The 230,686-nt window shown below is 67.7% G+C and carries 193 protein-coding genes, 1 tRNA gene and 1 pseudogene (2 of these 195 cut by a window edge); 94 read left to right on the forward strand and 101 right to left on the reverse strand.

The window, feature by feature from the left end:
* From AB8810_RS16175 to AB8810_RS16190, 4 genes are all read right to left on the reverse strand, one after another.
* Positions 1–112, reverse strand: partial view of a glycoside hydrolase family 2 TIM barrel-domain containing protein gene (locus tag AB8810_RS16175; RefSeq protein WP_369914199.1) — the 5' portion only. It extends 3,104 nt beyond the left edge of the window; the window shows 112 of its 3,216 coding nt (coding positions 1–112); its start codon is at positions 110–112; its stop codon lies off the left edge, out of view.
* A 147-nt stretch (positions 113–259) separates the two neighbouring features.
* Entirely contained in the window at positions 260–1,825 is a 1,566-nt protein-coding gene (locus tag AB8810_RS16180; protein WP_369914201.1) for a glycoside hydrolase, read from the reverse strand.
* Positions 1,818–1,985: a hypothetical protein gene (locus AB8810_RS16185; protein ID WP_372530394.1), complete on the reverse strand. Its 168-nt coding sequence runs from the start codon at positions 1,983–1,985 to the stop codon at positions 1,818–1,820. The genes AB8810_RS16180 and AB8810_RS16185 overlap by 8 nt, the downstream gene beginning before the upstream one ends.
* A gap of 132 nt (positions 1,986–2,117) precedes the next feature.
* A complete protein-coding gene (locus AB8810_RS16190; RefSeq protein WP_369914203.1) occupies positions 2,118–4,934 on the reverse strand; it encodes a TonB-dependent receptor in 2,817 nt (938 codons plus the stop codon).
* A gap of 467 nt (positions 4,935–5,401) precedes the next feature.
* Here AB8810_RS16190 and AB8810_RS16195 point away from each other — a divergent pair, with 467 nt between their 5' ends.
* A complete protein-coding gene (locus tag AB8810_RS16195; protein WP_369914204.1) occupies positions 5,402–6,802 on the forward strand; it encodes a serine protease in 1,401 nt (466 codons plus the stop codon).
* 136 nt (positions 6,803–6,938) lie between these two features.
* The gene (locus AB8810_RS16200) at positions 6,939–7,091 is read left to right on the forward strand and encodes a hypothetical protein (protein ID WP_164914505.1); all 153 of its coding nucleotides are present in this window, start codon (positions 6,939–6,941) and stop codon (positions 7,089–7,091) included.
* A gap of 113 nt (positions 7,092–7,204) precedes the next feature.
* Here AB8810_RS16200 and AB8810_RS16205 read toward each other — a convergent pair whose 3' ends face one another.
* Positions 7,205–7,786 (reverse strand): glycoside hydrolase family 108 protein, encoded by a 582-nt coding sequence (locus AB8810_RS16205; protein WP_369914206.1) that lies wholly within the window; start codon positions 7,784–7,786, stop codon positions 7,205–7,207.
* 213 nt (positions 7,787–7,999) lie between these two features.
* Here AB8810_RS16205 and AB8810_RS16210 point away from each other — a divergent pair, with 213 nt between their 5' ends.
* Positions 8,000–8,488 carry a pyridoxamine 5'-phosphate oxidase family protein gene (locus AB8810_RS16210; protein ID WP_179563712.1) on the forward strand — a complete coding sequence of 163 codons (489 nt, stop codon included), beginning with the start codon at positions 8,000–8,002 and terminating at the stop codon, positions 8,486–8,488.
* 253 nt (positions 8,489–8,741) lie between these two features.
* On the opposite strand, the gene AB8810_RS16215 is transcribed toward AB8810_RS16210, so the two are convergent.
* The 4 genes from AB8810_RS16215 to AB8810_RS16230 form a co-directional block, all read right to left on the reverse strand.
* Positions 8,742–9,419 carry a hypothetical protein gene (locus AB8810_RS16215; protein ID WP_369914207.1) on the reverse strand — a complete coding sequence of 226 codons (678 nt, stop codon included), beginning with the start codon at positions 9,417–9,419 and terminating at the stop codon, positions 8,742–8,744.
* Positions 9,420–9,594: 175 nt separating this feature from the next.
* Positions 9,595–10,596, reverse strand: a complete 1,002-nt coding sequence (locus tag AB8810_RS16220) for an HDOD domain-containing protein (protein WP_372530395.1) — start codon at positions 10,594–10,596, stop codon at positions 9,595–9,597.
* A gap of 256 nt (positions 10,597–10,852) precedes the next feature.
* Positions 10,853–11,332: a nuclear transport factor 2 family protein gene (locus tag AB8810_RS16225; RefSeq protein WP_369914210.1), complete on the reverse strand. Its 480-nt coding sequence runs from the start codon at positions 11,330–11,332 to the stop codon at positions 10,853–10,855.
* 167 nt (positions 11,333–11,499) lie between these two features.
* Positions 11,500–15,144 (reverse strand): methylmalonyl-CoA mutase family protein, encoded by a 3,645-nt coding sequence (locus tag AB8810_RS16230; protein WP_369914211.1) that lies wholly within the window; start codon positions 15,142–15,144, stop codon positions 11,500–11,502.
* Between the two features lie 229 nt (positions 15,145–15,373).
* On the opposite strand from AB8810_RS16230, the gene AB8810_RS16235 reads away from it, so the two are divergent.
* The 3 genes from AB8810_RS16235 to AB8810_RS16245 all read left to right on the forward strand — a co-directional run bounded on the left by AB8810_RS16235 (position 15,374) and on the right by AB8810_RS16245 (position 17,893).
* Positions 15,374–15,691 carry a YXWGXW repeat-containing protein gene (locus AB8810_RS16235; protein ID WP_179563708.1) on the forward strand — a complete coding sequence of 106 codons (318 nt, stop codon included), beginning with the start codon at positions 15,374–15,376 and terminating at the stop codon, positions 15,689–15,691.
* A gap of 271 nt (positions 15,692–15,962) precedes the next feature.
* Positions 15,963–16,517 (forward strand): hypothetical protein, encoded by a 555-nt coding sequence (locus AB8810_RS16240; protein ID WP_369914212.1) that lies wholly within the window; start codon positions 15,963–15,965, stop codon positions 16,515–16,517.
* A 275-nt stretch (positions 16,518–16,792) separates the two neighbouring features.
* A complete protein-coding gene (locus tag AB8810_RS16245; protein WP_179563706.1) occupies positions 16,793–17,893 on the forward strand; it encodes a Glu/Leu/Phe/Val dehydrogenase in 1,101 nt (366 codons plus the stop codon).
* Between the two features lie 327 nt (positions 17,894–18,220).
* On the opposite strand, the gene AB8810_RS16250 is transcribed toward AB8810_RS16245, so the two are convergent.
* On the reverse strand, positions 18,221–21,061 hold the full coding sequence (locus AB8810_RS16250; RefSeq protein ID WP_369914213.1) for a S8 family serine peptidase: 2,841 nt from the start codon (positions 21,059–21,061) through the stop codon (positions 18,221–18,223).
* Between the two features lie 195 nt (positions 21,062–21,256).
* Here AB8810_RS16250 and AB8810_RS16255 point away from each other — a divergent pair, with 195 nt between their 5' ends.
* The 8 genes from AB8810_RS16255 (at position 21,257) to AB8810_RS16290 (ending at position 29,736) form a co-directional block, all read left to right on the forward strand.
* Complete coding sequence (locus tag AB8810_RS16255; RefSeq protein WP_369914214.1) at positions 21,257–22,432, forward strand: acetyl-CoA C-acyltransferase; 1,176 nt, start codon at positions 21,257–21,259, stop codon at positions 22,430–22,432.
* A 123-nt stretch (positions 22,433–22,555) separates the two neighbouring features.
* Positions 22,556–22,897, forward strand: a complete 342-nt coding sequence (locus AB8810_RS16260; protein WP_179563703.1) for a hypothetical protein — start codon at positions 22,556–22,558, stop codon at positions 22,895–22,897.
* Positions 22,898–23,107: 210 nt separating this feature from the next.
* On the forward strand, positions 23,108–24,796 hold the full coding sequence (locus tag AB8810_RS16265; protein WP_369914215.1) for an Hsp70 family protein: 1,689 nt from the start codon (positions 23,108–23,110) through the stop codon (positions 24,794–24,796).
* Positions 24,793–26,376, forward strand: coding sequence for a J domain-containing protein (locus AB8810_RS16270; RefSeq protein WP_369914216.1), 1,584 nt, complete (start codon positions 24,793–24,795; stop codon positions 26,374–26,376). Before AB8810_RS16265 ends, AB8810_RS16270 begins: the two co-directional genes overlap by 4 nt.
* A 90-nt stretch (positions 26,377–26,466) precedes the next feature.
* Entirely contained in the window at positions 26,467–26,826 is a 360-nt protein-coding gene (locus tag AB8810_RS16275; protein ID WP_179563700.1) for a hypothetical protein, read from the forward strand.
* 187 nt (positions 26,827–27,013) lie between these two features.
* Positions 27,014–28,723: a diguanylate cyclase gene (locus AB8810_RS16280; RefSeq protein ID WP_191824817.1), complete on the forward strand. Its 1,710-nt coding sequence runs from the start codon at positions 27,014–27,016 to the stop codon at positions 28,721–28,723.
* A gap of 105 nt (positions 28,724–28,828) precedes the next feature.
* Positions 28,829–29,371, forward strand: coding sequence for a polymer-forming cytoskeletal protein (locus AB8810_RS16285; RefSeq protein WP_206228695.1), 543 nt, complete (start codon positions 28,829–28,831; stop codon positions 29,369–29,371).
* On the forward strand, positions 29,368–29,736 hold the full coding sequence (locus AB8810_RS16290) for a hypothetical protein (protein WP_003479271.1): 369 nt from the start codon (positions 29,368–29,370) through the stop codon (positions 29,734–29,736). The genes AB8810_RS16285 and AB8810_RS16290 overlap by 4 nt, the downstream gene beginning before the upstream one ends.
* A gap of 299 nt (positions 29,737–30,035) precedes the next feature.
* Here AB8810_RS16290 and AB8810_RS16295 read toward each other — a convergent pair whose 3' ends face one another.
* Entirely contained in the window at positions 30,036–31,676 is a 1,641-nt protein-coding gene (locus AB8810_RS16295) for an acyl-CoA dehydrogenase family protein (RefSeq protein WP_369914219.1), read from the reverse strand.
* 112 nt (positions 31,677–31,788) lie between these two features.
* On the opposite strand from AB8810_RS16295, the gene AB8810_RS16300 reads away from it, so the two are divergent.
* The 4 genes from AB8810_RS16300 to pdeM are packed head-to-tail and all read left to right on the forward strand — an operon-like array spanning position 31,789 to position 37,559.
* Positions 31,789–32,793, forward strand: a complete 1,005-nt coding sequence (locus AB8810_RS16300) for a ligase-associated DNA damage response exonuclease (RefSeq protein WP_191824820.1) — start codon at positions 31,789–31,791, stop codon at positions 32,791–32,793.
* On the forward strand, positions 32,790–34,382 hold the full coding sequence (locus tag AB8810_RS16305; RefSeq protein WP_369914220.1) for an ATP-dependent DNA ligase: 1,593 nt from the start codon (positions 32,790–32,792) through the stop codon (positions 34,380–34,382). The genes AB8810_RS16300 and AB8810_RS16305 overlap by 4 nt, the downstream gene beginning before the upstream one ends.
* Positions 34,379–36,919, forward strand: a complete 2,541-nt coding sequence (locus AB8810_RS16310) for a ligase-associated DNA damage response DEXH box helicase (RefSeq protein ID WP_369914221.1) — start codon at positions 34,379–34,381, stop codon at positions 36,917–36,919. The genes AB8810_RS16305 and AB8810_RS16310 overlap by 4 nt, the downstream gene beginning before the upstream one ends.
* The gene (gene pdeM, locus AB8810_RS16315; protein WP_369914222.1) at positions 36,909–37,559 is read left to right on the forward strand and encodes a ligase-associated DNA damage response endonuclease PdeM; all 651 of its coding nucleotides are present in this window, start codon (positions 36,909–36,911) and stop codon (positions 37,557–37,559) included. Before AB8810_RS16310 ends, pdeM begins: the two co-directional genes overlap by 11 nt.
* Positions 37,560–37,734: 175 nt before the next feature.
* Here pdeM and AB8810_RS16320 read toward each other — a convergent pair whose 3' ends face one another.
* The 8 genes from AB8810_RS16320 to rlmD form a co-directional block, all read right to left on the reverse strand.
* Positions 37,735–39,012: an FAD-dependent oxidoreductase gene (locus AB8810_RS16320; RefSeq protein WP_369914223.1), complete on the reverse strand. Its 1,278-nt coding sequence runs from the start codon at positions 39,010–39,012 to the stop codon at positions 37,735–37,737.
* A gap of 97 nt (positions 39,013–39,109) precedes the next feature.
* Positions 39,110–39,316: a cold-shock protein gene (locus AB8810_RS16325; RefSeq protein WP_003488188.1), complete on the reverse strand. Its 207-nt coding sequence runs from the start codon at positions 39,314–39,316 to the stop codon at positions 39,110–39,112.
* 89 nt (positions 39,317–39,405) lie between these two features.
* The gene (locus tag AB8810_RS16330; RefSeq protein WP_218847965.1) at positions 39,406–40,152 is read right to left on the reverse strand and encodes an S-methyl-5'-thioinosine phosphorylase; all 747 of its coding nucleotides are present in this window, start codon (positions 40,150–40,152) and stop codon (positions 39,406–39,408) included.
* Positions 40,153–40,226: 74 nt separating this feature from the next.
* Positions 40,227–40,781 (reverse strand): hypoxanthine-guanine phosphoribosyltransferase, encoded by a 555-nt coding sequence (locus AB8810_RS16335; RefSeq protein WP_179563691.1) that lies wholly within the window; start codon positions 40,779–40,781, stop codon positions 40,227–40,229.
* Positions 40,781–41,788 carry a beta-N-acetylhexosaminidase gene (gene nagZ, locus AB8810_RS16340; protein WP_191824825.1) on the reverse strand — a complete coding sequence of 336 codons (1,008 nt, stop codon included), beginning with the start codon at positions 41,786–41,788 and terminating at the stop codon, positions 40,781–40,783. Before nagZ ends, AB8810_RS16335 begins: the two co-directional genes overlap by 1 nt.
* Before the next feature lie 149 nt (positions 41,789–41,937).
* A complete protein-coding gene (locus AB8810_RS16345; protein ID WP_369914224.1) occupies positions 41,938–42,615 on the reverse strand; it encodes a DsbA family oxidoreductase in 678 nt (225 codons plus the stop codon).
* 81 nt (positions 42,616–42,696) lie between these two features.
* Entirely contained in the window at positions 42,697–43,203 is a 507-nt protein-coding gene (locus tag AB8810_RS16350; protein WP_369914225.1) for a CYTH domain-containing protein, read from the reverse strand.
* A 71-nt stretch (positions 43,204–43,274) separates the two neighbouring features.
* On the reverse strand, positions 43,275–44,627 hold the full coding sequence (gene rlmD / locus AB8810_RS16355) for a 23S rRNA (uracil(1939)-C(5))-methyltransferase RlmD (protein WP_369914227.1): 1,353 nt from the start codon (positions 44,625–44,627) through the stop codon (positions 43,275–43,277).
* A 282-nt stretch (positions 44,628–44,909) separates the two neighbouring features.
* On the opposite strand from rlmD, the gene AB8810_RS16360 reads away from it, so the two are divergent.
* The gene (locus AB8810_RS16360) at positions 44,910–45,620 is read left to right on the forward strand and encodes a response regulator transcription factor (protein WP_191824828.1); all 711 of its coding nucleotides are present in this window, start codon (positions 44,910–44,912) and stop codon (positions 45,618–45,620) included.
* A 164-nt stretch (positions 45,621–45,784) separates the two neighbouring features.
* On the opposite strand, the gene recO is transcribed toward AB8810_RS16360, so the two are convergent.
* The 9 genes from recO to rpoE all read right to left on the reverse strand — a co-directional run bounded on the left by recO (position 45,785) and on the right by rpoE (position 55,067).
* Positions 45,785–46,585 (reverse strand): DNA repair protein RecO, encoded by an 801-nt coding sequence (gene recO / locus AB8810_RS16365; RefSeq protein WP_369914228.1) that lies wholly within the window; start codon positions 46,583–46,585, stop codon positions 45,785–45,787.
* A 351-nt stretch (positions 46,586–46,936) separates the two neighbouring features.
* Positions 46,937–47,839, reverse strand: a complete 903-nt coding sequence (gene era, locus AB8810_RS16370; protein ID WP_369914229.1) for a GTPase Era — start codon at positions 47,837–47,839, stop codon at positions 46,937–46,939.
* Positions 47,836–48,516, reverse strand: a complete 681-nt coding sequence (gene rnc, locus AB8810_RS16375) for a ribonuclease III (protein ID WP_179563683.1) — start codon at positions 48,514–48,516, stop codon at positions 47,836–47,838. Before rnc ends, era begins: the two co-directional genes overlap by 4 nt.
* Positions 48,506–48,883, reverse strand: a complete 378-nt coding sequence (locus AB8810_RS16380) for a DUF4845 domain-containing protein (RefSeq protein WP_179563682.1) — start codon at positions 48,881–48,883, stop codon at positions 48,506–48,508. The genes rnc and AB8810_RS16380 overlap by 11 nt, the downstream gene beginning before the upstream one ends.
* 23 nt (positions 48,884–48,906) lie before the next feature.
* On the reverse strand, positions 48,907–49,707 hold the full coding sequence (gene lepB / locus AB8810_RS16385) for a signal peptidase I (protein ID WP_009583229.1): 801 nt from the start codon (positions 49,705–49,707) through the stop codon (positions 48,907–48,909).
* A gap of 112 nt (positions 49,708–49,819) precedes the next feature.
* Entirely contained in the window at positions 49,820–51,610 is a 1,791-nt protein-coding gene (lepA, locus tag AB8810_RS16390) for a translation elongation factor 4 (RefSeq protein ID WP_179565498.1), read from the reverse strand.
* A gap of 214 nt (positions 51,611–51,824) precedes the next feature.
* Positions 51,825–53,393 (reverse strand): DegQ family serine endoprotease, encoded by a 1,569-nt coding sequence (locus AB8810_RS16395; protein WP_206258741.1) that lies wholly within the window; start codon positions 53,391–53,393, stop codon positions 51,825–51,827.
* 100 nt (positions 53,394–53,493) lie between these two features.
* Positions 53,494–54,450, reverse strand: coding sequence for a sigma-E factor negative regulatory protein (locus tag AB8810_RS16400; protein ID WP_191824858.1), 957 nt, complete (start codon positions 54,448–54,450; stop codon positions 53,494–53,496).
* Positions 54,447–55,067: an RNA polymerase sigma factor RpoE gene (gene rpoE / locus AB8810_RS16405; RefSeq protein WP_053835168.1), complete on the reverse strand. Its 621-nt coding sequence runs from the start codon at positions 55,065–55,067 to the stop codon at positions 54,447–54,449. The genes AB8810_RS16400 and rpoE overlap by 4 nt, the downstream gene beginning before the upstream one ends.
* 238 nt (positions 55,068–55,305) lie before the next feature.
* On the opposite strand from rpoE, the gene AB8810_RS16410 reads away from it, so the two are divergent.
* On the forward strand, positions 55,306–57,369 hold the full coding sequence (locus tag AB8810_RS16410) for a 3-hydroxyacyl-CoA dehydrogenase NAD-binding domain-containing protein (RefSeq protein WP_369914231.1): 2,064 nt from the start codon (positions 55,306–55,308) through the stop codon (positions 57,367–57,369).
* A 120-nt stretch (positions 57,370–57,489) separates the two neighbouring features.
* Here AB8810_RS16410 and AB8810_RS16415 read toward each other — a convergent pair whose 3' ends face one another.
* Positions 57,490–58,500: a cation diffusion facilitator family transporter gene (locus AB8810_RS16415; protein ID WP_369914232.1), complete on the reverse strand. Its 1,011-nt coding sequence runs from the start codon at positions 58,498–58,500 to the stop codon at positions 57,490–57,492.
* A gap of 294 nt (positions 58,501–58,794) precedes the next feature.
* Entirely contained in the window at positions 58,795–59,802 is a 1,008-nt protein-coding gene (locus tag AB8810_RS16420) for a YeiH family protein (RefSeq protein ID WP_369914233.1), read from the reverse strand.
* A gap of 102 nt (positions 59,803–59,904) precedes the next feature.
* Between AB8810_RS16420 and AB8810_RS16425 the strand changes: the two genes are divergently transcribed.
* From AB8810_RS16425 to galA, 4 genes are all read left to right on the forward strand, one after another.
* Positions 59,905–60,801 (forward strand): LysR family transcriptional regulator, encoded by an 897-nt coding sequence (locus AB8810_RS16425; RefSeq protein ID WP_369914234.1) that lies wholly within the window; start codon positions 59,905–59,907, stop codon positions 60,799–60,801.
* 477 nt (positions 60,802–61,278) lie between these two features.
* Positions 61,279–63,966 (forward strand): TonB-dependent receptor, encoded by a 2,688-nt coding sequence (locus AB8810_RS16430; protein WP_369914235.1) that lies wholly within the window; start codon positions 61,279–61,281, stop codon positions 63,964–63,966.
* A 22-nt stretch (positions 63,967–63,988) separates the two neighbouring features.
* Positions 63,989–65,170 carry an arabinogalactan endo-beta-1,4-galactanase gene (locus AB8810_RS16435; RefSeq protein ID WP_369914237.1) on the forward strand — a complete coding sequence of 394 codons (1,182 nt, stop codon included), beginning with the start codon at positions 63,989–63,991 and terminating at the stop codon, positions 65,168–65,170.
* On the forward strand, positions 65,167–67,722 hold the full coding sequence (gene galA, locus AB8810_RS16440) for a beta-galactosidase GalA (protein WP_369914238.1): 2,556 nt from the start codon (positions 65,167–65,169) through the stop codon (positions 67,720–67,722). Before AB8810_RS16435 ends, galA begins: the two co-directional genes overlap by 4 nt.
* A gap of 271 nt (positions 67,723–67,993) precedes the next feature.
* Here the strand turns inward: galA and AB8810_RS16445 are convergent, their stop codons facing one another.
* Positions 67,994–69,922 (reverse strand): alpha-L-fucosidase, encoded by a 1,929-nt coding sequence (locus AB8810_RS16445; RefSeq protein ID WP_206231070.1) that lies wholly within the window; start codon positions 69,920–69,922, stop codon positions 67,994–67,996.
* 766 nt (positions 69,923–70,688) lie between these two features.
* On the opposite strand from AB8810_RS16445, the gene AB8810_RS16450 reads away from it, so the two are divergent.
* Entirely contained in the window at positions 70,689–70,988 is a 300-nt protein-coding gene (locus AB8810_RS16450) for a hypothetical protein (protein ID WP_179563671.1), read from the forward strand.
* Positions 70,989–71,339: 351 nt separating this feature from the next.
* On the forward strand, positions 71,340–71,705 hold the full coding sequence (locus AB8810_RS16455) for a hypothetical protein (protein ID WP_179563670.1): 366 nt from the start codon (positions 71,340–71,342) through the stop codon (positions 71,703–71,705).
* A gap of 52 nt (positions 71,706–71,757) precedes the next feature.
* Here AB8810_RS16455 and AB8810_RS16460 read toward each other — a convergent pair whose 3' ends face one another.
* Positions 71,758–73,368 (reverse strand): MobA/MobL family protein, encoded by a 1,611-nt coding sequence (locus AB8810_RS16460; protein ID WP_369914239.1) that lies wholly within the window; start codon positions 73,366–73,368, stop codon positions 71,758–71,760.
* A gap of 268 nt (positions 73,369–73,636) precedes the next feature.
* On the opposite strand from AB8810_RS16460, the gene AB8810_RS16465 reads away from it, so the two are divergent.
* From AB8810_RS16465 to AB8810_RS16480, 4 genes are all read left to right on the forward strand, one after another.
* Positions 73,637–73,942 carry a hypothetical protein gene (locus AB8810_RS16465; RefSeq protein ID WP_369914240.1) on the forward strand — a complete coding sequence of 102 codons (306 nt, stop codon included), beginning with the start codon at positions 73,637–73,639 and terminating at the stop codon, positions 73,940–73,942.
* Positions 73,943–74,123: 181 nt separating this feature from the next.
* Entirely contained in the window at positions 74,124–75,179 is a 1,056-nt protein-coding gene (locus AB8810_RS16470) for a hypothetical protein (RefSeq protein WP_369914242.1), read from the forward strand.
* A 493-nt stretch (positions 75,180–75,672) separates the two neighbouring features.
* A complete protein-coding gene (locus AB8810_RS16475) occupies positions 75,673–76,887 on the forward strand; it encodes an HAD-IA family hydrolase (protein WP_369914243.1) in 1,215 nt (404 codons plus the stop codon).
* Positions 76,884–77,873, forward strand: coding sequence for a DNA-processing protein DprA (locus AB8810_RS16480; RefSeq protein WP_369914244.1), 990 nt, complete (start codon positions 76,884–76,886; stop codon positions 77,871–77,873). The genes AB8810_RS16475 and AB8810_RS16480 overlap by 4 nt, the downstream gene beginning before the upstream one ends.
* 68 nt (positions 77,874–77,941) lie before the next feature.
* On the opposite strand, the gene AB8810_RS16485 is transcribed toward AB8810_RS16480, so the two are convergent.
* From AB8810_RS16485 to AB8810_RS16525, 9 genes are all read right to left on the reverse strand, one after another.
* The gene (locus AB8810_RS16485) at positions 77,942–78,547 is read right to left on the reverse strand and encodes a hypothetical protein (protein WP_369914245.1); all 606 of its coding nucleotides are present in this window, start codon (positions 78,545–78,547) and stop codon (positions 77,942–77,944) included.
* Positions 78,548–78,771: 224 nt separating this feature from the next.
* The gene (locus tag AB8810_RS16490) at positions 78,772–79,845 is read right to left on the reverse strand and encodes a Shedu anti-phage system protein SduA domain-containing protein (RefSeq protein ID WP_369914246.1); all 1,074 of its coding nucleotides are present in this window, start codon (positions 79,843–79,845) and stop codon (positions 78,772–78,774) included.
* A gap of 32 nt (positions 79,846–79,877) precedes the next feature.
* Complete coding sequence (locus tag AB8810_RS16495) at positions 79,878–80,435, reverse strand: uracil-DNA glycosylase family protein (RefSeq protein ID WP_369914248.1); 558 nt, start codon at positions 80,433–80,435, stop codon at positions 79,878–79,880.
* Between the two features lie 220 nt (positions 80,436–80,655).
* On the reverse strand, positions 80,656–81,408 hold the full coding sequence (locus AB8810_RS16500) for a reverse transcriptase domain-containing protein (protein WP_369914249.1): 753 nt from the start codon (positions 81,406–81,408) through the stop codon (positions 80,656–80,658).
* Positions 81,409–81,701: 293 nt separating this feature from the next.
* Entirely contained in the window at positions 81,702–84,284 is a 2,583-nt protein-coding gene (locus AB8810_RS16505) for an XVIPCD domain-containing protein (RefSeq protein ID WP_369914251.1), read from the reverse strand.
* Positions 84,285–84,319: 35 nt separating this feature from the next.
* Positions 84,320–84,979 carry a DUF1629 domain-containing protein gene (locus AB8810_RS16510; RefSeq protein ID WP_369914252.1) on the reverse strand — a complete coding sequence of 220 codons (660 nt, stop codon included), beginning with the start codon at positions 84,977–84,979 and terminating at the stop codon, positions 84,320–84,322.
* Between the two features lie 115 nt (positions 84,980–85,094).
* On the reverse strand, positions 85,095–85,778 hold the full coding sequence (locus AB8810_RS16515; protein ID WP_369914253.1) for a thermonuclease family protein: 684 nt from the start codon (positions 85,776–85,778) through the stop codon (positions 85,095–85,097).
* Between the two features lie 108 nt (positions 85,779–85,886).
* Positions 85,887–86,087, reverse strand: a complete 201-nt coding sequence (locus tag AB8810_RS16520) for a hypothetical protein (protein ID WP_369914254.1) — start codon at positions 86,085–86,087, stop codon at positions 85,887–85,889.
* A gap of 69 nt (positions 86,088–86,156) precedes the next feature.
* Positions 86,157–86,639, reverse strand: coding sequence for a RadC family protein (locus tag AB8810_RS16525; RefSeq protein WP_369914255.1), 483 nt, complete (start codon positions 86,637–86,639; stop codon positions 86,157–86,159).
* A gap of 488 nt (positions 86,640–87,127) precedes the next feature.
* On the opposite strand from AB8810_RS16525, the gene AB8810_RS16530 reads away from it, so the two are divergent.
* The 4 genes from AB8810_RS16530 (at position 87,128) to AB8810_RS16545 (ending at position 91,897) form a co-directional block, all read left to right on the forward strand.
* Entirely contained in the window at positions 87,128–87,511 is a 384-nt protein-coding gene (locus tag AB8810_RS16530; protein ID WP_369916680.1) for a hypothetical protein, read from the forward strand.
* A 477-nt stretch (positions 87,512–87,988) separates the two neighbouring features.
* Positions 87,989–89,389 (forward strand): site-specific integrase, encoded by a 1,401-nt coding sequence (locus tag AB8810_RS16535; RefSeq protein WP_369914258.1) that lies wholly within the window; start codon positions 87,989–87,991, stop codon positions 89,387–89,389.
* A gap of 214 nt (positions 89,390–89,603) precedes the next feature.
* Positions 89,604–90,560, forward strand: coding sequence for a reverse transcriptase family protein (locus AB8810_RS16540; RefSeq protein ID WP_206228430.1), 957 nt, complete (start codon positions 89,604–89,606; stop codon positions 90,558–90,560).
* Positions 90,557–91,897, forward strand: coding sequence for an AAA family ATPase (locus AB8810_RS16545; protein WP_206228431.1), 1,341 nt, complete (start codon positions 90,557–90,559; stop codon positions 91,895–91,897). The genes AB8810_RS16540 and AB8810_RS16545 overlap by 4 nt, the downstream gene beginning before the upstream one ends.
* A gap of 51 nt (positions 91,898–91,948) precedes the next feature.
* Here AB8810_RS16545 and AB8810_RS16550 read toward each other — a convergent pair whose 3' ends face one another.
* A complete protein-coding gene (locus tag AB8810_RS16550) occupies positions 91,949–92,365 on the reverse strand; it encodes a helix-turn-helix domain-containing protein (RefSeq protein WP_369914259.1) in 417 nt (138 codons plus the stop codon).
* A 44-nt stretch (positions 92,366–92,409) separates the two neighbouring features.
* Between AB8810_RS16550 and AB8810_RS16555 the strand changes: the two genes are divergently transcribed.
* The 4 genes from AB8810_RS16555 (at position 92,410) to AB8810_RS16570 (ending at position 95,020) form a co-directional block, all read left to right on the forward strand.
* A complete protein-coding gene (locus tag AB8810_RS16555) occupies positions 92,410–93,183 on the forward strand; it encodes a hypothetical protein (RefSeq protein WP_369914260.1) in 774 nt (257 codons plus the stop codon).
* A 46-nt stretch (positions 93,184–93,229) separates the two neighbouring features.
* Positions 93,230–93,544 carry a hypothetical protein gene (locus AB8810_RS16560; protein WP_058363005.1) on the forward strand — a complete coding sequence of 105 codons (315 nt, stop codon included), beginning with the start codon at positions 93,230–93,232 and terminating at the stop codon, positions 93,542–93,544.
* Positions 93,541–93,921, forward strand: coding sequence for a hypothetical protein (locus AB8810_RS16565; protein ID WP_369914261.1), 381 nt, complete (start codon positions 93,541–93,543; stop codon positions 93,919–93,921). Before AB8810_RS16560 ends, AB8810_RS16565 begins: the two co-directional genes overlap by 4 nt.
* Positions 93,922–94,279: 358 nt before the next feature.
* Positions 94,280–95,020: a DNA/RNA non-specific endonuclease gene (locus AB8810_RS16570; protein WP_369914262.1), complete on the forward strand. Its 741-nt coding sequence runs from the start codon at positions 94,280–94,282 to the stop codon at positions 95,018–95,020.
* 149 nt (positions 95,021–95,169) lie between these two features.
* Here the strand turns inward: AB8810_RS16570 and AB8810_RS16575 are convergent, their stop codons facing one another.
* A complete protein-coding gene (locus AB8810_RS16575) occupies positions 95,170–95,502 on the reverse strand; it encodes a hypothetical protein (protein ID WP_369914263.1) in 333 nt (110 codons plus the stop codon).
* A 352-nt stretch (positions 95,503–95,854) separates the two neighbouring features.
* Here AB8810_RS16575 and AB8810_RS16580 point away from each other — a divergent pair, with 352 nt between their 5' ends.
* Positions 95,855–96,508 carry a hypothetical protein gene (locus AB8810_RS16580; RefSeq protein ID WP_369914264.1) on the forward strand — a complete coding sequence of 218 codons (654 nt, stop codon included), beginning with the start codon at positions 95,855–95,857 and terminating at the stop codon, positions 96,506–96,508.
* A gap of 524 nt (positions 96,509–97,032) precedes the next feature.
* Here the strand turns inward: AB8810_RS16580 and AB8810_RS16585 are convergent.
* Together AB8810_RS16585 and AB8810_RS16590 are read right to left on the reverse strand one after the other, a co-directional pair.
* Positions 97,033–101,616, reverse strand: a complete 4,584-nt coding sequence (locus AB8810_RS16585; protein WP_369914265.1) for an RHS repeat-associated core domain-containing protein — start codon at positions 101,614–101,616, stop codon at positions 97,033–97,035.
* A 271-nt stretch (positions 101,617–101,887) separates the two neighbouring features.
* Entirely contained in the window at positions 101,888–102,292 is a 405-nt protein-coding gene (locus AB8810_RS16590) for an H-NS family nucleoid-associated regulatory protein (protein ID WP_179570869.1), read from the reverse strand.
* A 173-nt stretch (positions 102,293–102,465) separates the two neighbouring features.
* Between AB8810_RS16590 and AB8810_RS16595 the strand changes: the two are divergent.
* Together AB8810_RS16595 and AB8810_RS16600 are read left to right on the forward strand one after the other, a co-directional pair.
* Positions 102,466–102,564: pseudogene (locus AB8810_RS16595) on the forward strand (DUF4236 domain-containing protein); the annotation flags it as partial.
* A gap of 192 nt (positions 102,565–102,756) precedes the next feature.
* Positions 102,757–103,599 carry a hypothetical protein gene (locus AB8810_RS16600; RefSeq protein WP_255432859.1) on the forward strand — a complete coding sequence of 281 codons (843 nt, stop codon included), beginning with the start codon at positions 102,757–102,759 and terminating at the stop codon, positions 103,597–103,599.
* 26 nt (positions 103,600–103,625) lie between these two features.
* Here AB8810_RS16600 and AB8810_RS16605 read toward each other — a convergent pair whose 3' ends face one another.
* The 3 genes from AB8810_RS16605 to AB8810_RS16615 are packed head-to-tail and all read right to left on the reverse strand — an operon-like array spanning position 103,626 to position 107,044.
* A complete protein-coding gene (locus AB8810_RS16605) occupies positions 103,626–105,560 on the reverse strand; it encodes a hypothetical protein (RefSeq protein WP_369914266.1) in 1,935 nt (644 codons plus the stop codon).
* On the reverse strand, positions 105,561–106,370 hold the full coding sequence (locus tag AB8810_RS16610) for a PP2C family serine/threonine-protein phosphatase (RefSeq protein WP_369914267.1): 810 nt from the start codon (positions 106,368–106,370) through the stop codon (positions 105,561–105,563).
* A complete protein-coding gene (locus AB8810_RS16615) occupies positions 106,370–107,044 on the reverse strand; it encodes a VWA domain-containing protein (protein ID WP_369914268.1) in 675 nt (224 codons plus the stop codon). The genes AB8810_RS16610 and AB8810_RS16615 overlap by 1 nt, the downstream gene beginning before the upstream one ends.
* A gap of 329 nt (positions 107,045–107,373) precedes the next feature.
* Here AB8810_RS16615 and AB8810_RS16620 point away from each other — a divergent pair, with 329 nt between their 5' ends.
* Positions 107,374–107,799, forward strand: a complete 426-nt coding sequence (locus AB8810_RS16620; RefSeq protein WP_369914269.1) for a hypothetical protein — start codon at positions 107,374–107,376, stop codon at positions 107,797–107,799.
* Positions 107,800–107,850: 51 nt separating this feature from the next.
* Here AB8810_RS16620 and AB8810_RS16625 read toward each other — a convergent pair whose 3' ends face one another.
* Complete coding sequence (locus tag AB8810_RS16625) at positions 107,851–108,717, reverse strand: nucleotide-binding protein (RefSeq protein ID WP_255432855.1); 867 nt, start codon at positions 108,715–108,717, stop codon at positions 107,851–107,853.
* 17 nt (positions 108,718–108,734) lie between these two features.
* On the opposite strand from AB8810_RS16625, the gene AB8810_RS16630 reads away from it, so the two are divergent.
* Positions 108,735–109,262 (forward strand): hypothetical protein, encoded by a 528-nt coding sequence (locus AB8810_RS16630; RefSeq protein ID WP_369914271.1) that lies wholly within the window; start codon positions 108,735–108,737, stop codon positions 109,260–109,262.
* A complete protein-coding gene (locus tag AB8810_RS16635) occupies positions 109,198–110,388 on the forward strand; it encodes a hypothetical protein (RefSeq protein WP_179570863.1) in 1,191 nt (396 codons plus the stop codon). The genes AB8810_RS16630 and AB8810_RS16635 overlap by 65 nt, the downstream gene beginning before the upstream one ends.
* Before the next feature lie 41 nt (positions 110,389–110,429).
* Here the strand turns inward: AB8810_RS16635 and AB8810_RS16640 are convergent, their stop codons facing one another.
* Positions 110,430–112,325 carry an integrase gene (locus tag AB8810_RS16640; protein ID WP_369914273.1) on the reverse strand — a complete coding sequence of 632 codons (1,896 nt, stop codon included), beginning with the start codon at positions 112,323–112,325 and terminating at the stop codon, positions 110,430–110,432.
* 202 nt (positions 112,326–112,527) lie between these two features.
* On the opposite strand from AB8810_RS16640, the gene mutS reads away from it, so the two are divergent.
* Positions 112,528–115,083 (forward strand): DNA mismatch repair protein MutS, encoded by a 2,556-nt coding sequence (gene mutS, locus AB8810_RS16645; protein WP_369914274.1) that lies wholly within the window; start codon positions 112,528–112,530, stop codon positions 115,081–115,083.
* A 325-nt stretch (positions 115,084–115,408) separates the two neighbouring features.
* Here the strand turns inward: mutS and AB8810_RS16650 are convergent, their stop codons facing one another.
* Both AB8810_RS16650 and AB8810_RS16655 read right to left on the reverse strand, forming a co-directional pair.
* Positions 115,409–116,065 (reverse strand): glutathione S-transferase family protein, encoded by a 657-nt coding sequence (locus AB8810_RS16650; RefSeq protein WP_206258728.1) that lies wholly within the window; start codon positions 116,063–116,065, stop codon positions 115,409–115,411.
* A gap of 58 nt (positions 116,066–116,123) precedes the next feature.
* Positions 116,124–116,819: a helix-turn-helix transcriptional regulator gene (locus AB8810_RS16655; protein ID WP_369914275.1), complete on the reverse strand. Its 696-nt coding sequence runs from the start codon at positions 116,817–116,819 to the stop codon at positions 116,124–116,126.
* A gap of 437 nt (positions 116,820–117,256) precedes the next feature.
* Between AB8810_RS16655 and AB8810_RS16660 the strand changes: the two genes are divergently transcribed.
* The gene (locus AB8810_RS16660; protein ID WP_369914276.1) at positions 117,257–120,559 is read left to right on the forward strand and encodes an AAA family ATPase; all 3,303 of its coding nucleotides are present in this window, start codon (positions 117,257–117,259) and stop codon (positions 120,557–120,559) included.
* 320 nt (positions 120,560–120,879) lie between these two features.
* The gene (gene katG / locus AB8810_RS16665; RefSeq protein WP_369914277.1) at positions 120,880–123,132 is read left to right on the forward strand and encodes a catalase/peroxidase HPI; all 2,253 of its coding nucleotides are present in this window, start codon (positions 120,880–120,882) and stop codon (positions 123,130–123,132) included.
* 699 nt (positions 123,133–123,831) lie between these two features.
* On the opposite strand, the gene AB8810_RS16670 is transcribed toward katG, so the two are convergent.
* Both AB8810_RS16670 and AB8810_RS16675 read right to left on the reverse strand, forming a co-directional pair.
* The gene (locus AB8810_RS16670) at positions 123,832–124,239 is read right to left on the reverse strand and encodes an RNA-binding S4 domain-containing protein (RefSeq protein WP_179570856.1); all 408 of its coding nucleotides are present in this window, start codon (positions 124,237–124,239) and stop codon (positions 123,832–123,834) included.
* A complete protein-coding gene (locus AB8810_RS16675) occupies positions 124,232–124,516 on the reverse strand; it encodes a hypothetical protein (RefSeq protein ID WP_179570855.1) in 285 nt (94 codons plus the stop codon). The genes AB8810_RS16670 and AB8810_RS16675 overlap by 8 nt, the downstream gene beginning before the upstream one ends.
* Positions 124,517–124,770: 254 nt before the next feature.
* On the opposite strand from AB8810_RS16675, the gene AB8810_RS16680 reads away from it, so the two are divergent.
* Positions 124,771–126,231, forward strand: coding sequence for an MATE family efflux transporter (locus tag AB8810_RS16680; RefSeq protein ID WP_179570854.1), 1,461 nt, complete (start codon positions 124,771–124,773; stop codon positions 126,229–126,231).
* A 455-nt stretch (positions 126,232–126,686) separates the two neighbouring features.
* Here the strand turns inward: AB8810_RS16680 and rplS are convergent, their stop codons facing one another.
* The 7 genes from rplS to ffh all read right to left on the reverse strand — a co-directional run bounded on the left by rplS (position 126,687) and on the right by ffh (position 132,481).
* Positions 126,687–127,103: a 50S ribosomal protein L19 gene (gene rplS / locus AB8810_RS16685; RefSeq protein WP_003470862.1), complete on the reverse strand. Its 417-nt coding sequence runs from the start codon at positions 127,101–127,103 to the stop codon at positions 126,687–126,689.
* A 131-nt stretch (positions 127,104–127,234) separates the two neighbouring features.
* Entirely contained in the window at positions 127,235–128,017 is a 783-nt protein-coding gene (trmD, locus tag AB8810_RS16690; protein WP_179570853.1) for a tRNA (guanosine(37)-N1)-methyltransferase TrmD, read from the reverse strand.
* 73 nt (positions 128,018–128,090) lie between these two features.
* Positions 128,091–128,603, reverse strand: coding sequence for a ribosome maturation factor RimM (gene rimM / locus AB8810_RS16695; RefSeq protein WP_179570852.1), 513 nt, complete (start codon positions 128,601–128,603; stop codon positions 128,091–128,093).
* A gap of 43 nt (positions 128,604–128,646) precedes the next feature.
* Positions 128,647–128,907 (reverse strand): 30S ribosomal protein S16, encoded by a 261-nt coding sequence (rpsP, locus tag AB8810_RS16700; protein ID WP_179570851.1) that lies wholly within the window; start codon positions 128,905–128,907, stop codon positions 128,647–128,649.
* Positions 128,908–129,003: 96 nt separating this feature from the next.
* On the reverse strand, positions 129,004–129,804 hold the full coding sequence (locus tag AB8810_RS16705; protein ID WP_369914279.1) for an aminotransferase class IV family protein: 801 nt from the start codon (positions 129,802–129,804) through the stop codon (positions 129,004–129,006).
* Positions 129,801–130,871 carry an NAD(P)H-dependent flavin oxidoreductase gene (locus AB8810_RS16710; protein WP_369914280.1) on the reverse strand — a complete coding sequence of 357 codons (1,071 nt, stop codon included), beginning with the start codon at positions 130,869–130,871 and terminating at the stop codon, positions 129,801–129,803. The genes AB8810_RS16705 and AB8810_RS16710 overlap by 4 nt, the downstream gene beginning before the upstream one ends.
* A gap of 230 nt (positions 130,872–131,101) precedes the next feature.
* Entirely contained in the window at positions 131,102–132,481 is a 1,380-nt protein-coding gene (gene ffh / locus AB8810_RS16715) for a signal recognition particle protein (RefSeq protein WP_179570848.1), read from the reverse strand.
* Between the two features lie 253 nt (positions 132,482–132,734).
* On the opposite strand from ffh, the gene AB8810_RS16720 reads away from it, so the two are divergent.
* Positions 132,735–133,529 carry an inner membrane protein YpjD gene (locus AB8810_RS16720; protein WP_179570847.1) on the forward strand — a complete coding sequence of 265 codons (795 nt, stop codon included), beginning with the start codon at positions 132,735–132,737 and terminating at the stop codon, positions 133,527–133,529.
* Between the two features lie 160 nt (positions 133,530–133,689).
* Here AB8810_RS16720 and AB8810_RS16725 read toward each other — a convergent pair whose 3' ends face one another.
* A complete protein-coding gene (locus tag AB8810_RS16725; protein WP_369914282.1) occupies positions 133,690–134,742 on the reverse strand; it encodes an aldose epimerase family protein in 1,053 nt (350 codons plus the stop codon).
* A 621-nt stretch (positions 134,743–135,363) separates the two neighbouring features.
* Here AB8810_RS16725 and AB8810_RS16730 point away from each other — a divergent pair.
* On the forward strand, positions 135,364–136,956 hold the full coding sequence (locus AB8810_RS16730) for an alpha-N-arabinofuranosidase (RefSeq protein WP_369914284.1): 1,593 nt from the start codon (positions 135,364–135,366) through the stop codon (positions 136,954–136,956).
* A gap of 98 nt (positions 136,957–137,054) precedes the next feature.
* On the opposite strand, the gene AB8810_RS16735 is transcribed toward AB8810_RS16730, so the two are convergent.
* Positions 137,055–137,528, reverse strand: a complete 474-nt coding sequence (locus AB8810_RS16735) for a hypothetical protein (RefSeq protein WP_179570845.1) — start codon at positions 137,526–137,528, stop codon at positions 137,055–137,057.
* Between AB8810_RS16735 and AB8810_RS16740 the strand changes: the two genes are divergently transcribed.
* Positions 137,527–137,679: a hypothetical protein gene (locus tag AB8810_RS16740; RefSeq protein WP_369914285.1), complete on the forward strand. Its 153-nt coding sequence runs from the start codon at positions 137,527–137,529 to the stop codon at positions 137,677–137,679. The genes AB8810_RS16735 and AB8810_RS16740 overlap by 2 nt on opposite strands.
* Here the strand turns inward: AB8810_RS16740 and fusA are convergent.
* The gene (gene fusA, locus AB8810_RS16745; protein ID WP_369914286.1) at positions 137,655–139,718 is read right to left on the reverse strand and encodes an elongation factor G; all 2,064 of its coding nucleotides are present in this window, start codon (positions 139,716–139,718) and stop codon (positions 137,655–137,657) included. The two genes, AB8810_RS16740 and fusA, sit on opposite strands and share 25 nt — an antisense overlap.
* A gap of 730 nt (positions 139,719–140,448) precedes the next feature.
* Here fusA and AB8810_RS16750 point away from each other — a divergent pair.
* A complete protein-coding gene (locus AB8810_RS16750) occupies positions 140,449–141,585 on the forward strand; it encodes a DJ-1/PfpI family protein (RefSeq protein ID WP_369914287.1) in 1,137 nt (378 codons plus the stop codon).
* A gap of 169 nt (positions 141,586–141,754) precedes the next feature.
* Positions 141,755–142,711, forward strand: coding sequence for a DJ-1/PfpI family protein (locus AB8810_RS16755; protein ID WP_343204365.1), 957 nt, complete (start codon positions 141,755–141,757; stop codon positions 142,709–142,711).
* A gap of 95 nt (positions 142,712–142,806) precedes the next feature.
* Here the strand turns inward: AB8810_RS16755 and AB8810_RS16760 are convergent, their stop codons facing one another.
* A complete protein-coding gene (locus AB8810_RS16760; protein WP_369914288.1) occupies positions 142,807–143,970 on the reverse strand; it encodes a dipeptidase in 1,164 nt (387 codons plus the stop codon).
* Between the two features lie 244 nt (positions 143,971–144,214).
* Between AB8810_RS16760 and AB8810_RS16765 the strand changes: the two genes are divergently transcribed.
* Positions 144,215–145,483 (forward strand): cation:proton antiporter, encoded by a 1,269-nt coding sequence (locus tag AB8810_RS16765; protein ID WP_179570840.1) that lies wholly within the window; start codon positions 144,215–144,217, stop codon positions 145,481–145,483.
* Positions 145,484–145,510: 27 nt separating this feature from the next.
* Here AB8810_RS16765 and AB8810_RS16770 read toward each other — a convergent pair whose 3' ends face one another.
* A complete protein-coding gene (locus AB8810_RS16770) occupies positions 145,511–146,437 on the reverse strand; it encodes a LysR family transcriptional regulator (RefSeq protein WP_369914289.1) in 927 nt (308 codons plus the stop codon).
* 143 nt (positions 146,438–146,580) lie between these two features.
* Between AB8810_RS16770 and AB8810_RS16775 the strand changes: the two genes are divergently transcribed.
* Positions 146,581–146,847, forward strand: a complete 267-nt coding sequence (locus AB8810_RS16775; protein WP_179570838.1) for a DUF2798 domain-containing protein — start codon at positions 146,581–146,583, stop codon at positions 146,845–146,847.
* Positions 146,848–147,126: 279 nt separating this feature from the next.
* The gene (locus AB8810_RS16780) at positions 147,127–148,404 is read left to right on the forward strand and encodes a hypothetical protein (RefSeq protein ID WP_369914290.1); all 1,278 of its coding nucleotides are present in this window, start codon (positions 147,127–147,129) and stop codon (positions 148,402–148,404) included.
* A gap of 133 nt (positions 148,405–148,537) precedes the next feature.
* On the opposite strand, the gene AB8810_RS16785 is transcribed toward AB8810_RS16780, so the two are convergent.
* The 10 genes from AB8810_RS16785 to araD1 form a co-directional block, all read right to left on the reverse strand.
* Positions 148,538–149,257 carry a hypothetical protein gene (locus AB8810_RS16785; protein ID WP_369914291.1) on the reverse strand — a complete coding sequence of 240 codons (720 nt, stop codon included), beginning with the start codon at positions 149,255–149,257 and terminating at the stop codon, positions 148,538–148,540.
* A gap of 98 nt (positions 149,258–149,355) precedes the next feature.
* Positions 149,356–149,976 carry a glutathione S-transferase family protein gene (locus AB8810_RS16790; protein WP_369914292.1) on the reverse strand — a complete coding sequence of 207 codons (621 nt, stop codon included), beginning with the start codon at positions 149,974–149,976 and terminating at the stop codon, positions 149,356–149,358.
* Between the two features lie 208 nt (positions 149,977–150,184).
* Positions 150,185–152,137 carry a glycoside hydrolase family 97 catalytic domain-containing protein gene (locus AB8810_RS16795; RefSeq protein ID WP_369914293.1) on the reverse strand — a complete coding sequence of 651 codons (1,953 nt, stop codon included), beginning with the start codon at positions 152,135–152,137 and terminating at the stop codon, positions 150,185–150,187.
* A gap of 11 nt (positions 152,138–152,148) precedes the next feature.
* Positions 152,149–154,104: a beta-L-arabinofuranosidase domain-containing protein gene (locus AB8810_RS16800; RefSeq protein WP_369914294.1), complete on the reverse strand. Its 1,956-nt coding sequence runs from the start codon at positions 154,102–154,104 to the stop codon at positions 152,149–152,151.
* A complete protein-coding gene (gene yjfF, locus AB8810_RS16805; RefSeq protein ID WP_369914295.1) occupies positions 154,101–155,129 on the reverse strand; it encodes a galactofuranose ABC transporter, permease protein YjfF in 1,029 nt (342 codons plus the stop codon). Before yjfF ends, AB8810_RS16800 begins: the two co-directional genes overlap by 4 nt.
* Positions 155,126–156,181 (reverse strand): ABC transporter permease, encoded by a 1,056-nt coding sequence (locus AB8810_RS16810; RefSeq protein WP_179570831.1) that lies wholly within the window; start codon positions 156,179–156,181, stop codon positions 155,126–155,128. The genes yjfF and AB8810_RS16810 overlap by 4 nt, the downstream gene beginning before the upstream one ends.
* Positions 156,178–157,692, reverse strand: a complete 1,515-nt coding sequence (locus AB8810_RS16815) for a sugar ABC transporter ATP-binding protein (protein ID WP_191824892.1) — start codon at positions 157,690–157,692, stop codon at positions 156,178–156,180. Before AB8810_RS16815 ends, AB8810_RS16810 begins: the two co-directional genes overlap by 4 nt.
* A 12-nt stretch (positions 157,693–157,704) precedes the next feature.
* Complete coding sequence (locus AB8810_RS16820; protein WP_369914296.1) at positions 157,705–158,697, reverse strand: ABC transporter substrate-binding protein; 993 nt, start codon at positions 158,695–158,697, stop codon at positions 157,705–157,707.
* Between the two features lie 97 nt (positions 158,698–158,794).
* On the reverse strand, positions 158,795–160,234 hold the full coding sequence (locus tag AB8810_RS16825) for an aldehyde dehydrogenase family protein (protein ID WP_369914297.1): 1,440 nt from the start codon (positions 160,232–160,234) through the stop codon (positions 158,795–158,797).
* A gap of 17 nt (positions 160,235–160,251) precedes the next feature.
* On the reverse strand, positions 160,252–161,259 hold the full coding sequence (gene araD1, locus AB8810_RS16830) for an AraD1 family protein (protein ID WP_369914298.1): 1,008 nt from the start codon (positions 161,257–161,259) through the stop codon (positions 160,252–160,254).
* Positions 161,260–161,410: 151 nt separating this feature from the next.
* Between araD1 and AB8810_RS16835 the strand changes: the two genes are divergently transcribed.
* On the forward strand, positions 161,411–162,406 hold the full coding sequence (locus AB8810_RS16835) for a LysR substrate-binding domain-containing protein (protein WP_206229867.1): 996 nt from the start codon (positions 161,411–161,413) through the stop codon (positions 162,404–162,406).
* 606 nt (positions 162,407–163,012) lie between these two features.
* Here the strand turns inward: AB8810_RS16835 and AB8810_RS16840 are convergent.
* Complete coding sequence (locus tag AB8810_RS16840) at positions 163,013–163,810, reverse strand: SDR family NAD(P)-dependent oxidoreductase (protein ID WP_369914299.1); 798 nt, start codon at positions 163,808–163,810, stop codon at positions 163,013–163,015.
* A 174-nt stretch (positions 163,811–163,984) separates the two neighbouring features.
* Between AB8810_RS16840 and AB8810_RS16845 the strand changes: the two genes are divergently transcribed.
* The 6 genes from AB8810_RS16845 (at position 163,985) to AB8810_RS16870 (ending at position 173,629) form a co-directional block, all read left to right on the forward strand.
* Positions 163,985–165,709, forward strand: a complete 1,725-nt coding sequence (locus AB8810_RS16845) for an IlvD/Edd family dehydratase (protein WP_369914300.1) — start codon at positions 163,985–163,987, stop codon at positions 165,707–165,709.
* Between the two features lie 223 nt (positions 165,710–165,932).
* The gene (locus AB8810_RS16850; RefSeq protein WP_179570823.1) at positions 165,933–166,457 is read left to right on the forward strand and encodes an RNA polymerase sigma factor; all 525 of its coding nucleotides are present in this window, start codon (positions 165,933–165,935) and stop codon (positions 166,455–166,457) included.
* 65 nt (positions 166,458–166,522) lie between these two features.
* Positions 166,523–167,533: a FecR family protein gene (locus tag AB8810_RS16855; RefSeq protein WP_369916681.1), complete on the forward strand. Its 1,011-nt coding sequence runs from the start codon at positions 166,523–166,525 to the stop codon at positions 167,531–167,533.
* A 328-nt stretch (positions 167,534–167,861) separates the two neighbouring features.
* Positions 167,862–170,756, forward strand: coding sequence for a TonB-dependent receptor (locus AB8810_RS16860; RefSeq protein WP_369914304.1), 2,895 nt, complete (start codon positions 167,862–167,864; stop codon positions 170,754–170,756).
* A gap of 151 nt (positions 170,757–170,907) precedes the next feature.
* Positions 170,908–172,212 (forward strand): histidine-type phosphatase, encoded by a 1,305-nt coding sequence (locus AB8810_RS16865; RefSeq protein WP_369914305.1) that lies wholly within the window; start codon positions 170,908–170,910, stop codon positions 172,210–172,212.
* Between the two features lie 112 nt (positions 172,213–172,324).
* Positions 172,325–173,629, forward strand: coding sequence for a jacalin-like lectin (locus AB8810_RS16870; RefSeq protein WP_206229872.1), 1,305 nt, complete (start codon positions 172,325–172,327; stop codon positions 173,627–173,629).
* Positions 173,630–173,913: 284 nt separating this feature from the next.
* On the opposite strand, the gene AB8810_RS16875 is transcribed toward AB8810_RS16870, so the two are convergent.
* From AB8810_RS16875 to AB8810_RS16915, 9 genes are all read right to left on the reverse strand, one after another.
* The gene (locus AB8810_RS16875; protein ID WP_179570819.1) at positions 173,914–174,300 is read right to left on the reverse strand and encodes a DUF805 domain-containing protein; all 387 of its coding nucleotides are present in this window, start codon (positions 174,298–174,300) and stop codon (positions 173,914–173,916) included.
* Between the two features lie 84 nt (positions 174,301–174,384).
* Positions 174,385–175,770 carry a DNA repair protein RadA gene (gene radA / locus AB8810_RS16880; protein ID WP_191824903.1) on the reverse strand — a complete coding sequence of 462 codons (1,386 nt, stop codon included), beginning with the start codon at positions 175,768–175,770 and terminating at the stop codon, positions 174,385–174,387.
* Positions 175,771–175,857: 87 nt separating this feature from the next.
* A complete protein-coding gene (locus AB8810_RS16885; RefSeq protein ID WP_369914307.1) occupies positions 175,858–176,529 on the reverse strand; it encodes a hypothetical protein in 672 nt (223 codons plus the stop codon).
* Positions 176,530–176,747: 218 nt separating this feature from the next.
* Positions 176,748–178,637 (reverse strand): M61 family metallopeptidase, encoded by a 1,890-nt coding sequence (locus tag AB8810_RS16890; protein WP_369914310.1) that lies wholly within the window; start codon positions 178,635–178,637, stop codon positions 176,748–176,750.
* A gap of 190 nt (positions 178,638–178,827) precedes the next feature.
* Positions 178,828–179,166 (reverse strand): cytochrome o ubiquinol oxidase subunit IV, encoded by a 339-nt coding sequence (cyoD, locus tag AB8810_RS16895; protein ID WP_179570815.1) that lies wholly within the window; start codon positions 179,164–179,166, stop codon positions 178,828–178,830.
* Positions 179,166–179,789 carry a cytochrome o ubiquinol oxidase subunit III gene (cyoC, locus tag AB8810_RS16900; protein ID WP_179570814.1) on the reverse strand — a complete coding sequence of 208 codons (624 nt, stop codon included), beginning with the start codon at positions 179,787–179,789 and terminating at the stop codon, positions 179,166–179,168. The genes cyoD and cyoC overlap by 1 nt, the downstream gene beginning before the upstream one ends.
* 3 nt (positions 179,790–179,792) lie before the next feature.
* On the reverse strand, positions 179,793–181,793 hold the full coding sequence (gene cyoB, locus AB8810_RS16905; RefSeq protein ID WP_179570813.1) for a cytochrome o ubiquinol oxidase subunit I: 2,001 nt from the start codon (positions 181,791–181,793) through the stop codon (positions 179,793–179,795).
* A complete protein-coding gene (cyoA, locus tag AB8810_RS16910) occupies positions 181,793–182,734 on the reverse strand; it encodes a ubiquinol oxidase subunit II (protein ID WP_179570812.1) in 942 nt (313 codons plus the stop codon). The genes cyoB and cyoA overlap by 1 nt, the downstream gene beginning before the upstream one ends.
* A gap of 396 nt (positions 182,735–183,130) precedes the next feature.
* Positions 183,131–183,934 carry a transcriptional regulator gene (locus AB8810_RS16915; protein WP_369914312.1) on the reverse strand — a complete coding sequence of 268 codons (804 nt, stop codon included), beginning with the start codon at positions 183,932–183,934 and terminating at the stop codon, positions 183,131–183,133.
* A gap of 280 nt (positions 183,935–184,214) precedes the next feature.
* On the opposite strand from AB8810_RS16915, the gene AB8810_RS16920 reads away from it, so the two are divergent.
* The 11 genes from AB8810_RS16920 (at position 184,215) to AB8810_RS16970 (ending at position 199,587) form a co-directional block, all read left to right on the forward strand.
* On the forward strand, positions 184,215–185,804 hold the full coding sequence (locus AB8810_RS16920) for a hypothetical protein (RefSeq protein ID WP_369914313.1): 1,590 nt from the start codon (positions 184,215–184,217) through the stop codon (positions 185,802–185,804).
* A gap of 3 nt (positions 185,805–185,807) precedes the next feature.
* The gene (locus AB8810_RS16925; protein WP_369914314.1) at positions 185,808–187,322 is read left to right on the forward strand and encodes a S10 family peptidase; all 1,515 of its coding nucleotides are present in this window, start codon (positions 185,808–185,810) and stop codon (positions 187,320–187,322) included.
* Between the two features lie 81 nt (positions 187,323–187,403).
* Positions 187,404–189,650 carry a TonB-dependent receptor gene (locus tag AB8810_RS16930; RefSeq protein ID WP_369914315.1) on the forward strand — a complete coding sequence of 749 codons (2,247 nt, stop codon included), beginning with the start codon at positions 187,404–187,406 and terminating at the stop codon, positions 189,648–189,650.
* A gap of 58 nt (positions 189,651–189,708) precedes the next feature.
* Positions 189,709–191,193, forward strand: coding sequence for a hypothetical protein (locus tag AB8810_RS16935; RefSeq protein ID WP_369914316.1), 1,485 nt, complete (start codon positions 189,709–189,711; stop codon positions 191,191–191,193).
* On the forward strand, positions 191,190–193,229 hold the full coding sequence (locus AB8810_RS16940) for an amidohydrolase family protein (RefSeq protein WP_369914317.1): 2,040 nt from the start codon (positions 191,190–191,192) through the stop codon (positions 193,227–193,229). The genes AB8810_RS16935 and AB8810_RS16940 overlap by 4 nt, the downstream gene beginning before the upstream one ends.
* Complete coding sequence (locus AB8810_RS16945) at positions 193,226–193,753, forward strand: RidA family protein (protein WP_206229884.1); 528 nt, start codon at positions 193,226–193,228, stop codon at positions 193,751–193,753. Before AB8810_RS16940 ends, AB8810_RS16945 begins: the two co-directional genes overlap by 4 nt.
* 28 nt (positions 193,754–193,781) lie before the next feature.
* Positions 193,782–195,059 carry an aminotransferase class V-fold PLP-dependent enzyme gene (locus tag AB8810_RS16950; protein WP_369914318.1) on the forward strand — a complete coding sequence of 426 codons (1,278 nt, stop codon included), beginning with the start codon at positions 193,782–193,784 and terminating at the stop codon, positions 195,057–195,059.
* Complete coding sequence (locus AB8810_RS16955) at positions 195,056–195,499, forward strand: RidA family protein (RefSeq protein ID WP_369914319.1); 444 nt, start codon at positions 195,056–195,058, stop codon at positions 195,497–195,499. Before AB8810_RS16950 ends, AB8810_RS16955 begins: the two co-directional genes overlap by 4 nt.
* Positions 195,496–197,199 (forward strand): hypothetical protein, encoded by a 1,704-nt coding sequence (locus AB8810_RS16960; protein ID WP_369914320.1) that lies wholly within the window; start codon positions 195,496–195,498, stop codon positions 197,197–197,199. Before AB8810_RS16955 ends, AB8810_RS16960 begins: the two co-directional genes overlap by 4 nt.
* 25 nt (positions 197,200–197,224) lie before the next feature.
* Positions 197,225–198,964, forward strand: a complete 1,740-nt coding sequence (locus AB8810_RS16965; protein WP_369914321.1) for a peptidase M61 — start codon at positions 197,225–197,227, stop codon at positions 198,962–198,964.
* Positions 198,965–199,149: 185 nt separating this feature from the next.
* Entirely contained in the window at positions 199,150–199,587 is a 438-nt protein-coding gene (locus AB8810_RS16970; protein ID WP_369914322.1) for a hypothetical protein, read from the forward strand.
* 456 nt (positions 199,588–200,043) lie between these two features.
* Here AB8810_RS16970 and AB8810_RS16975 read toward each other — a convergent pair whose 3' ends face one another.
* From AB8810_RS16975 to murJ, 8 genes are all read right to left on the reverse strand, one after another.
* Entirely contained in the window at positions 200,044–201,144 is a 1,101-nt protein-coding gene (locus tag AB8810_RS16975) for a hypothetical protein (RefSeq protein WP_369914323.1), read from the reverse strand.
* Positions 201,141–201,635, reverse strand: a complete 495-nt coding sequence (locus AB8810_RS16980; protein ID WP_369914324.1) for a DUF4365 domain-containing protein — start codon at positions 201,633–201,635, stop codon at positions 201,141–201,143. The genes AB8810_RS16975 and AB8810_RS16980 overlap by 4 nt, the downstream gene beginning before the upstream one ends.
* A 244-nt stretch (positions 201,636–201,879) precedes the next feature.
* Positions 201,880–201,955 (reverse strand) — tRNA-Thr (locus AB8810_RS16985).
* 35 nt (positions 201,956–201,990) lie between these two features.
* Positions 201,991–202,941 carry a 4-hydroxy-3-methylbut-2-enyl diphosphate reductase gene (gene ispH / locus AB8810_RS16990; protein ID WP_369914326.1) on the reverse strand — a complete coding sequence of 317 codons (951 nt, stop codon included), beginning with the start codon at positions 202,939–202,941 and terminating at the stop codon, positions 201,991–201,993.
* A 7-nt stretch (positions 202,942–202,948) separates the two neighbouring features.
* The gene (lspA, locus tag AB8810_RS16995; RefSeq protein WP_179570798.1) at positions 202,949–203,452 is read right to left on the reverse strand and encodes a signal peptidase II; all 504 of its coding nucleotides are present in this window, start codon (positions 203,450–203,452) and stop codon (positions 202,949–202,951) included.
* Positions 203,453–203,561: 109 nt separating this feature from the next.
* Positions 203,562–206,393 carry an isoleucine--tRNA ligase gene (gene ileS / locus AB8810_RS17000; protein ID WP_369914327.1) on the reverse strand — a complete coding sequence of 944 codons (2,832 nt, stop codon included), beginning with the start codon at positions 206,391–206,393 and terminating at the stop codon, positions 203,562–203,564.
* 6 nt (positions 206,394–206,399) lie between these two features.
* On the reverse strand, positions 206,400–207,398 hold the full coding sequence (locus AB8810_RS17005) for a bifunctional riboflavin kinase/FAD synthetase (protein WP_369914328.1): 999 nt from the start codon (positions 207,396–207,398) through the stop codon (positions 206,400–206,402).
* Positions 207,399–207,656: 258 nt separating this feature from the next.
* Positions 207,657–209,249: a murein biosynthesis integral membrane protein MurJ gene (murJ, locus tag AB8810_RS17010; RefSeq protein ID WP_179570886.1), complete on the reverse strand. Its 1,593-nt coding sequence runs from the start codon at positions 209,247–209,249 to the stop codon at positions 207,657–207,659.
* A 116-nt stretch (positions 209,250–209,365) separates the two neighbouring features.
* Between murJ and rpsT the strand changes: the two genes are divergently transcribed.
* A complete protein-coding gene (rpsT, locus tag AB8810_RS17015) occupies positions 209,366–209,638 on the forward strand; it encodes a 30S ribosomal protein S20 (RefSeq protein ID WP_003469619.1) in 273 nt (90 codons plus the stop codon).
* 124 nt (positions 209,639–209,762) lie between these two features.
* Here the strand turns inward: rpsT and cgtA are convergent, their stop codons facing one another.
* From cgtA to rplU, 3 genes are all read right to left on the reverse strand, one after another.
* Positions 209,763–210,833, reverse strand: coding sequence for an Obg family GTPase CgtA (cgtA, locus tag AB8810_RS17020; protein WP_191824922.1), 1,071 nt, complete (start codon positions 210,831–210,833; stop codon positions 209,763–209,765).
* Positions 210,834–211,056: 223 nt separating this feature from the next.
* The gene (rpmA, locus tag AB8810_RS17025) at positions 211,057–211,332 is read right to left on the reverse strand and encodes a 50S ribosomal protein L27 (RefSeq protein ID WP_179570794.1); all 276 of its coding nucleotides are present in this window, start codon (positions 211,330–211,332) and stop codon (positions 211,057–211,059) included.
* 12 nt (positions 211,333–211,344) lie between these two features.
* The gene (gene rplU / locus AB8810_RS17030) at positions 211,345–211,665 is read right to left on the reverse strand and encodes a 50S ribosomal protein L21 (protein ID WP_039005690.1); all 321 of its coding nucleotides are present in this window, start codon (positions 211,663–211,665) and stop codon (positions 211,345–211,347) included.
* A 294-nt stretch (positions 211,666–211,959) separates the two neighbouring features.
* Here rplU and uvrA point away from each other — a divergent pair, with 294 nt between their 5' ends.
* Entirely contained in the window at positions 211,960–214,926 is a 2,967-nt protein-coding gene (uvrA, locus tag AB8810_RS17035) for an excinuclease ABC subunit UvrA (RefSeq protein ID WP_179570793.1), read from the forward strand.
* Positions 214,923–215,351: an acyl-CoA thioesterase gene (locus tag AB8810_RS17040; RefSeq protein ID WP_369914329.1), complete on the forward strand. Its 429-nt coding sequence runs from the start codon at positions 214,923–214,925 to the stop codon at positions 215,349–215,351. The genes uvrA and AB8810_RS17040 overlap by 4 nt, the downstream gene beginning before the upstream one ends.
* Before the next feature lie 332 nt (positions 215,352–215,683).
* Here the strand turns inward: AB8810_RS17040 and AB8810_RS17045 are convergent, their stop codons facing one another.
* Positions 215,684–216,169 carry a copper chaperone PCu(A)C gene (locus AB8810_RS17045; protein ID WP_191824925.1) on the reverse strand — a complete coding sequence of 162 codons (486 nt, stop codon included), beginning with the start codon at positions 216,167–216,169 and terminating at the stop codon, positions 215,684–215,686.
* Between the two features lie 48 nt (positions 216,170–216,217).
* On the opposite strand from AB8810_RS17045, the gene AB8810_RS17050 reads away from it, so the two are divergent.
* The 3 genes from AB8810_RS17050 to AB8810_RS17060 all read left to right on the forward strand — a co-directional run bounded on the left by AB8810_RS17050 (position 216,218) and on the right by AB8810_RS17060 (position 218,504).
* On the forward strand, positions 216,218–216,997 hold the full coding sequence (locus AB8810_RS17050) for an enoyl-CoA hydratase/isomerase family protein (RefSeq protein WP_369914331.1): 780 nt from the start codon (positions 216,218–216,220) through the stop codon (positions 216,995–216,997).
* Between the two features lie 72 nt (positions 216,998–217,069).
* Positions 217,070–217,981 (forward strand): acyl-CoA thioesterase II, encoded by a 912-nt coding sequence (tesB, locus tag AB8810_RS17055; protein ID WP_179570790.1) that lies wholly within the window; start codon positions 217,070–217,072, stop codon positions 217,979–217,981.
* Between the two features lie 10 nt (positions 217,982–217,991).
* The gene (locus AB8810_RS17060) at positions 217,992–218,504 is read left to right on the forward strand and encodes a putative signal transducing protein (RefSeq protein ID WP_369914332.1); all 513 of its coding nucleotides are present in this window, start codon (positions 217,992–217,994) and stop codon (positions 218,502–218,504) included.
* A 339-nt stretch (positions 218,505–218,843) separates the two neighbouring features.
* Here the strand turns inward: AB8810_RS17060 and AB8810_RS17065 are convergent, their stop codons facing one another.
* Positions 218,844–219,449, reverse strand: a complete 606-nt coding sequence (locus AB8810_RS17065) for an EF-hand domain-containing protein (protein WP_179570788.1) — start codon at positions 219,447–219,449, stop codon at positions 218,844–218,846.
* Between the two features lie 214 nt (positions 219,450–219,663).
* Between AB8810_RS17065 and AB8810_RS17070 the strand changes: the two genes are divergently transcribed.
* The 5 genes from AB8810_RS17070 (at position 219,664) to AB8810_RS17090 (ending at position 223,671) form a co-directional block, all read left to right on the forward strand.
* A complete protein-coding gene (locus tag AB8810_RS17070; RefSeq protein WP_179570787.1) occupies positions 219,664–220,425 on the forward strand; it encodes an arginyltransferase in 762 nt (253 codons plus the stop codon).
* Between the two features lie 226 nt (positions 220,426–220,651).
* Positions 220,652–221,893 carry an endonuclease/exonuclease/phosphatase family protein gene (locus tag AB8810_RS17075; protein WP_369914333.1) on the forward strand — a complete coding sequence of 414 codons (1,242 nt, stop codon included), beginning with the start codon at positions 220,652–220,654 and terminating at the stop codon, positions 221,891–221,893.
* Between the two features lie 131 nt (positions 221,894–222,024).
* Positions 222,025–222,408, forward strand: coding sequence for a roadblock/LC7 domain-containing protein (locus tag AB8810_RS17080; protein ID WP_206229898.1), 384 nt, complete (start codon positions 222,025–222,027; stop codon positions 222,406–222,408).
* A gap of 10 nt (positions 222,409–222,418) precedes the next feature.
* Positions 222,419–222,919: a PAS domain-containing protein gene (locus tag AB8810_RS17085; RefSeq protein WP_191824930.1), complete on the forward strand. Its 501-nt coding sequence runs from the start codon at positions 222,419–222,421 to the stop codon at positions 222,917–222,919.
* On the forward strand, positions 222,916–223,671 hold the full coding sequence (locus AB8810_RS17090) for a PhnD/SsuA/transferrin family substrate-binding protein (RefSeq protein ID WP_369914334.1): 756 nt from the start codon (positions 222,916–222,918) through the stop codon (positions 223,669–223,671). The genes AB8810_RS17085 and AB8810_RS17090 overlap by 4 nt, the downstream gene beginning before the upstream one ends.
* A gap of 46 nt (positions 223,672–223,717) precedes the next feature.
* Here the strand turns inward: AB8810_RS17090 and AB8810_RS17095 are convergent, their stop codons facing one another.
* On the reverse strand, positions 223,718–223,954 hold the full coding sequence (locus tag AB8810_RS17095; RefSeq protein WP_369914335.1) for a hypothetical protein: 237 nt from the start codon (positions 223,952–223,954) through the stop codon (positions 223,718–223,720).
* 113 nt (positions 223,955–224,067) lie between these two features.
* Here AB8810_RS17095 and AB8810_RS17100 point away from each other — a divergent pair, with 113 nt between their 5' ends.
* A complete protein-coding gene (locus AB8810_RS17100) occupies positions 224,068–224,328 on the forward strand; it encodes a hypothetical protein (RefSeq protein WP_372530396.1) in 261 nt (86 codons plus the stop codon).
* A complete protein-coding gene (locus AB8810_RS17105; RefSeq protein WP_179570782.1) occupies positions 224,325–224,948 on the forward strand; it encodes a hypothetical protein in 624 nt (207 codons plus the stop codon). Before AB8810_RS17100 ends, AB8810_RS17105 begins: the two co-directional genes overlap by 4 nt.
* A gap of 89 nt (positions 224,949–225,037) precedes the next feature.
* Here AB8810_RS17105 and purT read toward each other — a convergent pair whose 3' ends face one another.
* The gene (gene purT, locus AB8810_RS17110; protein WP_191824932.1) at positions 225,038–226,225 is read right to left on the reverse strand and encodes a formate-dependent phosphoribosylglycinamide formyltransferase; all 1,188 of its coding nucleotides are present in this window, start codon (positions 226,223–226,225) and stop codon (positions 225,038–225,040) included.
* Positions 226,226–226,361: 136 nt separating this feature from the next.
* On the opposite strand from purT, the gene AB8810_RS17115 reads away from it, so the two are divergent.
* From AB8810_RS17115 to AB8810_RS17145, 7 genes are all read left to right on the forward strand, one after another.
* A complete protein-coding gene (locus AB8810_RS17115) occupies positions 226,362–227,246 on the forward strand; it encodes an SPFH domain-containing protein (protein ID WP_179570778.1) in 885 nt (294 codons plus the stop codon).
* Between the two features lie 61 nt (positions 227,247–227,307).
* Complete coding sequence (locus AB8810_RS17120; protein WP_179570777.1) at positions 227,308–227,487, forward strand: Arc family DNA binding domain-containing protein; 180 nt, start codon at positions 227,308–227,310, stop codon at positions 227,485–227,487.
* Entirely contained in the window at positions 227,484–227,669 is a 186-nt protein-coding gene (locus tag AB8810_RS17125; RefSeq protein ID WP_179570776.1) for a DUF4177 domain-containing protein, read from the forward strand. Before AB8810_RS17120 ends, AB8810_RS17125 begins: the two co-directional genes overlap by 4 nt.
* Before the next feature lie 28 nt (positions 227,670–227,697).
* Entirely contained in the window at positions 227,698–228,972 is a 1,275-nt protein-coding gene (locus AB8810_RS17130; protein WP_369914338.1) for an alpha/beta fold hydrolase, read from the forward strand.
* 5 nt (positions 228,973–228,977) lie between these two features.
* Positions 228,978–229,535, forward strand: coding sequence for a PH domain-containing protein (locus AB8810_RS17135; RefSeq protein ID WP_179570774.1), 558 nt, complete (start codon positions 228,978–228,980; stop codon positions 229,533–229,535).
* Between the two features lie 15 nt (positions 229,536–229,550).
* Positions 229,551–230,357, forward strand: a complete 807-nt coding sequence (locus AB8810_RS17140; protein ID WP_369914339.1) for a D-alanyl-D-alanine carboxypeptidase family protein — start codon at positions 229,551–229,553, stop codon at positions 230,355–230,357.
* On the forward strand, positions 230,354–230,686 hold the 5' portion of the coding sequence (locus AB8810_RS17145; protein ID WP_369914340.1) for a hypothetical protein. It continues 264 nt past the right edge of the window; only the first 333 of its 597 coding nucleotides appear in the window; it begins with the start codon at positions 230,354–230,356; the stop codon falls past the right edge of the window. The genes AB8810_RS17140 and AB8810_RS17145 overlap by 4 nt, the downstream gene beginning before the upstream one ends.

Genomic DNA, 230,686 nt, shown 5'->3' on the forward strand with positions numbered 1-230,686 from the left:
CGTTGACCTCCGGGCGCTCCCACTCGGGCAGCGTGGCGGCGGCCGAAGTCGTGGCCATGTGCAGGCCGATCAGCAGCAAGGCGCTTGCGCTGGCCAGGAGTCGTTGTCGCACTGTCGGTTTCATGGAAAGCCCCTCGTGTACAAAACGGGCGGTCGGGTCGCACTGCGGCGGCGATTCCCGACGTCGGGATGCAGCGCCGGTACTGCGACGCGTGAACATGCGCGGCCGCGCGGCCGCGCGGCTGGGCGCGGGCCGGCTTCATCGTTTGCGCAGGACCACGCTGACCACCGACTGCGGCGGCGCCAGCGCCGCTTGCGCACCGGGCGCGGCCGCGCGGCGGCAACCGGTTTCGGCACGCTGCGAGGCCGAGGTGACGATCACCTGCTGCGACCACGCGCCAGCCCCCAGCGCCTGCGGCGCGATCGCCAGGCGCCGCGCCGACAGCCCGGCGTTGACGTGCACGAACACCAGTTCGCGACCATCCGCCGACAGCGCCGCCACCGTATCCGGATCGTCCACCGGCAGCAGGCGCATGCCCGGCCGCAGATAGCGGCTGAAATTGGCCATCGCCCAGTACTTGCGGGTGATCTGGAAGGGATGCTCCGCCGCCGCGGTTGCGCTCAGGTCCATGCGGATCAGGCCCCAATGGCGGCCGGAGCCGGGCTTGCCGGCCGCGGACGTCTCGATCGCCTGCCAGAACACCCACGCCGACGGCTGCAGACGCTTGAGGTCCAGCACCATGTGCTCGGCCAGCGCCAACGCCGGGCGCATGTCGTCCACGCCCTCCGCCACGTTGGGCGGCGACAGGTCGTTTTCCGACATCCACAGGCGAATGCCGCTGGCGGCGGCGATATCGCGCACGCCGGTCTGCCCGGTGCTGTCGTAGCTGTGCACGTTGAGCTGGCCCAGCACCGCCTTGGTGGCTTCCGAATAGCCGGACCAGTTGCGGATGAAGCCCAGCGCGCTGGTTTCGTCCATCGCCGCGACCCGCGTCTGCAGGCCGCGCGCGCGCAGCGCGCGGTCGCTGGCCTGGAGGATGCGCTCCTGCGCCGGCACGCTCCAGTGCGCGCCTTCCTGGGTGTTGCCGGCGAACCAGTAGGGCGTGTCCGGTTCGTTGACCGGCGACAAGGTGCGGAACGCGATGCCGTGGCGGCGTTGCAGTTCCTCGACCACCCGCGCCAGGTAGGTCGCGAACGCCGCGTCCTGGCCGGGCCGCAGATTGTCGTCCAGCCCGCGCTCGGCGCCGGAGACGCGGCCGCTCACGGTCATGAACCACGGCGGCGAGTTGGAAAACGCCTCGAAGATGCGCAGATCCGCGGGCACCCGCGCGCGGATCGCGTCCAGCCACCAGCGCTGGCCCTGGTCGGCCGACCAGTCCCACATCGCCGGATCGTCCGCACGCCACCAGTCCTTGCCCGATGCGCCCGCCGGCTGCCGCCAGAACCCCGGTATCGCCGCGCCGGGGCGCAGATACGGCGGCGTGTCGGCCGCATTGCCGCCGCCGATGTTGTAGCGGGCGATCACCCAGCCCAGGCCGTCGCGGCCATAGAGCAGGTCGGCCAGGCGGTTGCGTACCGGATCCGGATAGGTGCCGGTCACGTTGGCGAACCAGGCCAGCGCCGTGCCGAAGCCTTCGAAGCGGGTCCGCGGCGACTGAAGGTCCGGACGCAAGGCGACGGTGACCGGCGCGTCGGCATCGCACAGCGGCGCGCCGAGACACGGTAGCGCCAGCGCCGCGACCGCGATGCCGCCGAGCCAGCGGCGCCGCAGCAGCGCAGGCCACGTGCGCGACGTGCGCGGGCGATGCAGTGCGGCGCTACGCATGCGCCACCCGCATCGGCGTCACCATCAGGCTGCCGCCGCATGCCGGCAAATCCAATCCGCATTGGGTCTCGTCGGCCGCCGCGGCCATCCCGCCCGCGGTGCCGCCGCCGACGATCGCGATGCGGCGCAACGGCTCGCCGGCATTCACGTCCATTGCCACCGGTACCGCTGCGTTGCCGAGCGTGATTGCATCTTCATCGGTCCTTGCAAGACATCGATCGCAGGTGCCCGGCCCATGCACGCATGGGCCGGACGCAGCCCGCTTCAACCACCGAAGCGGGCAGCCACCGCATCAGTACGTGATCCGTGCCGAGAAGCCGTAGCGCCGGTCGTTGAGCTCGTAGCGCAACGGCGCGCTCGCCGTGCCGATGTAGATCTCGTTCATGCGATTGTTCAAGTTGACCGCATCGAACGACAGCGCGATGTGCTCGTTCACGTTGTAGCTGACCGAGGCATCCAGCGAGGCATAGGGCTTCTGGTATTGCGGAATGCCGTTGGCGCCGCTGCCCTGGGTGGTGTCCAGGTATTCGCCACGCCAGCTCCAGGCCAGGCGCGCGGTGACGGGACCCTTCTCGTACAGGGCCACCGCGTTGTAGCTGTGCTTGGACAACTTCTCCAGCGGCACCGTGGCCGGGATGTCGGAGCCGGCGGTGGCGAAGGGATTGGACACGCTGCTGTCCACGTAGGTGTAGTTGAACTGGAACCCCAGGCCGCTGAGCCAACCGGGCAGGAAATCGTAGAACTGCTGGTAGGCGAATTCGGCGCCTCTGATGGTGCCGTTGCCGGTGTTGAGCGAGGTGCTGATGTCGTAGTCCAGGCCGTTGTAGTTGCGCACCACGGTGCCGCTGGCCAGGAAGCCGTCCACCTTCTTGTAGAACAGGCCGGCGGTGAGCGAGCCGGCAGGAGCGAAGTACCATTCCAGCGTCGCATCGTAGTTGTCCGACTGGACCGGACGCAGGAACGGATTGCCCGAGGACCCGCCAGGCCGCCCGGTGATCGGATTCAGCTGGCTCGATGCGCCCAGCGAGACGTTGGTCGACATCTGATCGAAGTTGGGCCGCGCGATCAGCTGCGAATAGGCGAAGCGCGCCTGCAGGGTGTCGCTCAGGTGCGCGCGCAGGTTGAACGACGGCAGCACGTCGTTGTAGGTGCGCTCGACCGACAGCGGGGTGATGCCGCCGCCGTCCATGAACACCGCGCCGTCCGAGCCGGTGGTGGTCCTGACCAGGCGCACGCCGATATTGCCGTCCAGGCGCAACCCGGCCAGATCGGTGTCGTAGTCGGCGGTGAAATAGCCGGCCCAGGTCTTTTCGGTCTGGTGGTTGAGGTCGCTCGGCTTGAACGCCGTCTGCGGCGCGAAGCCGAACAGCGCCTCGGTGCGCGCGGTGCGGTCGAACAGGCCGCCGCCGCTGGCGAACTCCGGATACAGCACGCCGCCGGTCAGCGTCTTGCCATCGAAGAAGTCCGGCGACGGCCCATTGCGCACCAGTTCCGGATGCGCCGAAACCGACGGGTAGACCAGGGTCGTGGCGCAGGTCGGATCCGCCCCGGTCACGCCCAGGCAGGCGGCGTTCCAGGTGCCGCGCAGGTCGATGCTGCTGTCGGCGTAGCGCACGCCGGCGCTGAACTTGGTGAACAAACCGCCCTCGGTGAAGTATTCCAGGTCCGATTGCAGCGCCAGCTGGTCGGCGTCGTTGCGGGTCAGCGCATCGGCGATATAGCTGAAGCCGTAGTTGTTGGGATCGCTCAGCAACGCCGGATCGCGCACATTGAAGCGCGGGTTGCCGCCGCGCAGGTCGAAATCGACGATCGAGCGGTTGGCCGCGTTGCTGCTGTCCTCCGAGGCGCGGTCGTAGAGCGAGATGACGAAGCCGTTGCGGTCGGCATCGTAGGACGAGGTGAGGTATTGCGCGTCGAACGTCACCGCCAGCTTCTCGCTGGGATTCCAACGCAGGTTGAGGCTGTAGTTGGTATTGGTCGAGGTGAGATCCTGATCGTAGCGCGCCGACTCGAACATCTGGTTGTCCAGCGCGCCCGAGGTGGCGTAGCCGTTCTTGTCGAAGGTGAAGTCCGCGCCCGCCAACGGCGACGCCGCATCGCGTCGGTTGGCCTGGTAGAAGTACTTGCCCTGCCGGTAGAAGTCGTAGGTGGTGCGCAGGAACTGCCCGGTGACCAGCACCGTATCGGACGGCTTCCACTGCAACGCGGCCGCCGTGCCCAGGCGCTTGCGGTCGCCGCCGTCGTCGTAGATCTGGAAGCCGGAGGGAATCTGCGCGCCGCTCGGCGCGCCGGCGATGACACCGTCCGGCACCGCGACGAACGGGCCGGTCAGGATGCCGTCCTGGCGATAGCTGGAGCGGCCATAGCCGACATTGAACAGCACGCCGATCTCGCCGGCGTCGGTGTCGAAGCGGTCGCTGTACAGGCCCGACGCCGACCCGCCGGTCTTGTCGGCGCGGTCGTAGTAGTTGCCTTTGGCGGTGGCGCTGATGACCCGGCCGGGCGCGTCGAACGGCAGCCGGGTGCGCAGGTTCACCACGCCGCCGACGCCGCCCTCGATGAGGTTCGCCGGCGGATTCTTGTAGACGTCGATACCGGACAGCAGCTCCGGCGGAATGCCTTCCAGGTCCAGCGTGCGGCCGCCGGAAGCGGAAAACGTATCGCGCCCGTCAAGGAAATTGCGCACCTGGGTCAGGCCGCGCACGGTGACGGCCGGCTGCGTGCGGTGATCGAAATCGGTGGCGCCTTCGCCGTAACGGCGCTGGATCTGCACGCCGGTGATGCGTTGCAGCGCTTCCACCGTGTTCGCATCCGGCAGCTTGCCGATGTCCTGGGCCTGCACCGAATCCACGATCTGCGTCGCGTCCTGCTTGATCGCCTGCGCCGAGCGCAGGCTTTCGCGCACGCCGGTGACCACGATGCTGTCCATTGTCTTGACGTCGGTGCCGGCCGGCTGCGCAGCGGCATCCTGCGCGCCCTGCCCGGCAGGAGTGGTGGGCTTGGCCTGCGCCCACGCCAGCAACGGCGTCAGCATCGCCAGGCCCAAGGCGCTGGCGAGGGGATTCCTGTGCTTGGGGTACTTACGCTTGAAGGGCGCACGACTTGTCATTCGAACTCTCTCCGGTACTGACGAAATTGACCTTCGTATCGAAACCGACATCGGCCTTGATGCTGCGCACGATGGACAGCGAAGTTCTTGCCGGTGGTGGCGACAACTGCAGCGACGGCAGGCAGGGGTTTCAAGCTGTATTTCAAGCTATGTTCATATTTATATGACAATTAGAGAGGGCGCACGTTGCGTCGCAACACGGCTTCTGCACAGGCGTTCGCAACGCCGCGCACCTTGCGGCGCCGACGTTTGACGCCCTGTGCGTCGACACTGACACCGGTTGTAGATGCAGGCGACGGCGTATCGCGACGCCGCACCTGTCTACGAAATCGGCCCTGTACGCGTGACGCCGCGCACGCAATCGCCGTGCCTGCGCCCGTAGCCTCGGCATGCACCGTGGAAGTGGGTGCAACGGCATCCGGTCCCCTGCCGGATGGTCTAGTCGTCTTCTAGCAGAAGGAAGATCCATGAATCGCAAGAACGCGCTGTATCTGGCCCTGCTGGCCGGCATCTCCGGTCTTTCCCCCGTCGCCATGGCCGCCAATCCCCCAGCGGCCGAGATGGACTCCGCTCCCGTCGAAGCCCGCCCCAATGCCGCCGCGCTCGGCGGCGCCGAACTGCGCAGCCTCGCCACCGGTAGCGCGCATGCGCCGCGCGTCATCGAACTCGGCGCTCCCGACAGCGCCCAGGCCGCGACGATGAAGCAGTTGCGCGGCCAGCAGGTCAAGCATGGCCAGCCGCTGCAGATCGGCTTCTCGCGCGACATCGCCAAGCCGGCGATCAACCTGCGCCGGCTCAGTTGGCAGAGCCTGCCCAACGGCGCGCAGGTCACCAGCTTCGAAGTCGTCTCCACCGATGCGGCGGCGCTGCGCGCGGCATTGCAGCTCAGCGGCAGCGGCGCCCAGCCGGGCGATCCGAGCAAGGCCACGCTGCGCTTCGCCGGCGACGACGGCCGCGTGTTCGAACAGAGCGGCGCCGATTTCGCCGGCAGCGAGCCGGGCTGGTCCGCGGCGGTGTCCGGCTCGCGCCTGGTGGTGGAGATCGAACTGCCGGCCGGCCAGTATCCGCAGGGCTTCGCGCTGAAGATCCCGCAGATCTCGCACATGGACATCAATCCCGTCGCCAGCGAGGAAATGATGCGGCCGATGATCGGCGAGAGCGATTCGTGCGAGCGCGACATCGTCTGCCGCGCCAGCCCCAGCAGCGGCTTCACCTCGGCCGCCAAGTCGGTGGCGCGCATGGTGTTCAGCACCAGCAGCGGCTCCTACCTGTGCACCGGCACCCTGCTCAACAACAGCAACTCGCCGAAGAAGTACCTGTTCTGGACCGCGGCGCACTGCATCAGCACCCAGACCGTGGCCAACACCCTGCAGACCTACTGGTTCTACGACGCCACCACCTGCAACGGCTCCACGGTCAGCTCGTCCTACACCACGCTCAGCGGCGGCGCCTATCTGCGCCACGCCAACACCACCCGCGACACCTCGCTGCTGGAACTGAAGACCGCTCCGCCCAGCGGCGCCTTCTATGCCGGCTGGAGCAGTTCGGCGATCGGCTCCACCGGCACCGCGATCGAGGGCATCCACCACCCCGCCGGCGACGTGAAGAAGTACTCGCTGGGCAGCGTCACCGCGCTGTCGTCCTCGATCGACGGCAAGTCGCCGCTGTACAAGGTGGTCTGGAACACCGGCGTCACCGAAGGCGGCTCCTCCGGCTCGGGCCTGTTCACCGTCAACAGCAGCGGCGCCTACCAGCTGCGCGGCGGCCTGTACGGCGGCACCTCGTACTGCAGCGCGCCCAGCGACCCGGACTACTACTCGCGCTTTTCCGACGTGTATTCCACCATCCAGCCCTACCTGAGTCCGTAAGCCCACGCCCGGGAGGGCCGTACTCCCGGACCCGGACAGGCCACGCCGCGCGCGTGGCCTGTCCGTACGGCCCGCCACCACCCCGGCATGCAGGGGTTACACTGGGGGCCCCATCTCACACACGGCAGGCATCCACTTGGCAAAGCCCAACTATTCCTTCGAAAAACGTCAGCGCGAAATCGCCAAGAAGAAGCAGCAGGACGAGAAGGACGCGCGCAAGCGCGAAGCCCGCGAGGCGGCCAAGGCCGCAGCGGACGCCGAAGCGAAGACGCCCGACAGCGGCAACTGATCGGCGCCGGCGGAACCGGTCCCGTACCGGCTCCCGCCAATGCGTGCCTCCCGCGGCGTTGCCGGCCATGCGCAATGGCAGGCGCTATTGCCTCGTCCTGCGCCTGGATCGACTCAGGCGATGCCGGTGGCCGGCGGAGCGGCGGAGGTGGACGCGGACGGCAACGTCGCCGGGAACCACTCCGCGCGTGCCAGCCAGCCCTTCAGGAATTTGTCGTCGGCCGGACGCTCCTGCGCCAGCCGGTCGTAGTAGTCGATCCGGCCCTGGCGATACAGCGCATAGACCTGTGCCTGGTCGGCCGCCTGCAGTGCCGCCAGCGTGGCCGGCCCCATTTCTCCATCGGTGGCCAGACCCGTGGCGCCCGATTGCTGCAGGATCCGCTGCAGCAGCAGGACCGCCTCGGTCCCGGCATTGACGTAGAAATCGAACAGGATCTCGGCCAGCGGCTGCGAGGCGATCTGATCGCCGTCCAGCTTGTCCCAGTACGCATTCCGATAGATGACGCCGGCCTGCTCCGGGGTCAGCGCGCGCAGTGCGTCCAGCGTCGGCTGCTCGCCGAGCAACGGCTGCGCATAGCGCTCGAACGTCGCCAGGGTGATGCCGAGGTTGGTAGCGCCGCCGGGATCGGCCGGATCGTCGACGTAGCCCCCTTCGAACCGCAACAACTGCGGCAGATACAGATCCAGCGATGCCATGGCGACGCACTCCTTGACGAACGACAGGACGTCAGTGTGGCACCGAACCGGCAAACCATGCTGTGCCCCAGGGAACAACTTGCGTGGCCGGAACGCTGTACGGACGTGGGCGACGGACGGCGCCTACACGCCCCGTCGACGCCTCCGTCACGACTCGCCTGCGCGCGGCAATGCACAGTCCGGGCAGGCATTCACGCCCTATCGGAGACCCGCATGGCCAGCCCGCAGGAACTGGAAGAGAAATTCTGGAAAGCGCTCAAATCCGACCGCACGGTCATGCTCGGCCTGGACGGCGTCGAGGACGGCCATGCGCGACCGATGACGGCGCAATTCGAAGGCGACCGCGGCGGTCCGATCTGGTTCTTCACCTCCAAGGACAACGCCCTGGTGCAGAAGCTGACCCAGAGCCAGCGTGTCATCGCCGCGTTCAGCGCCAAGGACCACGACCTGTTCGCCAGCATCAGCGGCACGCTCAGCGTGGACAACGACCAGGCGGTGATCGAGCGCCTGTGGAACGGCTTCATCGACGCCTGGTACGAGCAAGGCAAGGACGATCCCAAGCTGGCGCTGCTGCGCCTGGATCCGGACCACGCGCAGATCTGGCTCAACGGTTCCAGCCTGGTGGCGGGCATCAAGGTGCTGTTCGGCATCGACCCGAAGCGCGATTACCAGGACAAGGTCGCGGACGTGCCGCTGCGCTGAGCGCGCCGAAACACATTAAGGCCAATGGTGCCGCTGCGTTTTCTGGGCGCAGCGGCGGTGGTGCCAGACGTGACAGGTGTAACTGGTCGTAGGAATGGCGGCCGCCACCAAGTCTGGCACCTTGCCCTGTGTCCGCAACGCTTCGACCTGCACCGAAGTGCGGCAACGGTCAGGAACGCGCAGGCCATCCACCCGACAGGCCGCCTGGCCGCATCGAGGCCTTGCAGACTTGCGCCAGTTCTGCCAAGGCCGACTAACCATCGCGCATTACATCGAAGGACGAGGCACCGAGCCGCCGGTACTTGGCCCGCAGTGCATGGAACAGATCTCCTGCCTTCACTCGCTCCCATTCCTGTTTCAGCATGCGGCTGGAGGTCTTGAGCAAGTCGTCGATGTCCTGCAGCAACTTGTCGTAGGAGAATGGCTGGTCCTGCAAACCGCGACCGAGGCCGGCGAGGATCGACTGGAGCTTCGCATCCATCTGCTGGTGCAGCGGATCGGTCCCTTTATCGCCCTCGGCAGCGAGATTCAAGCGCAACGTGATCTTGTAATGGTTTTTCCTGCACACATCCAGATACGTGTCCAGCTTGGTCGCGATGGTTCCCTCGAGTTCGGTCAGCGTCAGCAAGTGTTTCCTTCGCTCTTCCGCGTCCACCCTCAAGTTTGAATACCCGTTCTTTTCCACGTTCTGGTTATGCGCGTCCACATCGCGTACCCAGTCGGCGATGACCTTGCGGCTGGCCGCAGCCCCCTGTCCCTGGTCCAACAACGATCCAAGCGTGCGGGCTGCGCTGCAGAACAAGGAAAGTTCCTCGCGCATCGCATCGATCCAGGCCTGTCTGAATTCGGACACCTTGTTTCTTTTGTTGATGTGCAAGGTCATCAGACCGAATCCGCCTGCAATGATCGGTACCCACAGCGTACTTTCCATTGGTGTAACTCCTCTCATCAAAAGGAAACGGCGATCTAAGCGGCCACGCTGGCCGCTATCCAAAACTTGCCGCATGTCCGGGACACGGCAATTCAAAGCGTCGGCATACATCCTCGCAAGACGCATCAAGACCGCCGCGTCCACAATTGGCTTGGCGCTTACGCTATTGCCACGCTCACGTTTGGCCGTCGATCAATCGTTCGCCCACTGTCGCATCGTGCTGCCGATCACGCGCAGCCAACAGGTCGGCAGCCACCAATGCGCGCGTACTGCGCAGCGATCGCGCCAATGCACTATCGCCCCGCAGTGTTGGAGCCTCGGTTTGCTCCAGCGCTTTCTGCACCCGCTCGGACAGTCCCCAATCGGCGGAGATGGCCTTCGCGCACTGCGCAGTCCAGTTCTCCAGTAAGCCGGCGACCACGTCGGGATCCGGCCGCACTGCGGCATGCCTTGCATACGCATCGCGGACCACCTGCACCACCGCCACGGCTCCCAACCCATACAGCAGCGCCAGCAACTGCGCCGCCGCGGGATCCTCGCGCTCGGCATCCTCGGCATGGCGCGCGGTGGCCTTGGCCGACAGCAAGGTGTGCTCCCACAGCAGCGCCGCGCAGCGGCCGAACGCGCTGCCGTCGTCGGCAATGACCGGCTGCAGCAGCGCGGCCAGCACGAGCTGGCGCAGGCCCTCGGTGCCGAGCAGGGCCACCGCGCGCTCCAGGTTCTCGATCGGCTCGGCGTGGCGGCGGTACGCGGCACTGTTGGCGATGCGCAGCAGATTGCCGGCCAGCGCCGGATCCTGGCCGAGAATCGCCGCGATGGCCTGGGCGCCAGCAGCGGGATCGTTGAGCGCGCGGGTCAGCTGCGGCAGCAGCTGCGGGCGGCGCGGCGTATAGCGTGGATGCGCATCGATGCGCGCCAGGACCGCGACGGCCGCCGCGGCGATCTCGGCCTGCGCGGCAGCCGAGGCCGCGCTGGGTTCGGGCGCAGGCACGCCGGCGAACGCCAGCGCGTACAGGCGCAGCAACAGCGCGGATTCCTGCGCTGCGGAAAGTTCGGCGGCAGTTGCGGCCACGCCCTGCCCCGGCTCCGCCGCGATCGCCGCATCCGTGCCGGCGTCTTCGGCGGTGGCACGGTGCGCAGACGCGGCGGCGGTTTGCGCAACGGCGATCGGCGCCACAGCTCCGCGCCGGCGTCCACGGCGCCACATCCAGCCGCCGATACCCAGCAGCAGCGCGACGGCAACGCCTGCAATCCAAATCGACGGCACCATCATCGGCATCCGCAAGATCGCCAGATCCCCCACCCGGCTGGAAGCGCAACCACGGCCAGGCGCGCCACGCCATTCAAGCATGGCGCGCAGGCTCCTGCTTGAACGGCCGCGGCGGCCTGCACGCGAGGCTGCAGCGACTGCGTGGCGCCTCCGCCATGCACGCTCAGGGCGCCGGCGCAGCCGCCACGCGATGGCCGTAGCTGAGCACCCGCGTCAGCTTCCAGCCGTCCTGGTCCTGGCGCCACACCATCACGAATTTGGCGATGCCTTCGCAACGCCCGCTGGCCAGCTCGCAGAAGCGGTGTTCGCCCTCCTCGATCGCACCGAAGTCCTTGACCGGGTAGACCCGCAGCGTGCCGTCCACCAATTCGCGGCGCACCTTGCCGCAGATCCACTTGCGCGTGTTGTCGACCACGGTCTTGCGGTCCCAGCTGGCGCCGCCGGTGTCGTGATAGAACTCCACGTCGGGCACGAACAGTTGCTCGAACGCCGCCATGTCGCAGCGGTTGTAGGCGCCAAACAGGCGCTGGTCCAGCGCGGCGACCGTGTCGAACAGCGGCCCCGCGGTGCCGTCCTCGGTCGGTGCCGCGGCTCGCGCGGTCGCCGCGCAAGCCAACAGCAGGAGCGATCCCCATATCTTCATCCGCCACATCCCCCCAGTCGTCGATGCGCAACTATGCGTCTCCCCAGGCCGCGCCTGCAATGGCGCCAGGCACGTGCCGCAGGCAGTGGGCTGGGCGGCGGCAAACGCAGAGATGGCTGGCTGCAGGCCCCCGCAGCGCATGCGCCACGGCCGCCGTTGGCCGGCGGCTACATGTTGCGCCGGTACTCCCCGCCCACTTCGTACAGCGCGTGGCTGATCTGCCCCAGGCTGTGGGTCTTCACCGCCTGCATCAGCGCGGCGAAGACGTTGCGGCGCTCGCGCGCGGCACGCTGCAGATAGCCCAGGCCCGCCGCATCGCCGGGAGCCGGCGCGCCGGCCGCTTCGGCCGGTTCCGCTTGCAGCGGCTGTGCCGGCGCAATGCCGTTGCGGCGCTGCTGCCAGTCGCGCACGTTGGCGATCTGCTGGCCCTTTTCTTCCTCGGTGGAGCGGATCAGTTCGATCTGGGTCGCGGTCTCGCCGGCGTGCTGCTTGGGCAGGAAGGTATTGACGCCGACCAGCGGCAGGCTGCCGTCGTGCTTCTTGTGCTCGTAGTACAGGCTCTCTTCCTGAATCTTGCCGCGCTGGTACATGGTGTCCATCGCGCCGAGCACGCCGCCGCGCTCGCTGATCGCCTCGAACTCCTTGTACACCGCCTCCTCCACCAGGTCGGTGAGCTGCTCGACGATGAAGCTGCCCTGCCACGGGTTCTCGCAGAAATTCAGCCCCAGCTCCTTGTTGATGATCATCTGGATCGCCACCGCGCGGCGCACGCTTTCCTCGGTCGGCGTGGTGATCGCCTCGTCGTAGGCGTTGGTGTGCAGGCTGTTGCAGTTGTCGAACAGCGCGTACAGCGCCTGCAGCGTGGTGCGGATATCGTTGAACTGAATCTCCTGCGCATGCAGCGAGCGGCCGGAGGTCTGGATGTGGTACTTCATCATCTGGCTGCGTTCGTTGCCGCCGTAGCGCTCGCGCATCGCCCGCGCCCAGATGCGCCGCGCCACGCGGCCGATCGCGGTGTACTCCGGATCCATGCCGTTACTGAAGAAGAAGCTCAGGTTGGGCGCGAAATCGTCGATGCGCATGCCGCGCGCCAGGTAGTACTCGACGATGGTGAAGCCGTTGCTCAGGGTGAAGGCGAGCTGGCTGATCGGGTTCGCGCCGGCCTCGGCGATGTGATAGCCGGAGATCGACACCGAGTAGAAGTTGCGCACCTTCTGCTCGACGAAATACTGCTGGATGTCGCCCATCATGCGCAGCGCGAACTCGGTGCTGAAGATACAGGTGTTCTGCGCCTGGTCCTCCTTGAGGATGTCGGCCTGCACCGTGCCGCGCACGCTGGACAGGGTCTGCGCCTTGATCTGCGCATAGGTCTGCGCGTCGACCAACTGATCGCCGCTGACGCCGAGCAAGGCCAGGCCCAGGCCGTCGTTGGTCGGCGGCAAGTCGCCGTGATAGCGCGGCCGCTGCCGGCCTTCGAACAACTGCGCCAGAGTCTGCTCGGCCTGCGCCCAGCGCTGCGCATCGGCCTTGAGGTATTTCTCCACCTGCTGGTCGATGGCGGTATTCATGAACATCGCCAGGATCATCGGCGCCGGGCCGTTGATGGTCATCGACACGCTGGTCGTCGGCGCGCACAGGTCGAAGCCGGAGTACAGCTTCTTCATGTCGTCCAGGGTGGGAATGTTGACCCCGGAATTGCCGATCTTGCCGTAAATGTCCGGGCGTGGTGCCGGGTCCTCGCCGTACAGGGTGACGCTGTCGAAGGCGGTGGACAGGCGCGCGGCCGGCTGGCCCACGCTCAGATAGTGGAAGCGGCGGTTGGTGCGCTCCGGCGTGCCCTCGCCGGCGAACATCCGGATCGGGTCCTCACCGGCGCGGCGGTACGGATAGACGCCGCCGGTGTAGGGATAGCTGCCGGGCAGGTTCTCCTTGCCGAGGAAGCGCAGCAGCTCGCCCCAGCTCCTGTAGCGCGGCGCGGCGATCTTCGGGATCGGCTGATGGCTCAGCGACTGGCGGTAGTTCTCCACGCGGATCGCCTTGCCGCGCACTTCGTATTCGGTGACCTCGTCGGTGATCGACTTCAGCCGCTGCGGCCACTCGCGCAGCAACTTCAGCGACTCGCTGGACAGCGCCTGCAGCGCGTCGTTGTAGCGCTGGCGCAGCAGCAGCAAGGTCGCATCGACGGCGGCGCCGGCCATGGCGGGCGCATCGGCGCTGCGCGCGGGTGGCTGCAGTTCCTCGACTGCGTAAAGGTCCAACTGCTTCGGCAACTGCGGGTCCTGCAGTTCGTGCAGCGATTGCCAGAACGATTGCGCGCGATCCGCGGCCTCGGCCTGGCGTTCGATGCCGGCGTTGAGCGCGCGGCCCTGTTCGGCGATCTCGGCCAGGTAGCGCACGCGCGCACCGGGGATCAGCACGGTGGCGCGTGGCTCCTTCAGCGTGGTGTCCAGCTGCGGCCGGAAATCGCAATGCGGCGACGCCGCGGCGCGGCGGGCGGCGTCGCTCGTTTCGGCTCCGGGGTCGGACGCCTCGAGGCCCAGCTTCGCGCGCAACAGCCGGCACAGGTTGACGAACATCCAGCTGATGCCGGGATCGTTGAACTGGCTGGCGATGGTCGGATACACCGGCACCGCCTCGTCCTCAAGCTGGAACGCGACGCGGTTGCGCCGCCACTGCTTGCGCACGTCGCGCAGCGCGTCCTCGGCGCCGCGCCGGTCGTACTTGTTCAGCACCACCAGCTCGGCGAAGTCGAGCATGTCGATCTTTTCCAGCTGGCTCGGCGCGCCGTAATCGCTGGTCATCACGTACACCGGGAAATCGACCAGATCGACGATCTCCGAATCGCTCTGGCCGATGCCCGCGGTCTCCACGATCACCAGGTCGTAGCCGATGCCTTTCAGGAACGCGATGCAGTCCTTGAGCACGCGGTTGGTGGCCGCGTGCTGGCGCCGCGTGGCCATCGAGCGCATGTACACGCGCGGGCTGCGCAAGGCGTTCATGCGGATGCGGTCGCCGAGCAGCGCGCCGCCGGTGCGGCGCCGGCTCGGATCCACCGACACCACCGCGATGCGCATCTGCGGGAAGCCGGCCAGGAAGCGGTTGAGCAATTCGTCGGTGACCGACGACTTGCCGGCGCCGCCGGTGCCGGTCAGGCCCAGCACCGGCGCTGCGAGCCGCGTGCGGGACTCGGGACCCGGCAGGCCGGACTGCCACTGCTTGCGCAGCAGGGCCAGTTCGGACTCGGAGAACGCGCCATCCTCGAGCGCCGACAACACCTTGCCGATACCGATCTCGTCGTCGATGTGCGGCAATAGCGCGCCGGCCTGTTCCGGGTCCCGAGTCCCGGGTCCCGAGTCCCGCGCGCGCGAAGCGCGCGCCACCACGTCCTCGATCATCTCCACCAGACCCATCTTCATGCCGTCGTTGGGGTGGTAGATGCGCTCCACGCCGTAGGCCTGCAGCTCGGCGATCTCCTCCGGGGTGATGGTGCCGCCACCGCCGCCGAACACCCGCACATGGCCGGCGCCGCGTTCGCGCAGCATGTCCACCATGTACTTGAAATACTCGACGTGGCCGCCCTGGTAGGAGGACAGCGCGATCGCGTCGGCGTCCTCCTGCAACGCCGCGCGCACCACGTCCTCCACGCTGCGGTTGTGGCCGAGATGGATCACCTCCGCGCCCTGCGCCTGGATCAGCCGGCGCATGATGTTGATCGCCGCATCGTGGCCGTCGAACAGGCTGGCAGCGGTGACGAAGCGCAGCGGGCTGGTATCGGCTTGCGGCAGCGGCACGCGGGACGCGGGAATGCTCATCGAGAAGACATCGGCAAGAGAATGCGACAATTCTAGGCGCGCAGCGCAGCGTGGGCAGGTTGCGCTGCAACATGCGACAACCGCCGCGCTGGCGGCGAGCGTGCCGCCGGACGCCACGGCGAACGTAGCTATCCGGGACATGAATGCGGCAGTTCGGCGCGTCAACAGCGGCGGCGCCTGCCGCGTTTGCGTTGACGTCGGCACACCGCCGATGTCCCTGGAGAATCGCATGTCCCTTCGTCCTTTGTTGCTGACCTCCCTGCTCGGCAGCGCGCTCGCCGGCGGCATGCTGGCCGCGCCCGCGCAGGCGCGACCGGTGGTGGAACTGTCGGTGCAGACCGCGCCGCCGCCGCCGCGGTTCGAACGTGTGGTGGTGCGACCGGGCTATGTCTGGGCGCCGGGCTACTGGCATTGGAACGGCCGCCGCCATGTCTGGGTCGCCGGCCGCTACGTGGTCGCACGCCCGGGCTATGTCTATGTCGGCCCACGCTGGGAGCATCGCGGCCCGGCCTACCGCTTCCACGACGGCTATTGGGTACATCGCTAGGCCATGGCGTGGCGGCGCGGCCATGTTCCCGCCGCCACGATGCTGCGCGGCGTCGTGACCGTCCTCATCGCGCTTTGCGATAGTGCGCGGACCACGGCACCCGCCGGTTCCCGAGAGAACGCATGTTCAGGCCTTCGCTGTCGCGTGCGTTCCTGCCGTTGTCGCCGGCCCCTGCCGTGCGTGGCGCCTACGGGGTGCGCGGTCCATCGCGCACTGCAGGCCATCGCCTGCCTGGCCTGATTCGGCGCTCGCTGCGCACGGGATCCTAGCGATGCCCTCGCGCGTCCCGCCAGGCACCTACGCGATCGCCATCACCGTGCTGGCGGTGGCGATCGCCAGCGTCGCCGCATGGCGCGAACGCCCCACCGACGCGGCCTCGCACCGTGGACTCGGCGATGCCATCGACGCCACGGCGAAGACGGTCGCGGCGCGCAAACGCACCGCCATGCCCGTCGCCAGCGCGCCGGCCGCGCCGAGCGCCACCCCGACCCGCGACGCACCCCGCTTCGACCAGCGAGGCCGGCTGCTGCCGGATCCGGCATTGCGGCACTACCTGGATCGCTATCTGACGGCCGTGGATGCACAGGCCGTGGCGACGCAGCGCCAGGACCTGGAGCGCGACCTGGCCGCGATGCCCGCCGCGCAAGCGGGTCAGATCCTCGCCTGGTTCGATCGCTACGCCGCCTATCTGCAGGCCGAAGCGACAGGCGCGCCGCACGGCACCGACCCGCAGCAGCAGGCGCGGCAGGCGCGTGCACTGCGCGAACGCCTGCTCGGACCGCAAGCGGCCAGCGCCCTCTTTGCCGACGAGACCGCCACGCGCTGAACGAAACAGCGATCGGCGCCGTGAGCCAAAGGCACCCTCCGCACCGCGCCTGGACACCGTCCGAGCGTCGCAAACGGTACCGAGATGCCCATGCCGCACGGGTCTGCACGGAGCTGCCGGAGACTGCACGGCCCGCAGGGAATTGCTTTAAAATGCGCTCATCGCGACGATCAGGACCCGTTCCGGAACCCGTCGCGTTTTTCGTTTTGCGCACCCTCACTAGGCAAGTTCCTGGAACCAAGGTGTCCTACACCTGCAACGCCAGCGGAGCCCCCATGCTTTTCGAAACGCTAGCCACCACCGGCCACGAACAAGTCGTCTTCTGCCACAACCGCGACGTGGGCCTGCAGGCGATCATCGCCATCCACAACACCGTGCTCGGCCCCGCGCTGGGCGGCGTGCGCATGCGCCCCTATCCCAACACCGAGGCCGCGCTGCACGATGCGCTGCGGCTCAGCCGCACGATGACCTACAAGAACGCGCTGGCCGGGCTGAACATCGGCGGCGGCAAGGCGGTGATCATCGGCGATCCCAAGGCCGACAAGTCCGAGGCGCTGTTCCGCGCGTTCGGCCGCTACGTGGATTCGCTGGGCGGGCGCTACATCACCGCCGAGGACGTCGGCACCGACGTCAACGACATGGAACAGATCTACCTGGAGACCGAGTACGTCACCGGCGTGCACCAGGTGCACGGCGGCTCCGGCGATCCGGCCCCGTTCACCGCCTATGGCGCGCTGCAGGCGCTGATGGCCTCGCTGCAGCGCAAGCTCGGCCACGAGGAGATCGGCAAGGCCAGCATCGCCGTGCAGGGCCTGGGCCACATCGGCATGGAGCTGGTGAAACTGCTGAAGGAGCGCGGCGCCAAGCTGTACGTCACCGACCTGGACCAGGCGCTGGTCGAGCGCGCGGTCGCCGAATACGGTGCAGAAGCGGTCAAGCCGGACGAGATCTACGACGTGGCCGCCGACGTGCTGGCGCCGTGCGCGCTGGAAAGCGCGATCGACGAGGCCACCCTGCCGCGGCTGAAGGCGAAGATCATCTGCGGCACCGCCAACAACCAGCTGGCCAACGCCGCAGTGGGCGAAGAACTGCACCGCCGCGGCATCCTCTATGCCCCGGACTATGCGGTCAACGCCGGCGGGGTGATGAACGTGTCGCTGGAGATCGACGGCTACAACCGCGAGCGCGCGATGCGCCTGATCCGCAGCCTGTACCACAACCTCGGCAAGATCTTCGACCTGTCCGAGCGCGACAACATCCCGCCGCAGCAGGCCGCCGACCGCATCGCCGAAGCGCGCATGCACGCCATCGGCAAGCTCAAGCTGCCGCTGGGCCGCACCGCCCCGCGCTCGATGGGACATCTGCGCGGCGAGTAGGCGAGCCGGCAGCAGGACCTCCCGACGCGCAGCGCGTCGGGACTGCAGTCCCTCCCACGAGAGCCGGCACGCCATCGGCAGGCCACATGACTTCCGTAGGAGCGGCTTCGGCCGCGACGAACGAAGCCCCGATCCTGCCGCAATCCATACGCATCGGGGCCGAAATCCCTCCGACCATAAGCCGGCACGGCATCGCCGGACCGGGCGCCCCTGTAGGAGCGACTTCAGTCGCGACAAGCGAAGAGGGAAACCCGACGCCGCCCCGGCGCGTCGATGCCGAAGCCTCCTCTGCGAATCAAGCGCGGGCCACACCAGGCCCGCACCGCATCAGAACCCCAAACGATACCGCAGCGACATCGCATGATCGTCGCCGCGCGGGCCGAAGCGCCGGTCGTAGCCGATGCCCAGCGCGCTGCTGCCCCAGCGCCGGTCCAGGCTCGCGCCGAACAGCCCGCCCGAACGCGCCGGCTGCAGGTCCACCAGCGGCGCCCAGGCGTCCACGCCAACGAAACTGGCCTGGCGCTGCAAGCCTTGCGCGGCCAGGGTCTGCTGCCATTCGGCATAGCCCTGCAGCGACCAGCCGCGCCCGCCGTAACCGGCGCGCAGGCCGGCCAACGCCTGGCTGCGCGCAGAGGACGCGGCCGCGGCCATCAGCCCGAAGCCGTCGCCGCCCTGCTCGCGAAAGCCGTCGCTGTCGATGCGGCTGTAGTCGGCGCCGGCATACGGGGTCAGCGATGCCTTGCCGCGCCCGAAGCGGTAGCCGACTTCGACGCTGCTGGACAGGAAGCGCCCGGCGTAGCGGCTGGACGCATCGGCGACGCTGTCGCCGAGCAGCAGGCTGCGGTCGAGCTGGCGCCGGTACTGCCCGGTGCCCAGCTGCGCCAGCGCGTAGGCATTGCCGGCGACCGCGCCGAGATAGGCCTGGCCCTGCACCTGGCGGTCGCGGCTGTGGTCCAGGCCGCCGTCACCGCCGCCGTCGGCGCGGCTCTCGCCGAAAGCGAAACCGGCCACGCCGTGCTCGCCCAGGCGCAGGTCCTGGCCCATCATCCAGCCGTCGAGCTGGAACTGGCTGCCGGCGAAGCTGCCCTGCCCGGTCTCGCCCAGGCGCTGGCTCCACGCGCCGATCGCGCGCGGTTGCGCGACCAGGCTGTCGAAGCGGCCGGACAGCGCGCGCCGCTGCAAGTCGATGCTGTCGAAGGTCATCGCGGTGGCCGCCGCATGCGCCTCGCCGGACAGGCTGCGCAGCGTCGCCGCCGCGGCGGCCGCGCTCGGCGATTGCTGCACCGCGCCGGCCGCCTTCAGCAGCGACGCATCGACCGTCGCCGGATCGCGGCCCAGTTGCGCATCCAGTTGCGCGAACGCCGCATCCACGCGCGTGGCGGAGGCGAGCGTGGCGGCGGTGATGCTGCCGAAACTCGCCGCCGCGGCGGTGACGCTCAGCGCCTGCACGGTGATCGAAGCGCTGGTGCTGTCGTAGGCGAGCGACGAGGTCAGGAACACGTTCGACGGCGTGGTCACCGAGGCGAACGTGCCGCTCAGTCCGCCGCTGGTCTCGAGCACCTTGTAGGCGGTGTTGTTGACCACGTAGTCGCGCTTGCCGAGCACGTACAGCGCGCCGCCCTGCAGCGTCGCGGTGCCGGTCACCGAGAGCTTGTCGCCGACCAGCAAGGCCAGCCGGCCGTTGCTGTCCTGCACGTAGTTGCCGCTCAGGCTCAGCGTCGTGGCACCGACCTGGAAGGTGCCGGAATTGCTGACGTTGCCGCGCAGCGGCCCGGTGCCGATGAAGGTGGCGCCATTGCTGATCGCCACGTTGGAGCCGCCCAGGCTGGCCGCGCTGAGCGTGCCGGCCTGCACCTGGGTCGTGCCGCTGTAGCTGTTCTGGGTGCCGCTCAGGGTCAAGGTGCCGCTGCCCTGCTTGATCAGGCCGCCGCTGCCGGCGATGTCGTTGGCCCAGGTCGAGCTGCCGCTGAAGGACACGCTGACGTCGCCCCAGTCGAACCTGGCCGGCCCCAGCACCGCCTTGCCGACGTTGAGCAGGCCGTAGCCGAAGGTGGCGTCCACGCCGGGCGTGCCCAGGTCGGTGGCTGTGCCGAGCAGGGTCTGCCGCAGCAGATCGTTGCTGAAGTAGGGGAACGCCTGCCACACCAGCGCGGCCGCGCCGGACACCAGCGGCGCGGCGTAGGAGGTGCCGCTGCCGTAGTAGTAGTCCGGGTTGGCGGTGGCGGTAGTCGCCTTGGGATCGACGAACACTTCCGTGCCCGGCGCCACCAGGCAGTAATGCATGGCCACGCCGCAGGCGTTGGAATACGACTCCAGCTTGCTGCCGGTGCTCGCATCCACCGCGGCCACCACCAGCCAGCCACGCTCCAGGTCCGCCGCCGGACGGCTGCCGCCGGGGCCGGGCTGGCTGGGCAGCGCGGCGACGTCCGACGGATCGGCCTTGGCTTCGTTGCCGGCGGCGAACACCACCAGCCCGCCATTGCTCAGCACGAACGGGCGGTATTCGTCGGCGATGGCGTTGGTCGCGGTCGGGTCGGTCCAGTAGATGCCGCCCCAGGAATTGTTCATCACCTTGACCCCGGCGTTGATCAGGTCCTGGTGGACGGAGGCCAGGCCCAGCGCGCCGCTGGTCTGGTTGCCCTCGCCGCTGCCGTCGTCGTCGGGCGAGGTGTCGCTGATGATGCGCGCCGACACGATCTGCGCGCCGGGCGCGATGCCGCCGGGCCACGCGCCCACCGCCTTGCCCGCGGCCAGCTGCGCGACCGTGGTGCCGTGGCCGTCGACATCGTCGACGTTGACGTTGTTCTTGGCCGGATCGACGTAGATCAGGTTGGACACCACGCGTCCGGCCAGCGCCGGGTGGTTGCGGTTCACGCCGGTATCGACCACGCCGATGCGGTAGCCGCTGCCGTCGTAGCCGGCGTTGTGCGCGGCCAGCGTATTGGTCAGCGCCAGATGCGCATCGAACGCCGGCTGCGGCGGTGGCGGCGAGGTCGGCGGCGAGGTGGGGGGAGAGGTCGGCGGCGGCGGGGGCGGCGGTGAGGTGGGCGGCGGCGAGGTCGGCGGCGGATCGCTACGGGTCAGCCCGCCACCGCCGCCACCGCCGCAGGAGGTCAACGCCACCGCCAGTGCGGTCGCCAGCAGCGACCGGGCCATCAACTTCCGCATGCTCTCTCTCCGAAGATAAGCGCGCCGGCCAAGTCGACCGGCAACATTGCGTTAGCGGCCGCAAACGGGCGGCCTGAATCGACACGAATCTACACCGGAATTCCGCCCCCGCCACCATCCCCGCCCGCGCACCGCGATTGGCAGGAGCGGCGCCGAGGCAGATAATCGGCGACTAATCTTTCGTAAGGGTTTGCCATGACCGAGATCGTCATCGCCGCGGCCAAGCGCACCGCCATCGGCGCCTTCCTGGGCCAGTTCAACGGCGTGCCCACGCCGGAACTCGGCGCCGCGGCCATCCGCGCCGCGCTGGAGCAGTCCGGCATCCCCGCCGCCGACGTGTCGGAGGTGATCATGGGCTGCGTGCTGCCGGCCAACCTCGGCCAGGCGCCGGCGCGCCAAGCCGCGCGCGCCGCCGGCGTGCCCGACGCCACCGGCGCCACCACGATCAACAAGGTCTGCGGTTCGGGCATGAAGGCGATCATGCTCGGCCACGACCTGATCAAGGCCGGCTCGGCCAGCATCGTCGTCGCCGGCGGCATGGAATCGATGAGCAACGCGCCGCACCTGCTGCCGAATTCGCGCACCGGCAACCGCTACGGCAACTTCCAGGCGGTCGATCACATGGCCTGGGACGGCCTGACCAACCCCGACGACGGCCAGGCCATGGGCGTGTTCGGCGAGGCCACCGCGGAGAAGTTCGGCTTCAGCCGCCAGGACCAGGACGCGTACGCGATCGAGTCGGTGACGCGCGCGCAGGCCGCGCAGCGCGATGGCGCCTTCGACGCGGAGATCGTGCCGGTGCGCGTGGCCACCCGCAAGGGCGAGGCGGTGTTCACCAGCGACGAGCAGCCGGGCAAGTCCGATATCGCCAAGATCCCCACGCTGAAACCGGCGTTCAAGAAGGACGGCACGGTCACCGCCGCCAGTTCCTCCAGCATCTCCGATGGCGCCGCCGCCACGGTGCTGCTCAGCGCCGACGACGCAGCCCGCCGCGGCGTCGTGCCGCTGGCGCGGATCGTCGGCCACGCGACGTTCTCGCAGGCGCCGGAATGGTTCACCACCGCCCCGGTCGGCGCGATCAGGAAGCTGCTCGAGCAGGTCGGCTGGAGCCTGGACCAGGTCGACCTGTTCGAAATCAACGAAGCGTTCGCGGTGGTGCCGATGGTGCCGATCAAGGAACTGGGGCTGGACCCGGCCAAGGTCAACGTCAACGGCGGCGCCTGCGCACTCGGCCATCCGATCGGCGCATCCGGCGCGCGGCTGGTGGTGACATTGCTAAACGCGTTGCGCACCCGCGGCGGACGCCGCGGAATCGCCACCCTGTGCATCGGTGGCGGCGAGGCGACAGCGGTCGCCATCGAATTGATTTGATTGGGATTAACCCTTAAAACACAAAAATGAATGCGCGTGCGCTTGACAGCCGACTTTGGCTTGTCATCATGTTGAGGGCGCGCAATAGCGCGTTGCCTAACTAAACGACGAGGATAGACACACATGAGCATCAACAAGCTGCTGATCGCAATGGCCCTGGGCCTGGCCCTGGCCGCATGCTCGAAGCAGGAGCAGGCGCAGGACGCCGCTGCTTCGGCTAACGAAGCCGCCACCGACGCGCAGGCTGCTGCCGACCAGGCTTCGGCCGCCGGTGCCGCCACCGCCGATTCCGCCCAGGCTGCTGCCGACACGGCCGCTACCGCTGCCAACACCGCTGCCGACGCTTCGGCCGCTGCCGCCGCTGCCCCGACCGATGCCGCTGCCGACAAGGCTGCCGACACCGCCAAGGCTGCTGACGACACCGCCGACAAGGCCAAGGACGCTGCCGAAGAAGCCAAGAAGTAATCACTTCTCGCTTCAGGCACGTCTGAAGAAGCCGCTGGTTCGCCAGCGGCTTTTTCTTTGCCTGCGATTTGCCCAAGCGCATGCGCGACACCGGCGCTGCACGCTGCGCCGGGCTTTCGGCCGACGCTATCATTGGCGAGCGCGAGCGCCTGGCCGGCGCCATCGGCGCCGCCACTTCCCGGCCGCATTTCTTTCGCAACGGACCTGCCAATGATCGTCGGTATCGACCTCGGCACCACCCATTCCCTGATCGGCGCCTACTTCGAGCAAGGCAGCCGTTTGTTTCCCAATGCGCTCGGCGAGGTGCTGACCCCGTCGGTGGTCAGCGTCGACGACAGCGGCATCCTGGTCGGCAAGGCCGCGCGCGAACGCCTGGTCAGCCACCCGCAGCGCAGCGTGGCGGCGTTCAAGCGCTGGATGGGCAGCGACCGCGAGACCGTGCTGGGCGAACATCGCTTCCGCCCGGAAGAACTGTCGGCGATGGTGCTGCGCTCGTTGCTGGCCGATGCCGAAGCCGCGCTCGGCGAAAAGGTGCGCGAAGCGGTCATCAGCGTGCCCGCGTATTTCTCCGATGCCCAGCGCAAGGCCACCCGCGCGGCCGGCGAACTGGCCGGCATCCGCATCGAGCGGCTGATCAACGAACCCACCGCGGCCGCCCTCGCCTACGGCCTGCAGGAACGCCAGGGCCATGGCCGCTTCCTGGTGCTGGACCTGGGCGGCGGCACCTTCGACGTGTCGATCCTGGAAATGTTCGAAGGCGTCATCGAGGTCCACGCCAGCGCCGGCGACAATTTCCTCGGCGGCGAGGATTTCCTGGAACTGCTGCTGCAGGCTTTCCTGGCCGACCATGCGCTCGCGCCGCAGGCGCTGAGCGTGCAGGAAAGCGGCCAGCTGCGGCGGCGGCTGGAAACGGCCAAACGCGCGCTGTCCAGCGGTCAGGAAGCGACCGTGCAGATCGGCGTGGCCGGCCAGGCCTTGCACTGGACGCTGCACGAGGAACGCTTCAACCGCCTGGCCGAGCCCCTGCTGCAGCGCATGCGCGCGCCGCTGGAACGGGCGATGCGCGATGCGCGGCTGCAACCGGCGCAACTGGACGAGATCGTGCTGGTCGGCGGCGCGACGCGGATGCCGCTGGTCGCCAAGCTGGTCACGCGCATGTTCGGACGGCTGCCGATGCGCCACATCAATCCCGACCAGGCGGTGGCGCTGGGCGCGGCGGTGGCGGCCGGGATGAAGGCGCGCAATGCCGCGCTGGAGGAAGTGATCCTCACCGACGTGTGCCCGTATACGCTCGGCACCGAAGTCGCCTCGCGCGACGCGCACGGCCAGCTGCGCACCGGCCTGTTCCATCCGATCATCCAGCGCAACAGCACCGTGCCGATCAGCCGCGAGGACAGCTTCTACCCGGTCCACGACGAGCAGGAACACCTGGTGATCGACGTCTACCAGGGCGAGAGCCCGCTGGTGGCCAAGAACATCAAGCTCGGCGAATTGCGGGTGCCGCTGCCCAAACACCTGCCCAAGGCCGAGAAAGGCGTCACCACCCGCTTCACCTACGACAACAACGGCCTGCTGCAGGTGGAAGTGACCGAGCACCACAGCGGTCTCAAGCACGAACTGATCCTGGAGCAGAATCCCGGCCTGCTCGGCGCCGAGCAGATCCGCGAACGGCTGGCCGCGCTGCAGGCGCTGAAGATCCATCCGCGCGAACAGCAGGACAACCTGAGCCTGCTCGCACGCGCCGAACGCATGTACGAGGAATACCTGGACCTGCGCGAACAGATCCAGGCCTGGATCGTCGCCTTCCGCGGCGCGCTCGACACCCAGGACCTGCGCCTGATCGACGACCATCGGCAACGCCTCGGCGAGGCGCTGGACGCACTGGAGCGTCGCGCTTGAACTGGGCGTTGCGGTGGCTGCAACTGCCGCCCGATGCCGACGAAACCGCGATCAAGCGCAGCTACGCCAAGCGGCTGCGCCAGCATCGCCCGGATACCGACCCGGAAGGTTTCCAGCAACTGCACGCGGCCTACCAGGCCGCACTGGCCTGGGCGCGGGCGCGCAGCGACGAGGACGAGGACGCTGAGGACGACGACGCTCGCGCCGCTCCGGAGGCCGCAACCATGGCTGCCGGCCTTGGCGCCAGCGATGGCGATGGCGATGGCGATGGCGCCGATCGTCGCGACGCGCAGCCGAAGCCGGCCGTTGCATCCGCCACGGACAACGATTTTCTCGATACCGAGCGGCTCCCCCCAGATACCGACGGCGACAACGCGCGCCTGCTGCAGCAGCAACGCCCGATGCCACCGACACCGACACCGCCGCCTGCGCAGATCGACGTAGCGCAGCCTCCCCCGCTGCCCGCGCCCGATCCGGATGCGCTGTGCGACGAACTGCTCGCCCTGGCCACGCGCGCCGAGCCGCAGACGCTGCAGCACTGGCTGGAACGGCAGCCCACGCTATGGTCGCTGCGCGACAAGGCTCACGTCGGCTGGCTGCTGTGCCATCGACTGCAGCAGCGAATGCCGCCGATCCAGCGCGACAGTTTCGCGATCCTGCTCGGCTTCTTCGGCCTGGACGACATCGCTGCCGGTAGCGCCGCGCAGACGCTGCCGATGCTGCAGGAGCGCTTGCACCTGGCCTGGGAAATGCAGCCGGGGAACGCCCACGCCCTTGCCCGGCGCGTGTATCCGGCCGGCGACAAACGCTATCGGGTGCCCGCGCTGATGCGCCAGCTGACGCGTCCGTTCGCGCTGCCGCAGGCGCTATGGACAGGCCTGATGCCGGGACGGCCGCGGGCATTGCGGCAATTGCTGCTGCGCCTGGACCAGGGCCGTCTCGACACCCTGCCGGCACCGCTGGATCGGCAGCAGATCGGTTTCTGGATGCGCGCCACCGACGCCGGCTACCTGACCCGCGCGCGGCTGCTGGTCGGCTTGGCGCGATGTGCCGCAGCCGCGCTGCTGCTGGCCATCGTCGTGGTCCTGGCCACTGCCGCCAGCGCCCTGTCGCCGGATCCGGTGCCGATGTCGTTCGCTTTGTCGCGCAGCGGCATGGCCGCCCTGACGATCGCCGCGCTGTGGGCAGTGTGGCTGGTGGTCGGCATGCTGCTGCGTTGGCAGAGCGAACCGGAGTCGGCGAATCGCTCGCCGGCGCCGCTGTGGCTACGGTTGTTGTTCATTCCCTTACTGGTCGGCATCGCCCTGGGCTTGATCTACGGCGCCGGACAGCGTATCCCCGGCAGCATCGTCGCCATGCTCGCGCTGCTGCTGTCGATCGTACGGGTGTGGCGGCGACGCGGCCTGGAATATCGCCTGAGCGTGCGCAGCACCTGGTGGACGATCTTCGTGATCCCCAGCCTGTTCAAAGGTTTGCTGGCATTGCTCCATTCCGGCGAGATCGGTGCGGCGCTGGCGCTCGCCTTATGGTCGTGGGACCTGCTGCACCAGCGCCGGCGGCTGCGCTGGCGGCGTAGCTGAACGCGAGCCGGCGCCGTGCGCCGGCATTGACGCCGGCTGCATGCGCGCCCGCCTAGGCTGCGCCGCATCACCCCGCAATGGAGAACGCGCATGAACAAGACCCCGATCGCGGCAATGGCCCTGCTGGGCGCCCTGGCGCTGGCCGCCTGCCAAGGCCCGGAAGCGCAGCAGGCGCAGCGCGACGCCAAGGTGGCGGCGGAGCAGACCGGCGAAGCGGCCAAGGAAGCCGCCGACCAGGCCGCGCAGACCGGCCACGAAATCGCCGCCGACGCCCGCGACGCGGCACACCGCGCCGCCAACTCCGAGGCGGTGCAGGATGCCTCGGCCGCTGCCAAGGAAGCCGCGGCCGACGCCAGCGAGGCCACCGCCAGCGCGGCGCAGAAGCTCGCCGACAAGGCGCGCGAGAACGCCAACGAAGATCCGCACAACGGCGACAAAGAGAAGCATTGACCGCCCCCGCCGCACTCGCGCCCTGCGCACGAGTGCGGCGGTCGCGTTGCGGCTCCGCGAACCGCGCAGCCCAGGCAAAACCGGCGTTGCTGCGCCGATGTCGCAATCCGGCCGCGTCGCGGCGTGACCTACGGCACCTTTTGCACGCGAAGGTTCGGCCGATCCGGTCCCTGGTTACAATTCCCCCATGTCGACGTTTCAACGCGTGCGGATCAGAACCCGCCTAGCGCTTCTGTTCTCCGCCCTGGTCTTCGTCTCGATCGGGTTCGGGGTGTTTTCCGGCGCACAGCGTTCGATCTCCGATGCGGCGCGCGTGGCCCATACCCATCAGGTGCTGCGCAGCATCGACGAAGTGCAATCGACCTTGCTGCAGGCCGAAACCGCGGCGCGCGGCTACGAGCTCACCGGCAACCAGGCCTACCTGAGCAACTATCGCGACAGCGCCGAACGCGTGCCGCGGCACCTGGCGCAACTGCGCGCACTGGTCGTCGACAATCCGGTACAGATCGCGAACCTGGACATCCTGCAGCGCCTCGTGCAGGCGCGGCTGACGCAGATGCGGCAGATGCTCGACCTCTACCAGCGCGATGGATTGGAGGCGCTGCAGCGCGCGATGGCGCCGAGCGTGTTCCAGGACTCCGGTGCGATCCGCGACCACGTGCAGCAGATGACCGAGCTGGAGCAACAGCTGCTGCAGAGCCGCGACCGTTCCAACCAGCGCAGTTCGGATCTGCTGCTGGCGCTGGCCCTGGCCGGCATTCCGTTCGGCCTGGGCAGCGTGGGCGTGGTGTATGCGCTGCTGTTCCGCGAATTGCGCAACCGCAGCAACGCCGAGCATGCCGCTTCGGTCGCCAACGACAAGCTGGCCGCCAGTATCCACGACCTGGAGCGCACCAGCGCCGACCTCAATGCGCTCAGCCGCTACACCGGCCTGCTGCAGAGCTGCGTGGACCCCAAGGAAGCGCTGGAGGTGACCGCGCGCATGCTCGCCGCGCTGATGCCCGACGCCGGCGGCAGCGTGTACCTGCTGCGTGCGTCGCGGGATCGCGCCGAATCCATCGTCGCCTGGGGCGAGGCGCCGGTGCGCAGCGAACCGGCCGTGGCGCCCGAGGAATGCTGGGCGCTGCGCCGCGACAAGGCGCATTTCGTGCACGCGCTGCGCCACGACTCGGCATGCGCGCATCTGCTCGACGATCCGCAGGCGGTCGGCGCCAGCAGCGCCTGCATTCCGTTGTCCGCGCAGGGCACGCAGCTGGGCTTCGTGTTCCTGGCCGGTCCCGGCTCCGGGCCGCTGCCGCGCATCGCCATCGCCGAGGCCGCCGCCGAGCAGCTGTCGTTGGCGCTGAGCAACCTGCGCCTGCGCGAATCGCTGCGCCTGCAGTCGATCCGCGACCCGCTCACCGGCCTGTTCAACCGCCGCTACCTGGAGGAGTCGCTGAACCATGAACTGGCGCGCTGCGCACGCCGCTCGGTGCCGCTGTCGCTGCTGATGCTGGACGTGGACCACTTCAAGCACTTCAACGACCTGCACGGCCATGGCGGCGGCGACAGCCTGCTCGCCGCGGTCGGGCAGATGCTCGCCTCGCGGCTGCGCGGCGAGGACATCGCCTGCCGCTACGGCGGCGAGGAATTCACCGTGATCCTGCCGGAAACCGGCGCGGAGGCGGCGCTGGCGATCGCCGAGCAGATCCGCAGCGCCGCGCAGCAGATGACCACCACCCTGGACGGCAAGGCGTTGCCCGGAGTCACGGTCTCGATCGGGCTGGCCAGCTATTCGCGCGACGGCGTGGTCGCCACCACCCTGCTGCGCAAGGCCGATGCGGCGCTGTACCGGGCCAAGCGCAGCGGCCGCAACCAGGTGCAGCAGTTCGATCCGGCGCTGGACGGGATGGGGTGATCGCCGCGATCGCCGCATGGGGAACGCACTTTAGCGATAGTTGTCACAAAACCTGCGCGATAGAGCGGCGATAGTCGGGTTTCCCCCGACTGGAGACGTCTGCGCATGTCCATCTGGAAAGATCAGGGTACCCCGCGCAAGGATGGCCTGCCGCTGCCCGGCGCCCCCGCCGGCACCGCAGTGCCCGAGCCGCGGCCGGCCACCGAATCGGCGGTCGGCGAGTCCGCGGTCAGCGTCGCCGCGGCCGCTCCCCTCCCCGTACGCGCCGCAGCGCCGGCGGCAAAGGAGTCGCTGATCGCTGCCGACATCACCATCGAAGGCAAGATCGAAGGCACCGGCCACATCCGCATCGCCGGCAAGTTCAAGGGCGACGTCAACGTGCAGGGCGACCTGACCATCGAGACCGGAGCCAAGCTCAGCGGCGGCGTGCGCGCCAACAAGGTGATCATCGCCGGCGAGCTGGAAGGCAACATCGAATCGGCCTCGCAGGTGGAGTTGCTGGCCTCCGGCGCGCTGATCGGCGACGTTAAGGCCGGCTCGCTGACCGTGGCCTCCGGCGCGCGGATGCGCGGCCAGGCCGATTTCGGCTGGGAAGACGACAAGGGCCGCAAGGGCGGCAAGCCGACGGAGCCCGACGCCGGCGCATGAGCACGCCGCGTCCCGGCACCCCGGGGGCGACCCGGACCTGCCCCCACTGCAAGGCGACGATTCTGGAGAGCGCCAGCGTCTGCCCGGCCTGCAAGCACCACCTGCGCTTCGACTCGGCGGTGCTGCAGCAATCGGCGCCGACCGCGACGGTGCCGCTGCGCGTGCAGGGCACCATCCAGCATCCCGCCGACGGCACTGCGTGGGAGTACACGGTGGTGGTGACGATCCGCAACGGCCGCGGCGAGGAGATCAAGCGCCAGCTGGTCGGCGTCGGCGCGATGCTGGACGGCGAGGAGCGCAGCTTCACCCTGTCGGTGGAGGCGACCCAGGCCAAGGGCGGCGGCAAGCGCGGGACGCGGCATTAGGCGTACTGGCTGGCCGGACCCTCATCCGCCCCTGCGGGGCACCTTCTCCCGATGGGAGAAGGAACAGCCGACTAGCCCCTCTCCCATCGGGAGAGAGGTTGGGGTCAGGGTCCGGCGCGAAGCGACTCGCGGAGTTCGGGCGCACGGGGCTGCGCCCGTACCCTCATCCGCCCCTGCGGGGCACCTTCCCCCGAAAAGGGGGCCATGGTCCCGATGGGAGAAGGAGCAGCCGACTAGCCCCTCTCCCACCGGGAGAGGGGTTGGGGTGAGGGTCCGGCGCCCGCCGCCTTGTCCACCCGTCAGGGCAACACCCGCGCCAACAGCTCGTCCACCGGCACATCCGCGTCCAGCGTCCCGAACGCCAGCCCGTGCGCGCCAGCCAGGCGACTGCGCACGAACGCATCGGCAGCGGGGCTGGCGCTGCGCAACAGCAGCGCAGCCTGCAACGCCAGCGCGATGCGTTCGCTGATGCGGCGCGCGGCGTATTCGTCCACCTCGCCATTGCCGGCCAGCGGCGCGCGCAACGCGTCCAGCGCCTTGTCGTACTCCGGGCTCGCACCCGCCGCAGTCTCCAACTCTGCAAGCAGCGCCGCCGCGCTGGCCGGCTCGCGCGCCAGCGCACGCAGCACGTCCAGGCACTGGATGTTGCCGCTGCCTTCCCAGATCGAATTCAGCGGCGCCTGCCGGTACAGCCGCGGCAAAATCGATTCCTCGACATAACCCGCACCGCCCAGGCATTCCTGCGCTTCGTTGACGAAGGCCGGCGCGCGCTTGCACAACCAGTACTTGCCCAGCGCGGTGGCGATGCGCGCGAACGCGGCTGCGGCCGGATCGCGTTCGGCCGCATCCACCGCGCGCGCCACGCGCATGGCGAACGCGGTGGCCGCTTCCGATTCGAGCGCCAGGTCGGCGAGCACGTTGCGCATCAGCGGCTGCTCGACCAGGCGCTTGCCGAACGCGATGCGATGTCGCGCGTGATGCAGTGCCTGCACCAGCGCCATGCGCATCTGCGCGGCGGCGGCGAGCATGCAGTCCAGCCGGGTCAGCATCACCATGCCGATGATGCGCGCCACGCCGCGTCCTTCCGCGCCGATGCGCTGCGCCCAGGCGCCGGCGAATTCGACTTCGCTGGAGGCGTTCGACCAGTCGCCGAGCTTGTCCTTCAACCGCATCAGCCGCAGCGCGTTGAGCCGGCCGTCGGGCAGGCGCCGCGGCAGCAGGAAGCAACTCAATCCACCCGGCGCCTGCGCCAGCACCAGAAAACCGTCGGACATCGGCGCGGAGAAGAACCACTTGTGCCCGACCAGCGCGTACGCGCCGTCGGCGCCCAGCGACGTGGCGACCGTGGCGTTGCTGCGCACGTCCGAGCCGCCCTGCTTCTCGGTCATGCCCATGCCCAGCGTGATGCCGGCCTTGTCGGCGATCGGCACGTCGCGCGGGTCGTAGTGCGGCGCGGCGGCCTTGTGCGCCCAATCGCGCAGCGCCGGTTCCTGGCGCAGCACCGCGACCGCGGCATGGGTCATCGTCAACGGACAGCTGGTGCCGGCCTCGGCCTGGTGATGCAGGTAACTCAGCGCCGCCCGCGCCACGTGCGCGCCCGGGCGCGGCACGTGCCAGGACAGACCGGCCACGCCGTGGGTCTTGGCCGCATCCAGCAGCTGGTGGTAGGCCGGATGGAAGTCGACCGTGTCGATGCGGTGGCCGTAGCGGTCGTGCGTGCGCAGCCGCGGGCGGTCGCGATTGGCGTCGAAGCCGAGCCGGTACAGCGTGTCCCCGGCCAGCGCGCCGTACTGCGCCAGCTGCGCGGCGAACGCCTCGCCGCCCTCGCGCGCGACCGCGCCGCGCAGCACCGCATCGTCGGCCCACAGATCGCGCGGCTCGAACGGCGGCGGTTGGTTGTCGACCACGTGCGTGGCGAAGGCGGGCAGGTCCGGTTGCATCCATCTTCCTCCCAGAAGCGCGTCCCGCATTGTGGCCGATTCGTGTGCGCACGGTGAATCGCTCAGCCTGGATTCTCATCTCCTGCACACCGCGTTGGACACAGTGGCGGGCATGCCGAATCCCGCCTCCCAGGACCTGGTGGTGCTGCGCCCGGAAGGGCTGTACTGCCCCGCCGGCGACTTCCATATCGATCCCTGGCGGCCGGTGCCGCGCGCGGTCATCACCCATGGCCACGGCGACCACGCGCGCGCCGGCATGGGCGAATACCACTGCGCCGCCGCCGGCCTGCCGATCCTGCGCTGGCGCCTCGGCGACCAGGCCTACCGGGCCTACGACTACGGCGAACGCTTCGCGCTGGGCGCAGCAACGGTGTCGCTGCATCCGGCCGGGCACGTGCTCGGCTCGGCGCAGGTGCGCATCGACGTGGACGGCGAAGTGTGGGTGGCCTCGGGCGACTACAAACGCCAGCCCGACCCGACCTGCGCGGCGTTCGAGGTGGTGCGCTGCGACACCTTCATCACCGAGGCCACCTTCGGCCTGCCGGTATACCGCTGGCCGGACACCGCCGCGGTGGCGCGCGAGATCGTCGCCTGGCGCCACGAATGCGCCGCGCGCGGCGAGGCCGCGGTGCTGTTCTGTTATGCGCTGGGCAAGGCGCAACGGGTGCTGGCCGAGCTGCAGCCGTGGGACGACCAGCCGGCGCTGCTGCATGGCGCGGTCGCCGCCGGTGTGGCGGTGTACCGCGACGCCGGCATCGCGATGCTGGACACGCACCCGGTGGCCGACATGGACAAGCGCGCCGACTACGCCGGGCAGCTGGTGCTGGCGCCGCCGTCGGCCGCAGGCAGCCCGTGGCTGCGCCGCTTCCGCCATGCGCAGCTCGGCTTCGCCTCGGGCTGGATGCGGCTGCGCGGCAACCGTCGCCGGCGCAACTACGACCGCGGCTTCGTGGTCTCCGACCATGCCGATTGGCCGGACCTGCTGCGCACCATCGAGGAAACCGGCGCGCGACGGGTCATCGCCACCCACGGCAACACCGACGCGATCATCCGCGCCTTGAACGAACGCGGCGTCGCCGCCGAGGCGTTCCGCACCGACTACGGTGCCGAGGAATGAAGCGCTTCGCCGCGCTGTACCGGCAGTTGGACCAGAGCACCGCGACGCTGGACAAGCGCGCCGCGCTGGTCGCGTATTTCGAACAGGCGCCGCCGGCCGACGCGGCATGGGCGATCTGGCTGCTGAGCGGCGGCAAGCTGCGGCGCATCGCCAATACCCGCGAACTGCGCGAGTGGATCGCGCAGGAAAGCGGCCTGCCCGGCTGGCTGGTCGACGACAGCTACGACCATGTCGGCGACCTCGCCGAAACCCTGACCCTGTTGCTCGACGATCCGGCCGCAGCCTCCGATCCGGCGCCGCTGCGCGACTGGATCGAGGAACGCCTGCTGCCGGTCGCCGCGCAGGACGAGGCCGCGCGCCACGCCGCGGTGCTCGCCGGCTGGCGCAGCCTGGCGTTCGACGAACGCCTGCTGTTCAACAAGCTGCTCACCGGCGCGCTGCGCGTGGGCGTGTCGCAGCGGCTGGTGCAGCAGGCGCTGGCGGCGATGTCGGGGATCGACATCGCGCGCATCGCCCAGCGCATGCTCGGCGCGTGGTCGCCGACCCCGGCCGCGCTGGAAGACCTGTTGTCGCACGAGGTGCTGGCCAGCGACCGCCAGCAGCCCTACCCGTTCTTCTTGGCCTCGCCGCTGGAAAACGACGTGGCCACGCTGGGCGCGATCGACGACTGGCAACTGGAATGGAAGTGGGACGGCATCCGCCTGCAGTTGATTCGCCGCGCCGGCGAGACGGCGCTGTGGTCGCGCGGCGAGGAACGCCTGGACGGCCGCTTCCCCGAGATCGAGACCGCCGCGGCCACACTGCCACGCGATGCGGTGATCGACGGCGAACTGCTGGGCTGGCGCGACGGCGACATCGCGCCGCTGCCGTTCACCGCGCTGCAGACCCGCATCCAGCGCCGCAAGCCCGGCGCCAAGACGCTGGCCGACACGCCGGCGCGGGTGCTCGCCTACGACCTGCTGGAGCTGGACGGCATCGACCTGCGCGAGCAGCCGCTGGCGCAGCGCCGCGCGCAGCTGCAGGCCTTGCTCGCTGCGCACGCCGATCCGCGCATCGTGCTGTCGCCGCAGGTACAGGCCGCCTCGTGGGAAGACGCCGCAACGCTGCGCGAGGATTCGCGCGAGCGCGGCGTGGAAGGGCTGATGCTCAAGCGCGCCGCGTCGCCCTACCAATCCGGGCGCCGCCGCGGCGACTGGTGGAAGTGGAAGATCGAACCGCTGACCATCGACGCGGTTCTGCTGTACGCGCAGGCCGGTCACGGCCGCCGCAGCACGCTGTACACCGACTACACCTTCGGACTGTGGGACGGCGCGCAACTGGTGCCGGTGGCCAAGGCGTATTCGGGGCTGGACGACAGCGAGATCCTGGCGCTGGACCGCTGGATCCGCGCGCACACCACCGAGCGCTTCGGCCCGGTGCGCGCGGTGACGCCGTACCACGTGTTCGAACTCGGCTTCGAGGCGGTGAACAAGAGCAGCCGGCACAAGTCCGGCATCGCGGTGCGGTTCCCGCGCATCCTGCGCTGGCGCCACGACAAGCCGTTCGCCGAAGCCGACCGGCTGGCCACGCTGCAGGCGCTGGCGCGATGACCGCGGCGCAGGCGCGCAAGCGCCCGGCCGATGTGCCGCTGTACGCATGGTTCGCCGCGCAAGGCTGGCAACCGCTGCCATTCCAGCGCGCACTGTGGCGGCACTACCTGGACGGCGGCTCGGGCCTGCTGCACACGCCCACCGGCAGCGGCAAGACGCTGGCCGCGTTCGGCGGCCCGCTGCTGGAAGGCCTGCGCGAACAGGCCGCGCTGCAGACGGCGGCAGACAAGCGGCCACGCCGCGCCAAGGCAGCCGCTGCCGACAAGACCGCATCGGCATCGAGGTCGCGCAGGCAGGCGCAGCGCGACCTGAAAGTGCTGTGGATCACCCCGCTGCGCGCGCTCGCCGCCGACACCTTGCGCGCGTTGCGCGAACCGGCGGAAGCGCTGGGCCTGGACTGGCAGATCGGCCTGCGCACCGGCGATGCCAGCGCGCGCGACAAGCGCCTGGCGCGCAGCGGCAAGCTCGACGTGCTGGTGACCACGCCCGAATCGCTGGCGCTGCTGCTGTCCTATCCGGACACCGCGCCGCAGCTGGCGACGCTGCGCTGCGTGATCGTCGACGAATGGCACGAGTTGCTCGGCAACAAGCGCGGCGTGCTGCTGCAGCTGTGCCTGGCGCGGCTGCGCGCGTGGGCGCCGGCGCTGCGTACCTGGGGGCTGTCGGCCACGCTCGGCAATCTGGACGAGGCCCGCGATGTGCTGCTCCCGCACGTGGCGGATGCGCCGATCGTGGCCGGGGTCAAGCCGCGCACGCTGACATTGGAAACGCTGACCCCGGCCAGCGGCGAGCGCTTCCCCTGGGCCGGCCACCTGGGTCTGGCGCAGTTGCCGCGGGTGCTGGAAAAACTGTTCGCGGTGCGCACCAGCCTGCTGTTCACCAACACCCGCGCGCAGGCCGAACTGTGGCACCAGGCGCTGGAATCGGTGTGGCCCGAGGACGCGCAGAGCCTGGCCCTGCACCACGGCTCGCTGGACCCAGCGCTGCGCCGCGCCGCCGAGCAAGGCCTGCGCGACGGCAGCCTGCGCTGCGTGGTCGCGACCTCGAGCCTGGACCTGGGCGTGGATTTTCCCGCGGTCGACCAGGTGCTGCAGATCGGCAGTCCGAAGGGCGTGGCGCGGCTGCTGCAGCGCGCCGGCCGCGCCAAACACCGTCCCGGCGAGGCCGGCCACGTGCTGTGCGTGCCCTCGCATGCGCTGGAGCTGGTCGAGTACGCCGCCGCGCGCCGCGCCATCGCCCACGGCCGCATCGAATCGCGCCCGTCCCCGCGGCTGTCGCTGGACGTGCTGGCGCAACATTGCGTGACCTGCGCACTGGGCGGCGGCTTCCGCGCCGATGCCTTGCTCGACGAGGTCCGCGGCAGCGCCGCGTTCGCCGCGCTCGATGCGCCGACCTGGGCCGCGGTGCTGGAGTTCGTCGTGCAGGGCGGCCGCGCGCTGGCGCAGTACCCGGACTACCGCAAGGTGGTGCGCGACGAGGACGGCGTGTACCGCGTGCACGACCGCCGCATCGCGCTGCGCCATCGCCTGTCGATCGGCACCATCACCAGCGACGGCAGCGTCGCGGTGCGCTTCCTGCGCGGCGGCCGGCTCGGCGCGGTGGAAGAACAGTTCGTCGGCCGCCTGCGCCGCGGCGACCGCTTCCAGTTCGCCGGGCGCCTGCTGGAACTGGTGCGGCTGGAAGACATGACCGCCTACGTGCGCCTGGCCAAGGGCGGCGACGGCAGCGTGCCGAAATGGATGGGCGGGCGCATGCCGCTGTCCTCGGCGCTGGCGCATGAAGTGGAAGCCGTCTTCGCCGAGCCGCGCGGCGAGGAGGAACTGCGCGCATTGGCGCCGCTGCTCGGCCTGCAGCGCGCGCTGTCGGCGCTGCCGTCGCCGCAGCGGCTGCTGGTGGAGAGCGTGCGCGCCCGCGACGGCCGCCACGTGTTCGTCTATCCGTTCGCCGGGCGTCAGGTGCACGAAGGTCTGGCCGCGCTGCTGGCGCTGCGCTGGGGCCGGCGCCAGCGCAACACTTTCAGTTTCGCCGCCAACGACTACGGGCTGGTGCTGTCGCCGGCGCAGGAAGTGGCCACCGACGCAGCGCTGCTGCGCGAACTGCTCAGCCCCGAGCACCTGTTCGAGGACCTTCGCGAAAGCCTCAACCTGGGCGAACTGGCGCGGCGCCAGTTCCGCGAGATCGCGCGCGTGTCCGGCCTGCTGCCGCCGAGCCTGCCCGGCGGCACGCCGCGCAGCCTGCGCCAGCTACAGGCCTCCAGCGGCCTGCTGTACGACGTGCTGAGCCGCTTCGATCCCGGGCACCTGCTGCTGGCGCAGGCCGAACGCGAAGTGCTGCAGGGCGAGATGGAACTGACCCGGCTCGCCGCCACCCTGCACGACTGCGCCGCGCGCGAACTGGCCGTGTACACGCCGCGCAGCCTGACGCCGCTGTCGTTCCCGCTGTGGGCCGAGAGCATCCGCGGCCAGCTCAGCACCGAGGACTGGAAGGCGCGGGTGACGCGCGCGGCCGCGCAGCTGGAACAACGCCATGCGCGCTGAACTGGACTGGCGCCTGGCCGGCGAGCCGATGATCCTGCTCGGCGAGCGCGCGCTGTACTGGCCGGCGCGCCGGCGGTTGCTGATCGCCGACCTGCACCTGGGCAAGGCCGACGTGTTCCGCCGCGCCGGCATCGGCCTGCCCAGTGGCGGCACCGCGCTGGACCTGCAGCGCCTCGCCGCACTGCTGCAGGCACAGGACGCGCAGGAACTGTGGATCCTCGGCGACGTGCTGCACGGCGCCGCGCCCGCGGCCGCCTGGCAGCGCGACTGGCATGCCTGGCGCGATGCGCATCCGCAGCTGCGCTTGGCCGCGATCGCCGGCAACCACGACCGTGCATTGGCCGGCGCCGGCTTGGACATCGCCTTGCTGGGCGAACAGGTGGAGGACGGCCCGTTCGCGCTGCGCCACGATCCGGCGCCGCACGCGCGGCTGCACGTGCTGTGCGGGCACCTGCATCCGTTGGCGAAACTACCCGGCATGCGCCAACGCTGGCCGGCCTTCTGGCTGCGCGACCGGATGACGGTGCTGCCCGCGTTCTCGCAGTTCACCGCCGGCGTGGTGCCGATCCTGGACCCGGGCGAACGCCTGGTGGTCTGCGTAGAAGGCGCGACGCTGGCGTTGCCGGCGGCAATGAAATAGCGCGCCCCCGGATACGCCGAGCACCCCCTGTGGGAGGGACTTCAGTCCCGACGCGTTATCGGTAAAGCGTCGGGACTGAAGTCCCTCCCACAAGAAAGCGCTGCCGCCGCGGCATCGCAACAGGCCGGCCGATCGCAGAAACAACGTCGTTCGCCATCTGCACGAACGCACTGGCTCACTGCACCTGTTCGCCCTGCGCCTGCCCCGCCGCAATCCGTGGCACTGCCGCCGTCTCCGCCAGCGCCTGCAGAAATCCAGGTTCCAGCGGCAGCTTGCCGAACCACCCGTGCTGGGTACCGCTGAGCACGCGCAGCATGTGCCCGCGACCGCCCGGCATGCGCCCGGCCGGCAGCATGCCGAGGTCGCGCACGCGCGCCACCAGGTCGCGTTCGGACTGGAACAGCGGGGTCAGCCAGCGGCTCCAGAACTGGTACACCGCCACGTGTGCATGGCGCTGCGCCTGGTAGCGCGCCAATGCCGCGTCCAGGTCCGGGGCTTCGCGCAGGCTCTCGCTCAACACCCACGCATCCATCAGCGCCATGTTGACGCCCTGCCCCAGCTGCGGGCTCATCGAATGCGCCGCATCGCCGGCCAGCACCAGGCGGCCGCGGTACCAGCGCTGCTGTACCGCATCGCGATAGCTGGCCCGCGCCAGCTGCGCCGGTGCGCACACCTGCGCCAGGCGCTCGCGCGCCTGCGGCCACAGCTGCGCGACCTCGTCCAGCCACGCCTCCATGCCGCGCGCCTGCCAGGCATCGAAATCGGCGGTGGGCAGGCTCCAGAAGAAACTCATGCGCGGCTCGGGGTCGTCCGGCCGGGTACCGACCGGCAACAGCCCGATCATCTTCCGCGCGGCCACGTAGCGCTGGCGCAGTTCGTCGGCGAAGGCCCAGTCGCCGCGCGGCAGCAGGCACCACAGCGCGCCCCACGGATAGACCCGGTCCAGGCGCGTGCCCTGCACCTGCGCGCGCAACGCCGAGGCCGAACCGTCGCTGGCGATCACCAGGTCGAACGGACCATGCCAGCGCCCGTGCTGGTCCTGCACCCGGCGCAGGCCGTCGTCGATGGCGACGATGCGCGTGTCGCGCTGCAGCTCGGCATAGCCGTCCCATGCCTGCGCCAGCAGCGAGAACAGCGCGCCGCGCTGCATGCCCAGCCCGAACAGGCGCGTGTCCAGGTCGCGGTAGCGCATGTCCATCACCGCGCGGCCGCACGGCGTCTCGCCGTACAGGCGGCGCACCGGCGCGCCATGCGCCAGCGCCTGCTCGAGCAGGCCGATCCGCCACAGCACCTGCAGCCCGGTCGGCTGCAGCAGGAACCCGGCGCCGACCGGACCCGGCTGCGGCGCGCGCTCGAACACCTGCACCCGATGGCCGTCGCGCGCCAGCAGCAGCGCCAGGGCCTGGCCCGCCGTGCCGTAGCCGACGATGCCGATCTGCATCCGTTGCTTCATCGCATCCACTGATTGCGGGCGACACCGCAGCGGTATCGCCATCCATAAAAAACCCCGCCGAAGCGGGGCTCAAAAACAGCTCAGCCGAGCAAGCGATTTACTCGACAGGCGTAATATTGGAGGCCTGCGCGCCCTTCGGACCCTGGGTCACGTCATAGCTGACACGCTGTCCTTCCTGCAGGCTGCGGAAGCCCTTGGAATTGATCGCGGAGAAGTGCGCGAATACATCGGCGCTGCCGTCTTCCGGTGAAATAAAGCCAAATCCCTTGGCGTCGTTGAACCACTTGACGGTACCGTTCGGCATGGTGATGCGAGACCTTGTGCAATGAATGGGTGGTGGTTGTGCGGCAGCCCGCACCGGCGGAGTATGCAAAGCTTGGGCAACGAAGACAATCACCCGCGCGCCAGTTCGCCGATCAGCTCCGGCAACCCCGCCGACGCCGCCTCCACATTCGCCAGCACCTCGGCCAGGGTGATTTCCTGTGCGTCGCCGCAGCCCGCGGCCCAGTTCGCCACGATCGCCAGACACACGTATTCCAGGCCCAATTCGCGCGCCAGGCCCGCTTCCGGCATGCCGGTCATGCCGACCAGGTCGCAGCCGTCGCGGCGCAGCCGGGCGATCTCTGCAATCGTTTCCAGTCGCGGTCCCTGGGTGGCGCCGTAGCAGCCGCCATCGACCACCTCGGCGCCGGTCACGCGCGCGGCGGCCAGCACCTTGCTGCGCAGCATCGGCGAATACGGATGGCCGAAATCCACGTGCAGCACCTCGCTGCCCGGCTCCTCGCTCAGCGTGGAGACGCGGCCCCAGGTGTAGTCGATCAACTGGTCCGGGCAGGCCAGCACGCGCGGGCCGAAGCGCTCGCCGATGCCGCCGACGGTGTTGAGCGCGAGCACCCGCGTGGCGCCGACTTGCTGCAGTGCCGCAAGGTTTGCGCGGTAGTTGATCTTGTGCGGCGGCAGCGAATGGCCCTCGCCGTGCCGGGCCAGGAACGCGACCCGGTGACCGAGCAGCGTGCCGATGCGCACCGGGCCGGACGGACTGCCGTAGCGGGTGTCGACCTGGCGGGTCTCCACGTCGTCCAGTTGTGCGAGCTTGTAGACGCCGGTGCCGCCGATCACGGCCAGTGCGATGTTGTCCATGCAGATCCTCGAATCAGAACGTGCGCGAACGCCGGCCGCGACGGCCGGCGCGCGATGGGAAAAGGCGCCGCGCCCTATTCCTTCATCGCGTAGATCGCCGGCAGGTTGCGCAGGCCTTCGTTGACGTCCATGCCGAAGCCGAACACGTAGCGGTCGGGCACTTCCACGCCCACGTAGTCGGCGTTGACGTCGTCCACGCGGCGGTCGTGGCGCTTGACCGTCAGCGCGGCGATGCGCACGTCGGTGGCGCCCTGTTCCAGGCACCACTGGCGTACCGCCAGCAGGGTCAGCCCTTCGTCGAGGATGTCGTCGAGCAGCAGCACGCGGCGCCCGTACAGCGCGGTGGCCGGGCGGTGCTTCCACACCAGTTCGCCGCCGACGGTCTCGCCGCGGTAGCGGGTGGCGTGCAGGTAATCCAGCTGCAGGTCCTGGCCGCGCGCGCCCAGTTCCAGCGCCAGTTGCCCGGCGAACGGCAGCGCGCCGTGCATGATGGTCAGGTAGACCGGGATCTCGCCGCGGTAGTCGGCGGCGATGGCGTCGGCCATGCGCGCGATGGCCTGGTCGAGGTGCGGACGATCGACCAGCAGGTCGGCCTGGGCCAGGGCCTGGGCGATGGTGAGAGTGGACATCAGGCGGTTTTTCCGAGGGTTGCGAGCAGGTGGGATTGGGTGTGGCCGTAGCGGGCATCGGCGAGCAGCCCGTCCCAGCCGAGGGCGCCGCGGCCGATCAGGCCGAGCAGCGCGGCGGTATTGAGCGGGCGGTCGCGCACGGCCTGCAGCGAGTCTTCGACCAGTTCGGGATGGCAGACCAGGACCACGTCGCAGCCGGCGTCCAGGTGCGCGGACACCCGCGCGGCGACGCCGCCGGCGGCGAACGAGGCGGCCATGCCGATGTCGTCTGAGAACACCACGCCGCGGAAGCCCAGTTCCTGGCGCAGGATCTGCTGGATCCAGCGCGGCGAATAGCCGGCCGGTTCCGGCGCGACCTGCGGGTAGACCACGTGCGCCATCATCACCGCATCGGCACCGGCGGCGATGCCGGCGGCGAACGGCACCAGGTCCTGCTCGCGCAGTTCCTGCAGCGGGCGCGGATCGACGGCGTTGTCGACGTGGGTGTCTTCCAGCACCGTGCCGTGGCCGGGAAAGTGCTTGAGGGTGGCGGCCATGCCGACGCTGTGCATGCCGCGCACGTAGGCGCCGGTGAACGCGGCCACCACCTGCGGATCGTCGCTGAAGGCGCGGTCGCCGATCGCGCGGTTGCCGCGCGCCAGATCCACCACCGGGGCGAAACTCAGGTCCACGCCGCTGGCGCGGACCTCGCTGGCCATCAGCCAGGCATGCTGCTCGGCCAGCGCCAGCGCCGCATCGCGATCGCGCGCATACAGCGCGCCGAAGCCGTGCAGCGGCGGCAAGGCGCTATAGCCTTCGCGGAAGCGCTGCACGCGGCCGCCTTCCTGGTCCACGCAGATCAGCTGCGGCCGCGGCGCCGCGGCGCGGATGGCCGCGGTCAGCTCCACCAGCTGCGCCCTGGAGGCGAAATTGCGCTTGAACAGGACCACGCCGGCGACGGCATCGTGCTGCAGCCAGTCGCGTTCCTGGGCGGTGAGTTCGGTACCGGCGACGCCGATCGCGAGCATGCGGGGGATTCTCCTGCCAGCGCTGTTCAGCGCGCCTGGGCGGCATTGTCGCAGATGCCGGCGCCGGCGACAGGCCGCAAGTGCCGCGCGGTGCCGGCGCGTGCCGCTGGCGCGCCGTGGCTGCGCCACGTTGCGCTAGTGTGACCGGCCTACACCGCGCAACCGTCGGGGCCGCAGTCCTGCGCCGCCTCCGGCGCCGGCGGCAGCAGGCCGCGCAGGGTCGCGGCGAACACCTCCGGCGGCTGCGCTCCCTGGATCGCGTGGCGGCCGTCGACGACGTAGGTCGGCACTGCGCGGATACCCATCGCCTGCGCCTGCTGCAGCTGCGCCTGGATCTCGGCCAGTCCCTCGTCGCCGTCCAGCAGCGCCTGCACCCGCGCCGCGGGCAGCCCGCCGGCGGCGCCGGCGGCGAGCAGCGTGCCGGTCTCGGCCAGGTTGCGGCCTTCGGCGAAATGCGCGTGGAACAGCGCCTCGGCCACCGCCTCGGCATCGCCTTCGCGCGCCGCCAGCCACAGCAGCCGGTGCGCCGGCAGCGTGGTCACCCGCACCTGGCCGCGGTCGAAGTCGAACGGCAGCCCCTCGGCGCGCGCGGTGGCCTGGGTCTGCGCCAGGATCTGCTCGGTGCGCGCGGCGCCGCCGAACTTGGCTTCATACGCCTTGCGCAGCGGCACCGGCTCGGTGCCGGCATCGGGATCGAGCAGGTACGGATGCCAATGGATCTCCAGCGCCGGCGCATCCGCGCCGAGCGCCGCAATGCCTTGCTGCAACCGGCGCTTGCCGATCCAGCACCAGGGGCAGACCACGTCGGACCAGATATCGAGGCGCATGAGCGGGGATTCGGGATTCGGGAATGGGGATTCGCAAAAGCATAAGCCTGATCGCCGCACTTGACTCGCTTTTGCCAATCCCTAATCCCGAATCCCAAATCCCGGCCACTCACTGAACGGATGCGAAGCCAGCGCCAGGTTGTAATAGCGCGCATCGTCGGTGACTTCGGCGCCGATCCAGTCGGGCTTGGCGAAGGCCTCGTCGGCGCTCTGCAGCTCGATCTCGGCGACCACCAGCCCGGCGTTGTCGCCGAGGAACTCGTCCACTTCCCACAGATGGCCCTGGTGCTGCACCAGGTGCCGGCGCTTGTCGATCAGCCCGCCCACGCACAGCGCCAGCAGCGCGCGCGCGTCGTCCAGCGGCAGCGGATACTCGAACTCCTGGCGGGTGTGCCCCAGCTCGCGCGACTTGAGGTTGAGGAACGCCTCCTGGTCCTGGATGCGGACCCGCACCGAGGCCTTCTGCGCGCCACTGTCCATCGCCGCCTGGTCGTTGATATAGCCCTGCGCCATCGGGATCACCCGATGCGCCGCAGCGCGCCAGCCGTCGCCGGTGACGAGGAATTTGCGTTCGATTTCGATAGGCATGGGAATGGGGAATCGGGAAAGGAGAATGGGAAAAGCATAAGCCAGCGCGCGGACGCCGCTGTTACCACTCCCTATTCCCCATTCCCGACTCCCGGCTTCTCGAACACCGCAATGCTCTCCACATGCGCCGTGTGGGGGAACATGTCCATCGCGCCGGCGGCCTTCAGCACGAAGCCCTGCTCGTTGACCAGGTAGCCGGCGTCGCGCGCCAGCGAGCCGGGGTGGCAGCTGACGTAGACGATGCGCTGGAACGTCTCCAGCGGCAGCTGCCGCAACACCTCGATCGCGCCGGAGCGCGGCGGGTCGAGCAGCAGCTTGTCGAAGCCCTGCTGCATCCACGGCGCCTGGCGCTGGTCCTGGGTCAGGTCGGCGGCGAAGAACTGCGCGTTGTCCAGGCCGTTGCGCTGCGCGTTGTCGCGCGCCCGCGCCACCAGCCCCGCATCGCCTTCCACGCCCACCACCTCGCGCACCGTGCGCGCCAGCGGCAGGGTGAAGTTGCCCAGCCCGCAGAACAGGTCGAGCACGCGGTCGCCGGGCTGCGCGTCGAGCAGGGTCAGCGCCAGCGCGATCATCTTCTGGTTGAGCGAGGCGTTGACCTGGATGAAGTCCAGCGGCCGGAACGCCAGTTCCACGTCCCACTGCGGCAAGCGGAACGACAGCGGCACGTCCTGCGGATACAGCGGATGCACGCTGTCCACGCCGCCGGGCTGCAGGAAGATGGCGAACTCGTGGGCCTGGGCGAACGCCACCAGCGCCGCCTGGTCGCGCGCACTGAGCGGCTGCATGTGGCGGAAAGTCAGCGCCACGGCGTCGTCGCCGGCGATGAACTCGATCTGCGGGATGTCGCGCTTGCCGTCCAGGCTCTCGACCAGTTCGGCCAGCGCGCTCACCTTGAAGCCGATCTGCGGAATCACCGTGTGGCACACCGACAGGTCGGCGACGAAGCGCGGGTCGAGCTCGCGGAAGCCGACCAGGGTCTTGTCCTTCTTCTCCACCCGGCGCACCGAGAAACGGCCCTTGCGCCGGTAGCCCCAGGGCGCGCCGGACAGCGCCGGCAGCACCGTCTGCGGGGTCACGTGGCCGATCCGCTCCAGGTTCTCGGTCAGCACCCGCTGCTTGGCCAGGATCTGCTGGTCCTCGGCCAGGTGCTGTAGCACGCAGCCGGCGCAGACCCCGAAATGCGGGCAGCGCGGTTCGACCCGCTGCGGCGAGGCCTGCAGCACCTGCAGGGTGCGCGCTTCGTCGAAATGACGGTTACGCGCGGTGGGCTCGGCGAGCACCGTCTCGCCCGGCAGCGCGCCGGCGACGAAGGCGACCTTGCCGCCCTCGCCCTCGGGGCGGGCGACGCCGCGGCCGTCGTGGCTGAGGTCGACGATATCGGTCTGGAACGGGGTGCGGTCTAGGCGTTTTCTGGATCGGGCCACGTGGCGGCAGGCTGCGGGCGAAAAAGGGCGGCCATTGTCGCAGATGCGCCAGGGCCTGCCGATGCGCGGGGAGCGGCCCTGCGGTGCGCGGGCGCCGACGCCGCCCTATCGGCGCCCGGACGCGGCGCTTCGGGTTGCCCTGGCCTGCGCCGATCCGGCCAGCGGCCCCCCCCGGCGGCGGGCCCGGGGCACCGGCTTGCGGACGCGGCGGCGGCGGCGCAAAGTGATGCGACGCATCGTCGCAGCCGCTAAGATGCGCCCAGGCCGCATGGAGGCATAAGGATGGCATCGACCCAGGACCCTGTGACGCGACTTTTGCTGGTCGAGGACGACCCGATCAGTCGCACGTTTTTGCAAGTGACGCTGGAATCCCTGCCCGCGCAGGTCGATCTGGCCGACACCGTCGCTTCCGCGCTGGCCAGTGCGCAGGCGCAGGAACACGATCTGTGGCTGATCGACGCCAACCTGCCCGACGGCAGCGGTGCCGACCTGCTGCAGCGCCTGCAGCGGCAGCGCCCCGGCACCCTGGCGCTGGCGCATACCGCCGACGCCAGCGGCGCGGTCCGCGAGCACCTGCTCGGCGCCGGTTTCGCCGAAGTGCTGCTGAAACCGCTCAGTCCCGAACGCCTGCTGCAGGCGGTGCGGCGGTTGCTGGCGCGTGGCAGCGTCGGCACCGCGCCGGGCGCGGTGGAGGCGGCGGTGGACTGGGACGAGACCACCGCCCTGGTCGCGCTCAACGGCGAGCGCTCGCACCTGATCGCGCTGCGCGAACTGTTCCTGGCCGAGTTGCCCGGCACCCGCGACGCGGTCGCCTCGGCGCTGCAGCTCAGCGACGAGCAGGCGGTGCGCAACCACCTGCACCGGCTGCAGGCCAGCTGCGGCTTCGTCGGCGCCGCACGGCTGGCGCGCGCGGTACGCCAGCTGCAGGGCGACCCGGCCTCGTCGCAGGCGCGCAGCCAGTTCAGCGAGGCGGTCGCGGCGTTGTTGCATTGAGCCGGGATTTGGGATTGGGGATTGGGGATTCGTAAAAGGCGCACTTGCCGCACGCCCATGTAGGAGCGGCTTCAGCCGCGACAGACACCATCGGCAAGCCGGCATGGTGGGTGAGCGGTTGGAGCTGAAGCCCCCTGCAGTAAGCCGGCCAGCGCAAGCGCAGCTCAATCGGCCTTCGGCGCCTGCGGGTCAGCCACTTCCGGTGAGTCAGGTACCTGCGGCAGTTCCCCGGCTTCCGCGTCGCGGCGCTGGCGGGTCAGGTCCTGCAGCATCTCCCACGACTTCAGGCCACGCCCGCCGAGGTGGTGCATCAGCACCACGCGCATGCCGCGGCGCAGGCCGGGCAGGTCTTCGGCCACCGGCATCTCGTCGGCGGCCAGCGCCAGCAGCGCGCGGCCGGTGGCCATGCCGCTGCGCTGGTCGTGGCCGCGGTCGCTGAGCAGGCGGCGCGGGCCGTGTTCGGCGTCCAGCACGTAGCGCGCGGCCGGGTCGATCGGCTCGCCGTCGCCGTCGTGGCGCAGGTCGAAGCCCACACCCAGGGCGTCCAGCAGGTCGCGCTCGAAGCAGCGCAGCGTCCACGCCAGCGGCGCCTCCGCGCCCAGCCGCGCGCGCACCCGTGCGTAGGCCAGGTACAGGTCCGGCGCAGGATCGTCGCGCGGCGCCAGGCGCAGGGTCAGTTCGTTGATGTAGAACCCGGCGAGCATGCCGTCCCCGCTCAGGCGCGGCGCCGTATCCACCGCCTCGGCCGCACGCAGCTGGGCCAGCTCGCCGCGGCGCTGCGCGCTGAAGCGGATCGACTGCAGCGGCTGCAGCGCCGCGCGCAGCGGCTGGTTCTTCGGCCCCTGCACGCCCCGCGCCAGCACGCCCAGGCGGCCGTACTGCGCGCTCAGCACTTCGACCAGCAGGCTGGTCTCGCGCCAGGGGCGCGCGTGCAGGACGAAGGCGGGTTCGTGTTCGATGAGCATGGACGCTTCGGGACTCGGGACTCGGGACTCGGGACTCGGGACTCGGGACTCGGGACTCGGGACTCGGGACTCGGGACTCGGGACTCGGGACTCCAGGATGCTGTCCGGCGGCAAATCGCTGTCAAGCGATTTGAGGAAAAAGCGCCGTGCTGCGAAGAGAAGCGGCAGCTGTATTCCGGCTCAGCGGTTTTTTGTGGGAGGGGCTTCAGCCCCGACGCGTTATCGGTAAGGCGTCGGGGCTGAAGCCCCTCCTACAGAAAAGCGGAAATGCGGTGCATTTGCGAAAATCCCGAGTCCCGAGTCCCGAGTCCCGAGTCCCGAGTCCCGAGTCCCGAGTCCCGAGTCCCGGCCTTACTCCCCGTACCCGAACGCCTTCAACGCGGCCTCGTCGTCCGACCAGCCCTCGCGCACGCGCACCCAGGTCTCCAGGAACACCTTGGCGCCGAACAGGCGCTCCATCTGCTGCCGGGCCTTGGCGCCGATGTCCTTCAGGCGGGTGCCGCCCTTGCCGATCACGATCGCCTTCTGGCCCTCGCGCTCGACCCAGATCACCGCGCCGATGCGCAGCAGCGCGCCGTCCTCGGCGAAGCGCTCGATCTCCACCGTGGTCGCGTACGGCAGCTCTTCGCCGAGCTGGCGCATCAGCTGCTCGCGCACCAGTTCGCCGGCCAGGAAGCGCTGGCTGCGGTCGGTGATCTCGTCCTCGCCGAACATCGCCGGCGCTTCCGGCACCAGCGCCAGCAGGTCGCGCACCAACGCTTCCAGGCCCTTGCGCTTGAGCGCGGAGATCGGATGCACCGCGGCGAAGCTGCGGCCGTCGCTGACCTGCTGCAGGAACGGCAGCAGCGCGGTCTTGTCCTTGAGCCGGTCGACCTTGTTCACCACCAGCACCACCGGGATGCCGGAATCGTTGAGCACGTTGAACGCCAGCGTGTCCTCGTCGTCCCAGCGCCCGGCCTCTATCACCAGCAAGCCGGCGTCCACGCCTTCCAGCGAGCCGCGCGCGGCGCGGTTCATGACCCGGTTCATCGCGCGCTTCTGCTCGCGGTGCAGGCCGGGGGTGTCGACCAGCACCAACTGCCCTTCCGGGAAGCTGGCGATGCCCAGCAAGCGGTGCCGGGTGGTCTGCGGGCGGTTGGAGACGATGCTGACCTTGGCGCCCACCAGGGCGTTGGTCAGGGTGGACTTGCCCACGTTGGGGCGGCCGATCACGGCCACGCTGCCGCTGCGGTAAGGGGACGCTTGCTCGTTCACTTGCTGGAATCCAGTTGCTCGATGGCGGCGGCGGCGGCCTGTTGTTCGGCCAGCCGTCGCGAGGTGCCCTCGCCCTCGGTGGTGAGGGCAGGCTCGGCGAGTACGCAGCGTACCCGGAATAGCTTGGCGTGTTCGTCGCCGGTTTCGCTGATCAGCTCGTACGCCGGCAGGGCCCGCTGCCGGGCCTGCAGCCATTCCTGCAGGCGGGTCTTGGCGTCCTTCTCCGGCTTGCCGACCGGCAGTGCGGCCAGCGCCGTCTCGAACCAGGGCAGGATCACCGCACGGCAGGCCTCGAATCCGGCGTCCAGGTAGATCGCCGCGACCACCGCCTCGACCGCGTCGGCCAGGATCGAATCGCGGCGATGCCCGCCGGACTTCATCTCGCCCGGCCCCAGGGTCAGCCGCTCGCCCAGTTCCAGCTGGCGGCCGATGGTGGCCAGCGAGGCCTCGCGCACCAGTTCGGCGCGGGCGCGGGTCAGCGCGCCTTCGTCGGCCTTGGGCCAGCGCCGGTACAGCGCCTCGGCGATCAGCTGGTTGACGATGCTGTCGCCGAGGAATTCCAGCCGCTCGTTGTGCGGCGCGCCGGCGCTGCGATGCGTCAGCGCCTGCGCCAGCAGCTGCGGGTCGGCGAAGCGGTGACCGATGCGGTCGCCGCGCAGGATCGTTTTACTCGCCACCGCGCGTCGTCAGGTCCTGGGTGATGTCGAACTTGCCGACCACGTCCAGGTTGGCGACCAGCGGCTTGCGCACTTCGTAGGCCACATGCATCTTCCAGCCCGAATCCATGCGGTCGAACTTGACGTCGTCCGGCTTCACGTTGTCCGAATTGTTGATGTCCAGGCGGCGGAACAGCAGCATCTTCGCCTGCGCCGGATCCATGTCGGCGCTGCCCGGCTCGGCGGCCAGGCCCTTCATCGCCGAGCGCACCGCGTAGTACTCCATGTACATCGGGAACAGCTTCATGCCGATGTAGGCGAAGAAACCGACCACCGCCAGCACGATCACGAACGACGTCAACGTCATGCCACTTTGCTTGTGCTTCATCGCGCTTCCCCTTACGCCAGAAATCACTGGATTCCGGTCCCGATCCGCGAGGGATCGAAACTGCCGCTGCAGAACCAGCCTTCGCAATTGAGCCAGACCAGGAACGCCTTGCCGCGCAGGTTCTCTTCGGGCAGGAAGTGGGTCTGGGTCCAGAAGCGGCTGTCCTCGCTATTATCCCGATTGTCGCCCATCACGAAATACTGGCCCGGCGGCACCACCCAATCGCCCTGGCCGGCCGGATTGTTGCGGTCCAGCCACTCCAGTTCGGTGTGGGTGCGGCCCGGCAGGTATTCGGTGAGCAGCGTGGACCCGGTCATCTCCGCGCCCTTGCCCTTGCCGACGTACTCGCCGCGCACCTGGTACTTCATCGGCGTGCCGTTGATGTACAGGGTATCGCCGTGGAAGCCGATGCGGTCGCCGGGCAGGCCGATGACGCGCTTGATCCAGTTCTCGTCCGGCTTGTGCGGCGGCTTGAACACCACCACGTCGCCGCGCTTGGGCTCGCTGGTCGGGATCACCTTCTGGTTGGTGATCGGCAGGCGGAAGCCGTAGGCGAACTTGTTGACCAGGATGAAATCGCCGACCAGCAGGTTCGGCATCATCGAGCTGGACGGAATCTTGTACGGCTCGGCGATGAAGCTGCGCAGGATCAGCACCACCGCCAGCACCGGGAAGAACGCCCGCGAATAATCGACCAGCACCGGCTCGGTATCCAGCAGGCCGGCGCGCGCGGCGCGGCGCTTGGCGAAGAACAGCTTGTCCAGCAACCAGACGATGCCGGTGGCGAAGGTCAGGACCACCAGCGCGATTTCAAACCATTTCATTCGTGTTCCTTCGGAACGGGATTCGGGATTGGGGATGAGGAGATTCGGCAGAGCGGGACATCGGACAGGCTTGCGCGCTTGCCAATCCCCAATCCCGAATCCCGAATCCCAGCTACTTATCCATCTGCAGCACAGCCAGGAAGGCTTCCTGCGGGATCTCCACGCGGCCGACCTGCTTCATGCGCTTCTTGCCTTCCTTCTGTTTTTCCAGAAGTTTCTTCTTGCGCGACACGTCGCCACCATAACATTTGGCCAGCACGTTCTTGCGCATCGCCTTGACCGTGCTGCGCGAGATGATCTGCGAGCCGACCGCGGCCTGGATCGCCACGTCGAACATCTGCCGCGGGATCAGGTCCTTCATCTTTTCGCACAGTTCGCGGCCGCGCCGGTCGGCATGGCTGCGGTGCACGATGATCGACAGCGCATCGACCTTGTCGCCGTTGATCAGCGTGTCCACGCGCACGAACGGGCCGGCGTCGAAACGCAGGAAGTGGTAGTCCAGCGAGGCGTAGCCGCGCGACACCGACTTGAGCTTGTCGAAGAAATCCAGCACCACCTCGGCCATCGGCAGTTCATAGCTGATCTGCACCTGGCTGCCCAGGTAGTTGATGCCGATCTGGCTGCCGCGCTTTTCCTCGCACAGGGTGATGATGTTGCCGACGTAGTCCGGCGGGGTCAGGATGTTGGCGCGGATGATCGGCTCGCGAATCTCCTCCACGTTGTTCAGCGGCGGCAGCTTGGACGGGTTGTCCATCGGGATCACGCTGCCGTCGGTCTTGAGCACCTCGTAGACCACGGTCGGCGCGGTCGAGATCAGGTTGAGGTCGTACTCGCGCTCCAGCCGTTCCTGCACGATTTCCATGTGCAGCATGCCGAGGAAGCCGCAGCGGAAGCCGAAGCCCATCGCCTCGGAGCTTTCCGGCTCGAAGCGCAGCGCCGCGTCGTTGAGGCGCAGCTTGTCCAGCGCCTCGCGCAGGTCCGGGTAGTCCTCGGCATCGACCGGGAACAGGCCGGCGAACACGCGCGGCTGCATTTCCTGGAAACCGGGCAGCGCGTGCGGCGCCGGGTCGGCGGCCAGGGTCAGGGTGTCGCCGACCGGCGCGCCGTGCACGTCCTTGATCGAGGCGTTGATCCAGCCCACTTCGCCGGCGCCCAGCGCGGGCAGTTCCTTGCGCTTGGGGGTGAACACGCCGACCTTGTCGACCAGGTGGGTGCGGCCGGTGGACATCACCAGGATCTTGCTGCCCGGCTTGATCTCGCCCTGCATCACCCGCACCAGCGAGACCACGCCCAGGTAGTTGTCGAACCACGAGTCGATGATCAGCGCCTGCAGCTTGTCGGTGTCGCGCGGCTTGGGCGGCGGGATGCGGTGCACGATCGCTTCCAGCACCAGGTCCACGTTGAACCCGGTCTTGGCGCTGACCGCCACCGCGTCCTCGGCGTCGATGCCGATCACCGCCTCGATCTCGGCCTTGGCGCGGGCGATGTCGGCGGTGGGCAGGTCGATCTTGTTGAGCACCGGCACCACTTCCAGGCCCTGCTCCACCGCGGTGTAGCAGTTGGCCACCGACTGCGCTTCCACGCCCTGCGCAGCGTCCACCACCAGCAGCGCGCCCTCGCAGGCGGCCAGCGAGCGGCTGACTTCATAGGAGAAGTCGACGTGGCCGGGGGTGTCGATGAAGTTCAGGTGGTAGACCTGCCCGTCCTTGGCCGTATACGGCAAGGACACGGACTGGGCCTTGATGGTGATGCCGCGTTCGCGCTCGATCGGGTTGGAGTCGAGCACCTGCGCTTCCATCTCGCGCGCCTGCAGGCCGCCACAGAGCTGGATGATGCGATCGGCCAGGGTCGATTTGCCGTGGTCGACGTGGGCGATGATGGAGAAATTGCGGATGTTCCGCATCGAATCAGAGGACATGAGGTGGGCGGCGGCCAGGACCGTCGTCAGGATAACGGGCCATTATCGCATGGCCGGAGGGAGCCAGGCGCCCCGGCTGCGGCACGCGTGGGCCAACGGCTGCGCGGGCAGCGTTTCGGGAAACAAACCCCAATGAAATCAATGGCGCCCAGCGAACCGGGGTTCGCTGGGCGCCATTGGCGGTGCCGCGAGCGGCCGCTCAGTCGACGCTGATCGCGATGAACTGGCTGGCCGGGCTGCCCGGCGCGCGCACCAGCAGCATCACCACGTCGCCCTTCTTCGCGCCGGCGGTCAGCTTGCGGAACTGCGCCGCATTGGACACCGGCGTGCGCCCGACCTGCAGCACGATCATGCCCGGACGCAGCTGCGACTTGCTCGCCACCGCGCGGCTCACCTGCGCCACCTGCACGCCTTCGTCGGCGCGCAGCCCGAGCTTCTGCCGCACCGGCGCCGGAATCTCCTCCACGCTGATGCCCAGCGCGCTGCTCTCGGCGGCTTGCGGCGCCGGCGCCGCGTCGCCGCGGCCCGGCTGCTGCTGGCCCATGGCCATGCCGTCGTCGCTGAGCTCGCTCAGGGTCACGCTGATGTCGCGCGGCTTGCCGTCGCGGATCACGGTGACCCGCGCCTTGCTGCCCGGCGGCAGCATGCCCACCAGCGGCGGCAGGTCTTCGCGCGTATTGATCTTCTGGCCGTTGAAGGCAACGATGAAGTCGCCCGGCTCGATCCCGGCCTTGGCCGCGCCGCTGCCCGGCTGCACGCCGTTGACCAGCGCGCCGCGCGTGTCGCTCAGGCCCAGGCCCTTGGCCTCCACATCGCTGATGTTCGGCTGCATGGTCACCCCGAGCATGCCGCGGCTGACCTTGCCGGTCTTCTTGATCTGCTCGACCGCGCTCATCGCCAGGTCGATCGGGATCGCGAAGCTGATGCCCATGTAGCCGCCGGAGGCGGAGAAGATCTGCGAGTTGATGCCGACCACTTCGCCGCGGGTATTGAGCAGCGGGCCGCCGGAATTGCCCTGGTTGATCGCCACGTCGGTCTGGATGAAAGGCACGTAGCGCTGGTCGGCGTACGGGTTGCTGCGCCCGGTGGCGCTGACGATGCCGGCGGTGACCGAGTGGTCCAGGCCGAACGGCGAACCGATCGCCACCACCCACTGGCCGGGCTTGAGCATGTTGGAATCGCCCACGCGCACCGTCGGCAGGTTCTTGCCGTCGATCTTCAGCAGCGCCACGTCGTACTGCTGGTCGCTGCCGACCACCTTGGCGGTGAACTCGCGGCGGTCGGTCAGCTTGACCTTGACCTCGCTGGCGCCATCGACCACATGGTGGTTGGTCAGCACGTAGCCGTCGGGCGAGATGATGAAGCCCGAGCCCATCGAGCGGCCGCCGGGGGTCGCGTCGTCTTCGTCCGGTCCCTGCTGGCCCGGCCTGCCGGGCATGCCCGGTTGCCCCGGGATCCCGTCCGGCCCGAAGAAGCGGCGGAAGAATTCGGGGATCTGCGCATCGTCGGGCATGCCGCCGGCGCCGGCGCGCGTGGCCGCGGCCTTGCGGCTGATCGTGGTCTCGACGTTGACCACGCCGGGGCCGACCTGTTCGACCAGGTTGGTGAAATCGGGCAAGCCGGCGACCAGCTGCGGCGCAGGCGCCGCGCGCGCAGCAGCCGGCGCGGCGGCAGCGGGCGCGGCCGACTCGGGCTGCTGCGCGCAGGCGGCCAGCGGCAGGGTCAGGGCCAACACGCCCAGCAGATGGTTGCGGATACGGTGAGTCATCGGACGCGAGCCTCCGGTTCGGGAAAGGGATGGAAAACAACGGCGGTGCCGCGGGCACCGCGCGCCGGAGCGAAGCACGCGCTTCGACCGACGCCTGGGTTCAAGGCTGCTGCGGCAACGGCGCGGGCGCCGCATCGGCCGGCAGCCGCGGCTCGAACGGATAGAACGCCGCCGACGCGCCCTGGCGCGGGAAACTGGCGGTGAACTCGCCGCTGGACGCCGCCGGCGCCAGTGCCGAGCGCGGCCATGGCCGCGCCTGCAGCGGTGCGGGCTGGTGCGCGAACGGATCGCCGGCATGTTGCTGCGCGAGCGCCTGGCCGGTCGCCGTGGCCGGCAGCGGCAGCGCGGTCGCCGCTGGCCGCGACGGGGCCGCGGCGGCGATCGCGCGTACCGGTTCGGCGGCCCGCGCCGCGCTGCTGCGCGCAGCCTGCTGGGTTCGGGTCGCGCCGCGGCGGGTGGCGGCGTCCTGGCGCCGGTGCGCGGCGATGGCCACTGCCGGTGCCGCGGCGACCGCCGCGCCGAGGTCGCCCTGCGGATCTGCCGGTGCCGGTGCCGGCACCTGCGGCACGGCCGCCGGAACCGCAGGCGCGGCGGCAGGAGCGCTTGAGCTGGCGACCTGCACGGGCGCTGCCGCCGGCGCCGCATCGGGCAGGCGCTCGCGGGTCATGAACAAGGCGATCGCGGCGACCGAGGCCGCCAGCGCCGCGCTTCCGCCCCAGCGCCAGGTGCGGCGGCTGCCGGCGGCATCGCTGGCGCGCGCCACCTCGGCGCGTTGCGCCTCGGCCGCCACCGCCTGGCGCACGCGCTCGCCGAAATCGGCGGGCGCCGGCATGCACACGCGGCCGCGCAGGATGTCGCCGCACAGCTGCCAGCGTTCGTGGCAACCGGCAAGCTCCTCGTCGTGCTGCAGCCGGCGCACCACGAAGCGCGCCTCGTCGGCCGGCAGCTCGCCGTCGATCAACGCCGACAGCTGCTGCCGGTAGTGCAGTTCGAACTTGTCCGGCGGCGTGGCGCCGGGCGTCGGCTCGGGCTGGGAAATGGGCGTGCTATCGGTCATACGCGGTGTCGCTCACGAGTGGCGCTGTCGGTATCCAGCAGGGGACGGAGTTCGGCGTCGATGGCGTCCCGCGCACGGAAGATGCGCGAGCGCACCGTGCCGATCGGGCAACCCATCTTCTGCGCGATGTCCTCGTAACTCATCCCGTCCACCTCGCGCAGGGTGATGGCGGTTCGCAATTCTTCCGGCAACGCATTCACCGCCTTCATCACCGTCTGTTCCAGCTCCTGGCGCATCAGTTCGCGCTCGGGCGTGTCGGTGTCGCGCAAGCGCGTGCCGCTGTCGAACTGCTCGGCATCGAGCACGTCGACGTCGTCGGTCGGAGGCCTGCGGTTGTGCGCAACCAGGTAGTTCTTGGCGGTGTTCACGGCGATACGGTGCAACCATGTAGAGAACTGGGCGTCGCCACGGAAGTTCCCTATCGCGCGGTAGGCGCGGATGAAGGTGTCCTGTGCCACGTCCTGACATTCGCTCCAGTCGGCGATGTAGCGCCCGATCAGGCCGACGATCCGGTGTTGGTACTTGCGCACCAGCACATCGAACGCCGCGCTTTCGCCGCGCTGCACACGCCGGACCAGTTCCAGGTCCAGCTCCTGAGGTGTTTCGACATCGGCCATAACGGGCCGCACTCCTGTCAGCCCAACCTACGTCGGACCATCTGACCGCCAATTCGGAAAAAAGTTCAGCGTCCCTGCGGACCGCCGCCCCACGACGTTAACCCGCATTCCGTTAGGCTGGCGGCATGCCAGCGGTCGCGGGACCCGCGTCACTCCCCTGTGGATTGGGATTTGACGCAACGGAAACAACCTCTGGATGATAACGATCTTCTCCATACATAAGCGGATGGTCCTCCCCATGCTTTCAGGCTTCGACGGGCTCCGATTCAGTCACTGGCAAGCGGATATCCGCGACGACGGCGTCGTCGTGCTCAGCCTCGACCGCCAGGACGCGCCCGTCAACGCGCTGTCGCAGGACGTGCTGCTGGAGCTGGGCGATCTGCTCGAACGCATCGCCATCGACCCGCCCAAGGGCGTGGTGATCCGCTCGGCCAAGGCCAACGGCTTCATCGCCGGCGCGGACCTGAAGGAATTCCAGGAATTCGATCGCCGCGGCACCGTCAACGACGCGATCCGCCGCGGCCAGGCCACCTTCCAGAAACTGGCCGAACTGCCCTGCCCGACCGTGGCCGCGATCCACGGCTTCTGCATGGGCGGCGGCACCGAGATCGCGCTGGCCTGCCGCTACCGGGTCGCCTCCAGCGACGGCTCCACCCGCATCGGCCTGCCCGAGACCAAGCTCGGCATCTTTCCCGGCTGGGGCGGCAGCGCGCGCCTGCCGCGGCTGATCGGCGCGCCCGCGGCGATGGACCTGATGCTGACCGGGCGCACCGTGTCGGCATCGGCGGCCCGCGCGATGGGCCTGGTCGACAAGGTCGCCGCATCGGCGGTGCTGGTCGATACCGCGGTGGCGCTGGCCTTGACCGGCAGCGCGCGCCCGTTCAAGCAGCGCGCCACCGCCTGGGCCACCAACACCTGGCCGGCGCGCAAGCTGCTGGCGCCGCAGATGCGCAAGCAGGTCGCGCGCAAGGCGCGCAAGGAACACTACCCGGCGCCGTACGCGCTGATCGGCGTCTGGGAGCGCAGCGGCGGCGGCGGCATCCAGGCGCGGCTGGACGCCGAGCGCAAGGCCGTGGTCAAGCTGGCGAGCACGCCGACCGCGCGCAACCTGATCCGCATCTTCTTCCTCACCGAGCGGCTCAAGGCGCTGGGCGGGAAAGACCATGGCATCCGCCACGTGCACGTGGTCGGCGCCGGGGTGATGGGCGGCGACATCGCCGCCTGGTCGGCCTACAAGGGTTTCGAGGTGACGCTGCAGGATCGCGAGCAGCGCTTCATCGATGGCGCGCTGAGCCGCGCCGGCGAGCTGTTCGCCAAGCGGGTCAAGGACGACAGCAAGCGCCCGGCGGTGGCGGCGCGGCTGAAGGGCGACCTGGCCGGCGACGGCGTGCCGGTGGCCGACCTGGTGATCGAGGCGATCGTGGAGAATCCGCAGGCCAAGCGCGAGTTGTACCAGTCGCTGGAGCCGCGGATGCAGCCCGATGCGCTGCTCAGCACCAACACCTCCTCGATCCCGCTGACCGAACTGCGCGAGCACATCCAGCGCCCGGCGCAGTTCGCCGGCCTGCACTACTTCAACCCGGTGGCGCAGATGCCGCTGGTGGAGATCGTCTGCCACGACGGCCTGGCCGCGGACAACCAGAAGCGGCTGGCCGCGTTCTGCAAGGCGATCGACAAGCTGCCGGTGCCGGTCGCCGGCACGCCCGGCTTCTTGGTCAACCGGGTGCTGTTCCCGTACCTGCTGGAAGCGGCCACCGCCTACGCCGAGGGCATCCCCGGCCCGGCGCTCGACAAGGCCGCGGTGAAGTTCGGCATGCCGATGGGGCCGATCGAACTGATCGACACCGTGGGCCTGGACGTGGCCGCCGGGGTCGGCGCGGAACTGGCGCCGTTCCTGGGCCTGCCGATCCCCGCCGCGCTGCAGACGGTGGAACCGGGCAAGCGCGGCAAGAAAGATGGCCAGGGCCTGTACGCCTGGGAAAACGGCCGCGCGAAGAAGCCGGAAGTGGACAAGGACTACCAGGCGCCGGCCGATCTGGAAGACCGCCTGATCCTGCCGCTGCTCAACGAGGCGGTGGCCTGCCTGCACGACGGCGTGGTCGCCGATGCGGACCTGCTCGACGCCGGGGTGATCTTCGGCACCGGCTTCGCCCCGTTCCGCGGCGGCCCGATCCAGCACATCCGCGCGGCCGGCGCCGACGCGCTGCTGGAGCGGCTGCGCGCCCTGCAGGCGCGCTACGGCGAGCGCTTCGCGCCGCGCCCGGGCTGGGATTCGCCGGTGCTGCGCGAGCCGGTGGCCTGAGTCCGCCGTGCGTCCTCCGCGCTCCCTGTAGGAGCGGCTTCAGCCGCGACAGGCGTTACCGAGAGATCCTGTCGCGGCTGAAGCCGCTCCTACAGGAAGCGGAAGACGCCTGATCCCGTGTCACGAATGCGAATGCCCATGCGCGCCGTGCGCATGGCCGTGCCGATGCCCATGGTCGTCGTGCTTGCCGTGCCCGTGATCCGCATGCTCGTCGCGCGCCCCCTGCGCAGCGCGCGCCGGCGTGCCGCACGGCTCTGCGCCGCAGTGCCCGGCTTCCATCTGCAGGGTGATGTGGTCGATATCGAAGCGCGCATGCAGGCCATCGCACAGGGCCGCGCGCAACGCGTCGGCATCGGCGCCGTCGGCGATCACCACGTGCGCGGTCAGCGCCGGCGTGCTGGAGGCCAGCGCCCACACGTGCAGGTCGTGCACGTCCTCCACGCCTGGAACGTCGCGCAGATAGCCGCGCACCGCGGCCATGTCCACGCCCTTGGGCACGCCTTCCAGCAGCACGTTGATCGCCTCGCGCAGCAGCACCCAGGTGCGCGGCAGCACCCACAGGCCGATCAGCACGGCCAGGATCGGATCGATCACCTTCCAGCCGGTGAGGCGGATCGCCAGCGCGCCGGCGATCACCGCCACCGAGCCGAGCATGTCGCTCCACACTTCCAGGTAGGCGCCCTTCATGTTCAGGCTCTCGCCGCTGCCGGCCTTGAGCAGGCGCATCGAGATCAGGTTGATCAGCAGGCCGAACGCGGCGATGCCGAGCATGCCGACCGTGGCCACGTCCTGCGGCTGGCGGAACCGTTGCACCGCTTCCCACAGGATGTAGGCGGCGACCACGAACAGCATGCCGCCATTGAACAGCGCGCCCAGCGCCTCCAGCCGCGCGTAGCCGTAGGTGCGCTTGGCATCGGGCGGGCGCCGGCTCAGCCGCACCGCGACCAGCGCGATCATCAGCGCCAGGGTGTCGGTGGCCATGTGCGCGGCGTCGGACAGCAGCGCCAGGCTGTTGGTCAGGAACGCGCCGGCGATCTCCACCAGCAGGAACGTGGCGGTCAACCCCAGCGCCCACCACAGCGGTTTCTCGTGGCGGATCTCGGTCGGTGCGTGGCTGTGGTCGTGTCCCATGAGCTGGCCTGACGGTGCGTGCGAAGAAGATGCGCCACCTTAGATCGGCCCTGCGGCGGAGACTATTACACCGCGGCTGCATGCGGCTGGCCTATTGAGCCACTGCGCGGATGCAACGCTGGAGCCGCTACCGGCGACGCAGCGTGAAGTGATCGATCCAGCGGCAGCCGCACCGTCGCCAGGATTCGCTGCCGCACGCGAACGCAGCGGCGCGATGCGTTCCGGGGATCGGTTCGCTCCTGCTGGCTGCGACAGCGCGCAGCATGCGCACAGCATCTGCGGCCATCCCGCGCGTCACGGCAGCCACCACACCAGCAGCGCGCTGATGCCGGCCAGCGCCAGCAGCGACAGCGTGCCCGCGGCCAGCACGCGGCCGCCGGAGGCCAGCACCGAGCGCAGGTTCACCGACAGTCCCAGCGCGGCCATCGCCACCAGGGTCAGCAGCGCCGAAACGCGTTGCGCCGCGCCCGCCAGCGCCAGCGGCAACAGGCCCGAGGAGCGCAGCAGCAGCATGCCGACGAAGCCCAGCACGAACCACGGCAGCAGGCGGTGCAGCGGCAACCGCGCGGCGCCCGGCCGGCCGGCGGTCAGCCCGAGCAGCAGCATCACCGGCCCCAGCATCACCACCCGCATCAGCTTGACCAGCGCGCCGACCTGCGCGCTGACGGCGCCCACCGGCAGCGTCGCCGCCAGCACCTGCGGCACCGCGTACACGGTCATGCCGGCGAGGATGCCGTAGTGGCGCTGATCCAGGCCGAACAGCGGCACCGCCAGGGGCAAGGCCAGCACCACCACGATGCCCAGCGCCGCGGTGAACGCGATCGAGGCGGCCACCTCGTCCGAATCGGCGTCGATCACCGGCGCCGCGGCGACGATCGCCGAGTTGCCGCAGATCGCATTGCCGCAGGCCACCAGCGTGGCCAGCCGTGCCGGCAGCCCGAGCAGGCGGCCGATGCCGTAGCCGATGCCGATCGCCAGCAGCACGGTGGCCGCGATCAGTCCCAGCAGCAGCCCCCCAGCCGCGCCGACCGCACTGAAGCTGACCGATGCGCCGAGCAGCACGATCGCCACTTCCAGCGGCAGCTTGGCAGCGAACGCGATGCCGGCGTCGGCGCGTGCCGGCAGATGCGACGCGGTGCGCAGCAGCGTGCCGAGCGCGATCGCGAACACCAGCGCATCGATCCACGGCCGGCCCAGCCAGCGCAGTTGCGCCTGCTCCGTCAGCGACGCCAGCGCGGCGACCGCGATCGCCAACAGCAGCCCCGGCAACAGTGCCGCGCCCTTGTCCCGTGCCTTGTACATTGCCGCCACCCTGTCGAAGTGGCGGCAGGATGCGCCCGGCCATCCTGTCATTCCATCGCATAATGCCGGATAGTTCGTTCGTCTCAATCGAACGATCCCGCCGTGACCCTGGAACAACTCGCCCTGTTCGTCGCCGTCGCCGAACGCCAGCACCTGACCCTGGGTGCGCAGGCCGCGCATCGCACGCCGTCGGCGGCCAGCGCCGCGATCAAGGCGCTGGAAACCCGGTACGGCGTGCCGCTGTTCGACCGGGTCGGGCGCGGCATCGCGCTGACCGCCGCCGGCGCGGCGTTCTTCGAGGAAGCCAAGGCGATCCTGGCGCGCACCCGTGCCGCGGAGCTGGCCCTGAGCGAGTGGCGCGGCGTGCTGCGCGGCACCCTGGACCTGCACGCCAGCCAGACCGTGGCCAGCTACTGGCTGCCGACGCGGCTGATGGCCTTCCACGCGCGCTTCCCGCAGATCCAGATCCGCCTGAGCGTCGGCAACACCGAAAGCGTGGCGCACGCGGTGCTCGAGGGACGTGCGGAACTGGGTTTCGTCGAAGGCGGCGTGCACGATCCGCAGTTGCAACTGTCCGCGCTCGGCCACGACCGCCTGCTGGTGGTCGCCGCGCCGGCCCATCCGCTGGCCGGACGCCTGCGCCTGGGCCTGCCGCGGCTGGCCGAGGCCAGCACCTGGATCATGCGCGAAGCCGGCTCGGGCACGCGTTCGGAGTTCGAAGCGGCGCTGCGCGCGGCCGGGGTCGCACCGGAACGCCTGCGCGTGGCGCTGACCCTGCCCTCGAACGAGGCGGTGCTGTCGGCGGTGCACGCCGGCCACAGCCTGGCGGCGATCTCGCAACTGGCGGCCGCGCCGTGGCTGGAGAGCGGGCGCCTGCAACGCGTCGGCACGGCGCTGGGCGCGCGCACGTTCCACGCGTTGCGCCATCGCGAACGCAGCCTGGGGGCGGCGGCGGCGGCCCTGCTCGACAGCGGTGACGCCACGGACGCACCTGGCTGAGGCCGCCACCCCGCCGGCACAATCGCGGCGATCGGCGCGCCGCGCGCAGCCGCGTCGGCAAACACACATCGGTCTTGCGCAGGCGCTACAGCGAAGGCGTCGCGCCGCCCTGCCCCGCCGCGGCGGGCGCCGTGCGCGGCCGCCGACAGCGCCGCAGCGCTTGCTGCCATGCCGCTTTGCAACATGGCGATCAATTCCAAAACAAGATAGCCGACGCAAAATGCTTCATTGGAATGGAATGGCTACGCCTCCTATGCTCGCCCCAGTTCCAGGCAATCGCAGCGGCGGCAAGGGGCCACGTCCGCCACCGACGGCGACCGGAACGCAACAAGCCTCGCGCAGCGAGGCCGCGATGCACCACACGTTCGCAATGTCCGCATGGCCACAGGCCCTGCGACCCTGCCAGCGCGGCCAGGATCGGATTGCCCGGTCCCATTTCAACTTGCTCGGTAACTTTCGTCCTGGGAGGGAACAAAGATGCCTTTTCAACACCAGTGTCGCCCGGCTTGCCGGCGCGCGCAGCACCAGGCCGCCCGCACGCTGCTCGGCTCGGCCATCGTCCTGGCCCTGGCCAGCAGCTTCGGCGCCCACGCGCAGAGCGTCGCCGCCGATCCGGCGCCGCCGGCCGGCACCGCGAGCGGCGATGCCGGGCAGGCACCGGTCACCCTGGACAACGTGATGGTGATCGGCCAGCGCGCCAGCCTCGACCAGGCGGTGCAGGCCAAGCAGCTCGACGACCACGTGGTCGAGGTGATCTCCGCCGACAACATGGGGCAGATGCCCAACGTCACCGTGGCCGAGGCGCTGGTGCGCCTGCCCGGCGTCAACGGCACCCGCGACCGCGGCAACGAAAGCCTGGCCACGGTGCGCGGCCTGGGTCCGCGCATGACCATGGGCACCGTCAACGGCCGCGAGATCGCCTCCTCCGAACCCAACCGCGCGGTGCGCTGGGAAGTGTTCCCCACCGAGATCGTCTCCACGGTCAAGGTCTACAAGACCCAGTCGGCGGACCTGGTGGCAGGCGGCATCGCCGCCACGGTGGACATCTCCACGATCAGCCCGCTCGACCATACCGGCCCCACGTTCGTCGGCACCGCCGGCCCGATCTACTACGATGAGGCCAAGGACGTGGACGGCTATTCGCCGTGGGGCAGCCGCCTCGGCGCCAGCTGGATCCACCGCTTCAACGACAACCTGGCCATTGCGCTCGGCGCCACCTACCAGAAGCAGAAGAACGCCGGCGTCTCGATCGGCAGTTGGGGCTATACCGACGACAGCAACGCGCGCGACGTCGATGGCGACGGCAAGGTCGACTACACGCCATGGGGCGCGGCCGACCAGCTCAAGCTGACCGAACAGACCCGGACCGGCGCGATGGGCACCGTGCAGTGGCGCTCGGGCAACCTCGAACTCAAGCTCGACGGCCTGTATTCGCGGATCAAGATCGACGAGGACCAGCGCCAGAACTGGTTCAACAACCTCGGCTACAGCATCTTCTCCGCCAGCAATCCGTACACCACCCCGGGTTCGTCCTACACCATCGTCGACGGCGACGTGGTCGCCGCCACGCTGGCCGATTCCAACCTGCAGGTGGACCACGTCATCAGCCACTACAGCGAGGTCAAGACGCTCGCCGCCGGCGGCCTCAACGCGAAGTGGAGCGGCGACGTATGGACCCTGGGCGGCGACCTGTCGTTCTCGCAGGCCAAGCGCGACAACGACTGGCGCGCGGTGCGCTTCGGCAGCAATCCGGACACGGTGTCCTTCGATTTCCGCCACGGCGTCACCCCCACCATCAGCACCAGCTCCGATACGCCGGAATGGGGCATCAGCGGGCAGACCGAGCCGCAGGCGCTGCGCGACCGGATCGCGGCGCTGGCGCTCAGCGCCAGCCGCACGATCGCCGATTCGCCGATCACCGCGCTGCAGTTCGGCGCGCGCGCGGCGCGGCGCGAGAAGGAGAACCGCCACTTCACCAGCTTCCAGTCCGGCTACGACCAACCGATCTCCGCCTACCAGGACCTGATCCATCCGGTGCAGATGCCCGACCTCAACGTGCCGACGCTGACCGGCGGCGATCTGGACGCGATCGCCAGGCTCGGCTTCGGCGGCTTCGATCCGGGCCTGAACACCGAACAGCTGCTGGACCACTGGAACGTCAAGGAAAACGTGCGCGAAGCCTTCGCCAAGGCGGTGTTCAGTTCGCAATGGTTCGGCATCGACGTCACCGGCAACGTGGGCGTGCGCGCGGTCCACACCGACACCACCAGCGACGGCTACGACACCGTCGGCGGCGTGGTCCAGCCCAGCAGCGCCAGCAACGACTACACCGACGTATTGCCCAGCGCCACGCTCAACTTCCTGCTCGAAGACGAGCGCATCCTGCGCTTCTCGGTGGCCAAGGTGATCGCGCGGCCGCCGCTGGACGAACTGCGCACCGGCCGCGCGCTCGACGACCCCAACACCACCGTCGGCCAGCTCACCGGCAGCGGCGGCAACCCGCAACTGAATCCGTTCCGCGCCACCCAGCTCGACCTGTCCTACGAGTGGTACTTCCACAAGGAAGCGCTGGCCGCGCTGGCGCTGTACCGCAAGTGGGTGGACTCGAGCATCGGCTACAAGACCCAGCACGAGACCATCGACGGCCGCGACTACCTGATCAGCGGCCCGTTCAACGGCGGCGGCGGCTACATCAACGGCGCCGAACTGACCTTCCAGACCCCGTTCTTCTTCATCCCGCACATGGAGAACTTCGGCGTCTACTCGAACTATTCCTACGTCGAGTCCAGCCTGCACGAGTTCTCGCCGGCCGACGATCCGCTGCCGCTCAGCGGCCTGGCGCGCAACACCGGCACCTTCGACCTGTGGTACAGCAACAGCAAGTTCGAAGCGCGCGTGGGCTACAAGTACCACAGCCCCTACACCGTGGTGTACGGCTGGAACGCCGCACGCCTGGCGCGGCTGGAAAGCGAAGGCACGGTGGACCTGAGCCTGGCTTGGCGCTTCAGCGAGCACCTGGGGCTGAAGTTCCAGGTCGGCAACCTGACCAACGAGCCGTTGCGCGCCTACAGCGACAACAAGCGCAACCGCCTGGCCAACCAGGACGACGGCGGCTATCAGCTGTTCGGCCGCCGTTTCGCGCTGGAAGCCACCTACACGTTCTGAGCCCTTCTGCCGCAGGTACCGCATGCCGCACATACGCCGTCACTGGATGCCAGCGCTCGCGCTGGCCCTCGCCGCCGCCCTAGTCTCCGCCGCCGCAGGCGCCGGTCCGCTGTACCTGGGCGCCGACCTGTCCTACGTCAACGAAATGGAGGACTGCGGCGTGCAGTACCGCGAGCACGGCGCGGTGCAGGACCCGTTCGTCCTGTTCCATGCGCACGGCGCCAATCTGGTGCGCGTGCGCCTGTGGAACGATGCGCGCTGGACCCGCTACAGCGACCTGAGCGACGTCAAGAAGACCATCCGCCGCGCGCGTGCGCAGGGCATGCAGGTGCTGCTGGACTTCCACTACTCCGACGACTGGGCCGATGGCGAGAAGCAACTGATCCCCAAGGCCTGGGCCGCGATCACCGACCAGGACGAACTGGCGCGCACGCTGTACGGCTACACCTACGACACGCTGAGCGCGCTCGACCGCGCGGGGCTGATGCCGGAGCTGGTGCAGGTCGGCAACGAGAGCAACTCGGACCTGATGGACAGCCAGCCGTGGGACAAGCGGCGGCCGATCGACTGGGCGCGCAACGCCAAGCTGCTGCGCGCCGGCATCCAGGCGGTGCGCGACGCCGGCGCACGTTCGGCGATCAAGCCGAAGGTGATGCTGCACATCGCCCAGCCGGAAAACGTGGAGCCGTGGTTCGCCGCGGCCAGCAAGGCCGGCGTGCGCGACTTCGACTTCATCGGCATCAGCTACTACCGCAAGTGGTCCAGCGAATCGATGGCCGGGCTCGGCGCCACCATCAAGCGCCTGCGCCAACGCTACCCGGCCGAGGTGATGGTGGTGGAGACCGCCTACCCGTGGACGCTGGCCAGCGGCGACGCCTCGCACAACCTGCTGGGCGAGGACTCGCTCATCGCCGGCTACCCGGCCACCCCGCAGGGGCAACTGGACTACCTGGTCGATCTCACCCAGTTGGTGATCGACAACGGCGGCAGCGGCGTCGTGTACTGGGAGCCGGCCTGGACCAGCAGCAGCTGCAAGACCCGCTGGGGCACCGGCTCGTCGTGGGAGAACGCCAGCTTCTTCGATTTCGCGCACGGCAACGAGCTGCTGCCCGGCATCGGCTTCATGCGCCACGCCTACCGGCCTGCGCCGCAGGCCAGGACAGACGCGGCGGCGACGCCGCAGGTAAAGGACCCGCAACCATGATCGAACTGAGCCGACGCGACCTGCTGCGCTCGCTGGTCGCCGGCGGCGTCCAGGTGGCCGTTCCCGGCGCGGCGGCGGCCTTGGCGCCGGCAGCGCTGGCCGCGAGCGCCACCGGCGCAGGTCCGGCGCTGACCTGGGACGAGGATGCGCCGGCACCGCGCGAACGCCTGCTGTGCGACGTCGGCTGGCGCTTCCACTTCGGCCATGCCGACGATCCGGCGCGCGACTTCAACTTCGGGACGTTCCAGCGCACCTACGCCAAGGCCGGCAAGGACACCGCCGACGCGGCCCTGCCCGGTTTCGACGACAGCCGCTGGGACGCGATCGATCTGCCGCACGACTGGGCGGTGGCGCTGCCGCCGCGCCAGGATCCCGCCTCCGCCAGCATCCTGGTCGACGATCCCGCAGCGGCGCACGGCTACAAGCCGCTCGGCCGCAACGACCCGCAGACCAGCATCGGTTGGTACCGGCGCGAACTGGAGATTCCGGCCGACGATCTGGGCAAGCGGATCTGCCTGGAATTCGACGGCGTGTTCCGCGACTGCATCGTGTTCTGCAATGGCCATATCGTCGGCCGCAACGGCAGCGGCTACTGCGGCTTCGAGGTCGATCTCAGCGACGTGCTCGACTACGGCAAGCGCAACGTCATCGCCGTGCGCGTGGACGCCAGCCTGGGCGAAGGCTGGTTCTATGAGGGCGCGGGCATCTATCGCCACGTGTGGCTGCGCAAGACCGATGCGCTGCACGTGCCGCTGGACGGCGTGTTCGTGCGCAGCCCGTGGCAAGGCGGCGCCGCGCAGGCGCTGGTCAGCACCGAACTCGGCAACAGCGGCGCCGAAGCGCGCAATTGCAGCGTCACCTCGGTGATCCGCGCGCCGGACGGGCGCATCGTCGCGCGCGCGACCAGCGCGCAGGTCACCGTGGCGCCGGGCGTGGTGCAGCGCGTCGAACAGGCGCTCGATCTCGGCACGCCCGCGCTGTGGTCGCCGGACACGCCGCAGCGCTACACCCTGACCACCCACCTGCACAGCGACGGCCGCGCCTGCGACGCGCTGCGCACGCGCTTCGGCGTGCGCAGCCTGCAGTTCGACCCGCAGCGCGGCCTGCTGCTCAACGGCGCGCCGTTCAAGCTGCACGGCACCAACAACCACCAGGACCACGCCGGCGTCGGCACCGCCATCCCCGAACGCCTGCACGAATGGCGCCTGCGCCAGCTCAAGTCGATGGGCTGCAACGCGTACCGCAGTTCGCACAACCCGGCCGCACCGGAAGTGCTGGAGCTGTGCGACCGCCTCGGCCTGCTGGTCATCGACGAGACCCGGCGCATGTCTTCCGACAGCGAGGCGCTGGCGGAACTGGAAACGATGGTGCGGCGCGGCCGCAATCATCCCTGCGTGATGCTGTGGTCGCTCGGCAACGAGGAACCGCAGATGGTCACCGCGCGCGGCGCACGCATCGTCGCGCGCATGCAACAACTGGTGCGGCGCCTGGATCCGACCCGCCCCACCACCTTCGCAATGGACAAGGGCTTCGACGACGGCGTCGGCCAGGTGGTGGACGTGGTCGGCTTCAACTACCGCACCCCGCAGATGGATGCCTTCCACGCGCGCCATCCCGGCATCCCGATCTACGGCAGCGAAACCGGCAGCACCGTCGGCGTGCGCGGCAATTACCGCACCGACGACGCGCGCGGCTACGCCCGCGCCTACGACCTCGACTACCCGTGGTGGGCGAGCAGCGCCGAAGCCTGGTGGAGCTACGTCGCGCAACGGCCGTACATCGCCGGCGGCTTCGTCTGGACCGGCTTCGACTATCGCGGCGAACCCACTCCGTACAACCGCTGGCCGAACGTGGCCTCGCAGTTCGGCATCCTCGACAGCTGCGGCTTCCCCAAGGACAACTACTGGTACTACCGCGCGCAATGGACGCGCGAGCCGGTACTGCACCTGTTCCCGCACTGGAACTGGGACGGCCTGCTGGACGAACGCGACAACGGCATGGTCGACGTCTGGTGCCACAGCAACCTGGACGCGGTCGAACTGCTGGTCAACGGCGCCAGCCAGGGCCTGCAGCAGGTGCCCGCCTACGGCCACGTCGAATGGCGGGTCAAGTACGCGCCCGGCACCATCGAGGCGCGCGGCTATCGCGACGGCAAGCAGGTGCTGGTGCAGACCCGCGCGACCGTCGGCGCAGCTGCCGCGATACGCCTGCGCAGCGACCGCCCCGAGTTGCTGGCCGACGCCGAGGACGTCGCCGTGGTCGCGGTCGAGATCGTCGATGCGCAAGGCCGCGTCGTCCCTACCGCCGACACCGCTGTGCGCTTCGCCGTACGCGGTGCGGGTCGGCTGATCGGCCTGGGCAACGGCGATCCGGCCAGCCACGAGAACGACAAGGGTGACAGCCGCCGCGCGTTCAACGGACTGTGCATGGCGCTGCTGCAGACCACGCGCACGGCGGGCACGCTGGTGCTGGAAGCGACCGCGCCTGGGCTGGCGCCAGCGCGGCTGGCGCTGAAGAGCGTGCGAACCAAGGTGCGGCCGTTCGTGGCCTGACGCGGGCGCGTCTTTTTTAAGGATCCACGCCGGCGCGCGCACGGCGGGCGCCGGGCGCTCCCGACGTCCCTCCTGCGCAGTCGCCCAGGCGCACCATCCAAGGTCCGCCCATGCCGTGGTCGGCGCGATGGCGACGCACGCTGGGGTGACGTCGCCGACGCTTCACTCCGAAGCCGATCCTCACCGCCTCGGGCATCTCCAAGCCCGTGAAGCTGCGTCGCCCCAGCGATCCGCTACCCCCACCGCGCATGCGGTGAGGGAGCGCGAGCCGTCACCGCAAGCGCGAGAATGCACCGATCCCGGCGATCGCCAGCCGCTCGGCGGGCACCGCCGTTTCGGCGAAGGACAGCCGCAGGTAGCGGATCTGGCGGACCTCGGGGAAATTCAGACGCTGGGTCGAGAGCGCATAGGCGATGTTGGACAACTCGCCGGCGCCGGCGGGCTGCCAGTGCTGGCCATCCTCGCTGCTTTCGGCGCGATAGCCCTTCGGTGGCGCCGCGCCGTTCAGCACCGCGCGCGAAGGCGTGAGGCTGAAGCCGGCGACCTGGCGCAGCGCGCCGAGGTCGATGGTCACCTGGGCGGGATGGCCCGGCTTGGGCGCGGGCACGATCCAGATCGTGCCGGCATCGTCGTCGAGCAACTTCTCCGCCCCCGGCGCGCTGGCCTCGACGATTCGCCAACCCGCGGTGGACAGCACGTCCGGCGCGTTCGCCGTCGGCCGCGCGACCGCAACCGGCGCAACCGCGCGGAACAGCGCGAATTCGCTGATCGCCGGGCAGACCGGCGCCTCGAGCACGAGCAGACGCACGCGGCGCGCAGTGACCGGGGCATCGAGGCGCAGGATCCGTTGTGCGCCGATGCATTGCGCTTCAGCCAACCGCCGCCATTGCCCATCGACCTCGGCTTCGATCGCGAAGCGGGTGACGCGCACGCCCAGCGGCAGGTATTCGCGCAGCCGGATCAAATCGAAGCTGCGCAGCGCCGACAGCTCCAGCGTCAGCGTCGGCGTGGTGACGTCGTCCGGCGTGGACCAGTAGCTGTCCGGCTGGCGGTCGAGCACGCGCGCCGGCTCGAAGCCGGGACCGCGCGACGCGCTGGCGCTGGCCTTGGCGCCCTTGGCCAGATCGATGGCGAAGCTGGCGCGGATCGCGTCGCCGAAGCTCTGCAGCACCGCGACGTCGTGGTCGGCGATGCGGCCGCGTCGGTCCGGCGGAAGATTGAGGTTCATGTTGGTGCCGCGCGCGACCGAGGTGTCGAAATAGCGCACCAGGTTCTCCGGGCTGCGCACCTTGCCGTCTTCATCGGCATGGTAGAACCAGCCCGGGCGGATCGAGGTGTTGGTTTCGGCCGGCCACCACAGCGCCGCCCCACGCACGCCGGCATTGCCGTTTTCCTGGGTGTAAGGCGCATTGGGCATGGTCGGCCAGCACGGATCGCCGGCGACGCCGTCCTCGTTGCCGACCCAACGGATGTCGGCGCCGAGCGGGTCGAAGGTGCAGGCCATCGGCTGGTGCTGGTGGACCAGCTCGATCATCCGCGGCCAGTTGTAGTAAGCGGGCGCATCGATCTTGCGCGTTTCGCGCGCTCCACCGTAGTAGCCGTCGCCGCCATTGGCGCCGTCGAACCAGAACTCGAACAAGTCGCCGTAGCCCGTGCACAGTTCGACGATCTGCTTGCGGAAATAGTCGAGATAGCCGGGGCGGCCATATTCGGCGTGGTTGCGGTCCCAGGGCGACAGATAGATGCCGAAGGCCAGGCCGGCGCGCCGACACGCCGCGGCCATTTCGCCGACGATGTCGCCCTTGCCGTTCTTGTAGGGCGAATTGCGAATGCAATGCTCGGTCAGGCGTGTCGGCCAGAGGCAGAACCCGTCGTGGTGCTTGGCGGTAAAGATGATCCCTTTCAGATTGCCGGCCTTGGCCGCGGCGACGATTTGATCGGCGGAGAAATCGCTGGGATCGAATTTGCGCGGATCTTCGTCGCCGTAGCCCCATTCCTTGTCGGTAAAGGTGTTCATCGCAAAATGCACGAAGGCGTATTGCTCCCACCGATGCCACCGCAGCTGCCGCGCGCTGGGTACGGCGCCCCACGGCGCCGGCCCCTTCGGGCGCGGCGCAGCCGCGAGCTGCGCGGCGGATGCGCTGAAACCTGCGGCGACGGCCACAACACCCGTGGCAAGAAAGGTACGACGATCGATCATTAAGCGCCTCCGGCTCTGCACAAGTTTCGATCTTAGCTTTTCCAATAGCGAAAGAGTCCGCCCCACGAAGCTGCGGAAGGGCGTGCAATGAGATCCGTGTGGCGATCCTTTGCCGCATGATTGGAGATTGACTGCGCGCTGTCGCCGATCCCCGTTTCCACGGACACTTGCAGCCGACGCCCAGACGACTCGACCGCACTTGGCATGGACTCGGCATTGCACGTACTGCATACCGACCGGACATTCCTTGCCTCCCGATTGGCCTTCCTGCAAGTCTCCATGGAAACGGAGCGGCACCCGGCGTTCCACAGTGGATCGGCAGGTAGCGCGTCGGGCCATGGAGCCAGGCTGAAGCCGCGTCGCCCTGTCCTTTGCTGGCTGCACACGTCCATACTTGCCCACAGCCCGCCGACCTGAAATTCCTTAAACCATTGAATCAGATGCAAAATCGAGAAAAATCCCAAGCTCCCGGAAGCGCAGCGGAGCACACCCCGCTGATGAAGCAGAAAGGGTGCAGCGGGATCATATGCACTGGAAGCCTTGTGCAGCAACGATAAAGAATGACGCCTCATCTTGGGAGCTTCACGTCGCAACATTGTCGCAACACGCCGTCAAGGTTTCTGAGGCATCTGATGGTCGCCAACGGTAACAAGCGACCCATCGCTCCCTTCAGGACATAGAGCGCAATTGTGAACATCCATTGAATGGAATATTGGTCGACCTCATGTGCTTGGTGATCCAGTCCGGATCCAAGGAGTTCCCAGCCATGCCTGCACTCAAGCGTTCCGATCTGCGTTACGAATACAGCTGGAAAGTTTCTGAAGGTGACAACCCAAAGCTCATAGAAAAAGACGCTCATCATCTCAGCCGCAATGAGGGATACGAGATGCTGCTTTATCTCAATAAGCTCACAGGAGAGAAGGGAGCCGACTTGCCTGTGAAAACGCGTCTGATCGTGGAGTGGATGCTTAAAGAGCACTTCAAGTCCACAGCCCCGGGGCGCGCCACAGTGACAGAATGGGTTGTCGACAACTGGCAGAAGCTGTCGCCCCTATATCCGGGGTAGAAAGACTTTGGCGGAGGATCTCGATCCTCCGCCATTTTGCAAAGCGAAGCCAGCGGACCACAAAGTCGGCAGCCGTCTCGCTAGAGCAAGCTTTGCGTTTGGTAATCGAATAGCCTGAAAACTTTGTGTAACAAGTCAACGAGAGCCACTCAAATTGGAGCGTCGACTGGACGCATCTCTGAGATTGCCGATCCTTGACCGTCGTCTGACCCCTTCTAGGCATCCATGGACATGGGAAAGCCAACTTTGCGGCGCCTATTAATATTTGTGAAATAGCGCAGGAATTTGCGCTTGCGGTATGGCGGCTTGGTGCTTGGATGAGGGCTCCCCCACAGGCTCCAAGGAGCATCCATGCAGTCCGAACTCACGCTTCATATCGCCAGTCGTCTCATCACCGGGCTCCTTTGCCAGGAGCGGCATTGCCGCCTGTCCGACCGCATCGACGACATCCGACATGCGCTGGACGTGGCCGCCGAAATGCTGCGCCAGCACGGCGGAGGCAACGCCGCGCCTTCCGCCCACGACTATGCCCCGCCCAAACCCGCGCCGACGCCGCCACCATCATCGCCACCGCAAGCACCGCGCCTGCAAGAGATTCGAACCCGGGAGGCGATCGTGGTGCGCGACATGCCGTCCGTCGAAGAGTGGCGCAAGAACCGCCGCCACAAGGCAGCCCCGGATCCGGTGGCGAACAAGAAGAAGCCGACGCTTCACTGATACGCACAGCCAACCCAACAACAAAGTGCCCCGCAAGCGGGGCACCGTTGTTTCAGTGGAGGCGTGGGCGCGGTGGACGGGGGCCGCTCGGCGCAAGGTCCGGGGCCGACGGGTCGTAGAGCGCATCGGGTTGAGCGTCCTGGGCGCCGAAGACCAGCGGTTGGTCGAGCTCAAGGGGATAGCGCTCGAGCATTTCTTGGCTCCAGGCCTCCAGATGGCGACCACTCTCTTCGGCCTCCTGATCGCAGAAGGCTTTTTGCTGCGGGGTGACCCGATCCCGCGCGGCGGCCAGCTCGGCCGTCCGCTTCTCCAAGGTGCTCAATCGCCATGCCCGCCGTTGCTTCCAGGCCTGCTCCGACCACGACGTGCCGGGCTGAGGATGGTTGACGGTGAACTCCTCCCAGGACCGCTCCGCCAGATGGCGGAGCTTGGACGCGCGTTGCTCGGCCTGCAGGCGCCGTCCGAACCTCGTCAGGCTGGCTTTGAAGCGACGCAACCGCCGGGCCAGTTCCAATACGTCCGTGCGGAACCGCGTGTGCTCAGCGAACGCGGCGGCGCGCTCGGCCGCCCAGGCCAAGAGCTGGCGGGTGGCATGGAGCGCTCGCGCCACACCCTCTTGGCGAAGCGCTCCCCATTCCTGGCTCAGCTCGGCAACGAGCGCCGGGATGGAAAGCGGCTCTGGGCGTGGCGCCCCAGGATCGCCCTCCTCCAGCAGCCCCAGCCGTTGGGCAATGGCTCCCATGCTGCGAGACATCTCTATCTGCCCTGCCCCGCGGCCCAACGGTAAGGCCAGCACGGCCGGAGGACGGCGAGCCTCCCGTTGGGCCTGCTCGTGGCTGTGACCGTCGGGCACCTCCGCCACACGCCCCTCGTTTTCGAAGACGGCGATGAGTTTTTGGAAGGTCTCCTCGTTGCCCTCTTCGATCCGGCGGTTTGCCTCCACGCGCTCAGCGGCCTGGCCCCGCCGAGCCATGGCCGTCGCGTTCTTGCCCACGTGTTTGGTGGGTTCGCGCGCGAGCACGGCAGCGGCGACCAGGTCGCCGCGCGCCAGGGCCTCGCCGGCCTGAGCATCAAGACTGCGGTGGTCCACTTGGATTCCTAGGCCAGCCGCCTCGAGATAGGCGTTGATGGTCGTGGCGATCAACTCGCGCACCCACTGCACCTCGGTCCTGCCCGAAGGCCCACCGTCGAGCTCACGCGTTTTGTCTACAAAACCGTCCGGCCCGATGCGCCGCGTCGTGGTCAGAACGTGGACGTGCCAGTTCAGCCCGTCCTTGGAGCCCGGGCTGTGGATGCTGGCCTGCGCCGCGAAGCCGTAGCGAGCCACCAAGGCACGGGTGACCTCCATGGCCAGCGCCGATCGCTGCGCCTCATTGAGCTCGTGGGGCAACGCGAATTCGAACTCCCTGGCGACGGTCGCATCTTTGCGACGCTCAGCAGCCTCCACCGCCGGCCAGAGCTGGGCGGGGACAAAAGCCCAGTCGGGCGCGTCCTCGGGGGCGATGCAGCGCGTTTCGACGACGCCGTCTCGGCGGCGGTAGTCGTGGCGCTGCCCGGTCTTCTCGTCCTCGAGAAGCAGGCCAGCGCGGTAGGCAGCCGCAGCAATGGACGAATGTCCTTTGGCGCGGCTGAAGGTTTTTACGTTGGCGTGGTAGATGGCCATGAGGCGGCGGCTCCGAAGCAGTGAGGTTGCTTGGTTTATGCCTCGGCTTTGGATTTTCGCAAGCGCCGCCGGCGCTTGGGGTTCAAGGGGCGGAGCCCTTTGCGCACGCGTTCCGTAGGAACGCCTAGGTGCGCTCTTGCTCTTTTCTTTACTGATGGGAATCCAAGGATTTTTTGTTCTCGAATGAGGCCAGCAGTGGGGAAGTTCCGATGTATGGACGAGCGGGAATTCCCTGATTCACTGGTTGAAGAGACCAAAGGAGATCGAGATGACCGCCACCAACCATTACCACGATCGAATCGCACGTGCGACCAAGCGATTGGCTCAGCTGCAAGCAAGGGAGCTTTTGGCAGGCCAGAAGCGAGAGAGCAAAGCGAAAGACGCTGCCAAGCGAGAACAAGCCAAACGACGGCAACGCGTCTCCAGCCTAGTCGTTCTGGCCGGGGCCGAGGATCTTGAGGACACCGAGCTGTTGGGAGCCATTTTGAATTACATTGATGCCCGCAATGATCTTTCAATTCGCCAGCGAACTGCTGCTCGAGGAGAGCTACACTTAAAAAATGAGGAACGATAACCACAGCGAATGCACTAGACACTGCCACCTAGTGCACTCCAAGCTTCTCCCCAAGTTGCCCTAACGGCCCCGTCGATCACTTGGCTGAATGCCAATGGGAGCTTATGAGCTTTACGGCCAACCTCCAATCTGCAATCAATGTGCAAGCACTAGCATCGCCCACTACCGAAGGACGGGCCTCATGAACAACGAAATCACCCCATCCACCGTGCCGAAACAAGTAAAGCTCTCGCTGCTAAACTTTCCGGATGACCAGGAATTCATCCAAGTCTTTATAAAAGAAATGACAGATGCAATCATCGACTGCGGACGATTCCTTGATCTGGAGCGTCTCGACGGAGTTACTGTCGGATATGACTTTGGCGCAGCGCTTGAGTCTGTCGACCTTGGCTATGAATCCACGTTAGCAACCCAATACACGAACAACGGCGATGTAGTAGCAGTTGCGAAGGCGATGAATGTCCTTCGGGATGGGAAGGTTATGTCGCATGTTGTCTATAACGGAAACATCATTGCGCCGCTCGTCGATTCAAGCCATGATTATCACCTCGATGCGCTACACATCATCTCTCACGAGTTCGGTCACGTAGCTGAGCTCAAGTGGCGAGACGAAGCGATGCCCGGCCTGATGCTTAAGAGGCCAGAAGGAGACTGGGTCGAAAGCATGCTACTTCAGACCGCACTTACTGCATGGGAAGAGTATGCGGCCTGCAGGATGACGGGAATGGTAGGCGACAGCGATGCACTTAAACAGCGATACTCGCAAGAGTTTGATAAGTCTGCCGGCCATTCACTACAACGCGCCCAGCAAAAGGTGAAAGAGTTTCGCATGCACGGGGATGTCGACAGATTGCTAGTCGAAGCGGGCGAGCCCATTGCCATGCCGTTCAAAATGGCTGGCTACATAATGGGGCATCTTGACGCAATCGAAGATTCCACGCCGATCGAAGAGCTCTGTCCGCTCTATGCCAAGACACATCTCACGGCGATCATTCCAAAGCTATTCGCAGTCCTTCGAACCATCTGGGACGAACGAGACATGGGCAAAGGTGTCGCCATCTTCGCGCCTCTTAGTGCATTGCTTGAAGAAGCCTATTTGGCCGCCGGTATTGAGCTAATCCCTCAGAGTGACGGCCAAGGCTATTACGTCAATGTTCCATTCAGCGCTGCCACCATGCCCAATGGCGAAGCGGACATGCTTCTTATCCGTCTTAGGGAGCAATTTGGCCTTGACTAAACGCGACCGAGCGCTGACGAGGATGGCATGAGTTTTTGGAGAACAGGCCAACCTTGGGTAACGCACCGAGACCTTTAAGAGGACTTGGCAGCGTCCAGCGCATGCGAATTCCATCAATATTTCTTTGACGAACAGGGCGGATAAAAAATCAATCTCCTTAGCCGCATCAGTATTTTCCATCAATAGCCCGCGGGAAGTAAGCTGAGAAGCTATCGCACCATTGGTGCGAGCACAGCAGATCAGAATTTTAGAGCAAGGAATATTCATATTTATTGAAGCAGTAGCGCTCTACATGGGGAGCCGCGACTGCCTGAAGCGAGAATTTTTGGCGCCGCACCAAGGCTCTTCCGCCCCTTTTATGATGAAACGAAGCTCCCGTTGCGGATGCACTAGATCCTTGAGATAGTGTTCGTCGGTAATGGACTTATAGGGACATAGGATGATCCGACTTTGCTTGTTCGACCTAGACCAAACACTGGTCGATACCGAGGACATGAAAGAACTCCGCGAGGCTGGCAAGCATCGCGACGACGCAGCCTATGCGGGCGAGGTCCAGCTTGCTTTCAGAGGCCGCCAGCGGAACCTTATCGATGAAACTACGCTACTTGCGCTGTTGTCTGATACTCCAGGCTTGAAGCTGGGCGTCTTTACCCGATCACCAAGGCGCTATGTGGATGTAGTCCTAGCTGATGCCTACACGCTCATAGACTGGGATGTCGTGATTGCCTATGAAGACGTCCAGCACCGCAAACCCAACGGTCAAGGCATCCATAGCGCCATGACGGCGCTGGGCATGGGCAATACAGATGAACTGCCGCATGTGCTTCTGGTGGGCGACAGCGACGTGGACATTCGTGCTGCCTACAACGCGGGTTGCCGCGTAGCCTTGTTCAAGAAGGGCTGGCCGCACAGCTATGAGTCCACGCATTGGCGCAGCTTATCGTTGCTACCGGATGTGGTGGTGGGCGATACGGAAGAGCTACGGGCTCGTATACAAAACCCCTTACCTGGCCTGCCCGACTTGGAGCACCTGCTAGACGCCGGCCTTCAAGCACCCGGGAAACCGCGTTTCGACGAAATTGGCAAGTTCTTTCCCAACGACCGTGCCCGGCACGTCATGCAGGCTGCCGGGCGCTACTTCCCGTTCTACGAAACTTTGAATTATCGAAGGGCATGGCACACGTTATCGCAGTCCATTCAGGCCAACAAAGAGGCCGTGACCTTCCCGCCGGAGTGGATAGAGACGATCCGACGCTTCATCGCCTTCCACTACCGCTTTCTGACTGCTATGCCAACCTTTGGTGGCAACGGTCCAGAAGTAGTCATCACAGCCATACCAGCTAGGCCTGGGCGGCTCCACCGCCTTGGCCACCTGGTTATGCAGCTACAAGCGTCCTATGGCCCCAACCCACGCCTCAACCGCCTGCGCTTGACGTTCGACCCCAATGTGTTGGCCTACCGGCCTGGCGTGCAATCGCAAAGCCACGACCATCTGAGTCAGGAGGAGCGATTCGCAAACATCCGTGATCACCTCTACGTAGCCAATCCAGCGGGGGTGCAAGGCAAGAAGTTCTTGGTCATCGATGACGTGTCAACCACCGGCGCCACCCTGTTGTATGCCAAAAAATACCTTACGGAAGCGCATGCCAATTCCGTAGACTGTTTCAGCTTGGCCCAGACTGTTTCGGATCCCCTGAGGTATCAGTGAGCGAGATTTCACCTGCCACCGGCAAGTTGTTGGCGCTGTCGATGCTCAAGGGCGTCGGGCCTGCCACCCTGCGCAAGATGGCGGGCATGGCCAACTTCGAAACAGCCACACCTGAGAGCATGTCGTATCAGTTCCCTGCCAACTCCACCATCCTGCGCGACCTCCAGGCCTGGGCTCAGGCGCTGGAGGGTGCCGAGAAGCAAATCGAAGAAGCAGAGCGGTATGGTGCGCATATCCTATCGCCACTGGATCCCGACTACCCGACACTACTAGCGGCTACGAAGGACGATCCATTTTTGCTGTTTGTGCGCGGCGCACTCGCCTTGGAGCCCGACAAGTCAGTAGCGGTCATCGGCACGCGCGAGCCGACGAAGCATGGCATCCTAATAGCCCAGCGAATTTCTCAGTATTTGGCCGAGCAAGGGTGGAGTGTGGTCAGCGGCCTGGCCAAGGGGTGCGATGCCATTGCACACCAAGCTGCACTCGACAGTGATGGGCATACGGTCGCCGTGCTGGCCCATGGCCTGCATACAGTATCCCCCAAAGCCAATGCACGCCTGGCGGAGGACATCTTGAACAAGGGCGGTGCTTTGGTCTCCGAATACCGATTTGGTGTTGAGCCGCGCCCCGAGTTCTTCGTCAAGCGGGATCGCACCCAAGCCGGCCTTGCCCAGGGCGTAGCCATGATTCAATCCGACCTTAAGGGCGGGAGTCTTCATGCATCGCGTGCAGCCTTGGACTATGGCCGCTGGCTGGCCGCGCCCTACCCAACAGATCTGGATCGCATCAATGGCGAGCCGAAAGTCCAAGCGAACCTCACGTTTGCTGATGGCTCGGAACAGGATCGGATGGATTTGCTGCGCTGTCCTGTCTCCGCCCTGGAGCGCGTCATTGTCCTGCGCAGTCGCGATGACTACAGCAAGATGATCGAGAACAAAACCGCGCCGGAAACCACGCTGCCACCCATGCAAGGCGGATTGATCTAGTCCTGTCATGCAAGACGGCTGGTGGAGGCGGCAGACATGAGCTACCAGCTCCACCGTCGCCTAGGCCGTCACTTTGAGACGGCACCCGGAGTTGCCCCTGCTGGCTTATCAACTGTGTTCGGCAGGATTGGAGCCGCCTGGGACTTAGGCTCGGCACTTGAGCTTGCCAGGGCCCCAGCTGTCTCAATCAACGTCGTCACAGCCGTGCTCAGATGATCGTCCGACAGCGAGCCATTAGCGGCCATCTGGCACAAGTAGAAGAGTGCCGTGTCGATGAACGCGGTGCGCTCGGTGGATACACTTAGGGCAAGAACCGACTCACTAAGGTTCACGGCTACCTTTCCAAGATCCCCGCCCTGCGCCCCAGGCAGCTTCGCGAGTGTTAGGAACGAATCGGAGACGCTCAAATCACCTTTCATCGCCGTGGCACCCGCGGTCATCGCTCGCTGCATGCAGATGGCGGCACGCCCAGTCTGACGATCTCCAGCTGTAGTCCGCGTTGTGGATGGCGGATAGGCTACCGCAGCCGATACGTCATTGTCCCAAACGAAGACCGTGCCCAAATTTTGATTGTCGTTGCTTCGCAATGAGCGTGACGACAGGCGAGTGTCGTATGTAGAGCATCCAGCCAGAAGCATGGAGGCAACCGACATCAGGAACAGAGTTTTTTGCATCACAACTTCCCCCTAAAGATGAGTGATACCCGTTAAACCTCGACGTTTGCTGGGGCGTGTATTTTTAAAACAGTATGCGACACTGGGCATTGAGGAAAAGCCTTCGGTCAGCCGTATTAGCCCAGCACTACCCCCTCAAAGTGATCCACCTCCCTTCCCTAAACTACAAGGCACAGGCAAACCGACTGCGCTGCTTCCTCACATGCATTTATATCTTGGAGTGACTACCAAGGAATATCGTTGTCGGACTGAGCGGTAATGACTGAGCCAGCGTCCGTATCCGTTGCAGGGGCCATCATCTCTAACAGCCGCTCCCCTTGTGCCATGAGGTGGTCGTAAGTCATGACGGTGATCCCATGCATGCGACGGTTAAGCCCGTGGAGCGCTCGTTGCTGCTCATCGCCCCAACCGTGGGAGCGCCCGATGACGATTGTGGCACGCGGGTGATACGCGACGACCTCCTTGTGGTCGAGCAGCCCTTTGTCAGCGAACTCGTGCAGCATATCGAGGTATCGATGGCACTGGCCTACGGCCTTTGAGACGTCTGCAGAAAAGTAGTAATTCTTGTGCGCCTTGTCGTAAAGCAGCACGTCCATGTCAGGCCGCTTCAGCTCAACGATATCCCGATATCCAGCGATAACGTTAGGCAACATCAGATCGATGTTGTCTCCGGCGGTGATTGTCCGCACTTCGTCCCGGACGACGTAGGCATTCCCGAAGGCCCAGCAGTGCTTCTCGCACCAAGACTGGTAAACGTGTTCGGCCGACTCGCCCTGCCCCAAACTGGACCGGAGCTCAGCAACCGCCGAGCGCATCTCATTGAGACGAATGGATCCTCGCAGCGCCACGGTCAACTCTTGGGTCAGCTCCGTGCTGGCCAGATGCTGGACCAAATCCGAGTGGGAGAGCACCTTGGTCAGGACCCCTACCAGTGACTGCGGGTCATGCCCAGTGAGGTCGGCCGCCCCGTTCGCCACCTTGATAAGGATGAACTCACCGGCTTCCGATTGATGCGCCAACGGAAGATGGGTCTGAAGGTATTTGAAAAGCTTCAGTGTGGAGATTTCGGTCAAGCTGATAGTCTTCGGCGGATCCTCTTCCCACGGCGAAGCCTTCGTCTTCTTGAACCCCTCCAGCTTGATGGAGAAGCCAGTATGGTCACTATGGGGAATCAGCCACCCGACGACATGAAGCTTCGTCCTAGACGTTTCATTGAGCACGACGACGGGGACATAGTCCAGCTTGCCACTGCTCGCCGTCTTCCGAACGACTTTAGTCAGGTCTGTGGTCTCGCTCATTGAATCCCTCGCCCGCTGTGCACCTGGCATTCTCAGTTTTGTTTGGCAAGCGCCACTAGGTGACGCAGCGCAGCCGCCCGATCCTGCCATGTGTCCACATGCCAAGAGGGGTGGTAGACCCACGTCATGAGTGTCGAGCCTCCCGGGTAATCGAGTGACCAGATTTCGCGCGACTCAATGTAACGCCGCCTGCTCTTTCCTCGATTGACCTGTCTGGCGGTGAACGGCTCTAAGCCCGGCTTCAGCCTACCGTGACTAAAGAGCCGCCATGCGGTTCGGCCCAGCACCAGCACAACATTTGGTCGAAGCACCGGCAGAATGTGCCGAATCAAGACATCCCCGCCATCGCGCAGCGCCTTGTTTCGCGGCCGGTGGTTCGCTTGGGAACCTGCGAACGCCTGGGAGAGGTTCATGAATGCCACGCGCCTCCAGGCTTCAGCAGCCTCCTGCAGTTGGAAGTCCTGTTGCCCAGTAAGCACCAAGTCTAGTGCCTTGAAGAAGGGCCCGTCGCGGTCGTTCCGGACCGGCAAAGCCATCTCACGGAAGTGGTCTTGAGTGAAGGGGCGGGTCACTTCGAGCGAATCGCTCATCCCTTCTTTCCGATAGTGCGACTCGCCCAGCAAAAGCACCCGCTGGCCGCTCATCCCCTCCAAATAAAGATCACCCCAATACGGGGTGAAGCGAACTGTGTCAGGCCAATGATGGTCGTCGAGGTCCGCTGAGCTGGTCGACCTCTGCGCAACTGGACATTCGCCTGTCATCTTCACTCCTTGAGCTAGGGCCCTGATTGGCGCTAGCTACCGCACTTCGCTAAAGCACGGAGGCAACTTGCGCTGGATTGACCGTATGGACGTAGCCCAGGATCCCGGATGCAACCTGCGATGAGCTCGCCATGGCATACGCTTCTCGAAAGCGTTGAAGCCTATCGTCTACCAAATTCATCGACCCGTGCGAGAGTTCGACATTAAATGCGGTGACTACTGGAGCCGGCCCTACTGTCTTTCCGGGGCTCAAGGGTAGTCCCGCGTCCAACGCAAGCTGCTTGAGTTCGTCGGCAGCGTTGCCAAGAAGCCCATCATCGTCAGAGGACAGCACGATGTCATCGACGTAAACACTAACGGTTAAATGTTCCGATAGTTCGCATTGGCGCAAGAACCGACCGACCCGACTCTTATCCAGCGCCAATGACGCGAGAATCGGAGACTGGACATACCCATAGGGAAGCATCGTTTTCTTGGATTTTGGATTGATGACTACGCTCTCCCCAGCCATCCGTCTTGCATCGGCGTAGGAGAAACGTCGCTTCAAACAACGCGTCAATCGCGACTGATTGATACGCCCAAAGAAATCATCAAGATCGCACCGAAAAAAATACTGATGCGCAGTGTGACGATGTAGAGCGGCCACATGTCCGCCCCCACGTAGATGAAAATAGAACGGCGGAGGCGACCACACCTTTGACACAGCCAGGCGAATCAATTCTCCGGAAGCTTTTCCGATGGGTGTCGGCACATACACCCAACGTCCTGGCTTCACCTCAAAGCGGTGTTCCCATCTCTTCATCGGGGAGCCCACGAGTAGTTAGATGCCATGTTCATGAGCGCCGCCAGGAAACGGAAGAATCCGCCCCCAAACGACAGCAACGCATGAACTAGGCGGGTCTTACGAATAAATTTCTTCATAAGATCTCTCCTCTATTCTTAGCTCCGGCTTGCCTAGCGCAGGGCGCATGGACACTTAACCAACGGCGACCACCGAATAGAAACATGCGGCGTCGAGTAAGTCACTTCGTGACGAATAGAGGGACAGGCGCAAAGCCTATCGCCAGAGCCAGCACATTATAACCCAAGGCAGGGTCACATAGTCATCCTCGGCCCAGAGTCTTGTTGCTGAGTCCGCTGTTGAGTCTGTTCCATCTGCTGCTGTCGCACCTGGTCCTGCTTGATAACTTCGGCCTGTTGCAGGCTCTGCTCCGCTGGCTGCTGCGCCGCCTCCCTCCCATCCACCCGAGCATGGAACATCGGGAGTTTGTCGCCAAACGGCGCGTAGACCGCAAGCACGTTCTCGGCCCCGTCCTTGCCCAGAGCCCCGGTCACCCGGTCCACCCGCTTCACCAGCGGGTCCTCGGCCTGCTGCTTGTAGAGGGCTGCGGTGACGTTCCGACTTTCCTCCTCGTTCCAGTTCCCCGTTCCGCTGACCCAGGAATGGATCGTCTGGTAGGTGGGATGGTCCGGATGCGCGGGGTTGTCGGCCAGCATCGGACCCTGTGCCCCCTTCTCCTGCGCCGGTTCGGCCTCCTGCTCCTTGCTGCGTCCAGGTGCTGACACGGAGACCGCGCCCAGCGTCGGCACGTGCGCCATGGCCGGCTGGCCCAACTCGGCCTTCGCCTGGCGCAGTTCCTCAGAGGTGGTCATCGCCACTTGGTGGGCCACCCCGTCTTGGCCAACCTGGTAGTGGGCAATCGGGCTGTCGTAGCCGTATTGCCCCTGCTCGTTCGGCTTCAGCTGCTGCATCGTCGGGCCGGTCAGGCCTTCGGCCTCCTTCGTGCGCTGGGTGGCCAACTCCACCGCCTGCAGGTTGTTCTCCTGGGCGTTGAGGTCGATGCCAGCGGCCCGATACCGATGCAGAAGCTCGTTGCGCTCCATCTGCGCCGGCGTGGGCGCTGGGCGAGCCTCAATGGCCGCCAGGGTCTCCTGAGCACGCTCCAGCGAAGGCTGGCGCATCTGATTCGTGAGCTCCAGCTCCACCGCCAGGTTGCCGGTCGCCACCCCGTCCTTGCCGAGCCACTGTCCGGCCCCGTTGCGTTGGTAGATCTCGCCATCGTGGCCTTGCACCCGGTCCTGCTGGGCACGAGCACTTTCCACGGCGGCAGGAACGCCCACCCCGTAGTCCTGCCCACGCTGGGCGGCATGGCTTTCCAGGTAGGCCTGGGCGATGGCCTCGCGGCCGGTGGCGATGTTGTTCTCGATGCGCCCCAGGGCTTCCTGGTTCAGGCGCTGCGCCTGCTCCGGGGTAGCGGTCTGCGGTGTGTAGACCCCCTGGTCGTTGCCGCCCGTCACGCCGGTCTTGACCTGACGCTCCCAGGACTCCGTGGTCGGATTGCGATGCCAGTTCTGGTTGTCCAACCCGGTCCGATCGCCAGGCTGGGCCGGAAGGTTGAATGGATCCTGCGGTGGGGGCGCCTTACCCAGCGCGAACTCGGCGGCCTTGGCATTCGCCATGGCGCCCAATTCCTGAGACTTCACGTAGCTGGCCCCCACGGGTGCCCGTGTGGGGGTGTCGCGTCCATCGGGCGCGCGGTCGAACGCGCCTTGGCGCTCCCAATCCCGTCCGTTGAACTGCCACTCCACTCCAGCCTTGTCGGTCTGGTGGAAGATGTCGCGGTTCTCTTTGAGGTCGACGGCCTTGTCGAAGGCCTTGCTCATCAAGACAGCGTCGCCCACCACCAGCGCCGCGGGCACAAACCCACTGCTGCTGCCCAGCGCGGCCGCCGTGGCCGCACCGCCGGCCCAGCCGCCCGCATTGCGGGCAATGGCGTGCTGAACCTCCGACTGCGCCGCCGTGGTGTTGCCCTGCTCCATCAGCGCCGAGGCCATGCGGGCGGTCATCACCGCATCCGCGCCCGTGGCCAGGAGTCCACCGGCACGGGTCAGGCCCCGGGCAGACGCCTCCCCCATCAACAGCTCCATGGCGACTTCGCCACGCTGTCCGCGCGGCACGCGAATATTCTGTGCGGCTTCCGGACCCAGCACCTGCTCGACCTTGAGGATGCCCTGCTCGGACAACACCACGCGCCCGTCGTGATGAGCGTTGGCGATGGCGAGCGACAACCCGCTGCGCTGAAGCTGGATATCCCCGCCTCGAACGATCGCGGCGTTGCTGACCTGGATTTGGTTGAGCGTGGTGACGATGCGCGACTCGGAATGCGCGACGGCACCCCAGCCGTGGTCCACCCCCGTGAAGCCCTTCAAGGCCTCGACCTGCTGAGAGTGGGTTTGATAGTAGGCGGGGATGTCTTTGAAGAACTGACGGACTCTCTGGCTCGTCTGCGTCGGAAGTTCGCCTACTGGCGTGTTGGTGTTCAAGTCGCCATTGATCAGCCCGACCTTGACCGTATCGCGCAGTTGCTCCACACGTTTGGCGACCCGATCCATCGCATCAGGGTCACCCATCAAAGCAGCTTGACCATCCCGCGTCGATTGGATGCGGTTCAACCGTTCAAGCATGCCTTTCTGGTATTCCGCCAAGGGACCGCCACTGTGTGGGGTCACCCCAAGCGCGTCAGCCAGTTGAGGACTGGCTGGCAGGAACAAACGGTTCTCAGGGGCATGGATATGAAACTTCCCGACCTCTTGCAACTTCGCCAACAGCTCGCTGTTCTTCAGCGTCTGCTGTTCGATGTTGTGATGGTCTTGGAAAAGCGTCCGATAGTTCGCCATGGATCAGGCTCCTTCCTTGCTGCCCGTGTTCGCAATCAGCAGTTCACAACGTCGTAAAACCAAAGCCCATTGGACTTGCTGGGCGTAACAATGCCCGCCGCTTCAACGGCCTCCTTGAACGCTCTATCGCAGAAGACACCGCCATGGAAAGCCAACCTAAAAACATGCGCCGAACCCAACACATCCCGCCTGAAGGCCAGACGGATGTCGCCGGTGAGGTCGTAGTATTTCCCGGCCTCAAATTCGTCACTGATTTCAATGTTGAGTTGGGAAGACTCTTCGTCCAAGGCATCCAAGGTGCGGACGACGTCGCAGAGGAATACAGTCGGCCCCTTGGAACCATCGTCCAAACGATAGTCGACCTCAGCGAAAGCGAAGGCCCCCGCGTCCACTGACTCCATCACGCGACGCAGCCGGTCGGAAACCAACCAATAGCCGCTGAAGCTGCCCTCTAGATCTTCAGGTGGCACGCCCTCGCTGGGGTAGTAAACCAGGCGCGGGGTTTCGCGCAATGGCGGGAACCCGCCCTCCGTTGGCTTCACGATGAGGCGCGGCGGCGTTCGCAGAACACTCTCATTTTCAAAGACCACTCCGTGACCTTCGCCTCCACGCCGAGCATCCGGCTGCAGCTGGAAGAACTCGCCCTTTTTAGGCTGATTTGCCATCTTGGTTTCCATGCGTTGCGCCCCGTCCATAGGCCCACGTCCATCGATTACTGTGATCTGAGTCTAGCGCTATCGCCCGCGACTTGGGCAGACAAATGGGGAAGGGCCCCGCCCCTGCTGCGGCCACCCGGCTGCGTCCAATGGATCAGCGCTGTGCCGGCTGCCAACCTGCCCGCGCGGCCTCCTCGGAACTACAGAACATGCGCTCGCCACGGCTCAGGTCGATGCTGGTGCGCTCGTAGTCCCGCTGGCCTGGCACGTGGTAGATCTTCTTGCCCTGGCGGGAGATGTTGCCCTTGATGCGGCATCCGCTGGACACGGACGGCGTGGTCACCTGAGCCTGGCGGCTCGCCTGGTCCCGCTTGCCGCGCCGGTAGTCGGCGGGCATCTGGAAAGGCCCTTGCCAGAGGTTCCGCTGGTGCTGGCGCGCGTCGGCTTCGTCAGCGATGAACGCTTTTGCATATTGGCGATACGCGACCGCCCAGCCTGAGCGCACCATCCAGCGGTTGACGGACTGCCCTTGGACGAAGCACTCCGCGACCACCCGGCCATATCGGTCGGTGTCCTTGGGTTGGCAGCGAACGGTTTTGTCCAGCACGTAGCCGTCCAGCGCGGCGGCGGACCGCCGGCCACATGGCCACGAGCGCCCGTCTTTGGTGGTGCATTGCTGGGTGCTTTCCGGGGCATCGATGCCCCACAGGCGGATGCGCTGCTTCGCCACCGTGAGGGTGTCCCCGTCTGTAACGGTCGCGCGGCCGACCAGCTCTGCTGCCACGCCAGGAATCGAAGCAAAAACCAAAGACAGAACCAACAGACCCTTCAACGCCATCAACAACGACTTCCTCTAAGCGCACGCTCGGGTGGCGAGCGCCAGTTCAAACACGGTCCGACACTTTAGCGGAAGCGGGAAACGGGCGCCGACCAACTCGCCAACCCTTCAATCCCGACGCACGTTCCTGGTGTGGTCGCCGCCGGTCTCCTCTACGACAACGAACTCGCTCACCAGCCAACCGTATGCGTCGCTCAAGGCATCGGCGATACCCTCTTCGCTCTCGCATTCAACTGTGGATTCGGCCGGCAACGCAGGACGCTTGCCATCGGTCTCCCAGACAATCCCTCGCACGTGAAACGCTTTCATTCCTGCTCCATGGATGTGCATCTGCCTTGGCAGTCTAGCTTCGGCACGCTGCATAGGTGAAGGGGCGGGCTATGCCCACCCCCTACTGGCCAAGCTGGTGTGCTGGTGGCCGCCGATGATCAGGTGGTCGAGGACTCGGATGTCGAAGAGGCGAAGCGCTTGCTTCAGGCGCTCGGTGACCTGGCGGTCGGCGTCGCTGGGCTCCGGGTTTCCGCTCGGATGGTTGTGGAACAAGATGACGGCGGCAGCGTTGAGGTCCAGGGCTCGCTTGGCGACGACTCGGCTGTGGACTTCGCAGCCGTCGATGGTCCCGGAGAACAAGTGCTCGGTAGAAATGACGTGGTGCTTGGTGTCGAGGAAGACGACGCCGAAGACTTCGTGAGGCAGGTGGGCGCAGCGGGCGACCAAGTAGCTGCCGGCGTGGATGGGGTTGTGGATCCGGCCTTGCCGCTGGAGGCGCTGTTCCAGGATGTTGGCGGCGGCGAGCAAGATGCCCTCCTCGTCCATCGGGAGCTGGTATTGGGCCGTGCGGTCCTGGGTGGTGCGCTTCATCGGTTCTTCTCCACCAGCGCGTTGTGCGCCTCGTGGGAACCGGAAGGCGAAGCGTTAGGCTCGACCGCACCCGGGAATGAGCACCGCGGCAGCGGCGCGCAGTGGAGGGCCGCAACAGAGCGTCAGCGCCGAGGAGGAGGCTGGCCCTTGCGGTCGGGACAGCGAAGCTAGGATTCCCTTCAAGAGGCCCAGCGCTGGTGGAGAGCAATGATGTGCGACTCCCATGCCGGTGATCGAAGAGCCAAGGGGACTTGAGTGCTGGCTGCGTGCAACGTTGCCCATGGTCCTGGCGTGCTTTGCCGGCTGCTGGCTTGCCGCTGCCGGGAGCGTCCGCTCACTGAGAGTGCTCATGCCCACAGCATTCAAGTTCGGCAGTCCCTGGTGCGCGTCTCAACCTTGGATTGCAGAGCTGTGGGACACTCAGGCCGTCTTCGGAGCCGCCCCCAGCCATGCGAATCGAACAACGAAAAGCTGTCCGGACCTTTTGGATGAGAGTGAAGCCACTTGCAGCGCTGATGGCCATATCGCTTGCCGGGTGCGCGGCGGGTGGTCCGGTCGCGAGCCAGCCCATCGAAGGCCCCGTGCGGCTGGGAGAGATTGCCGCGGTCGATGGCCCCAGGGTGCGTCCCGACCGCGTCATGGAAGACAGCCGTTGCCCAGCTGACGTTCAATGCATCCAGGCCGGCCGGCTGATCGTCAGGGCAACAGTGCTTGGCGGCGGCTGGTCCAAGGAGGTGGACCTCACGCTGGGCGTCCCCGTCCCTGTTGCTGATGGCATATTGACGCTCGTGGACGCCACACCCGTGCCCGTCGGCAGCGGGACCGCCGCATCCGCCGCTCGCTTCACATTCAAGTTTCAGGGCGGCCGTTAGTCAAAGTGATCGAGGTGCCGGCGTAGCGCTGCTCAGACGAGCCGCAGGATGAGCGGCCATCGGTCCCGCTCCGCCCCAAGGGCATTTCGTGAAGCACCAGGCCTCTTCCACCCTAGGCATCAGGAATTTCTGAGCCAGCGGTATCGCCCTCACCCTTAGAATAATAAATAAAACTAACAATAATAATCTAACATTTAAGATATATTCACCTTAAAGCCGCGTCCTCAAGGTTATTTAGTTAGCTTATTTACTGCAAACAGTACGCAATTGACTGCGATAAATCGACACAAATTCTCTCGAAAACCTTGGTTTACAAGGCTTCTCGCCGGATAACGAATTGGCGGATTCGGGAAGCACCCCATCGGAGAGACCCTAACACCTGAGGTATTCGTCTACACCGCAAATTTTTGTATCGCCCCCATTGACGAATTCGCGCCCTGTTTTATCCCTACTTCCATCTCTCGATGGAAGTGACCCATGACCAGCAACCCCTCCGCAACACTCAACGATTACATCGCCTCGCCGTTCGGCCTCCTGCATTTGGAAGGCATCCACATCGGCCGATTCCGCATCGACCGCGCCATCATCCGAGGCCGGGAAGCCGCCATCAACCTGCAGGAATGCATCCTCGCCGCGCTCGACGAAACCGGACGGAAGAGTGGCCTCAAGAACAGCACACGCTACCCCGCGCAGCTGCCCATGGGCACGCCTTCGCGCCCCTTGGCCAAGGAGATCGAAGATCATCTGGAGGACATGCGTCGCCGCCAGCTCGACCCGAAGACTGTCCAGTCCACCGAGCGAACGTTGAAGCTGCTGCTCCTTACCTGCGGCAATATCTCCGCGGCTCGAGTGGACTATCACCACATCCAAGCGCTCTGGAAGCTGCTGCGCTGGGCCCCAAGGAACCTGGTGTCGGATCCGCTGCTGAAGGATCTTAGCTTCGACGAAGCCATCGCCATGGGAAAAGAGCAGGACGTGCCGCCGTTGGCCCCGGCCACCGAAGAGCGCCACCGCAGATTCCTGGTCGCCTTCTTCAACCACCTCTTCAACGGACAAGCCATCAACTCGTCACCGATGAAGGCATTTCGAAAGCCGAAGGAAGACGACACCATCGACCCAGAAAAGGCCATCCGCCTGTTCGAGGACGAAGATCTCCAAGCCATCTTTGACCCAACCACCTTCGTGCCCTGGGCCAAGAAGCCCCAGTATTGGTGGGCCCCGATGATCGGCTTGTATACCGGTGCCAGGGTCAATGAAGTCTGCCAGCTGAAGCTGACCGACATCATTGAGGAACGCGGCATCTGGTGCATCGCCTTCCAAAAGACGGTGGACAAGGACTTGGCTGCCGACCCAAAGAAAAGGCGCCGGTGTCGGCAAAGCATGAAGGGCGCGGGCTGCATGCGCATCATCCCCATCGCGAAGCCGCTCTTGGAGGCAGGCTTCCTGGAGTTCGTGGAGGACATGAAGGAAACGGGCCATCCTCGACTGTTCCCGCTGCTCTCCGCTGGCGTGAACCGCACCACCGGGGAAACCAACGCGCGTTACAGCCAGCAGTTTGTCGTGGACTTCGGGCGCTACCTCAAGTCTCTAGGCTTTGCTAAAGGCATCGGATTCCATGCCTTCCGCCACACGCTGGCGACGGAGCTCGATGTCAACGACGTTCCCGAGAAGGAGATTGCGCTGGTCACAGGCCACAGCACCGACCCCCGCGACCGGGTTCAGGTCCTACGCAGGCACTACCTTCACAAGAAGCCGCAGGTGACGCGTAGCAAGCAGATCAGCGCTTTGGAGCTGTATCAGCCCAACGTGGAGTTGCCGCGCTACCAGAGAGGGCAGTTCGCTTCGTGCCTGGCCGACGCCAACAAGTTCCACCCCTAAGAACTACTTGCAAGAGGCCCTTCTGCTGTGCTAGGATTTTTCCATACCAGCGACTAGGAGTAGCTCCAGTCTAATGTCTGGTCCCTAGGGCGTTTCATCTACTTACGCATGCCCGGTCGCAGGCTTACGCCCGACCGGGCATTTCGTATGTGCGCTTTAGAAAGGGCAATCGGCTACGCTTCACTAATCGACGATTGCACAAGGCAAGTGATCCATGACCCCACGGCCGCTTCAACAGCTGTTCGACGCCATGTATCACGGGAAGTATAGATTCGAAGAGTTCCTGGCACTCAAGCCACAGGAGCACTACAGCCCGGTCCGCTGGAAAACGCGGACGATTTACAAGCCCTCTAAGACCTTGAAGGATTTTCACTTCTTTCTTAACGGGTTTCTCCTTGAACATCTTCCGGTTAACACGGCTGTTTCCTTCGCCTACCGCAAAGGGTCGACCCTTCTGCAGGCAGTGGAGCCGCATTCCGGGAGTCGCGCCTTCTTCCAAACGGATTTAGAAAGGTTCTTCGACAGCATCACTGCGCCGCTGGTTCGGACAGTGCTCCAGGGAACTCAAACACCCGTGGCGGACCTCTCCGACCACCTGGAGCACATCCTTGGGCTGCTCACTATCGACGGCAAACTCCCCATAGGCTATTCAACCTCTCCACTTCTGAGTAACGCTTGCTTACTGGACTTCGACCAGCGCTTGGCTGAAATCAGCCAAACACGCGGCTGGATCTACACTCGATACGCAGATGACATCATCATCTCTGCGAGTGATCGCTCAGCTATTGCGGATGCAAGCCAAGTCATTGAGGAGTGCCTCACTTCCAAACTTGGAGATGGCTTCAATCTCAACCAAAGCAAGAGCAAGCTAACGACTATCGGTAGAAAGATTAAGCTACTGGGACTAGTCATTTTGCCCACAGGGGCCATTGTCATCGATCGAGATGTCAGGAACCGGATCGAATCTTGGATACATTTTTACATCCGCGACCGCTCGCGCCTTGCGAAGATCTTTGAAGAGGAGCGCGGCGAGGGAATGGAAGAAGGCCTGGAACGGCTCAGCGGCCTGATCAGCTACGCATATGCAGCGAATCCCGCCTATTTCGAGAAGCTGAGATCCAAGTTTGGCACCACCATCATCGATAGCCTTCTCCATAGGTCGGCCCAATGAGCCGCCTTCAGGTAACCCTTGAAGCCATCCAGCATGTGGCGAACCTAAACCTCGATGTGGATCTGGCGACGAACAGCCTAATGTGCATTGTCGGCCGAAATGGGGCAGGAAAGACAACGCTGGTAAGAGCCCTCAAGAACCTATCGAACGCAGACACGTTTGTGAGAACTGCCACGCCCTACGCTTTCTCGGCAAACAGTCGTATCGTCTATGACCTCGATGGGGCGAAGATCACCTTTGCTTATGACAGTGAAATTCGCTCCCTTAACTGCCGTGACCAAATCCCTGCGGCACTGCGAGACCTCATAGCAGCCGAGCTCCCCATGCCTTATGGGGCCCGATTCAACTTCTTTAGAAGCGCCAGTGAGGCCGATCTAGACATTCGGAAATCCATTGCTCTGGAAACCTATCGGAGCCCTGATGAGCTAATCAGCTTTCTCAACTCGGTCTACGAGACAGACCACTACTCAAAAATGGTTGAAGTCCGGGTTAAGGGGAAAAGCTTCTACGCTCTTGTTAGGGAAAACGGCACTTACATCCGCGAGGACTACTTAAGCTCTGGAGAGCACTTCCTCATCAATCTCTACCGAACAATCAAGGGTCCATCGAAGCTCTTGGTGATCGACGAGATCGACCTATCACTAGACGCGGCAGCCCAAGCGAACCTTCCTGCTTGGCTGCGCGGGTTTTGTGCTCAATATGACCGCAAAATTCTTTTCACCACTCATTCCCTCGCCCTCATGCAACAGCTCGAAGTCGACGAGCTCTTCTACATGGATGGTGAGGCTGGCCACGCCTCTATCAGGCCTACCTCTTACAGCTATGCAATGGCGAGACTGTTCGGGTTCGTCGGATTTGACAGGTATATCGTGGCGGAAGACAAGAAGCTTATTTCGCTAATCCACCACCTTGTCAAAAGGTACTGTCCAACAACGCTACTGAGCTACAAGGTGATTTACATCGGAGGAGCGTCTCAAGTTGCGGGCCTTATCGAAAGCAATGAATCGGATCGATTCCTGGCGGCTCCGGAGAAAGTGATTGCGATCCTTGACGGCGATCAATACAAGGAAAAATACGCTCAACACGCGAGTATCCACACGCTCCCATTGGAAAGCGTGGAAAAAGCGCTATGGGCAGCCAGGCAAGATGATCCCGCGTTCCCTTTCATCACCCCACGAAACAACTTTACTAGCGACAAGGACTTCGAAAATCACCTTAAAGAGAAGAAAATCGCAACACAGGAGGAGATTTTTGATTACCTGATAAAGAGATACGAAGTCGACTTCCAGAAAATCGCCAAAATCTTAGATGGCCTCTTGCCACCTCCCCATGGTTGAGAGCGACTCAGTGGTTCCGCGCAGGCCCATTGGCGAAACCTTTCCCAGCTATTACTCCTCGGTGGCGCGCAAACTGTCTCGGACGAAGTCGCGCATCCTACGCAGCAGCTCCTCCTGCTCCTCCTCAGCTAGTTGCGACATCATCAAGATCGCCCCTGCCATTGGCTCACTGACAGCATGGAAGTAGGCCACAGGCAACTCCAAGGCCTCCGCCAGCTTTGCCATGCTTTCGTTGTCGGGCATGCGGTCCCCTCGCTCGTATCGCGAAATCCTGGGGGCGGCAGTGTTTTCGTCCTCAAGCCCGAGAACAGCCCCCAAGGCAGCTTGATTCATGCCCCGCGCAAGCCTGGCCTCACGAAGACGGCGGCCGAAGATTGAAGCTGGGGGCAGCGGAGCAGGCATGAAGGCCAACGAATGATGAATTGACCCGCAAGTCTGCCGCTTCCAATCCTGCGCTGCATTTGCCATATTTGCAAATGCCGCCAGGCCGGCGGTCTACAGGGGCTTTTCCTATGAAGCACGCAGGACAAGGAGCGTTCGTTGCGCTCCTGGCATTGACGCTGGTCGCTCCCACCGCCGCCCAAGCCCAGGACACCCAAGCCCAGAAGCCTGGCTTCTTCCGGCAGCTCGGCGGCAGCCTCAAGGACGCCGGCAAGCAAATGGTGGGCATCAAGCCGAATGCAGGGGGCAAGTCCACTGCCCAGGCCGGCAGTAGCGGCAGCGGTCCTACCTACACGCCCCTCAGTGGCGCCGGGAAGCTGCCCGGGCTCTTCAAGGGCGACAACCACCAGGCGGCACAGCTCGGGAAGCTGGAGTGGCCCCGGGTGGCGCTGACCTACGTCGAGTGGGGCGAGAAGCTGCCCTGCTGGACCGTCGAGGCTCGCATCTGGACCGGCCCCACTGCCTCGAGCGTCGAGACCTTCCGGGCCTGCGCCGATGCCCCGCTGGCTGAGACCGACGACTTGGGAGAGACAGCCGAGCTCAACACGTCGGCTCTCTGGAAAGGAAGGGACACCCTCAACGGCATTCGAGTGCCGTCCAGCAAGCCGAACACCAGCAGCCAGCGCTCCACGGGTCCCAACCCGCCGGCACAACCCTTCGTCGTCAACGTGAGCCGGCCCGGCGTCGCCGATCGCGCCGTCGACGTCGCCCTGCGCGTGGCCTGGGTCTCTGGCTTCCTCCAGACCGCAGATCTGCATCCGGGGGCCAGCGGCCTGCTGACGCCCCTCAAGGACACCCGGCTCTGGATCGCGGGCTTCAAGCCGGACGGGAACCGCGACAAGTAAGGCCCCCGCTTCGCCAACCCTACCCATCCCTCAGCAAAGGAACGACATGAAAAAAGCATGGATCGGCCTGGTCGCGTTGACCATGGCCTTGGGCCTCACCGCCTGCAGCGGCAAGCCGTCGGCCGACGACGCCAAGGAAGCATTCGTCAGGCTGCTTCAACAGAGCGGCGCTGGCCAAGTCACCGACATCCAGAACTTCGAACTCACCGGCTGCGTGGAAGCGGAGGGCGCGGACGGCTACCGCTGCGATACCCGCGGCCAAGCCGTGCTCAACATTGAGGGCCGGCAGGTACCGATTCCGCTGAGCAAGAACCTGCGCTACGTGCGGGAATCCGGAACCTGGAGGGCCTACGCGAAATGAAGACCAACCCTGACCCGATGGCCGGCACGCCGGCGGGTGCTGTGGCCGGTTTCCGTGGGGACGGCGCGCCACGCGCCGCTCCCAGGAAAGTAATGACGCCCCACAACCGGTTCTTCTGGTGGTTCTCGTGGACCCTGCTCCTGCTCGGGCCGTTTGGCTTCATCGTCGGGCCGCTGATGGCCCGGCGCGGCCTGCGGAAAGCGGAGCGCCTCTACCCGCAAGAAGCCTGTGCGGCTCGGCAGCGCGACCGGGGGTTCACTGCTGGACAGTGGTGGGTGATGACGCCGCTGGCTCTGATGGGGTCCTTCTGGATCTTTTCTCTCTTGAGCGGGCTGCCGATGGTGTTGCTGGTGCTGTGGGTGCAGCTGACCAGTTGATTCCGATAGAGCATCCGCATCAAAAAGCCCGGCAATCCGGGCTTTCTTTTTGCTCCATACCCTGCCCTTGTTGCATCGCTGTGGATGCCGGTTTACAGCGATGGCGTCTTGGGACCAGGTCACACCTTGGCCAATCCCCGGTTGACCCCGGCGGCGCTCTGTTAGATATCTGTGATCACCGCGTGCCACTCCGTGGCAAAGGGGCGCGGTGGCTGTATCCCCCACCACACTGGCCAACCGAGCCAGCTCTCGCTGTCTGCTTCACCTCCGTCAACTTGCGCGTCCTTCAAGAGGCAACGGCATCGCCCGTGCCTGCAGGGTTCGTGCGTCCCCAAAAAACACATGGAGATGTGCCGCTATGCGATTCCGGATCTTCCTCGCCGTATTCCTGCTCACCACGTTCAGCGCTGCTGCCCAGGCCCAGGTCGTCACCCTCAACAAGGGTGGCTACACCCTGACCTACGACTGCACCGCCCACACGGCCACGCGCTACGAATACTCGCTCAACGCGGACACAGGCTCCGCGGCTCGCCCGTCTGACTTCAACCTCGACACCACACTGCCCAGCGGCTGCGGCGGCCAGACCTCGACCAAGTCCTACGCCAGCGTGCGCTCGGGCTACGACCGCGGCCACTTGGTCACGTCCAACCACATGGACTACAACGCGACCTACATCGTTCGCGCCAACCTGATGTCCAACATCGTGCCGCAGGTGTCTGGCTTCAATCAGGGCATCTGGGTGCAGGCCGAGAACGTGGCCGAGTGCTACCGCGACATCAAGCCGGTGAAGGTCTACGGCGGCGTGGTCTTCGGCGACACGTCGAACGACTATTTCTTGTCGAGCCACGGCATTCGGACACCGGAATACTTCTGGAAGACGATCATCACCACCGACCCGAGCACGGGCGCGGAGAAGGCCATCAGCTGGATCATTCCGAACGAAACCGGGCTGGGTGCGCTGGACGACTACATCGTCTCGATCGCCGACCTGGAAGAGCTCATCGGTGCCAGCAATGTCGGCATCACGGCGTCGGCCACGGTGAAGAACATGTTGCCGAGTTCGACGTGGGCGCTGCCGAGCAACTGCGATCTGAGCTGAGCACGCGCCGGCGCAACACGCCCCCTCTAAAGCCCCAGGTCACCTGGGGTTTTCTTTTGGCAGGCTTGCCGCGGCCAGGCAGCAACCTAGAGGCCAGCCTGAGCCTCTAGGTAGGCGCCCCAACGGGATAGCGCCCTTAGGACGCCAACTCAGCTGGCGGCGTCATCCTTGAGCACGAGCAGCGGCTGGGCCGCGGCCGAGCCAATTGGCAGGCGGGATTCGGCGCCCGGGGTCACGACGATGACCGTGATGACGTCATCCTGCAGCGAGTTGATTTGAACGAACTTGAGGCCGGCCTTCTCGAAGGTGTAAGCCTTGAAGAGTGGCGACAGGCTGACGTTTTTCTTGCCAGGCGGCACGCGCTCCCCCATGCCCTCGATGATGTCGGCCGGGTTCATCACTTGGTCCGCCGCCTTGGCGACCGGAGAAAAGCCAGCAGCCAGCACGGCCAATCCGAGCAATGCTCCAGAGAAGGTTTTCATCGTTCGTTCCTTGACGAGAAAGCGTCGCCAAAACGCTACTGCTGGCCAGATGGGTGCGCAAGCGCAAGCCCAATGGCCGCTCAAAACGTCTACGAAGATAGACAAATGTGTGCCGAACAGCGGCCCTTCCTACGGCATTTCCAGCTTCCCCTAGACGCAAAAAGCAAAGGCCTCGCATTCGAGGCCGTTGGTTGTCGACGTCTGAGTGGAGGATCCCTGCCCCTTCCTGTAGTGCTTTCACGCGAGGGACGCGATGGCGTTTTCAGAAAGGCTGGTCCGCGTCAGGACTGATGCCGCTCCAATCGCTTTGGGATCTGGCTTTAAACAAACAACAACTTCGAGGAATGCAGCGATGTGGAACTACGACGACGATGAAGGCTTGTGGACCGACCAGAACTCGGGCTACTCCTACAATCCGATCGATGACAACTTCATGGAGGGCGAGGACATCATCGCATTGGATGATGTGCCATTGGCAGTTAGACAGGCCCTGGAAACCACCGCGGACAACGCCATCAAGCAAATCATCAGCGGCGCCAATCCAATCCTTCAACGCGGTGAGGTGGCGTTCACTGACGAGTTCGAGCAAGACCAAGAGGTGGTAGGCATTGAGCTGGAGGCGGCAACGGTGTTCGGGAGCGTTGGCGCCGGGCCATGCCTTATCGTATTCGCCACGGGCCCGAACGCCGATGGGAATGGCGTCTACGCGAATGGAGCACATCGCGACAATGCCTTCCTGCTGGGCGAGGAATTCTTGGACGAAATGAGCGCTGACATTTCGGGTGCACCAGCTTTCTACGTGCTCGGCGGGGAAGTCGGCAGCCACACGGGCGTCGACGGTGCCACCATGGACTATTCTCGTTACTACCCCTTCTTCCTCGCCTGCAAGCAATCCAAAGTCGTGTTTGGCGGCGTGACGTTTCCTTCCAACCCTACCGCCGATGATGCTACTTCCGCAGCGCTCACCCTAGTGAACGGCGCCCCGCAGGTCGGCTACTGGCTTTGACACAGTTCCCTGCCTAACCAAGGAGCCCTTAGGCACAAAAAGCAAAGGCCTCGCATGCGAGGCCTTTGGTCGTCGGCGCTTAGGTGGAGGTTCTGGCCCCCGTCCCCCAACCATGGTGGGTGAAGTGGCCTGGACGACGGGGAGAGTTTGGCTCTGGCAAGCCCTGAAGGGCAATCAGACACTACCCCGCCGCGATGTCAGAAAAAACCGCATGCGCCACCACGCCTCGGACTGGGATTGCGTTGCAAAGGAGCAACCTCTACCCGAGGTTATCTTGAAGTATTAATCACCATCAATCTTCAGCTCTCTTCTTATTGATGGACTATCAATGCAAATAGTCTTCCCAAGAGTTTCCCCGAGCTTATCAAAAACGTCCCACTGGTCCACAGACTCCACAGACGGAATTTCTATCTCCGTGTAAAAGTCGACCCTATCGCCCAAAACCCTATCCACGCGAACATACCATCGCCCATCACGAGCATGGGTATAAACCAAATGGCGATAATCTTCAAACATGGCGTTCCTCATTGTGGCCAGCCGTGGAAAGGAGGCTCAGGCCTATTATTGAGACAAGCATTCAATCTTTCTTCAGCCGAACCATAGCACCTCGCTGCGCTTCCTTTCTTGACTCGGCCTGCCCTTTCCGCGCGCCCCAGTCCTCTGCATGTCGCAAGCTCCGCTTCGTATCGTTGATGGCAGAACTCAGAGTCATCAGGTTCATTTGGGCACATCGCATTGCCCATCGCATGCCCAGTGACACCGCCAACAATGGAGCCGAGGGCTCCTCCGGCAGGACTAACGGCCATTGCCCCACCCGCCGCACATGCCGCAGCGCCTGGGCCTGAGGGGGCACATACAAATCCACCACCAATCGCACCAGCAATACCGCCGCCATAGTAACCAACAGCTCCTCCGCAGACCGCCCCAGCAGCCGTATAGCTGGCCACGCACGCCTGATCCTTTTCAAGCCCCAGATGGTCAGAAAACATCAACGAACTGGAGTCTACATACGCGTATGTATTGATCCCCCCGGTCAGACCTTCTGGATCACTCTGCCCATAACGCCCACTGCCCGTGTCGTAGTCTCGGAAATAGTTCTGGTTGAGCCCTGTCGCACCGTCGTAGCGCTGGCCGGGAAAACGCATACCGAACACGAACGCCGTGCCATCGCGATCCGCATCTTGGTCCGGCGGCGTGTTGCCGAACGCCTCGCCCTTGAGGTCCCAGGTCCAGATCGCTACATCGCGCACCGGGTCGATGACCGTGCGCGGGGTGCCGAGGTGGTCCGGCTGGATGTAGTTCAACGTGGTGCCAGCCAGCACGCCCACCGGCAGGTCGTCGAGCCAGATCGCCTGCTGGAGCGCCTTGCCGTTGGTGTCGTAGTCGCCCAGCCAGTGGCCGGCTTCGTCGTAGACCGTGTAAGTGTTGGTCGTGCCGAGGAAGCGGCGCACCTGCTCACCGCGGTCGTTGTAGCGATACTCCATCGCCAGCGTGCCGCTGCGCGTGGCCTGGCTCAGGCGCCCGGTCGCGTCGTAGGCGAACGTGCGTGTCGTGCCATCAATGGCAGTGGTGTTGCCCGCGGCGTCGTAGCTGCGCGCGGCGCCGGCCACATTTGCCAGGCGGTGGCTGTCGGTCGGGTAGCTGTAGGTCTGGGTGCTGCCGTTGACCTGGGCGCTCAGCCGGTTGCCGGTGGCGTCGTAGCTGTAGCCGTCGATCACGGCGCCGGTCGGGCCGTCCTTGAAGGCGGTCAACCGGTCCAGGTTGTCGTAGCCCAGGCTAACCACGGGTGCCGTGTTGCCCGGCGCGGTCAGCGCGGTGAGGTTGCCGACCGGGTCGAAGGCGAAGCCGATGTTGAGGCCGTCGCTGCGGCTGTCCTGGATCGCCAGCGGGCGGTAGTCCTGGTCCAGCACTCGCTGCATCGGCCGCCCGTTGCCGTAGGACCAGCCGGCGCTGGGGCCGAACGGATAGTAAATGGCGCCGCCGAGCAGCGTCTGCCGGGTGCCGCCTGCGACCGTGACGCCAACTTCCGTCGCCTGCCCCAGCGCGTTGCGCACGTAGTCCACTACCGCGCCGTCCGGATACGTCACCCGGCTCAGGCGGCCGCCCTTGGTGTAGGCGTAGCGCACGGTCAGCGCCTTGCCGTTTGTGGTCTGCACCTTGCGCACCACGCGCCCGAAGCGGTCGTAGCAATACTGGGTCAACCCGCTGCCGTCCTGCAGCTTGCTCAGACGCCCCAGCGCGAAGGTTTCGCCGGCCGGACAAACGGTCTGGCTCGCATCGTAGGTGTAGGTGGCGATCAGCGCCTTGTCCGCGTAGGTCGCCTTGGCCAGGCGGCCGAGCACGTCGAAGACGTAGTTGGTCTTGGTGCCGCGCGCGTCGGTCTGGGTCGCGAGGTTACCGGCGCTGTTATAGGTGTAGTTGGTTACGCCGGTGTCGGGGCTGGTCAGCTTGAGCACGTCACCGAACCCGTTGTATTGGTAGCTCGTCGCCAGGCCCTTGGGATCGGTGACCTTGGTGGTGCGATCGAGGGCGTCGTATTCGAACTGGGTCTTCGCAGCGATGCCGCCGACATCCTGTAGGGTCTGCTTGACCCGGTCCAGCGGGTCGTAGTCGGTCTGCGTCTTCCGCTTGAGTGCGTCGGTGACCAACTGCACGTTGCCGTTGAGGTCGTAGCTGAAGTCGGTGGGATCGGCCTCGGCGGTGGCCTGGGTCGCCAGCTGGCCGAGCTTGTTGTAGATCCGCGACAGCGTGTGCTTGAGCGTGCCGGACGCGTCCTTGGTGTCTTCCTTGAACCGGTTGCCGGACGGGTCCAGCGAGTAGTGGATCGTGTTGCCGGCACCATCGGTCACGTCGGTCAGGCGATGCGCGGCGTCGTAGCCGTAGGTGACGACCGTGCCGTCGGGGTCGGTGACCTTACTGACGTTGCCCACCTCATCGTAGGCGACGAGCGTGGTCTGGTCCTGGTCCGACGACGTGCCGTCGGCATTCGCGCGCAGCGTGCTCGATGCCGCCCAGCCGCGCGGGGTGTAAGTGAGGTCGCGAATCAGGCCGTTGGCGTCCTGGGTGCGCGACGGACGGCCGTTGCGATCGTAGGCCACATAGGTGGTGGCTCGGCCCAGCGCATCGACCACCTGATACAGGTCCCCTGCACGATGGCAGGCGCCGCCAACGCTGGCGCAGCCGGATTCGTCGGCGGTCAGGTAGTAACGGTAGGTGGTGGTGTCAGCCACGTCGGTGCGCGGGCCGTCCTGGCTCAGCACCAATCCGATCTGCGGGCACTGCGTGCCATCGACGGTATCGCAGTAGCTCGTCCGCCACTGGCGCACGCCGGACGGCGCGTTGGCGGCGCTGCCGCAGGTGTAGCTCATGGCGGCGGACACGGACGGATCGACTTCGCAGCGTGCGGTTTGCTGGCCTCGTGCGTTATAGGTCCATGCGCTCTTGGCCGCCGTGGCACCGGCGGCATCGAGCACGATCCGGGTCAGCGGCACGCGTAGGCTGGTGTTCCAGGTGGTGTTGGTCGTGCGCTGCTGTGCCGTGCCCGAAGCGTCGATCTGCTGGGTGAGCAGGCCACCGGCTGCATAGGTGGTCTTGGTGATGTTGCCCTTGAAGTCGGTCGTCGAGGCAGGGTAGCCGTTGGCATCGTAGGTCAACGACTTCCACGGCTGGTTGCATTGCTCGCCGCACGCCACACTGGCACCGGTCGGCTTCAAAGCGCCATAGCCGCTATCGGTGTAGCTCAGGAATACCTTTGTGCCCAATGGCGAGGTGACCGTGGCCGGGATGCCCCAGTTCTGGGTCGAGGCCGCGTATTCGACCGTCGTGGCGTCGACATTGCCAGCGAAGCTCGACGAAATCGCCTTGCCGCCGCTGGCGTAGCTTGTGCTCTCGAAACGAACGCCCTTCTCGTCGATAACCCCGGTCAGGGCCGTAGGCAGATTGGCCTTGGAGGTGAGCGCTTGCTCGTTGTAGACGTATTGGCGCGTCTTGCTATCCGGGTATTGCACGGAGGTCAGGTTGCCGGTGGTGTCGTAGCCGTAAGTCAGCGTGCCGCCATCCGGCAAAGTGACCGTGCTCAGGCGGCTATTGCTGTCATAAGCGAAGCTCAGCGAGCGGCCACCCGCGTCGGTCACCCGCTGCAGCAGGTTGGGTGGGGTCTTGGTGCCGGGCACCGTCGGCGGATCGCTGTAGTCCAGGGTCAGCACCGTCTGACCCATGCGGTCGAAGACCGAGCGCAGCAGGCCAGCAGTGTCGTAGATCTCCGTCTGCTGCGTGGCCCTGACCTCCAACGCAAAGCCCAGCAACAGACCTGCGCTGTCCCGGCGCTCGGTCAGGATGTCGGGCATGTCCGGATCCGTCGTCCACACTCCGTTGCTCAGGCGGAACCGTTCCACGCCGCCATCCGGACGCCGGGCCTCGACCCGGCTGCCGCCATTGGCGACGCCAGACAACATAACGTCCAGCGTGCGTTCGAACGAGTGGCGCCACTGCTTGCCCAGCGCGACCGAGGTGACGAAGGTCTTGCTGTTGTAGAAGCGGCGCAGCGTCAGCCAGGTCGGCGAGTCGTAGTCGGTGTCCTGACGGAACATGTTGCCGGTGGCGGTATTGATCGGGTCGCCTTCGAAGGAACTGCCCCGATGCACGCCACCCTGTTTCAGCGCCGCGTCGCCGCTGCTGCCATGCGGGCCCGTGTTGTCGCCCTGCTGGCCCAGGCCGCCGGTGCACATGGCGTTGCAACTGCCCGCATTCTTGGCTGGCGACCCCTGGCCTGCGATGTTGTCGTTCGCATAGACCCGCCCCCACTCTCTCCCGTTTGAATAAACATAGGCAGCAGTGAAACCGTCGCTGTAGGAATCGGTAATGACAGGCGGGTTGACGCAACCTCCCGTGCCGCTTTCACACAGCCGCATGATCCCGTCATGGATGAACTGCACCGCTTGACCAACCGTCGGAAAGGCGGCCGAGCCGCTCGTAGAGTTGGCCGAATAGGGTGGCCCGTATTGCGGCTGCGGCGCCGCGTAGCTCAGCGGCGAAACCAGCATCCCGGCAAGCAACAACAGGCAGGCCACACCGATACGGCGGGAGAGACGAACGTGGGGGTTCGACATAGCGTCATCCTTGAGCTTGGATAGAGTTGTAGGCGATGACCGCGGTGCGCGGGCATTGCCCGGCACCGACGAATCGTATCGCTCCTTTGTTGCAAATTCTGAGACGCCAAAAACTTTTTTGCTGGGCCGACCGGCCCAGCCCAGCTAGCCGCCCGGCAACTCCGTAGCGCTGAGCCCCTGGGCTCTACGACGCCCACCGCTCTGCCAAGCTCATAGATGAGCTGCGAGCTTGCGCTCTACCGATAGCGTCTTCCTACAAAGGGACCAGCGCTTAGCCCGGATACTTCGGAAACTTCTCGTCCGGGTGACCAGCCTTCCACTGCTTGTAAGCAGCAGTGCCCTCCCATGCCGTGAAGGCGCGCGGGGGACGGCCCCGGCCGCTCCAGGTCTCATGGGTATGTGGCAGCCAATATTTGGGGGCGACTTCCTTCTTGGCCTGGTTAGGAGCGGACTTGGGACCGCGGCCCGGGCTGCTGGCGCCGATGGCGACTGCCAGTTCCGCCTTCTGCTTCGGGGTGAAGTGCTCGCTGTATTGGCTCAGCAGGCCCGTGATTTCCGCGACAGCGGCGGCGGCCTGTTCTTGGCGGAGAGCCGCTTCCTGCTCTTCAAGCTTGCGGAGCTCTTCTTCGAGCTTGGCCTTGGCAGAGGTGATCGACTCAATGGTTTTCTTACTCATTCAGCGCATCGCCTGTTAGGAACATGGGTCTTATCCCGGAGGTCCGGAGTTTAAAGGATTTAGCCACCAACTCGCTTGGACATTGCCTTTTCCAGCGACAAATAGCAGCAGCTTGGGGCTATGCTGACCATGCTATACAACTGCTCGGCATGGAGCCTAAAGGGGGCCTGAGCATGGGACTGTATCTACGCAAGAGCGTTCGGGTAGGGCCGCTACGGTTCAACCTATCCAAGGGTGGCGTCGGCGTGTCCGCTGGGTTCAAAGGGTTCCGGGTCGGCACTGGGCCTCGGGGCAACTACGTGCACATGGGCGCCGGCGGCATCTACTACCGCGCCACCATCCCTGCCGGATCCTCGAGCTCGAGTCCACCTTCACCACGTGGTCCCGCCCGCCCCGCTTTCGGAGCCCCGCCCTATCCAGCCCCTACCCAGCAACCACCCGACTTCTCACATACCCATGGCCCGATGGTCGAGATCGACTCGGCCAACGCGACCACGATTGTGGACTCGTCCTCCCAGGCATTGCTGGAAGAGCTCAACGCCAAGAAGCAGAAATGGCGCATCTGGCCAGGCGTTGCCGTGGTTTCGTCGCTGGTGCTTCTGATCGCGGCCGGCAACCAGGCCCCGAACTGGGCACTGGTCGTGCTGGCCATTTTAGCAATGGGAGCCATCATTGCGGCGCACCAGAAGGATCAGCTTCGGAAGACCGTGGTTTTGATGTATGAGCTGGACGAATCGATGGAGAAGGCCTTAGAGGCACTCCACGCAGGAGCGAATGCCCTGGCGTCGGCCAGCGCTACTTGGCATGTGTCCTCGCATGCAAAGGTGTTTGACAGGAAATACCATGCTGGGGCAGGAACCGTTGTCGAGCGAAAGCTGACACGATTTGTGTCGGCGCCACCTCCGTTTGTGCAGACCAACATCCAGACAATCGCTGTCAACGTCGGCACGCAAACCCTTCACTTCTTCCCAGACCGTGTCCTGGTCTATGACTCGAATGGCGTTGGCGCGGTGAGCTACCAAGGGCTACAGGTCCTGGTGTCATCCACTCGCTTTGTCGAAGACGGCGGCGTTCCGCGTGACGCGACGGTCGTTGATCGCACTTGGCGCTATGTCAATAAGAAGGGCGGTCCTGACCGCCGCTTCAAGGACAACCGGGAAATCCCAGTGTGCCAATACGAGGAGGTCGCTTTGCGCAGTGATACCGGCCTCAACGAGCTCCTGCAGGTGTCCCGGCTCGGGTCAGCCGCTGGGTTCGCCTCAGCCATCGCGGGCCTGTCTCGAGTCATGCCGAGGGAGTTGGCCTGAACGAGCCCCTCCGTCAGCAGTGTCTTTTAAAGAACCCCGGCAGCCCTGGCGTCCGCTGTCCGCTGTGAGAAAGCATCCACCGCAGCACGCATGGCTTCTTCCAAGGACCTGCGACGGGCCATCGCTGCCTGTCGCATCTGAAGGATAGCGGCTCGGCCAGCCATCAGGTCCGCTTCGATCTGAGCCCTTCGTGATTGAATGGTCCGGTCCAGATCTGCGACCTGCCTGGGGTCGATCGCAGAATTAGGGTCGAAACGGAATCGCGCCTCCCTTTCCTGTCGCCACTTCAGCAAGCGGTCGGTCAGCGCCGGGCCAAAGCCTGGAACATTCAGAACTGCGTTGCGATTGACATCCGCTGCGGTCTCTATGTTGAACGACTCAAGCATCGCCTTCTTCGCTGCGCCAATCCCAGGAATGGAAGCCCGTTCAATCTCGAACTGATCCAAGAACTGTCTCAAAGCGCTCTGCCGACGATTATTGAACAGGGCTCGGTAGCGCCTCTCTCGTTCCTCCTGCAGACCGGCATGCTCATCGCGCAGCGGGCGAAGCTGATTTTGCTTCGACTGAAGCTGGGGGTCCGCCTGCTCTTGCTTCCATCGAGCGACGAGGCCGTCGTATTGGGCTTTCGCTTGCTGGTAGCCGGACGACAGCGGCCCCAGGTCCGAACGGCCACGACTGTTGATCCACGCGCCCATCAACCACCCCAGGCACGCCCACACTGGGGCTAACACTGCAGAAAGTGAGATGCCAAGCACCGCGATAAGCAGCCCCACCAGCCACCCTGTCGTTTTCCAGAAGGTGCGCCGGCTGCCCAAGGCTTGAATCTGGGGATTGGCAGGCACTGCCTTTAACTGAGGCAGCGCATGCATGGGTGGCAACACTGCCGTCGTGATATCTCGCCAAACCGAATCTAGGTTGAAGGGACCCGAGGGCAGATTGGGGATGACGACCTCTGCACCGCCAAAGAGCGCAATACCTGCGCGTTCAATCGGACACCATGGGCACTCAGCAAGCCCATTGAAATAGAAATGCGATGGCCTGGAAGAACACCGTTTGAAGTGCTGCTCCAGCTTCGTCAGGGCCTGGACCCAGTCTTCTGCCTTGGGGCGCTCGCCTGGCTTGGCTCCCTCGATGCCAAAGGCCTTTTCCCAAAGGCCTGCAACCCAAGGCGATGCCGCGGCCGGCGAGGCACTCAATGGCGGCGGGCTCATGCGGGTCCGCGCAGTGTCTTTGCCGTAGGCGTAGCGGAACTCAGGGATTGCCTTCTCGATTGGCATGTCGCCTGGCCCACTGTATCGGCCAGCAAAGGGATGCCGACCATTCATGAGCATCTGGAAAATCAGGACGGCCAAGCCGAAGTTGTCGTGGTTAGCGGTTCGTGTGACTTGTTTGAAGGCCTTTCCGTGGAGTTCGGGCGGCGTGAAGTCTTGGACGCCGACCTCACAGAGGAAGGTGCGCCCTTGGTGCGAAATCTGGAAGCTGTCTGTGTCGATCAGCTTCACGGTCGCATCGGGTGACACCCGCACGCCTCCGTGATTGACGTCCCCAACCAAGTGACCCGCTTGGTGGAGGACCGAGAACGCACGGGCCGTGTTCAAAGCCGCGCGAACGACCAGTCTCCAGTCGGCCTGAGGGAATTCCGCTAGACGGCTTTTCGGACTGTAGAGCTTATGAATGTCCTTCGACGTGCGAAGGTTGACCATGACGAAGCCACAGACCTTGCCATCTGATTGCCGCAAGACGTCAGTGGGCCAGGCGGTGAGCTGATCCAGCGCGGCGGTCCGCAGCGCGGCCATGGCCACCAGCTTGTCCGCTCTCTCACTGCTGATCGCCGCCAAATAGATCTTGGCGGCCGAGTCCGGCCTTCCCTCGACTTCAAAGACCGTCCCCTCGCCCCCCTTGCCCAGCTGTTTCCCCAGACGGACCGGTCCGGCCTTGCCAACCAGAACAGGTGAGGCCACTTAGGAGTCCTCGGCTAGCACCGGTGCGTCGGGCAGCTTCGCCAGCCGACTGGCAAGCAGCAGCGTCTTGTCGTCGTCCGTCCGTTCGCAGATCACCGGCGAGGAAAGATAGGCCTCCAGCTTGGAGGACAACTCTTCGTTGTAGCCCGGGCCATCCAGCGCGCGAACGGGCGCAAATATTTTGTCGAAGAAAGGCGAATGAACGCTCTGCGTCGCTTGGTGAAGCACCAAGGCTTCGATGCCGTCGGTGAACACCGCGACCTCATCCACGGGGCCTGTATTGCACGAGAATTCTGCGTTCAAAACAGCAGCTGGATCGGTGACAAAGACCGTAGTGTTGATGTATTCCCCGTGCTGAGGCCAGAACACATAGGCCCAGTCATCTCCGCGGGGGCGGATGACAATGGCCCCATCGCCCACTTGGAAGAAGCATGCGTGGGTCGGCGAGACGATGGCCGCCACCAACGTGCACGCATACTCTCTGACCTCCAACCCGTCGGCCGTGGCCCGGTGCGCAATGCGGGCCGCAACGCCGGCGAGCCAGTTCAAGACCACGTCCCGGGTTAGCTCCGCAACACCATGGCCGTCTTCAAAGTGATTGCGCACGCAGTCCCGGATCTCCGCCGCTGCCAGCTTTGCACCGGTTTCTGATTGCGAGGCACTTCCCGCGCCATCGGACGCCACCAAGAGCACGGCGCTGTGCTCTGGGAAGAACTCCTGTTCATAGGCGTCCTGGCAATCCGTCCCAAACTTGATGTGGGACGTGCCAATAGAGGACGCCGCAACGACGCGCCAGTCCTGCAGCTCCATTACACGCTGGCCCACCCGTCCGGGGCCGTGGGATTCACCAGAGGCACATTGTCGCCCGGGGTCGAACGGGACACTGCGCTCATGGAGTTGGACAGCCACTTGAAGAGTTCCTTGAACTGGAGCCCCTTCAGATTCAGCGGTGCACGCGTGGAGATCTGGCCGAGGATGTGCATGTCTGCCCCTTGCACGCCAACCGCGAAGAACTGAAAGTTCTTCGTCGCTTCCCCTTCCCGGACCAAGGCTGCGGCGCGTTGCCACGAGTCAGTCGGCGTCCCGTCAGTAATGAGGAACACCCAAGGCCGGTAGTAGGAGACGCCGTTGGCCTTGTAGATCTCCTTGCGCTGCCGAACCATCTCCAAGCCCTGTTCGATCGCAGCGCCCATCGGGGTATCGCCAGTGCACGACAGCACGGGAGGATAGAAGCTGTCTGCCGTGACGAATTCGGTCACGGTCTGGACCGGGCCAAAAGTGACAATGGCAACCTCCACCCGCTTAGCGGCGAGCGAGTCCGAGTTCAACTCTTCTTGAAACTGCAGCAGGCCCGCATTGAGCTGCTCGATCGGCTTGCCAGCCATGGACCCAGAGGTATCCAACAACAGCAGGCAGGCGCAGCGGTTCTCAGGGTTCTCGGCAAAATCGCTGGCCCCAAAAGGAACCTGTTCAAAATCATTCATGACGCTGGATCTCCCTGTCCCTTGGCTTGAAGCGCCATCATAGCTCCGCCTTCCAACCCAATCTATGATGGGCTATGGCCACCCACCCTAACCCCGCCTCATTGCCAGCCTGGGCCCCGCAGGGAGTCGCGGATTGGGCTCCTTTGGCTGTCTCTGCAGCCGTAATCCTTATTCTGGCGACAGCGTTGATGGCGCGCGTCGCAGGCTCAGCAAGGGCCGTGCCAAATGGGAACGTTAAAGAAGAAGCCGCAGCGACAGCATCAGCGCTGCCGCCGTTGAATGCGGGAACGCCCGCCCTGTCGACCGAGAGGGTAGGAACCCTTCGCCTAGTGCCTACCGCTCAACTGCCGTCGGCAAAGCAGCCGGTGCAGGCCGATGCGCGGTGCCCACGCCCGGCTCCGTCCAACCTTTCGCCTCAGGCCAAGGAGGCAATAAAAGCCGGATGGCACGTCAGTGCCGACACTACGGTCAATGGTTTTCGGCTCGTCATGGTGGACGCGGGTGTGAAGAAGGTTTCCGCTGGCTGCGCGGCCATTGGAGCAAGCGCACTGGTGTTCAATGCAGGTGGGCTCATTGCCATTGCTTACGATCGCAACGCCAAGCAATCTTCAAGGCTGGGCTCACTGAACATCCTTCAAACGAGTGTTGTGCAGCTTGGGGCCTTAAAGGGACCTCTCGCAGAGCTGAGCGTCAGCGACCAGCAGATCCGGCTTAGGCCCTTGACCACAGACAAGCGGAACCGATCCTCGCGGTGATGGCTGGGTTGGCTCCCTAGCTCACCATGGCAGTGGAAAGACCTTTCTCGCTTAAAAAGGAGTGCGCGTGCTTTCCCGGGCCGGAGGAAGCTGCGCATCCAAATCCCGAGAGCGTTGTGCAGAGCGCTCTTGCGCCAAGCGCCCAGCCAGCTCGCCTAGAGCCTGGTCCATTTGCTGCGCAAAGACGTCCCGCTTGTCGCTGTTGACCCACGACATGCCGAGCACCTCGTTAAGCGTGGCATCCAATACGTCCCCGCCCTCCAAGGCGATCTCAAGCGCTTCAGCAGGCACGGTCAAGACATGGCCGAGGACACGCCCCTCCGCCACCACCCAGTGATGGGTGTTTTGCAAGCACTCCTTCACTGTCTCCAAGGCCAGCACTCGACCCGTTTTCCTGGTCATTCGAGCGACCTGCTCTCGCAGGGACTGGAGCTCAAGCTCCATTTCCAACTCCCGAGCCCGCTGCTTCACGCGCTCCAGTTCATCCATGAGCCGCCGTTCTTTGACCGTCTTCCCCGTTCGGGCCGACTGCCACTCTTCCAAGACGGAAATCAGATAGCGGACGTGCTGGTTGGCTCCGCCCTCGTTGTCCCCTGCCCCTTTTTGAAAAGCAGGACCCAATGGCGGTGTCCGCCGACGCCACTGGCCGAGGGTGTCGACATGGACACCAAGGAATTTTGCCGCTGCTCTACTACTGACCGACGGGGTCAGACCGACCCTGGCCCGTTCCAACTCCCTGTCCAGTGAAGCATCGACCAGCGCGCGGTATTGCTCCTTGCTACGAACGACCTCAATCATCCGGCCCTGTCTTTCGATTCCTGAGAGGAAGATAGTAGCGGATTTGGAAAGAAAACGCCCTTTTGCCTTATCTTTGATTGCACCCTTGACAGCCATAGCGAGCCGAATAGTCTTCAGCATCGGAAGGGAAATTTGCAATGGACAAAAACCGCGCAGAAAGACTGTTTGGCAAGCTGGGGATGAAGCTAATCCAGTTGCAACACGACAGCAGAGGATGGCAACTCCAGAGAACCATTAATGGCGAAGTGCAAAAAGTCCGCGAGTTCCGCTACTTCAGTGAAGTCGCCAGATATCTCGACGGAACGCTGATGGAAGTCGCATTGATGCAATCGTTCTACGAAGAGCTATTGCAAAAATCCGCAGCTTGGGAGTCGAAAAATGTTTGGGAGGTGATGGAGTGGCTGGCCGACAAGGGAGCACCCTATCCACCGGCACTGAAGGATCTTCAATCCATCAATCGACCCCTGCCTAGCCGATGGCGAAGTAGAGCTGCTGCCGTCTACGAAGATCAGCTAACATTGGGAACCAATGCGCGACGTATCACTCGAGCCAAAACGTTAGGTATACTCCAAACGACTTGGAAGCAGAGCGTAGGAGATCATGACAGCCCCTCTCCCCGAGACACCCAACTCACTTCAATCGATATTCGAAAAGATGCTTCCTGACTTTGGCGAGGAACTGGAGCGCAGCGCCCTGTCAGCTACATTTCAGCTCGCCTGCAATGGATTCATTTGTAGCGAGTATTTCAGCAATGCCGACGAAGAAACAACTACAGGAGCTCTTCTTGGAGCCATAGCCGCCACTGCCCCTTGGTGCTTCCAAGCCCTCTCGCAGGAACCTGACCTCAACTGGATCCGATTCGCCAAAAGCGGAAACGCCAGAAATGCGGAACCATCGACTGGCGCAGATTTTGCGTTAATCTTGAGAGTGACAGATAAATTAAGCAGACTAGCAATCTTCCAAGCGAAGTGCGCAGACAGCTGCGGAAACTTCTCCGTCCATCAGATTTCGCCCGAGCGAGCTAGTCAAGAGAAAATACCCGAGCCGCAGTTTATTCGACTCATGGATTTTGCCAGAGACGTCGAGAACGCCATACAAGTAAGCGAAGAATCCAGAAAACTACTGAGCTGGGTTCACTACATTGCATACGAGCCCGACGCGATTATAGCAACACCGCTTTCAGCGCTACGCGCAATCTCAGAACATTACGATTCATATCGAGAAAATGCAGAATCTCTATACAAAGCGAAACTTGCTGAGAGATATCCCAACACTAATAAACGCCAAAGAACAACACGCAGAAAATCCAAAGAAGAACCACGTGTTATCGACCACACTGTAGCGTCGAGCATTGAGAAGAGCCAGGTAGCGGCAGATATTTGGTCCGACTTCGAACCTGAGAGCATTTGCTCCCGAGACAATGGAATCCAATTTATCACTCTACTAACAATAGGCGCCAGCCCAACCATGCACCGGCATCCCGGGTGGCTCGAACTGGACAGCCACATGAAACTTGGAAGACTTTTGACAGCGGTCAAAGGCAAGATAGACATCTACGTTGGCCGCATCGACGACAGCGTCAATCTTGATCTGAGTTTGAAAGAAATATTAGATGGCGCCCGAGAATTCCGCGTGAAACGACGAGAACAGATTAGTGCAGAACTCATAAATACGGTGACCTCGGAGCTAGAGTCACTCTTTCCTAATGCGGAGCCCGAGCCTGATGCGGAGCCCGAGTCGAATGCTACACCCCCCACGGCGCCAAGAAAATCCCGCGGCCCCCGTCCCTAGCAATTTTTCGCCCCCCCCCTAAAGTCAAATAACTGGAAACTTCAGTCCAATCCCCGCCTGTTCCTACCGGTGAAAATGGAGGCTGGCTTATCATTTATTTCGTCGAGGCGGGGCTTGTCGGTTCCCTTGAGGCGGTTCCAGACACGGGGACTCATTGCAATCATGCTTTCTTCCACCCGTCCCATAGCCTCCCTGAGCTTGGACCACTCCTGCTCGGTGTAGCGTTCGGAGACCGCAGCCATGCGATCTGTCCCGAGTCCCGGCGTGTGATGGTGAAGCAGCTGCGATACGATCCGGCTTTCGCCAAACAGCAGCGCTGCATAGCGGCCCAGGGTTCGTCGGAAATCGTGCGTGGTCAGCCCGATGTCCACTTCGGCCCGCACATCCACGAGTCCAGCATCCCGGCGGACGTTGGCCACGATGCTCTTACTGTCGGAATAGTGTCCCGTCTTGCTGCGATGGGACCTAGCCGGGAAGACGAAGACCGACCGAACCAACGCGCGACGCGCCTGCTCTACTTCTTTCTCCAGCCTCTCGACCAACTCGATGCGGTATCCCTTGGTCTTGGCCGCCTTCAGCAGCTCCTCGATGTCTACCAATGCCTTCCGCGCCTCCACTTCATCAAGGCGCTCTTCGAACCGGCGCTCCAACACCTTTTGAGCGAAGTAAGTCACCGGCAAGTAGCGCTCCTCCCCGCTTTTGGTGTCGAACAGGTAGACCTGCGAGCCTGCACGGCGGGTGTAGGGGTTCACCTCGTCCGGCCCGGCCAGCCAGACCCAAGAGACCTCTGACTGCCGCAGTTCGCCAGGCGAACACCGGTCGAACCATCGAAGCTGTGCAGCCTCGCTGCGGCGGGTTCCCCACAGCAACGTCAGCAGCAAGTAATCCGCGCCGGTCGCGTTCAATCCGCCCTGCTCGTCCCGCCGAGCCAAGATGACTTTCAGGACCCGGGGCAGCGTATCGTCGCCCAGCGGGTTACGAACTTCAGCCCGCTCGTAGTGGCGGCGAAGCTCCTGAGCATCGCGCAGCAGGTCGTCGTCGTGGATGACCTGGAACGGGTTGTAGCGCAGCACCGGCTCGCGCTGCTCCCGGGCAGCCGCCTTCCGCTCTCGCTTGAGCACCAAGTCAACTGCCCGCTTGGCATCGGTGAACGAATGTTCGGTGGATGCCCGCCCAGCCGCCTTGACCCGCTGAAGGTATCGACCGCTGATCCCCAGAGCTTCGAGTTGCTGCGTTGAGAGATCCGCCCAGTCGGGATACTCGGCCAGTGCGGTTCGCATCGCCGTCGGGATGCGATTGGACCGGACCATGGAAGACCGTCGCAGGTTCTCGAAGGCTTGGTGGATGTCCCGGTCCGTCAACCGGAGGATGGCTTTGCCGGCCAGCCCGACTTCAGCGCGCGCGAACCGCGCCAAACTGTCCTGAACCGCTCGGACGCTGGCCGGCTTGGCCTTCTTGTTGCGAACCTTCTTTTCGAGGTCTTCGATGTAGGCGGCGAAGCAATCGGCCAGGGTGACCCCCTTGAGCTCGAGCAGGTGCTCGCTTCGAGCCTCTTGGCGAGACGGGTGCTCCCCGGTCTCTCGAACCACGGCCAACTTCTGTCGCGCCAGCTCGTAGGCCTGCTCGGGCCCCATGTCCGCCACATTCCCCAGCGAGAACCTCCGCACCCCGGACGGCCCTCGAACTACGACCTCATATGTCGTGCGGGTGGTGCCTACGTAAAAGCCAAAGCCTGTCGGCGCTCCTTGGTTACCATCCAAGACCCGATAGGGCTTCCCCACTTCCGCTACCGGGCGCTGGGCGATGATGGCCCGGCCCTGCGGGCCCTCAACGGGGCCTTTGGCCACGCTCAGTTCGCAGATTTGCCGGTAGGTCAGCTTAAACTTGGTGCCTCGGCGACGCGGGGCATCTGCCTCCGTCGCAACAACCGTATCCATGGTCGATCCGCTGTGTGTCCGTCGCAACATCGATTTGATCCCGTTTGAGTGAGCGCCGCAACTGCGGCGCAACAAAGAACACCGTTACTTGCCGCCAGTGACCCGGATTGACCGCTACAGACCGTAGGAAGGCTTCTTGCAAACCCCTGATTCCAAAGCGAAACCCTTGTCGTCCAATTCCACTGCTGAGCACACCCCGCTCATGAAGCAGTTCTTCGCCGCCAAGTCCGAATATCCGGACCTGCTGCTGTTCTTCCGCATGGGCGATTTCTACGAACTGTTCTACGACGACGCGCGCAAGGCCGCGCGCCTGCTGGACATCACCCTGACCCAGCGCGGCAGTTCCGGTGGTGCGCCGATCCCGATGGCCGGGGTGCCGGTGCATGCCTACGAGGGCTATCTGGCGCGGCTGGTGGCGTTGGGCGAGTCGGTGGCGATCTGCGAGCAGATCGGCGATCCGGCGCTGGCCAAGGGCCTGGTCGAGCGCAAGGTGGTGCGCGTGGTCACGCCGGGCACGGTCACCGACGAGGCGCTGCTCGACGAGCGCCGCGACACCTTGCTGATGGCGATCGCGCGCAACAAACACGGCTACGGCCTGGCCTGGGCCGACCTGGCCGGCGGCCGCTTCCTGGTCAACGAGGTCGACAGCGAGGACGCGCTGGAAGCGGAGTTAGCCCGATTGGAACCGGCCGAACTGCTGGTGCCCGACGAGGACCAGTGGCCGGAGTTCCTGCGCGAGCGCCGCGGCGTGCGCCGCCGCGCGCCGTGGCTGTTCGACGCCGACAGCGGCCGTCGCCAGTTGCTCAACTTCTTCCAGTTGCACGACCTCACCGGCTTCGGCATCGACGACAAACCGCGCGCCACCGCCGCTGCCGGCGCCCTGCTCGGCTACGTGGAGGAGACGCAGAAACAACGCCTGCCGCACCTGACCGCGATCGCGATGGAAACCGCGGCCGAGGCGATCGCGATGAACGCGGCCACGCGCCGCCACCTGGAGCTGGATACGCGGGTGGATGGCGACACCCGCAACACCTTGCTCGGCGTTCTGGACAGCACGGTCACGCCGATGGGCGGTCGCCTGCTGCGGCGCTGGCTGCACCGCCCGCTGCGCCTGCGCGAGGTGCTGGTGCAGCGCCACCACGCGGTCGGCACGCTGATCGATCGCGGCGCCGATGCCGACCTGCGCGACGCGTTCCGCGCGCTCGGCGACATCGAACGCATCCTCACCCGCGTGGCGCTGCGCTCGGCGCGCCCGCGCGATTTCTCCACGCTGCGCGACGGCCTGGGCCTGCTGCCGACGGTGCGCACGATCCTGGCACCGCTGGATTCGCCGCGGCTGGCCGCGCTGGCCGCGGAACTGGGCCAGCACGACGAGATCGCGCACCTGCTCGCCTCGGCGATCGCCGAGCAGCCGCCGCTCAAGCTCAGCGACGGCGGCGTCATCGCCGCCGACTACGACGCCGAGCTGGACGAATTGCGCCGGCTCAGCACCCATGCCGACCAGTTCCTGATCGACCTGGAAGCGCGCGAGCGCGCCAGCAGCGGCATCGCCACGCTGAAGGTCGGCTACAACCGCGTGCACGGCTACTACATCGAGATCAGCAAGGGCCAGGCGGAAAAGGCGCCGGTGCACTACACGCGGCGGCAGACCCTGACCAACGCCGAGCGCTACATCACCGAGGAACTGAAGAACTTCGAGGACAAGGTGCTGTCGGCGCGCGAACGCGCGCTGTCGCGCGAGAAGCTGCTCTACGAAGCCTTGCTGGACACCTTGGGCGATCGCCTGGAGCCGCTCAAGCGCGCCGCCGCCGCACTCAGCGAACTGGACGTGCTCGCCGGCTTCGCCGAACGCGCGCAGGCGCTGGACTGGGCGCAACCGGAACTGGACACCGCGCCGTGCCTGCGCATCGAACGCGGCCGCCACCCGGTGGTGGAAGCGGTGCGCGAGCAGCCGTTCGAACCCAACGACCTGGACCTGCATCCGGACCGGCGCATGCTGGTGATCACCGGCCCGAACATGGGCGGTAAATCCACCTACATGCGCCAGAACGCGCTGATCGTGCTGCTGGCGCACATCGGCAGCTACGTGCCGGCGACGCGTGCGGTGATCGGCCCGATCGACCGCATCCTGACCCGCATCGGCGCCGGCGACGACCTGGCGCGCGGCCAGTCCACCTTCATGGTCGAGATGGCCGAGACCAGCTACATCCTGCATCACGCCAGCGCGCAGTCGCTGGTGCTGATGGACGAGATCGGCCGCGGCACCTCCACCTACGACGGCCTGGCCCTGGCCGACGCGGTGGCGCGCCACCTGGCCCACCACAACCGCTGCTACACCCTGTTCGCCACGCACTATTTCGAGCTGACCGCGCTGGCCGACGAATCGGTCGAAGGCGGCGCCAGCGGCATCGCCAACGTGCACCTGGACGCGGTCGAGCACGGCGACAAACTGGTGTTCATGCATGCGGTCAAGGACGGCCCGGCGAATCGCAGTTTCGGCCTGCAGGTGGCGGCGCTGGCCGGCCTGCCCAAGGCCACCGTCGCGCAGGCGCGGCGGCGGCTGGCGGAACTGGAACAACGCGGCGGCGAAAGCCACGCCTCGCAGATGGCGCCGCAGGCGCTGGACGCGCCGCAGCAGTTCGGCCTGTTCGCGGCCGCCCCATCGGCGGCGCAGGACGCGCTGGCCGCGCTGGATCCGGACGAGCTGACGCCCAAGCAGGCGCTGGAAGCCTTGTACCGCCTCAAGTCGCTGCTGTAGCGCGTGCGTGCGGCCTCAGCCCCTCTCCCACCGGGAGAGGGGTTGGGGTGAGGGTACGGCGCGAAGCGTCTCGCCGTGTTTGGATGCACGAGGCTGGCCCGTATCCTCATCCGCCTCTTCTCCCCGAAAAGGGGCCATGGTCCCGACGGGAGAAGGAACCGCGTGAGCCCCTCTCCCACCGGGAGAGGGGTTGGGGTGAGGGTACGGCGCGAAGCGACTCGCGGAGTTTGGGCGCACGAGGCTGCACCCGTACCCTCATCTGCGCCTGCGTGGCACCTTTCCCCGAAAAGGGAGCCCATGGTCCCGAGGGGAGAAGGAACAGCCGCTAGGCCGTCGCCGGCGCCACACTTGCTGGCATATCCGGATGCGGATGCGCCGCGATCAACGCAGCATCGATCGCACTGGCACGCAGCAATGCAGGACGATCGCCATGGCGCTGCGCGAACGCGGCGAATGCCGGGCGCGGCTCGAGCTGGCCGATGCGCAGGTAGTACCCCAGGCATGCGGCGGCATACAGGTCGGCCGCGCTGAAGCGATCGCCGGCCAGGTAGTCGCGGTCCGCGACCGCCTGTTCCAGGGTCTGCAGCAGGTCGGCCTCGCGGCCATAGCCGGCGCTGCGTGCCGGTGCCAGCACCCCACCCTCCTTCGCGGTCAACAGCGCCTCGAACGGCCCGGCCAGGAAGAACAGCCAGCGGTAGTAGTCGGCGCGCGCCGGCGATCCCGGCGGCGGCGCCAGCTGCCGCTCCGGCACCAGATCGGCCAGGTAGGCGCAGATCGCCGCATTCTCGGTGACCACGGTGTCGCCATGGCGCAGCGCCGGCACCTTGCCCATCGGGTTGATCGCCAGATAGGCCGGCGCCTTCATCGTGGTGCCGTAATCGAGAATGACCGCCTGATACGGCAGGCCGGTTTCCTCCAGCATCCAGCGGGCGACGCGGCCGCGCGACATGGGGTGGGTGTAAAGCACGATCTCGGTGGACATGGGCAGACTTCCGTTGTGAACAGCCTGCAGTCTGGTCCTGCCCTGCTGACAGGTGCTGTCAGTAGTCGGCGCCGTAGCCGGTGGCCGCGCGCCAGCGCTTGATCAACAGGTGCCGGCGCGAGGGATAGCGTTCGCCGTCGTCGGCCAGGGCCAGCACCCGGTCGGCGCGGAAGTGGCGGAAATCGCGGCGCAGTTCGCACCACGCGGCGATCATGCCGTAGCTGCCGAAGAAGGCCATCGCGAACGGCCAGATCAACCGTTGCGAGGCCGCGCCATTGGCGTCGCTGTAGTCCATCCGCAGCACGTGCTCGAGGCGGATGCCACGGCGCAGCACCGGCAGCCACGGCGCCGGCGGCGGCACGTCCGCGGCGGCGGGCACCAGCAGTCCGCTGGTCTCGATCGACAGGCGCAGGTTGCCGGGCAGCGTGGCCGCGATCCGCGCCACCGCGCGCTGCGCCGCCTGCGCCAGTTCCGGATCGGCCTGGCGCGCCACCCAGCGCGCGCCCAGGGTCACGGCCTCCAATTCGTCCTCGCTGAAATTCAGCGCCGGCAGCAGGAAGCCGGGACGCAGCACGTAGCCGACGCCGGGATCGCCGAGGATGTCGGCGCCTTGCACGCGCAAGGTCGCGATATCGCGGTACAGCGTGCGCAGGCTGACGCCCAGCGCGGTGGCGAGCTGGGCACCGGCCACCGGCCGGCGCCGGCCGCGCAGGGCGTCGAGCAGGTGCAGCAGACGGGTCGCACGGATGGCCATCGCGACAGGATAGTGGGCTTTGCCGTGTGCTGGTCGCTGCCGGGAAGGATCCGCTCCCGCTTCCAGGCATGTCGGGCGAGCGCGCGCAGGCCATCGAACCGGTGCGGGGTGACACGCTGGCGCGCGCAAGCCGGCCGCTGCCGGGTGGAGGCTCGCGTCGCGGCTGTAGCCCGCCCGAAACACGCGCCCCTATACTCGCAAGGCCGTCGCTGGCCGCATTGCCGGCGCATGCGCCGGCGAGGGATCAGCCGCGCGAGTGGACGCGCTCAGCACAAGGAAGCAAGGCAACGCATGTCGATACGCCCGCAAGCCACGGCACCGCAACCGGCGCGACCAGGCATTGCGCTCGACGCAGCCGCGTCCGGCACCCGGGCCGCCATCCAGCACCGCGACGTGGCCGCTTCCAACCGCATCGGTAGGCACTGAAGGAGCCTCGCTTGGAGATCTACCTGTTCGTGATCGGCGTCGTCGTGGGCGGTTTGCTGTTGCACGTCTTCAGACACACGGGATCGGCCGCTCCGCGCACGCCGCAGTCAGCACCCGAACCCGACCCCAAGCCGGAAGCGCCCGAAGCGCTGGCCGGAGAAACCCCGGCCCAGCACCTGCAGCGGTTGCGCCAGCAGCTGGAAGCGCTGGACGACCAGATCCAGAGCCCGGCCGATCTGTTGCGGATCGCGCAGTTCCAGCAAGGCGCGACCCTGCTGGCCAGCGCGGAGTTCTCCGACCAGGCGGTGCTCGAAGCGCTCGGCAGCCCCGGCTACGCGCTGCCGTCGATGGCCGCGGTGGCGCTGCCGCAGCGCCGCCGCAGCGATCCGGACGCGGTGCTGGAACTGCTGCCGCACCTGGGCTCGTATCCGCTCAACTTCGTGCTCGACTACCTGCAGACGCTGCCGGACGCCGATCACCTGCATCTGCTGCTGCGCCAGGCGCGCGACTGGTGGTGGGGCTTCGTGCCGTTCCGGCAGCGCCTGCGCGGCTATCTGCACTGGGCCGCGGGCAAGGCGCCGGCGGACCGCGCGGTGGAGTTCGACGGACTGGACGACGAGGCGCTGGCCAAGCTGGCCGACACCCTCGGCCAGTTCAAGGAGCCGGTGCTGGAGCCGTTCCTGCAGCGCCTGCAGGACGCGCGCAGCCTGCGCCGCGAGCAGCGCGTGCTCGGCGGTTTCGGCCGCGTCGTCGCCACGCTGGCGCCGCGCCTGCGCCTGCGTCATCCCGCGCTGGATGCAGCGCTGCAGCGCGCCTACGAGCAGCTGGTGGCCACGCCGCCGCAGCCGGTGCTGCTGGTCGGCGAGCACGGCGTCGGCAAGAGCGTGCTGATCGATCTGCTCAGCGAACGCCTGCTGGCCGAAGGCTGGCGCGTATTCGAAGCGTCGGCGGCGGAGATCCTCGCCGGGCAGAGCTACATCGGCGAACTGGAAGGCCGCATCCGCGAGATGCTGGCGGTGCTGCACCGCGAACGCGCGTTGTGGCGCGCGCCCGACTTCTACGACCTGCTGCACAAGGGCTCGCACTCGCGCGACCCGCGCGGCATCCTCGACCTGGTGCTGCCGGCGCTGGAGCGCGGCGAGCTGCGCCTGATCGGCGAAATCACGCCGCGGCAGCTGGCGCAGCTGCAGGTGGCGCGGCCGGCAACGCGCTCGCGCTTCGAAGTGGTCACGCTGGCGCCGGCCGCCCCCGCCGCGCTGGCGCAGATCGGCGAACAGTGGGCGCAGGCGCAGCGGCAGACGCTGCAGGCGGAGGTGATCGACGCGCGCACCCTGGCCGAGGCCGAACGCATGGCCGCGCAGTACTTCCCCGAGCAGCACGAGCCGGGGCGGCTGCTGCAGTTGCTGGACGAGACCTTGCAGGCCGCGACCGGCGCCGAGACGCCGCGCCTGCCGCTCGACGACGATGCGCTGCTGCAGGCCGTGGCCAAGCGCAGCGGCCTGCCGCTGGACGTGATCGACGATCGCCAGCGGCTGGAACTGGACGCGCTGCGCCGCTTTTTCCGCCAGCGCGTGCTCGGCCAGGACGAAGCGGTGGAGACCCTGCTCGATCGCATCGCCATGCTCAAGGCCGGCCTGGTCGACAGCCATCGCCCGATCGGCGTGTTCCTGTTCGCCGGCCCCACCGGCACCGGCAAGACCGAACTGGCCAAGGCGCTGGGCGAGCTGCTGTTCGGCAACGCCGAGCGCCTGCTGCGCCTGGACATGAGCGAATTCCAGGGCGAGGACGCGCTGTCGCGGCTCACCGGCGACGACAGCGCCGGCCAGCGCACGCTGATCGCGCGGATCCGCGAGCAGCCGTTCTCGGTGGTGTTGCTGGACGAGTTCGAGAAGGCCCACTCCAAGGTCTGGGACCTGTTCCTGCAGGTGTTCGACGACGCGCGACTGAGCGATCGCAACGGCAACACCGCCGACTTCCGCCACAGCATCATCATCCTGACCAGCAACGTCGGCGCCACCCTCGCGCGCGGCGCCGGCCCCGGCTTCGCCACCGTCGCCGGCGGCTACTCGCGCAGCGCGGTGGAGAAGGCGGTGTACGAAACCTTCCGCCGCGAGTTCATCAACCGGCTCGATCGGGTGGTGCTGTTCAACCCGCTGGACCGCGCGCTGATGCGCGAGATCCTGCACAAGGAGCTCGATCGCACGCTGACCCGGCGCGGCCTGCGCAACCGCGCCTGGGCGGTGGAATGGGAGCCGTCGGCGATCGAATTCCTGCTCGATCGCGGCTTCACCCCGGACCTGGGCGCACGCCCGCTGCGCCGCGCGATCGAGCAGCACCTGCTCGCGCCGCTGGCGCGCAGCATCGTCGAACAGCGCGCGCCGGAAGGCGACCAGTTCCTGTTCGTGCGCGGCGCCGGCGATCGCCTCGACGTGCGCTTCATCGCCCCCGATGCACCCGCGCCCATGCCCGCAGCGGGCACTGTCGCCGACCCGGCGGCGCCGGCGGACCTGCGCGACATCGTCTACGCGCCGGTCACCGGCGGCGCGGCGCTGACGCGCCTGGACACGGCCCTGCACGTCCTCCACGAGGCCCACGCCGCAAGCGCATGGCGGCTGGCGCGGGAAGCGGATTTCGCCAGCATGGGCGAACCCGATTTCTGGTCGCAGCCCACCCGCTTCCAGGTGCTGGACCGGATCGAACGCCGCGACCGCATCGAAAGCGCGCTGGACAGTGCCGGACGCATGCGCGCGCGGCTGGACGGCGCGCAGCGCGACGGCGAATTCGTCGCCCGCCTGGCGCAATTGCTGTGGCTGCTGCAACTGGCCAGCGACGCGCTGCAGGAGCAACGCCCGCAGGACGCGCTGCTGGACCTGCGCATCGGCGCCAGCGAACTGCACCGCCATCCCGCCGACGCGCGGCGCTGGTGGCAGCAGTTGCTGCAGATGTATCTGGCGTGGGCCGCGCAACGCAACATGCGCGTGGAGGTGCTGCAGCAGGATCCGGAGCAGGGCCGCGCCTGGCTGGCGATCGCCGGCTTCGGCGCGCTGGATCTGCTGCAACCGGAGACCGGCCTGCACGTGCAGGAACAGGACGCCGACGAACCGGCGCTGCGCCGGCTCAGCGCACAGGTGCGGGTCGCGCCGGACCTGCCCGGACAGGCCCGGCGCGCGTCGGATGCCGACGACGAACTGCGCGTGTGCCGCCGCTACCGCATCGCGCCGGCGCCGCTGGTGCGCGACAGCGTGCGCGGTTGGCGCAGCGGCCGGCTGGAGCGCGTGCTGGGCGGCGATTTCGACGTGATGCCCAGCGCCTGAACCGCGCTGGCGGCGGCGCACGCCGCTCCCAGACACCGCGCGCGGCATGCGCCACGATCGCAACGCCCCGCCCCGCCCCGCCTTTCGATTGCCGCTCCCTATCGAATCATTTCGATCAATCAATTTTATAAAGAATTCAGCCACCGATAGTCTGCACCTACCGAATCAGCCCGAGCCCGCCATGCGCCAGCCCAATGATCGCCTCTTCCGCATTGCGCCGACGCATCGCTAACGCGCCCCCGCGCTTTCCGACACCCGCCCCCATCCCCAGCGACCGCCAGGCCCACAGGCGCGTCCCTTGCGCACGAAGGTAGAGACCGATGAACACCGAAGCCAAATGCCCGTTCAACCACAGCGCCGCCGCCGAAGGCACCACCAACAAGGACTGGTGGCCCAAGCAATTGCGCGTGGACCTGCTCAGCCAGCATTCGTCCAGATCCAACCCGCTGGGCGAGACGTTCGATTACGCCAAGGCCTTCAACGCGCTCGACCTGCAGGCGCTGAAGCGAGACCTGCACGCGTTGATGACCGATTCGCAGGACTGGTGGCCGGCCGATTTCGGCCATTACGGCCCGTTGTTCATCCGCATGGCCTGGCATAGCGCCGGCACCTATCGCACCGGCGACGGCCGTGGCGGCGGCGGCCGCGGCCAGCAACGCTTCGCTCCGCTCAACAGCTGGCCGGACAACGTCAGCCTGGACAAGGCGCGGCGCCTGCTGTGGCCGATCAAGCAGAAGTACGGGCAGGCGATTTCCTGGGCCGACCTGATGATCCTCACCGGCAACGTCGCGCTGGAATCGATGGGCTTCAAGACCTTCGGTTTCGCCGGCGGCCGCGAAGACACCTGGGAGCCGGACCAGGACGTGTACTGGGGCCGCGAGACCACCTGGCTGGGCGGCGACGTGCGCTATGCGCACGGCTCGGACGGCGTGGACAAGGCCGGCGGCGTGCTGGTCTCCGACGACGACGCCGATGGCGACGTGCACACGCGCAATCTGGAGAACCCGCTGGCCGCGGTGCAGATGGGCCTGATCTACGTCAATCCGGAAGGCCCGGACGGCAATCCGGATCCGCTGCTCGCCGCCAAGGACATCCGCGACACCTTCGCGCGCATGGCGATGAACGACGAAGAGACGGTCGCATTGATCGCCGGCGGCCACACCTTCGGCAAGACCCACGGCGCCGGCCCGGCCGACCACGTCGGCGCCGAACCGGAAGCCAGCGACCTGGGCGCGCAGGGCCTGGGCTGGCACAACAGTTTCGGCAGCGGCAAGGGCGGCGACACCATCACCAGCGGCCTGGAGGTCACCTGGACCACCACCCCGGCGCAGTGGAGCCACGATTTCTTCGAACACCTGTTCAAGTTCGAGTGGGAGCTGAGCAAGAGCCCGGCCGGCGCGCACCAGTGGGTGGCGAAGAATGCCGAGGCGCTGATCCCGGACGCGCACGATGCGTCGAAGAAGCATCTGCCGACCATGCTCACCACCGACCTGGCGCTGCGCTTCGATCCGGCCTACGCCGCGATCTCGCGCCGCTTCCTGGAACACCCCGAGCAGTTCGCCGATGCCTTCGCCCGCGCCTGGTTCAAGCTGACCCACCGCGACATGGGTCCGCGTGCGCGCTACCTGGGTCCCGAGGTGCCGGCCGAAGAACTGGTCTGGCAGGATCCGATCCCCGCGCTGGACCACGCGCTGGTCGATGCGCAGGACATCGCCGCCCTGAAGCAGACGCTGCTCGGTTCGGGCCTGAGCATCGCCCAGCTGGTGTCCACTGCATGGGCCTCGGCCTCCACCTTCCGCGGCTCGGACAAGCGCGGCGGCGCCAACGGCGCGCGCATCCGCCTGGCCCCGCAGAAGGACTGGGAGGTCAACCAGCCCGAACAGCTGGCGCAGGTCCTGTCCGTGCTCGAACGCATCCAGGCGCAGTTCAACGGCGCCCAGAGCGGCGGCAAGAAGATCTCGCTGGCCGACCTGATCGTGCTCGGCGGCGCGGCTGCGGTCGAGCAGGCCGCCAAGAACGCGGGGCAGACCCTGACCGTGCCGTTCGTGCCGGGGCGCATGGACGCCACGCAGGCGCAGACCGACGTCGAATCGTTCGCCGTGCTCGAACCGGCGGCCGACGGCTTCCGCAACTACAGCAAGCGCCGCTACGCGGTCTCCGCCGAAGCGCTGCTGATCGACAAGGCACAGCTGCTGACCCTGACCGCGCCGGAGATGACCGTGCTGGTCGGCGGCCTGCGCGTGCTCGGCGCCAATGTCGGGCAGTCGGCGCACGGCGTGTTCACCAAGCGCACCGACACGCTGAGCAACGACTTCTTCGCCAACCTGCTGGACATGGGAATCGAGTGGAAGGCGACCTCGGACACCAAGGAACTGTACGCGGGCCGCGATCGCACCAGCGGCGAGCAAACGTGGACCGGCACGCGCGTGGATCTGGTGTTCGGTTCCAACTCGATCCTGCGTGCCCTGGCCGAGGTGTATGCCAGCGCCGATGCGCAGGAGAAGTTCGTGCGGGATTTCGTCGCGGCCTGGAGCAAGGTGATGCAGCTGGACCGTTTCGATCTGGCGGCGTGAGATCGAGGGCCTGCCCGGTGCATTGGGCGGGCTGCTGATCGGTCAGGCCTGCCCGGATGATCCGGAGCGGGTCGGCGGACGCAGTTGCTGCACTGCGCGGCATATAAAAAACGCCCCGGCTTGCCGGGGCGTTTGCGTGAGCGTCATGACATAGGCATCGCGACGCCAAGGCTGATGCAAGTTGGTCGTTGAAAGTGACTCGGGCCCTCAATCCCACGCTACCCGACACCGACAGGTCACCGCTTCGTTCGTCGCGACTGAAGTCGCTCCCACAGGGACTCGCGGCACGTTGGCTGTTGCGCTGATGTGAGACTTCGAGTGGCCTTGGGCCATCTGCCCCGCCCTGCCTGACCAATCAGGTTCACCACGTTGTTTGTCGCGGCTGAAGCCGCTCCTGCAGGAACTCCGCGGCGTGCTGGCTGGGTGCACTGTAGGAGGGGCTTCAGCCCCGACACTTTCCGACACCGATCGGTCCCCCGCTTCGTTCGTCGCGGCTAAAGCCGCTCCTACAGGGGGATTTGTGGGGCGCCTGCACTGTGGGAGGGACTTCAGTCCCGACTGCACGATGCGTGGAAAAGCACCCCAGCCGGCGAAAGCGAGCGAGGGGCCGCGGGCATCGAGCGGAGCGCGGCGCATCTGCCCAGCGCACGTTGGCCCGCGTCGTCGCGTCTTCGGAAACGGCCGTCCCCGTCAAAGCCCCTACAGCGCGTCCAGATCGCCCAGCGCGCGGATCAACCGTCGCGCGCGCTTGTCCGGCTTGCCCTCGGGGGCCTGGTAGCCGTTGCGTTCGGCGCTGCGTTGCGCGCGTTGCTGCGCGCGCCGCTCGCGCGAGGCCTCGCTCTCCTGGTACAGCGTCTGCGCGACGCTGGCCGGGCCGCGGTCGTCGCTGAGCGCCAGCACCTGGATCTCGAACACCTCCTCGCCGCGCTCCACGCGCAACTGCTCGCCCACGCGCACCGCGCGCGAGGATTTCGGCCGCTGCCCGGCCACGTCGACCTTGCCGGTCTCCACCGCCTGCTTGGCCACGCTGCGGGTCTTGAAGAAGCGTGCAGCCCACAGCCAGACATCCAGCCGGACCACACTCGGTTGCGCTAGCGGTTCATTCATCGCGTTTACGGAAATCCACGTTCATCGGTCGATCGTCGCGTCGCTCGCCGGACCACTGCAGCGACTCCTGCGGATGGCAGCGCTGCTGGCGCTGGCTGGCGGCCAGGCCGTCGGCGCGGCGCGGGAGCGCGCTGGCGTCCTCGCCGACCAGGCATTCCGGGCGCTCGCCCGGTCGCAGGTCGGCATCGTCCCGTCGCGCGTTGTCGGCACAAGCGGCCAGTGCCAGCGCCAGCGCGCTGCATCCGATCCACTGCAGATTGCGGCGCGATCGCGGCATTGCAAGTTCCTCCGGTGAGTGCTGCGCCGACAGCCTGCGCCCAGGCCTGAAACTGCACCGAAAGGCCCGGCCGCGTGCGCCTGCACCGCCGACGGGCCGGCGCACCATCGGCGGGCGGCGATCGCCGCTTCAGCATCGACGCCTTCAGTCTAGGACGTTCGCCGCCGCGCCACATCTGCCATGCGTCGCCTCCCCGGGGTCGCGCGCAGGTGCTAGTGTGCGCGGCTCCCCGCTCCCGTCCCTGCAGGCAAGCGATGGCCAAGCCCGCCACCCTCACCGAAGGCCCGATCGGCCGGCAGTTGCTGCTGTTCGCGCTGCCGATCCTGGCCGGCAACATCGCGCAGTCGCTGAACGGGTCGGTCAACGCGATCTGGGTGGGCCGCTACCTCGGCGAGGCGGCGCTGACCGCGGCGGCCAACGCCAACAGCATCATGTTCTTCCTGATCGGCTCGGTGTTCGGCATCGGCATGGCCGCCACCATCCTGATCGGCCAGGCGATGGGCCGCGGCGACGTGGTCCAGGCGCGGCGGGTGATGGGCACCAGCGCCACGTTCTTCATCGGCATCTCGGTGCTGATCGCGGCCGGCGGCTGGTGGCTGGCGCGGCACCTGCTCGCGGCGATGGGCACCCCGGCCGCCTCGCTGCCGCTGGCCGAGGCCTACCTGCGGGTGATCTTCCTGGCGATGCCGCTGCTATACGCGTTCGCGTTCCTGTCGGCGGCGCTGCGCGGCACCGGCGACTCGCGCACCCCGTTCCGCTTCCTGCTGCTGTCGGTGGCGCTGGATATCGGCTTCAATCCGCTGCTGCTGTTCGGGCTGGGGCCGTTCCCGAAGCTGGGCATCGCCGGCGCGGCCTGGGCCACGCTGATCGCCCAGGCCATCGCCCTGGGCGGCCTGCTGCTGTACCTGCGGCACAAGCGCCATGTGCTGTGGCTGGGCCGGCAGGACGCGCGGCTGTTCCGCATCGACCCGACGATCCTGCGCGCGCTGGTGGTCAAGGGCGTGCCGATGGGCCTGCAGATGGTGCTGATCTCGCTGGCGATGATCGTGATGATCTCGATGGTCAACGGCTACGGCACCGATACCTCGGCCGCCTACGGTGCGGCGATGCAGCTGTGGACCTACGTGCAGATGCCGGCGATGGCGATCGGCGCGGCCTGTTCGTCGATGGCCGCGCAGAACGTCGGCGCGCAGCGCTGGGACCGGGTCGCGGCGACCGCGCGGCAGGGCGTGCTGTTCAACTTCCTGCTGACCGGCGCGCTGATCGCGCCGCTGATCCTGCTCGACCGCTGGACCCTGGCGCTGTTCCTGCCGCCGCACAGCGCGGCGCTGGAGATCGCGCGCCACCTCAACCACATCGCGGTGTGGTCGTTCCTGTTCTTCGGCGTGACCTTCGTGATCTCCGGCGTGGTCCGTGCCACCGGCGCGGTGATGCCGCCGCTGCTGATCCTGGCGCTGGCGCTGTGGGGCATCCGCGTGCCGTTCGCGCAGTTGCTGCAGCCGCAGTTCGGCGCCGATGCGGTGTGGTGGAGCTTCCCGACCAGTTCGATCTGCGCGATGGCCTTATCGCTGGCCTATTACCGCTGGGGCAACTGGCGCAAGGCGCAGATGCTGAGCCAGCCGCGCCCCGAGGAAATGGCGCATCCGGCGGAAGTACCGGCGGCGCCGCCGGCTGCGGTCGCGGACGTGTCGATCGTGCAGGAGCCGGCGCGCTGAGCGTGCGCGCCCGCGTTTCGATCGAGGCGATCGCCTGTGGGAGCGGCCTCGATGGCGACGGGATTTCCCGGGAAGTTCAGTCGCGACTGAAGTCGCTCCCACATACCACCCTCGACGGCTCCGGGAAGCGCGCTCACTCCGCCTCGGCCGAAGCGACATCGAGAGAACGCCGTCGGGGCTGAAGCCGCCGACGCGTTGGCCACGCGAATGGTCCGCGGCTTCGCTCGGTCGCGGTTGAAACCGCTCCTACAGGATTTGCGGCTGGCCTGCTGGGTGCGCTGCGGCAGGAGCCTTCGCCCCCCGACCGGAAATCCCCTGCCCGCGTCATGCCGAGCGCAAGCCCGACATATCGAGCGCAGCGGCGCAGCCACGCGCCATCGCGGCCACACCGCCGCCCAAACGCAAACGGCCGCCCGAAGGCGGCCGTCGCGGCAGCGACCGAAGTCGCCGGGGGATTACTCGGCCTTGGCGGCGGCCGCAGCGGCCTGACGCGCGACCTTGGCCTGTGCAGCGGCGGCCAGATCTTCCTTGATGCGGGCGGCCTTGCCTTCCAGGCCACGCAGGTAGTACAGCTTGCCGGCGCGGACCTTGCCGCGGCGCTTCACTTCGACCGAGTCGATGATCGCGCTGTGGCTCTGGAACACGCGCTCCACGCCGAAGCCGTGGGAGATCTTGCGCACGGTGAACGAGGAGTTCAGGCCGGCGTTCTTGGTGCCGATCACCACGCCTTCGTAGGCCTGAACGCGCTCGCGGTTGCCTTCCTTCACCTTGACGTTGACGACGATGGTGTCGCCCTGGTTGAACTCCGGCAGCTTGCGCTGGATCTGGGCGGCTTCGAAGTCGGCCAGGATGGTCTTGTTGAGCTTGCTCATGGTGGGCACCGCTTGTGTCTGGTGAGGTGGTCCGGCAGTCGCCGCACGGCGATTGCGCGATATACGGATGGGCCAAGCGCAGATGGCTAGGCCGGAAAGCCGGGCATTTTAACCCAGTCGTGCCGCCATGGCTAGGGCTTGGATGGATTTTCCTGCACGGGGGCCGGATCGGCCTGCAGGCCCTGGCGGAATTCTTCCAGCAGGCGGCGGTCGGCCGCGCTCAGCGCCGCCTCGTCCAGCAGGTCCGGGCGCCGCAGCCAGGTCCGGCCCAGCGCCTGCATGCGCCGCCAGCGCGCGATCGCGGCATGGTTGCCGGAGCGCAGGATGGCCGGCACCTCGCCCAGCGCGTGCTCGCGCGGATGGGTGTAGTGCGGGCAGTCGAGCAGGCCGTCCGGGCCTTCGAAGCTGTCCTGGGCGGCGGACTCGGCATCGTTCAGCGCGCCCTCCTGCAACCGGGTGACCGCATCGACCAGCACCGCCGCGGCCAGTTCGCCGCCGGACAGCACGTAGTCGCCGATCGAGATCTCCTCGTCCACCGCGGCGGCGACGAAGCGCTCGTCCACCCCCTCGTAGCGTCCGCACAGCAGCACCAACCGCGGCAAGGCCGCCAGCTGGCGGGCCTTGGCCTGGGTCAGCGGCGCGCCCTGCGGGCTCAGGTAGATGACCGGCGCCGGTTGCGGGTCGGCCTCGCGCACCGCCTGCAGGCAGGCCTGCAGCGGCTCGATCATCATCACCATGCCCGGGCCGCCGCCGAACGGGCGGTCGTCCACCTTGCGGTAGCCGCCGGTGGCGTAGTCGCGCGGATTCCAGCCGTGCAGCGCCAGCAGCGCGCGCTCCTGCGCACGCCCCACCACGCCGAACGCGGCGCACTGGGCGACGAACTCGGGGAACAGGCTGATGACGTCGATGCGCATGAGGCCGGGAATGGGGAGTCGAGAATGGGGAATGGGAACAGCAAGAGCGAAAGCGGCCGCATGGCCGCCTCGCTCAGAACTCGGGGTCCCAGTCGACCACGATCAGGTTGGCCTCGAAATCCACCGACTTGACGTAGTCCGGCTGCACGAACGGCAGCAGCCGCTCGCGGTCGCCGCGCACCACCAGCACGTCGTTGGCGCCGTTGGAGAACAGGTGCGAGACCTGGCCCAGGGCCACGCCGTCGACGGTGCGCACGTCCAGGCCTTCCAGGTCCACCCAGTAGTATTCGTCGGGCTTGGGCGGCGGCAGGGTGTCGCGCGCCACGTAGATCTCGGTGCCGCGCAGCGCCTCGACCGCATCGCGATCGGTGACGTCGGGCAAGGTGACCACCAGATGCTTGCTGGATTCGCGGCCGCGCACCCCGCTGAGGGTGCTCTCGCTGCCGTCGGGCTTGCGCACGATCCAGGGCTGGTAGCGAAAAATGGCGAGGCGCGGCTCGGTCCACGACTCGAGCTTGGCCTCGCCACGTACGCCGAAGGCGCCCAGGATCCTGCCCAGCAGGATACGGCGCTGGCTGTCTTTCATGGGTGCAAAAACCGAAGGGCCGCGCCAGGCGCGGCCCGCAGGATCAGGCCGCGGTGGCCTGGGCCTTGGTCGCTTCCTTGTACAGGTTGCGCACCTTGTCGGTCAGCTGCGCGCCATTGGACACCCAATGGTCAACGCGCGGCAGGTCGAGCACGATACGCGGCTCGGCGCCCTGCGCGACCGGGTTGTAATAGCCCAGGCGCTCGATGTTGCGGCCGTCGCGCGCGCTGCGCACGTCGGTGACGATGATGTGGTAGAAGGGGCGCTTCTTGGCGCCGCCACGGGTAAGGCGAATCTTGACCATGGTGAGTTTTCCGGTGTTGCCCAGTCGCCAGGATGGCGCGGTAAGCCGGCGATTATAGCGGGCGGGCGGAACGCTGCCAAGTCGCCCCCAGACCGGTCAGATGGCTTGCCAGGCCTGGGTCTCGACGGCGGCGTTCAGTATCCGCAACAGCTCCGCGGCCGGCCCCAGCGCCTGCCCGTCCACCGCGGCGATGGCCTGCTGGCCGCGCGCATTGCAGGCGAAGGCGGCGGCACACCCGGCCAGTTCGCGCAGGTGCAGCGGCCGCACCTGCTGGGCGATGCCGAGCTTGGCCAGGCCGGCCTGCAGCAGCCGCTCCTGGGTGCCGCGCAGGGCCGGCGCCTGCGGCCACACCACGCCCTGCCCGTCCCACGCACCCAGGTTCCAGATCGACCCCTCGACGACCAGCCCTTGCGCATCGACGAACAGCGCATCGTCGAAGCCGGCCTGCAGCGCCAGCCGGCGTTGGTGGAACAAGGCGAACGTGCCGGCGTGCTTGATCTGCGGCAGTTCGCGCGCGAACACCGCGCTGCGCAGCCGCAACGGCGTGGCATCCGCCTGCGCGGGCGCCGCCAGCGAGACCAGCAGTTCCGGCGTGCAGGCCGCATGGGCGCGGCGGAAATCGAAGTCGCGGGCGAACACGCTGGCGCGCAGCGACGCATCGCCGCTGCCGAATGCCTGCAGCGCCGCGCGCAGCTCGGCGCGGATCCGGGCGGCCGGCAGTTCGCTGCCGAACAGCGTGCGGGTGGCCTCATCGAGCCGCCGCAGATGCAGGTCGAAGCCGCGCACCGCGCCGTCGCGGACCTGCATCGTGCTGAAGTGGCCGTAGTTGACCAGCGCCGGCGCGGCCAATGCCTCCGCGCTCGCCGGCCGTCCGTTGCAGAACAGCCTCGCGCTCACAGCAGCGCCTGCACCTGGTCCCACCAGCTGTCGAGCAGCGTCGCCGCCGGCAGCGCCGGCGCCATCCACGCCGACTGCCCGGCCCAGGCCTGCATCGCCGCCAGGCGGCCTTCGCGCACCGCGGCCTGGCGCATCGGCGCGGTCAGCCCGCGCTGCACCGGGTAGGGCCGCGGCGGCGGCGCCGTCGGCTCGGCGGCGGCGCGCACGTAGTCGGTGGCCAGCGCGCGGCCGAGGCGGCCGGAAAAGGCGCGGGTCGGCACGGTCTGTTCCGGCTCGGCGCGTGCCAGCGCCTCGGCCCAGGCTGGCGCCAGCGCCGCCTCCGGGGTGCGCAGGAAGGCGGTGCCGATCTGTACCGCGCTGGCCCCCAGGGTCAGCGCCGCAGCGATGCCGCGGCCATCGGCGATGCCGCCGGCGGCGATCACCGGCACGTCCAGCCGATCGGCCAGCCGCGGCAGCAACGCGAACAGGCCGGTCAGTTGCTGCTCGGCGCGCGCCGCATCGAACGCGCCGCGGTGGCCGCCGGCCTCCGCGCCCTGCGCGACCACCGCATCGGCGCCGGCGGCCTGCGCCGCCAGCGCCTCGTCCAGCGTGGTGGCACAGGCGAACCAGGCGATGCCGGCCTGCTTCAGCTGCGCGACGAAGGCGGGCGGGAACAGGCCCATGATCGAGGACGCCACCGCTGGCCGCGCGTCCAGCAGCGCGGCGCACTGCGCGTCGAAATCGGCTGGCCCGGCATCGCCGGCGGCAGCCTCGACCGGCGGCCCCCACTGCGCGAGGAACGCGCGCGTGGCCGCCTCGGCGGCGGCGTCGCGCAGCGGCGGCGGATCCGGCACCCACAGGTTGACCTGCGCCGGCCCGTCGCTGTCGCGCCGAAACGCGTCCATCCAGGCGCCGATGTCCGCGACCGAGGACAGCACCGCACCCATCGCGCCCATGCCGCCGGCCTGCGCGACCGCCACCGACAGCGGCACCGGGCAGGCCCCGGCCATCGGCGCCAGCAGGATCGGCGTGCGCAAGCCGAAGCGTGAGCAGAACGCGGTCACGCGGTGTTGCAGCGAATCGTTCATGGCGGGTCGATGCCGCGGTGGCGGCTGGCGGATAGCGCAGCGGATGATATCGCCAGTTTCCGTGTAGCGGCTGCGGGGTGCGGTAGGCACGGGATGCGCGGGGCGAAGGCTGCACACGCATGAATGACCAGGGGCTGCACCCTTAGCTTCTGCATGCATTGCGAGGTGGCTTCGCCCCGACCCTCACCCCAACCCCTCTCCCGGTGGGAGAGGGGCTTTAGTGCCGCGGCTCAGCGGAACGGCAGGCCGCCGCGTCCGCCCATGCCGCCCATCATGCCCTTCATGCCGCGCATCAGGCCCTTCATGCCGCCGCCGGCCATCTTCGACATCATCTTTTCCATTTGCTGGAACTGCTTCATCAGCTTGTTGACGTCGGCCGGCTGGGTGCCGGAACCGCGCGCGATGCGGGCACGGCGCGAGCCGTTGAGCAGGGTCGGATTGCGCCGCTCCTTCTTGGTCATCGAGCCGATGATCGCGATCATCCGCGGCACGTCCTTGTTGCCGGCGACCTGCTGCTTGAGGTGCTCGGGGATCTGGCCCATGCCCGGCAGCTTGTCCATCAGCCCGGAAATGCCGCCCATGTTCTGCATCTGCTCGAGCTGGTCGCGCATGTCGTTGAGGTCGAACTTCTTGCCCTTGGCGACCTTCTCGGCGAGCTTCTGCGCCTTGTCCTTGTCGACCTGGTGCTCGACCTGCTCGACCAGCGACAGCACGTCGCCCATGTCCAGGATGCGGCTGGCCAGGCGGTCGGGATGGAACACGTCCAGGCCGTCGGGCTTCTCGCCCACGCCGATGAACTTGATCGGCTTGCCGGTGATGTAGCGCACGCTCAGCGCGGCGCCGCCGCGGGCATCGCCGTCGGTCTTGGTCAGCACCACGCCGGTCAGCGGCAGCGCCTCGCTGAACGCCTTGGCGGTGTTGGCCGCGTCCTGGCCGGTCATCGCATCGACCACGAACAGGGTTTCGGCCGGGTTGATCGCGGCGTGCAGCGCCTTGATCTCGGTCATCATCGCCGCGTCGATGGCGAGGCGGCCGGCGGTGTCGACCAGCAGCACGTCGACGAAGGACTTGCGCGCGTCGGCGATCGCGGCGCGGACGATGTCCACCGGCTGCTGCGAGGCCTCGGACGGGAAGAACAGCACCCCGACCTGCTCGGCCAGGGTCTTGAGCTGCTCGATCGCCGCCGGACGGTAGACGTCGGCGGAGACCACCATCACCTTCTTCTTGCGCTTTTCCTTCAGGTGCTTGGCCAGCTTGCCGACCGTGGTGGTCTTGCCCGCGCCCTGCAGGCCGGCCATCAGCACGATCGCCGGCGCCGGCACGTTGAGGTTGAGGTCGCTGGCGGCCGAGCCCATCACCGTGGTCAGCTCGTCGCGCACGACCTTGATCAGCGCCTGGCCCGGGGTCAGGCTCTTGAGCACTTCCTGGCCGACCGCGCGCACCTTGATGCGCTCGATCAGCGCCTGCACCACCGGCAGCGCGACGTCGGCCTCGAGCAGCGCGATGCGCACTTCGCGGGTGGCTTCGCGGATGTTCTCCTCGGTCAGGCGGCCGCGGCCGCGCAGGCGCTGCATGGTGCCGGAGAGGCGTTGGGTGAGGGATTCGAACATGCGGGCGGGTCGCAGACGGGAAACGGTCGTCGATTATAGCCGCGCCGGCCGGCGATCCCGGAGCCGGCCCCGGCTCGGGCCCGTAGCGGCATCGGCAGGCCGCCCCCGCCCTGGCGCCGCCGCCTACCGGCTTCCTCGCGGCGCCGCCGATGCCGTCGCGCATGGCGCGCTGCCGTGGGCGCGGCGCGAGCGGGTGCGTCCGATCGACCGGGCCGCCGCCACGAGCGCAGGCCCGATATGCGAAACTGGCGCGATGCTCCTGATCCTCGTCGCGACCCTGCTGTACCTGACCGCTACCGGCCTGCTGGTCGGCTCGGTGGTGCGCGACCGGGTCGAGCGCAGCCGCGGCTGGCTGTGGGCGGCGCTGCCGGCGGTGGCGCTGCATGCGGGCTACCACGTGCAGGTGGCGCTGCACACCGCCGGCGGGCCGGACATGCACTTCTTCGCCGCGCTGTCGCTGGTCAGCCTGGGCATGGCGCTGATGACCGCACTGGTCGGCGCCAGCGGGCGCATGGCGGCGCTGGGCGTGGTGGTGTTCCCGCTGTCGGCGGCGCTGCTGCTGGCCTACCACTCGCACGGCCACGAGCCGGCGCCGGTCCTGGACTGGCGGCTGCAGCTGCATGCATGGATGGCGCTGCTGGCCTACGCCACGCTGGGCATCGCCGCGCTGCTGGCGGTGATGCTGTGGCTGCAGGAGCGCGCGCTGCGCCGTCGCGACTTCCATCCGTGGCTGCGCGCGCTGCCGCCGCTGACCGCGCTGGAGACGCTGCTGTTTCGCACCATCGTGGTCGGCTTCATCCTGCTGACCCTGACCCTGTTGACCGGGGTGCTGTTCGTGCAGGATTTTCTGGCGCAGCGGCTGGTGCAGAAGACCGTGCTCAGCGTGCTGTCGTGGATCGTGTTCGGCGCGTTGCTGTTCGGCCGCTGGCGCTACGGCTGGCGCGGGATCAAGGCGGTGCACTGGACCCTGGCGGCGATGCTGTTGCTGCTGCTGGCGTTCTTCGGCAGCAAGTTCGTCATCGAACTGGTGCTCGGGCATCCGCAGTAGCGGCTGCGTGTCGGCATTGGGGGATGCAATGCCTCCCCTGTAGGAGCGGCTTCAGCCGCGACGCCGGCGCCGAGGAAATGTCGGTTACGGAAACGTTCTGTCGCGGCTGAAGCCGCTCCTACAGGAAGCGCGCTGCCTGCCGGCGGCTCTGCATCACACCTCAATCGGCCAATGCCGCCTCCACCGCGGTCCAATCGGCATGCGCGCCGACCTCGGCGAAGCGGTATTCGATGCGGTGCCGGTAGACCTGGCCGGGACGCAGGATGGTGTCGGGGAAGCCCGGCTGGTTCGGCGCATCCGGATAGCCCTGCGGCTCCAGGCACACGCCGCGGCCCAGGCCCGGATGCTGGCGGTCCAGCCAGTGCCCTTCGTACAGTTGCAGCGCCGGCATCGCGCTGGCGATGCGCATGGCCACGCCGCTGTGCGGCGAATACAGGATGGCGCTGCAGTCGCGCGGCTCGGCCAGCACCAGGCAATGGTCGTAGCCGCCGCTCAGGCGCAACTGCGGATCGGCCGCGCCGTCCTTGTCGGCGATCGCGCGCGGGTGGCGGAAGTCGAACGGCGTGCCGGCCACCGCGGCGACCTCGCCGGTCGGCAGCAACGCCGCGTCGGCCACCGGCAGGTAGCGGTCGGCCGGCACGCGCAACCACTGCGCGGCGGCCGCCACGCCGGCATCGCCGGCCAGGTTGAAGTACGGATGATGGGTGAGATTGAGCGGGGTCGGCGCATCGGTCTGCGCAGCGAACTGCAGTTCCAGGGTGCGCCCGTGCACGCTGAACTCGGCGCTGACCCGCACGTTGCCCGGATAGCCTTCCTCGCCGGCCGGCGAGTCGTAGCGCAACTGCAGGCTGCGCTCGGACTGCGCCTGCACCGACCACACCCGGCGCCCGAATCCGCACGCGCCGCCATGCAGATGATTGGCGCCTTCGTTGGCGGTGACCGCGTAGCGCTGCCCGTCCACGCTGAACGCCGACCCGGCGATGCGGTTGCCGAAGCGGCCGACCAGCACACCGAGATAGGCCGGGTCGTGCAGGTACGCGTCCAGCGTCGGCAGCCCGAGGACCAGTTCGGTGCGGCCGCGCGCAGTCTCCAGGCTCAAGCCGCGCAGCAGGCCGCCATAGGTCAGCACTTCCGCGCGCAAGCCGGCGCCGCTGTCCAGGAGCAAGCGTTGGATGGCGGTACCGTCGGGAAGCTGGCCGAAGATCGATGACATGCGGGGTCCTTTGTAGGCGCGTGCGGAGTCCACGCGTGCCGCGCAGCATAACCAGCGCGGCCGCTCGCAAGCCATCGCCGCGCAGGTTGGTGCATCGATGCACCACGCCGCGTGCTTGCGACTGCGATCACGCGCCACGGCGAGATGGGTGCGAGGCGCACTCCATGCACGATCTGCGGCATCGCATCATTGCAATCCCCATATCGATACGCCGATTTAAATCATTGGTCGGCTATCTGTCGCTCGCCTATCCTCGATGCGCGCATCGGGGAGCGCAACGGGACGGCGCGGCGACCACGTCAGCGGACAGCCGCGCCAGCGATGCGAATCGGCTATAGCAGCGAGGATTTACGTCATTGGTCGCAACGCGCCGGCCTGCCTATGCTCGAACCGCGGCCGGGGCCTGCCGCAGCGCCGCACCCTCACCGATCACAAGGACTGCGATCTGCACCGATACCGCCACCACGCCGCGCCCTGCCATCCGCGACTGCCGCTGTGCGCCGCAGCGGCCCCGTGCAGCACCGATCCCGTGCATGCGCCGCGTGCGGCCGGCGCCGCCCCTCATCACCGACGCGGCGTCCGTGCACGGCACCGCCGCACCATCCACCTAGGAGACCCACGATGCTCTCGACCCGCTCACTGAAGAACGCCGCGCGACGCTGGCGGCGACGCCTGCCGCTGGCCGCCGCGGTGGCCGCGCTGACAGTCGGCGCCGGCCTGGCGCAGGCCGCCGACGTCGCGGTGCGCGGCACGCTGCACGCCGACCAGCCGGGCGCGCAGGTCTCGCGCAACCTGTTCGGCCAGTTCGCCGAACACCTGGGCAACGGCATCTACGGCGGCGTGTGGGTCGGGCCGGACTCGAAGATCCCCAACACCCGCGGCTACCGCAACGACGTGGTCGCGGCGCTGAAGGCGCTGGAGGTGCCCAACATCCGCTGGCCCGGCGGCTGCTTCGCCGACGAATACCACTGGCGCGACGGCATCGGCCCGCGCGCCAAGCGCCCGACCAGCATCAACACGCACTGGGGCGGCGTCGAGGAACCGAACAGCTTCGGCACCCACGAGTTCATGGACTTCACCGAGCTGCTCGGCACCCAGGCCTACGTGGCCGGCAACGTCGGCGACGCCGCGCCGGACGAGATGGCGCAATGGGTCGAGTACATGACCGCGCCGACCAAGTCCACGCTGGCCAACCAGCGCCGCGGCAACGGCCGCAACGCGCCGTGGAAGGTGCCGTACTTCGGCGTCGGCAACGAGCTGTGGGGCTGCGGCGGCAACATGCGCGTGGAATACGCCGCCGACGTGTACCGCCGCTACCAGACCTTCGTCAAGGCGCCGGCCGACCAGAAGATCATGAAGATCGCGCCCGGCCCCAGCGATGCCGACTACCACTGGACCGAAGTGATGATGCGCGAGGCCACCAAGTACATGGACGGGCTGAGCATGCACTACTACACCATCCCCGGCGGCTGGCCGCCGCGCGCCTCGTCCACCGAGTTCGACGAGACCGCGTGGATCGAGACGCTGTCGCGCACGCTGCTGATGGACGAGCTGATCAGCAAGCACAGCGCGATCATGGACAAGTACGACCCGGGCAAGAAGGTCGCGCTGGTGGTGGACGAATGGGGCACCTGGTACAGCGGCCTGCCCAACGTCAACCCGGGCTTCCTGCGCCAGCAGAACACGCTGCGCGACGCGCTGGTAGCCTCGCTCAACCTGGACATCTTCGTCCAGCACGCCGACCGCGTGCGCATGGCCAACATCGCGCAGATGATCAACGTGCTGCAGGCGATGATCCTCACCGACGGCGACAAGATGCTGCTGACCCCGACCTACCACGTGTTCGCGATGTACAAGCCGTACCAGGACGCGACCGCGCTGCCGCTGCAGATCAAGGCGCCGGACTACAAGCACGGCGAGTACACGGTGCCGTCGGTGCACGGTTCGGCGGTCAAGGCGAAGGACGGCCACGTCTACGTGGCGCTGACCAACCTGGACCCGAACCGCGCCGCGGAGGTGGCGGTGAGCGTGGACGGCGTACAGGCCAGCGGCGTCAGCGGGCAGATCCTCACCGCGCCGAAGATCACTGCGCTTAACACCTTCGAACAGCCGCAGGCGGTGAAGCCGGCGGCCTTCGGCGGCGCCAGCCTGCAGGGCGGCACGCTGAAGGTGGCGCTGCCGGCCAAGGCGATCGTGATGCTGAAGCTGCAATAGTCGCGGACGCCTTCGCGCCTACCCTCCCGCTGCAGGGCGCGGGCAGGTCGTCCGAACCACGCCGGCGCAGGTCGGCGTGGTTTTTTTATGCGCGGCGCCTATTCCGGGGTGTCGGACAGCCGCGCGAACAGCGAGTCGCCGTCCGGCGAGATCAGGTCGCTGACCGCCCAGCAGCCGTTGCCGCGGCGCTGCAATTCGATCTTCACGCTGCCAGGCTGCTTGCGCGTCGCATCGATGGCCAGCCGATAGTCCACCCGCACTTCCAGCACCGTCGCCAGGGAGCCGCCGGACACCAGTGTAAAGCGCGGAGTGCCCTCAATGTCGCCGTCCTGCGCGTTGGTCCACGGGTCGTAGTCCAGGCGGCAGATGCCCTCGCGCTCGGCGCAGGCGAGTTCGTCCTTGACCGCATGGGCGAAGGACGGCGTCAGCAGCCCGTCCAGGTTCTGCGGCCGCCAATAGAAATCGCGCGCCTGGTACAGCCGTTCGGCCACCTGCAGCGGCGTCGCGCACGGCGGCGCCTGCGCCGCGGCGAGCGCAGGCAAAAAGGCAAGGATGGCAACGAGTCGACGCATGCGCGGCTCCGGTATCGGGGGCGCCTATGAAGCCCGGATCGCGGCGTGTGCGCAAGCGCCGGGCAAAAAAGAGGAGCCGGCGAACCGGCTCCTCGACCTCGTGCAGCGCCTCTCGCAGGCGGCGGGCTACGCCGCGCTGACCGCCGCGTAGCCGTCGAACGTCATGCTCGCCGACGCGCGCCCCTGGGTCAGCGAGCGCAACGCGGTGGTGTAGGCCTGCAGTTGCGCCAGCGGCGCCTGCGCGACCACGTCGGCGCGGGTGCCGCGCTCGGCGATCGCCACGACGCGTCCCTCGCGCCGCTGCAGATCGCCGAGCACGTCGCCGACGCTGGCGGCCGGGGTGTCGATCGCCAAGGCCATCACCGGCTCCAGCAGCAGCGTGCCGGCCTGCGCCAGCGCCGCCTTCACCGCGTCCGACGCCGCACGCTGGAACGCCAGGTCCGACGAATCCACCGCATGCGCCTGGCCATCGACCAGCACCACCTCCACGCCGACCACCGGGTAGCCGCGCGGACCCTGCGCCAGCGCCGCGCGCACGCCCTTCTCGGTCGCGGCGACGAACGCCTTCGGCACCACGCCGCCGCGGCTGCGGTCGGCGAAGACCACCGCGCCGTCAGTGCGCGGCACCAGGTCCAGCACCACCTGCGCGAACTGGCCGTGGCCGCCGTTCTGCTTGGACAGCCGCCCGACCACGCCCAGCGCCGCGGCGCGCAGCGTTTCCTGGTAGGCCACGCGCGGCGCACCGGTACGCACGTCCACCTGCCACTCGCTGCGCAGGCGCTCCACCATCACCTCCAGGTGCAGCTCGCCCATGCCCCAGACCAGGGTTTCGCCGGTCTCGGCATCGCTGTCGACGCGGAACGAGGGATCTTCCTGCGCCAGCCGCGCCAGTCCCTGCCCCATCCGCACCAGCTCCGCGGCATTGGCCGCGCCCAGCCGCCACGCCAGCACCGGCGGCTGCGTGCGGATGCTCTCCAGCACCCAGCGCGCGTCGCCGCCGCTGAGCGTCTCGCCGCTGGCCGCCTCCTTCCAGCCGAGGATGGCCACGATCTCGCCGGCGCAGGCCTGCGCCACGTCATGGGTGCGCTGCGCCTGCACCACCGCCAGCCGCCCGACCCGGCGCAGACGCCGCGCCTGCGACGTCCACACCATGTCGCCGACGCGCAAGGTGCCCGCATAGACGCGCACGAACGCCAGCGGCCCCTGTGCGGTATGCGCGACCTTGAACACCAGCGCCGCCAACGGGCCGGACGGATCCGGCGCCAGCTGCGCGACGTGCGCCATGTCCGTGCCGCCGACGTCGTCCGCGTCGCGCGTCGCCGGCACCGGCGGGCGGTCCAGCGGCGACGGCAGCCAGTCGACGATCGCGTCCAGCAACGGCTCGATGCCCTTGCTCTTGAATGCCGAGCCGGCCAGCACCGGCACGCCGGCGCCGGCCAGGGTGGCGCGGCGCAGCGCGGCGCGCAGCGCGTCGTCGTCGATCGCACGTTCTTCCAGATAGGCCTGCGCCAGCGCGTCGTCGTGCTCGGCCACCGCGGCGACCAGCCGTTCGCGCGCCTCGGCGAACGCAGCGGCATCGTCCGTGTTCCATGCACGCGCGGCCATGCGTCCGTCGCCGTCCCACGCCAGCACGCGGCGGCCGACCAGGTCGACCCAGCCGTCGAAGCCGGAATCGCCCGGCAGCGGCACGCCGACCGCCCACACCGTGGCGTCGAGCTTGCTGCGCAGCTGCGCCAGCACGCCCTCGAACGAGGCGCCGGCGCGGTCCATCTTGTTGACGAACGCGACCAGCGGCACGCCGTGCCGGCGCGCCTGGCGCCACACGGTTTCCGATTGCGGCTGCACGCCGTCGACCGCGGAGAACACCGCGACCGCGCCGTCGAGCACGCGCAGCGAGCGTTCCACCTCGATCGCGAAATCGATGTGCCCGGGAGTGTCGATCAGGGTGAGCCGATGCGCCGGCTGCCCGCGCGGCGCCCACTGCGCCTGCACCGCGGCCGCGCCGATGGTGATGCCGCGGGCGCGTTCGATGTCGGAGAAGTCGGTGGTGGCGGCGCCGTCGTGGACTTCGCCGACGCGATGGATCGCGCCAGTGGCCCACAACAGGCGTTCGGTGAGGGTGGTCTTGCCGGCGTCGATGTGGGCGATGATGCCGAGGTTGCGCCAGCGGGAAAGGGTTTGGGTGTTCATAGAATGGAGTCCAGTGCCAACACGGGGAGGCCGCATGCCCCGGTTGGCGCGTGGGCATGCGGCTAGGTTTCGGGTTCGGCGGCGTAGTGCATGGCACGTTCTCCTTCGCGTTTCGGAAAGTGGGACAGCTGGAAAAAAGGCAATAAAAAAGCACCCATCGGGTGCTTGTCTGCGGCGGATCGGCGGCGGCGGAGCGCTACGGCTCGGCTCGTTCCATCCCGTCAGGCAGGCGCACCCGGCCCGCGCTGATGCGCAGGGCGTCGGTCGGCAATATCAGCAGCGGTGCGTGCGACATGGGAGGGCGGGCGATACGTGGACGAGGGCGCAAGTCTGGACCTGCGCCGCAGGCGGGTCAATGCCTTCGGCGCCACGCTGCTGGAACAGTCCGGCGCGGCGCGTGCAACGACGCGACCGGGCCGCTCGCCGGTGTTGTCGCGACGCGTGTCCAGGCGGCTGATGTGAGCCAGCTGCGACTGGCAGCTGTGCTCGGTCAGGAACGGCAGCACGTCGATGCCATCGCCCACCCTTGTCGGCCAACGCGCGCATGTCGCGAGCGGGCTTGTTGCGCGGATGCGCGAATACCGCGCTGCAGCCGGCATCGACGACGCTGGACGGGAAAGAGCTTCCGGAACCCCTCGCTTCCCTTCCTGGCAGAAAATGATGGAAGATCGACCTTTAAGCCAAGCGTGAATCCCGAGAGAGTGGGACCCCAACCACATCGGATTTCACCATGTCGCCACATCCCCGTCTCCGCTCCCGCATCGCCCTTTGCGCCGTCGCCGGCCTCTTCGCTGTCTTTGGATCGATTGCCGCCGCCGGTTCTGCGGCGACAGCGCAGCCGGAGAACACGCGGGTTACGGGCTTGCCGATCGTCCACGTCCGCAAGCATCCGGACGCGCTCCCGGTGGTGGTCGTGGTCGCCCAGGACAAGGCCGTGCTGTCGGACTTCGTCGTGCCATACGGCGTCCTGGCGCAATCCGGTGCGGCAACCGTGATCGCCCTGAACATGACCGACCGTCCGTTGAAGGCCGGCCCGCTCACGCTGTTGCCCGACATGACCGTCTCCGCGTTCGACAAGGCCTACCCCGATGGGGCCGACTACGTGATCGTCCCGGCGACGGCGGACAAGCATGCCGAGGAAACGGCCTGGTTGCGGGCACAACGCGCGCACGGCGCAGCGCTGGTGTCGATTTGCGACGGCGTCGAGCTGCTGGCGGAGATCGGCGCACTCGACGGTCGCCGCGCCACGGGCCACTGGGCCTCGCTGCGCGAGCGTCGCAAGCACTACCGGCAGGTCACCTGGCTGACGAACCTGCGCTATGTGGCCGACGGCGATGTCGCCTCGAGCGCAGGGGTCTCTGCCGCGCTGCCGATCAGCCTCGCACTGGTCGAGACGATCGCCGGGACGCAAGCGGCACGCGCGACCGCCGAGCGCCTGGGCGTTGCGTCATGGGAAGCCGCGCACGACAGCGACATGTTCAAGGTTCTCCCGACGGACCAGGCCACGCACCGCGCCAACATGCGCGTCGAGCGCGAAGACGTGGTGGCGCTGGAGGTGCGGGACGGCGACGACGAGGTGGCGTTGTCGCTGCACGCCGAAGCATGGTCGCGCACGATGCGCAACGAAGTCCGGATTGTCTCCGACACGGCCGGTCCGGTACGGCTGCGCGGCGGCCTGCGCGTGCTGACCCAGGCGGCTGCGTCCCCGACTGCGGACGTGCGCATCGCATTGGCCGCGGCCGCCCCTGCCGGCACGGCGCTTCCTGCCGCTTTCGATCTGATCGCCGAGCGTTACGGCAGCGGCACCGCACGTCTGTCCGCGCTTGCCATGGAATATCCGTGGGGCGACCTGAAGGCGGCACGGTGACATGCGCGCTCCCCTCACTCGGCGTTATCGGGTCCAGGGCACATGGTGGCCACATGCCGCGATCGGACAATAGCCCATGACGTCTTTGCCAGCGCGGAGCGCTCCAGCTGTCCTAGATGGAAAGCCGATCGGCATCGGTCGCGTGGGACAGCCGCACGGACCGCTGCGCGTGGTGCTTCTCGCCTACGACGGGATGAACCTGCTCGACCTCGCCGGTCCGTTGCAGGCGCTGACCACGGCCAACCGGGGCGCGGGACCGGGCGCGCCGGCGAGGTATGACACGATCGTGGCATCGGCACAGGGCGGCCCGATTGTCACCGGGTCGGGCTTGCCCGTGGTCACCGTCCCGGTCTGCGCGCTGGCGAACGTCGCGATCGATACGCTGATCGCGCCGGGCGGCTGTGCGGGCGAGGAGTTCGAGGTCACGCCCGCCTTGCGTGATTTCATCGCCGCGCGCGCCGGATCGGTGCGCAGGCTCTGCTCCGTCTGTACGGGCGCGTTCCTTCTGGCAGCCGCCGGCCAGCTCGATGGACGGCGCGTGGCGACGCACTGGGCCTGGCTCGATAAATTGAAGCGCCGGCATCCGGAACTGGAGGTCGATCCGGACAGCATCTTCATCCGCGACGGCAATCTGTGGACCTCGGCCGGGGTGAGTGCGGGAATCGATCTCGCCTTGGCGCTGATAGAGCAGGACTATGGGCCGCGCGTCGCGATCGACGCCGCCAGACAGCTGGTGGTCTTCATGAAGCGCGCCGGCGGGCAATCGCAGTTCAGCGTGCCGTTGGCGGCGCAGGCGCGGGATCGTGCCTTCGTCGAGCTGCACGCGTGGATGGCGGCGAATCTGGGCGCGGACCTGTCGGTCCCGCAGCTCGCGGAGCGTGCAAACATGGCGCCGCGAACCTTCGCACGCATCTATGCTGCCAAGGTGGGGCGCACGCCCGCCAAGACGGTCGAGTTGATGCGGCTCGAGGCGGCATGCCGCGCGCTGGAGGAAACCGGGCTGCCCCTGAAGAGCATCGCCTTGCAAGTGGGCTATGGCGACGAACAGCAGCTGCGCCGCGCGTTTCGACGCCAGTTCGGCACCAATCCAGGCACGCATCGCTCGCGCTTCTCAACCCATCCCTAGGCATCGAAGCGGAGCGAAAGCGGCCCGCTTGAGGAACGATCAGAGCAAGCACGAAAGCCTGAAAGACGGCATATGCCTATGCCTACCGGCGCGCCTCAGGCCGCCCAGATCTCGCCGAACACCCGGTCGAAGTTCAGCCCCAGCACCTTCTCGGTCACCCGTGCGCTGTAGCCGTGGCGCAGCAGGCCATCGGCGACGCGTTCGAGCTTGCGCACGCTGTTGACGTCGGGCAGGTACGGGGTGCGGTTCTCGCCGGGCGCGCCGACGCCGTCGTGGCGGCGCTGCTGCATCAGCGTGTCCATCTCGCGGATGTCCTGCTCGGTGACCGGGAAGAACATCGAATCGGTGCCGATGCCGACGTGGTCCTCGCCGCACACGTCCAGCGCATGCCGCATGTGCCGCAGATAATCGGCCAGCTGCGGCTGGCGGCTGTCCTCGGTCAGGAACGGCAGCATGTAGATGCCCATCACCCCGCCCTTGTCGGCGAGCGCGCGCATGTCGCGGTCGAGCTTGTTGCGCGGATGCGCGAACACCGCGCTGCAGCCGGCATGGGTGAACACCGGCGGACGCTGCGACAGCGCGATACCGTCGCGGGTGGTCTGCGCGTTGGCATGGCTCAGGTCCAGCGCCACGCCGAGCCGGTTCATGCGCGCGATCGCCTCGCGCCCGAGCGCGGTGACGCCGCCGGCATCGCCGTCCAGGCAGCCGGTGCCGAACGGCGAGGCACGGTTGTAGGACAGCTGCATCACGCGCACGCCGAGCTGGCGGAACAGATCGATACGCTCGGGCTTGTCCTCCAGCATCGCCGCCGATTCGAAGGAGAAGATCAGCGCGATCCGGCCCTCGCGCTTGGCCCGCTGCAGGTCGTCGTGCTGCAGCACTTTCAGGAAGTGCTGCGGATAGGTTTCGACCAGCGCCTGCGCCGCGGCGATGTCCTTCACCGCCGCTTCGAAGTCGCCGTCGGCATCGCCCAGCGTGGTCTTCAGCGCGGTCACGCCGGAATCGCGCAACTGGCGTATGCGATCGGCGCTGTCGCCGTCGCCGGCCAGCCGGCCGATCGAGGCCAGGGTGTTGGCGTCGAGCACCAGGGCGCGGCGATACAGCGCCTGCGCGTCGGTTGCGCCCGCGCCGTTGCCGGCCGTGTCGTTCGCGGGCCGTGCCGCGGCGCCGCTCGCCGCCGCCGTGCCGGGCAGCAGCCCCGCCAGCAGCGCGCTGCCGGAAAGGCCCAGCCATTGCCGCCGCGTCCATGCTTCGCTCATCGCTTTCTCTCCCGCTGTCATCAGGTGATACCCCGCCCGTGGCCGTTGCCGGCCGGGCGCGCCGCCCCGCATAGCACTGCATCCGGCGCGCGGCGGTCAGTGCCGAAAGTACCGCTGGCCGCGCGCCGCGACACCCGCGACGCCGCTCGGCCGCCCCGGCCGGCACGCGGCGCGGGCGGGGGCAAGCGTGGCTTTCTCCCCGCCGCGCTCCTATCATCCGCCGACATATCAAGGATGCGTGCCGATGACCACACCGCAGATGTCCGTCTATTTCTTTCTGCAGGCGGCAGCGATCCTCCTGATCTGCCGGCTGGTCGGCCTGTTGGCCAAGCGCGTGGGCCAGCCGCAGGTGGTGGGCGAGATGATCGCCGGCGTGGCGCTGGGGCCGTCGCTGTTCGGCTGGCTGCTGCCGGACGTGCAGCAGGCGCTGTTCCCCAAGCAGACCCTGGACATGCTGTACGTGGTCGCGCAGTTCGGCGTGGGCCTGTACATGTTCCTGGTCGGCACCGACTTCCGCGGCGACCATTTCCGCGCCCGCTACCGCAGTGCGATGAGCGTGTCGCTGGCCGGCATCGCGGTGCCGTTCGTGCTCGCCTTCGCGCTGGTGCCGTGGCTGCTGCACACCCCGGGCCTGTTCTCGGCCAAGGCCAAGATCCTGGAAGCCTCGCTGTTCCTGGGCGCGGCCATCGCCATCACCGCGTTCCCGATGCTGGCGCGCATCATCCACGAGCGCGGCCTCACCGGCAGTTCGCTGGGCACGCTGGCGCTCACCGCCGGCGCGGTGGACGACGCCGCGGCCTGGTGCATCCTGGCGATCGTGCTGGCCAGTTTCGGCGGCAGCTGGAACAGCGCCTACCTGGCGATCGGCGGCGGCGTGGGCTACGCGTTGTTCATGATGCTGGTCGGCCGCCATTGGCTGCGCCGCCTGGCCGATCACGTGCGTCCCGACCAGCCGCTCAGCGCCAGCGTGCTGGCGGTGGTGCTGATGCTGTTCTGCATGAGCGCCTGGGCGATGGACGCGATCGGCATCCACGCGGTGTTCGGCGGTTTCCTGCTCGGCGCCTGCCTGCCCAAGGGCGCGCTGACCGAGAAGCTGCGCGAACAGCTGCAGCCGTTCGTGGTGGTGTTCCTGCTGCCGATGTTCTTCACCTTCTCCGGGCTCAAGACCCAGCTCAGCGTGCTGCTGGACCCGCAGATCCTGATCGCCGCCGTGGCGATCCTGCTCGCCTCGTTCCTGGGCAAGGGCATCGCCTGCTGGGCCGCGGCGCGCGTCAGTGGCGAGAACAACCGCGACGCGATGGCGATCGGCGCGCTGATGAACGCACGCGGGCTGATGGAACTGATCATCATCAACATCGGCCTGCAGGCCGGGGTCATCGAGCAGGGCCTGTTCTCGATCCTGGTGCTGATGGCGATCGTGTCCACGCTGATGGCCACACCGCTGTTCAACTGGGTGATGCGCCGCGCCGCCGCGCGCGAGGCGGCGCCGGCGGTGGCGGGCGGCAGGCTGTAACGCCTCGCCCGCAGCGCGGGCCTACGCCTACGCCACCCGCCACGCCGGCGGCAGGCCGGCGACGAGGTGCTCCTGCAAGGCGCGCACCTTCGGGGTGAAGTCGCGGCGGTCGGCCACGCACAGGTACAGCCGCATCGGTTCGGGCGCGGCGTTGACCGCACCGGCCGCGTCGTACTCAAACAAGGCGCGCAACGCGCCGCGCTGCAGGTACGGCTGCGCCACGAACGCCGCGAGCCGGGTGATGCCGCCACCGGCCGCGGCCATGCCGGCGAGCGCATCGATGTCGTCGCCGACCAGCGCCGGCGTCACCTCGGCGTCGAAGCGCAGCCCGTCGCGGACGAAGCCCCAGCGCAGGTAGCGGCCGTCCACCGCCCAGCGCAGCAACAGGCAGGCGTGGTCCTTCAGTTGCTCCGGCGTCGTCGGCGTGCCGGCACGCGCCAGGTACTCCGGCGCCGCGCAGAACACGAACGGCACCGCGGCGATGCAGCGCGCGACCAGGCCGTCCTGCAACTGCGGCTCGATGCGGATGCTGACGTCCACGCCTTCCTGCGCATGGTCCACGCGGTGATCGGCGCTCAACAGTTCGATCGCCAGGCGCGGATGCCGCGCCGCCAGCGCCGGCAGCAGCGGCGCCAGCACATGCCGGCCGAACGCGGCGGTGCTGGCCACGCGCAACCGCCCTTCCGGCTCGGCCTGCGGATCGGCCACCGACTGCCGCGCGCGCTCCAGATCCCGTTCCACCCGCCGCACCTGCTGCAGATACAGCGCGCCGCGCTCGGTCAGCGCCAGGCTGCGCGTGCTGCGGTTGAGCAGGCGCACGCCCAGGTGCGCCTCCAGCCGCGCGATGTTCTGGCTCACCGCCGCCGCGCTCACACCCAGGGTCTTGGCGCCGCCGGCGACGCTGCCGGCCTCGACGGTGTGGATGAAACTGCGGATGGACTGAAGGAGATTCACTACGCAAACCGGTATACGCGATGCATTCGTAAGTTGCAGTTTACAAAGTCGCAAGCCGCCCTCGCCTACTGGCGCTGCGATCGGCTTGCTAACGTGCCGCCTCCCGAGCCGTCCGGCCCGCAACGACCACCGAGGCATCGCCCATGCAGGATTTCGACATCGCCGCGCCACGCCGCCTGAAGCTGGGCGTACGCGCCACCCCGTTCGTGTTCGCCTTCTACATGGCCACGATCATGGCCATGCTGATGTGCCTGGTGATCACCGCGGCCAATGCCGGGCTCGGCGAGGACTATCTGCAGCGCGTGCTCGGGGCGTACCGGCTGGCGATGCCGACCGCGTTCTGCTGCATCCTGGTGGTGCGGCCGCTGGTGATGCGGCTGGTGGCGGCGACGGTGCATCCGCCGCGCTAGCGATGCCCGGGCAGCCCTAGCGGCCAGACGCCCCGCGCCCGCGCGCTGGCATGAGCGGAGAGCGGATAGCCGAACGGCGTGCCTCGCCCGAATAAGTGCTGCGCATCTAAGTTCCGAAGCAAACTCCTCCACATCCTGCCCGCCGCATCGATAACGGTCCGCACGCCGTTGCTACGCTGAGGCGGTGACCGATGCGGTGACGGCGCCAGTCCAGCACGCTGCGCATGGCCATATCGCCGCAGCATCGGCTCGGCGACGACCCATACAGGAGCTTTTGCGATGACCTTGTCCGTTGCCGGCCGCTTGCTTCGATCCCCGCGCACGCTCACCGAACCCGCGCAACTGACGCTGGCACGCATCGATGGCGGCACGCAGTGGTTCGAATGGGCGAGCGGGTCCGCGCAACGTTACGATTTCGCGGACGAGCGCAGCCTGCTCGATGACGTGCAGCAAGGCTTGCACGGCACCTCCATGCTGTGGCTGCCGCGGATCGGCCTGCAGGTCGGGCCGGCCAAGCTGCTGACGTTGGCCCTCCATGAGCTCGCCCTGATCCATAACGCCGAAAGCCTAGGCGACAGCGAGGCGCTGGCGCGCCGGGTGCGAGACGTGCTGGCCGCACACGACCTGGTGACCAATGCCGAGTTGGCTTCCGCCGATGCGTTCCTGGCCGAACTCGGGGTGGCGACGGCGCCGTTGCTGCAGGGGTTGGACTTCGACGACCGCATGGCCGTGTGGCGCCTGGCGGCGGCGGACCCACAACCGGCCGCGCGCGCCGTCAGCCGTCGCGAAGCCGCCGATTTCGCGCTGGCGCGGGCCCGGTCTGCATTGGAATTCTGCGACTACTACCGCTATTACCTGCAGTCCGCCGCCGATGGCCGCAGCGCCGCCGCACGCCGACAGGCCACCACCGAAGCGCTGGACACGCTGTTGCCCGCGTTGTTCGATGCGCTTGGCGGGCCAAGGTTCGACGGCTCGCCCACGGTGGACGAGCTGCCGCGCGCGCTCCACAGCTACCTGGCGACGGGGCGCGCGATCGGCTTCCCGCGCCTGTCGCTGGCCGCGCAACAAATCGCAGGCCAGGTTCCCGGCCTCGGTGGCGACCCCGATCGTCTCCGTCGCAGCGTCGCGTCCGTGCTGCAGGCAGCGCAGGCGTTGCTGGGCAACGCTTCGCTGCAGCCAGGACGCTTGGGCCAGGACGGCAGCAGCCTGCAGTGGCTGGCCCAAGACGGGGACCGCCGCGTGCTGTTGCAGTTCACTGGCGACGTCCTGACGATCGCCGATCTCGCCGACGCCGTGGACGCGGCCGCCAAGGCACCGTCGCGACGCTCCCAGCCAAGCCCGGCAGCCGCTGCGCCGCCGGTTCGCGAGGCAAGCGCGAACGCCGAGCGACACCTCGAACAGGCGCAGCAGCAGGTGGACGAGGCGCTGCGCATCGCCGAGCGTCTCATCGCAGAAGCCGAGGCCGTGGCGGCAGCTGCCATCCGCCAAGCCAACGAGGCCGCCGACGCCGCCTTGGCCGCGGCGAATGCCGCGACCAACGGCTCCTCCAGGAGGTAGTTCCGCTGCCCGCGCTACGCACCGTGGCGATGGCCGGCGGCGCCGGCGCCGCGCGGGTGCAAGGCGTCACCGCGCACGATCGCGTCCGGCGCCAACAACACGTGCGAGCGTGCCGCGCAGCCGTGCCGGCCGCTTACAGCGGCGTCAGCCGCCACAAACCGTAGGGATTGGCGAACAGGTCGCCGGGCTGGAACTGCGTGCTGGGTTCGGCGTCGAGCCGGTAGCGCGGCGCGTCCTCCGCCACGGCGAAGGTGTGGCCCTCGCGCATCTCCGGCGCTTCGGTGAACAGATACCAGGTGAAGGTGTGCAGCAGCGCGACCGGGTCGTCTGCCGCCTGCGCCGCGACGATCGCGTCCTTCATGCCGAAATGGTGCATGCCGCAGGAATGGACCTGCTCGCCGGTGAGGTTCAACACATAGGCGCGATGGGCGCTGAAAAAGCCCAGGTCCGCGCACAGCTGGCGCCACGCCCCCGGACCGTGCGCGACGCCGCTGCTCTCGACCTTCACTCCCAGGCCGCCCGCATCCAGCAACCCTTGGGCCGCCAGCATCATCGCCTCGGCGCGCGCCCGGGAACCGCCAGCGCCGATCAGGTACACGACCGAGGCATGCGCGTGGATGCGCGCCATGTCGTCGGAATCGAACCAATGCGGCCCGGCGGCAGCGAACGCGTCCGCCATGCGTGGGTCGCGCGGCTCGTATTGCAGTTCGAAGGCGTCGCCGCTTTCCGTGTGCAGCAGGACCCGCCCGGCAAAAAGGTAACCGCCGCTGTCGCGGACGATGCGCGCAACCAGATCCGAGCGGTCCTGCCATGGGCCGGGAATGCACAACACGATTTTCGGGATGTCGATCAAGGTGGCGGCTCCTTGCCGTCAGGTAGCGGATACGCGCGAGCGGAATGGCCGCTGCAGCGAAACGGGTACGGCAGCGCTGGCCGCAGGCCACACCATACTCAGGTCAGCGGCGTCATCACGCCCTTGCGGTAGGCCGGACGCAGTTGCAGGCGCCGGTACCAGTCCTGCAGGTGCGGCAGCGCCGGCCGGTCGATCGGCATCTCGAACCAGGCGTAGGCGAAGCTGCCCAGCGGGATGTCGCCCATCGCGAACTGCGCGCCCGACAGCCACGGCTGCTGCGCCAGCGCCGCATCGGCCATGCCCAGCAATTCGCCGCAACGCGCCAATGCGGCGGCGATCTTAGCCTCGTCGCGCGCTTCGGGCGCGGTGCGCAGCGTGCCCCAGAACAGATCGCGGAAGGGACCGGCGAAGGTCGACGTGGTCCAGTCCATCCACTTGTCGCCGAGCGCGCGCGCGGCCGGATCTTCAGGGTACAGCGTGCCCTGCGCATAGCGCGCGGCCAGGTAGCGCACGATGGCGTTGGATTCCCACAGCGCCAGGCCGTGGTCCTCGATCGCCGGCACCAGGCCGTTGGGATTCAATGCGCGGTAGGCCGGATCGGCGGTCTTGCCGAACGCGCCGCCGACCTCGATCGACTCGTACGCCACGCCGATTTCCTCGGCGCACCACAGCACTTTGCGCACGTTGCTCGAATTGTGTCGGCCCCAGATCTTCAGCATGACGGCGCTCCTGTCGCGAGCGCCAATTCTATGCTGCCGCATCCGCCGCTGCGATGCCGATGCGTGCGAGTGCGGCGGTCGTGCCGCCGCCGCAATGGCGCGGATTCAGCCTTGGCGGCCAGCGCGGCATCGGCAATCCCGCGCCATCGCTATGCGCAGGCACCGTTGCGGCCGTGCCCGCCCCTGCACGCGGCAAGCGCAGGCGCGCTCAGTCGAACTGCAGCACGAAACCGCCGCGCGCCGGCAACGCCACCTCGACGTTTTGCGTCGGCCCCACTTCGATACGCCGGCTGGCCAGCCCCAGCGGGCCGTCGCCATCGACGATCAGGCGTGCACCACGGCCGGCCACCCCCAGCTCCGCCAGGTTCAGGCGCAGCGTGCGCGGTTGCGCGTCGGCATTGATGCCGGCCACGTACCAGCGCGTGCCGCCGCGCCGCGCGAACACCGCGAAGCGCCCGGGATAGCCGTCCACATAGCGGCTGTCGTCCCACACCGAGGGCAGTTCGCGTAGCAGCGCCTGCACTTCCGGCGCGGCCTTTTCCAGATTCTCTGGCGTCTCGGCGTAATGCTGGATGCCGGACACGAACAGCACCGTCTCGGCCAGCTCGAAACCCGGCGTGGTGCGGCGCTGCACCTTGTCGTTGAGCTTGACCAGGGCCAGCGGGGTGAAGTCCATCGGGTCGAACACGTTGCGCGCGAACGGCAGCATCGCCGCATGCGCCGGCACCTGGTCGGCATTGACCTGCTCGAAGGTGGCGAATTCCAGCCCGCGCACCGCCTCCATCGTCATCAGGTCCGGCCAGGTGCGCTGCCAGCCGCGCGGCAAGGTGGCGCCATGGAAGTTGAGCATCAGCCCGTACGGCGCGGCGTCCTGCATGATGTCCAGGTAGTAGCCGATCATCGACTGCCCGTCGCCGCCGAAGAAGTCGATCTTCACCCCGGCCACGCCCATCGCCTTGAGCCGTTCGAACTCGCGGATGCGGCTGGCGTGGGTCAGCATGCGGTCGCGCGGGGTCTGCGGCGCGTCGTTCCAGCTGCCGGCCGAGTTGTACCAGAGCAGGATGGCCACCTGCTTGCCGCGCGCGTAGTCGATCAGCTCGCGCAGCTTGTCCTCGCCGATCTGCGTGTCCCACAGGGCGTCGATCAAGGTGTAGCGCCAGCCCATGCGCGCGGCGAAGTCGATGTAGCGCTTCTGCACGGCGAAGGTGGTGGCGCCATCGCCGAGCAGCGGCCAGCTCCACGACGCCTTGCCCGGCTGCGGCGGCGCGACCGGCGCTGCCGCGGGCGGATCGGCCAGGTCGGTGCCGAGCGTGGACTCGGCGATGGTCTTCAGGCTGCCGACCGCGACGATGCGCCACGGCGAGCGCCACGGCAGCGCGAAGCGCGGATTCGCGGCGCCGCCGGGCAGCACCTCGCGCGGATCGGGCATGCCGATCGCGTACTCGCCGGGCACGTCGGCGACATCGCGCAGGCGGCTGCCGGCATGGCCGCGGCCGAGCGAGCCCTCGCTGAGCAGGACCCAGTCCGCCGCATGGCGGAACAGGGCCGGATACACCCAGCCGGCCGCGAGCGGCGACGGCGTGCCGACGCCGATGTCCTGCAGGTAGTACTCCTCGTAGGAGGGATTGGTCCTGCCGAATCCGGTCTTGGCCGGCGACATCGGCTGCAGCCAGGCGCGCGTGGCGGCGGCGAAGCGGAACGTGGTGGCGTCCTCGCGCAGCTCGCGGATCGTCGGGTCGCGCTGCGGGAAGTCGTAGCGGAATGCGACGCCGTCGTCGGAGACCTGGAATTCGATCTGCAGGCGCTCGCCGTTGGCGCCGCGCCAGGAGAACACCCGGCGGTTGGCGCGGTAGTCGTTGATGCGCCGCTTGCCGGTGAGCAGTTCGTAACGGTCGTGCACCGTCGCGACGGGCGACACCTCGAGCAGGCGCAGGCCCTTGGAGAAATCGGCATCGTCGCGGACCAGGCCCAGGCGCGAGCGCAGCAGCACCTCGCGCCCGTCGCGCAGCACGCGGTAGTGCGCGGTGCCGGCCTCGTCCAGGCTCAGCTGAGCGCGCAGCGTCGCGTCCGGACTGGCCACCTCGCCGACCATGCGCTCGGCGGCCGGCGCCGGCAGCGCGCACAGCAACGCGCATGCCGCGACGAGGACCGCCGACGCCATGCGCCAGCGGCTCAGAACTGCGGATTCTTTTCCCATACCGGCCTCGCTCGGCAATAGACCGCATAGCGCTCGTGGGCGATGCGGTAGAACGGCACCAGGGTCAGCGGGCCCTGCAGTCCGTCGGCCTCGAACACCAGTTCCTGGCCCTCGCGCTTGCGCGCCCACAGCTGTTCCGGCGCGAAATACACCGCCGGCAACTGGCGGCCGACGATCCTGTTCAACGACGGCCGCTGGTCGGACACGTGCAGCTGCGCCGGATCGATGCCGTCGCTGCCCAGTTGCGCGGCCAGCACCAGCGGGCCGTACATCATCGCCTGCAGGCTGGGTTCGTCGGGCAGCGGCGCGGCGTGCAGCGCCATCGGCAGGTCCAGTTCGATGCGGTCGCCGTCGGCGAAACGGCGCTCCAGCGCCAGATAGCTGCCCGGGGTCGCCTTGACCGCCTGCGCCTTGCCGTTGATGCGCAGGCGCACGCCCTGCGTGGCCCAGTACGGGATGCGCAGGCGCAGCGTCATCTGCTGCGCGCGCTTGCACTGGAACTCGAGCGCGGTGCCTTCCTGCTGCGGGAAGCGCGTGCGCTGGACCACGCGCATGCCGCGCTCTGGCCAGTCCAGCTGCGAGGCGATGAACAGGTTGACGGTGAGGCCGGCATCGTCGCGGAAGTAGATGCTGTCGTTGCTCTTGGCGAACTCCTCCACGCCGGTGCCGGTGCAGCACCAGAACGAAGCGAACGGGGTGTTGTAGAGCTTCCAGTACCCGGCATCCATCGGCACGAAATACATCATCATGCCGGCCTCGTCCTGGGTGCCCAGGCGCGCGTTGAACAGCACGCGCTCGTAGTAATCCATCAGCGCCGCGTCCGGCTGCCAGGTGTACAGGTGCCGGGTCAGCTTGAGCATGTTGTAGCTGCAGCAGCACTCGTGGCTGTGCCCGCTCAGGCGCCCGGCGAAGTGGTCCGGCTTGCCGAACATCTCGAAGTCGCTGGTGCCGCCGGTGCAATAGGCATGGTGGCCGCTGACGGTGCGCCAGAAGAATTCGGCGATCTGGCGCTGGCGCGGCTCGCCGCCGATCTCGTAGGCGCGCGCGGCGGCGACGATCTTCGGGATCTGGGTGTTGGCATGCAACCCGGCCAGCGCGTCGCGGCCCTGCGCCAGCGGCTCTAGCAGCGATGCCTGCTCGTAGCGCGCGGCCCAGCGCCGGTACTTGTCGTCGCCGCTGAGCAGGTACAGCTCCAGCAGCGACTCGTGCACGCCGCCGAACTCCACGCCGAGGATGCGCTGCCACTGCGCGTCGTCGAAGCCGTCCATCCACGCGCCCAGCCAGTCGGCGAAGCGCTGCGCGGTGCGCAGCGCCTGTGCGTTGCCGGCATGGCGGGCCATGTCCAGGTGCCCGGCGAGGATCTTGTGCGCGGTGTAGATCGGCACCCACACCTCCTCGCGGCGGCCGAGCCGGTCGTAGAACGAGGACGGGTATGCGCCGAGGTAGCCGTCCGCGCGCTGGCAGCGCGCCAGCTCGGCGACCAGCGCATCCGCCTTGTCCTTCAGCGCCGCGTCGCCGGTCGCCGCGTACAGCAGCGCGCAGGCCGACAGATAGTGGCCACCGGAGAAATGCCCGCGGATTTCGCAGTGCGGCGATTCCCAGCCGCCCAGCGGCTCGGCGTGCGAGTCCAGTCCTGCGGCAAGCCGGAAATTGTGCAGCAGGCGATCGTTGGGAATCGACATCAGGTAACGGCGGTCGCGCTCGCGCGCCTGCAGGAACGGGCCGTCGAGCAGTTGCACCTGGCCCATCGCGAACGGCTGCTCGCGCAATTGCACCGCTGGCTGCCGTTTCGCGGCGGCCGGCGCAGCCGATGGCGTCACGGCCAGCGCCTCGCCCTGCGCCAGCACACCCAGCGCGGCCAGCGAGGCGCCGCCGTAGTGCAGGAAATCGCGCCGTGTGCAGGCCAGGCCCGCCTCTTCATGCTCCGTCATGCGTCCGCTCCCGAATCCGGCGTGCGCCGGGTCAACAAGCGCTGCAGCAGGCAGAACACCAGCAGCAGCGCGCCGATCACGATGCGTGTCCACCACGAGCTGAGCGTGCCGTCGAACACGATCAGGGTCTGGATCACGCCCAGGATCAGCACGCCGAACAGCGTGCCGATCACGTAGCCGCTGCCGCCGGCCAGCAAGGTGCCGCCGATCACCACCGCGGCGATCGCATCCAGTTCCAGGCCCAACGCATGCAGGCTGTAACCGGACAGCATGTAGAACGTGCACACCACCCCGGCCAGCGCCGAGCAGAACCCGCTGAAGGCGTAGACCTTGACCTGGGTCGCGGCCACCGGCAGGCCCATCAGCCGCGCCGAGGCTTCGCTGCCGCCCAGCGCGTACACGCCGCGGCCGAAACGCGTGCTGTGCGCCAGCCACATGCCCAGCGCCACCGTGGCCAGCGCGATCAGCGCGCCGATCGACAGCGAGGCGCCGGCGCCGATCGGCACGCGGAACTGGGCGATGGCCACGTACAGCGCATCGTCGATCGGGATCGAATCGACGCTGATCAGGTAGCTGGCGCCGCGCGCCAGGAACATGCCGGCCAGGGTCACCACGAACGGCTGCAGCCGATAGCGCTGGATCAGCATGCCCATGAACGCGCCGAACAGCGCACCGAGCAGCAGCACCAGCGGGATCGCCGCCAGCGGCGACCAGCCGTGGTGCTGCACCAGCGACGCCGACAGCACCGTGGTGAAGGCGATCACCGCGCCCACCGACAGGTCGATGCCGCCGCTCAGGATCACGAACGTCATGCCGACCGCGGCGATGCACAGGAAGGCGTTGTCGATCAGCAGATTGGCGAACACCTGCGGCGACAGGAAGCCGTCGTAGAGCGCGCCGCCGGCGCCGGCCATGGCCACGAACAGGGCCACGGTGATCGCCAGCGGCAGGCGCGCGCCGTGCAGCAGCGTGCCGGCGCGGCGCAGGCCGCGCGCGTTCTGGACCGGTACGCCGGCTGCGCTCATCGCCCCGCTCCCGGCTCGGGACGCCGCACCCAGCCGCGCACGCTGGCGCGGAACTGCGGCGATTGCAGCAGCATCACCGCGAACACCAGCAGCGCCTTGATCAGCATGTTGACCTGCGCCGGCACGCCGATCGCGTAGATCGTCGCGGTCAGGGTCTGGATGATCAGCGCGCCGATCAGGCTGCCGGCCAGGCTGAAGCGGCCGCCGTCGAGCAGCGTGCCGCCCAGCGTCACCGCCAGGATCGCGTCCAGTTCCATCAGCTGGCCGGCGTTGTTGGCGTCGGCGCTCTTGACGTTGGAACTGATCAGCAGCCCGGCCAGGCCGGCGCTGAACGCGCAGAACACGTACAGCAGCACCGCGATCAGCCGCGCCTTGACCCCGGCCACCCGCGCCGCGCGCGGGTTGTGCCCGATCGCGCGCACGAACAGGCCCAGCGCGGTGCGCCCGAGCAGCAGTTGCAACACCACGAACACCGCGGCCACCACGAACAGCGCGAACGGCAGGCCGAGCAGGAAGCCGTTGCCGAGGTAGAAGTACGGCGGGTAGTAGATGGTCAGGATCTGGCCGTCGCCGATCAGCTGCGCCACGCCGCGTCCGGCCACCATCAGGATCAGCGTGGCGATGATCGGCTGCATGCCGACCTTGACCACCAGCAGGCCGTTCCACAGCCCGCACGCGGCGGCGACCAACAACGGCGCCACGATCACCGCCCACAGCGGAAAGCGGCTGTGCTCGCCGCCGCCGATCATCCATGCCGCCACCGTCGCGGCGATCGCCACCACCGCGCCGACCGAGATGTCCAGGCCGCGCACCGCGATCACCAGGGTCATGCCCAGCGCCACCAATGCCAGCGGCGCGGCGCGGTTGCCAATGTCCACCAGGTTGCCGTACAGGTGCCCGTCGCGCCATTGCAGCGCCAGGAAACCGGGATTCCACAGGCCGTTGCCGAGCAGCAGCAGCGCCAGCGTTGCCAGCGGCCAGAACAGCGGGTGGGCGGCGATGCGCGCCGGCAGCCGCGGCGCGCTGGGCGATCGGGTGGCCGCCGCGCTCATGCCGCCGCGCTCCCGGCAATCAGGTCGAACACCGCGCGCTCGCCGCAGCCGCCGGGCAGTTCGCCGACCAGGCGGCGTTCGCGCAGCACCGCGATGCGGTCGGCGATGCGCTCGATCTCGGCGACCTCGGCGGAAATGAACAGCACCGCCATGCCCTCGCGGGCCAGCGCCAGGATCCGGGTCATGATGTCCTGCTTGGCGGCGATGTCGATGCCGCGGGTGGGTTCGTCGAGGATCAGCAGTCGCGGCCGCGTCGCCAGCCAGCGCGCCAGCACCACTTTCTGCTGGTTGCCGCCGGACAGCAGGCCGACCGGCGTCTCCACGCTGGCGGTCTTGATGCCCAGCGCGTCCACGTAGCCCTGCGCGATGCGCACCTGCTCGGCCAGCGGCAGGAACCGGCGCAGGCCCATGCGCGCCTGCAGCGCCAGCACGATGTTCTCGCGCACCGACAGCTCGGCGACGATGCCGTCGGTCTTGCGCTCTTCCGGGCACAGCGCCAGGCCGTGGCGGATCGCGTCGGGTGGGCCGCGCAGCGCCACGTCATGGCCGTCGATGGAGACGCGGCCGCAATCGGCGCGGTCCAGGCCGAACAGCAGCCGCGCCAGTTCGGTGCGGCCGGCGCCGAGCAGGCCGGCCAGGCCCAGCACCTGGCCGCGGCGCAGCTGCAGGTCGATCGGGTGCAGCTGGCCGCGCCGGCCCAGGCCCTGCGCCTGCAGCAGCACCGGCGCGGCTTCGGGCGGCGCGGCGTCCACCGCCGCCGCGGCCGCGGCGGCCACGTCCAGTTCGCGCCCGACCATCGCCGCGATCAGCCGCGGCGCCGGCAGGTCCGCGGCCAGGTATTCGCCGACCAGGCGGCCGTTGCGCAGCACGCTGATGCGGTCGGACACCGCGTACACCTGGTCGAGGAAATGGGTCACGAACAGGATCGCCATGCCCTGCTCGCGCAGGCCGCGCATCACCCGGAACAGTTCGGCGACCTCGCCTTCGTCGAGGCTGGAGGTGGGTTCGTCGAGGATCAGCACCCGCGCCGACACGCTCAGCGCGCGTGCGATCGCCACCATCTGCTGCACCGCCACCGGATAGGCGGACAGCGCGCGGCGCACGTCGATGTCCACGCCCAGCCGCTGCAGGCACTCGCGCGCCTCGCCCTCGACCCGGCGCCAGTCGATGCGCCGCGGCCAGCCCTTCAACGGATAGCGGCCGGCGAAGATGTTCTCGGCCACCGACAGGTTCGGGCACAGGTTCACTTCCTGGTACACGGTGCTGATGCCCAGCTGCTGCGCCTGCAGCGGCGAGTTCGGCGCAATCGCGTCGCCGCCCAGCGCCATGCGCCCGGCATCGGCGGCGACCGCGCCGGTCAGCAGTTTGATCAGGGTCGATTTGCCGGCGCCGTTCTGGCCCATCAGCGCGTGGATCTCGCCGCGGCGCAGGCACAGCGCCACGTCGTCCAGCGCGGCGACGCCGGCGTAGGCCTTGCTCAGTCCCTGCGCGTGCAGCACCACCGGCGTCATCGGCAGGCTCCGTCAGTACTTGCGCTTGGGCAGCTCGGCGGCGGCCTGCTCCTGGGTGTAGACCGATTCCTCGACCACGATGCGCTTGGGCAACGCCTTGCCGGCCTTGACGTCGCGGATCGCCTGCACCAGTTGCGGGCCGAGCAGCGGATTGCATTCCACGGTGACGTTGAGCTTGCCGGCCTGCATCGCCTCGAACGCGCCCTTCACCCCGTCGATGGAGATCACCAGGATGTCCTTGCCCGGCTTCAGCCCGGCTTCCTCGATCGCCTGGATCGCGCCGATCGCCATGTCGTCGTTGTGCGCGTACAGCACGTCGATGTTGCGCCCTTCCGACTTCAGGAACGCCTCCATCACTTCCTTGCCCTTGGCGCGGGTGAAGTCGCCGCTCTGCGAGCGCACCACCTGGAAGCGCGGGTTGGCCGCGATGATCTCCTTGAAGCCCTTCATCCGGTCGATCGCCGGCGCCGAACCCACCGTGCCCTGCAGTTCGACGATGCGCACCGGCTTGTCGCCATCCTTCAACGGCGACTGTTCGAGCAGCCAGCGCCCGGCCTTGCGTCCTTCCTCGACGAAATCCGAACCGATCAGCGTGGTGTACAGGCTGTCGTCGGACACCTTGACCGCGCGGTCGGTCAGCACCACCGGGATGTTCGCCGCCTTGGCTTCGCGCAGCACGGTTTCCCAGCCGGATTCGACCACTGGCGAGAACGCGATCACGTCCACGCGCTGGGCGATGAACGAGCGCAGCGCCTTGATCTGGTTCTCCTGCTTCTGCTGCGCGTCGGAGAATTTCAGCTTCATCCCCGCCTGCTCGATCGCCTGCTTGACCGAGGCGGTATTGGCGGTGCGCCACTCGCTCTCGGCGCCGACCTGGCTGAAGCCCACGGTGATCTGGCCCGGCTTGCCGGCCGCATCCTTGCCGCCGCCGGAACACGCACTCAACGCCGCGCCCAGCAGTACCGCCATCCCCAGCACCGCCGCACGCACACCTGACTTCTGCATAACCCCTCCTCGTTCGTTGCACGCTGGCGGTCGCGCGGCGTTCGGGCCGCGGCGGCCGCCCACCCTCCCAGGCAGGCGCGCGAATGGATCGATCAGTTCATCCCGCGAATGTATAGGCCGTCTTGACCGTCGTATAGAACTCCACCGCATAGCGGCCCTGCTCGCGCGGGCCATAGCTGGAGGCCTTGCGCCCGCCGAACGGCACGTGCGGATCGACCCCGGCGGTCGGCAGGTTGACCATCACCATGCCGGCCTGCGCGTGCCGCTTGAAATGCGTGGCGTGCTGCAGCGAGCGCGTGGCGATGCCGGCGCACAGGCCGAATTCGGTGTCGTTGGCCAGCGCCAGCGCGTGCTCGTAGTCGTCGGCCGGCATCACCGCCGCGACCGGGCCGAACACTTCCTCGCGCGCGATGCGGTGCTGCGGCTGCGCGGCGATCAGCGCCGGGCGCATGTAGTGGCCCTGGTGCTCGCATTCCAGTGCGTCGCCGCCGTACACCAGCTCGGCGCCTTCTTCCTGGGCGATGCGCACGTAGTCGCGGTCCTGCGCGAACTGGCTGGCGCTGGCAACCGGGCCGATATCGATGCCCGGGGTCAGCGCATGGCCGATCTTCAGCGTGGCCAGGCGCTTGCTCACGCGCGCGACGAAGTCGTCGTAGACCGCGCGCTCCACGATCAGGCGGCTGGACGCGGTGCAGCGCTGGCCGGTGGAGAAGTAGGCGCCGTTGACCGCGATCTCCACCGCCAGGTCCAGGTCCGCATCGGCCAGCACCACCAGCGGATTCTTGCCGCCCATTTCCAGCTGGATCTTCAAGCCGCGCGCGGCGGCCTGCTTGAGCAGGTGGTTGCCGGTGGGCACCGAGCCGGTGAAGCTCAGCGCATCGATGCCGCGGTCCTCGACCAGCGCCTGGCCGACGGTGCGGCCGCTGCCGATCACCAGGTTGAACGCGCCGCTGGGCAGGCCGGCGCGGCTGAGAATCTCGGCCAGCGCCCAGGCGCAGCCGGGCACGATCTCGGCCGGCTTGAACACCACGGTGTTGCCGTAGGCCAGCGCCGGGGCGATCTTCCACGCCGGGATCGCCAGCGGGAAATTCCACGGCGCGATGATGCCGACCGTGCCGACCGGCTCGCGGGTGATCTCCACGTCCACTCCGGGGCGGGTGGAGGCGAGCTTTTCGCCGGGAATGCGCAGCGCCTCGCCGGCGAAGAACTTGAAGATCTGCCCGGCGCGCGCGGCCTCGCCGATGCTCTCCGGCAGAGTCTTGCCTTCTTCGGACGCCAGCAGAGTGCCCAGTTCCTGCTTGCGCGCCAGGATCTCGCTGCCGACGAAGTCGAGTGCGTCGGCGCGCTGCTGCGGCGTGCTCGCCGCCCACTTGGCCTGCGCCGCGTTGGCCGCGGCGATCGCGCCGCGCACCGCGTCGGCGTCGACGCTGCCGACCTCGCCGACCGGCGCGGACAGGTCGGATGGGTTCTCGTCCGCTGCGATGTCGCTGCCGGCCACCCACTGGCCGTCGATATAGCTCTGGAAACGTTGGCTCATGCCGTTCTCCTGTTCGGTTACAGCGCGCGCACGCCGCCCAGTTCGAACCCGGCCGACACCCGCTGCAGCGGATTGACCAGGGCCGCGCCCAGCTCCGGCAGTTCGATCTCGAAGCGGTCGCCCGGCTCGGCCTGCACGCCGTCGGCGAAGCTCAGCGTGGCGGTGCCGAAGAAGTGCAGGTGCACGTCGCCGGGCACGCGATGCGCGGCGTACTTGAAATGGTGGTATTCCAGATTGGCCAGCGAATGGCACATGTTGGCCTCGCCGGTGACGAAGGGCTTCTCCCAGATCACCGCATCGCCGCGGCGGATGCGGCTGCTGCCGCGCAGGTCGCGCGGCAGTTCGCCGCTGCGCAGCTCCGGCCCGACCGCGCAGGCGCGCAGCTTGGAATGGGCCAGGTACAGATAGTTCTGGCGCTCGGTGACGTGGTCGGAGAACTCGTTGCCCAGCGCGAAGCCGAGCCGGTACGGCACGCCGTCGGCGCCGATCACGTACAGCCCGACCAACTCCGGCTCCTCGCCGCCGTCCAGCGCGAAATCCGGCGACGGCAGCGGTGCGCCCGGCGCGACCAGGATGCTGCCGTCGCCCTTGTAGAACCATTCCGGCTGCGCGCCGGGCTGGCCGTCGCGCGGGATGCCGCCTTCCACGCCGAGCTGGAAGATCTTCATCGAATCGGTGAGCGTGCCCTGGTCGGCCTGCTGCTGCAGGTTCTGGTGCATCGCGTCGCGGGTGGCGGCGCTGCCCAGGTGGGTCAGGCCGGTGCCGGTGACGCGGCAGTGCGCCGGGTCCGGATGGGTCAGCGGCGACAGCACGCGGTGGTTCGCCAGCAGTTCGGCGTAGTCGAGCACGATGTCGCCGAGTTGATGCGTGGCGTAGTCGTCCAGGCCGAGGCCGGCGGCGAGCGCGGCGTTGGCCAGCGCATAGGTCGAGCCGACTTCGCGCAGCAGGCGCACCTGGGTGCCGTCCGCCGCCACCGCGCCCACGCTGGGGACGCCGGACTCGTCGAGCAGTTGGATCAATCGCATGAATCGGTCGCCTGTCGGAATACGAAAGAGCCGCGCGGCAGCACAGACCGCCGGTGCCGCGGATGCGGTTCTATTCTGGCCGGATGACCTATATGCAACAAATATCGTTTTTGGCTTAATGTATACGAACATTCATATGCATAGGGCCGCCATGCCTGCCGCCACGCCCTGGTTCGTCCGCGCCCGCCTGAAGACCCGGCAATTGATGCTGCTGCTGGCGATCGAGGAGGAAGGCAACATCCATCGCGCCGCCGAGACCTTGAACATGTCGCAGCCGGCCGCGTCCAAGCTGCTCAAGGACCTGGAGGACATGATGGAGGTGCCGCTGTTCGAGCGGCTGCCGCGCGGCATGCGCCCGACCTGGTACGGCGAGGCGATGATCCGCCACGCGCGCATCGCCCTGTCCAGCCTGGGCGAGGCCGGCGCCGAGATCGAGGCGTTGAAGGCCGGCTATTTCGGCAGCGTCAGCGTCGGCGCCATCGCCGGGCCGGCGATGACCCTGCTGCCGGCGGCGCTGGCCCAGGTCACCGAACAGCATCCGCTGCTGCGCGTGGCGCTACGCGTGGACGGCAGCGACGTGCTGCTGGAGCAACTGGCGCAGAACAAGCTCGACATCGTGGTGGCGCGGCTGTTCGCGCGCCACGACAAGCGCAACCTGCACTACCAGGCGCTGGCCGAGGAAGAGGTGTGCGCGATCGCCCGCCCCGGCCACCCGATCCTGGCGATGCCGCAGCCGGCGCTGCGCGAACTGGCCGACGCCGGCTGGATCGTGCCGCCGGACGGCAGCGTGCTGCGCCACCGCTTCGAGCTGATGTTCCAGAACGCCGGGCTGGAGCCGCCGAAGCGGGTGGTGGAGACCTCGGCGCTGGTGGTGCTGCCGCAGTTGCTGCGCCTGGGCGACTACCTGGCGGTGGTGCCGGTGGACGTGGCCCGGCATTTCGCCGACCACGGCAGCGTGGCGATCGTGCCGGTGGAGCTGTCGTGCCGGATGGACGCGTTCGGCATCATCACCCGCACCGACTGGCTGCTGTCGCCCGGCGCGCGGATCATGCTGCAGGCCCTGCAGGCGGCCGCCGGGCCGGTGTATGGCTACGTCGCGCCGGCCGAGGATGCGGTGGCGCCGGCGGATGCGCGAACCGAAGGATGAGGTCGGGGCTGAAGCCCCTCCTACAGTGCACCCAGCCGGTCAACCGCACGCCCCTGTAGGAGCGGCTTCAGCCGCGACCGAACGCAGCGGTAGACATTCCGTCCGCGGACACCGTCGGTGCTGAAGCCCCTCCCACAGTGCACCCAGCCGACCAACCGCAAGCCCCTGTAGGAGCGGCTTCAGCCCCGACCGAACGCAGCGGTAGACATTCCGTCTGCGGACACCGTCGGGGCTGAAGCCCCTTCCACAGTACACCCAGCCGACCAACTGCAAGCCCCTGTAGGAGCGGCTTCAGCCCCGCCCGAACGCAGTGGTAAACATTCCGTCCGCGCACACCGTCGGGGCTGAAGCCCCTCCCACAGTGCACCCAGCCGACCAACCGCAACCCCCTGTAGGAGCGGCTTCAGCCGCGACCGAACGCAGCCGCAGCCCATGCGCGCCGCCAAACCATCGGAGCCGAAGCCCTCCCACCCTGCAACCCGCCAGGCAGTCGCGACCATCTTGTGGGAGCGACTTCAGTCGCGACGAGCGGAGCCTGGAAGCGCGACCGTTTCAACGATCGGCGGAGCCAAGCTCCCCCGACATGCCAGCGATGCACCCGCTCGCTCAGGTCCACCCACCATCCACCACGAACTCCTGCGCGGTGATCGCACGCGATTCGTCCGAGGCCAGGAACAGCGCCATGCGCGCGATGTCCTCCGGCATCACCTTGTCCGGCAGGCACTGGTTGCGCGCCAGTTCGCGCTCGCCGGCCTCGTCCAGCCACAGCGTGACCTGGCGTTCGGTCATCACCCAGCCCGGGGTCAGCACGTTGACCCGGATCCGCGCCGCGCCCAGTTCGCGCGCCAGGCCGCGGGTCAGCCCGTTCACCGACGACTTGGCGGTCGCGTAGACCGGATAGCCACCGGTCTTGGTCTGCCAGCCAGTGGAACCGAGATTGACGATCGAACCGCCACCGAGCCGCTTCATGCCCGGCACCGCCGCCTGGATCGCGAAGAACGCGGCACGCTGGTTGATCGCCACGCAACGCTCCCAGTACTCCGGGGTCACCGCGTCCAGCGCGTGCCGGTCGTCGCTGCCGACGTTGTTGAGCAGCACGTGGAAATCGCCCAGCTCGGCGGCAGCCTCGCCCAGCGCCGCCTGCAGCGCGGCCACGTCGGTGACGTCGCAACGGCGCCACCACGGCCTGGCCAGGCCGGCCGCGGCCAAGCGCTCGGCCAACGCCGCACTGGCCTCGGCGGCCACGTCGACGAAGGCGACCTGCGCGCCCTGCCCGGCGAAGGCCTCGACCAGCGCCGCGCCGATGCCCGACCCGCCGCCGGTGATGAAGACGCGGCGTCCGTGCAGGCTGCCGTAGGTTGCGTTGCCGGTGCCGGGAATCGCCGCGCTTGCCGTGTTGTCCATGCCGTTTCGCTCTAGGTGGATGAGATTTTGATATATGAAAACAAATATCCATAGTCAGATATTTGTTATTTTTCATGTATCAATATGCCCGCTAGCATCGCCGACGTAAAGCACCCGGGGCGACGCCGCGCAGGCACCGATCCGGGCCGATCAGGTCTCGAGGATTCCGCCAGCATGGGCTCACCCACCAAACCGGTCCGCCGCAGCCAGGCGTGGTTCGGTCGCGAAGGCAAGCAGGGTTTCTACTACCGCAGCTGGCTCAAGAGCGCGGGCCACCCGCACGACATGTTCGACGGGCGCCCGGTGATCGGCATCTGCAACACCTGGTCGGAGCTGACCCCGTGCAACGGCCACCTGCGCGAGCTGGCCGAGCACGTCAAACGCGGCGTCTACGAGGCCGGCGGCTTCCCGCTGGAATTCCCGGTGATGTCGCTGGGCGAGACGCAGATGCTGCCCACCGCGATGCTGTTCCGCAATCTGGCCAGCATGGACGTGGAGGAATCGATCCGCGCCAATCCGCTCGACGGCGTGGTGCTGCTGATGGGCTGCGACAAGACCACCCCGTCGCTGCTGATGGGCGCGGCCAGCGTGGACCTGCCGACCATCGGCCTGTCCGGCGGCCCGTCGCTGTCCGGCAATTGGCGCGGGCAGCCGCTGGGTTCGGGCACCGGGGTGATCCAGATGTCGGAGATGGTCCGCGCCGGCACCCTGAGCCAGGACGAGTTCGTCGAGGCCGAGGCCTGCATGCAGCGCTCCAAGGGCAGCTGCATGACCATGGGCACCGCCTCGACGATGGCCAGCATGGTCGAAGCGCTGGGCATCTCGCTGCCGGAGAACGCGGCGATTCCCGCGGTCGATGCGCGCCGCGCGCGGCTGGCGCGGCTCAGCGGCCGGCGCATCGTGCAGATGGTCGAGGAAGACCTGCGCATGTCGCAGGTGCTGACCCGCTCCGCGTTCGCGAACGCGATCAAGGTCAACGCGGCGATCGGCGGCTCCACCAACGCGGTGATCCACCTGCTCGCCATCGCAGGGCGCCTGGGCGTGCCGCTGAGCCTGGACGACTGGGACCAGCTGGGGTCGCGGCTGCCGTGCCTGGTAAACCTGAAGCCGTCCGGCCAGTACCTGATGGAAGATTTCTACTACGCCGGCGGCTTGCCGGCGGTGATGCGCGAACTCGGCGCCGAGCTGGACCTGGACGCGCGCACCGTCAACGGCCGCACCCTCGGCGAGAACGTGGCCGACGCGCCGTGCTGGAACCGCGAGGTGATCCATGCGCTGGACACGCCGTTCCGCGAACAGGCCGGCATCGCCGTGCTGCGCGGCAACCTGGCCCCGGACGGCGCGGTGATCAAGCCCTCGGCCGCCTCGCCGCACCTGCTGCGGCACCGCGGCCGCGCGGTGGTGTTCGAAAGCATCGAGGACATGAAGGCGCGCATCGACGACGAAGCGCTGGACATCGATGCCGACTGCATCATGGTGCTGAAGAACTGCGGCCCGCGCGGCTACCCGGGCATGGCCGAGGTCGGCAACATGCCGCTGCCGCCGAAACTGCTGCGCGCCGGCGTCACCGACATGGTGCGCATCTCCGATGCGCGCATGAGCGGCACCGCCTACGGCACCGTGGTCCTGCACGCCTCGCCCGAAGCCGCCACCGGCGGCACCCTGGCGCTGGTGCGCGACGGCGACATCATCGAACTCGACGTGCCCGGGCGCTCGCTGCACCTGGAGGTCAGCGACGAGGAACTGCTGCGCCGGCGCAGCGAATGGACGCCGCTGCCGACGCCGCTACGCGGCTGGAGCAAGCTGTACGTGGAGCACGTGCAGCAGGCGCACCTGGGCGCGGACCTGGATTTCCTGGTCGGCGGCAGCGGCGCCGACGTGGCGCGCGATTCGCACTAGCGCCGCGCTGTTGTAGGAGCGGCTTCAGCCGCGACAGGCCTTACCGACAGCGCCTGTCGCGGCTGAAGCCGCTCCTACAAAAATCGATATCCGGCACAGCCCTGGCCGCATGCCATCAGGCTTCTCCGCGAAAGCCCTGTCCAAGGATCGGACACGCAGCCCGTCACCGAAACGTCATCCGCAGCCTCTAGCCTGCGCCGCATCCAAGGGGCAAGGCAGGTCGGTGGCGGCACATCCCAAGCGCGCGTGGGCGCGCATGTTCGCGGAACATGGTCCGGTGCTGCGCGGCTTCTTCGTGCGTCGCGGCGCCAACGAGGATGCCGAGGACATGGTGCAGGAAACCTATCTGCGCCTGCTGCGCGCGCACCAGCACCAGGGCGAGGCGATCGCCAATCCCGAGGCCTACCTGTACACGGTGGCGCTGAACCTGGCGCGCGAACAGGCCGCGCGGCGCAAGCAGGCGCCGCTGCGCATCGACGAGATGGAGCAGTTTTCGCAATTGCTGGCCGCAGGGGACGACGTGGAAGACACGGCACAGCGACAGCAGCGGCAACAGCGCCTGCAGGCCCTGCTGGCCGGCTTGCCCGAACGCACCCGTGCGGTGCTGGTGATGCAGTACCGCGACGGCCTCAGCTACAAGCAGATCGCCGAACGCATGGGCGTGTCCGCGCACATGGTCAAGAAGCACGTGGTGCGCGGGCTGTCGGCGTGCCGGCGGGCGCTGGCCGAGAGCGGAGAAAGCTGGTGAACGAGGCCGCCTTCCCGCCGCGCAGCGCCACTGCCGAGGCCGCGCACTGGCATGCCCTGCAACGCATGCAGGCGCTGGACGCGAGCCAGCAGGCGCAGCTCATGGACTGGCTGACCGCATCGCCGCTGCACCTGCGCGAATACATGGCGGTGCTGCGGGTGGCCGGCGAACTGGGCGAGGCCATGCGCGGCATGGACCTGGACGTGGACGCGCTGCTCGACGCCGACCGTCGCGCCGACACCGACGCGCCGCCGCGCAACGTGATCGCGCTGCCGCTGCCGCAACGGCCGCCGCGCCCCGCCGCGCAGATGCCCCGCGCCGCAGGCCGGCGTGCGCGCCTGCGCGGCTGGGGCACGGGCCTGGCCGCGGCGCTGTGCGGCGTGGCGGTGCTGGCCGCCTGGGCCTGGCCGCGCACCACGACCTACAGCACCGCGCACGGCGAACAGCGCAGCGTGCAGCTGGCCGATCGCAGCACCGTGCACCTCAACGCGCAAAGCGCGCTGCGCGCGACGATGACTCCGTGGAGCCGGCGCCTGCAGCTGCTGCATGGCCAGGCCAGCTTCGTGGTCGCGCCGGATCGGCGCCCGCTGCAGGTGCTGGCCGGCACGCTGCGGGTCGAGGACATCGGCACCACCTTCGATATCGCCCTGTACCGGCAGCAGGCACGCATCGACGTGGCCGAGGGCCGCGTGCACGTATGGCGCGCCGATCGCCCGCGGCAGCCGATGCTGGCCGATCTCGGCGCCGGGCAGAGCGCGCGCATCGACGCTGGCAGCGGCCGGGTCGAACTGGCCAGCGAGGACGTCGCCGCGATGCATGCCTGGTGGCAACGCCGCATCGTGTTCCGCGACGAACCGCTGGCCAACGTCGCCGAGGATTTCAACCGGCTCAACCGCACCCGCCTGCTGATCGACGACACCGCCGCCGGCGCGATGCGCCTGACCGGCAACCTGCGCGGCGATGACATCGCCTCGTTGCGCGCGTTCCTCGCCGACCAACCGACGTTGCGCGTCACCGTCAGCGCCGATGCGATCCGCGTCGGCAGCCACGCCGCGCCGCGACCGGTCGCACGCTGACTGCGGCGTCAGTCGCCGAACGCGGCGACCGTCGTCTGCGCGCCTGGCCAGATCGCTACGCAACCGCGAGCGCCGCGGCACTACGCGTGCAGACGCGCCACCCACCACCGCCCAGCGCGCACCCGGTCGTGGTGCGAGGTTCGTTCGCGCGCGCGCGACCAGCGGAGAAAACGACCGATCGCCCTCGCCCCCACGCACGTGTCACAGAAAATTCATCGAAAAGCGGTGCCCGATCGTCGCTGTCGATCCTCGTAGTCCAGGCACAACGCAGCATTCCGCCCTTGCGGCAGCGCTGCGCCCCACCTTCCGCTCCCACTGGACAACGACGATGCGCCGCACCCTGTTCCTTTCCATCGCCCTCGCCCTGCATGCCGGTACCGCCGGCGCCCAGACCACGTCCGTCGCGGTCGATGCGATTCCCGCACAGCCGTTGGCGCGCGCGCTCAACACCCTGTCGCGGCAGAGCGGACTGCAGTTCGTCTATGCCGCGGGCGTGGCCGGCAATCCGCAGACCCGCGGCACCAGCGCCGGCGCCACGCCGGAACAGGCCCTGCGGCAATTGCTCGACGGCACCGGCCTGCGCTACCGCTATCTCAACCCGACCACGGTGACGATCGAAGCCGCAGGCGCAGAGGCCGACGCGGCGCAGGCGGCACCGCCAGCGGCATCCGCCGCAATGCCGGCCGCCGCGCCCACGGCGGACGCGCCGGTGAAGGAACTGGACCGCATCCAGGTGCTGGGCAGCTACGCCGGCAGCCTCAGCGCCGCGCTGCGCGAGAAGCGCTACGCCGACAGCGTGGTCGACGTGATCGCCGCCGAGGACATCGGCAAGCTGCCGGCGCAGAACGTGGCCGAAGCGCTGCAGCGCGTGCCCGGCGTGTCGATCGTGCGCGACCGCGGCGAAGGCGTGTACGTGCGCGTGCGCGGCCTGGGCCCGAACTTCCAGGTCACCACGCTCAACGGCCAGACCATGGCGGTCAACGAGAACGTGCGCACTTCCGGCCAGACCGGCCGCCAGTTCCGCTACGACACCCTGCCGGCCGAACTGGTGTCCGGCCTGGAGGTGATCAAGAGTCCCACCGCCGACCTGGACGAAGGTGCGATCGGCGGCATCGTCAACGTGCGCACGTTCCGTCCGCTGGAACTGGGCAAGACCCTGACCAACCTATCGCTGGAATCGAGCCAGGCGCAGCGCACCCACGCCAACGATCCGCGCGTGTCCGGCCTGTTCAACTGGGTCAACGCCGACGGCAGCTTCGGCATGCTGATCTCCGGCGCCTACGCGCAGCGCAGCCTGCGCCAGGACCGGGTCAACGAAGTGAGCTGGGACTACTACCCCAACGGCGTGCCGGGCGCGCCCGGCGCCTATTACGCGCCGACCGGCCTGCGTCCGACGCTGGAACTGGAGCAGCGCGAGCGCACCGGCGTGGCCGCCTCGCTGCAGTGGAAACCGAGCGCGGCATGGGAGACCAACCTGGACCTGCTCTACGCCAAGCAGACCGTGCACTACGACGAGTACAGCATGGGCGTGGGCTTCGACAGCCTGGCGAAGATGAGCAACATTCGCGTCGAGCACGGCGGCATCACCGGTTTCGACTACCGCAACGGCCAGGTGCAGATCTCGCGCGAGACCTCCGGCATCACCGACGACAACCGCAGCGCGCGCCTGTCCAGCACCTGGAGCGGCGATCGCTGGACGCTGGGCGCGGTAGCGTTCCACTCGCAGGCGCACAGCTACGATTCGGACCCGATCCGGCGCACCCGCCTGCGCAGCGGCACCAATCTGTCGATGCGCGTGGAGATGCCGCAGGCCGACGGCGACAACGTGCCCGACTGGAGCTTCACCAACGGCTTCGATCCGAACAACCCGTCCACCGTGGCCGGACGGCGCCTGGAATGGCGCGAGATCGACGCGCGCGACAAGGAGGACGCGCTGCAGTTCGACGCCAAGCGCGCGCTCGACGGCGACTTCTTCCGCGACCTCAAGGCCGGCGCAAAATACCGCCAGCGCTCGCGCAGCTACGACCGCGCCGATCTGCTGCTCAACAGCATCGCCGGCGTGCGTTTCCCGGCCGGCAACTTCACCGCGCTGCCGGTGGACGACATGCTCGCCGACGCCAACGGCAACCTGCCGCGGCAATGGCTGGCGCCGATCGAATCCACCTTCTGGGGCAACTGGCCGACCGCCGCGGACCTGGCCAACACGCCCAACAGCGCCGACCTGCAGAACTCCTATGAAGTGAAGGAAAAGATCGGCTCGGCCTACGCCATGGCCGATTTCGGCAGCGACCTGGCCGGCCGCGCCCTGCGCGGCAATCTCGGCGTGCGCCTGGTGCGCACCGAACAGACCACCGACGGCCACGCAGACGTCAACGGCACCGCGCAGCCAGTGCATTTCGAGCGCAGCTACAACAACGTGCTGCCCTCGTTCAACGCCGCCTGGGACGTGCGCGAGGACATGGTGCTGCGCGGCTCTGCGGCCAAGGTCATTACGCGCCCCGACCTCACCGACCTGTCGTCCAAGCTCACCTTCAACTCCAGCGGCGAGATCCTCACCGCCAGCGGCGGCAATCCCGGGCTCAAGCCGTTCGAGGCGTGGCAGTACGACCTGACCTTCGAGTGGTACATCGACGGCACCTCGGCGCTGACCGGCGGCGTGTTCTACAAGGACATCTCCAGCTTCATCCAGACCCAGATGTCGAACCTGGTCTACCAGGGCCAGACCTATCTGCTGTCGTCCAAGACCAACGGCAGCGAGGCCAAGGTCAAGGGCGCCGAAGTGGCCTACCAGCAGGTGTTCGCCGGCCTGCCGGCGCCGCTGGACGGACTGGGCATGCAGCTCAACTACACCTGGACCGACAGCGAGGCCAGCTACCGCGACGGCACCCGCACCTTCACCGACAGCCTGGAAGGCGTGGCCAGGAACACCTACAACGCGGTGCTGTTCTACGAGAAGGGACCGCTGATGGCGCGGGTCAGCTACGGCTGGAGCGACGACATCCTCAACGCGGTCGGCACCGCCAACGTCGCCACGCTCAACAGCGACCAGTTCGGCAGCCTGGACGCGAACGTGGCCTACAATGTCAACGACAGCCTGTCGGTGTTCGTCAACGCGATCAACCTCACCGGCGAAGTGCAGCGCCAGTACGTCGGCGACCACCTGTTCGGCGGCTACACCGACTACGGCCGCACCTGGTCGGTCGGCCTGCGCGCACGATTCTGAGCCGAGCCCGCGCGGTCGCCGCCGTCGTGCGGCGCCGCGCGCGAGGGCGGCCGCGCCCGCTGCGGCGCTGTCCGCCGACCCGTCTTCCCGGCCGGTGCCTCGGCCAGCGGCATGGCGCGCCTTGCCGTACCGCCTCTTCCGGAAACATGCGATGCCATCGATCCCTCGCCTAGCCGTCGCCGCGCTGCTCGCGCTCGCCCTGCTGCCGTTCGCCGCCGCGCACGCCGCCGTCGCGGCACCGCAGGACACCCTGGAAAAAGTCCTGATCCTCAAGCGCCACGGCGTGCGTTCGGCGATGTCCAGTCCGGAGCAGCTGGGCCGCTACTCGGCGCGCCCATGGCCGCACTTCGGCGTCCCGGCCGGGCACCTGACCGAGAACGGCGCGCGCCTGGAAGCGCTGTTCGGCGCCTACTACCGCGCGCGCTATGCGCCGCAGGGCCTGTTCGCCGGCGACGCCTGCGCCAGCACCTACTACTGGGCCAATCGCACCCAGCGCACCATCGCTTCGGCGCAGGCGTTGGCGAGCACGCTGACGCCGGGTTGCGCGAACGAGGTGCACGGCGTCGCCGACGGCGCGTCCGATCCGCTGTTCGACGGCGCGCCGGCCTTGCGCGTACCCGCCGCCGCCGCGCTGATGCGCGCAGCCATCGCCGGCCGCATCGGCGGCGACGCCGCCGCCTGGAACGCGGCGCAGCGCGATGCGATAGACACGCTGCAGCAGCTGCTGTTGCAGTGCGCGCAGCGGCCGTGCCCGGCCGACGCGGACGCCGGCAAGCAGCGCCTGGACGCGGTGGCCGCGCGGATGGGCGACAGCGAAGACGGCATTCCCGGCGTCGAAGGCCCGGCGGCGGCGGCCTCCGGCATCAGCGAAAGCCTGCTGATGGGCTGGGCCGACGGCCAGGACTTCGCCGCACTGGGTTGGCAAGGCCTGGACGAAGCCAGCCTGCTGCGCGCGTTCGCCCCGCACCAGGCCGAGTTCGCGCTGCGCCTGCGCGCGCCCACGGTGGCGCGCATGGCCAGTTCGCCGTTGGCCGCGCGCGTGCTGGCCACGCTGCAGCAAGGCAGCGACAGCCCCGCGCATGCCGCGCCGATCGGCGGCGCTGCGCGGCTGGTTGTCGTCTCCGGACACGACGGCACGCTGACCCTGCTGGCCGGCATGCTCGATCTGCACTGGCAGTTGCCCGGCTACCAGCCGGACCAGACCGTGCCCGGCGGCGCGCTGGTGTTCGAGCGCTGGCGCCGCGCCGATGGGCAACGCGTGATCCGCCTGCGCTACACCGCGCAGAGCCTGGCCCAGCTGCGCGAACAGCGCGCGCTGACGCTGCAGGCGCCGCCGCCATCCGCGCCGGTGTTCATTCCCGGCTGCAGCAGCGCCACCCCGGACTACGACTGTGCGCTGCCGACGCTGGCGGCGCTGATCGGCACCGCGATCGACCCGCACTTCATGAGCGAATGACGCCATGCCTCCGGCCGCCGGCCGGCGCCATGGCTGCCGCATCGGCGCATCCCGCGCCGCTTCCCTGGCCATCGTGCCAGCCGCTGTTCCCCACCACCGCAAGAGGCGATTCATGATCCAGCATCTACGCACCCTCGTGAGCTTCGGCATCGGAGTGAGCCTGGCCTGTGCCGGCGCGGCGCACGCGCAATCGGACACCGGCGTGCTCGACGTCCTCAGCTACAACGTGGCCGGTCTGCCCGAAGGCATTTCCAGCAGCAACCCTTCAGCCAACACCGCGCAGCTGGCACCGAAACTGGCGCCGTACGGCCTGGTCCACGTGCAGGAGGACTTCAACTACCACGCCACCCTGTACGCCGGCGACGCGCATCCCTACCGCACCGCCACCAGCGGCGGCGCCGCCATCGGCGACGGCCTCAACACGCTGAGCAACTATCCCTTCAGCGACTTCACCCGGGTCAAGTGGAACCAGTGCAACGGCACCGACTGCCTGACCCCGAAGGGCTTCAGCTACATGCGCGTGCGCCTGGCCGACGGCGTGCTGCTGGACGTGTACAACGCCCATCCCAACGCCGGCACCGAAGCCGGCGACCTGTCCGCGCGCCGCGCCAACATCGGCCAGCTCTCGCAGTTCATCCAGACCTGGTCGGCCGGCAACGCGGTGCTGGTGATGATGGATTCCAATACCCGCTATACCCGCGCCGACGACAACATCCGCACGCTGATCGCGGCCAACGGGCTGACCGATCCGTGGGTGGAACTGGTCAAGGGCAGCGCGCCGGCCGCCGGCGCCGAGCCGCTGCTGTGCGGCACGCCGCCGACCAATGCCTGCGAAGTGGTCGACAAGATCCTGTACCGCGATGCGCCGCAGCTGACCCTGGTCGCCAACCGCTACCAGCTCGACCCCGGCACGTTCTACGACAGCGCCGGCAAGCCGCTGTCCGACCACTACCCGCTGTACGCGCAGTTCGGCTGGGCGGTGGGCACCGACGTGCGCACCAGCGACCAGGTCGGCGGCCCGCACGGCATCCCGTTCAACGATCTGGCCGACAGCGCCAGCGGGCGTCCGCTCAGCGGGGTCACCCTGCGTGGCGGCGAGCGCCTGGACAACGTCGGCGCGATCCTGGACACCGGCAAGCTGCTCGCGCACGGCGGCACCGGCGGACAGGCGACCACCCTGTCGCTGGGCGCCAACGAGACGCTGACCTCGGCCACCGTCAGCGTCGGCAAGTACAACGACACGACCCGCGTGTTCTCGCTGAGCCTGCGCACCAGCACCGGCCGCAGCGTGCAGGCGGGCAAGCCGACCAGCGAGACCTATACGCTGACCGCGCCCAGCGGCTGGCACATCGCCGGCTTCACCGGCCGCGCAGGCGACGCGATCGACAAGCTCGGCGTGGTGTACCGGAAGAACTGACGCGTCGCGGCGGGTCGCTCGCGTTCGCGCACCAACGAGAACGGCGCTCGCAACAGCGAGCGCCGTTTCGGTTATGCGGATTGTCTCTGCGCTGCACCTGCGGCCGGCATGCCGGCGAACGCCGATGCGTCGCTGCGCGTGCAGCGCCACAGCGCTGCGCCCCGGATCGGGGTACCGCGGTTTTCCAGCGTCGATGCCGGCATCACCGCAGGCGGCGCATGCGCGCCAATGCTTCGGCAGCGGCCGGATCGCGAGACCCGGCCGCTGCGGGATCGAACCGCAGATCAGGCCTGCTTCGGATCCGGACCGTAGGCGTTGGCGCCCCTGATCCCTTCCATGCACATGAAGACGAGGATCACCACGCCGCCCAGCCAGGGGATCAGGCCCAGCAGCACGTACCAGCCGGACTTGCCCTGGTCGTGGAAACGGCGCACCTGCACCGCGATCGACGGCACCAGCACCGCGAGCGAATACAGGCCCAGCAGCACGACCGCCACCAGCGACAGCGCGCCGGTGCCGTTCTGGCCGCCGACGCCGCCGCCGATTCCCATCAACACCATCAGCACGGTGATCACGACGATGTTCAACAGCGTGAACATCCAGTACTCCTTGCGCCGCGAACGCCCGGAAAAATCCGCGTAGCGCTTGAGCGGCATCAACATCCATTCCATTGTGTTTCCCTTTTTTTCGAACCGCTGCGTCACTGCAGCGGGCGGCATGGTGGCATAAACCCCGCCGCAGGGAAACGCTTGCAGCTACTCGCTCGCCGCCTCCAGCGCCTGTGCCAGACGCTCCACCGCGATCACCTCCATGCCCTTGACCACGCCGGTCTTGGGCGCATTGGCCTTGGGCACGATGGCGCGCTTGAAGCCGTGCGTGGCCGCTTCGCGCAGCCGGTCCTCGCCGTTGGGCACCGGGCGGATCTCGCCGGACAGGCCGACCTCGCCGAAGGCGATGGTCTTCTCCGCCAACGGCTTGTCGCGCAGCGAGGACAATACCGCCAGCAGCACCGGCAGGTCGGCCGCGGTCTCCTGGACGCGGATGCCGCCGACCACGTTGACGAACACATCCTGGTCGCCGACCAGGATGCCGCCGTGCCGATGCAGCACCGCCAGCAGCATCGCCAGGCGGTTCTGCTCCAGGCCCACCGCCACCCGCCGCGGATTGGACAGCGGCGAGGCATCGACCAGCGCCTGCACTTCCACCATCAGCGGCCGCGTGCCTTCGCGCGTCACCATCACGCAGCTGCCGGGCTGGTTGGCGCTGCTGCCGGACAGGAAGATCGCCGACGGGTTGGAGACTTCCTTCAGGCCCTTCTCGCCCATCGCGAACACGCCCAGCTCGTTGACCGCGCCGAAGCGGTTCTTGAACGCGCGCAGCAGGCGGAAGCGGCTGCCGCTCTCGCCCTCGAAATACAGCACCGCATCGACCATGTGCTCGAGCACGCGCGGCCCGGCGATGCCGCCTTCCTTGGTCACATGGCCGACCAGGAACACCGCCGTGCCGGTCTCCTTGGCGTAGCGCACCAGCCGCGCCGCGCTCTCGCGCACCTGGCTGACCGAGCCGGGCGCGGCGGTCAGCGACTCGGTCCACAGGGTCTGCACCGAGTCGGCCACGATCAGCCTGGGCCGCGCCGCGCTGGCGTGCTGCAGGATCTGTTCGATGCCGGTCTCGGCCAGCGCGTTGAGGCCGTCCAGCGGCAGATCCAGGCGCACCGCGCGGCCGGCGACCTGGGCCAGCGATTCCTCGCCGGTCACGTACAACACCGGCAGCGTGCCGGCCATCTTGGCCAGCGCCTGCAGCAGCAGCGTCGACTTGCCGATGCCCGGGTCGCCGCCGATCAGCACCACCGCGCCTTCGACCAGGCCGCCGCCGAGCACCCGGTCGAACTCGCCGATGCCGGTGGACACGCGCGCCTGGTCGCGATGCTCCACGTCCTTGAGCGCGGTGATCTTCGGCGCCTCGGTCTTGCCGGCCCAGCCGCTGCGCCGCGCCGCGGCCGGCGCCTTCGCCGTCGCCGCGCTTTCCAGCACGATCTCGCTCAGCGAATTCCACGCTCCGCACTCGGTGCACTGGCCCTGCCACTTGGTGTATTCGGCGCCGCAGTCGCCGCATACATAGGCCGTTTTCGCTTTTGCCATCTCGTTCTTGTCCGCTGCCAGGAGGCACCAGCATAGGCGCTGGCGGTCTCAGGTTGCGCGACAGAAGGTCGTCGCGACGTGGGTGCCTCAGGCACCAGTGTCCTCGGGCTTAAGACCCATCGAGTATTCCTCGATCTCCTTGCCATCGACCCAACCGGTGGCGCAGTCGCCAGCGTAGTGACCATCCGGCTTGAGTGTGCAGGCGATGCCGGTTGTCGGGCGTTTCCATTCGGTCGGCGAGTCGGCGCCCTTGCACATCGCGTTGCCCTGACAGAGCTTCACGGTACGGGTTGGAATCGCCATGACCAGGGCACGAACCAAAACCCCTTCCTTGCGTTGGGCCGCCCGCAGGCAGAGCAGCTGGTTTACTCCGACATGTGCGACGGGCGTGCCTGCGGCTGGTTTGAAACTGTCCTTGAGTGTGACGCCATTTTCCGCTGCAACCGCGCCGAACGACAGGTTCGAGGTGCAGTCATCGCCGGCGTCGACCGCCATGCCGTCAATGGTGCAGGCAGGGTTACCGTGCGTGTCGCTGGTGCAGGTCACGGCAGAGCCAGGTGACGACGCCTGCAACATAACCTGCAAGGCGTGCGCATCGCCTGGCGCGGCTGACGCCGCCGAGGCTGTTAGCAGAACAACCAGGCTCAGCGCCCATCCAGAAGAATGGATGCTCTGTCTCCTACCGAGAAAGCTCCTTACGCTGCATTTGACGGAGCCGGCGATGGCCTTGCGGCTGGAATTGACGAGCATCGTTGTCACGGGCTTCTCCTAAGCGACCTTTTGCACAATGCATACATCCGGGCAATCGACTGCACCTGTGGTGCCGGCATGACCTGGACCCTGGCGTTCAGCGATCAACCGAAATCATCGACTGGGGCGCTCATCGTGATTCGAGACCGCCCTTTGCCGCTGCGCGCTTTCATATGAGCTCGCTCCCCACATCTTGCAACGTCGGCGTCGTGGAATGCACGCAGCGCTCAGCGCGCCTTGTACAGCTCGCTCAACCGGTCCGGCTTGCCGGCGATGCGTTCCAGGTGCGGATACTGCAGGCCGCCGTGGTAGGCGATGCGCAGCGTGTCGTAGCGGTTGCCGCGCTTGACCAGCAGCTCGATCGGCGCGGTGCCGCCCTTGGCCGCGGTGATCGCCTCCTTGATCGTGTCGGCGCTGAACTCGCGGCCGTTGACCGCGACCACGCTGTTGCCGGCGATGATGCCGGCATCGAACGCCGGACCGTCCCACAGCACGTCCTGCACGCTGCCCTTCTCGTCCAGGCTCAGGCCCAGCGAATAGGTCAGGCCGACGCCCTTCTTGGTCGCTTCGTAGGTCTTGATCGCCTCGTTCGGCTGGTCGGTATAGACCAGCTTCCAGCCGCTGGCCTCGATGCCGCCGACCAGCGAGCCGTGGCCATCGACGCGGCTGCGCAGGAACGTCGCCCAGTCGTACTTGGCCACGCCGTCCAGCGTGGCGACGATGTCCTCGAAGGTGTACGGATTCACGTCCCAGGCGCCGTCGTGCATGCCGAAGAAGGCCTTGGCGAAGTCGTCGATCGAGCGCTTGTTGCCGCTGAGCTCGCGCAGCTTGGCGTCGGTCTCCAGCCACAGCATCTGCCCGCCGGAATAGTAGTCCTCGCTCATCTGGTAGCTGCGATAGGCGCGCGGCCGGCGCATCGACATGGTCGGATCGTTGGTGGTGTCCTGCAGCGCGCGCCAGGCCAGGCCAGGGCGGCCGCGCTGGTAGGTGGCGGCGACGTCGGCGAGCATGTCGCGTGCCTGGCTCTGCGTCCACAGGCCGGAACGCGCGGACAGCACTTCGCCCCAGAACTGGGTCTGGCCTTCGTACAGCCACAGCAGGCTGTCGCCCATCGGCACGTTGAAGTTCGGCGTGGCCAGGTCGGCGCCGCGGCGGTACTTGCCGTTCCAGGAATGGTTGAACTCGTGCGCAAGCAGGTCGCGCCGGTCCCAGCTCTTGTCCCACTCGGTGAAGTAGTTGAGCGGGCCGCTGTTCTCGCTGGAACGGTGATGCTCCAGGCCGATGCCGCCGAGCTTCTCGGTCAGGGCCAGCAGGAATTCGTAGTGGTCGAAATGGCGCGCGCCGTACAGCTTGTCCATCTGCTGCACCAGCGCCGCGTGCGCCTTGATCTGCTCGGGCCTGGCCTCCAGCGACTTGGCCTCGTCGGCGAACACGTTCAGGTACACCGGCGCCTTGCCGCCGGCATCCAGCGCGATGCGCTTGTAGTACTTGCCGGCGAACATCGGCGAATCCACCAGGTCGTCGAAGTCGATCGGCTTGAACGTCACCGTGTCGCCGACCCGCGTGGCGGTCTCCAGCGCGGTGGCGTAGCTCCAGCCCGGCGGCAGGGTCACGCTGGCCTGGGCCTTGATGTTGCGCGCGTAGTAGCCGGCCGGGTACAGCGCGGTGGTGTTCCACTGCAGGTTGAGCAGTTCCGGGGTCATCATCACCCGGCCCTGGCCGTCGCCCTGCGAGGACAGGAACTGGAACTCGGCGACGATCTCGCTGGCGCCCTGCGGTACCTCGACCTTGAACGCGTACACGTCGAACTGGTCGCGCTTCCACGGCAACACCTGGCCGTTGGCCTTGATCACCAGCCCGGCCAGCTTGTCGATCGGCCCGGTCGGCGAATGGTTGCCGGGGATCCACTGCGGATACAGCAGGGTCATCGGACCCGGCGCGGCCGGCATCGTGGTGCGCACGCGGAAGATGCGATGCGCCAGGTCGGTGGCATCGACGTCGATCTTCAGCGTGCCGGCGAACGGCACGTCCTGCGGCGGCGCGGTCTGCGCCGAGGCCTGGAACGCGGCAGTGGCGGCCAGCAGCAGCGGCGCCATCCAGGCGGTGGACTTGGTCATGGGGTCTCCAGTGGGGATGCAACGGACGAGCAACCGTTGATCCTATGCCGCCCGCGCCGTGGCGCTCTATGCCATTGGTCATGCTTCGGCGTCATCGCCGGCGACACCGGCCGACATTCGCGCCGACCCGAGCCCCACAACGCAAAAGGCCGCCCGGAGGCGGCCTTCGCGCGCGCGGCGGTGCCCGGCCTCAATGCATCATGTTGACGTTGAGGTTGTGCATGACCCACAGCGAGCCGACCACCACGATGCCGATGATCAGCAGCGAGAACAGGCCCACGTGCACGTTGGAGCGCTGCTCGGCGGAGCGGTCCATGTGCAGGAAGTAGATCAGGTGCACCAGCATCTGCACCGCGGCCAGCACCGCGATGACGATGACGGTCACGCCCTTGGGGAACGCGCCGCTCATGACCATGCCGAACGGGATCACGGTGAGCACCACCGCCATCACGAAGCCGATCAGGTAGGACTTCAGGCCGCTGCCGTGCGACTGCTCGGCGTGTGCGTCGGAAGGATGGTGGTTGGCCATTACAGCGCTCCCAGCAGGTAGACGATGGTGAACACGCCGATCCAGATCACGTCCAGGAAGTGCCAGAACAGGCTCAGGCACGCCAGGCGGGTGGTGTTGCGCGGGGTCAGGCCGTTCTTGGCGATCTGGATCACCAGCACCGCCATCCACAGCAGGCCCGAGGCCACGTGCAGGCCGTGGGTGCCGACCAGGGTGAAGAACGCGGACAGGAACGCGCTGCGGCCGGGGCCGGCCCCTTCGTGGATCAGGTGGTGGAACTCGTAGATTTCCATGCCCAAAAAGCCCAGGCCCAGCGCCGCGGTGACCGCCAGCCAGCCGTACAGGCCGCCCAGGCTGCGCTTGTGCGCGGAGATCATCGCCAGGCCGAAGCTCAGGCTGCTGAACAGCAGCAGGAAGGTTTCCACCAGCACGAACTTCAGGTCGAACAGTTCCTTGGCGGTGGGGCCGTCCACCGTCGCGCCGGCCAGCACCGCGTAGGTCGCGAACAGGCCGGCGAAGATGAGGCAGTCGCTCATCAGGTAGACCCAGAACCCGAACACGGTGTTGCCGCCGCTGTCGTGGTGGGCGTGGTCGTCGTGGCCGTCGGCGTGGACGGCGTGGTTGTCGAGCGTCGTGGAGGACATGGTTCAGACCGCCTTTGCGGCATGTGCCGCCTGTTGCTGCTCCAGCAGGGCGAAACGCGCGTTCTCGATGCGTTCCACTTCCTCTGCCGGCACCCAGTAGTCGACGTCGTCGTCGAACGTGCGCGCGATGAAGCTGCCGATCATGCCGACCAGGCCAATGATCGCCATCCACCAGATGTGCCAGATCAAGCCGAAGCCCAGCACCACGCTGAAGGCGCCGATCCAGACCCCGGCCGCGGTGTTGCGCGGCATGTGGATCGGTTCGTACTTGGCCGGACGCGTCCAGCCCTTGCCCTTGAGCTTGTCTTCCCAGAACTGGTCGCGGTCGTCGATGTGCGGCAGCACGGCGAAGTTGTAGAACGGCGGCGGCGAGGACGTGGCCCACTCCAGCGTGCGCCCGTCCCACGGGTCGCCGGTCAGGTCCAGGTTGTCCTTGCGCTTCCAGACGCTGTAGCCGATCTGCACCAGGTTCAGGAAGATGCCGATGCCGATGATCGCCGCGCCTGCCGCGGCCACCATCAGCCACGGCGCCCACTCCGGGTGGTTGTAGCTGTTCATGCGCCGGGTCATGCCCATGAAGCCGAGCACGTACAGCGGCATGAAGGCGATGAAGAAGCCGATGATCCAGCACCAGAACGAGGCCTTACCCAGCGTCTCGTTGAGCTTGAAGCCGAACGCCTTCGGGAACCAGTAGGTCAGGCCGGCCAGGTAGCCGAACACCACGCCGCCGATGATCACGTTATGGAAGTGCGCGATCAGGAACAGGCTGTTGTGCAGCACGAAGTCCACCGCCGGGATCGCCAGCATCACCCCGGTCATGCCGCCGATGGTGAAGGTGATGATGAAGCCGATCGTCCACAGCACCGGCGCGGTCATGCGCACCCGGCCGCGGAACATGGTGAACAGCCAGTTGAAGATCTTCACCCCGGTGGGGATGGAGATGATCATCGTGGTGATGCCGAAGAACGCGTTGACGTTGGCGCCCGAGCCCATCGTGAAGAAGTGGTGCAGCCACACGATGAAGGACAGCACGCCGATCGCCGAGGTCGCATACACCATCGAGGTGTAGCCGAACAGGCGCTTGCGGCTGAAGGTGGCGATCAGCTCGGAGAAGATGCCGAACGCCGGCAGGATCAGGATATAGACTTCCGGGTGGCCCCAGATCCAGATCAGGTTGACGTACATCATGGCGTTGCCGCCACCGTCGTTGGTGAAGAAGTGGGTGCCCAGGTAACGGTCGGCGCCCAGCAGCGCCAGCGCCACGGTCAGGATCGGGAACGCGGCGATGATCAGGATGTTGGTGATCAGCGCGGTCCAGGTGAAGATCGGCATGCGCATCAGGGTCATGCCCGGCGTGCGCATGCGCATGATCGTCACGAAGAAGTTGATGCCGGTCAGCAATGTGCCTAGACCCGATATCTGCAAGGCCCAGATGTAGTAATCGACGCCGACCCCTGGACTGTATTCCAGCCCCGACAGCGGCGGATACGCCAGCCAGCCGGTCTGGGCGAATTCGCCCACGCCCAGCGAGATGTTGACCAGCGCCGCGCCGGCCACGAACAGCCAGAAGCTCAGCGAGTTCAGGAACGGGAACGCCACGTCGCGCGCGCCGATCTGCAGCGGCACGATCAGGTTCAGCAGGCCGGTCATGAACGGCATGGCCATGAAGAAGATCATGATCACGCCGTGCGCGGTGAAGATCTGGTCGTAGTGGTGCGGCGGGAAGATCCCCTCGTTGCCGCCGTGCGCGATCGCCTGCTGGGTGCGCATCATCGCCGCGTCGGCGAAGCCGCGCAGCAGCATGACCAGCGCCACCAGGATGTACATGACGCCGATGCGCTTGTGGTCGACCGAGGTGAACCACTCCTTCCAGAGATAGCCCCACAGCTTGTACTTGGTGACCGCCGCGACCACCAGCAGGCCGAGCAGGCCGGCGCCGCCGAGCGCCGCCATGATGATCGGCTCGTGGTACGGAACCGCCTCGAGCGTGAGTTTGCCTAGCATCACTTGTCTCCAGAAGTGCACATGGCGACCGGCTCAGCAGCCGATGCCGGATGGGCGTCGTGGCCTTCCATCTTGTGGCCCTTGCCCATCATGTATTTGTCGAGCAACGACTTGAACATGCCGTCCTGCACCGACGAGTAGTAGGTCACCGGGTACTGCGCCTTGTCGTTGCGGTTGGCCGCCAGGATCTGGAACTCGGCCTGGTCCAGCGCCTTCGGCGCGGCCTTGACCTTGGCCACCCAGGCGTCGAAGCCGGCCTGGTCGGTGGCGTGCGCGGTGAAGCCCATCTTCGAGAAGCCGTGGCCGCTGTAGTTCGCCGACAGGCCGAAGTAGTCGCCCGGCTCGTTGGCGATCAGGTGCAGCTTGGTCTCCATGCCGGCCATCGCGTAGATCTGCGTGCCCAGGTGCGGGATGAAGAACGAGTTCATCACCGTGTCGGAGGTGATCTTGAAGTTCAGCGGCGTATCCACCGGGAACGCGATCTCGTTGACCGTGGCGATGCCCTGCTCCGGATAGATGAACATCCACTTCCAGTCCAGCGCCACCGCCTCGATGACGATCGGCTTGACCTTGGAGTCCAGCGGCTTGTACGGATCCAGCTCGTGCGAGGAGCGCCAGGTCAGCACCGCCAGCACCAGGATGATCATGCACGGGATCGACCACACCACCACCTCGATCGCGGTGGAGTGCGACCAGTTCGGCTCGTAGCGGGCCTTGGTGTTGGACGCGCGATAGCGCCAGGCGAAGGCCAGGGTCATCACGATGACCGGGACCACCACCAGCAGCATCAGCACCACCGAGGTGATCAGCAACGTCTTTTCGTCGTGGCCGATCTGCCCCTTGGGGTTGAGAATGGCCGCGTCGCACCCGGCCAGCAGCAGCGCGGGCAGGAGCAACAGACCGGAGCGCAGCGAGCGCCGGAGTTGTTTCAACGGAATCATCGAACGATCCAATTGCGTAGGGGATGCGGACCGCGCAACGGCGAACGGGGAGCGGCCCGGACGGGCGTTTCCGCGTTTCCTGCGGCATCCTGGCCGGCATGCGCGATCGACCACGCATTTTATGCTGCCGTGCGGCATCTCCGAAAGCCATTGACAAGGCCGAGCGTGCGCACAGGCGTGTTTTTGCGTGCGACACATTGCCGCACCTGCGTGCGACGGATCGCCGCATGCGGTCCGCGACGCGCAGCCGGCGACGTCGATCTCGTTACAATTTGAGATGAAATCGGGCGCGACCGGCACCCGCGTCGGCGCGGCATACGTTCTTTCAACGAGGAGCGACCGTAGCGACCGGCCATGGCGTGAGCGCCGCACGCCCCGGCCGCCCCTGCTCCAGCGCTACGGCCGCGCCGCCGCCTTCTTCTGCTTGATCTGCTCGATGTAGTTGTAGATGGTGAAGCGGCTGACCCCCAGCGCCGTGGCCACCTGTTCCACGCTGTTGCGGATCAGGAACAGGCCGCGATGCATCATCGCCTCCACCGCGTACATCTTCTCTTCCTTGTTCATCAGCGCCGGCGGCTTCATGAAGCGCTTGACCGCGTCGTCGATGATCTCCTGCATCATCGCCTCCAGCCCGACCTCGCCGGCGGGCGCCTCGCTGCGCGGCGGCTTCGCCTTCCGGTGCAGCATCTGCTCCAGCCAGCCATGGGCCATCTCGAACACGGTCATGTCGGCGTTGAGGCACAGCGCGGCCACCGGCTGGCCGGCGCCGTCGCGGAACAGCAGCGTGGCCGAGCGCAGGTGGCGGCCGGCGGCATTGGTGGTCTGGTACTCGTCGACGATCGCCCAGCTGATCGTGCCGGTGCCGGCCACGTCGCGGTAGAGCTCGCTGAAGCCGGCGTCCTCGCGCGGGCCGCTGAGGATCGGGTCGCCGAGATTGCGCCCGGACACATGGCCATTGGCGATCGCCAGCACCGAGGCCCCGGGCGCGGACAGGTCGTGCAGCACCACTTCGATGTTCTCGCCGATCACCCCGCCGAGCAGCGCCACCACCGGCTTGAGCAGTTCGAACAGGTCGCGCACCTGCACGCCTGCGCCCAGCCCTTGCGCAAGCGCGGGCGCGGGCGCCGCCTTGCCGCGCTTGCGCTTGGCGGCGGGTGCCGCGCCCTTGTGCGGCGCCCCGCCCTGTTTCGCTGTTGCCATCGAATCGTCCCGTCCTGAGCAGTGCCCGGCGAATGCGCACCGGCCATCTTGCCGGCTACGCCCGCGGGCGTCGAGACGGCAACGCAACCGCGCAGGTCCGCACAGGAACCATGTGACGCGCTCTTGACATACAAATTATTTTTGTATATCAACAAACTGTTGAAGCAACATTCAGCCCGCGGCGCCACCGGTTCCGCGGGCCGGTCAACCACCGCCGCGCCCTCGCATCGGGCGCGGCGCCACGCTCCAGGGGACAACCAAGCAGACCATGTCGACGTCCATGCCGTCCGTCAGATCGTGCTGTCGCGCCAACGCCTGGCTGCGTCCGTTCGCAGTTGCGTCGGCGCTGTGGCTGGCCGGCGTCGCCAACGCGGCGGCGGCGGTCCCGGCGCACGCCGACATGCAGGTCCGTTCGGCCGGCAGCGTCGTCGTCGAGGGCCATGGCACGTTGCGCTACGCGGCCGAGGCCGGGCTGTTGCCGATCTACGACGATCCGACCGGGCGGCTGATGGCGTCGGTGTTCTTCGTCGGCTACAGCGCCCCGGCCAGTGCCGGCGCGGTGCGGCCGCTCACCTTCCTGTGGAACGGCGGCCCCGGCTCCAATTCGGCACAGCTGCATATGGGCGTCGGCCCGCGCCGCCTGGACACCGCCGATCGCCTGCCGGACTGGACGCCGGCGCAGAGCGAGCGGCCGCTGGTCGAAAACGCCGACAGCTGGCTGGGCGCAAGCGATCTGGTGTTCGTCGATCCGCTGGGCACCGGCTACAGCCGCGCGGTCGAGGCCAAGGACCTGCCGACGCTCTACACCTCGCATGGCGATGCCGAAACGATCGCCGAAGCGATCCGGGTCTATCTCACCCGCCACGACGCCTGGGACCGCCCGCTGTACCTGGCCGGCGAAAGCTATGGCGTGACCCGCGCGATGCTGGTCGCCGCGGCGCTGCAACGGCGCGGCATGCCGGTGCGCGGGGTGGTGCTGGTGTCCTACAACTTCGACCTGGGCACGCCGCCGGCGGCCTACCCGGAAGACGCATTGAACGTGCCGCAGTTCACCGCCGCGGCGCACTACCATCATCGCCTCGACGCCACGCTGCAGGCGCTCGACGAAACGGCGGCGGTCGCGCAGGCGCAGGCGTGGATGCGGCAGGACTACCTGCCGTTCCTGGCCGCGCCGGCGGCGCAGACGCCGGAGGCGCGGCGCCGGATCCTGGCCGCACTGGCGCGCTTCAGCGGCCTGCGCGCGCAGGACATCGACGCCAAACAGCTGACCATCTCCACCGCCGATTTCGCCGACCGCCTGCTCGCCGACCAGGGCCGTGAGCTGGGCCGCTACGACCTGCGCATGACCGCGCCGCGCCGCGCCAAGGACGCGCCGTGGATGCCGGGGATCGACCCGAGTCTGCTGCCGATGGCCGGCCTGATGAACGGCACCTCGCGCGTGTTCAACCGCTACCTGCGCCAGCAGCTCGGCTTCGAGAGCGACCTGCTGTATCGCGGTCCGTTCGGCAACGCCTTCCATCCGCTGCCGCGCTACGTCGACCCGAAGTCCGGAATGCCCGACGACTGGATGGCGCAACTGTGGGATTTCTCGCAGAAGCTTCCCGAAGGCGCCGACGCGCCGCTGCGCAAGGCGATGGACCAGGACCCGCAGCTGCGCGTGCTGAGCCTGCGCGGCCGCTACGACGGCTGGCCCTGCGAAAGCTCGGTGGAAACCGCACGCGCCGCCGGCCCGCGCTACGCGGCGCGGGTGACCAACCTGTGCCTGCAGGGCGGACACATGTGGTACTCCGAACGCGCCAGCCGTGCCCAGGGCCGCCGCGCGTTCGAAGCCTTCCTCGCCGCCTCTCCCTCTCTTCCCAGCACGGACTAGCCCATGCGCTCCGCGACCGCACGCCCCGGCCCTGTGCCGCCGAAGACCCGAGTGCTGCAGCCGCTGCTGGCGCTGGCCCTGGCGATGGCCTTGCCTGCCGGCACCGCGCACGCCGCGGAGCCGGGCTTCGTCGATCCAACCACGCTGGGCCCGGTGTCGTTGCCCTCGCCGGTCACCACCCTGCACCGCGGCGTGTTCAACGGCCAGCGCATCGCCTACGCCGCGACGGTGGAAACCTATGCCACTACCGACGCCGACGGGCGCCCGGCGGCACGCCTGGTTTCCACCGCCTACGTCGCCACGTCCGCCGCCAGCGCGCGACCGCTGCTCTTCGCCTTCAACGGCGGCCCGATCGCCGCCAGCACGCCACTGCATTTCGGCCTGCTCGGCCCGCAGCGGCTGGCCGTGCCCGACGACCTGCATGCCGACGCCGCCGGCTTCAAGCTGGTGGACAACCGCTATTCGCCGCTGGACGCGGCCGACATCGTCATCTTCGATCCGGCCAGCACCGGCTACAGCCGCGTCGCCGAGGGCGTGGCGCCGGCCAGCCAGTTCTCCACCCGCGCCGATGCGCGCCAGCTCGCGCAACTGGTCGCGGCATGGCTGGACCGGCACGGCCGGCGCGGCTCGCCGGTGTACCTGCTGGGCGAAAGCTACGGCACGCTGCGCGCGCCGGAAGCGGCCACGCAACTGCAGGCCGCCGGCATCGCGGTGGACGGCATCGTCCTGCTCGGCCAGGCCGCCAACATCCTCGAATACGCACAGCGCCGCGACAACATCGTCAGCTACGCGGTGTCGCTGCCGACCCTGGCCGCGCTCGGCTGGTACCACGGCAAGGTCGAGCGCAAGGGCCGCAGCCTGGCGCAGTTCGTCGACGACGCCTCCGCCTACGGCCGCGAGCGCTATCTGAGCACCCTGTTCCTCGGCAACCGCGCCAGCGCGCAGCAGCGCGAGGAAGTGGCGCAGACGCTGCAAGGCTTCACCGGCCTGTCGGCGGAGGCCTGGCTCAAGGCCGATCTGAAACTGTCCAAGGTCGCCTACGCGCGCCAGCTGTTTCCGGGCCGGATCCTGGCGTCCAGCGATGGCCGCTACCTGCTCGATGCGCAGGGCAATTCCGGCAGCGTGCCCGACTACAACGCCGCCGCCGAGCGCTACTACCGGCAGGTGCTGAAGGTCCCCGCGCAGGCGGGCCACTACTCCACCGCGATGCCGACCTCCAGCGACTTCAACGCCTGGGACTGGGACGCGAACAAATCGCCGTTCGGCGACTACCCCTGGGTCGGGCAACTGCGCGAACTGCTGGTGGCCAATCCGACGTGCCGGTTGCTGGTCGGCAACGGCTACTACGACAGCCAGACCACGATCGGCGCAATGGATTATCTCGCCGCGCAGTCGGGGTTTCCGATGCAGCAGGTCCGCACCCGCTACTACGAGGGCGGACACATGATGTACACGGTCGAGCGCACCGCCGCCGGCCTCGCCGACGACATCCGCCAGATGGTCCGCCGCACCTGGTGACATGACATTCCGCAGTCCCCGCAGCACCCGTGGTTCGCGCTCCACCCATCCCGCCCACCGCCCGCCAGACGAGTCCCGCCCATGTCATCCGTAGCCCGCCGCAACCGTCTCTCCCAGTTCATTTCGCGCGCCCTGTGCTGCCCGGCCAGCGCGCTCCTGCTGCTGCCGTCCATCGCGCTCGCCCAACAGGACGACGGCGCCACCGCGGCCAAGCAGCTGGACACCATCACCGTGACCGCGCAGAAGCGCAGCGAGCGGCTGCAGGACGTGCCGATGTCGATCCAGGTGCTCAACACCGAGAAGATGAGCAGCGAAGGCAGCTACAAGCTGGCCGACTACTTCGCGCAGTTGCCCGGCCTGTCCTACATCCAGTCGCCGATGAGCAGCAACATCGTGCTGCGCGGCATCGCCACCGACTCCGGCCTCGGCAGCCGCCCGACCTCGGGCATCGTCATCGACGACGTGCCGTACGGGTCGGCGCTCAGCACCGGCGCCATCCCCGACCTGGACCCGTCCGACCTGCAGCAGATCGAAGTGCTGCGCGGCCCGCAGGGCACGCTGTACGGCGCCAGCAGCATGGGCGGCCTGATCAAGTACGTGATGACCGATCCGGACACCAGCGCGACCTTCGGCCGCGTCGAGGCCGGCGGCTCCACGGCCGCGCACGGCGGTTCCGGCTACAACGCGCGCACCTCGGTGAACCTGCCGTTCTCCGACCGCTTCGCGCTGCGGGTCAGCCTGTTCCAGCGCCAGGACCCGGCCTTCGTGCACAACACCAACAGCGACGACGAGAACGACAGCCAGGTGCGCGGCGGCCGCGTCTCAGCGCTGTGGAACGTCAGCGACACGGTGACCGTGCGTTCCTCGGCGCTGTTCCAGGACACCGAGACCGGCTCCAGCTCGGTGGTCGACACCGATCCCGACCTGCATCCGCTGTACGGCCAGTACAGCCACGACCGCATCAACGGCGGCGACACCTTCAAGGGCCAGGTGCGCTTCTACACCACCAAGGTCAGCTGGGATCTGGGCTGGGCGATGCTGGACAGCATCAGCGGCTACGCCCAGCACCGCAGCCGGGCCTACCAGGACGTGGGCTACACCACCATCGGCCGGCTCGCGCCGGTGTTCGCCGGCATCTTCGGCCTGGACAGCGACAACCCCAGTTCGCTGATCGACAACCGCTACAACACCGACCGCACCACCCAGGAAGTACGCCTGGTCTCGCAGGGCGAGCATGCGCTGGACTGGCAGGTCGGCGCGTTCTACAGCGACGAGGAAGCCAAGAGCACGCAGAACTTCTACATCGCCGACAAGTCCGGCGGCACCATCTACCGCGACTTCCCGCTGCTGGTCTCGCTGGGCGACAGCACCTACCGCGAGAAGGCGGTGTACGCCGACGGCACCTACCACTTCACCCCGCAGTTCGACATCCAGGTCGGCGCCCGCTACGCGCGCAACAGCCTGCGCGAGAACAGCGACACCGGCGGCCTGCTGCAGGACCCGACCCAGAGCTTCGACAGCAACAAGGACAGCGCCACCACCTACCTGTTCTCGCCGCGCTACCGCTTCAACGACGAGTTGATGACCTACCTGCGCGTGGCCTCAGGCTACCGTGCCGGCGGCAGCAACGGCACCCTGGTGGCCAACGTCCCGTTCTCCTACGACTCCGACAGCCTGTGGAGCTACGAGCTGGGCCTGAAGACCCAGTTGCTGGACCACTCGCTGAGCCTGGACGCGGCGCTGTTCTACATCGACTGGAGCGACCTGCAGATCTCGCAGGTCGAGCCGACCCTGGGCAGCAGCTACACCACCAACGCCGGCAAGGCCACCAGCCAGGGCCTGGAACTGTCGGTCAACTGGGTGCCGTCGGCCGACTGGAAGGTCACCGCCAGCTACGCCTACACCGACGCCACCCTGGCGCAGGACATCCCCGGCTACACCGAGGGGTCCTCGGCCTACGGCAAGGACGGCAATCGCCTGCCGTACTCGGCGCGCAACAGCGCCTCGGCCTCGCTCAAGCGCTATTTCCCGCTGGGCGGCAACCTGGAAGGCTTCGCCGGCGCGGACGTGGCCTACATGGGCGATCGCGACATGGAGTTCACCACCTCGGCCAGCATCCCGCGCATCCACCTGCCCAGCTACACCACCGTCGGCCTCAACGCCGGCGTGCAGGGCCAGGCCTGGAGCGCCACGCTGTACGTGCGCAACCTCACCGACGAGGTCGGCTACATCAACGCCAACCGCCGCGGCTCGCTGGCCAGTTCGACGCTCGGCGCCACGCTGATCCAGCCGCGCACGGTCGGCCTGACCCTGGCCTGGGACTATTGATGCGCCTCGCCGGCCGCCGCACGGCGGCCGGCCCTTCCTCCTGTTGCGGAATTCCCCGATGAAATGGATCCACGGCCTGGCCCTGCTGCTGTGCACGGCGCTGCCGTTCGCCGCAGTCGCCGACGACGCGGCACCGCTGCCGCGACCGACCCTGCTGTCCAGCCCGCAGCAGTCCCGCCTCGGCGAGCAGCGGCTGCGCTATCGGGTCAGCTTCGACCAACTCGACTTCGCCGCCGCGGACGGCGCCCGCGCCGCCTCGATCAGCGCCATCGGCTATCTGGCCGAGCGCACCGATGCCGGTACGCGGCCGGTGCTGTTCGCCTTCAACGGCGGGCCTGGCGCATCGTCGGTATTGCAGGTGGAAGGCCTCGGCCCGCGGCTGCGCGTGCGCAACGGCAAACGGCAGACGCTGATCGCCAATCCGCACAGCATTCTCGATGCCGCCGACCTGGTGTTCATCGACCCGCCCGGCACCGGCTTCAGCCAGGCCCCGGCCGATGCCGGCGCACGCGCGCGCTACTGGTCCGACCACGGCGACGCCAAGGCCGTGGAGGCGATGATCCGCCACTGGCTGAAGACGCACGGGCGCGAACGCGCGCCGCTGTACATCGCCGGCGAAAGCTACGGCGGCTACCGGCTCGCCCTGCTCGCCGCGGACATCGCCGACCTGCGTCCGGCCGGCGTGCTGCTGGTCTCGCCGCTGCTCGACGCCACCAGCGGCGACGACAGCCCCGGCAACGACCTGCGCGCGATGTTCGACCTGCCCTCGCTGATCGTCGCCGCCGCCGCCCACGGCAAGGGCGAACTGGCCGGGCAACCGGTCGCAAGCGTCTATGCGCAGGCGCGTACGTTCGCGCTCGGCGACTACGCACAGGCCCTGTTGCAGGGCAGCGCCTTGCCCGCCGACGCACGCAGCCGCATCGCCGCGCGCCTGGCCGCGCTGCTGGGCCTGCCGGCGCAAGCGCTGCTGACGGCCGACCTGCGTCCCGATGTCGAAACCTTCCGGCTCGGCGTGCTCGCCGCCGACGGCCGGCAGATCGGCCGGCTCGACAGCCGCATCGCCGCGCCGCTGCCGGCGCCGCACGCGGCGGACAACGGCCGGCCCTCGGCCGCCAACGATCCGGCGCTCGGCCTGGGCCGCAGCAACCAGATCACCTCCACGGTGATGGCCGACTACCTGCACGGCCTGTTCGGCACTGCGTTGCCGCGCGACTACGTCAGCCTGGACATCGACATCGCCATGGCCTGGCGCTTCGCCGCCGACGATGGCGCCGGCCCGCGCCCGTTCGGCAGCGCGCTGCGCTTCAATCCCACCCCGAACCTGGCGCGGCTGGCGCAGGCCAATCCCGGCTTCCATGTGCTGGCGCTCAACGGCTACTACGACCTGGCCGTGCCCGCGCTCGGCCCCTGGTACGCGCTGCACCACAGCGCCCTGGATCCGGCGCGCATCGATTTCCGCCTGCTGCCCGGCGGCCATGCGGTGTTCGCGGAAGACGCATTGCGCCCGCAGTTGCACAGCCTGCTGAAGGACTTCCTGCAATGACCCGCACGCTGCCGCTGTCCGCCGCCCTCGCCCTCGCCCTCGCCGGCACGTTCGCCGGCCACGCCGCGAGCGCCGCCACCGCGCCGCAATCGCTGGTGCTGATCGCCAACGGCGAGAACGTCGGCTACCTGAAGGCCACGGCCGACGGCGACACCTACGAAGTCGATTACCACGTCGACAACAACGGCCGCGGCCCCAAGCACCACGAGACGATCGTGCTCGGCGAGCACGCGCTGCCGCTGGCCTGGTCGGTCACCGGCACCTCGCTGATGGGCGGCCAGGTCGCCGAGCGCTACCGATGGCGCGACGGCGTCGCCGAATGGAGCAGCCAGGCCGACAGCGGCCGCCGGCCGCAGCCGCGGCCGGCGCTGTACATCACCAACGACAGCAGTCCGTGGGCGATGTGGACCTACGCCAAGGCCTTGCTGGCCGCGCCCGAGCATGCCCTGGACGTGCTGCCCAGCGGCCGCATGCAACTGGAACTGGTCGGCACGCTGGCGCTGCAAGGCCAGGCCGGGGCGCCGCCGCTGCAGGCGCGGCTGCTGCGGCTGTCCGGCCTGGACCTGGAACCGCACTACCTCGCCGTCGATGCCGACGACGCCCTGCTGGCCGACATCGACGACGACGCCGTGGCGATCCGCGACGGCTACCAGGCGCAGGTGGCGACCATCGCCGACGCGGTGAAGGCGCAGCAGTTCGCCCATGCGCAGGCATTGCAGCGCCAGCTCGCGCATCCGCTGACGCGCGGCCTGTGGCTGCGCAACGTGCATGTGTTCGATCCGGTCAACGGACTGCGCAGCGACGCGGTGAACCTGCATGTCGCCGACGGGCACATCGTCTCGATGGACGCGCGCTGGCAGCCGGCGCCCGGCGACAGCGTCTACGACGGCAACGGCGGCACGGTGATCCCCGGCCTGCACGACATGCATTCGCACAGCACCCTGTCCTCCGGACTGTGGTACCTGGCCGCGGGCGTCACCAACACCCGCGACATGGGCAACGACAACACCTTCCTGCTCGACCTGACCGCGCGCATCGAACGCGGCGAGATCGCCGGCCCGCGCATCGTGCGCAATGGCTTCCTGGAAGGCCGCAGCGCGTACTCGGCGCGCAACGGCTTCGTCGTCGATACGCTGGACGACGCGCTGAAAGACGTCGCCTGGTACAAGGCCCACGGCTACTGGCAGATCAAGCTCTACAACTCGATGAACCCGGCGTGGGTGGCGCCGATCGCCGATCGCGCGCATGCGCTGGGCATGGGCGTCACCGGGCACATCCCGGCCTTCACCAACGCCGACGCGATGATCGCCGCCGGCTACGACGAGATCACCCACATCAACCAGTTGATGCTGGGCTGGGTGCTGTCTCCCGAGGAAGACACGCGCACGCCGCTGCGGCTGACCGCGATGAAGCGCGTGGCCGCGCTCGACCTCGACGCGCCGAACGTGCGCCATACGCTGGAATTGATGCGCCAGCGCGACATCGCCCTGGACACCACCGACGTGATCCTGGAGCGGCTGATGCTCAGCCGCGCCGGCAGCGTACTGCCCGCCGATGCGCCGTACCTGTCGCACATGCCGATCGCCTACCAGCGCTACCGCCAGCGCACCTTCGTCCCCGACCTCGACGCGCAGACCGATGCGCACTACCGGCAGGCGCTGGACAAGACCCTGCAACTGATCGGCCGCCTGCACCGCCAGGGCACCGTGCTGCTGCCCGGCACCGACGACACCACCGGCTTCACCGTGCACCGCGAACTGGAGCTGTACGTCGCCGCCGGGCTGACCCCGCAGCAGGCGCTGCGCGCCGGCACCTGGCAGAGCGAGCAGCATTTCGGCCGCACCGACCGGCTCGGCAGCGTGCATCCGGGCAAGCAGGCCGACTTCGTGCTGCTGCCCGGCGATCCGACCACCGACATCCCCGCGATCCGCCAGCCCGCGCTGGTAGTGAAGGACCAGTCCCTGTACCTGCCCGCCGAGATCTACCGCGCCCTGGGCGTGGCCCCGTTCGCGCCGGCCCCAAAGAAACTTCAATGAGCCCGATCCCCCATCCCATGCAGACCCCGCACGTCCCCCCATCCGACACCGTGAGCGCGCGCCTGCGTGCGCTCGGCATGACCCTGCCGCCGCCGCTGCGCGTGCCCGACGGGGTGATCCTGCCGTTCGCGCCGGTGCACGTGATCGGCACCCGCGTGCTGATCTCCGGCCACGGCCCGCAACATGCCGACGGCAGCATGGCCGGCGGCGTCGGCCGCGTCGGCGACGAGTTGGACGAAGCCCAGGGCTATGCCGCCGCGCGCGCCACCGCCCTGTCGATGCTGGCCAGCCTGGAACGCAGCCTGGGCAGCCTGGAGCGGATCAAGCGCTGGGTGCGCGTGTTCGGCATGGTCCGCTGCGCGCCCGGCTTCCAGCGCCTGCCGAACGTGATCAACGGCTGCTCGGACCTGCTGCTGGCGCTGTGGGGGCCGGAACTGGGCCAACATGCACGCAGCGCTGTCGGCATGGCCGAGCTTCCGTTCGGCATCCCGGTCGAGATCGAAGCCGAAGCCGAACTGCATTGAACTGACCCTCGCCTGCCGGAACGCCACCATGGACACGCGCTCGCCCCGTTTCGATCCCACCCGCCGGCACTTGCTGGCGGCCGCCGGCGCGCTGCCGCTGTCCGCCGCGCTGTCCGGCCTCGCCGGCAATGCCGCCGCGGCCACAGCCACTGCGTCCACGCCCGCACGCGGCCCGCAAGGCCTCAACCAGGCCTTCGAGATCGCCGGCTGCTATCTCAACGGCGCCTACATGCATCCGGTCAGCCGTGCCGCCGCGCAGGCGCAGCGCGGCTTCCTCGATGCGCGGCTGATGAACGCCGGAGCCGACAAGGTCGACATGGGCGGCGACCGCGAGCGCGCGATGGCCGCGCTGGGCCGGCTGCTGCATGCGGACCGCGACGAACTGGCGTGGATTCCCAGCACCATGTTCGGCGAGAACCTGGTACTCAACGGCTTGGGCATCCCGCACAGCCGCCAACGCGTGGTCACCGACGCCTACCATTTCAACGGCTCGCTGTTCATGTACATGGAACTGGCCAAGCGCGGCCTCGACGTGCAGGTGGTGCGCCCGCACGACAACCGCATCCGCCTGGAGGATCTGGACAAGGCGATCATCCCGGGCACGCGCCTGGTCGCGCTGACCCTAGTGTCCAGCGTCAACGGTTTCCAGCACGACCTCAAGGCGGTCTGCGACCTCGCCCACAGCCGCGGCGCGCTGGTCTACGCCGACCTGATCCAGGCCGCCGGCAACACCCCGATCGACCTGCACGGCAGCGGCGTGGATTTCGCCGCCAGCTCCACCTACAAATGGCTGATGGGCGACTTCGGCCTGGGCGTGATGTATGCGCGCCGCGGCAGCCAGGACGCGTTGCGGCAGATGGTATGGGGCTACCGCCAGGAAGGCGAAACGGTCTCGCACATCCTGCCGTTCGACCCGCCCGGCGAGCCGCCGCTGGAGACGCAGGCGATCGGCGGCCTGGCCGGCAAGATCGAGGTCGGCACGCTCAACAATTCCGCCGCCGCCGCGCTGGCGACGTCGCTGGAACTGATCGAGCGCATCGGCGTGGACGCGATCCAACAATGGCGGCAACCGCTGCTGGCGCGCCTGCACGCCGCGATCCCGCGGCTCGGCTTCGACGCGATGACCCCGCCCGATTCCAGCTCCGCGCTGGTGTCCTTCGCCCAGCGCGACGTCGGCAAGCGATTGGCGCCGAAGCTGAAGGCCGCCGGCGTCGAAGTCACCCTGTACCGCAACTACTTCCGCGTGTCGCCGTCGTTCTACAACGGCAGCGACGATGTCGAACGCCTGATCGAGGCCCTGTCATGAAGCGACTCCCATTGCTATTGCTGTGCACGCTGCTGCCATGGACCGCACAGGCCGCGCCGGCAGCGTTGCACCACTACGGCACCGCGCCCGGCGCGCCGTTCTCGGCCGCGGTGCGTGCCGGCGACACGCTCTACGTCTCCGGCCAGATCGGCAGCGCCGCGCCGGGCGGATTGCCCGAGGAGTTCAGCGCCCAGGCCAACAACGCGCTGGACAACGTCGCCAGCGCCCTGGCCCTGGCCGGCGCCGGCATGGACGACGTCGCCAAGTGCACGGTGATGCTGACCGACATGGCGCAATGGCCCGCGTTCAACGCCCTGTACGTGCGCCGTTTCAAACCCGGCCACCTGCCCGCACGCAGCGCCATCGGCGCCAACGCCCTGGCGCTGGGCGCCAAGGTGGAAATCGAATGCATCGCCTACCTGCCCCAGGCCACACCATGACCGCACGCACCTTCCGCTGGCTCCCCCTCGCCCTGCTCCTGGCGCCGGCCTGCGCCGCGCTCGCCGCCGAACCGCCGACAGCCCCGGTCCAGCTCGACGTGGTGCTCACGCCCAAGGCCGACGCCGGCCGGATCGGCGCGCTGCAGGTGCACCTGCACCTGCCCGCGCCCAAGGTCGCCACAGGCGCGCCGCTGCTGCGCATGCCGGTGGAATTGGTCTCCACGCCGACCGCCGCCTACAGCGCCGAACAGATCCAGGTGCGCGACGCACGCGGCGCCCTGCCGCTGCGCGCCGTCGACGAAGCGCCCGACCCGTCCGGCAAGTACCGCAACTACCTCGCCACCCGCGCCAGCGTCGGCGACGTCGACGTCGACTACGCCACGCCGCCGCGCAAGGTCGATGCCGACACCCGCAACGGCCCGCTGTTCGACCTGCGCGCGCAGGACGGCGGCCTGATGGGCGCCGGCGTCTACTTCATGGCGTTGCCGCCGGGCGAGGCGCCACGCCAGATCCATCTGCGCTGGGACCTGAGCGCGCTGCCGGCCGGTGCGCGCGGCGTGTGGAGCGTCGGCGAAGGCGAGCAGCGCACCACCGCGCCGACCGACCTGCTGCGCTTCTCCTACTACGCCGTCGGCGCGATGCACCGGGTGCCGGAAAACGACGACGACGTCTTCCATTTCTACTGGATGGACACCCCGCCGTTCGACGCGCAACTGCTGGCCAAGCAGACCGGGCAGCTGTACCGCTACATGGCGCGCTTCTTCGGCGACGACGGCTCGGACTATCGCGCCTTCGCCCGCCGCAATCCGTATCCAGCGGGCGGCGGCACCGGCCTGGCGCACTCCTTCATGTTCGGCTACGGGCCGCAGGGCCAGACCATCGCCGAGGGTCCGCAGGCGCTGCTGGCGCACGAGATGGCCCACACCTGGCCCAAGCTCGACGGCGAAGAGCACGCGCTCACCGCCTGGTACACCGAAGGCACCGCCGAGTTCTACTCGCTGCTGCTGTCGCTGCGCGCCGGCGTGTACGACAAGGACGCCTTCCTGCAGGCGATCAACCACCGCGCCGACGGCTACTACGACAACCCGTTCCGCGCGCTCGACAACAGCGCCGCCGGCGAACGTTTCTGGAAGGACGCGCGCGCCCAGCGCGTGCCGTACGGCCGCGGCTTCATGTACCTGGTGAGCGTCGATGCGCAGCTGCGCCAGCATGGCCGGCAGGCGCATTCGGTGGACGACCTTGTCCTGGAAGTGCTCAAGCGCCAGCGCGCCGGCGAGACCATCGGCGTACCCGAATGGCGCGCGATGGTGGTGCGCGAACTCGGCGCCGGCGCCGGCAGCGAGTTCGACGCGATGGTCGCCGGCAAGCTGATCGTGCCGCCCGCGCCGGCGTACGGCTGCTACCGCGTGGTGCCGGCGCCGCACCAGCCGTTCGAACTCGGCTTCGATCGCATGCGCATGGGCGTGGTCAAGAACCTGCTGCCCGAGTCCGCCGCCGCCCGTGCCGGGGTGCAGGAAAACGACCGCATCGTCGACTACACCCCGCTGGAACAGGCGATGGCCGACGAGCACACGCACATGCAGCTGAAACTGGAGCGCGACGGCAAGCCGGTGCAGATCGACTACCTGCCGCGCAGCGCGCGCGTGGACGCCTGGCGCTTCGCCGTCGATCCGGCGCTGGCCGCCCGCTGTTCGCCCTGATCCCCACCTGCCGCGACCCTTGCCGATGAAGATGCCACGCCAACGCTGCCTGTTCCTCGCCCTCGCCGCGGCCGCGTCTCCTGCCCTGGCCGCGACCGATGCGCCCTACGCGATCACCATCCATGCGCAGGCGGACGCCGCCGGCAGCAGGATCGAGGCACTGCTGGTGGACGAAGCCATCCCGCTGCCGGCCACGCCGGCCGGCACCACCGTGCTGGCGATGCCGCACGTGACCAGCAACGTGCCCACCATCGCCGCCAGCGTCGGCGAACTGGCCGCGCGCGACGATCAAGGCGCCGTGCAGTTGCGCTATCGCGACCAAGGCGAAGGCCCGGCCCGGCAGCGCGAGTGGTACGCCGAGCGCGCTGTCGCAGGCACCCTGCGTTTCTCCTATCGAGCGGCGATGACCGAAGCGCTGGCCGCGCGCGGCGCCGCGCCGCCCATCGAACTGCGCAACGAGGAAGGCGCCTTCTCCGGCGCTGGCGCCACCTTCCTGCTGCATCCGACCAGCGGCCGGCACGACATCGAGCTGCACTGGGACCTGTCCGCGCTGGGCGCCGACGCGCATGCCGTGAGCAGCCTGCAGGACCGCAACGCCCGCGACGTCGGCATGGAAGCGCTGGACAGCAGCTACTTCATGGCCGGCAAGATCGGCCTGTACCCGCAGGCGCCCGACGCCACCGGCTTCTTCTCCGCCTGGCAGGGCAACACCCCGTTCGACGCGCAAAAACTGCTGGCGTGGACCCAACATCTGCGTCAGCACTACCAGGCCTTCTTCGCCGTGCCGGCCACGCCCTACGGCGTGTTCCTGCGCCGCAACCGGGTCAACCCCGGCGGCGGCATGGGCATGTACAACTCCTTCATCGTCACCTACGACGACGACCGCGGCAACGATCCGGAACAGCTGGAACTGACCCTCGCCCACGAGATGTTCCACACCTTCCAGCCGCACATGAGTTCGCAGTACGACGGCGAGACGCTCGCCGATGCCTGGTTCAACGAAGGCACGGCGGTGTTCTACCAGGCGCGCCTGCCATTCCGCTACGGCATGATCGACGCCGATGCGTTCCTGAAAGACCTCAACTTCACTGCCGCCCGCTATTACACCAACCTCCTGGGCAACGCCCCCAACAGCGAAGTGTCCACGAAGTTCTGGCAGGACACCCGCATCCGCACCCTGCCCTACGATCGCGGCTTCCTGTATTTCGTCACCGTGGACGACGCGATGCGCAAAGCGAGCGGCGGCCGCAAATCGCTGGACGATCTGATCCTGGCGATGCTGCACCGCCGACAAGGCGACAAGCCGCTCGGCATCGCCGACTGGGAAGCGCTGCTGCGCGACAACCTCGGCGAAGACGCGGTCCGCCAACTGCACGCCATGCTCGAAGGCGCCGCACCGCTCCCGGCCAGCGACGCCTTCGGCCCCTGCTTCGAACGCATCTCCCAGCCCATGCGCCGCTACGAACTCGGCTTCGCCCCCGCGGCGCTGACCGAATCCCCGCGCATCGTCCGCGACCTGATCCCCGACTCGGCGGCTGCCAAGGCCGGCGTCCGCAACGGCGACGAGATCACTCGCCCGGTCGGCCAGGATCAGTTGCAGGGGGAGCAGGATGGGATTCTCACTTTGCAGTTGAAGCGCGACGGCAAGCCATTGACGATCTCGTACAAGCCGCGTGGTGAGACCGTGGCAACGTGGCAATGGCAGCGCAAGCCCGGCGTCGCGGACACCAATTGCTCGCTGCCCGCCACCACGCACGCAGAGTAGCCGACAGAGACGTTTCCTGACGCCAAAGTAGGAAAATCCCTAGCCTGGAAAAGTAGGACCAGACTCCATCTTTGGCTAGACTGCCAGCTGTAAAAAGGTAGGAGAACCATATGGCAATCCGAAGATCCACACGCGGCACGGTGGCGACTTTTCTATTGACCTCGTGCGCTGGCTTGGTTGCTTGCATGTCCAGCCCAATCGCGCAAGCTGCAAAAGCCGATTTCAATGGCGCATGGTCGGTAAAGTGGTGCGACAAAACAAATCCACAGCTTGATTGCGGTGGTTTCAACGTTACGCTCGTGCAGGACGGCGACCGTATCTGTGGCGACTTCGGTGGCGCACTCGTCAACCTGCGGCAGACCGACGAGGGGAGCATTGTCGGAACGGCAGTAGGCAATACAGCCGTCCTGGCTGTCGAGAGCATACGCAATCAAGCCATCGTCTTGGTCCGGGCGGAGCAACAGGGCAATACGCTGCACTGGAAAGTAGCAGACGACATAAAGCGTGGCGGCACTGATATCGACGTAATCGCTGCAAACGACGTACTTACGAAGGACTCCAAGAAGTCACCCCCAGCCAAGGAAGGTGAAGCCTCGCGGAGTTGTGGCTCTGGCTCTCAATAGCCGCTGGAGGTCGACATGGAGTACAGGGAACTCGACCAGACCGAGTACGACCGCAAGTTACGGATGGTCATCGTTGGCGCGGAATGTCTGTACGCCAGGCGCAAAACATAGGCGATAACAGCGCAACTATAACAATATGTCGAAATTTGGCGCGCAGCAGGGATTGACCTTACGCCGGGAAATGGTGGGCGCCGATCGCGTGCATCGGCGAAGTCGGCAAGAAGCAGAGGAAGAAGGACAACGCCTCAGTAATCGCGCCTAGCCGTCACAAGTTCGCGACCAAAGCCCCGCCGCAGGTTCATGTGGAGCGCAACGAATAGCGCCAAGGTGCAGCTGGATTAGGCGTGAGTGCCGGCGTTCATGTAAAACCGCACCATCAGTCGCGGCACACCGCTTAGGTACTGTGAGATTACATTGCCCCCGACAGCTCACCAAGGGAATTGCCGCACCCTTTCTTTACGAGCTACCGAACAGATCAAAGTTGCCAAAAATTCTAAAACCGGTTGGCTCCACCATACTGGCCGCTCGCGGCGTTACGATCACGCTGCCGCTAACCTGTACCAGCTGCTTGTTTTCATGAGCATGGATTGCATCTGGATATTCGCTCGCCTTCAACTGAACAGTGACACTGCGCTGCACACCATTCGAGAGCGTCGTGGCGACACGAACTAGACCAGCATCTTGCTCAACCCGCCTATCTAGCCTCTCAACAACTCCGATTATTGTTTCGTTCGACAGAGTGTATGTCTGGCGATAGTACTCGGCGGCAACCCGCAAATATGGCTGATGCGAAGGAGGAAATTCGATGGTTGTGCGCGGCGAAGGCGCCAACTGATCGACCGCACTCGTATTCAAGCTAATCTCAACCGTTCGTGCGCGATCCTTTCCAGAGAATCGGGCAATCGCTTCACAAAGATTCGCGCTTGCTCCGCGCATCAATGCCGCTTCAAAGGAAATCGGATTCTGAGTTACCTGGTAGCTATCAAGGGCCTCTTTGAGACCAAATAAGGCGGACTCCAATGTGCGGGTTGTAACACGCGCGAAATCCATCGGCTGTTCGTTCTGCGATGGATCTTTGCAGAAGACGTGAATCACGTAGCTGCCGTGAGTCGTCTGGCCGAGACGCGCATTCTGAAGTAGCGCCGACACCAGCGCAGGCGGTCTCCCCTGATAAAGGGATCGCCTTTCGAGTACGGCGTTTGCCGCAGCAGAAATCAACTCTTTTGCATTCGCGTTCAGCGCAATCCCATCTTCAAGCGGAATACTTCCATCATAAACGTCAGGATGAGCGACACGAATTGATATAAGATTCTCCGTACTCTCACGAACCTCTTGCGACAGATCGCCAACACTTAGCCCCCTGATAATAGCGAGCTTCTTTAGCACCTCTAGCAGCAAGAACTCTTTGTCGATAGCGTGCTCGGTTGGCAATAAAATTTCGTCACCATTCGCGTCGCCATATCTCCAAACCTCAAGGAAGGCATCGGGCGCGGCAATTAGTGACCAACGTTGCACCAGGAGGTAGTCACGCAACTGACTGAGCGTAATGCCCATCATGCGTCCCTCCGCTCGCTTGCAAGCGAAAGAAGGTTGGCCAGTGAAGCGCTGGTTAGCAACTGTGTCAGCGGGACATTGACTGTGATCGATTGCTGATCAATTTGCGGAAGGCCCTTCAACGATACCCAGTAGCAGTGGGTCCGAAGTAGCACTCCCTCGGTGATGTGCTGCGACCAGTCATCGCAGTTGCCGGGAACTTCCATCACAGCCAGATAGCGTGGAATGCTCAACCTAACCTCTCGCAGGTCGTCATAGTTCTTTCGACTGAGTGAGAAGTTAATATTGTCACCCACCCTTAAATCCTGGTGGGTGCACTTCAGCTGGAAACTAATCTGCGGATCACGTATCAGGCCAGGAAAGTCCTTGCCAATGAACGTGATGTCGACGCTGTCATTGTCAACGACCGGCACCGAGGAATTGATGCCCGCTTGCGCCGCCAACGCGCCGACAAAGGCTCGATTGAATTGCTCTTTGCGCGAAGTGATGTGCATCGCCGTGGACACGCCTCCATTACGCCAAGTGCCCACAACGGCACCGGGCTATTCCGTATGACCAGGATGCGAGCGCTAGTTGCTCCATCATGGTCCTACCCACTCGCATGACTGTAACGGATCATGCGCGCCATTGGTTACTGAGCGTGAGAATGGCCTCCGAAGCCGCCAGGCTTTGCCTGCAGTACCGTGCAATTACGAAAAAGCCGGCACTAGGCCGGCTCTCCGTAAGTCATTGATTTAATGGTGCCGGAAATAGGAATCGAACCTACGACCTACGCATTACGAATGCGCCGCTCTACCAACTGAGCTATTCCGGCTGAACCGCCAATTCTAGGGGGGCGCCGGCCGCCGGTCAATTGACCAGGCGCAGGCGCAGTTCCTTGGGCAGGGCGAACACCATCGACTCCGGTTCGCCGGCCAGTTCGCCGACGCCGTCGGCGCCCAGCTCGCGCAGCCGCGCGATGACCCCGTCCACCAGCACCTGCGGCGCCGAGGCGCCGGCGGTCAGGCCGATGCGGCGCTTGCCGGCGACCCAGGCCGGGTCGATCTCGTCGGCGCCGTCGATCAGGTAGGACTCCACCCCGTCGCGTCGCGCCAGCTCGCTGAGCCGGTTGGAATTGGAGCTGTTCGGCGAGCCGACCACCAGCACCAGGTCGCACTGTTTGGCCAGGTCGCGCACCGCGTCCTGGCGGTTCTGGGTGGCGTAGCAGATGTCGTCGTTCTTCGGCCCCTGCATCGCCGGGTAGCGCTCGCGCAGCGCGTCGATGATGCCGCGGGTGTCGTCCACCGACAGCGTGGTCTGGGTGGTGTAGGCCAGGTTCTCCGGCTGCTGGATGTCCAGCGTGGCGACCTGCTCGATGTCCTCGACCAGGTAGATGCGCCCGGCGCCGCGTTCGCGGTTCCACTGGCCCATCGTGCCCTCCACCTCGGGGTGGCCGGCGTGGCCGATCAGCACCACGTCGCGGCCTGCGCGGCAGTGCCGGGCCACCTCGAAATGGACCTTGGTGACCAGCGGGCAGGTCGCGTCGAACACCCTCAGCCCGCGCCGCTCGGCCTCCTGGCGCACCGCCTGGGACACGCCATGGGCGCTGAAGATGACCGTGTTGCCGTCGGGCACCTCGTCCAGTTCCTCGACGAAGATCGCGCCGCGCTGCTTCAGGTCGTCGACCACGAAGCGGTTGTGCACCACCTCGTGGCGCACGTAGATCGGCGCGCCCAGGGTCTCGATGGCGCGTTTGACGATCTCGATCGCACGGTCGACGCCGGCGCAGAAACCACGGGGATTGGCGAGCAGGACGTCCATGCGCCAATTATCCCGCTTTTCGCTTCGACTTGCCGTCGAACACGCCGAACAGGGCGATGCCCACGGCGCCGGCGACGATCGCCGAGTCGGCGATGTTGAACGAGGGCCAGTAGTGGTCGCCCACGTACCACTGGATGAAATCGACCACGTGGCCGTGCATCAGCCGGTCGATCACGTTACCGATCGCGCCGCCGATGACCAGGGCGTAAGGCATTGCGCTGCGCCAGTCGCCGCGCGGGGTGCGCGCCAGCCACCAGGCCAGCAGGCCGCTGATGCCCACCGCCAGCGCGGTGAAGAACCACAGCTGCCAGCCGCCGGCCTGGCTCAGGAAACTGAACGCGGCGCCGGTGTTGTAGGTCCGGTACCAATTCCAGAAGCCGTCGATCACCGGCACCGCGGTGAACTCGGGCAGGCTGGACAGCACCCAGGCCTTGCTCCACTGGTCCAGGCCGATCACCAGCGCGGACAGCAGCAGCCAGATCAGGGCGGAGGGGTTGGGTCGTACGGTCATGCGCGGGGTCCGCCTCGGGCGAAGGATGGATGCAACGGAAATCTACGCGGGGACGCCGGCGGCGACGCCGAACGCGTCGCCGCCGCGGTCCCCATCGCGCAGGGGCGGATCAGAACCAGTGGCGCTCCTCGCCCGGTCCTTCGACGTTGCCGACACAGCGGCCGCACAGGTCCGGGTGCGCCGGATCCACGCCCACGTCGGCGCGGTGGTGCCAGCAGCGCACGCACTTCTGCTTGCTGGTGGCCTGGGCGCTGACGAAGATCTCGTCGGTGCTGGCCTCGCGCACCACCACGTCGCCGCTGATGAACAGGAAGCGCAGTTCCTCCTGCAGCGGCTGCAGCTTGGCGGCCGTGGCCGCGTCGGCGGCGACGGTGATCTCCGCCTCCAGCGCCGCGCCGATCACGCCGTTGCCGCGCATCGGCTCCAGCACCTTGGCCACCTGCTCGCGCAGCGCCAGCAGCTGCTCGAAATCGGCCGCGCTCAGCGGCGCATCTTCCGGCAGCGGCGCCAGGCCTTCGTACCAGGTCGCGAACAGCACGTTGCCGACATGCGCGCCGGGCAGGTAGCCCCACAGTTCGTCGGCGGTGAAGCTCATGATCGGCGCGATCCAGCGCACGAACGCTTCGGCGACATGGAACATCGCGCTCTGCGCCGAACGCCGGCCGTGCGAGTCCTCCGGCATGGTGTACAGCCGGTCCTTGGTCACGTCCAGGTACAGCGAACCCAGGTCCACGCTGCAGAAGTTCAGCAGCGCCTGCACGATCGCGGCGAAGTCGTAGCGCGCGTAGGCGGCCTTGATCTGCTCCTGCACTTCGTAGGCGCGATGCACGATCCAGCGGTCCAGCGCCACCAGTTCCGGCAGGGTGCGCAGGTGCGCGGCCGGATTGAAGCCATGCAGGTTGCCGAGCAGGAAGCGCGCGGTGTTGCGCAGGCGCCGGTAGGCGTCGGAATTGCGCTTGAGGATCTCCTGCGACAGCGACATCTCGTTGCTGTAGTCGCTGGAGGCGATCCACAGGCGCAGGATGTCCGCGCCCAGCGTCTTCATGATGTCCTGCGGCTCGATGCCGTTGCCCAGCGACTTGGACATCTTGCGGCCGTGCTCGTCCACGGTGAAGCCGTGGGTCAGGCACTGCCGGTACGGCGCCGCCTGGTCCAGCGCCACGCCGGTCAGCAGCGAGGACTGGAACCAGCCGCGATGCTGGTCCGACCCTTCCAGGTACAGGTCGGCCGGCTTGGGAATGCCGCGCTCGGCCAGCACCGCCTCGTGGGTCACGCCCGAGTCGAACCACACGTCGAGGATGTCGGTGATCTTGTCGTAGTCGGCGGCTTCGTCGCCGAGCAGTTCGGCGGCGTCGAGCGTGTACCACACGTCCACCCCGCTCTCCTCGACGCGGTCGGCGACCTGGCGCATCAGTTCGGTGCTGCGCGGATGCGGCTCGCCGGTCTCGCGGTGCACGAACAGCGCGATCGGCACGCCCCAGGTGCGCTGCCGGGAGATGGTCCAGTCTGGGCGCCCGGCGACCATGCCGGCGATGCGCGCCTGGCCCCAGGACGGATACCAGTGCACGCCCTCGATCGCCTTCAGCGCATCGGCGCGCAGGTTGGCCTGCTCCATCGAGATGAACCACTGCGGCGTGGCGCGGAACGCGATCGGGGTCTTGTGCCGCCAGCAGTGCGGGTAGCTGTGGACCATGCTCGCGTGCGCCAGCAGCGCGCCGCGCGCGGCGAGCACCTCGGCGATGGTGTCGTTGGCCTTCCAGATATGCAGCCCGGCCAGCGCCACGCCGTCGGCCGGCGGAGTCGACGGCAGGTACACGCCGCGGCCGTCGATCGGGTTGATCTGTGCGGCGGTGTAGCGCTCGATCAGGCCGTACTGCTTGGCCGCCACGTAGTCTTCCTGGCCGTGCCCAGGCGCGGTGTGCACCGCACCGGTACCGTCCTCGTCGGAGACGTGGTCGCCGAGGATCAGCGGGATGTCGCGCTCGTCGTAGAACGGATGCGCCAGCAGCTGGTGCTCCAGCGCCGCGCCGGCGACGCGGCCGTGCACCACCACCTCGGTGACGCCGTAGCGTTGCAGCGCGCGCTCGGCCAGCGCATCGGCCAGCACCAGCCAGCGGCGACGGCCGTCGTGGGCCGGGCCTTCGACCAGGGCGTAGCTCAGGTCCGGCCCCAGCGACACCGCCAGCGAGGCCGGCAGCGTCCACGGCGTGGTGGTCCAGATCGGCACCGCGACTTCCACATCCTCCGGCAGCGCGACGCCGAACGCGGCCGCCAGCGCCGCGCCGTCGCGCGCGGTGTAGGCCACGTCCACGGTCGGCGACTGCTTGTCGGCGTATTCGATCTCCGCCTCGGCCAGCGCCGAGCCGCAATCGAAGCACCAGTGCACCGGCTTCACCCCGCGGGTCAGGTGGCCGTTGTCGACGATCCGGGCCAGCGCGCGCATCTCGTTGGCTTCGAAATGGAAGTCGAGCGTGCGGTACGGGTTGTCCCAGTCGCCGATCACGCCCAGGCGCTTGAAATCGCGGCGCTGGATGTCGATCTGCTCGTTGGCGTACTCGCGGCACTTCTGCCGGAACTGCGCCGCGTCCAGCTTGACCCCGACCTTGCCGTACTTCTTCTCGATCGCGATCTCGATCGGCAGGCCGTGGCAGTCCCAGCCCGGGATGTACGGCGCATCGAAGCCGGCCAGGTACTTGGACTTGACGATGATGTCCTTGAGTATCTTGTTGACCGCATGGCCGAGGTGGATCGCGCCGTTGGCGTACGGCGGGCCGTCGTGCAGCACGAACAGCGGCCGGCCCTGGGCATTGTCGCGCAGCTGTGCGTACAGCCCCTCGCTCTCCCAGCGGGCCAGCGTGTCCGGCTCGCGCTTGGGCAGATCGCCGCGCATCGGGAAGTCCGTCGCCGGCAGGTTGAGGGTGGCTTTGTAGTCCTGGGTCACGGGGATTTACCGGTTGTCTTCAGTGGAGAGTCCGCGCGCGGAGGCGCGGGCTTGTGCGGGCGGCAGCGCGGGGCGCTGCGCCGACGCGAGCAGGCGCCGGGCCAGCGCGGCGTCGCGGTGCATCTGTTCGGTCAGCGCCGGCAGATCGGAGAACGTCTCTTCGTCGCGCAGCTTGGCGACGAATTCCACGGCGATGTGGCGTCCGTACAGGTCGCCGTGGAAATCGAACAGGTGCGCTTCCAGCAGCGGCTCCACGCCCTGCACCGTCGGCCGCGTGCCGAAGCTGGACACCGACGGCCACGGCTGCTCGGTCACCCCGTGCACCCAGGTCGCGTAGATGCCCGACAGCGCCGGCGTGCGCGGAAACCGCAGGTTGGCGGTGGGATAGCCGAGGGTGCGCCCGAGCTGCTTGCCGCGCACCACGCGGCCGTCGATCGCGTACGGGCGGCCGAGCAGTTCGGTGGCATGGGCGAATTCGCCGGCCACCAGCAGTTCGCGGATCCGGGTGCTGGAAATGCGTTCCTCGCGCAGGTGCACCGGCTCGATCTCGCCGGCGGAAAAGCCCAGGTGCGCGCCCATCTCGCGCAGCAGCGCGATGTCGCCGCCGCGCTTGTGGCCGAAACGGAACGCCGGGCCGATCCACACCTCGCGCGCCTGCAGCCGCTCGACCAGGGTGCGCTGCACGAAGTCCTGCGCGCTCATCGACGACAGGCGCAGATCGAAGCGCAGCAGGCCCACGCTGTCCACGCCGAGCTGCTGCAGGCCTTCGACCTTGGCCCGCGGCAGGGTCAGCCGCGGCGGCGGCGCGGCCGGCGCGAAGAACTCGCGCGGCAGCGGCTCGAAGCTCAACGCCACTGCCGGCACGCCCAGCGCGCGGGCACGCGCCAGCGCATGGCGCACCAGCGCGCGGTGGCCCAGATGCAGGCCATCGAAGGCGCCGATGCAGACCACGCTTCCCTGCGGGAACAAAGTCCCGCCCTCGACGTCTCTAAACAGCCTGCTCATTCCTCGGTCCGAAGCGCCGGCGCTGGAATGCGCCGGCCGATGATGCGTAACCGTCGAGTATAGCGGGGAGTGGCAAGACCCGGGACGGCAGGCCCGCCGCCAGTGGAACCATCGGACCGAGGCAAGCGCCGCTTTTCTGTAGGAGGGGCTTCAGCCCCGACGCCTTACCGGCAGAGCATCGGGGTTGAAACCCCTCCTACAGAAAGCGCAAATGCCGCACTTGCGAATCCCCAATCCCCAATCCCCATATCCCGGCCCTCAATGCTCGCGCAGATCCCGCGGGCGGAAGCCCAGCGCCAGCAACGCCAGCAGGTACACCGCCCCGCCGCCGCCGACCAGCGCCAGCAGGCTGCCGATGCGGTGCCACTTGTCCATGGTGGTGAACCCCGGCAGCCAGTGCAGGCCCAGCCCCAGCACCGCGGCCATCGCCGCGCAGGCCACGCCCAGCCGCAGCAGGTAGCCCGCCCAGCCCGGCCGCGGCCGGTACACCTCGGCGCGGCGCAGCCAGCGCCACAGCAACGACAGGTTGATGTAGCTGGCCACCGCGCTGGCCAGGCCCAGCGCCAGGTGCAGGCCCGGCACCGCCGCCAGCGCCGCGCGCACGCCCTGCGCGCGCAGCTCGGCCGGCACCCACAGCTGGTACAGGATCGCCAGGAACAGCAGGTTCAGCACCATGTTCGCGACCAGCGCGACCACGCCTGCGCGCACCGGGGTGCGGGTGTCCTGGCGCGAGTAGAACGCCGGCAGCAGCACCTTCAGCAGCGCGAACGCGGGCAGGCCAAAACTCAGCCCGAACACCGACATCGCCGCCATGCGCGTGTCGAACGCGGTGAACTTGCCGTACTGGAACAGCGTGGCCACCAGCGGCTGGCTCAGCAGCATCAGCCCCAGCATTGCCGGCACCGCGATCAGCAGCGTGGTGCGCAGGCCCCAGTCCAGCGCATTGGAGAAGCCGGCATGGTCGGTCTTGACGTGGTGCCGCGACAGCGCCGGCAGGATCACCGTGCCCAGCGCCACGCCGAACACGCCCAGCGGCAGTTCCAGGAAGCGGTCGGCCTGCGACAGCCAGCTCTGCGAGCCGGCGAACAGGAACGAGGCGATCACCGTGTCCAGCAGCAGGTTGATCTGCGCGATCGAGGAGCCGAACAGGGTCGGCACCATCAGCGTCAGCACCCGGCGCACGTCCGGATGGCTCCAGCCCCAGCGCGGCAGGGTCAGCAGGTCGATGCCGCGCAACGCCGGCAGCTGGAACAGCAGCTGCAGCGCGCCGGCGACCAGCACCGCCCAGCCCATCGCCAGGATCGGCACCTCCAGCTTCGGCGCCAGCCACAGCGCGCCGGCGATCATGCACAGGTTGAGGATCACCGGGGTCAGCGCCGGCAAGCCGAAACGGTTGAAACTGTTCAGCGCACCGCCGGCCAGCGCGGTCAGCGACACGAACAGCAGGAACGGGAAGGTCAGCCGCAGCAGGTCCACGATCAGGCCGAACTTGGCCGGGTCGTCGCTGGAGCCGGGATTGAACAGCAGCGCCACCTGCGGGGTGAAGATCAGCCCCAGTGCGGTGACCAGCAGCAGAATCCCGCCCAGGGTGCCGGACACCCGCGACATCAGCGCGCGCAGGTCGGCATGCGGCCGGGTTTCCTTGACCTCGGTGAACACCGGCACGAACGCGGTGGCGAACGAGCCTTCCGCGAACAGCCGGCGCAGGAAGTTCGGAATGCGGAACGCGACCCAGAAAGCGTCGGTGGTCGCGTTGGCGCCGAACGAAATGGTGATAGCCTGATCGCGTACCAGCCCCAGCACGCGCGAGACCATGGTCATGCTGCTGAACGAAAGCAGCCCGCGGGACATGCGCGGCGCGCTCATGCAGCGACCCTCTTGACAATTGGCTTGACGCAGTTGTTTAGAACCTTCATACTCTCCCGCTTGTTTTTATCCACCACACAGCTTTCCAGGAAACCACCACCGTGGCCAATATCAAGTCCGCCAAGAAGCGCGCCAAGCAGACCGTCGTGCGCAACGCGCGCAACACGGCTCAGCGTTCGATGCTGCGCACCGCCGTCAAGAAGGTCATCAAGGCCCTGGACGCCAACGACGCCGCCGGCGCCGAAGCCGCTTTCGCCGTTGCCCAGCCGATCCTCGACCGTTTCAGCTCGCGCGGTCTGATCCACAAGAACAAGGCTGCGCGCCACAAGAGCCGCCTGACCGCCCGCATCAAGGCGATCAAGACCGCCGCCTAACCGGCTGCGGTCGTTGCCGGAGGCGCCAGCGCTTCCGGCACTACGAAAAAGCCCGGCCTCGGCCGGGTTTTTCGTGTGCGTGCGATCCGCTCGCGACAACCGCGCGCCGGGCCGGCCGCCGCGCTCAGAGCGCATCGGCGGCAGGAGCATTGGCGGCCGCTTCCAGCGCATCCTCGCGCTGGCGGTCGAAGAACGCCATCACGTCCTTCATGATCGGCCAGGTGCCGTCGCGGCCCAGCGCCGAGACCAGGTACCACGGCTGGGTCCAGCCGAGTTCGGCGACGACCTGCTCGGCCAGCGTGCGCGCCTCGTCCTCGAACAGCAGGTCGGCCTTGTTCAGCACCAGCCAGCGCGGCTTGGCCAGCAACTCCGGGTCGTGCTTTTCCAGTTCGCGCTCGATCGCGCGCACCTGCTCGGTCGGCGACACGCCATCGACGCCGCCTTCCATCGGCGCCAGATCCACCAGGTGCAGCAGCAGACGCGTGCGCTGCAGATGGCGCAGGAACTGCGCGCCCAGGCCGGCGCCGTCGGCCGCGCCTTCGATCAGGCCCGGGATGTCGGCGATCACGAAGCTGCGATAGGCCTCGACGCTGACCACGCCCAGGTTCGGATACAGCGTGGTGAACGGATAGTCGGCGACCTTCGGCGTGGCCGCGGACACCGCGCGGATGAAGGTGCTCTTGCCAGCATTGGGGAAGCCGAGCAGGCCGACGTCGGCGAGCAGCTTCAGCTCCAGCTTCAGCACGCGCTCCTCGCCCTCCTCGCCCGGCGTCGCCTTGCGCGGCGCGCGCGTCACCGAGCTCTTGAAATGCATGTTGCCCAGGCCGCCCTTGCCGCCCTGCGCGACCAGCAGCTTGTCGCCGTGCGCGACCAGGTCGCCGATGGTTTCGTCGGTATCGACGTTGATCACCACGGTGCCGACCGGCACGGTGATGACCAGGTCTTCGCCGGCCTTGCCGTACATCTGCCGGCCCATGCCGTTCTCGCCGCGCTGCGCACGGAACGCGCGCTGGTGGCGGAAATCGACCAGGGTATTGAGGTTCTCGTCGGCGACCAGCCACACGCTGCCGCCGTTGCCGCCATCGCCACCGTCCGGCCCGCCCAGCGGGATGAACTTCTCGCGGCGGAAGCCGATGCAGCCGTTGCCGCCATTGCCGGCACTGACCTGGATTTCTGCTTCGTCTACCAACTTCATGGGATTTGGGATTCGCGATTCGGGATTGGAAAAACCACCGGATGCCGCAGTTTAGCGGCCCCGGCAAAGAACGGAGGCAACGAATCAGGGACTCGGCGGGATCCGCTTTCGCGAATCCCCAATCCCCAATCCCAATATCCCGGCCCTCCAACAAAAAACCCCGCCGAAGCGGGGCTTTCGTCAGCAAGCCTGCGCCATGGCGCAGGCCCTGGAGGCGAAACGCTTACGCCTCGGCGGTCGCCGCTTCGGCAACCACGCTCACGGTGCGACGCTTCTTGGCGCCCTTCACCGAGAACTCGACCTTGCCGTCGACCAGCGCGAACAAGGTGTGGTCGCGGCCCAGGCCGACGCCCGAACCCGGGTGGAACTGGGTGCCGCGCTGACGCACGATGATGTTGCCCGCCTCGATCGCCTGGCCGCCGAACATCTTCACGCCCAGGTATTTCGGGTTGGAGTCGCGGCCGTTGCGCGAGGAACCTACGCCTTTTTTGTGTGCCATGACTGCTGCTCCTTACTTCTTGTCGCCACCGGCAATGCCGGTGATCTCGATTTCGGTGTAATGCTGACGATGTCCCTGACGCTTCATGTGGTGCTTGCGGCGGCGGAACTTGATGATGCGCACCTTGTCGGCGCGGCCATGGGCCACGACCTTCGCGGTGACGGTGGCGCCGTTCAGCGCGTCACCGAGCTTGATGCCGTCGCTGTCGCCCAGCATCAGGATGTTGTCGAACTTGATCTCGTTGCCGGCTTCGACTTCGAGCTTTTCCACGCGGAGCGTTTCGCCCTGCGCGACGCGGTATTGCTTACCGCCGGTTACCAGTACTGCGTACATGACCAGACTTCCTCTGTAGTTATTGTGGTCGCCCCTGCCGTGCCTCTTCGGGCAGACAGGAGCGGAATTGTAATGGCTTCAGCGGGTTAGGGTCAAGTCCCCGGTCCGGCGCGGATGCGGCCCCGGCGCCCCGTCGCGATTGGCTGAACCGGCCAGCCGCGGCCCGCCCCGAATCCTGGCAAATCCGGCAATTGCCCCCACCTGACAAGCTGGGTACGCTGATCGATTGCCGTCCCCTCTCCGCCCCCACGCTGGCCCCGGGCTGTCGCCCGGCCGGCACAACACGGACCCCTCATGGCGATGGATTTCATCCGCATCCGCGGCGCGCGGACGCACAACCTCAAGAACCTCGACCTCGACCTGCCGCGCGACAAGCTGATCGTGATCACCGGCCTGTCCGGCTCGGGCAAGTCGTCGCTGGCGTTCGACACCATCTACGCCGAAGGCCAGCGCCGCTACGTGGAGTCGCTGTCGGCGTACGCGCGGCAGTTCCTCAGCGTGATGGAAAAGCCCGACATCGACCACATCGAAGGCCTGTCGCCGGCGATCGCGATCGAGCAGAAGTCGACCTCGCACAACCCGCGCTCCACGGTCGGCACCATCACCGAAATCTACGACTACCTGCGCCTGCTGTACGCGCGCGTGGGCCAGCCGCGCTGCCCCGACCACGGCTATCCGCTGGAGGCGCAGACGGTCAGCCAGATGGTGGACCACATCCTGAGCCTGGACCCGGAGCAGCGCTACATGCTGCTGGCGCCGGTGATCCGCGACCGCAAGGGCGAGCACGCGCAGGTGTTCGAGCAGCTGCGCGCGCAGGGCTTCGTGCGCGTGCGCGTGGACGGCGAGCTGTACGAGATCGACGCGGTGCCGGCGCTGGCGCTGCGCCAGAAGCACACCATCGAGGCGGTGATCGACCGCTTCCGCCCCCGCGAGGACATCAAGCAGCGCCTGGCCGAGAGCTTCGAGACCGCGCTGAAGCTGGCCGACGGCATGGTGTCGGTGCAGTCGCTGGACGACACCGCCGCCGCGCCGCACCTGTTCTCGTCCAAGTACAGCTGCCCGGTCTGCGACTACTCGCTGCCGGAGCTGGAGCCGCGGCTGTTCTCGTTCAACGCGCCGATGGGCGCGTGCCCGAGCTGCGACGGCCTGGGCGTGGCCGAGTTCTTCGATCCCGAGCGCGTGGTGGTGCATCCGGAGCTGTCGCTGTCGGCCGGCGCGGTGCGCGGCTGGGACCGGCGCAACGCCTACTACTTCCAGCTGATCGCCTCGCTGGCCAAGCACTACAAGTTCGACGTGGACGCGCCGTGGCAGTCGCTGCCGGCGAGCGTGCGCCAGGCGGTGCTGTACGGCAGCGGCGACGAGACCATCACCTTCACCTACTTCACCGATGCCGGCGGCCGCACCCAGCGCAAGCACCGCTTCGAAGGCATCATCCCCAACCTGGAACGCCGCTACCGCGAGACCGAATCGCCGGCGGTGCGCGAGGAACTGGCCAAGTACATCAGCCAGCGGCCGTGCCCGGACTGCAAGGGCGCACGCCTGAACAAGGCCGCGCGCAACGTGTTCGTCGCCGACCGTCCGCTGCCGGACCTGGTGGTGCTGCCGATCGACGACGCGCTGACCTTCTTCCGCCAGCTCGACCTGCCCGGCTGGCGCGGCGAGATCGCCAGCAAGATCGTCAAGGAGATCGCCGAGCGGCTCGGCTTCCTGGTCGACGTCGGCCTGGATTACCTGACCCTGGAACGCAAGGCCGACACCCTGTCCGGCGGCGAGGCGCAGCGCATCCGCCTGGCCAGCCAGATCGGCGCCGGCCTGGTCGGGGTGATGTACGTGCTCGACGAGCCGTCGATCGGCCTGCACCAGCGCGACAACGAGCGCCTGCTCGGCACGCTGACGCGGCTGCGCGACCTGGGCAACACGGTGATCGTGGTCGAACACGACGAGGACGCGATCCGCCTGGCCGACTACGTGCTGGACATCGGCCCCGGCGCCGGCGTGCACGGCGGCGAGATCGTCGGCCAGGGCACGGTGGCGGACCTGCTGAAGGCGCCGCGCTCGCTGACCGGCCAGTACCTGTCCGGCAAGCGCCGCATCGAGATCCCGGCCAAGCGGCACAAGGCCAATCCGAAGATGACCCTGCACCTGCGCGGGGCCACCGGCAACAACCTCAAGAACGTGGACCTGGACATCCCGGCCGGGCTGCTGACCTGCGTCACCGGCGTGTCCGGCTCGGGCAAGTCGACGCTGATCAACGACACCTTGTTCACCCTGGCCGCCAACGAGATCAACGGCGCCTCGCATACGGTGGCGCCGTACCGCGAGATCGAACACCTGGACCTGTTCGACAAGGTGGTGGACATCGACCAGTCGCCGATCGGGCGCACCCCGCGCTCCAACCCGGCCACCTACACCGGCCTGTTCACGCCGCTGCGCGAGCTGTTCGCGCAGGTGCCCGAATCGCGCGCGCGCGGCTATTCGCCGGGCCGTTTCAGCTTCAACGTGCGCGGCGGCCGCTGCGAGGCGTGCCAGGGCGACGGCCTGATCAAGGTCGAGATGCATTTCCTGCCCGACGTGTACGTGCCCTGCGACGTGTGCCACGGCAAGCGCTACAACCGCGAGACGCTGGAGATCCTGTACAAGGGCTTCAACATCAACGACGTGCTGCAGATGACCGTGGAGGACGCGCTGCGGCTGTTCGAGCCGGTGCCGACCATCGCGCGCAAGCTGGAGACGCTGGTCGATGTCGGCCTGAGCTACATCAAGCTCGGGCAGAGCGCGACCACCCTGTCCGGCGGCGAGGCGCAGCGGGTGAAGCTGTCCAAGGAGCTGTCGCGCCGCGATACCGGCCGCACCCTGTACATCCTCGACGAGCCGACCACCGGCCTGCACTTCCACGACATCGAGGCGCTGCTGGGCGTGCTGCACAAGCTGCGCGACGAAGGCAACACCGTGGTCGTGATCGAGCACAACCTGGACGTGATCAAGACCGCGGACTGGGTGGTGGACCTGGGTCCGGAAGGCGGCCATCGCGGCGGCACCATCCTCGCCACCGGCACCCCGGAGGACATCGCCGCGCATCCGGACTCCTACACCGGCCAGTTCCTGGCCAAGCTGCTGCCCGCCGGCACCGTGGCCAAGCCGACCAAGCCGGCGGCGATGGCCAACAAGCCCGACGCGCTGCCGCCGCGCAAGAGCAAGGCCGAGAAGGCCGCCGCCAAGAAGGCGGCTAAAAAGACCACGACCAAGAAGGCCGCACGATGAGCGCATCCCCCACCGATTCCTCCCCCTCGCACAAGCCGCTGGCGCGCGTGCCGATCAGCGTGCGCTGGCGCGACATGGACAGCATGGGCCACGTCAACAACGCCAAGTACATCTCCTATCTGGAAGAAGCGCGCGTGCGTTGGCTGCTGAACGTGGAAGGCTTCTCGATGCGCAACCGCATCGCCCCGGTGGTGGCGGCGACCAACGTCAACTACCGGCGCCCGATCGTATGGCCGAACGACATCGTGGTGGAGCTGTTCGTCGAGCGCATGGGCAGCAGCAGCATCACCGTCGGCCATCGCATCGTCGACCAGAAGGACGAGCGCGTGCTGCACTCGGACGGCAACGTGGTGGTGGTGTGGATCGACACCGAAACCGGCAAGAGCGCGCCGCTGCCGGACGAGATCCGCGCGGCCTGCAGCTGATTGAAAAGCCGGGATTGGGGATTGGGGATTCGGGATGACCAGCCGTTCGGCTGTGGAAAGCCGGGATTCGGGATTGGCAGACCCGCGCAAGATCGCTTTTGCTAATCCCCAATTCCGAATCCCGAATCCCCGCCCTTGTAGGAGCGGCTTCAGCCGCGACGGGCTTTACCGGTAATGCCTGTCGCGGCTGAAGCCGCTCCTACAGGACTCCATCGTGTTGGCCGGAGGTGCTGTGGGAGCGACTTCAGTCGCGACGCGCCGAACCCAAAGGGTGCAGCGGCAATCGTGGCGATCGCCATCGCCATCGCAATCGCCACCGCTCGGCCACCCCGCTACGGCTTGGCCGCACTCACCTTCAGCTCGCCCTGCACTTCGCGCCCATCCTCCAGCACGAAGGTGATCGGCAGGCTCGCCCCCTCGCGCAGCGGCTGCGCCGGCTGCATCAGCATCAGGTGCAGGCCGCCGGGCTGCAGCACCGCATCGGCGCCGGCGGCCAGCGGCAGGCGCTCGATCTCGCGCATCTTGCTGACCCCATCCACCTGCGTGGTCTGGTGCAGGCTCACGTCGGCGAACGCCGGGCTGCGCGCCGACACCACCGCCAGCGCCTGCTTGCACGGGTTGTGCAGGCGGCCGAAACCGGCGGCCATCGGCATCGCCGCGCTCGGCGGCAGCCTTGCCCAGCCCGCCTGCCACTGCGGCAGACAGCCATCGGCCTTGGCCGCCGCCGGCGCCGCGAAGGCCGCCCCCGGCGCCAACCCGGCCAAACACGCCAGCCCGATGGCCAGCCCCCGTACGCATGCGGATGGTTTGAGCTTCATGGCCCTATGATAGCGGTCCCGCACCGCGCCGCCTTCGGAAGCTTTCGCATGACCTCGCTGATCCAGGTTCTCGACCACGGCCCCATCCGCCAGCTGCGCCTGGCGCGCGCGCCGGTCAACGCGCTCGACACCGCCCTGTGCGCCGACCTGGCCGCGGCGATCGCGCAGGCGCAAGCCGACGCGGTGCACGCGCTGGTGCTGTCCGGCAGCGAGCGCATCTTCTCCGCCGGCATGGACGTGCCGCATCTGCTCGGGCACGGCGACGATCGCGCCAAGCTGCTCGACAGCTGGCAGCAGTTCTTCGGCGCCGCCCGCGCGCTGGCCGACAGCGCGATCCCGGTGGTGGCCGCGTTGACCGGCCACGCGCCGGCCGGCGGCTGCGTGCTGGCGCTGTGCTGCGACTACCGGGTGATGGCGCGCAGTCCCGAGCCCGCGCATCCGGTCAGCATCGGGCTCAACGAGACCCAGGTCGGCCTGGTCGCGCCGGAAGGCATCCAGCGCCTGCTGCGGCGCGTGGTCGGCGCACACCGCGCCGAACGGCTGCTGGTCGGCGGCGAGCTGGTCAGCGCCGAGCGGGCGCTGGAGATCGGCCTGGTCGACGAACTGGTCGACGCGGAACTGGTGGTCGCGCGTGCGGTGGCCTGGCTGCAGGAGCTGCTGAAACTGCCGCGGCAGCCGATGCTGCAGACCCGCGCGATCGCCCGCGCCGACCTGCGCGCCGCGCTGGCCGACGAGCACATCCAGCTCGAGCGCTTCGTCGACGGCTGGCAGGCGCCGGACACCCAGGCCGCGCTGCACGCGCTGGTGGCCAGGCTGGGCAAGCGCTGAGCCGCGCCGGCACGCAGGCGGGCGCGGGCAGCCCGGTATAATCGTGGGCATTCCTCGCCCAGGCCCCGCCTCTTGTCCGCCAAGCCGCCCGCTCCCGTCGTGTCCGAACTGATCGAACTGCTGTCGCTGGAACGGCTGGAGGACAACCTGTTCCGCGGCCAGAGCCGCGACATCGGCACCAAGTACGTGTTCGGCGGGCAGGTGCTGGGGCAGGCGCTGTCGGCGGCGCAGGCGACGGTGGACAACGGCCGCCGCGCGCATTCGCTGCACGCCTATTTCCTGCGCGCCGGCGACATCGACCACCCCATCGTCTACGACGTGGACCGCACCCGCGACGGCGGCAGTTTCTCGGTGCGCCGGGTCACCGCGGTCCAGCACGGCAAGGTGATCTTCTTCTGCGCCGCCTCGTTCCAAGAGCGCGAAGACGGCGCCACCCACCAGCTGAAGATGCCGGAAGTGCCGCAGCCGGAAGACATCGAGCCGACCCAGGCCGCGCGTCCGGACGTGCTGGCGACGCTGCCGACCAAGGTGCAGCGCTGGCTCTCGCGCGGCGGCCCGTTCGAGTTCCGCCACGTGTACCCGCGCGACGAACTGAACCCGCCCAAGCGCCCGCCGTTCCAGCAGATGTGGCTGCGCCTGAGCGAGCCGGTCGGCGACGCGCCGGAACTGCACCAGGCGCTGCTGGCCTACGCCTCGGATTTCCACCTGCTCGGCACCGCGACCTTTCCGCACGGCATCAGCTACTACACGCCGAACGTGCAGATGGCCTCGCTCGACCACGCGCTGTGGTTCCACCGCCCGTTCCGCGCCGACGACTGGCTGCTGTACTCGCTGGACAGCCCCAGCGCGCAGGGCTCGCGCGGCCTGGCGCGCGGCCAGTTCTTCACCCGCGACGGGGTGCTGGTCGCCAGCACCGCGCAGGAAGGCCTGATCCGCGTGGTGCCCGAGGCCGGCGCCGCGGCGCAGGTTCCGGCCAAGGACTGAGGCGACGACGATGCGGCAGATCTTCAGCAGTCAACGCGTGGAAACCGCCGAAGGCGTGGCCAAGCTGTTGCGCGAGCAAGGCATCGAGGTGCGGCTGAGCAACGGCCGTTCCTACCGCAGCCGGCGCAGCGGCCAGTTCAGCTACATCGACCCGGTGGCGGCCCAGGTGCAGCCGACGGTGTGGGTGGTGCACGCCGACGACCAGCCGCGCGCGCGCGCCCTGCTGCGCGAGTCCGGCCTGATCGACAGCACCCGTCAGGACCCGGCGCAGACGCTGCCGTACCTGAGCGAATTCCGCTCGCAGGCGGTCCCGGACAGCGGCAAGCGCTGGGCCTGGCGGCTGCGGGTCGCGCTGCTGCTGGCGATCGGCGCGGTGGCGCTGGTGACGGTGCTGCGCCATCGCGGCAACCAGGCCGCCGCGCCCCCCCCGGCTGTCGCGCCAGCCGCCGCACCGGCCTCGCAACCAGCACAGGACAGCGACGAAGTGCGCGTGCGGGTGCAGCCGGCGCAGCGCGGCAACTGAGCCATCGGCGGCAGAGGCATGCTGTTTCTTGCAGGGTTTGGGGTGGCCGTTGACGGCCGCTCAAGCCGGCCATTTCGCCACCGCGCCTGTGGGGGTTGAAGCCGCTCGCGATAGGCTGGCTGCACTGTAGGAGGGCTTCAGCCCCGACAGGTCGCCGAAGTTCGCGACTTCGCCAATGGGCATGTCGCGGTTGAAACCGCTCCTACAGGAGCATGGCGATTGGCCGCGTGCGCTGCGGGAGCAACGCATGGACAAATAAAAACGCCCCTGCGCATTGCTGCGCAGGGGCGGCTGTCGATCGGCGCCTTGTTGCTTGTTGCCTGTTGCGGGGTGGAACGGTCAGTTCGCGTCGGATGCGGCCGGCATCGGCTTGGCGCCAGGCTTCTGCCCGGGCTTCTGGCCGGGCTTGTGCATCCACATCGACTGCGCCGCATCGAACTCGGCGCGGCTGAGCATGCCGTCCTTGTTGGTGTCGGCCTTGGCGAACCATTCGTCGCGATGCTGCTTGGCGCGCAGCTCGAAATCGGCGCGATCGACGAAGCCGTCCTTGTTCGCGTCCATCTTGTCGAAGCGCGCGGCGAACTTCGGATCGGCCTTGGCCTCGTCGCGGCTGATGCGGCCGTCCTTGTTGGTATCCAGCTTGGCCCACATCGCGCCATGCTCGCCGCGTCCGCCGCGCTCGCCGTGACGGCCATGGCGCGGGAACTCGTCGGGGGTCAGCTTGCCGTCGTGGTTCTTGTCCAGCGCGTCGAAGTGCTCGGCCAGGCGCGGATTGGCCGCGGCCTCGCTGCGATCGACGACGCCGTCGCCATTCTTGTCCAGCCTGGCGAAGCCGCCGGCATCGGCCGGCGCGGCGGGATCCGACGGCGGCGGGTTGGCGGCATAGGCGCCGCCGGACAGCACGGCGAGCATGGCCAGGGCGAGCAGCGGGTTGCGATACTTCATGGAAAACTCCCTGAGGGAAAGGAAGACACCTGCCGGCGCGGCAAGCGCATGCGGCAGTCACCAGCGCAGCAGGAACGGACCGCCAGGCGGGCCGGCGCAGCGGCGCCTTCACTGCAATCAACGCCCCGCTGCAGGCGCGGTTGACCCGGGCCGGGGCGCATTCATGCGGCGGACAGTCGCGGCCGCTGCGATCGCGAAGCGCTATGCTCGGTGCATGGCCATCCACACCGACGCCAGCGACGACCTGCGCCTGTTCCAGACCGGCCAGCACGCGTGCGGCTATTGGCCCGAGCGGCAGGCGCGCGATCTGGTGCTGGACCCGCACGACCCGCGCCTGGGCGCGCTGTATCCGCTGGCGCTGAGCTGGGGCTTCCGCCGTTCCGGCGACCTGGTTTACCGGCCGCATTGCGACCACTGCCGCGCCTGCGTGGCGGTGCGCATCCCGGTCGCGGAATTCGTGCCCGACCGCAGCCAGCGCCGTTGCCTGGCGCGCAATGCCGACATCGACACGCGCATCGTCGCCGCCGAACGCAACGAGGAACAGTTGGCGCTGTACCAGCGCTACCTGCGCATGCGCCACCCGGGCGGCGGCATGGATGCGCACGGCGCGCACGAATTCGACCAGTTCCTGATCGGCCGCTGGTCGCACGGGCGCTTTCTGGAGATGCGCCAGAAGACCGCGGACGGACAGCGCGGACCGCTGCTGGGGGTGGCGGTCACCGACATCGCCGAGCAGGCCTTGTCGGCGGTCTACACCTTCTACGATCCCGACGTCGCCGCGCGCGGGCTGGGCACGCTGGCGATCCTGCAACAGATCGCATGGGCCAGGCGCGAAGGCCTGAGCCATCTGTACCTGGGCTACTGGATCCGCGGCCACCAGAAGATGGACTACAAGCGCCGCTTCCGGCCGCTGCAGGCCTACGACGGGCGCAACTGGCGCGCGTTCGACGACTACGCCGGCCGCCTCGGCGATTAGGGCGCCCGCACCGCGATTCGGCCTTCCGGCTTACCGACCGACGGGAGCGAGAGAGGCGATGAGCGATGCACGGCGCGACCGCGAGAGCTGACGGCGCGCGAGACGCTCGTCGTCCCGAGCCACCTGCCGGCGCCGCGACCCGCAGCGTGCATCGCCTCGGCAAGCGCGTTCGGCACGCCGCCACGGCGCCATCGTTCGGACATGCGCCGCGTGCGAAAATGCGCGCATGAAGCCACGTGCCCTGTTGTTTGCCCTGACCCTGCTGTGCGGCGCCTGCTCGCATACCGGCTCCGCCCCGACCGCCGCCACGCCCGCAGCGCCCGCCCCCGCGGCATTGCGCCTGGCCACCTACAACACCTCGCTGAATTCGGACGAGGACGGCGGCCTGATCGCGGCGCTACAGGGCGACAGCGCGCAGGCGCGCAAGATCGCCGCGGTGCTGCAGCAGGTGCGCCCGGACCTGGTGCTGCTCAACGAATTCGACTACGACGACGCGCACCGCGCCGCCGACCTGTTCCAACAGCGCTACCTGGAAGTCGCCCAGCCGCTCGGCGGCGCCGCGCTGCACTACCCGTACCGCTACCTGGCGCCGGTCAACACCGGCGTGCCCAGCGGGCTGGACCTGGACAACGACGGCAGCGTCGGCGGCAACGGCCGCGCGCGCGGCAACGACGCCTGGGGCTACGGCCTGCATCCCGGCCAGTACGGCATGCTGCTGCTGTCCAGGTACCCGATCGACGCCGCGGCGGTGCGCAGCTTCCGCCTGTTCAAATGGAGCGCGATGCCCGGCGCCCTGCGGCCGATCGATCCGGCCACGGGTCGCACGTTCTACAGCGATGCGGTGTGGGCACAACTGCGGCTGTCGTCGAAATCGCATTGGGACGTGCCGGTACGCACGCCGCTGGGCGTGGTCCACGCGCTGGTCGCGCATCCCACGCCGCCGGTGTTCGACGGCGCCGAGAAGCGCAACGCGGCGCGCAACCACGACGAACTGCGGCTGTGGCGCGAATATCTCGACAACCGCGCCAGCGCGACATGGCTGTGCGACGACGCCGGCCGTTGCGGCGGCCTGGCCGCCGGCGCACGCTTCGTGATGCTCGGCGATCTCAACAACGACGTCATCGACGGCGAAGGCCGCCACGACGCGATCCGCGCGCTGGTCGAACACCCGCGCGTGCTGCACTACCCGACCCCGCACAGCGCCGGCGGCGAAGAAGCCGCGCGCGCCTATGCCGCGCAGGGCATCGCCCACCGCGGCCCGCCGCAGCAGGTCACCGGCGATTTCGGGCCGAAGGCCGGCGCGATGCGGCTGGACTACGTGCTGCCGTCCAACGGCTTCCGCTATCTGGACAGCGGCGTGTTCTGGCCGGCCTCCAGCGCCCCGGCCGCGGCGATCGCCGACGGCAGCGACCATCACCTGGTGTGGGTGGATGTGGCTTTGGAGCCGGGATTGGGGAGTCGGGATTAGGGATTGGCGGTGCGGGCGGACGGCCGGCGACCGGGCTGATCCGGACTTGGGGGGCGCCGCACCCCGGCCTTGATCCAGATCAAGGGCAAGACCACGCAAACGCTATCCAATGCATGCCGCACCCCGTCGGGATGCGTCACCGGATAGCGAGCATGCGAACGCAACAGCTGCAACAGGCGCTGGAGGGACTCAACGGCGCCACCGCCGACATCGAGGCCTCGGCGCTGATTTCCTTGGATGGACTGATGATCGCCTCGGCGATGCCGCAGGGCATGGACGAGGACCGCGTCGGCGCGATGTCCGCCGCGCTGCTGGCGCTGGGCGAGCGCAGCGCGCGCGAGCTGGCGCGCGGGCCGCTGGAGCGGGTGCTGATCCAGGGCGAACTCGGCTACGTGATCATGAGCGCGGCCGGGCGCGAAGCGGTGCTGACCGTGCTCGCCAAGCCCAGCGCCAAGCTCGGCCTGGTGTTCCTGGACATCAAGCGCGCCGCCCAGGCGCTGCAGCAGATTCTCTAGGAGCGCCGCCATGCCGCTGCCGCCGATGGATCCGCCGCACGAGCCGCACCGCAGCGCCGAGCTGCGCTACCACGACGGCAGCCGCCGCCTGGTGTACTGGAGCGAACGCGAAGTGGCCTACCCCGACGGGCGCCTGATCGTGTCGCGCACCGACCTGGACGGCGTCATCACCCACGCCAACGACGCCTTCGTCGAACTCAGCGGCTGGCCGCGGGCGACGCTGATCGGCGCGCCGCACTGCATCCTGCGCCACCCCGACATGCCCAGGCGCGCGTTCCGCGACCTGTGGGACACGGTGCTGGGCGGCGAGAAATGGCACGGCTACGTCAAGAACCTGCGCCGCGACGGCGCCTGCTACTGGGTCTACGCCACCGCGCTGCCGAACGTGCGCAACGGCCAGGTGGTCGGCTTCACCTCGGTGCGGCGCAAGCCCTCGCGGCGGCGCATCGACGCACTGCAACCGCTGTACGCGCAGTGGCTGCAGGACGAGCGCGCGGAGACGCCGGCATGAGCCTCGATTTCCTGGTCGCGCCGGACTTCGCGCCGGAGAACTTCTGCGGCTGGTACCTGCTCAGTACCGTGCTGCAGCGCCGCACCGGCGTCGGCCTGCACCTGCTGATGCCGGCCGACGCCGCGGAACAGAGGCAGTTGCTCGACGACAGCGTGGTCGACCTGGTGTACGCCAGTCCGTTCGATGCCAGCGCCCTGATCCGCACGCGCGGCTATCTGCCGCTCGCACGCCCGCGCGCGCATGCCGACGAAGTGGTGATCGCCGCCGCCGCGGACGCGCCGGCGCGCCGTGTCGAAGACCTGTCCTACGGCTGCCGCATCGCGCTGACCGACAACCACGACGTGCGCCTGATCGCGCTGCGCCTGCTGGAGCCGGCCGACCTCGACCCCGAGCGCATCGCCTGGCGTCCGGCCAGCAGCTATGCCGCGGTGGCGCGGCTGCTGCTGGAAGGCGAAGCCGATGCCGGCCTGTTCCTGGCCGACGCCTATCGCCGCCTGTCGCGGCTGACCCGCGAGCGGTTGCGGCCGCTGGTGGAGAGTGCGCTGTGCGACATCGGCCACGTGCTGCTGGCGCATCCGCGCATCGCCGCGCAGCTGCCTGCGTTGCAAACGGCGCTGCTGGCGCTGGGCGACGCGACGCACCGCGAGGACCAGGGCGTGCTCGATGCGCTGGGCCTGGAGCGCGGCTTCGAGGCGATGACGATGGAAGACGCGGAATTCATGATCGACCTGATCGACACCTTGCTGGACTGAGCGCACCGCCATGGCCAACCGCACCACCGCTGCAGATCCGGCCCGCCTAGTGATGCGCACGCATGCGCGCGCCCTGCTGCGCGATCCGCGCGACGCCGCCGCGCATCTGGCGCGCCTGCATGCGGCGCTGCAGCTGCACGACAACGAGCCGGCGCAAGGCGTGCTCGCCGACCTGTTCGTGGCGCTGCCGCGACACAACACCGCGTTGCGCCAGGCGGCATTGCAGATGGCCGCCGCGCATCTGCCGCCGCATGTGGCCGAGGCCTTCCAACGCCACAGCCATGGCCACGCGTTGCTGCCGATCAATGCCCTGGCCACACGCTGGAGCGTGCTGGCGCGCCCTCGGCCGACGTGCCGGCACGGGTCCGCCGGGCCAGCCCCGACCATTCGCGGCGCATGGTGCGCGAGGTGGTGGAGGCGTTGTGCGAAGGCGCCCCGCTGACCGCGGCGCGCTGCGAGCGCGAGTTCCTCGACTACTGCATCAGTTGCCAGGACAAGCTCGCCTTCATGCTCGCCAGCCGCGAGCTGCGCCGCCATGCGCTCGCCCTGGGCGACCGCTGGGACCGCACCGCACGCTGGCTGCAGCAACGCGACCTGCTCGGCGGCCGCAGCGTCGCCGCCGACCTCCCTCTTTCCATTGCAAGCCCTCGGCCATGAACGACGACCAAGAACCCACCTGGCTGATGCCCACGCCGCACGGCGTACTGCATGGTTTCGCCAGCGCCGCCCCGGACCGCATGCAGCGCGCGCTGCAACTGCTGCTCAGCGCGCACGGCGCATTGTCGCTGCCGGAATGGCGCATGCGCGTGGACGGCGACGCGCAGCGCCTGCTGCACGAAGCGCGCGAACGGCAGTGGATCCAGCTGTTGCGGCGCCCGGTGCCCGGCCCGGAGATCCGCCTGGACGATTTCGCCCAGCACGTGATCGCGCCGCTGTCGGCCGAGCGCCGCGCCGTGCTCGCCTCCGACGGCGGTTTCTGCCTGGGCCATGCCGGGCTGAACCAGGACGAGGCCGACACGTTGAGCGTGGCCGCGGCCGATTTCTCCGGCTTCGCCCAGCGGCAGGGCGCACGCGGCTGGAGCGGCGCGCAGCGCTACGTGTCGTTCTACAGCGAGCCGCAGCTGTTGCTGCCGGACTGGTCGTTCGTCCCGTTCTGGGTGGACGGCAGCGGCTACTGGCTGATCCTCGGCGGCGAAGCGCTGCTCAACAACCTGGCGATGGTGGAGCTGGTGTGGAGCATCCGCCTGGCGGCGGCGCGGTTCGCGCCGCCGGGTTGAAGGCCGGGATTGGGGAATCGGGATTGGGGATTGGGAACGGCGCCACGAGCGCGTCCCTTTTCCGTGCCGCCAGACCTTTTCCCCTGCTGTCAGGCCTTCAGTTCGATGGTCAGGGCGGCGGCGGCGTCGCGGGCGGTCTGGCGCGCTTCGTCGATGCTGGCGCCGCGCGCCAGGGTCACGCCGACGCGGCGATGGCCATGCACGCTGGGCTTGCCGAACAGGCGCAGCGCGGTGTCCGGGGCCTGCAGCGCGGCGGCGACGTTGCCGAACAGCGGCACGCCTTCGCCGTGCGCCAGCAGCGCGCACGAGGCCGACGGCCCGCTCTGGCGGATCACGGGGATCGGCAGGCCCAGGATCGCGCGCGCATGCAGCGCGAACTCGCTCAGTTCCTGCGACACCAGGGTGACCAGGCCGGTATCGTGCGGCCGCGGCGACACTTCGCTGAACCAGACCGCGTCGCCCTTGACGAACAGTTCCACGCCGAACAGGCCCCAGCCGCCGAGGTCGTCGGTGACCGCGCGCGCGATCTCCTGCGCCCGCTGCAGCGCCAGCGCCGACATCGGCTGCGGCTGCCAGCTCTCGCGGTAGTCGCCGTCCTTCTGCCAGTGCCCGATCGGATCGCAGAACGACGTGCCGGCGGCATGGCGCACGGTCAGCAGGGTGATCTCGTAGTCGAAATCGATGAAGCCTTCGACGATGCAGCGGCCGGCGCCCGCGCGGCCGCCGGTCTGCGCGTATTCCCAGGCGGCGTCGATCTCGGCTTCGCTGCGCAGCGTGCTCTGGCCCTTGCCCGAGGACGACATCACCGGCTTGACCACGCACGGCAGGCCGACCGCGGCGATCGCCGCGCGGTACTCCTCCGGCGTATCGACGAAGCGGTACGGCGAGGTCGGCAGGCCCAGCGTCTCGGCGGCCAGGCGGCGGATGCCCTCGCGGTCCATGGTCAACCGCGCCGCGCGCGCGGTCGGGATCACCCGCTGGCCATGCTCGCGTTCCAGCGCCACCAGCGTCTCGGTGTGGATCGCCTCGATCTCCGGCACGATCAGGTGCGGCTGCTCGCGCGCGATCAGCTCGCGCAGCGCCATCGCATCGAGCATGTCCAGCACGTGCGAACGGTGCGCCACCTGCATCGCCGGCGCATCGGCATAGCGATCGGCGGCGATCACCTCCACGCCGAAGCGCTGCAGCTCGATCGCCACTTCCTTGCCCAGTTCGCCCGAGCCCAGCAGCAGCACGCGGGTGGCGGAAGCGGACAGCGGGGTTCCCAGGGTGGTCATGGCGGCGGTGCCTGCGCGAAAGAGGGGCGCCATTCTAACGGCCCGTGCCGTTTCCCTGTCGCAGACGTCCGCAAACGCCCCCTTGCAATCAGATATCAAAGTGATATCTTTCCGCCACACACCTGGGAAGACCGCCATGAAAGAACGCACGCTTCGCTCGCTGCCCGGCATTCCGCTTCTGCTCGGCGTCCTGGCGCTGTCCGCGCTGGCGCTGTGGCTGTTCGTGATGGGCGTCATCAAGGATCCGGTGAGCGGCGGGCCGAGCTCGCTGCCGCTGGTGCTGCTGTCGCTGCTGCTCGGCGCGGCCGCCCTGTTCAGCCTGTGCGGCCTGTACACGGTGCAGCCGAACCAGGCCGCGGTGCTGAGCCTGTTCGGCAAGTACGTCGGCACCGTCAAGGACAACGGCCTGCGCTGGAACAACCCCTTCTATTCGAAGAAGAAGGTCAGCCAGCGCGTGCGCAACTTCGAGAGCGGCCGGCTCAAGGTCAACGAACTGGACGGCAGCCCGATCGAGATCGCCGCGGTGATCGTGTGGCAGGTGATCGATGCGTCCGAGGCCGTGTACAACGTCGACGACTACGAGAGCTTCGTGCATATCCAGTCCGAATCGGCGCTGCGCGCGATGGCCACCAGCTATCCCTACGACCAGCACGAGGACGGCCAGATCTCGCTGCGCAGCCACCCCGCCGAGATCAGCGAGCAGCTCAAGCGCCATCTCGACGAGCGCCTCACCCAGGCCGGCGTGGACGTGATCGAGGCGCGCATCAGCCACCTCGCCTATGCGCCGGAAATCGCCCAGGCGATGCTGCAGCGGCAGCAGGCCAACGCGGTGATCGCCGCACGCACGCGCATCGTCGCCGGTGCCGTGGGCATGGTCGAAATGGCGCTTGCCGAACTGGAGAAGAACGGCACCGTGCAGCTGGACGAGGAGCGCAAGGCGCACATGGTCAGCAACCTGCTGACCGTGCTGTGCTCGGACCGCGGCGCGCAACCGATCGTCAACGCCGGCTCGCTGTACTGATGCGCGAGTCCTGCCACCTCCGTGCGGCAGCGGCAGCGCGGATGCAAACGAGCCGTCCCGCATGAGCGAGAAGAAGGCCTATCCGCTGCGCATCAACGCCGACGTGCTGGCGGCGGTGCAGCGCTGGGCCGACGACGAGCTGCGCAGCCTCAACGCGCAGATCGAATACGTGTTGCGCGACGCGCTGCGCAAGGCCGGCCGGCTGCCCAAGCCCGGCGAGGACCAGGAACCCAAGCCATGACCACGCGCTGGACTTACCTCACTGTCGAAGTGAATCTCAAGCCCACCTTTCTCGGCAAAGTGGACGCCGAACCGATCCAGGCCGAGCTGAACAAGCAAGGCGCCCTGGGCTGGGAACTGGTCAACGTGATCAGCTCGCCGCGGCTGTGGCCGGTGCTGCTGGTGTTCAAGAAGGCGAGCTGACATGCGCCCACGCCGCCACCTCGGTCCCATGCTGGCATCACTGCTGTTCCCGGCCGCTGCCCTGGCGGCCTCGCCTCAGCAGGCGGCGAACACGCTGCTGGACCGCTTGCAGGCCGGCGACATCGCCGCGGCCGAACGCGATTTCACGCCCGCGATGGCGCAAGCGGTGCCGGCCGAGAAACTGGCCGCGGCCTGGCACATGGTGTCCGCACAGATGGGCGCGTTGCAGCAGCGCGGCACGGCCACCGAACGCCAGCAGCAAGGGCTCAGCCTGATCGAGCGACGCCTGCAATTCGAACGCGGCGCGATGCTCTTGCATGTCTCGGTGAACGCCGAAGGCAAGATCGCCGGCCTGCTGCTGACCCCGGCCGCGCCACCCGCTCCACCGCCGCCCGCTGCCGATGCCGGCTTCGCCGAACAGGCGTTCGCGGTCGGTCCGCTGCCCGGCACCCTGGCCTTGCCGGCCGGCAAGGGACCGTTCCCGGCTGTGGTGCTGGTGCAGGGCTCCGGCCCGCTCGACCGCGACGAGACCATCGGCCCGAACCGGCCGTTCCTGGATGTCGCGCGTGGCCTGGCCGCACAAGGCATCGCGGTGCTGCGCTACGACAAGCGCACCTTCGCCATGCCGGAAAGCTTCGCCGGGCGCATGCAGGACGGCTTCACCATGGACGACGAAACCACCGACGATGCCGTCGCCGCAGTCGCGGCGCTGGCGCGCACGCCCGGCATCGACCCCAAGCGCATCTTCGTGATGGGCCACAGCCAGGGCGGCATGCTCGCCGCGCGCATCGCGCGCATGTCCGGCAAGACCGCCGGCATCGTCCTGTGGGCGGCACCGGCGCGCTCGCTGCTGGACCTGCTGCTCGACCAGAACCGCTATCTGCTCGGCCTGCAAGGCACGCCGTCCGCCGAGGGCAAGGCACGCGTAGCCGAGATCGAGCGGCGCGTGGCCAAGGTCCGCGGCGACGGTGCGGTGGCGCGGACCGATTCGCCGCAGGACTTGCCGGCCGCGTACTGGCGCGCGTTCGACAAGGTGGATCCGGTGGCCGACGTCCTCGCCTTGCGCCAGCCGGTGCTGTGGCTGCAGGGCGAGCGCGATTTCCAGGTCACCGCGCCGGACTGGCAGCGCTGGCAGCAGGCGCTGGGCGACGACCCGCGCGCGACCCTGCACCGCTACGCGCAGCTCAACCACCTCGGCATCGCCGGCAGCGGCGCCCCGAACCCCGCCGAGTACGCGCAGCCCGGGCACGTCGACGCACAGCTGATCGCCGATACCGCGCAATGGATCCGCGCACAACAGTGACCGCCATGCACAGCCATTCCCCAGCCGCACCGACCTCCCGCGACTACCGCGTCGCCACGCCCGGGCGCCTGCCGCTGCTGGGCCTGTGGCTGCCGCTGCTGCTCGCCGCCGGCCTGGTCGCCGCCGTGGGCCTGTCCAGTCCGGAGCGCGGCCACCGCCTGCACTGGACCACCCTGGTGCTGCTGCCAGCCACCGGCACGGTGCTGAGCCTGTTCTACCTGCGCCGCGGCATCCGCCTGCAGGAACGGACGCTGCTGGTCCGCTCCAGCCTGTTCGCCACGCGCACCGACATCGCGCAGATCGATCTGGCGCAGGCACGCGTGGTGGACCTGGCCGAGCACGGCGAATTCGCGCCGACCCGCAAGACCATCGCCTACGCGTTGCCCGGCTTCAAATCCGGCTATTTCCGCATGCGCAACGGCCAGCGCGCGTTCTGCCTGGTCACCGATGCCAGCCGCGTGCTGGCGCTGCCGTTGCGCGACGGGCGCTGGCTGCTGCTGAGCCCCGAACAGCCGCGGCAGTTGCTGCAGGACCTGCAACGGCTGGCCGCGCACCGCGCTTAGCCCTACCCTGTGCGGATGCGCCCCGCTCCCGCCCTGCTGCTCAATACCGAATGCATCGAACTGCTGCCGGCCAGGTTGCTGCGCGCGCGCAGCAACGTCGATGCGCGCCTGCTCGCGCAGGCGACCTGGCTGTTGCGGCGCAAGTGCGACGGCCGCTACCTGGCGGCCGCCTCCGCGCGCGGCCTGCATGCGCTGCTGCCGCGGCTGATGCACGAACCCGGCATCGATGCGGCGCTGGATCGCCTCGATGCCCTGCCCCTGCGCCGGCAACCCGACGACGCCGGACCGCTGCCGCTGAGCGCCTTGCACGAACGCCTGGCCGGCCTCGGCCTGGACGCCGAGGACTACACGCGCAGCACCGGCCTGCCGCTGCACGCCGAACCGGCCACCCTGCATGCTGCCGGCCGCGACCGCTACCGGCGCCCGCTGTGGCTGAGCGCCGGCGCCGCGCGCGCCTGGCAGGCGCTGCAGCGCGCCGCCGCCCGCGACGGCGTGGTGCTGGAGGCGATCTCCGGCTACCGCAGCCACGCCTACCAACTGGGCATCTTCGCGCGCAAGTTCGCGCGCGGGCAGAGCCTGCAGCAGATCCTGCAGGTCAATGCCGCGCCCGGCTACAGCGAACACCACAGCGGCGACGCGCTGGACATCGGCACGCCCGGCGAGCCGCCAGCCGAGGAGAGCTTCGAGCACACCGCGGCCTTCGCCTGGCTGCGCGCGCATGCCGTCGACTTCGGCTACCGGATGAGCTATCCGCGCGACAATCCGCACGGCATCGTCTACGAACCCTGGCATTGGCGCTGGCACGCGGGAGCGCCGGCATGAAGGTCGGCATGGAGCAGCGCATGGAGCGCCTGTTGCGCGGAGGCCTGACGTGTTGCGCCCTGGGATTGCTGGCGCTGCCGTTCGGCGCCTCCGCGCAGTGGCACGATCGCCAGGGTAAGCCGGTCGCCGACAGCGCCGAGCGCGCGCACGACAAGGACTTCGCGGCGAGCGTCCACGTCGCCGACGAAGCCGCGTTCGCGCGTTTCGGAAAAGAGTGGACCGAGACCGACAGCCGCCACGGCCCGCAACTGCGCACGGCCACGCGCGTGCGCCGCGGCGAACCGCTGCGGGTGGTCGTGCTGTATTCGGGCTGCGCGCCCAGTCCCAAC

This window comes from Xanthomonas sp. NCPPB 3005 (assembly GCF_041228095.2).
Taxonomy (GTDB): domain Bacteria; phylum Pseudomonadota; class Gammaproteobacteria; order Xanthomonadales; family Xanthomonadaceae; genus Xanthomonas_A; species Xanthomonas_A bonasiae.

Excerpts from the sequence above, each read along its gene's own strand:
- AB8810_RS16465 (WP_369914240.1), top strand. The coding sequence starts at position 73,637 with ATGACCGCCACCAACCATTACCACGATCGAATCGCACGTGCGACCAAG.
- AB8810_RS16765 (WP_179570840.1), top strand. The coding sequence starts at position 144,215 with ATGACCACACCGCAGATGTCCGTCTATTTCTTTCTGCAGGCGGCAGCG.
- AB8810_RS16225 (WP_369914210.1), bottom strand. The coding sequence starts at position 11,332 with ATGAAGATATGGGGATCGCTCCTGCTGTTGGCTTGCGCGGCGACCGCG.
- AB8810_RS16310 (WP_369914221.1), top strand. The coding sequence starts at position 34,379 with ATGACCGCGGCGCAGGCGCGCAAGCGCCCGGCCGATGTGCCGCTGTAC.
- AB8810_RS17080 (WP_206229898.1), top strand. The coding sequence starts at position 222,025 with ATGCGTCACCGGATAGCGAGCATGCGAACGCAACAGCTGCAACAGGCG.
- AB8810_RS16540 (WP_206228430.1), top strand. The coding sequence starts at position 89,604 with ATGACCCCACGGCCGCTTCAACAGCTGTTCGACGCCATGTATCACGGG.
- AB8810_RS17040 (WP_369914329.1), top strand. The coding sequence starts at position 214,923 with ATGAGCGCATCCCCCACCGATTCCTCCCCCTCGCACAAGCCGCTGGCG.
- AB8810_RS16380 (WP_179563682.1), bottom strand. The coding sequence starts at position 48,883 with ATGAAGCACAAGCAAAGTGGCATGACGTTGACGTCGTTCGTGATCGTG.
- AB8810_RS16820 (WP_369914296.1), bottom strand. The coding sequence starts at position 158,697 with ATGCAGAAGTCAGGTGTGCGTGCGGCGGTGCTGGGGATGGCGGTACTG.
- AB8810_RS16330 (WP_218847965.1), bottom strand. The coding sequence starts at position 40,152 with ATGGACAACATCGCACTGGCCGTGATCGGCGGCACCGGCGTCTACAAG.
- AB8810_RS16875 (WP_179570819.1), bottom strand. The coding sequence starts at position 174,300 with ATGGAATGGATGTTGATGCCGCTCAAGCGCTACGCGGATTTTTCCGGG.
- AB8810_RS16520 (WP_369914254.1), bottom strand. The coding sequence starts at position 86,087 with ATGAAAGCGTTTCACGTGCGAGGGATTGTCTGGGAGACCGATGGCAAG.
- AB8810_RS17085 (WP_191824930.1), top strand. The coding sequence starts at position 222,419 with ATGCCGCTGCCGCCGATGGATCCGCCGCACGAGCCGCACCGCAGCGCC.
- recO (WP_369914228.1), bottom strand. The coding sequence starts at position 46,585 with ATGCTCATCGAACACGAACCCGCCTTCGTCCTGCACGCGCGCCCCTGG.
- AB8810_RS16305 (WP_369914220.1), top strand. The coding sequence starts at position 32,790 with ATGAAGCGCTTCGCCGCGCTGTACCGGCAGTTGGACCAGAGCACCGCG.
- AB8810_RS16945 (WP_206229884.1), top strand. The coding sequence starts at position 193,226 with ATGAGCCCGATCCCCCATCCCATGCAGACCCCGCACGTCCCCCCATCC.
- AB8810_RS17130 (WP_369914338.1), top strand. The coding sequence starts at position 227,698 with ATGCTGGCATCACTGCTGTTCCCGGCCGCTGCCCTGGCGGCCTCGCCT.
- AB8810_RS16860 (WP_369914304.1), top strand. The coding sequence starts at position 167,862 with ATGCGCCGCACCCTGTTCCTTTCCATCGCCCTCGCCCTGCATGCCGGT.
- AB8810_RS17065 (WP_179570788.1), bottom strand. The coding sequence starts at position 219,449 with ATGAAGTATCGCAACCCGCTGCTCGCCCTGGCCATGCTCGCCGTGCTG.
- AB8810_RS16935 (WP_369914316.1), top strand. The coding sequence starts at position 189,709 with ATGAAATGGATCCACGGCCTGGCCCTGCTGCTGTGCACGGCGCTGCCG.
- AB8810_RS16280 (WP_191824817.1), top strand. The coding sequence starts at position 27,014 with ATGTCGACGTTTCAACGCGTGCGGATCAGAACCCGCCTAGCGCTTCTG.
- AB8810_RS16855 (WP_369916681.1), top strand. The coding sequence starts at position 166,523 with ATGCAGGCGCTGGACGCGAGCCAGCAGGCGCAGCTCATGGACTGGCTG.
- AB8810_RS17125 (WP_179570776.1), top strand. The coding sequence starts at position 227,484 with ATGACCACGCGCTGGACTTACCTCACTGTCGAAGTGAATCTCAAGCCC.
- lepA (WP_179565498.1), bottom strand. The coding sequence starts at position 51,610 with ATGCGGAACATCCGCAATTTCTCCATCATCGCCCACGTCGACCACGGC.
- AB8810_RS16255 (WP_369914214.1), top strand. The coding sequence starts at position 21,257 with ATGACCGAGATCGTCATCGCCGCGGCCAAGCGCACCGCCATCGGCGCC.
- cyoD (WP_179570815.1), bottom strand. The coding sequence starts at position 179,166 with ATGGCCAACCACCATCCTTCCGACGCACACGCCGAGCAGTCGCACGGC.
- AB8810_RS17115 (WP_179570778.1), top strand. The coding sequence starts at position 226,362 with ATGAAAGAACGCACGCTTCGCTCGCTGCCCGGCATTCCGCTTCTGCTC.
- AB8810_RS16455 (WP_179563670.1), top strand. The coding sequence starts at position 71,340 with ATGCAGTCCGAACTCACGCTTCATATCGCCAGTCGTCTCATCACCGGG.
- AB8810_RS16970 (WP_369914322.1), top strand. The coding sequence starts at position 199,150 with ATGTCCAGCCCAATCGCGCAAGCTGCAAAAGCCGATTTCAATGGCGCA.
- AB8810_RS16725 (WP_369914282.1), bottom strand. The coding sequence starts at position 134,742 with ATGTCATCGATCTTCGGCCAGCTTCCCGACGGTACCGCCATCCAACGC.
- AB8810_RS16195 (WP_369914204.1), top strand. The coding sequence starts at position 5,402 with ATGAATCGCAAGAACGCGCTGTATCTGGCCCTGCTGGCCGGCATCTCC.
- cyoB (WP_179570813.1), bottom strand. The coding sequence starts at position 181,793 with ATGCTAGGCAAACTCACGCTCGAGGCGGTTCCGTACCACGAGCCGATC.
- AB8810_RS16825 (WP_369914297.1), bottom strand. The coding sequence starts at position 160,234 with ATGAGCCAACGTTTCCAGAGCTATATCGACGGCCAGTGGGTGGCCGGC.
- AB8810_RS16530 (WP_369916680.1), top strand. The coding sequence starts at position 87,128 with ATGAGAGTGAAGCCACTTGCAGCGCTGATGGCCATATCGCTTGCCGGG.
- AB8810_RS17045 (WP_191824925.1), bottom strand. The coding sequence starts at position 216,169 with ATGAAGCTCAAACCATCCGCATGCGTACGGGGGCTGGCCATCGGGCTG.
- AB8810_RS16495 (WP_369914248.1), bottom strand. The coding sequence starts at position 80,435 with ATGAGCGATTCGCTCGAAGTGACCCGCCCCTTCACTCAAGACCACTTC.
- AB8810_RS16560 (WP_058363005.1), top strand. The coding sequence starts at position 93,230 with ATGAAAAAAGCATGGATCGGCCTGGTCGCGTTGACCATGGCCTTGGGC.
- purT (WP_191824932.1), bottom strand. The coding sequence starts at position 226,225 with ATGACCACCCTGGGAACCCCGCTGTCCGCTTCCGCCACCCGCGTGCTG.
- AB8810_RS16940 (WP_369914317.1), top strand. The coding sequence starts at position 191,190 with ATGACCCGCACGCTGCCGCTGTCCGCCGCCCTCGCCCTCGCCCTCGCC.
- AB8810_RS16470 (WP_369914242.1), top strand. The coding sequence starts at position 74,124 with ATGAACAACGAAATCACCCCATCCACCGTGCCGAAACAAGTAAAGCTC.
- AB8810_RS16510 (WP_369914252.1), bottom strand. The coding sequence starts at position 84,979 with ATGGACGGGGCGCAACGCATGGAAACCAAGATGGCAAATCAGCCTAAA.
- AB8810_RS16735 (WP_179570845.1), bottom strand. The coding sequence starts at position 137,528 with ATGCGTCGACTCGTTGCCATCCTTGCCTTTTTGCCTGCGCTCGCCGCG.
- fusA (WP_369914286.1), bottom strand. The coding sequence starts at position 139,718 with ATGAACACCCAAACCCTTTCCCGCTGGCGCAACCTCGGCATCATCGCC.
- AB8810_RS16630 (WP_369914271.1), top strand. The coding sequence starts at position 108,735 with ATGGACAAAAACCGCGCAGAAAGACTGTTTGGCAAGCTGGGGATGAAG.
- AB8810_RS16650 (WP_206258728.1), bottom strand. The coding sequence starts at position 116,065 with ATGTCCACCGAGATCGTGCTTTACACCCACCCCATGTCGCGCGGCCGC.
- AB8810_RS16920 (WP_369914313.1), top strand. The coding sequence starts at position 184,215 with ATGCCGTCCGTCAGATCGTGCTGTCGCGCCAACGCCTGGCTGCGTCCG.
- AB8810_RS16210 (WP_179563712.1), top strand. The coding sequence starts at position 8,000 with ATGGCCAGCCCGCAGGAACTGGAAGAGAAATTCTGGAAAGCGCTCAAA.
- AB8810_RS16550 (WP_369914259.1), bottom strand. The coding sequence starts at position 92,365 with ATGGCAAATGCAGCGCAGGATTGGAAGCGGCAGACTTGCGGGTCAATT.
- AB8810_RS16485 (WP_369914245.1), bottom strand. The coding sequence starts at position 78,547 with ATGCAAAAAACTCTGTTCCTGATGTCGGTTGCCTCCATGCTTCTGGCT.
- AB8810_RS16450 (WP_179563671.1), top strand. The coding sequence starts at position 70,689 with ATGCCTGCACTCAAGCGTTCCGATCTGCGTTACGAATACAGCTGGAAA.
- AB8810_RS16335 (WP_179563691.1), bottom strand. The coding sequence starts at position 40,781 with ATGTCCACTCTCACCATCGCCCAGGCCCTGGCCCAGGCCGACCTGCTG.
- AB8810_RS16235 (WP_179563708.1), top strand. The coding sequence starts at position 15,374 with ATGTCCCTTCGTCCTTTGTTGCTGACCTCCCTGCTCGGCAGCGCGCTC.
- AB8810_RS16775 (WP_179570838.1), top strand. The coding sequence starts at position 146,581 with ATGCAGGATTTCGACATCGCCGCGCCACGCCGCCTGAAGCTGGGCGTA.
- AB8810_RS16625 (WP_255432855.1), bottom strand. The coding sequence starts at position 108,717 with ATGCTGAAGACTATTCGGCTCGCTATGGCTGTCAAGGGTGCAATCAAA.
- AB8810_RS16790 (WP_369914292.1), bottom strand. The coding sequence starts at position 149,976 with ATGCTGAAGATCTGGGGCCGACACAATTCGAGCAACGTGCGCAAAGTG.
- AB8810_RS16260 (WP_179563703.1), top strand. The coding sequence starts at position 22,556 with ATGAGCATCAACAAGCTGCTGATCGCAATGGCCCTGGGCCTGGCCCTG.
- AB8810_RS16430 (WP_369914235.1), top strand. The coding sequence starts at position 61,279 with ATGCCTTTTCAACACCAGTGTCGCCCGGCTTGCCGGCGCGCGCAGCAC.
- AB8810_RS16925 (WP_369914314.1), top strand. The coding sequence starts at position 185,808 with ATGCGCTCCGCGACCGCACGCCCCGGCCCTGTGCCGCCGAAGACCCGA.
- AB8810_RS16655 (WP_369914275.1), bottom strand. The coding sequence starts at position 116,819 with ATGGCCATCCGTGCGACCCGTCTGCTGCACCTGCTCGACGCCCTGCGC.
- AB8810_RS17070 (WP_179570787.1), top strand. The coding sequence starts at position 219,664 with ATGGCCATCCACACCGACGCCAGCGACGACCTGCGCCTGTTCCAGACC.
- AB8810_RS16845 (WP_369914300.1), top strand. The coding sequence starts at position 163,985 with ATGGGCTCACCCACCAAACCGGTCCGCCGCAGCCAGGCGTGGTTCGGT.
- AB8810_RS16760 (WP_369914288.1), bottom strand. The coding sequence starts at position 143,970 with ATGAGCGAAGCATGGACGCGGCGGCAATGGCTGGGCCTTTCCGGCAGC.
- galA (WP_369914238.1), top strand. The coding sequence starts at position 65,167 with ATGATCGAACTGAGCCGACGCGACCTGCTGCGCTCGCTGGTCGCCGGC.
- AB8810_RS17120 (WP_179570777.1), top strand. The coding sequence starts at position 227,308 with ATGAGCGAGAAGAAGGCCTATCCGCTGCGCATCAACGCCGACGTGCTG.
- AB8810_RS16415 (WP_369914232.1), bottom strand. The coding sequence starts at position 58,500 with ATGGGACACGACCACAGCCACGCACCGACCGAGATCCGCCACGAGAAA.
- AB8810_RS17105 (WP_179570782.1), top strand. The coding sequence starts at position 224,325 with ATGAACGACGACCAAGAACCCACCTGGCTGATGCCCACGCCGCACGGC.
- AB8810_RS16780 (WP_369914290.1), top strand. The coding sequence starts at position 147,127 with ATGACCTTGTCCGTTGCCGGCCGCTTGCTTCGATCCCCGCGCACGCTC.
- AB8810_RS16515 (WP_369914253.1), bottom strand. The coding sequence starts at position 85,778 with ATGGCGTTGAAGGGTCTGTTGGTTCTGTCTTTGGTTTTTGCTTCGATT.
- AB8810_RS17005 (WP_369914328.1), bottom strand. The coding sequence starts at position 207,398 with ATGAGCAGGCTGTTTAGAGACGTCGAGGGCGGGACTTTGTTCCCGCAG.
- AB8810_RS16840 (WP_369914299.1), bottom strand. The coding sequence starts at position 163,810 with ATGGACAACACGGCAAGCGCGGCGATTCCCGGCACCGGCAACGCAACC.
- AB8810_RS16250 (WP_369914213.1), bottom strand. The coding sequence starts at position 21,061 with ATGCGGAAGTTGATGGCCCGGTCGCTGCTGGCGACCGCACTGGCGGTG.
- trmD (WP_179570853.1), bottom strand. The coding sequence starts at position 128,017 with ATGCGCATCGACGTCATCAGCCTGTTCCCCGAGTTCGTCGCCCAGTGC.
- AB8810_RS16525 (WP_369914255.1), bottom strand. The coding sequence starts at position 86,639 with ATGAAGCGCACCACCCAGGACCGCACGGCCCAATACCAGCTCCCGATG.
- AB8810_RS16395 (WP_206258741.1), bottom strand. The coding sequence starts at position 53,393 with ATGACTCACCGTATCCGCAACCATCTGCTGGGCGTGTTGGCCCTGACC.
- AB8810_RS16795 (WP_369914293.1), bottom strand. The coding sequence starts at position 152,137 with ATGGCGTCGGCGGTCCTCGTCGCGGCATGCGCGTTGCTGTGCGCGCTG.
- AB8810_RS16360 (WP_191824828.1), top strand. The coding sequence starts at position 44,910 with ATGGCATCGACCCAGGACCCTGTGACGCGACTTTTGCTGGTCGAGGAC.
- AB8810_RS16590 (WP_179570869.1), bottom strand. The coding sequence starts at position 102,292 with ATGAGTAAGAAAACCATTGAGTCGATCACCTCTGCCAAGGCCAAGCTC.
- AB8810_RS16870 (WP_206229872.1), top strand. The coding sequence starts at position 172,325 with ATGATCCAGCATCTACGCACCCTCGTGAGCTTCGGCATCGGAGTGAGC.
- rimM (WP_179570852.1), bottom strand. The coding sequence starts at position 128,603 with ATGAAAGACAGCCAGCGCCGTATCCTGCTGGGCAGGATCCTGGGCGCC.
- AB8810_RS16810 (WP_179570831.1), bottom strand. The coding sequence starts at position 156,181 with ATGAGCGCGGCGGCCACCCGATCGCCCAGCGCGCCGCGGCTGCCGGCG.
- rplU (WP_039005690.1), bottom strand. The coding sequence starts at position 211,665 with ATGTACGCAGTACTGGTAACCGGCGGTAAGCAATACCGCGTCGCGCAG.
- AB8810_RS16445 (WP_206231070.1), bottom strand. The coding sequence starts at position 69,922 with ATGATCGATCGTCGTACCTTTCTTGCCACGGGTGTTGTGGCCGTCGCC.
- rpoE (WP_053835168.1), bottom strand. The coding sequence starts at position 55,067 with ATGGCCGATGTCGAAACACCTCAGGAGCTGGACCTGGAACTGGTCCGG.
- AB8810_RS16615 (WP_369914268.1), bottom strand. The coding sequence starts at position 107,044 with ATGAATGATTTTGAACAGGTTCCTTTTGGGGCCAGCGATTTTGCCGAG.
- AB8810_RS16215 (WP_369914207.1), bottom strand. The coding sequence starts at position 9,419 with ATGGAAAGTACGCTGTGGGTACCGATCATTGCAGGCGGATTCGGTCTG.
- AB8810_RS16640 (WP_369914273.1), bottom strand. The coding sequence starts at position 112,325 with ATGGATACGGTTGTTGCGACGGAGGCAGATGCCCCGCGTCGCCGAGGC.
- AB8810_RS16275 (WP_179563700.1), top strand. The coding sequence starts at position 26,467 with ATGAACAAGACCCCGATCGCGGCAATGGCCCTGCTGGGCGCCCTGGCG.
- AB8810_RS16190 (WP_369914203.1), bottom strand. The coding sequence starts at position 4,934 with ATGACAAGTCGTGCGCCCTTCAAGCGTAAGTACCCCAAGCACAGGAAT.
- AB8810_RS16930 (WP_369914315.1), top strand. The coding sequence starts at position 187,404 with ATGTCATCCGTAGCCCGCCGCAACCGTCTCTCCCAGTTCATTTCGCGC.
- mutS (WP_369914274.1), top strand. The coding sequence starts at position 112,528 with ATGAAGCAGTTCTTCGCCGCCAAGTCCGAATATCCGGACCTGCTGCTG.
- cyoC (WP_179570814.1), bottom strand. The coding sequence starts at position 179,789 with ATGTCCTCCACGACGCTCGACAACCACGCCGTCCACGCCGACGGCCAC.
- AB8810_RS16325 (WP_003488188.1), bottom strand. The coding sequence starts at position 39,316 with ATGCCGAACGGTACCGTCAAGTGGTTCAACGACGCCAAGGGATTTGGC.
- AB8810_RS16635 (WP_179570863.1), top strand. The coding sequence starts at position 109,198 with ATGACAGCCCCTCTCCCCGAGACACCCAACTCACTTCAATCGATATTC.
- AB8810_RS17135 (WP_179570774.1), top strand. The coding sequence starts at position 228,978 with ATGCACAGCCATTCCCCAGCCGCACCGACCTCCCGCGACTACCGCGTC.
- AB8810_RS17090 (WP_369914334.1), top strand. The coding sequence starts at position 222,916 with ATGAGCCTCGATTTCCTGGTCGCGCCGGACTTCGCGCCGGAGAACTTC.
- AB8810_RS16915 (WP_369914312.1), bottom strand. The coding sequence starts at position 183,934 with ATGGCAACAGCGAAACAGGGCGGGGCGCCGCACAAGGGCGCGGCACCC.
- AB8810_RS16610 (WP_369914267.1), bottom strand. The coding sequence starts at position 106,370 with ATGGAGCTGCAGGACTGGCGCGTCGTTGCGGCGTCCTCTATTGGCACG.
- AB8810_RS16410 (WP_369914231.1), top strand. The coding sequence starts at position 55,306 with ATGCTTTCAGGCTTCGACGGGCTCCGATTCAGTCACTGGCAAGCGGAT.
- radA (WP_191824903.1), bottom strand. The coding sequence starts at position 175,770 with ATGGCAAAAGCGAAAACGGCCTATGTATGCGGCGACTGCGGCGCCGAA.
- AB8810_RS17140 (WP_369914339.1), top strand. The coding sequence starts at position 229,551 with ATGCGCCCCGCTCCCGCCCTGCTGCTCAATACCGAATGCATCGAACTG.
- AB8810_RS16965 (WP_369914321.1), top strand. The coding sequence starts at position 197,225 with ATGAAGATGCCACGCCAACGCTGCCTGTTCCTCGCCCTCGCCGCGGCC.
- AB8810_RS16890 (WP_369914310.1), bottom strand. The coding sequence starts at position 178,637 with ATGACCAAGTCCACCGCCTGGATGGCGCCGCTGCTGCTGGCCGCCACT.
- AB8810_RS16600 (WP_255432859.1), top strand. The coding sequence starts at position 102,757 with ATGGTCGAGATCGACTCGGCCAACGCGACCACGATTGTGGACTCGTCC.
- AB8810_RS16435 (WP_369914237.1), top strand. The coding sequence starts at position 63,989 with ATGCCGCACATACGCCGTCACTGGATGCCAGCGCTCGCGCTGGCCCTC.
- AB8810_RS16420 (WP_369914233.1), bottom strand. The coding sequence starts at position 59,802 with ATGTACAAGGCACGGGACAAGGGCGCGGCACTGTTGCCGGGGCTGCTG.
- AB8810_RS16960 (WP_369914320.1), top strand. The coding sequence starts at position 195,496 with ATGACCGCACGCACCTTCCGCTGGCTCCCCCTCGCCCTGCTCCTGGCG.
- AB8810_RS16680 (WP_179570854.1), top strand. The coding sequence starts at position 124,771 with ATGGCCAAGCCCGCCACCCTCACCGAAGGCCCGATCGGCCGGCAGTTG.
- AB8810_RS16295 (WP_369914219.1), bottom strand. The coding sequence starts at position 31,676 with ATGCAACCGGACCTGCCCGCCTTCGCCACGCACGTGGTCGACAACCAA.
- AB8810_RS16205 (WP_369914206.1), bottom strand. The coding sequence starts at position 7,786 with ATGGCATCGCTGGATCTGTATCTGCCGCAGTTGTTGCGGTTCGAAGGG.
- cgtA (WP_191824922.1), bottom strand. The coding sequence starts at position 210,833 with ATGAAGTTGGTAGACGAAGCAGAAATCCAGGTCAGTGCCGGCAATGGC.
- AB8810_RS16345 (WP_369914224.1), bottom strand. The coding sequence starts at position 42,615 with ATGCGCCTCGATATCTGGTCCGACGTGGTCTGCCCCTGGTGCTGGATC.
- AB8810_RS17060 (WP_369914332.1), top strand. The coding sequence starts at position 217,992 with ATGCGGCAGATCTTCAGCAGTCAACGCGTGGAAACCGCCGAAGGCGTG.
- AB8810_RS16320 (WP_369914223.1), bottom strand. The coding sequence starts at position 39,012 with ATGAAGCAACGGATGCAGATCGGCATCGTCGGCTACGGCACGGCGGGC.
- AB8810_RS16980 (WP_369914324.1), bottom strand. The coding sequence starts at position 201,635 with ATGCACATCACTTCGCGCAAAGAGCAATTCAATCGAGCCTTTGTCGGC.
- AB8810_RS16720 (WP_179570847.1), top strand. The coding sequence starts at position 132,735 with ATGCTCCTGATCCTCGTCGCGACCCTGCTGTACCTGACCGCTACCGGC.
- AB8810_RS16865 (WP_369914305.1), top strand. The coding sequence starts at position 170,908 with ATGCCATCGATCCCTCGCCTAGCCGTCGCCGCGCTGCTCGCGCTCGCC.
- AB8810_RS17075 (WP_369914333.1), top strand. The coding sequence starts at position 220,652 with ATGAAGCCACGTGCCCTGTTGTTTGCCCTGACCCTGCTGTGCGGCGCC.
- AB8810_RS16750 (WP_369914287.1), top strand. The coding sequence starts at position 140,449 with ATGTCGCCACATCCCCGTCTCCGCTCCCGCATCGCCCTTTGCGCCGTC.
- AB8810_RS16230 (WP_369914211.1), bottom strand. The coding sequence starts at position 15,144 with ATGAGCATTCCCGCGTCCCGCGTGCCGCTGCCGCAAGCCGATACCAGC.
- AB8810_RS16555 (WP_369914260.1), top strand. The coding sequence starts at position 92,410 with ATGAAGCACGCAGGACAAGGAGCGTTCGTTGCGCTCCTGGCATTGACG.
- AB8810_RS16710 (WP_369914280.1), bottom strand. The coding sequence starts at position 130,871 with ATGAACGATTCGCTGCAACACCGCGTGACCGCGTTCTGCTCACGCTTC.
- AB8810_RS16670 (WP_179570856.1), bottom strand. The coding sequence starts at position 124,239 with ATGAATGAACCGCTAGCGCAACCGAGTGTGGTCCGGCTGGATGTCTGG.
- AB8810_RS16740 (WP_369914285.1), top strand. The coding sequence starts at position 137,527 with ATGCGCGGCTCCGGTATCGGGGGCGCCTATGAAGCCCGGATCGCGGCG.
- araD1 (WP_369914298.1), bottom strand. The coding sequence starts at position 161,259 with ATGCGATTGATCCAACTGCTCGACGAGTCCGGCGTCCCCAGCGTGGGC.
- AB8810_RS16475 (WP_369914243.1), top strand. The coding sequence starts at position 75,673 with ATGAAAGAACTCCGCGAGGCTGGCAAGCATCGCGACGACGCAGCCTAT.
- uvrA (WP_179570793.1), top strand. The coding sequence starts at position 211,960 with ATGGCGATGGATTTCATCCGCATCCGCGGCGCGCGGACGCACAACCTC.
- AB8810_RS17050 (WP_369914331.1), top strand. The coding sequence starts at position 216,218 with ATGACCTCGCTGATCCAGGTTCTCGACCACGGCCCCATCCGCCAGCTG.
- AB8810_RS16285 (WP_206228695.1), top strand. The coding sequence starts at position 28,829 with ATGTCCATCTGGAAAGATCAGGGTACCCCGCGCAAGGATGGCCTGCCG.
- AB8810_RS16400 (WP_191824858.1), bottom strand. The coding sequence starts at position 54,450 with ATGACCGATAGCACGCCCATTTCCCAGCCCGAGCCGACGCCCGGCGCC.
- AB8810_RS16585 (WP_369914265.1), bottom strand. The coding sequence starts at position 101,616 with ATGTCGAACCCCCACGTTCGTCTCTCCCGCCGTATCGGTGTGGCCTGC.
- ispH (WP_369914326.1), bottom strand. The coding sequence starts at position 202,941 with ATGGACGTCCTGCTCGCCAATCCCCGTGGTTTCTGCGCCGGCGTCGAC.
- AB8810_RS16265 (WP_369914215.1), top strand. The coding sequence starts at position 23,108 with ATGATCGTCGGTATCGACCTCGGCACCACCCATTCCCTGATCGGCGCC.
- AB8810_RS16350 (WP_369914225.1), bottom strand. The coding sequence starts at position 43,203 with ATGCCTATCGAAATCGAACGCAAATTCCTCGTCACCGGCGACGGCTGG.
- katG (WP_369914277.1), top strand. The coding sequence starts at position 120,880 with ATGAACACCGAAGCCAAATGCCCGTTCAACCACAGCGCCGCCGCCGAA.
- AB8810_RS16180 (WP_369914201.1), bottom strand. The coding sequence starts at position 1,825 with ATGCGTAGCGCCGCACTGCATCGCCCGCGCACGTCGCGCACGTGGCCT.
- AB8810_RS16290 (WP_003479271.1), top strand. The coding sequence starts at position 29,368 with ATGAGCACGCCGCGTCCCGGCACCCCGGGGGCGACCCGGACCTGCCCC.
- AB8810_RS16300 (WP_191824820.1), top strand. The coding sequence starts at position 31,789 with ATGCCGAATCCCGCCTCCCAGGACCTGGTGGTGCTGCGCCCGGAAGGG.
- lepB (WP_009583229.1), bottom strand. The coding sequence starts at position 49,707 with ATGAAATGGTTTGAAATCGCGCTGGTGGTCCTGACCTTCGCCACCGGC.
- nagZ (WP_191824825.1), bottom strand. The coding sequence starts at position 41,788 with ATGCTCGCGATCGGCGTCGCCGGTACCGAACTCACCGCCCAGGAACGC.
- AB8810_RS16675 (WP_179570855.1), bottom strand. The coding sequence starts at position 124,516 with ATGCCGCGATCGCGCCGCAATCTGCAGTGGATCGGATGCAGCGCGCTG.
- rplS (WP_003470862.1), bottom strand. The coding sequence starts at position 127,103 with ATGAGCAAGCTCAACAAGACCATCCTGGCCGACTTCGAAGCCGCCCAG.
- AB8810_RS16565 (WP_369914261.1), top strand. The coding sequence starts at position 93,541 with ATGAAGACCAACCCTGACCCGATGGCCGGCACGCCGGCGGGTGCTGTG.
- AB8810_RS16800 (WP_369914294.1), bottom strand. The coding sequence starts at position 154,104 with ATGACGGAGCATGAAGAGGCGGGCCTGGCCTGCACACGGCGCGATTTC.
- AB8810_RS16575 (WP_369914263.1), bottom strand. The coding sequence starts at position 95,502 with ATGAAAACCTTCTCTGGAGCATTGCTCGGATTGGCCGTGCTGGCTGCT.
- AB8810_RS16545 (WP_206228431.1), top strand. The coding sequence starts at position 90,557 with ATGAGCCGCCTTCAGGTAACCCTTGAAGCCATCCAGCATGTGGCGAAC.
- AB8810_RS17100 (WP_372530396.1), top strand. The coding sequence starts at position 224,068 with ATGGTGCGCGAGGTGGTGGAGGCGTTGTGCGAAGGCGCCCCGCTGACC.
- AB8810_RS16535 (WP_369914258.1), top strand. The coding sequence starts at position 87,989 with ATGACCAGCAACCCCTCCGCAACACTCAACGATTACATCGCCTCGCCG.
- AB8810_RS16955 (WP_369914319.1), top strand. The coding sequence starts at position 195,056 with ATGAAGCGACTCCCATTGCTATTGCTGTGCACGCTGCTGCCATGGACC.
- AB8810_RS16730 (WP_369914284.1), top strand. The coding sequence starts at position 135,364 with ATGCTCTCGACCCGCTCACTGAAGAACGCCGCGCGACGCTGGCGGCGA.
- AB8810_RS16240 (WP_369914212.1), top strand. The coding sequence starts at position 15,963 with ATGCCCTCGCGCGTCCCGCCAGGCACCTACGCGATCGCCATCACCGTG.
- ffh (WP_179570848.1), bottom strand. The coding sequence starts at position 132,481 with ATGTTCGAATCCCTCACCCAACGCCTCTCCGGCACCATGCAGCGCCTG.
- pdeM (WP_369914222.1), top strand. The coding sequence starts at position 36,909 with ATGCGCGCTGAACTGGACTGGCGCCTGGCCGGCGAGCCGATGATCCTG.
- rpsP (WP_179570851.1), bottom strand. The coding sequence starts at position 128,907 with ATGGTCAAGATTCGCCTTACCCGTGGCGGCGCCAAGAAGCGCCCCTTC.
- rpmA (WP_179570794.1), bottom strand. The coding sequence starts at position 211,332 with ATGGCACACAAAAAAGGCGTAGGTTCCTCGCGCAACGGCCGCGACTCC.
- AB8810_RS16500 (WP_369914249.1), bottom strand. The coding sequence starts at position 81,408 with ATGAAGAGATGGGAACACCGCTTTGAGGTGAAGCCAGGACGTTGGGTG.
- lspA (WP_179570798.1), bottom strand. The coding sequence starts at position 203,452 with ATGACCGTACGACCCAACCCCTCCGCCCTGATCTGGCTGCTGCTGTCC.
- AB8810_RS16505 (WP_369914251.1), bottom strand. The coding sequence starts at position 84,284 with ATGGCGAACTATCGGACGCTTTTCCAAGACCATCACAACATCGAACAG.
- AB8810_RS16245 (WP_179563706.1), top strand. The coding sequence starts at position 16,793 with ATGCTTTTCGAAACGCTAGCCACCACCGGCCACGAACAAGTCGTCTTC.
- AB8810_RS16490 (WP_369914246.1), bottom strand. The coding sequence starts at position 79,845 with ATGAGCGAGACCACAGACCTGACTAAAGTCGTTCGGAAGACGGCGAGC.
- AB8810_RS16975 (WP_369914323.1), bottom strand. The coding sequence starts at position 201,144 with ATGATGGGCATTACGCTCAGTCAGTTGCGTGACTACCTCCTGGTGCAA.
- AB8810_RS16815 (WP_191824892.1), bottom strand. The coding sequence starts at position 157,692 with ATGACGCCGGTGGTGCTGCACGCGCAGGGACTGAGCAAGGCCTACGCC.
- AB8810_RS17095 (WP_369914335.1), bottom strand. The coding sequence starts at position 223,954 with ATGGCTGTGGCGTTGGAAGGCCTCGGCCACATGCGGCGGCAGATGCGC.
- AB8810_RS16570 (WP_369914262.1), top strand. The coding sequence starts at position 94,280 with ATGCGATTCCGGATCTTCCTCGCCGTATTCCTGCTCACCACGTTCAGC.
- AB8810_RS16460 (WP_369914239.1), bottom strand. The coding sequence starts at position 73,368 with ATGGCCATCTACCACGCCAACGTAAAAACCTTCAGCCGCGCCAAAGGA.
- AB8810_RS16950 (WP_369914318.1), top strand. The coding sequence starts at position 193,782 with ATGGACACGCGCTCGCCCCGTTTCGATCCCACCCGCCGGCACTTGCTG.
- AB8810_RS16580 (WP_369914264.1), top strand. The coding sequence starts at position 95,855 with ATGTGGAACTACGACGACGATGAAGGCTTGTGGACCGACCAGAACTCG.
- yjfF (WP_369914295.1), bottom strand. The coding sequence starts at position 155,129 with ATGAGCGCAGCCGGCGTACCGGTCCAGAACGCGCGCGGCCTGCGCCGC.
- cyoA (WP_179570812.1), bottom strand. The coding sequence starts at position 182,734 with ATGATTCCGTTGAAACAACTCCGGCGCTCGCTGCGCTCCGGTCTGTTG.
- murJ (WP_179570886.1), bottom strand. The coding sequence starts at position 209,249 with ATGTCCCGCGGGCTGCTTTCGTTCAGCAGCATGACCATGGTCTCGCGC.
- AB8810_RS16835 (WP_206229867.1), top strand. The coding sequence starts at position 161,411 with ATGCCTGCCGCCACGCCCTGGTTCGTCCGCGCCCGCCTGAAGACCCGG.